This is a genomic window from Streptomyces sp. P9-2B-2 (assembly GCF_030406865.1).
GTDB classification, from domain to species: Bacteria; Actinomycetota; Actinomycetes; order Streptomycetales; family Streptomycetaceae; genus Streptomyces; species Streptomyces platensis.
In genome coordinates this window covers 2524926-2753517 of the sequence record NZ_CP129126.1, presented here as the reverse complement: position 1 = coordinate 2753517, position 228592 = coordinate 2524926, and the positions used below count along the sequence as shown (strand labels likewise).

Annotated in this window: 204 protein-coding genes, 4 pseudogenes and 2 riboswitches (2 of these 210 only partly in view); of the genes and pseudogenes, 105 read left to right on the top strand and 103 right to left on the bottom strand. The window is 71.6% G+C overall.

Going from position 1 to position 228592, the window contains the following annotated elements; all coding sequences use genetic code 11:
* Together QT196_RS11975 and QT196_RS11970 are read right to left on the bottom strand one after the other, a co-directional pair.
* Positions 1-573, bottom strand: the 5' portion of a protein-coding gene (locus tag QT196_RS11975) for an SDR family oxidoreductase (RefSeq protein ID WP_266731450.1). 318 nt of this gene lie to the left of the window's left edge; only the first 573 of its 891 coding nucleotides appear in the window; it begins with the start codon at positions 571-573; its stop codon lies beyond the left edge, outside the window.
* Positions 574-670: 97 nt separating this feature from the next.
* Positions 671-1624: a DUF4429 domain-containing protein gene (locus QT196_RS11970; protein ID WP_290354876.1), complete on the bottom strand. Its 954-nt coding sequence runs from the start codon at positions 1622-1624 to the stop codon at positions 671-673.
* Positions 1625-1802: 178 nt separating this feature from the next.
* Here QT196_RS11970 and QT196_RS11965 point away from each other — a divergent pair, with 178 nt between their 5' ends.
* From QT196_RS11965 to QT196_RS11950, 4 genes are all read left to right on the top strand, one after another.
* Positions 1803-3470: an alkaline phosphatase D family protein gene (locus tag QT196_RS11965; protein ID WP_290354875.1), complete on the top strand. Its 1668-nt coding sequence runs from the start codon at positions 1803-1805 to the stop codon at positions 3468-3470.
* Positions 3471-3617: 147 nt separating this feature from the next.
* Entirely contained in the window at positions 3618-4934 is a 1317-nt protein-coding gene (locus QT196_RS11960) for a multidrug effflux MFS transporter (protein ID WP_290354874.1), read from the top strand.
* 77 nt (positions 4935-5011) lie between these two features.
* Positions 5012-6067: a serine hydrolase domain-containing protein gene (locus QT196_RS11955; RefSeq protein ID WP_356948465.1), complete on the top strand. Its 1056-nt coding sequence runs from the start codon at positions 5012-5014 to the stop codon at positions 6065-6067.
* Positions 6068-6107: 40 nt separating this feature from the next.
* Complete coding sequence (locus tag QT196_RS11950; RefSeq protein WP_168478836.1) at positions 6108-7058, top strand: small ribosomal subunit Rsm22 family protein; 951 nt, start codon at positions 6108-6110, stop codon at positions 7056-7058.
* A 19-nt stretch (positions 7059-7077) separates the two neighbouring features.
* Here QT196_RS11950 and ddaH read toward each other — a convergent pair whose 3' ends face one another.
* Both ddaH and QT196_RS11940 read right to left on the bottom strand, forming a co-directional pair.
* The gene (ddaH, locus tag QT196_RS11945) at positions 7078-7923 is read right to left on the bottom strand and encodes a dimethylargininase (protein WP_168478835.1); all 846 of its coding nucleotides are present in this window, start codon (positions 7921-7923) and stop codon (positions 7078-7080) included.
* Positions 7924-8095: 172 nt separating this feature from the next.
* Positions 8096-8299 (bottom strand): DUF6243 family protein, encoded by a 204-nt coding sequence (locus QT196_RS11940; RefSeq protein WP_266730570.1) that lies wholly within the window; start codon positions 8297-8299, stop codon positions 8096-8098.
* 120 nt (positions 8300-8419) lie between these two features.
* Here QT196_RS11940 and QT196_RS11935 point away from each other — a divergent pair, with 120 nt between their 5' ends.
* Positions 8420-9019, top strand: coding sequence for a TetR/AcrR family transcriptional regulator (locus tag QT196_RS11935; protein ID WP_266730568.1), 600 nt, complete (start codon positions 8420-8422; stop codon positions 9017-9019).
* Between the two features lie 162 nt (positions 9020-9181).
* Positions 9182-9925: a bifunctional DNA primase/polymerase gene (locus tag QT196_RS11930; protein WP_168478833.1), complete on the top strand. Its 744-nt coding sequence runs from the start codon at positions 9182-9184 to the stop codon at positions 9923-9925.
* Between the two features lie 111 nt (positions 9926-10036).
* Here QT196_RS11930 and QT196_RS11925 read toward each other — a convergent pair whose 3' ends face one another.
* From QT196_RS11925 to efeO, 4 genes are all read right to left on the bottom strand, one after another.
* Positions 10037-10909 (bottom strand): hypothetical protein, encoded by an 873-nt coding sequence (locus tag QT196_RS11925; RefSeq protein WP_290354873.1) that lies wholly within the window; start codon positions 10907-10909, stop codon positions 10037-10039.
* The gene (efeU, locus tag QT196_RS11920) at positions 10896-11888 is read right to left on the bottom strand and encodes an iron uptake transporter permease EfeU (RefSeq protein ID WP_168478831.1); all 993 of its coding nucleotides are present in this window, start codon (positions 11886-11888) and stop codon (positions 10896-10898) included. Before efeU ends, QT196_RS11925 begins: the two co-directional genes overlap by 14 nt.
* 66 nt (positions 11889-11954) lie before the next feature.
* Positions 11955-13283: an iron uptake transporter deferrochelatase/peroxidase subunit gene (efeB, locus tag QT196_RS11915; RefSeq protein ID WP_290354872.1), complete on the bottom strand. Its 1329-nt coding sequence runs from the start codon at positions 13281-13283 to the stop codon at positions 11955-11957.
* A gap of 24 nt (positions 13284-13307) precedes the next feature.
* Positions 13308-14462 carry an iron uptake system protein EfeO gene (gene efeO / locus QT196_RS11910; RefSeq protein ID WP_290354871.1) on the bottom strand — a complete coding sequence of 385 codons (1155 nt, stop codon included), beginning with the start codon at positions 14460-14462 and terminating at the stop codon, positions 13308-13310.
* 314 nt (positions 14463-14776) lie between these two features.
* On the opposite strand from efeO, the pseudogene QT196_RS11905 reads away from it, so the two are divergent.
* A pseudogene (locus QT196_RS11905) lies at positions 14777-14941 on the top strand (PhzF family phenazine biosynthesis protein); the annotation flags it as partial.
* A gap of 93 nt (positions 14942-15034) precedes the next feature.
* On the opposite strand, the gene QT196_RS11900 reads toward QT196_RS11905, so the two are convergent.
* Positions 15035-15715, bottom strand: a complete 681-nt coding sequence (locus QT196_RS11900; RefSeq protein ID WP_266730564.1) for a biliverdin-producing heme oxygenase — start codon at positions 15713-15715, stop codon at positions 15035-15037.
* Positions 15716-15921: 206 nt separating this feature from the next.
* Positions 15922-16779, bottom strand: a complete 858-nt coding sequence (map, locus tag QT196_RS11895) for a type I methionyl aminopeptidase (RefSeq protein WP_266730562.1) — start codon at positions 16777-16779, stop codon at positions 15922-15924.
* A gap of 65 nt (positions 16780-16844) precedes the next feature.
* Here map and QT196_RS11890 point away from each other — a divergent pair, with 65 nt between their 5' ends.
* Positions 16845-17087 carry a hypothetical protein gene (locus QT196_RS11890; protein ID WP_168478826.1) on the top strand — a complete coding sequence of 81 codons (243 nt, stop codon included), beginning with the start codon at positions 16845-16847 and terminating at the stop codon, positions 17085-17087.
* Positions 17088-17143: 56 nt separating this feature from the next.
* Here the strand turns inward: QT196_RS11890 and QT196_RS11885 are convergent, their stop codons facing one another.
* From QT196_RS11885 to QT196_RS11875, 3 genes are all read right to left on the bottom strand, one after another.
* A complete protein-coding gene (locus tag QT196_RS11885; RefSeq protein WP_168483689.1) occupies positions 17144-18496 on the bottom strand; it encodes an MFS transporter in 1353 nt (450 codons plus the stop codon).
* 124 nt (positions 18497-18620) lie between these two features.
* Complete coding sequence (locus tag QT196_RS11880; protein ID WP_168478825.1) at positions 18621-19253, bottom strand: hypothetical protein; 633 nt, start codon at positions 19251-19253, stop codon at positions 18621-18623.
* A gap of 126 nt (positions 19254-19379) precedes the next feature.
* Positions 19380-20342 (bottom strand): dihydrodipicolinate synthase family protein, encoded by a 963-nt coding sequence (locus QT196_RS11875; RefSeq protein ID WP_168478824.1) that lies wholly within the window; start codon positions 20340-20342, stop codon positions 19380-19382.
* 170 nt (positions 20343-20512) lie between these two features.
* On the opposite strand from QT196_RS11875, the gene QT196_RS11870 reads away from it, so the two are divergent.
* The 7 genes and pseudogenes from QT196_RS11870 (at position 20513) to QT196_RS11840 (ending at position 26178) form a co-directional block, all read left to right on the top strand.
* Positions 20513-21184 (top strand): FadR/GntR family transcriptional regulator, encoded by a 672-nt coding sequence (locus QT196_RS11870; RefSeq protein WP_190145466.1) that lies wholly within the window; start codon positions 20513-20515, stop codon positions 21182-21184.
* A 201-nt stretch (positions 21185-21385) separates the two neighbouring features.
* Positions 21386-21628 (top strand): annotated as a pseudogene (locus QT196_RS11865) (sialidase family protein); the annotation flags it as partial.
* Between the two features lie 138 nt (positions 21629-21766).
* Complete coding sequence (locus QT196_RS11860) at positions 21767-23092, top strand: extracellular solute-binding protein (protein ID WP_266731441.1); 1326 nt, start codon at positions 21767-21769, stop codon at positions 23090-23092.
* Positions 23089-24090 carry a sugar ABC transporter permease gene (locus tag QT196_RS11855; RefSeq protein ID WP_290354870.1) on the top strand — a complete coding sequence of 334 codons (1002 nt, stop codon included), beginning with the start codon at positions 23089-23091 and terminating at the stop codon, positions 24088-24090. The genes QT196_RS11860 and QT196_RS11855 overlap by 4 nt, the downstream gene beginning before the upstream one ends.
* Positions 24087-24935 (top strand): carbohydrate ABC transporter permease, encoded by an 849-nt coding sequence (locus QT196_RS11850; RefSeq protein WP_168478822.1) that lies wholly within the window; start codon positions 24087-24089, stop codon positions 24933-24935. Before QT196_RS11855 ends, QT196_RS11850 begins: the two co-directional genes overlap by 4 nt.
* A gap of 124 nt (positions 24936-25059) precedes the next feature.
* Positions 25060-25791 carry an NADPH-dependent F420 reductase gene (npdG, locus tag QT196_RS11845; protein WP_168478821.1) on the top strand — a complete coding sequence of 244 codons (732 nt, stop codon included), beginning with the start codon at positions 25060-25062 and terminating at the stop codon, positions 25789-25791.
* 177 nt (positions 25792-25968) lie between these two features.
* Positions 25969-26178 carry a hypothetical protein gene (locus QT196_RS11840; RefSeq protein WP_168478820.1) on the top strand — a complete coding sequence of 70 codons (210 nt, stop codon included), beginning with the start codon at positions 25969-25971 and terminating at the stop codon, positions 26176-26178.
* A 142-nt stretch (positions 26179-26320) separates the two neighbouring features.
* Here the strand turns inward: QT196_RS11840 and QT196_RS11835 are convergent, their stop codons facing one another.
* Positions 26321-27127 (bottom strand): site-2 protease family protein, encoded by an 807-nt coding sequence (locus tag QT196_RS11835; RefSeq protein ID WP_168478819.1) that lies wholly within the window; start codon positions 27125-27127, stop codon positions 26321-26323.
* Positions 27128-27299: 172 nt separating this feature from the next.
* On the opposite strand from QT196_RS11835, the gene QT196_RS11830 reads away from it, so the two are divergent.
* The gene (locus tag QT196_RS11830) at positions 27300-30854 is read left to right on the top strand and encodes a BTAD domain-containing putative transcriptional regulator (protein WP_290354869.1); all 3555 of its coding nucleotides are present in this window, start codon (positions 27300-27302) and stop codon (positions 30852-30854) included.
* A gap of 51 nt (positions 30855-30905) precedes the next feature.
* Here the strand turns inward: QT196_RS11830 and QT196_RS11825 are convergent, their stop codons facing one another.
* From QT196_RS11825 to panB, 3 genes are all read right to left on the bottom strand, one after another.
* Positions 30906-31736: an ABC transporter permease gene (locus tag QT196_RS11825; RefSeq protein WP_168478818.1), complete on the bottom strand. Its 831-nt coding sequence runs from the start codon at positions 31734-31736 to the stop codon at positions 30906-30908.
* Positions 31733-32761: an ATP-binding cassette domain-containing protein gene (locus QT196_RS11820; RefSeq protein ID WP_168478817.1), complete on the bottom strand. Its 1029-nt coding sequence runs from the start codon at positions 32759-32761 to the stop codon at positions 31733-31735. Before QT196_RS11820 ends, QT196_RS11825 begins: the two co-directional genes overlap by 4 nt.
* A gap of 575 nt (positions 32762-33336) precedes the next feature.
* Positions 33337-34197 carry a 3-methyl-2-oxobutanoate hydroxymethyltransferase gene (gene panB / locus QT196_RS11815; protein ID WP_168478816.1) on the bottom strand — a complete coding sequence of 287 codons (861 nt, stop codon included), beginning with the start codon at positions 34195-34197 and terminating at the stop codon, positions 33337-33339.
* 192 nt (positions 34198-34389) lie between these two features.
* Here panB and QT196_RS11810 point away from each other — a divergent pair, with 192 nt between their 5' ends.
* The 4 genes from QT196_RS11810 to QT196_RS11795 all read left to right on the top strand — a co-directional run bounded on the left by QT196_RS11810 (position 34390) and on the right by QT196_RS11795 (position 39367).
* Complete coding sequence (locus QT196_RS11810; protein ID WP_168478815.1) at positions 34390-36009, top strand: MFS transporter; 1620 nt, start codon at positions 34390-34392, stop codon at positions 36007-36009.
* The gene (locus tag QT196_RS11805) at positions 36006-36665 is read left to right on the top strand and encodes a TetR/AcrR family transcriptional regulator (RefSeq protein WP_266730545.1); all 660 of its coding nucleotides are present in this window, start codon (positions 36006-36008) and stop codon (positions 36663-36665) included. Before QT196_RS11810 ends, QT196_RS11805 begins: the two co-directional genes overlap by 4 nt.
* Before the next feature lie 284 nt (positions 36666-36949).
* Complete coding sequence (locus QT196_RS11800; protein ID WP_168478814.1) at positions 36950-37969, top strand: endonuclease/exonuclease/phosphatase family protein; 1020 nt, start codon at positions 36950-36952, stop codon at positions 37967-37969.
* 162 nt (positions 37970-38131) lie between these two features.
* Positions 38132-39367, top strand: coding sequence for an MFS transporter (locus QT196_RS11795; protein WP_266730543.1), 1236 nt, complete (start codon positions 38132-38134; stop codon positions 39365-39367).
* An 84-nt stretch (positions 39368-39451) separates the two neighbouring features.
* Here the strand turns inward: QT196_RS11795 and QT196_RS11790 are convergent, their stop codons facing one another.
* Together QT196_RS11790 and QT196_RS11785 are read right to left on the bottom strand one after the other, a co-directional pair.
* Positions 39452-41206 (bottom strand): NAD+ synthase, encoded by a 1755-nt coding sequence (locus QT196_RS11790; RefSeq protein ID WP_168478812.1) that lies wholly within the window; start codon positions 41204-41206, stop codon positions 39452-39454.
* Between the two features lie 101 nt (positions 41207-41307).
* Entirely contained in the window at positions 41308-42912 is a 1605-nt protein-coding gene (locus tag QT196_RS11785; RefSeq protein WP_266730540.1) for a multicopper oxidase family protein, read from the bottom strand.
* A gap of 802 nt (positions 42913-43714) precedes the next feature.
* On the opposite strand from QT196_RS11785, the gene QT196_RS11780 reads away from it, so the two are divergent.
* On the top strand, positions 43715-45076 hold the full coding sequence (locus tag QT196_RS11780; protein WP_168478810.1) for a glutamine synthetase family protein: 1362 nt from the start codon (positions 43715-43717) through the stop codon (positions 45074-45076).
* A 75-nt stretch (positions 45077-45151) separates the two neighbouring features.
* On the opposite strand, the gene QT196_RS11775 is transcribed toward QT196_RS11780, so the two are convergent.
* The 15 genes from QT196_RS11775 to QT196_RS11705 form a co-directional block, all read right to left on the bottom strand.
* Positions 45152-46420: a site-specific integrase gene (locus tag QT196_RS11775; protein ID WP_290354868.1), complete on the bottom strand. Its 1269-nt coding sequence runs from the start codon at positions 46418-46420 to the stop codon at positions 45152-45154.
* 88 nt (positions 46421-46508) lie between these two features.
* The gene (locus tag QT196_RS11770; RefSeq protein ID WP_085928399.1) at positions 46509-46757 is read right to left on the bottom strand and encodes a helix-turn-helix domain-containing protein; all 249 of its coding nucleotides are present in this window, start codon (positions 46755-46757) and stop codon (positions 46509-46511) included.
* A 474-nt stretch (positions 46758-47231) separates the two neighbouring features.
* Complete coding sequence (locus tag QT196_RS11765; RefSeq protein ID WP_290354867.1) at positions 47232-48707, bottom strand: ATP-binding protein; 1476 nt, start codon at positions 48705-48707, stop codon at positions 47232-47234.
* Between the two features lie 2 nt (positions 48708-48709).
* Complete coding sequence (locus QT196_RS11760; RefSeq protein ID WP_290354866.1) at positions 48710-49549, bottom strand: bifunctional DNA primase/polymerase; 840 nt, start codon at positions 49547-49549, stop codon at positions 48710-48712.
* A complete protein-coding gene (locus QT196_RS11755; protein ID WP_290354865.1) occupies positions 49546-50088 on the bottom strand; it encodes a DNA methylase in 543 nt (180 codons plus the stop codon). The genes QT196_RS11760 and QT196_RS11755 overlap by 4 nt, the downstream gene beginning before the upstream one ends.
* A gap of 85 nt (positions 50089-50173) precedes the next feature.
* The gene (locus QT196_RS11750) at positions 50174-50725 is read right to left on the bottom strand and encodes a hypothetical protein (protein WP_290354864.1); all 552 of its coding nucleotides are present in this window, start codon (positions 50723-50725) and stop codon (positions 50174-50176) included.
* A 10-nt stretch (positions 50726-50735) separates the two neighbouring features.
* Entirely contained in the window at positions 50736-51323 is a 588-nt protein-coding gene (locus QT196_RS11745) for a hypothetical protein (RefSeq protein WP_290354863.1), read from the bottom strand.
* A gap of 11 nt (positions 51324-51334) precedes the next feature.
* Positions 51335-51538, bottom strand: a complete 204-nt coding sequence (locus tag QT196_RS11740) for a hypothetical protein (RefSeq protein ID WP_085928393.1) — start codon at positions 51536-51538, stop codon at positions 51335-51337.
* A gap of 236 nt (positions 51539-51774) precedes the next feature.
* Positions 51775-53922, bottom strand: a complete 2148-nt coding sequence (locus QT196_RS11735) for a hypothetical protein (protein WP_290354862.1) — start codon at positions 53920-53922, stop codon at positions 51775-51777.
* Positions 53923-54020: 98 nt separating this feature from the next.
* Positions 54021-56108 (bottom strand): hypothetical protein, encoded by a 2088-nt coding sequence (locus QT196_RS11730; RefSeq protein ID WP_290354861.1) that lies wholly within the window; start codon positions 56106-56108, stop codon positions 54021-54023.
* An 88-nt stretch (positions 56109-56196) separates the two neighbouring features.
* The gene (locus QT196_RS11725; RefSeq protein ID WP_290354860.1) at positions 56197-56502 is read right to left on the bottom strand and encodes a hypothetical protein; all 306 of its coding nucleotides are present in this window, start codon (positions 56500-56502) and stop codon (positions 56197-56199) included.
* A gap of 18 nt (positions 56503-56520) precedes the next feature.
* Complete coding sequence (locus QT196_RS11720; RefSeq protein WP_290354859.1) at positions 56521-56898, bottom strand: RRQRL motif-containing zinc-binding protein; 378 nt, start codon at positions 56896-56898, stop codon at positions 56521-56523.
* Positions 56895-57782: a hypothetical protein gene (locus tag QT196_RS11715; RefSeq protein WP_290354858.1), complete on the bottom strand. Its 888-nt coding sequence runs from the start codon at positions 57780-57782 to the stop codon at positions 56895-56897. Before QT196_RS11715 ends, QT196_RS11720 begins: the two co-directional genes overlap by 4 nt.
* The gene (locus QT196_RS11710; protein ID WP_290354857.1) at positions 57779-58087 is read right to left on the bottom strand and encodes a hypothetical protein; all 309 of its coding nucleotides are present in this window, start codon (positions 58085-58087) and stop codon (positions 57779-57781) included. Before QT196_RS11710 ends, QT196_RS11715 begins: the two co-directional genes overlap by 4 nt.
* Positions 58084-58629, bottom strand: coding sequence for a protein kilB (locus QT196_RS11705; protein WP_290354856.1), 546 nt, complete (start codon positions 58627-58629; stop codon positions 58084-58086). Before QT196_RS11705 ends, QT196_RS11710 begins: the two co-directional genes overlap by 4 nt.
* A gap of 909 nt (positions 58630-59538) precedes the next feature.
* Here QT196_RS11705 and QT196_RS11700 point away from each other — a divergent pair.
* Complete coding sequence (locus tag QT196_RS11700) at positions 59539-60672, top strand: helix-turn-helix transcriptional regulator (protein WP_290354855.1); 1134 nt, start codon at positions 59539-59541, stop codon at positions 60670-60672.
* Here the strand turns inward: QT196_RS11700 and QT196_RS11695 are convergent.
* Entirely contained in the window at positions 60656-61444 is a 789-nt protein-coding gene (locus tag QT196_RS11695; protein ID WP_290354854.1) for an NUDIX domain-containing protein, read from the bottom strand. The two genes, QT196_RS11700 and QT196_RS11695, sit on opposite strands and share 17 nt — an antisense overlap.
* Positions 61445-61681: 237 nt before the next feature.
* On the opposite strand from QT196_RS11695, the gene QT196_RS11690 reads away from it, so the two are divergent.
* From QT196_RS11690 to QT196_RS11675, 4 genes are all read left to right on the top strand, one after another.
* A complete protein-coding gene (locus tag QT196_RS11690; protein WP_290354853.1) occupies positions 61682-61789 on the top strand; it encodes a glutamine synthetase in 108 nt (35 codons plus the stop codon).
* Between the two features lie 29 nt (positions 61790-61818).
* Entirely contained in the window at positions 61819-64842 is a 3024-nt protein-coding gene (locus QT196_RS11685; RefSeq protein WP_168478809.1) for a bifunctional [glutamine synthetase] adenylyltransferase/[glutamine synthetase]-adenylyl-L-tyrosine phosphorylase, read from the top strand.
* A 300-nt stretch (positions 64843-65142) separates the two neighbouring features.
* Positions 65143-65592 (top strand): hypothetical protein, encoded by a 450-nt coding sequence (locus QT196_RS11680; RefSeq protein ID WP_266730536.1) that lies wholly within the window; start codon positions 65143-65145, stop codon positions 65590-65592.
* A 20-nt stretch (positions 65593-65612) separates the two neighbouring features.
* Complete coding sequence (locus QT196_RS11675) at positions 65613-65960, top strand: hypothetical protein (protein WP_168478807.1); 348 nt, start codon at positions 65613-65615, stop codon at positions 65958-65960.
* A gap of 127 nt (positions 65961-66087) precedes the next feature.
* On the opposite strand, the gene QT196_RS11670 is transcribed toward QT196_RS11675, so the two are convergent.
* The 3 genes from QT196_RS11670 to QT196_RS11660 form a co-directional block, all read right to left on the bottom strand.
* Positions 66088-66927 (bottom strand): phosphatase PAP2 family protein, encoded by an 840-nt coding sequence (locus tag QT196_RS11670; protein WP_168478806.1) that lies wholly within the window; start codon positions 66925-66927, stop codon positions 66088-66090.
* A gap of 118 nt (positions 66928-67045) precedes the next feature.
* Complete coding sequence (locus QT196_RS11665) at positions 67046-68098, bottom strand: LacI family DNA-binding transcriptional regulator (RefSeq protein ID WP_190145871.1); 1053 nt, start codon at positions 68096-68098, stop codon at positions 67046-67048.
* Between the two features lie 24 nt (positions 68099-68122).
* Positions 68123-69754 carry a glycoside hydrolase family 13 protein gene (locus QT196_RS11660; protein ID WP_266730533.1) on the bottom strand — a complete coding sequence of 544 codons (1632 nt, stop codon included), beginning with the start codon at positions 69752-69754 and terminating at the stop codon, positions 68123-68125.
* Between the two features lie 224 nt (positions 69755-69978).
* Between QT196_RS11660 and QT196_RS11655 the strand changes: the two genes are divergently transcribed.
* The 6 genes from QT196_RS11655 (at position 69979) to QT196_RS11630 (ending at position 76137) form a co-directional block, all read left to right on the top strand.
* Complete coding sequence (locus tag QT196_RS11655; protein ID WP_290354852.1) at positions 69979-71256, top strand: extracellular solute-binding protein; 1278 nt, start codon at positions 69979-69981, stop codon at positions 71254-71256.
* Positions 71253-72188, top strand: a complete 936-nt coding sequence (locus QT196_RS11650; protein WP_168478802.1) for a sugar ABC transporter permease — start codon at positions 71253-71255, stop codon at positions 72186-72188. The genes QT196_RS11655 and QT196_RS11650 overlap by 4 nt, the downstream gene beginning before the upstream one ends.
* Before the next feature lie 2 nt (positions 72189-72190).
* Positions 72191-73051, top strand: a complete 861-nt coding sequence (locus tag QT196_RS11645; protein ID WP_168478801.1) for a carbohydrate ABC transporter permease — start codon at positions 72191-72193, stop codon at positions 73049-73051.
* 1 nt (position 73052) lies between these two features.
* On the top strand, positions 73053-74654 hold the full coding sequence (locus tag QT196_RS11640) for a glycoside hydrolase family 13 protein (RefSeq protein ID WP_290354851.1): 1602 nt from the start codon (positions 73053-73055) through the stop codon (positions 74652-74654).
* On the top strand, positions 74642-75706 hold the full coding sequence (locus tag QT196_RS11635) for a LacI family DNA-binding transcriptional regulator (protein WP_290354850.1): 1065 nt from the start codon (positions 74642-74644) through the stop codon (positions 75704-75706). The genes QT196_RS11640 and QT196_RS11635 overlap by 13 nt, the downstream gene beginning before the upstream one ends.
* 77 nt (positions 75707-75783) lie before the next feature.
* A complete protein-coding gene (locus tag QT196_RS11630) occupies positions 75784-76137 on the top strand; it encodes a hypothetical protein (protein ID WP_168478799.1) in 354 nt (117 codons plus the stop codon).
* A gap of 61 nt (positions 76138-76198) precedes the next feature.
* Here QT196_RS11630 and QT196_RS11625 read toward each other — a convergent pair whose 3' ends face one another.
* Both QT196_RS11625 and QT196_RS11620 read right to left on the bottom strand, forming a co-directional pair.
* Positions 76199-76447, bottom strand: coding sequence for a DUF397 domain-containing protein (locus tag QT196_RS11625; protein ID WP_290354849.1), 249 nt, complete (start codon positions 76445-76447; stop codon positions 76199-76201).
* A pseudogene (locus QT196_RS11620) lies at positions 76444-77112 on the bottom strand (DUF5753 domain-containing protein); the annotation flags it as partial. The pseudogene QT196_RS11620 and the gene QT196_RS11625, both read right to left, overlap by 4 nt.
* Here QT196_RS11620 and QT196_RS11615 point away from each other — a divergent pair.
* The 3 genes from QT196_RS11615 to pulA all read left to right on the top strand — a co-directional run bounded on the left by QT196_RS11615 (position 77112) and on the right by pulA (position 81157).
* Positions 77112-77393 (top strand): ATP-binding protein, encoded by a 282-nt coding sequence (locus QT196_RS11615; RefSeq protein ID WP_356948509.1) that lies wholly within the window; start codon positions 77112-77114, stop codon positions 77391-77393. The pseudogene QT196_RS11620 and the gene QT196_RS11615 sit on opposite strands and share 1 nt — an antisense overlap.
* 403 nt (positions 77394-77796) lie before the next feature.
* Positions 77797-78168, top strand: coding sequence for a nuclear transport factor 2 family protein (locus QT196_RS11610; protein ID WP_168478794.1), 372 nt, complete (start codon positions 77797-77799; stop codon positions 78166-78168).
* Between the two features lie 331 nt (positions 78169-78499).
* Positions 78500-81157, top strand: coding sequence for a pullulanase-type alpha-1,6-glucosidase (pulA, locus tag QT196_RS11605; protein ID WP_356948464.1), 2658 nt, complete (start codon positions 78500-78502; stop codon positions 81155-81157).
* Here pulA and QT196_RS11600 read toward each other — a convergent pair.
* On the bottom strand, positions 81111-83288 hold the full coding sequence (locus QT196_RS11600; RefSeq protein ID WP_290354848.1) for an NACHT domain-containing protein: 2178 nt from the start codon (positions 83286-83288) through the stop codon (positions 81111-81113). The two genes, pulA and QT196_RS11600, sit on opposite strands and share 47 nt — an antisense overlap.
* A 65-nt stretch (positions 83289-83353) precedes the next feature.
* Positions 83354-84253 (bottom strand): DUF6801 domain-containing protein, encoded by a 900-nt coding sequence (locus QT196_RS11595; protein ID WP_290354847.1) that lies wholly within the window; start codon positions 84251-84253, stop codon positions 83354-83356.
* Between the two features lie 478 nt (positions 84254-84731).
* Here QT196_RS11595 and QT196_RS11590 point away from each other — a divergent pair, with 478 nt between their 5' ends.
* Both QT196_RS11590 and QT196_RS11585 read left to right on the top strand, forming a co-directional pair.
* Complete coding sequence (locus QT196_RS11590; protein ID WP_348772220.1) at positions 84732-85610, top strand: helix-turn-helix domain-containing protein; 879 nt, start codon at positions 84732-84734, stop codon at positions 85608-85610.
* 146 nt (positions 85611-85756) lie between these two features.
* Positions 85757-86665: a PE-PPE domain-containing protein gene (locus QT196_RS11585; RefSeq protein WP_168478789.1), complete on the top strand. Its 909-nt coding sequence runs from the start codon at positions 85757-85759 to the stop codon at positions 86663-86665.
* A 4-nt stretch (positions 86666-86669) separates the two neighbouring features.
* Here QT196_RS11585 and QT196_RS11580 read toward each other — a convergent pair whose 3' ends face one another.
* The 6 genes from QT196_RS11580 to QT196_RS11555 form a co-directional block, all read right to left on the bottom strand.
* Positions 86670-87332 carry a TetR/AcrR family transcriptional regulator gene (locus tag QT196_RS11580; protein ID WP_290354846.1) on the bottom strand — a complete coding sequence of 221 codons (663 nt, stop codon included), beginning with the start codon at positions 87330-87332 and terminating at the stop codon, positions 86670-86672.
* A 45-nt stretch (positions 87333-87377) separates the two neighbouring features.
* Entirely contained in the window at positions 87378-87911 is a 534-nt protein-coding gene (locus QT196_RS11575; protein ID WP_290354845.1) for a GNAT family N-acetyltransferase, read from the bottom strand.
* Between the two features lie 445 nt (positions 87912-88356).
* The gene (locus tag QT196_RS11570) at positions 88357-89043 is read right to left on the bottom strand and encodes a TetR/AcrR family transcriptional regulator (RefSeq protein ID WP_266730511.1); all 687 of its coding nucleotides are present in this window, start codon (positions 89041-89043) and stop codon (positions 88357-88359) included.
* A gap of 47 nt (positions 89044-89090) precedes the next feature.
* Positions 89091-90176 carry a PDR/VanB family oxidoreductase gene (locus QT196_RS11565; RefSeq protein ID WP_290354844.1) on the bottom strand — a complete coding sequence of 362 codons (1086 nt, stop codon included), beginning with the start codon at positions 90174-90176 and terminating at the stop codon, positions 89091-89093.
* Between the two features lies 1 nt (position 90177).
* The gene (locus tag QT196_RS11560; protein ID WP_168478785.1) at positions 90178-91092 is read right to left on the bottom strand and encodes a metal-dependent hydrolase; all 915 of its coding nucleotides are present in this window, start codon (positions 91090-91092) and stop codon (positions 90178-90180) included.
* Between the two features lie 54 nt (positions 91093-91146).
* Positions 91147-91782, bottom strand: a complete 636-nt coding sequence (locus QT196_RS11555; protein ID WP_290354843.1) for a TetR/AcrR family transcriptional regulator — start codon at positions 91780-91782, stop codon at positions 91147-91149.
* Between the two features lie 108 nt (positions 91783-91890).
* Here QT196_RS11555 and QT196_RS11550 point away from each other — a divergent pair, with 108 nt between their 5' ends.
* On the top strand, positions 91891-92313 hold the full coding sequence (locus QT196_RS11550; RefSeq protein WP_168478783.1) for a DUF4345 domain-containing protein: 423 nt from the start codon (positions 91891-91893) through the stop codon (positions 92311-92313).
* Between the two features lie 33 nt (positions 92314-92346).
* Here QT196_RS11550 and QT196_RS11545 read toward each other — a convergent pair whose 3' ends face one another.
* The 5 genes from QT196_RS11545 to QT196_RS11525 form a co-directional block, all read right to left on the bottom strand.
* Positions 92347-94326: a hypothetical protein gene (locus QT196_RS11545; RefSeq protein ID WP_266730502.1), complete on the bottom strand. Its 1980-nt coding sequence runs from the start codon at positions 94324-94326 to the stop codon at positions 92347-92349.
* A 98-nt stretch (positions 94327-94424) separates the two neighbouring features.
* A complete protein-coding gene (locus QT196_RS11540; RefSeq protein WP_085925337.1) occupies positions 94425-94655 on the bottom strand; it encodes a DUF397 domain-containing protein in 231 nt (76 codons plus the stop codon).
* A 50-nt stretch (positions 94656-94705) separates the two neighbouring features.
* Positions 94706-97858, bottom strand: a complete 3153-nt coding sequence (locus QT196_RS11535; protein ID WP_290354842.1) for an alpha-N-acetylglucosaminidase TIM-barrel domain-containing protein — start codon at positions 97856-97858, stop codon at positions 94706-94708.
* A 60-nt stretch (positions 97859-97918) separates the two neighbouring features.
* Complete coding sequence (locus tag QT196_RS11530) at positions 97919-98566, bottom strand: response regulator transcription factor (protein ID WP_168478781.1); 648 nt, start codon at positions 98564-98566, stop codon at positions 97919-97921.
* On the bottom strand, positions 98557-99816 hold the full coding sequence (locus QT196_RS11525) for a histidine kinase (protein ID WP_290354841.1): 1260 nt from the start codon (positions 99814-99816) through the stop codon (positions 98557-98559). Before QT196_RS11525 ends, QT196_RS11530 begins: the two co-directional genes overlap by 10 nt.
* 214 nt (positions 99817-100030) lie before the next feature.
* On the opposite strand from QT196_RS11525, the gene QT196_RS11520 reads away from it, so the two are divergent.
* Genes QT196_RS11520 through QT196_RS11510 form a run of 3 tightly spaced genes read left to right on the top strand, consistent with a single transcriptional unit; the run spans position 100031 to position 102394 of the window.
* Positions 100031-100822 carry a GNAT family N-acyltransferase gene (locus QT196_RS11520; protein ID WP_290354840.1) on the top strand — a complete coding sequence of 264 codons (792 nt, stop codon included), beginning with the start codon at positions 100031-100033 and terminating at the stop codon, positions 100820-100822.
* A complete protein-coding gene (locus tag QT196_RS11515; RefSeq protein ID WP_290354839.1) occupies positions 100819-101688 on the top strand; it encodes a lysophospholipid acyltransferase family protein in 870 nt (289 codons plus the stop codon). The genes QT196_RS11520 and QT196_RS11515 overlap by 4 nt, the downstream gene beginning before the upstream one ends.
* Complete coding sequence (locus QT196_RS11510) at positions 101681-102394, top strand: VTT domain-containing protein (protein ID WP_266730494.1); 714 nt, start codon at positions 101681-101683, stop codon at positions 102392-102394. Before QT196_RS11515 ends, QT196_RS11510 begins: the two co-directional genes overlap by 8 nt.
* 7 nt (positions 102395-102401) lie before the next feature.
* On the opposite strand, the gene QT196_RS11505 is transcribed toward QT196_RS11510, so the two are convergent.
* From QT196_RS11505 to glnII, 3 genes are all read right to left on the bottom strand, one after another.
* The gene (locus QT196_RS11505) at positions 102402-103040 is read right to left on the bottom strand and encodes a winged helix-turn-helix domain-containing protein (RefSeq protein ID WP_266730492.1); all 639 of its coding nucleotides are present in this window, start codon (positions 103038-103040) and stop codon (positions 102402-102404) included.
* A 405-nt stretch (positions 103041-103445) separates the two neighbouring features.
* Positions 103446-104147, bottom strand: coding sequence for a rhomboid-like protein (locus QT196_RS11500; RefSeq protein WP_248001098.1), 702 nt, complete (start codon positions 104145-104147; stop codon positions 103446-103448).
* A gap of 137 nt (positions 104148-104284) precedes the next feature.
* Positions 104285-105307: a glutamine synthetase GlnII gene (gene glnII, locus QT196_RS11495; protein WP_168478776.1), complete on the bottom strand. Its 1023-nt coding sequence runs from the start codon at positions 105305-105307 to the stop codon at positions 104285-104287.
* A 276-nt stretch (positions 105308-105583) separates the two neighbouring features.
* Between glnII and QT196_RS11490 the strand changes: the two genes are divergently transcribed.
* The 3 genes from QT196_RS11490 to QT196_RS11480 all read left to right on the top strand — a co-directional run bounded on the left by QT196_RS11490 (position 105584) and on the right by QT196_RS11480 (position 108546).
* On the top strand, positions 105584-106492 hold the full coding sequence (locus QT196_RS11490; RefSeq protein WP_168478775.1) for a Gfo/Idh/MocA family oxidoreductase: 909 nt from the start codon (positions 105584-105586) through the stop codon (positions 106490-106492).
* A 92-nt stretch (positions 106493-106584) separates the two neighbouring features.
* Positions 106585-108147, top strand: coding sequence for an AMP-binding protein (locus QT196_RS11485; protein WP_266730489.1), 1563 nt, complete (start codon positions 106585-106587; stop codon positions 108145-108147).
* A 126-nt stretch (positions 108148-108273) separates the two neighbouring features.
* A complete protein-coding gene (locus QT196_RS11480) occupies positions 108274-108546 on the top strand; it encodes a hypothetical protein (protein WP_168478773.1) in 273 nt (90 codons plus the stop codon).
* 245 nt (positions 108547-108791) lie between these two features.
* On the opposite strand, the gene QT196_RS11475 is transcribed toward QT196_RS11480, so the two are convergent.
* Both QT196_RS11475 and QT196_RS11470 read right to left on the bottom strand, forming a co-directional pair.
* A complete protein-coding gene (locus QT196_RS11475) occupies positions 108792-109358 on the bottom strand; it encodes a PadR family transcriptional regulator (protein ID WP_266730487.1) in 567 nt (188 codons plus the stop codon).
* A 153-nt stretch (positions 109359-109511) separates the two neighbouring features.
* A pseudogene (locus QT196_RS11470) lies at positions 109512-111586 on the bottom strand (NADPH-dependent 2,4-dienoyl-CoA reductase).
* Positions 111587-111797: 211 nt separating this feature from the next.
* On the opposite strand from QT196_RS11470, the gene QT196_RS11465 reads away from it, so the two are divergent.
* Both QT196_RS11465 and QT196_RS11460 read left to right on the top strand, forming a co-directional pair.
* Positions 111798-112667: an arpA protein gene (locus tag QT196_RS11465; RefSeq protein ID WP_168478770.1), complete on the top strand. Its 870-nt coding sequence runs from the start codon at positions 111798-111800 to the stop codon at positions 112665-112667.
* 163 nt (positions 112668-112830) lie between these two features.
* Positions 112831-114636 (top strand): choline/carnitine O-acyltransferase, encoded by a 1806-nt coding sequence (locus QT196_RS11460; RefSeq protein ID WP_266730484.1) that lies wholly within the window; start codon positions 112831-112833, stop codon positions 114634-114636.
* Positions 114637-114666: 30 nt separating this feature from the next.
* Here the strand turns inward: QT196_RS11460 and QT196_RS11455 are convergent, their stop codons facing one another.
* Positions 114667-115536, bottom strand: coding sequence for an Fpg/Nei family DNA glycosylase (locus tag QT196_RS11455; RefSeq protein WP_168478768.1), 870 nt, complete (start codon positions 115534-115536; stop codon positions 114667-114669).
* Positions 115537-115909: 373 nt separating this feature from the next.
* Between QT196_RS11455 and QT196_RS11450 the strand changes: the two genes are divergently transcribed.
* From QT196_RS11450 to QT196_RS39370, 5 genes are all read left to right on the top strand, one after another.
* On the top strand, positions 115910-116704 hold the full coding sequence (locus QT196_RS11450) for an alpha/beta fold hydrolase (protein WP_266730481.1): 795 nt from the start codon (positions 115910-115912) through the stop codon (positions 116702-116704).
* A 202-nt stretch (positions 116705-116906) separates the two neighbouring features.
* Positions 116907-119207 carry a LuxR C-terminal-related transcriptional regulator gene (locus QT196_RS11445; RefSeq protein WP_266730479.1) on the top strand — a complete coding sequence of 767 codons (2301 nt, stop codon included), beginning with the start codon at positions 116907-116909 and terminating at the stop codon, positions 119205-119207.
* 20 nt (positions 119208-119227) lie between these two features.
* On the top strand, positions 119228-119419 hold the full coding sequence (locus QT196_RS11440) for a hypothetical protein (RefSeq protein ID WP_168478765.1): 192 nt from the start codon (positions 119228-119230) through the stop codon (positions 119417-119419).
* A gap of 99 nt (positions 119420-119518) precedes the next feature.
* Entirely contained in the window at positions 119519-120082 is a 564-nt protein-coding gene (locus QT196_RS11435; RefSeq protein WP_266730477.1) for an alpha/beta hydrolase, read from the top strand.
* Positions 119980-120222: a helix-turn-helix transcriptional regulator gene (locus QT196_RS39370; RefSeq protein WP_353962380.1), complete on the top strand. Its 243-nt coding sequence runs from the start codon at positions 119980-119982 to the stop codon at positions 120220-120222. The genes QT196_RS11435 and QT196_RS39370 overlap by 103 nt, the downstream gene beginning before the upstream one ends.
* Positions 120223-120258: 36 nt before the next feature.
* On the opposite strand, the gene QT196_RS11430 is transcribed toward QT196_RS39370, so the two are convergent.
* On the bottom strand, positions 120259-120891 hold the full coding sequence (locus QT196_RS11430) for a TetR/AcrR family transcriptional regulator (RefSeq protein ID WP_266730475.1): 633 nt from the start codon (positions 120889-120891) through the stop codon (positions 120259-120261).
* A gap of 281 nt (positions 120892-121172) precedes the next feature.
* Here QT196_RS11430 and QT196_RS11425 point away from each other — a divergent pair, with 281 nt between their 5' ends.
* Both QT196_RS11425 and QT196_RS11420 read left to right on the top strand, forming a co-directional pair.
* Positions 121173-122570, top strand: coding sequence for an MFS transporter (locus QT196_RS11425; protein ID WP_266730473.1), 1398 nt, complete (start codon positions 121173-121175; stop codon positions 122568-122570).
* Positions 122567-123787 (top strand): FAD-dependent monooxygenase, encoded by a 1221-nt coding sequence (locus QT196_RS11420; protein WP_168478760.1) that lies wholly within the window; start codon positions 122567-122569, stop codon positions 123785-123787. Before QT196_RS11425 ends, QT196_RS11420 begins: the two co-directional genes overlap by 4 nt.
* 111 nt (positions 123788-123898) lie before the next feature.
* Here QT196_RS11420 and QT196_RS11415 read toward each other — a convergent pair whose 3' ends face one another.
* On the bottom strand, positions 123899-124912 hold the full coding sequence (locus QT196_RS11415; RefSeq protein WP_266730470.1) for a MerR family transcriptional regulator: 1014 nt from the start codon (positions 124910-124912) through the stop codon (positions 123899-123901).
* A gap of 98 nt (positions 124913-125010) precedes the next feature.
* Between QT196_RS11415 and QT196_RS11410 the strand changes: the two genes are divergently transcribed.
* Positions 125011-125802 (top strand): alpha/beta fold hydrolase, encoded by a 792-nt coding sequence (locus QT196_RS11410; RefSeq protein WP_168478759.1) that lies wholly within the window; start codon positions 125011-125013, stop codon positions 125800-125802.
* A gap of 144 nt (positions 125803-125946) precedes the next feature.
* Here the strand turns inward: QT196_RS11410 and glnA are convergent, their stop codons facing one another.
* Complete coding sequence (glnA, locus tag QT196_RS11405; protein WP_085925357.1) at positions 125947-127356, bottom strand: type I glutamate--ammonia ligase; 1410 nt, start codon at positions 127354-127356, stop codon at positions 125947-125949.
* A 338-nt stretch (positions 127357-127694) separates the two neighbouring features.
* Between glnA and QT196_RS11400 the strand changes: the two genes are divergently transcribed.
* Positions 127695-128162, top strand: coding sequence for an RDD family protein (locus tag QT196_RS11400; RefSeq protein WP_290354838.1), 468 nt, complete (start codon positions 127695-127697; stop codon positions 128160-128162).
* 221 nt (positions 128163-128383) lie between these two features.
* Here the strand turns inward: QT196_RS11400 and QT196_RS11395 are convergent, their stop codons facing one another.
* The 4 genes from QT196_RS11395 to lipB form a co-directional block, all read right to left on the bottom strand.
* The gene (locus tag QT196_RS11395) at positions 128384-129094 is read right to left on the bottom strand and encodes a DUF4191 domain-containing protein (RefSeq protein WP_085925359.1); all 711 of its coding nucleotides are present in this window, start codon (positions 129092-129094) and stop codon (positions 128384-128386) included.
* A gap of 10 nt (positions 129095-129104) precedes the next feature.
* Complete coding sequence (locus QT196_RS11390) at positions 129105-129335, bottom strand: hypothetical protein (protein WP_085925360.1); 231 nt, start codon at positions 129333-129335, stop codon at positions 129105-129107.
* A gap of 211 nt (positions 129336-129546) precedes the next feature.
* Complete coding sequence (gene lipA, locus QT196_RS11385) at positions 129547-130497, bottom strand: lipoyl synthase (protein WP_168478757.1); 951 nt, start codon at positions 130495-130497, stop codon at positions 129547-129549.
* 141 nt (positions 130498-130638) lie between these two features.
* Complete coding sequence (lipB, locus tag QT196_RS11380) at positions 130639-131454, bottom strand: lipoyl(octanoyl) transferase LipB (protein WP_168478756.1); 816 nt, start codon at positions 131452-131454, stop codon at positions 130639-130641.
* 278 nt (positions 131455-131732) lie between these two features.
* Here lipB and QT196_RS11375 point away from each other — a divergent pair, with 278 nt between their 5' ends.
* Positions 131733-133193: a regulator gene (locus QT196_RS11375; protein ID WP_168478755.1), complete on the top strand. Its 1461-nt coding sequence runs from the start codon at positions 131733-131735 to the stop codon at positions 133191-133193.
* Positions 133194-133214: 21 nt separating this feature from the next.
* Here the strand turns inward: QT196_RS11375 and QT196_RS11370 are convergent, their stop codons facing one another.
* The 3 genes from QT196_RS11370 to QT196_RS11360 all read right to left on the bottom strand — a co-directional run bounded on the left by QT196_RS11370 (position 133215) and on the right by QT196_RS11360 (position 136319).
* Positions 133215-134642: an FAD-dependent oxidoreductase gene (locus QT196_RS11370; RefSeq protein ID WP_290354837.1), complete on the bottom strand. Its 1428-nt coding sequence runs from the start codon at positions 134640-134642 to the stop codon at positions 133215-133217.
* 190 nt (positions 134643-134832) lie between these two features.
* Positions 134833-135726: a TIGR01777 family oxidoreductase gene (locus QT196_RS11365; protein WP_168478752.1), complete on the bottom strand. Its 894-nt coding sequence runs from the start codon at positions 135724-135726 to the stop codon at positions 134833-134835.
* A 74-nt stretch (positions 135727-135800) separates the two neighbouring features.
* Positions 135801-136319: a DUF4240 domain-containing protein gene (locus tag QT196_RS11360; RefSeq protein ID WP_168478751.1), complete on the bottom strand. Its 519-nt coding sequence runs from the start codon at positions 136317-136319 to the stop codon at positions 135801-135803.
* 242 nt (positions 136320-136561) lie between these two features.
* On the opposite strand from QT196_RS11360, the gene QT196_RS11355 reads away from it, so the two are divergent.
* Both QT196_RS11355 and QT196_RS11350 read left to right on the top strand, forming a co-directional pair.
* Positions 136562-138466, top strand: coding sequence for a hypothetical protein (locus QT196_RS11355; protein WP_290354836.1), 1905 nt, complete (start codon positions 136562-136564; stop codon positions 138464-138466).
* 115 nt (positions 138467-138581) lie between these two features.
* Positions 138582-139502 (top strand): SDR family oxidoreductase, encoded by a 921-nt coding sequence (locus QT196_RS11350; protein ID WP_168478750.1) that lies wholly within the window; start codon positions 138582-138584, stop codon positions 139500-139502.
* A gap of 81 nt (positions 139503-139583) precedes the next feature.
* Here the strand turns inward: QT196_RS11350 and QT196_RS11345 are convergent, their stop codons facing one another.
* From QT196_RS11345 to QT196_RS11315, 7 genes are all read right to left on the bottom strand, one after another.
* Positions 139584-140591 carry a WYL domain-containing protein gene (locus QT196_RS11345; RefSeq protein WP_290354835.1) on the bottom strand — a complete coding sequence of 336 codons (1008 nt, stop codon included), beginning with the start codon at positions 140589-140591 and terminating at the stop codon, positions 139584-139586.
* An 833-nt stretch (positions 140592-141424) separates the two neighbouring features.
* A complete protein-coding gene (aceE, locus tag QT196_RS11340) occupies positions 141425-144097 on the bottom strand; it encodes a pyruvate dehydrogenase (acetyl-transferring), homodimeric type (protein ID WP_290354834.1) in 2673 nt (890 codons plus the stop codon).
* A gap of 264 nt (positions 144098-144361) precedes the next feature.
* Positions 144362-144985 (bottom strand): GntR family transcriptional regulator, encoded by a 624-nt coding sequence (locus QT196_RS11335; RefSeq protein ID WP_168478747.1) that lies wholly within the window; start codon positions 144983-144985, stop codon positions 144362-144364.
* A gap of 186 nt (positions 144986-145171) precedes the next feature.
* A complete protein-coding gene (gene sucB, locus QT196_RS11330) occupies positions 145172-146881 on the bottom strand; it encodes a 2-oxoglutarate dehydrogenase, E2 component, dihydrolipoamide succinyltransferase (protein WP_290354833.1) in 1710 nt (569 codons plus the stop codon).
* Between the two features lie 56 nt (positions 146882-146937).
* Complete coding sequence (lpdA, locus tag QT196_RS11325) at positions 146938-148326, bottom strand: dihydrolipoyl dehydrogenase (protein ID WP_085925372.1); 1389 nt, start codon at positions 148324-148326, stop codon at positions 146938-146940.
* A 320-nt stretch (positions 148327-148646) separates the two neighbouring features.
* Positions 148647-150188, bottom strand: a complete 1542-nt coding sequence (locus QT196_RS11320) for a leucyl aminopeptidase (protein ID WP_168478745.1) — start codon at positions 150186-150188, stop codon at positions 148647-148649.
* A gap of 200 nt (positions 150189-150388) precedes the next feature.
* Positions 150389-151183 (bottom strand): adenosylcobinamide-GDP ribazoletransferase, encoded by a 795-nt coding sequence (locus QT196_RS11315; protein ID WP_290354832.1) that lies wholly within the window; start codon positions 151181-151183, stop codon positions 150389-150391.
* A 108-nt stretch (positions 151184-151291) separates the two neighbouring features.
* Here QT196_RS11315 and QT196_RS11310 point away from each other — a divergent pair, with 108 nt between their 5' ends.
* On the top strand, positions 151292-152029 hold the full coding sequence (locus QT196_RS11310; RefSeq protein WP_085925375.1) for a hypothetical protein: 738 nt from the start codon (positions 151292-151294) through the stop codon (positions 152027-152029).
* Here the strand turns inward: QT196_RS11310 and QT196_RS11305 are convergent.
* The 5 genes from QT196_RS11305 to QT196_RS11285 form a co-directional block, all read right to left on the bottom strand.
* On the bottom strand, positions 152004-152702 hold the full coding sequence (locus tag QT196_RS11305; RefSeq protein ID WP_266730446.1) for a hypothetical protein: 699 nt from the start codon (positions 152700-152702) through the stop codon (positions 152004-152006). The two genes, QT196_RS11310 and QT196_RS11305, sit on opposite strands and share 26 nt — an antisense overlap.
* Before the next feature lie 50 nt (positions 152703-152752).
* Positions 152753-154513, bottom strand: a complete 1761-nt coding sequence (locus QT196_RS11300; protein ID WP_266730444.1) for a phosphatidylglycerol lysyltransferase domain-containing protein — start codon at positions 154511-154513, stop codon at positions 152753-152755.
* A 141-nt stretch (positions 154514-154654) separates the two neighbouring features.
* Positions 154655-155701, bottom strand: coding sequence for a nicotinate-nucleotide--dimethylbenzimidazole phosphoribosyltransferase (cobT, locus tag QT196_RS11295; protein WP_168478742.1), 1047 nt, complete (start codon positions 155699-155701; stop codon positions 154655-154657).
* Positions 155702-155717: 16 nt separating this feature from the next.
* The gene (locus QT196_RS11290; protein WP_168478741.1) at positions 155718-156425 is read right to left on the bottom strand and encodes a class I SAM-dependent methyltransferase; all 708 of its coding nucleotides are present in this window, start codon (positions 156423-156425) and stop codon (positions 155718-155720) included.
* 269 nt (positions 156426-156694) lie between these two features.
* A complete protein-coding gene (locus QT196_RS11285) occupies positions 156695-157966 on the bottom strand; it encodes a bifunctional adenosylcobinamide kinase/adenosylcobinamide-phosphate guanylyltransferase (RefSeq protein WP_266730439.1) in 1272 nt (423 codons plus the stop codon).
* A 161-nt stretch (positions 157967-158127) separates the two neighbouring features.
* On the opposite strand from QT196_RS11285, the gene QT196_RS11280 reads away from it, so the two are divergent.
* Positions 158128-158343, top strand: coding sequence for a hypothetical protein (locus tag QT196_RS11280; protein WP_168478739.1), 216 nt, complete (start codon positions 158128-158130; stop codon positions 158341-158343).
* Between the two features lie 69 nt (positions 158344-158412).
* On the opposite strand, the gene QT196_RS11275 is transcribed toward QT196_RS11280, so the two are convergent.
* Complete coding sequence (locus QT196_RS11275) at positions 158413-159009, bottom strand: DUF3043 domain-containing protein (protein ID WP_168478738.1); 597 nt, start codon at positions 159007-159009, stop codon at positions 158413-158415.
* 316 nt (positions 159010-159325) lie between these two features.
* Here QT196_RS11275 and QT196_RS11270 point away from each other — a divergent pair, with 316 nt between their 5' ends.
* The 6 genes from QT196_RS11270 (at position 159326) to QT196_RS11245 (ending at position 167223) form a co-directional block, all read left to right on the top strand.
* The gene (locus tag QT196_RS11270; protein ID WP_168478737.1) at positions 159326-160126 is read left to right on the top strand and encodes a PspA/IM30 family protein; all 801 of its coding nucleotides are present in this window, start codon (positions 159326-159328) and stop codon (positions 160124-160126) included.
* A 57-nt stretch (positions 160127-160183) separates the two neighbouring features.
* On the top strand, positions 160184-160462 hold the full coding sequence (locus QT196_RS11265) for a hypothetical protein (RefSeq protein WP_168478736.1): 279 nt from the start codon (positions 160184-160186) through the stop codon (positions 160460-160462).
* A gap of 86 nt (positions 160463-160548) precedes the next feature.
* Entirely contained in the window at positions 160549-161850 is a 1302-nt protein-coding gene (locus QT196_RS11260) for a sensor histidine kinase (RefSeq protein ID WP_168478735.1), read from the top strand.
* A complete protein-coding gene (locus QT196_RS11255; protein ID WP_085925383.1) occupies positions 161847-162533 on the top strand; it encodes a response regulator transcription factor in 687 nt (228 codons plus the stop codon). The genes QT196_RS11260 and QT196_RS11255 overlap by 4 nt, the downstream gene beginning before the upstream one ends.
* Before the next feature lie 150 nt (positions 162534-162683).
* Positions 162684-165866 (top strand): efflux RND transporter permease subunit, encoded by a 3183-nt coding sequence (locus QT196_RS11250; protein ID WP_290354831.1) that lies wholly within the window; start codon positions 162684-162686, stop codon positions 165864-165866.
* A 271-nt stretch (positions 165867-166137) separates the two neighbouring features.
* On the top strand, positions 166138-167223 hold the full coding sequence (locus QT196_RS11245; RefSeq protein WP_290354830.1) for a methyltransferase domain-containing protein: 1086 nt from the start codon (positions 166138-166140) through the stop codon (positions 167221-167223).
* Between the two features lie 43 nt (positions 167224-167266).
* On the opposite strand, the gene QT196_RS11240 is transcribed toward QT196_RS11245, so the two are convergent.
* Together QT196_RS11240 and QT196_RS11235 are read right to left on the bottom strand one after the other, a co-directional pair.
* Entirely contained in the window at positions 167267-167470 is a 204-nt protein-coding gene (locus QT196_RS11240) for a DUF397 domain-containing protein (protein WP_168478732.1), read from the bottom strand.
* Positions 167449-168294, bottom strand: a complete 846-nt coding sequence (locus QT196_RS11235; protein WP_168478731.1) for a helix-turn-helix transcriptional regulator — start codon at positions 168292-168294, stop codon at positions 167449-167451. Before QT196_RS11235 ends, QT196_RS11240 begins: the two co-directional genes overlap by 22 nt.
* A 128-nt stretch (positions 168295-168422) precedes the next feature.
* Here QT196_RS11235 and QT196_RS11230 point away from each other — a divergent pair, with 128 nt between their 5' ends.
* Positions 168423-168752, top strand: a complete 330-nt coding sequence (locus QT196_RS11230) for a hypothetical protein (RefSeq protein ID WP_248001594.1) — start codon at positions 168423-168425, stop codon at positions 168750-168752.
* A gap of 107 nt (positions 168753-168859) precedes the next feature.
* Positions 168860-169309 (top strand): DUF4430 domain-containing protein, encoded by a 450-nt coding sequence (locus QT196_RS11225; protein ID WP_168478730.1) that lies wholly within the window; start codon positions 168860-168862, stop codon positions 169307-169309.
* Positions 169310-169568: 259 nt separating this feature from the next.
* Here QT196_RS11225 and nadA read toward each other — a convergent pair whose 3' ends face one another.
* A complete protein-coding gene (nadA, locus tag QT196_RS11220; RefSeq protein WP_168478729.1) occupies positions 169569-170768 on the bottom strand; it encodes a quinolinate synthase NadA in 1200 nt (399 codons plus the stop codon).
* 301 nt (positions 170769-171069) lie between these two features.
* Between nadA and QT196_RS11215 the strand changes: the two genes are divergently transcribed.
* Positions 171070-171423, top strand: a complete 354-nt coding sequence (locus QT196_RS11215) for an iron-sulfur cluster assembly accessory protein (RefSeq protein ID WP_168478728.1) — start codon at positions 171070-171072, stop codon at positions 171421-171423.
* 99 nt (positions 171424-171522) lie between these two features.
* On the opposite strand, the gene QT196_RS11210 is transcribed toward QT196_RS11215, so the two are convergent.
* On the bottom strand, positions 171523-173058 hold the full coding sequence (locus QT196_RS11210; RefSeq protein ID WP_266730423.1) for a hypothetical protein: 1536 nt from the start codon (positions 173056-173058) through the stop codon (positions 171523-171525).
* 126 nt (positions 173059-173184) lie between these two features.
* A complete protein-coding gene (locus tag QT196_RS11205) occupies positions 173185-173412 on the bottom strand; it encodes a hypothetical protein (RefSeq protein WP_168478726.1) in 228 nt (75 codons plus the stop codon).
* Positions 173413-173571: 159 nt separating this feature from the next.
* Between QT196_RS11205 and QT196_RS11200 the strand changes: the two genes are divergently transcribed.
* A complete protein-coding gene (locus tag QT196_RS11200) occupies positions 173572-174546 on the top strand; it encodes a carbohydrate kinase family protein (RefSeq protein WP_168478725.1) in 975 nt (324 codons plus the stop codon).
* A gap of 9 nt (positions 174547-174555) precedes the next feature.
* On the opposite strand, the gene QT196_RS11195 is transcribed toward QT196_RS11200, so the two are convergent.
* Complete coding sequence (locus tag QT196_RS11195) at positions 174556-176028, bottom strand: cysteine desulfurase/sulfurtransferase TusA family protein (RefSeq protein WP_290354829.1); 1473 nt, start codon at positions 176026-176028, stop codon at positions 174556-174558.
* Positions 176029-176403: 375 nt separating this feature from the next.
* Here QT196_RS11195 and coxB point away from each other — a divergent pair, with 375 nt between their 5' ends.
* From coxB to QT196_RS11175, 4 genes are all read left to right on the top strand, one after another.
* A complete protein-coding gene (coxB, locus tag QT196_RS11190; RefSeq protein WP_168478724.1) occupies positions 176404-177366 on the top strand; it encodes a cytochrome c oxidase subunit II in 963 nt (320 codons plus the stop codon).
* A complete protein-coding gene (gene ctaD / locus QT196_RS11185; protein ID WP_168478723.1) occupies positions 177363-179099 on the top strand; it encodes a cytochrome c oxidase subunit I in 1737 nt (578 codons plus the stop codon). Before coxB ends, ctaD begins: the two co-directional genes overlap by 4 nt.
* Entirely contained in the window at positions 179096-179494 is a 399-nt protein-coding gene (locus tag QT196_RS11180) for a cytochrome c oxidase subunit 4 (RefSeq protein ID WP_030083935.1), read from the top strand. The genes ctaD and QT196_RS11180 overlap by 4 nt, the downstream gene beginning before the upstream one ends.
* A gap of 134 nt (positions 179495-179628) precedes the next feature.
* Positions 179629-180900, top strand: coding sequence for an Ig-like domain-containing protein (locus QT196_RS11175; RefSeq protein ID WP_290354828.1), 1272 nt, complete (start codon positions 179629-179631; stop codon positions 180898-180900).
* 19 nt (positions 180901-180919) lie between these two features.
* Here the strand turns inward: QT196_RS11175 and QT196_RS11170 are convergent, their stop codons facing one another.
* A complete protein-coding gene (locus QT196_RS11170) occupies positions 180920-181321 on the bottom strand; it encodes a hypothetical protein (protein WP_168478722.1) in 402 nt (133 codons plus the stop codon).
* Between the two features lie 263 nt (positions 181322-181584).
* Between QT196_RS11170 and QT196_RS11165 the strand changes: the two genes are divergently transcribed.
* From QT196_RS11165 to QT196_RS11140, 6 genes are all read left to right on the top strand, one after another.
* Positions 181585-182205: a heme-copper oxidase subunit III gene (locus QT196_RS11165; protein WP_018093709.1), complete on the top strand. Its 621-nt coding sequence runs from the start codon at positions 181585-181587 to the stop codon at positions 182203-182205.
* A gap of 77 nt (positions 182206-182282) precedes the next feature.
* A complete protein-coding gene (locus QT196_RS11160) occupies positions 182283-183092 on the top strand; it encodes a c-type cytochrome (protein ID WP_168478721.1) in 810 nt (269 codons plus the stop codon).
* Positions 183089-184153 (top strand): Rieske 2Fe-2S domain-containing protein, encoded by a 1065-nt coding sequence (locus tag QT196_RS11155; RefSeq protein WP_168478720.1) that lies wholly within the window; start codon positions 183089-183091, stop codon positions 184151-184153. The genes QT196_RS11160 and QT196_RS11155 overlap by 4 nt, the downstream gene beginning before the upstream one ends.
* Complete coding sequence (locus QT196_RS11150; protein ID WP_168478719.1) at positions 184150-185787, top strand: cytochrome bc complex cytochrome b subunit; 1638 nt, start codon at positions 184150-184152, stop codon at positions 185785-185787. Before QT196_RS11155 ends, QT196_RS11150 begins: the two co-directional genes overlap by 4 nt.
* A 141-nt stretch (positions 185788-185928) precedes the next feature.
* Positions 185929-186993, top strand: coding sequence for an anthranilate phosphoribosyltransferase (gene trpD, locus QT196_RS11145; protein ID WP_168478718.1), 1065 nt, complete (start codon positions 185929-185931; stop codon positions 186991-186993).
* Positions 186994-187084: 91 nt separating this feature from the next.
* A riboswitch (SAM riboswitch) is annotated at positions 187085-187202 on the top strand.
* A 169-nt stretch (positions 187203-187371) separates the two neighbouring features.
* Positions 187372-188739, top strand: a complete 1368-nt coding sequence (locus QT196_RS11140; RefSeq protein ID WP_168478717.1) for an aminotransferase class V-fold PLP-dependent enzyme — start codon at positions 187372-187374, stop codon at positions 188737-188739.
* A 487-nt stretch (positions 188740-189226) separates the two neighbouring features.
* Here the strand turns inward: QT196_RS11140 and QT196_RS11135 are convergent, their stop codons facing one another.
* Together QT196_RS11135 and QT196_RS11130 are read right to left on the bottom strand one after the other, a co-directional pair.
* The gene (locus tag QT196_RS11135) at positions 189227-189508 is read right to left on the bottom strand and encodes an Lrp/AsnC ligand binding domain-containing protein (protein WP_085927294.1); all 282 of its coding nucleotides are present in this window, start codon (positions 189506-189508) and stop codon (positions 189227-189229) included.
* Positions 189505-190185, bottom strand: coding sequence for a rhomboid family intramembrane serine protease (locus tag QT196_RS11130; protein ID WP_042162181.1), 681 nt, complete (start codon positions 190183-190185; stop codon positions 189505-189507). The genes QT196_RS11135 and QT196_RS11130 overlap by 4 nt, the downstream gene beginning before the upstream one ends.
* A 293-nt stretch (positions 190186-190478) precedes the next feature.
* On the opposite strand from QT196_RS11130, the gene QT196_RS11125 reads away from it, so the two are divergent.
* The 5 genes from QT196_RS11125 to QT196_RS11105 all read left to right on the top strand — a co-directional run bounded on the left by QT196_RS11125 (position 190479) and on the right by QT196_RS11105 (position 196172).
* The gene (locus QT196_RS11125; protein ID WP_168478716.1) at positions 190479-190718 is read left to right on the top strand and encodes a hypothetical protein; all 240 of its coding nucleotides are present in this window, start codon (positions 190479-190481) and stop codon (positions 190716-190718) included.
* Between the two features lie 18 nt (positions 190719-190736).
* Complete coding sequence (locus QT196_RS11120) at positions 190737-192110, top strand: NYN domain-containing protein (protein ID WP_168478715.1); 1374 nt, start codon at positions 190737-190739, stop codon at positions 192108-192110.
* Between the two features lie 305 nt (positions 192111-192415).
* Positions 192416-193441 (top strand): C40 family peptidase, encoded by a 1026-nt coding sequence (locus QT196_RS11115; protein ID WP_168478714.1) that lies wholly within the window; start codon positions 192416-192418, stop codon positions 193439-193441.
* 232 nt (positions 193442-193673) lie between these two features.
* Positions 193674-194720 carry a C40 family peptidase gene (locus QT196_RS11110; protein ID WP_168478713.1) on the top strand — a complete coding sequence of 349 codons (1047 nt, stop codon included), beginning with the start codon at positions 193674-193676 and terminating at the stop codon, positions 194718-194720.
* A 51-nt stretch (positions 194721-194771) separates the two neighbouring features.
* Positions 194772-196172: a hypothetical protein gene (locus QT196_RS11105; RefSeq protein WP_168478712.1), complete on the top strand. Its 1401-nt coding sequence runs from the start codon at positions 194772-194774 to the stop codon at positions 196170-196172.
* Between the two features lie 15 nt (positions 196173-196187).
* On the opposite strand, the gene QT196_RS11100 is transcribed toward QT196_RS11105, so the two are convergent.
* Positions 196188-197522, bottom strand: a complete 1335-nt coding sequence (locus QT196_RS11100) for a glycosyltransferase 87 family protein (RefSeq protein ID WP_168483682.1) — start codon at positions 197520-197522, stop codon at positions 196188-196190.
* A gap of 236 nt (positions 197523-197758) precedes the next feature.
* Between QT196_RS11100 and QT196_RS11095 the strand changes: the two genes are divergently transcribed.
* On the top strand, positions 197759-198901 hold the full coding sequence (locus QT196_RS11095; protein ID WP_168478711.1) for a glycosyltransferase family 4 protein: 1143 nt from the start codon (positions 197759-197761) through the stop codon (positions 198899-198901).
* A 102-nt stretch (positions 198902-199003) separates the two neighbouring features.
* Here the strand turns inward: QT196_RS11095 and QT196_RS11090 are convergent, their stop codons facing one another.
* Positions 199004-200800, bottom strand: coding sequence for an AMP-dependent synthetase/ligase (locus tag QT196_RS11090; RefSeq protein WP_290354827.1), 1797 nt, complete (start codon positions 200798-200800; stop codon positions 199004-199006).
* A gap of 277 nt (positions 200801-201077) precedes the next feature.
* On the opposite strand from QT196_RS11090, the gene QT196_RS11085 reads away from it, so the two are divergent.
* From QT196_RS11085 to QT196_RS11060, 6 genes are all read left to right on the top strand, one after another.
* Positions 201078-201854, top strand: coding sequence for a metallophosphoesterase (locus QT196_RS11085; protein WP_168478709.1), 777 nt, complete (start codon positions 201078-201080; stop codon positions 201852-201854).
* Positions 201855-202030: 176 nt separating this feature from the next.
* Positions 202031-202513 (top strand): SRPBCC family protein, encoded by a 483-nt coding sequence (locus QT196_RS11080; protein WP_168478708.1) that lies wholly within the window; start codon positions 202031-202033, stop codon positions 202511-202513.
* 2 nt (positions 202514-202515) lie between these two features.
* Complete coding sequence (locus tag QT196_RS11075) at positions 202516-203718, top strand: ArsA family ATPase (protein WP_168478707.1); 1203 nt, start codon at positions 202516-202518, stop codon at positions 203716-203718.
* A gap of 105 nt (positions 203719-203823) precedes the next feature.
* Complete coding sequence (locus QT196_RS11070; RefSeq protein WP_290354826.1) at positions 203824-204300, top strand: DUF5304 domain-containing protein; 477 nt, start codon at positions 203824-203826, stop codon at positions 204298-204300.
* 122 nt (positions 204301-204422) lie between these two features.
* Positions 204423-205364, top strand: coding sequence for an ROK family glucokinase (locus tag QT196_RS11065; protein WP_168478705.1), 942 nt, complete (start codon positions 204423-204425; stop codon positions 205362-205364).
* Between the two features lie 121 nt (positions 205365-205485).
* Positions 205486-206259, top strand: coding sequence for an endonuclease/exonuclease/phosphatase family protein (locus QT196_RS11060; protein ID WP_168483681.1), 774 nt, complete (start codon positions 205486-205488; stop codon positions 206257-206259).
* Position 206260: 1 nt separating this feature from the next.
* Here the strand turns inward: QT196_RS11060 and QT196_RS11055 are convergent, their stop codons facing one another.
* A complete protein-coding gene (locus tag QT196_RS11055) occupies positions 206261-206857 on the bottom strand; it encodes a hypothetical protein (RefSeq protein ID WP_266730392.1) in 597 nt (198 codons plus the stop codon).
* Positions 206844-207638 (bottom strand): alpha/beta fold hydrolase, encoded by a 795-nt coding sequence (locus tag QT196_RS11050; RefSeq protein ID WP_266730391.1) that lies wholly within the window; start codon positions 207636-207638, stop codon positions 206844-206846. Before QT196_RS11050 ends, QT196_RS11055 begins: the two co-directional genes overlap by 14 nt.
* Positions 207639-207798: 160 nt before the next feature.
* On the opposite strand from QT196_RS11050, the gene QT196_RS11045 reads away from it, so the two are divergent.
* The 5 genes from QT196_RS11045 to QT196_RS11025 all read left to right on the top strand — a co-directional run bounded on the left by QT196_RS11045 (position 207799) and on the right by QT196_RS11025 (position 213046).
* Entirely contained in the window at positions 207799-208530 is a 732-nt protein-coding gene (locus tag QT196_RS11045) for a lysophospholipid acyltransferase family protein (RefSeq protein ID WP_290354825.1), read from the top strand.
* Positions 208531-208663: 133 nt separating this feature from the next.
* Positions 208664-209920, top strand: a complete 1257-nt coding sequence (locus tag QT196_RS11040; RefSeq protein WP_266731435.1) for a DUF5931 domain-containing protein — start codon at positions 208664-208666, stop codon at positions 209918-209920.
* 47 nt (positions 209921-209967) lie between these two features.
* Positions 209968-210639, top strand: coding sequence for a response regulator transcription factor (locus tag QT196_RS11035; RefSeq protein ID WP_168483680.1), 672 nt, complete (start codon positions 209968-209970; stop codon positions 210637-210639).
* A gap of 203 nt (positions 210640-210842) precedes the next feature.
* The gene (locus QT196_RS11030) at positions 210843-211871 is read left to right on the top strand and encodes a 6-phosphofructokinase (protein ID WP_168478702.1); all 1029 of its coding nucleotides are present in this window, start codon (positions 210843-210845) and stop codon (positions 211869-211871) included.
* A gap of 158 nt (positions 211872-212029) precedes the next feature.
* Positions 212030-213046 (top strand): 2-hydroxyacid dehydrogenase, encoded by a 1017-nt coding sequence (locus tag QT196_RS11025; RefSeq protein WP_168478701.1) that lies wholly within the window; start codon positions 212030-212032, stop codon positions 213044-213046.
* On the opposite strand, the gene QT196_RS11020 is transcribed toward QT196_RS11025, so the two are convergent.
* Positions 213012-214961 carry an anthranilate synthase family protein gene (locus QT196_RS11020; protein ID WP_168478700.1) on the bottom strand — a complete coding sequence of 650 codons (1950 nt, stop codon included), beginning with the start codon at positions 214959-214961 and terminating at the stop codon, positions 213012-213014. The genes QT196_RS11025 and QT196_RS11020 overlap by 35 nt on opposite strands.
* Positions 214962-215220: 259 nt before the next feature.
* On the opposite strand from QT196_RS11020, the gene QT196_RS11015 reads away from it, so the two are divergent.
* The gene (locus QT196_RS11015; RefSeq protein WP_190146092.1) at positions 215221-216564 is read left to right on the top strand and encodes a class II 3-deoxy-7-phosphoheptulonate synthase; all 1344 of its coding nucleotides are present in this window, start codon (positions 215221-215223) and stop codon (positions 216562-216564) included.
* Positions 216565-216736: 172 nt separating this feature from the next.
* Positions 216737-216991, top strand: coding sequence for a (2Fe-2S)-binding protein (locus tag QT196_RS11010; protein ID WP_168478699.1), 255 nt, complete (start codon positions 216737-216739; stop codon positions 216989-216991).
* Positions 216992-217061: 70 nt separating this feature from the next.
* On the opposite strand, the gene bfr is transcribed toward QT196_RS11010, so the two are convergent.
* On the bottom strand, positions 217062-217538 hold the full coding sequence (gene bfr / locus QT196_RS11005) for a bacterioferritin (protein WP_085927275.1): 477 nt from the start codon (positions 217536-217538) through the stop codon (positions 217062-217064).
* Between the two features lie 156 nt (positions 217539-217694).
* On the opposite strand from bfr, the gene QT196_RS11000 reads away from it, so the two are divergent.
* Positions 217695-218318 (top strand): sulfite oxidase-like oxidoreductase, encoded by a 624-nt coding sequence (locus tag QT196_RS11000; RefSeq protein WP_085927274.1) that lies wholly within the window; start codon positions 217695-217697, stop codon positions 218316-218318.
* A gap of 42 nt (positions 218319-218360) precedes the next feature.
* Here the strand turns inward: QT196_RS11000 and QT196_RS10995 are convergent, their stop codons facing one another.
* The 6 genes from QT196_RS10995 to thiO form a co-directional block, all read right to left on the bottom strand.
* Positions 218361-218876 (bottom strand): DUF4396 domain-containing protein, encoded by a 516-nt coding sequence (locus QT196_RS10995; protein WP_168478698.1) that lies wholly within the window; start codon positions 218874-218876, stop codon positions 218361-218363.
* 40 nt (positions 218877-218916) lie between these two features.
* Complete coding sequence (locus QT196_RS10990) at positions 218917-219816, bottom strand: deoxyribonuclease IV (protein WP_168478697.1); 900 nt, start codon at positions 219814-219816, stop codon at positions 218917-218919.
* A gap of 66 nt (positions 219817-219882) precedes the next feature.
* Positions 219883-221859 (bottom strand): Stk1 family PASTA domain-containing Ser/Thr kinase, encoded by a 1977-nt coding sequence (gene pknB, locus QT196_RS10985; protein WP_168478696.1) that lies wholly within the window; start codon positions 221857-221859, stop codon positions 219883-219885.
* Between the two features lie 461 nt (positions 221860-222320).
* Positions 222321-223115 (bottom strand): thiazole synthase, encoded by a 795-nt coding sequence (locus QT196_RS10980; protein WP_168478695.1) that lies wholly within the window; start codon positions 223113-223115, stop codon positions 222321-222323.
* 9 nt (positions 223116-223124) lie between these two features.
* Positions 223125-223340, bottom strand: a complete 216-nt coding sequence (thiS, locus tag QT196_RS10975) for a sulfur carrier protein ThiS (protein WP_042161997.1) — start codon at positions 223338-223340, stop codon at positions 223125-223127.
* A 76-nt stretch (positions 223341-223416) separates the two neighbouring features.
* Positions 223417-224640 carry a glycine oxidase ThiO gene (gene thiO / locus QT196_RS10970; protein ID WP_290354824.1) on the bottom strand — a complete coding sequence of 408 codons (1224 nt, stop codon included), beginning with the start codon at positions 224638-224640 and terminating at the stop codon, positions 223417-223419.
* A riboswitch (TPP riboswitch) is annotated at positions 224638-224750 on the bottom strand. It overlaps the preceding gene by 3 nt.
* A gap of 152 nt (positions 224751-224902) precedes the next feature.
* On the opposite strand from thiO, the gene QT196_RS10965 reads away from it, so the two are divergent.
* From QT196_RS10965 to QT196_RS10945, 5 genes are all read left to right on the top strand, one after another.
* A complete protein-coding gene (locus QT196_RS10965; RefSeq protein ID WP_168478694.1) occupies positions 224903-226144 on the top strand; it encodes an FAD-dependent oxidoreductase in 1242 nt (413 codons plus the stop codon).
* 112 nt (positions 226145-226256) lie between these two features.
* Entirely contained in the window at positions 226257-226622 is a 366-nt protein-coding gene (locus QT196_RS10960) for an Rv2175c family DNA-binding protein (protein WP_168478693.1), read from the top strand.
* A gap of 112 nt (positions 226623-226734) precedes the next feature.
* Positions 226735-227385 carry a thiamine phosphate synthase gene (gene thiE / locus QT196_RS10955; RefSeq protein WP_290354823.1) on the top strand — a complete coding sequence of 217 codons (651 nt, stop codon included), beginning with the start codon at positions 226735-226737 and terminating at the stop codon, positions 227383-227385.
* A gap of 172 nt (positions 227386-227557) precedes the next feature.
* Positions 227558-228475 (top strand): methylenetetrahydrofolate reductase [NAD(P)H], encoded by a 918-nt coding sequence (metF, locus tag QT196_RS10950; protein ID WP_168478691.1) that lies wholly within the window; start codon positions 227558-227560, stop codon positions 228473-228475.
* A gap of 36 nt (positions 228476-228511) precedes the next feature.
* Positions 228512-228592: the 5' portion of a hypothetical protein gene (locus QT196_RS10945; RefSeq protein WP_290354822.1), read on the top strand. Its footprint extends 1110 nt past the window's final position; the window shows 81 of its 1191 coding nt (coding positions 1-81); the start codon lies at positions 228512-228514; its stop codon lies beyond the right edge, outside the window.

Genomic DNA, 228592 nt, shown 5'->3' with positions numbered 1-228592 from the left:
GGCGGAGACCGAGCCGTTGTTGATGATCCGTCCGCCCTGCGGTTCCTGGGCCTTCATGGTGCGGAAGGCGGCCTGGGCGCAGAGGAACGAACCGGTGAGGTTGACGTCGACGACCGCGCGCCAGTCGTCGTACTCCAGTTCCTCCAGCGGCACCGCGCGGCCGAAGGTGCCCGCGTTGTTGAAGAGCAGATCCAGCTGCCCGAACCGCTCGTGGACGGCGGCGAACAGGGCGTCGACCTGCTCGGGGCGGGTGACATCGGTCGGCGTCGTCATGATCGCGGGGCCGTCGGGGCCCGCCGGGCCCGCCAGCCGGGAGGTCTCCGCCAGCGCCTCCGCGCGCCGCCCGGCCAGCACCACCGTCCAGCCGGCGGCGATCAGCGCGAGGGCGACCGCCCGCCCGATGCCGGACCCGGCGCCGGTGACCACGGCGACCTGCCGGTGCGCCGCCCCGTCCTGCCGTGCCTCCTGTGCGGCCGGGGCCGTCTGGGTGCTCTGCCCGCCCCGCGAGGTCGGGGCCGGCAGGGTGGGCCGGGGCGCGGTCGCCGTACCGCCCACCTGCCCGGCCCGTGCCATCGGCGTCGTCCGTGCTGCGGGTGCCGACTCTGTGTTCTCTGCCATGGCGGCAGCGTAAACGGCGTACGGGCGGCGGACGGGGCGCCGCCGCCGCGACTCAGCCGCCGGTGTGGAAGCGCCGCAGGACCGCCGCCTTGGTGGCGGTGAACTCCTCCTCGGTGAGGATGCCGTCGCGGTGCAGCTCGCCCAGTTCGCGCAGCCGGCGCAGCAGGGCGTCATGGTCCTCGGCGGGGGCGGCGGCGGGCGCCCGGGGAGCGGCCGGGGTGAGCGGCGCGGCCGAGGTGAGCGGCGCGGACGAGGTGAGCGGCGCGGCCGGGGCCGCCGCCGGCAGGGACTTGCCCGTACCGGCCGACGGGTGCGGCAGCCGCGCCGCGACCGCGGCCGCCAGCAGCGCCGTGGTGCCGCTCTCCTTCTTGAAGCCCCACAGCTCGATGGAGTTGGGGTCGTGCTCCGGCTTGAGCCGCTCCGTCGCGCCCCGCGGCCGGAACCGGAGATAGCCGGACTCCAGACCGGCGGCGGCCCGCCACTCCACCGCCTCCAGCGCGCCGAGCGTGAAGTTCCGCGGGCCCCGGTCCCGTTTGGTCTCGCTGGTGTTCCAGCGCCATTCGAGGTGCACCCGTTCGCCGTCGAAGGTGGCGACACCGTCCACCCCGGCGGCCGACAGCGGTACGGACGGACCGGGCAGCAGATAGCGGTCGGCGGGCCCGTCCGGTATCTGCTCCAGCATCAGGGCCTGGCGTACGGTGTCGACGAAGTACTCGGCGACCTCGACCCGTCCGGCGTCCACAGTCAGCCGGTACGGGTTCGCCTCGTCCGGCAGACCGCCCCCGGTGACCTGAAGCAGCGGGTCCGCGCCTTCCCGCAGCCGCAGTCGCAGCCGGCCGCCCTTACGGCCCGGTTCGAGGGCGATCCCGGCCAGCGCGGCCAGCGGAACCGTGAACTCCCCGAGATCCTGGCGCAGTTTGTGCACCCCGCGTTCGCGGCCCGGCACGATGCGCACGGCGTCGCCGTCGAAGGTCCAGGTGCCGTCGCGCACCATCAGTTCAGCCATGCCCCGAATCCTACGGAGGCACGGCCGGTGCCGAGATTGTCCGACCGCGTCCGGTGCGGGCCCAGTCCTCATCCAGCTGTCATGTATGTGTCGTGCGTGGGTCAGCGCCGCGCCGTTCCGTTTCCCTGGAATGGCTCCCCTACGGGCTCTGTGACAACCGCCTTCAGGGGAGGGCCAGATGACTCACCACGCACCGCACGAGCAGGAGATCCGGGCCGCGGCCGCACACTTCGGCCGCCGCCGCTTCCTCACCACCACCGGAGCCGCCGCCGCGCTCGCCTTCGCGACCAACCTGCCGGGTGCGGGCGCCGCCTACGCCGCCGAGGCCGATGCGCGGAAGATCACCGAGAACCCCTTCACGCTGGGCGTCGCCTCCGGTGACCCGCAGCCGGGCTCCGTCGTGCTGTGGACCCGTCTCGCTCCGCGGCCTTACGAGCCTGGATGGGGGTCCCCCCGCTCGAACGAAGTTGAGAGTGGGGGAGGTATGCCGAACGCGCGAGTCACGGTCCGCTGGGAGGTCGCCTACGACGAGCACTTCAAGCGGCTGGCCGGCCAGGGCCGCGCCGACGCCCACGCGGAGTTCAACCACTCCGTGCACATCGAGCCCACCGGTCTCGCGCCCGACCGCGTCTACTACTACCGCTTCCGTGCCGGCAGCTGGATCAGCCCGGTCGGCCGCACCCGCACCGCGCCCACCCGGAGCGCCCGAATCTCCGATCTGAAGCTCGCCGCGGTCTCCTGCCAGGCCTACCACGACGGCTACTTCACGGCCTACCGCCACCTGGCCGAGGAGGACCTCGACGTGGTCTTCCACCTCGGTGACTACCTCTACGAGTACCCGGTAGGCGCGAACGGCGGCGCCCGCAACTACACCGACCGCACGCTGCCCGCGGTCTTCAACCGCGAGACGGTCACGCTGGAGGACTACCGGCTGCGGTACGCCCTCTACAAGTCCGACCCGGACCTCCAGGCCGCGCACGCCGCGCACCCCTTCATCGTCACCTGGGACGACCACGAGGTGGAGAACAACTACGCCGCCGACATCAGCGAGGACCACCTCCCGCCCGCCGAGTTCCTCGTCCGCCGGGCCGCCGCCTACCGCGCGTACTGGGAGAACCAGCCGCTGCGCCGCCCGCAGCGGCCCCAGGGCGCCGACTGCCGGCTCTACCGCCGCCTCCAGTACGGGCAGCTCGCCCAGTTCGACATCCTCGACACCCGCCAGTACCGCTCCGACCAGGCCTACGGCGACGGCTGGCACGCCCCGGGCCCGGAGTCCCTGGACCCCGCGCGCACCCTGACCGGCGCCGCCCAGGAGCGCTGGCTGACCGACGGCTGGCGGCAGTCCTCCGCCCGCTGGAACGTGCTGCCGCAGCAGGTCACGTTCTCCGAGCGGCGCAACGCCACCGGCCCCGGCTACCAGCTGAGCATGGACGCCTGGGACGGCTACGCGGCCTCCCGCGACCGGGTGCTGGCCGGGGCCGAGTCGGCGGGTGTGGACAACCTCGTCGTCCTCACCGGTGATGTGCATGTCCACTACGCCTTCGACATCAAGAAGGACTTCAAGGACCCCGGCTCGCGCACCGCGGGGGTGGAGTTCGTCACCACCTCGATCGCCAGCGGCAAGAACGGCGCGGACAAACCGGCCAACTGGGACACCTACCTGGCCGCCAACCCGCATCTGAAGTTCTACAACGGCCGCCGCGGCTACCTCACCGTCACCCTCGACCAGGACACCGCCCGCGCCGACTACCGCACGGTCTCCGCCGTCACCACCCCCGGGGCGCCGGTGCGCACCGCCGCCTCGTTCGTCTCGGAAGCGGGCGATCCGGGCCTGAAGCCGGCCTGATCGGGGCCTGAAGCCGGCTTGATCCGGGACGTTTGCCCTAGGTCCGGGGCAGGTCCGCCCTAGGCCGAAGGGACCGGTCCGAACCCGGTCAGAAGCCGTCCCGTGCATGACACCATGGTGCAGCCATCTATCACCATGGAGACCCGCATGACGGAGCCCGGCACGGCCGAGACCCAGGACCTTCCCGCCATAGCCGAGCGGGGCGCGGCAGCAGCACCGGCCGCGTCCCGCCGCACCAGCCTCCTCGTCACCCTCGTCCTCGGCGGCCTCACGGCGGTCCCGCCGCTCTCCATGGACATGTACCTCCCGGCCCTGCCGCAGGTCACCGCCGCCCTGCACAGCCCGGCCGCCACCGTCCAGTTCACCCTCACCACGTGCCTGGCGGGCATGGCGCTGGGGCAGATGGTCGTCGGCCCGATGAGCGACAAGTGGGGCCGCCGCCGCCCGCTGCTGGCCGGCATGGTGGTCTACGTCCTGGCGACCGCCCTGTGCGCCCTCGCCACCAGCGCCGAACTCCTCATCGCCTTCCGCCTGTTGCAGGGCCTGGCGGGCGCGGCCGGCATCGTCATCGCACGGGCGGTGGTCCGCGATCTGTACGACGGTGTGGCGATGGCCCGGTTCTTCTCCACCCTGATGCTGATCTCCGGGGTGGCGCCGGTCGTCGCCCCGCTCATCGGCGGCCAGATCCTCCGGCTCACCGACTGGCGCGGCGTCTTCGTCGTCCTCACCGCCGTCGGGGTGGCGCTCACCCTCCTGGTGTGGCGCAAGCTCGACGAGACCCTGCCGCCCGCGCGCCGGCACTCCGGCGGCCTCGGCCAGACCCTGCGCACCATGCGCGATCTGCTCGCCGACCGGGTCTTCTCCGGCTACGTCCTCGTCGGCGCCTTCGCCTTCGCCGCCCTCTTCGCCTATATCTCCGCCTCGCCGTTCGTGATCCAGGAGATCTACGGCGCCTCCCCGCAGACCTTCAGCCTGCTCTTCGGCATCAACTCCGTCGGCCTGGTGACCGTCGGCCAGATCAACGGCAAGCTGCTGGTCGGCCGGGTCGGCCTGGACAAGGTGCTGGGCACCGGCCTGGCGCTGACCGCCCTCGCCGCGACCTCGCTGCTCCTGATGTCCGCCGGGGTCTTCGGCCCGGTCGGCCTGGTCCCGATGGCCGCCGGCCTCTTCGTCCTGATGGCCTCGATGGGCCTGGTCATGCCGAGCACCAACACCCTGGCACTGCTGCGCACCCCGCACGCGGCCGGCTCCGCCTCCGCGCTGCTGGGCACCTCCACCTTCCTCCTCGGCTCGGTGGCCTCCCCGCTGGTGGGGATCGCGGGCGAGCGGACCGCCGTGCCGATGGCCCTCGTTCAGCTCTGCTGCGCCGTGTTGGCGCTCGTGAGCTTCCTGGGAATGTGCCGCCCGTGGCAGCGTAGGGGGGAGAGCAACGGGAGCACGGCAGGCGAGAGGACCAGGCTCTGAACGCGACGGTACTCACCTACGGAACACCGGCCCGCGCGGGGCTGGACCCCGGCTGGACGGAACGGCTGGTCCGCGGGGTGCGGGCGCTGCCCGAGGGCCGGCCGCCCTGGGCCCCGGGCGTCGTCGTGCTGGCCGGCCGGGGCCCGGTCGTCGCCGCCGAGGCCGCCGCCGGCTGGGCGCTGCGCTACCGGTCCTACGACCCCGAGCGGGACCGCGGCGTCGATCTGCCGCGCGACCTGTGGGAGCCGATGCGGGTCGGCACCGTCTTCGACCTGGCCTCGCTCAGCAAGCTGTTCACCGCCGTCGCCGCGGTCCAGCAGGTCGAACAGGGCCGGCTGGCCCTCGACGAGGAGGTCCGGGACCGGCTGCCGGCCTTCGCCCCGGGAATCACCGTCCGGCAGCTGCTCACCCACACCTCGGGCCTGGCCCCCGAGCTCCCCTTCTACGACCATCGTGACCGCGCCGCCCAACTGGCGCTGCTGTGGCGGGAGGCGGCGGCCCCCAGCGGCGGCCGCAACCCCGGCCACCGCTACTCCGACCTCAATCTCATCGCCCTCCAGCTCCTCCTGGAGCAGTGCACCGGCCGGCGGCTCGACGCCCTGATCCGCGACGGCATCACCGGCCCGCTGGGCATGTCCAGCACCTCGTACGGGCCGCTGGCACCGCACGGTGTGGCGGCCACCGAGGACCAGCGGCGGCCCTGGGCCAAGGCGGACCGCGGCCTGGTCCGCGGTGAGGTGCACGACGAGAACGCCTGGGCGCTGGGCGGCGTCGCCGGCCACGCCGGGCTCTTCTCCACCGCCCAGGACCTGGCCGTCCTCTGCCGCACCCTGCTCAACGGCGGCACTTACGGCACCGCCCGGATCCTCGGCCCCGGCGCCGTCGCCGCCCTCCTCGACCCGCCCGGTCTCGGCTTCGGCGTCGACCAGCCGTATTTCATGGGCGAGTTGGCGGGCCGCGGCGCGGCCGGGCACACCGGTTTCACCGGCACCAGCCTGGTCCTGGACCGCGCCACCGACACCTTCCTCGTCCTGCTCGCCAATACGGTGCACCCCCGCCGCCGCGACAGCGGCAGCGCTCCCCGCGCCGCGGCCGCCACCCGGCTGGCCCGCGCGGTGGCCCGTGCCACCTGACCAGGCAGGGCACACCACCGGGCGCCGTAGAATTTCCCCCATGTACGAGGAACTGCGCGCCGCGCTGGCGGGCCTGCTCGACGGCCTGCCGCCCAAGCAGGCCGCGCAGGCCGTCGACCGGCTGATCGCCAACTACCGGGGCCGCACCCCCACCGACGCCCCGGTCCTGCGCGACCGCGCGGATGTGGCCGCGTACGCCGCCTACCGCATGCCGGCCACCTTCGAGGCCGTACGGGCCGCGCTGGCCGCGTTCGCCGTCCGGGTCCCCGACTGGTCCCCGGCCACCCATGTGGACATCGGCGGCGGTACCGGCGCCGCCACCTGGGCCACCGCCGCCACCTGGGAAGGCCACCACAGCACCGTCCTGGACTGGGCCCAGCCCGCCCTGGACCTCGGCAGGGAACTGGCCGCCGAGATCCTCCCCGACACCACCTGGCAGCGGCAGATCATCGGCGAGGGCCTGACCGTCCCCGCCGATACGGACCTGGTCACCGTCTCCTATGTCCTCGGCGAACTCCGCCCCGAGGACCGCCGCGCCGTCGTCGCCGCGGCCACCGCGGCCCGCACCGTCGTCCTGATCGAACCCGGCACCCCCGACGGCTACCTCCGCATCCGCGAGGCCCGCACCCAGCTCATCGAGGCCGGTCTGCGCATCGTCGCCCCCTGCCCGCACAGCGACACCTGCCCGATCGTCCCCGGGGAGGACTGGTGCCACTTCTCCGCCCGGGTCAACCGCTCCTCCCTGCACCGTCAGGTCAAGGGCGGCTCCCTCCCGTACGAGGACGAGAAGTTCAGCTACGTCGCCGCCACCACGCTCGACGCGACCCCGGCCGCCGCCCGCATCATCCGCAAACCCCAACTCCGCAAGGGCCAGGTCCTCCTGGACCTGTGCACCACCGACGACAAGCTGCAACGCACCACCGTGACCAAACGCCACGGCACCCACTACCGAGCGGCCCGCGACGCCGCCTGGGGCGACGACTGGTCCTGACCCCGCCCCACGCGGGACGTCACCCCGAGCGGAGCTCCGCCGTCACGCACTTCACGCTCCCGCCGCCCTTCAGCAGCTCCGTCAGATCCATCCCGACCGGCTCGTACCCCCGCTCCCGCAGCGGTGCGAAGAGGCCCACCGCCGCCTGGGGCAGCAGGACATGCCGCCCGTCGGACACCGCGTTCAGCCCGAACGCCGCCGCGTCGGCCGGGCCGGCCAGCAGTGCGTCGGGGAACAGCCGCGCCAGCACCGCCCGGCTCCCGGCGGAGAACGCGCCGGGGTAGTACATGACCTCGGCCCGGCCGCCGGGCTCCCCGCTGCCGGGGTCGAGCGCGCACAGCGCCGTATCGAGGTGGTAGTAGCGCGGATCAACGAGATCGAGGCCGATCACCGGGCGGGCGAAGTACTCCTGGGCCTCCGCGTGGGACAGCGGGCTGCTGCGGAACCCGCGGCCGGCCAGCAGCCAGGACGCGGTGACCACGAAGTCGCCCTCGCCCTCGTTGACGTTCTGCGGCTCCCGCACCGCGCGGAACCCGTGCGCGCGGTACCACTCGGCGTGCACCGCGGCCTCGCCGTGCCGCTCGGCGAAGGCGAACCGGGCGCCGAGCACCCGGCCGTCCACCACGGTGGCACCGTTGGCGGCGAAGACCATGTCGGGGAAGGCGGGGTGCGGCGGCAGTTCCTCGACGGTGTGGCCGAGCGCGCGGTAGCGGTCGCGCAGGTCCTCCCACTGGGTGTGGGCCAGCGCGAGATCCACGGGTTTGCCGGGGTCCATCCAGGGGTTGATGGAGTAGCTGACCCGGAAGTACGTCGGCGGGCACATCAGATAGCGGCGGGGGGTGGCGCTGCGCCGGGAGGTACGCAAGGAAGGCTCCTCACGGTGGGCACTCGGGGCGGGTACGGAATCCCGTACGCGCTCCCAAATCGTCCACCGCGCGAAGCCCCCGTGCCGCGGGCCGTGCGCCGTTCGAGTGGCCCGCCGCGCCCCCCGCCGCGGCGGACCACCCACCGGCCCGGGGGACCCCGCACCGGGCCGGTCACCCCTTCCGGGCCCGCTCCTGGAACTTGCGCAGCAGCTCCCCGCGCCGGTCCTGCCCGGCCTGCCCCTGGCCACCGCGGCCGGTGCCTCCGCCGCCGCGCAGGGCGCCCCGCGAGAGCTTGTTCCGGGTCCTCCCCCACCCCTGAACGGCGCGGGGGGACCCCCACCCGCCGAGCATCCCGCCCGCATTTCCCTTGCTCATGGGATTCCCCTTCCTCCTGGACTATCGAGACGGATCGTCTCGTTCGACCTTCACTATCCACGAGACGCACCGTCTCGTCAAGACGATACGTCTCGCCTCTTCCCCGTTAGACTCCGCGGCATGGCCAACACCTCGACCCCCGACTCCTCCCGCCGCAGCGAACGCTCCCGCCGCGCGATCTTCGATGCCGCCCTCGCACTCGTCGGTGAGGTCGGCTACGACAAGCTCACGATCGAAGGCATCGCCTCCCGGGCCGGGGTCGGCAAGCAGACGATCTACCGCTGGTGGCCCTCCAAGGCCGCCGTACTGCTCGACGCGTTCACCGCCGGGGTCGACGAGTACGACGCGCAGGGCCTCCCCGACACCGGCGATCTGGCCGCGGACCTCAAGTTCGTACTGCGGGCCACCGCCGACGAATTCAATGACCCGGCGTTCCAGGCCCCCTACCGCGCCCTCGCGGCGGCCGGCGCGAACGACGAGGAGCTCTCCCGCACCTTCGTCGCCCGGCTGATGGAGCCCGGCACCCGCCTCTACGTCGACCGGCTGCAGGCGGCCCAGGGAACCGGAGAGGTCGATGCCGGTATCGATGTGCGGATCGCCGTCGAGATGCTGCTGAGTCCCTTCTCGCAGCGCTGGCTGATGCGCACCGGTGAACTGACCCACGAGTACGTCGACACCTTGGTCGACCAGGTGCTGCGGGGACTGCGTCCGCGCGGCTGAACGGACGGCTGGCCGGGCTCCGGCGGCGCCGGTGTGCCGCCGATGCCCCGAATTGCCGGCATTTCTGCGTCCTTCGTTCACCCCGGATCCGCACACCGGTCACCCGAGGAGCAGGATGGTGGCAGCATTGATCCCAGACCACCGCTCGAAGTGAGGGGATAGATGGAACGCAAGAGCAGGTTCTCCCAGTGGCTGCGCCGGCCGAAGAGCGGATCGGACGGCGGCGATACGGACACGGGATCAGCGGCTGCGCGCAGCCGCGAGGACCTGCTGCTGGCGGCGGCCGACGCGGGATTCCCGGTGGCCCCGGCGGCGCATCCTTCCGGCTACGGCTGTTCCTGTGAACGCATCGGCTGTCCCACCCCCGGCCGCCACCCCGTCTCCTTCGGCTGGCAGACCGTCGCCACCACCGACCGCGACAAGGTCGCCGCCTGGGTCCGCACCCTCCCGCAGGCCAACTTCATCACCGCCACCGGCATCACCCATGACGTGCTGGACGTCCCCGTCGAGGCGGGCCGCAGCGCCCTGGGACGGCTGGACGCAGCGGGCATCGACGTCGGACCGATCACCCTCAGCACCGGTTTCGGCGACGGCCGGATGCTCTTCTTCACCGCCACCCGCGGCACCCCGGACGACGAGGACGAGTGGTGGCCCTGCGAGCTGGACTGCCACCCCGAGACCATGGACGAGCATCCGGGGCTGCGCTGGCACTGCCGCGGCAGCTATGTGCTGCTGCCGCCCTCGACCCTCCCCGGTGACCAGCCCGCGGTGACCTGGCTGCGCGGCCCCGAGCTGCCGCTGCCCGACCCGCTGACGCTGCTGGAGTCGCTCACCGACGCCTGCGCGGAGTTCAACGACCGCGAGCCGCACCACCACGAGGCGCACGCCTGGCCGATCGGCCGCTGACCGGGCCCGCGCCCCGTCCGCGCACCGCCGTCCGCACGCCGAAGGGCCGCCGGGAGCACCCCGGCGGCCCTTCGGCGTCCGCGCGGTCCGGCCGCGTATGCCGTCCCGCCGCTACTGCGGCTCCACCGACGTCTTGCCCTCCCGCCGGTTCAGGAAGACGACCTTGCCGCCGGAGCCCTTGGCGGGCACCGTCACCGCCTGGGAGGAGACGGTGGTGAAGGCCATCCGGTTGGTCTTCTTCTCCGGCCCCACGACCAGGCCCCGCAGATTCGCCGGCACCCGGATCGTCGCCCCGGCGAACATCGTCTGCTGCTGGTGGTAGACGGTCGAGAAGAACACCAGGGCCCCGCCGTCCGTGGTCCGCAGCGCCACCGGCGGATGGTCCGAGGGGGAGTCCTGCCACTGGATGCGCGAACCGACCTGGCGGGCGTCCTTGGCGCGCCGGGCCCGCCAGCCGTCGGTCTGCGGACCGGGCGCGAACACGCTGCCCTTACCGGTGTTGAGGAAGTCCGCGTAGGACCGGCTCAGCTTGCCGGGGGCCACCGTCAGACCGGAGCCGGAGCCCAGCGGCACCGCCTCGGCGTAGCCGTCCTTCGTCTTCAGCTCCGGCGCCTTGTTGCCCGGGAACTGCGCGAAGTAGACCGCGCGCCACTTCTCGTTGAGGTCGTCGCGGCTGAACACCAGGAACCACCGGGTGGGGTGGCCCTTGGCGTCCTTGCGGTTGCTGAGTGCGTCCGCGAGGAAGTACTTGGGCCAGCCCGCCTGCTTGGGGACGGTGAAGCGCGGCTCGGTCAGCTCCAGCGCGGGGAAGTCCGGATTGCCCTGCGGTCGCAGGGCCTGTGACGCCTTTATCCCGGCCTGGTCGATCGCCAGCAGCGCGCCCGCCTCGAAGGAGGGGTTCCGCTTCGGGTCCAGCTCCCGGTACGTCGTGTTGAAGCTGTCGGTGAAGCGGGTGAGGGCCTTGGTGCCCTCAGCCTTCGACACCGCCGGCAGCATCTCCCTCTCGCCGTGCACCGTCATGCACCCGCTCAGTATCACCAGCGCCGCCGCTGCCGACGTCAGTGTTGCGGGCACCCGGAACGGCGACCTGCGTGTCATGGGGCTCGGGCTCCTTCGGGGCGACCGGGGCGGACGGGGCGGCCGCCGGGGTGGCACGATTCGGCGCAACCCTACCGGGGGCGAGGAAGAAGGCGAGGGTGGGGATCAGATACAGAGCCCACACCGTGACCTGAAGGACCGTCGGATCCGGCTGGAAGTTGAAGACGCCCTTCAGCAGCGTCCCGTACCAGCTGTCGGCCGGGATCTGCGCGCTGATGTCGAACGCCCGGGTGCCCAGCCCCGGCACGATGTCCGCCTCCTGGAGATCGTGGACGCCGTACGCCAGCACGCCCGCCGCGACCACCACCAGCATGCCGCCGGTCCAGGTGAAGAACTTCGCCAGGTTGATCCGCACCGCACCGCGGTAGAACAGCCAGCCCAGCAGCACCGACGTCAGCAGCCCCAGCAGCGCCCCGACCAGCGGCCGTACACCGTCGTTCGCGGACTGCGCGGCCGTCCAGATGAACAGCGCGGTCTCCAGGCCCTCGCGGCCCACCGACAGGAACGCGGTGACCACCAGCGCCACGGTGCCCATCTGGAGCGCCGCGTCCAGCTTGCCGTGCAGCTCCCGCTTCAGATGCCGCGCGGTGCGCCGCATCCAGAAGACCATCCACGTCACCAGGCCCACCGCGATGATCGACAGTGAACCGCCGAGCGCTTCCTGGGCCTCGAAGGTCAGCGTCTGCGAACCGAACTGGAGCGCCGCACCGAACGCGAACGACAGCACCACGGCGAGTGCGATACCGAGCCAGACCGGGCGCAGCGCCTCCCGCCTCCCGGTCTTGACCAGGTAGGCGATGAGAATGCAGACCACGAGGCTGGCTTCCAGGCCCTCGCGCAGACCGATCAGGTAGTTGCCGAACACGTCGGTTCCTTCCCTTCCTTCATGGAGTCGGCGGCGGTCTCCGCCGCCGACGGTGGCACGGTGGTGTCAGGCGAACAGCGCCCGGCCCCACCAGTCGTCCGCGTTCCGGACGCCCGGCGGCACCGCGAAGAGCGCGGAACCCACGTGCTGGATGTATTCGTTGAGTGCGTCGTTGGCCGCCAGCTGCTTCTGGAGCGGGACGAAGCCCTGGCGTACGTCCCGCTGGTAGGCGAGGAAGAACAGCCCCGCGTCCAGCCGGCCCAGCCCGTCCGTCCCGTCGGTGAAGGAGTAGCCGCGGCGCAGGATCCGCACCCCGCCGTTGGAGTCCGGGTGCGCCAGGCGGACATGCGCGGTCGGCAGCATCGACTTCAGATGCGGGTTGTCCCGCTCGTGCTTCTTGCCGACCGGCGCACCCTCGCCCTTGTTCCGGCCGAAGATCTCCTCCTGCTCCTGGAGCGAGGTGCGGTCCCAGATCTCGATGTGCATCCGGATCCGGCGGGCGACCAGGTAGGAGCCGCCGGCCAGCCAGCTCTCCTTGCCCTTCGCGTCGCCTTCCCCGACCCACACATGCTTGTCCAGCGCGGCGGAGTCGGTGCCCGCGAGGTTGTGGGTGCCGTCCTTGAAGCCGAACATGTTGCGCGGGGTCTGCGCGTCCGGCGTCGTCGAGGACGTCTTGCCGAAGCCCAGCTGCGACCAGCGGATCGCGACCTTGCCGAAGCCGATACGGGCCAGGTTGCGGATCGCGTGCACCGCGACCTGCGGGTCGTCCGCACAGGCCTGGACGCACAGATCGCCGCCGCTGCGCGCCTTGTCGAGGTTGTCGCCCGGGAACTGCGGCAGCTCGATCAGCGCCTCGGGGCGCCGCTCCTTGATGCCGAACCGGTCCTTGCCGTCCTTCTCGAACAGCGTGGGGCCGATACCGAAGGTCAGGGTCAGCCGCGAGGGCGGCAGGCCGAGCGCCTCGCCGGTGTCGTCCGGCGGCGCCTCCGCCGGCCCGCCGACCGCGCCGTCGCCGACCGCGTCGCCGGCCGTCATCCGCGCCGCCGCCTTCGTCCACTCCTTGAGCAGCGCGATCAGCTCGTCACGGTCGTCGGTGGTGACATCGAACGCGGCGAAGTGCAGCCGGTCCTGGACGGCGGAGGCGATACCGGCCTGGTGCCCGCCGTGGAAGGCGATCGCGGAGCCCGCGGTCGCGTCCGCGCCGGCCGGCTGGGCGTCGCCGCCGGTGCGCAGCGCCGCCGCGGTACCGCCGGCCGCGACCGCGCCGAGGGCCAGGCCCGCACCGCCCCAGCCGATCAGCGAACGCCGGGAGGGCGCGCGCCCGTCGGTGCTCTGCGCGGCCTCGCCGCCCTCGGCGGCGGTGTTCGCGGTGGACGTGTCGTCGTCGTGCGTCATCGTCTCCCCTTGCCTGGCAGCGGACTACTTGGCGCCGGCCACGGCGGCGGCCAGCTTGGACAGCGGCTCGCCCAGCGAGTTGACCCCGTCGGAGAGCTTCTTGCGCTCGCCCTTGTCGACCGTTTCGTACGAGGCGAAGCCGTCGGCGGACTTGCTGTCGCGGTGCTCGTCGAGCAGCCCGCCGATCGCCTTGAACTGCTTGTCCAGCTCCTTGGCGAGCGCCGGGTCGTTCTTGGCGACGACCGGCTTCAGCAGCTCGTAGGCCTTCTCGGCGCCCTCGACATTGGCGTGGAAGTCGAGCAGGTCGGTGTGGCTGTAGCGCTCTTCCTCACCGGTGACCTTGCCGGTGGCCACCTCGTCGAGCAGCTCCTTGGCACCGTTGGCCATGCTGGTCGGGGTGATCTCGGCCTTGCCGACCCGCTTCTGCCAGTCCTTGAGGTCGGTGATCAGCTGCGCCGCGAGCTTCTTGTCGTCCCCGGAGATCTTCTTCTCCTCCCACAGGGACTTCTCCAGCTTGTGCCAGCCGGTCCACTTCTGGCCCTTCTCCAGGCCGTCGGCCCGCACATCGACCTTGGGGTCGATGTCACCGAACGACTCGGCGACCGGCTCGGTGCGCTCCCAGCCGACCCGCGAGAGCGCGTAGGTCTTCTTGGCGGTCTCGACATCGCCGTCCTTGACCGCGTCGGCGAACTTCTGCGCCGCCGGGAGGGTCTGGTCGGCCTGCTCCTGGACGTACTTGCGGTACGCGGCGACCGCGGTGTCCAGCTCGGGATCGCGCTTGGCGGCCTTGCTCTTGCCGCTGGCGGTCACCTTCTGGCGGATGCCGTCGCCCTTCATGCCCGGCTTACAGGCGATCTCGTACGAACCGGCCTTGATCTCGGCGGTGATCTCCGTCCGGGTGCCGGGGCCGATGTTCTCCCGCTCGGTCACGATCCGGTCGCCGGGCGCGTAGAGGTAGACCTCGGTGACCTTGGAGCCCTTGTTCTGCACCGCGAACCGGACATGTCCGGCGGGGAATTCCTTGGCGGACAGCTCACAGCTGGTGTCGTTCGCGGTCACCTCGATGGTGCCCTTGTCGCTGCCCCCTTTGCCGTCGTTCTTCGCGGCGCAGCCGGAGACGGCGGTGAGGGCCGTGGCCGCGGCGATGGCGGCAACGGTGGCGGGACGAAGGGCACGCATACAGGGCTCCAAGCGGGCTCGGATGTACGGAAACGGCGTACGGAACGATAGACAGTGGCCGGGGTCGCCACTAAGGCGGCCCTAACTTAACCGAGGCTTACCTATTCCTGCCCGGCCTGTGGCGTGATCCCGCTCTCATGGACAACGGCCTGATTACGGATTGACCCGTGCCCGGTCACGGAACCGCCATGCGCCGGTCAAGGTAAGGGTCCTCGTTCGCGAGGGTCCATGACCGTCGAATTCCAGCCACCGCCACCCGACTCCGGTCGCCCCCTCCCGGCCCGGCTGTTCACTGTCCGGATGAATGATCTTGGGGGATCGCCGAGGGCGAGGCGACCGGTGCCGCGGCCATACTGCTGACCCATGAGCTGGGCCGCCCGCTCGACATCCGCCAGGGCGCCGGCTCCCGGATCCTCACCCGCACCCATTCCGACGGCACCATCGCCGTAGGGGGACGGGTGCGCCGCGCCACCCCTTGAGCCGGCGCGGGCGATCCGGCCACCCCGGAGGCCCTCAACGAGCAGACACCCGGCGGTAGTTGACGCAGAACGGGCGAACGGGTGGCCGGGGCGCTACGCGCTCAGCGGGAACTGCTCGCCCAGTTCCCGGAAGACCGCGCTGTTCAGCCGGAAGGCGCGCTGGCACTCGTCGACCACCCGCTGCTTCTCCAGGTCGTCGACGGGCAGCGCGTCCAGCAATGCCCGGTACTCCCGCTTGAAGGCGGCGGGGTTGGGGATGTCCTCGAAGACGTAGAAGCGCACCCCGTCGCCCTTGCGGGCGAAGCCCCAGGTCTTCTCGGCGGTGCCGCGGATGATCTGGCCGCCGGAGAGATCGCCGAGGTAGCGGGTGTAGTGGTGGGCGACGAAGCCGGCCGGCCAGTCGCGGGCGCAGGCCGCCACCCGGTCCGCGTAGGCGGCGGTGGCCGGCAGCGGCGCCAGGCCGGTGCGCCAGGACGGGCCGCCGAGATGGGCGAGGTCGCGTTCCAGCGCGGCGGTGCGGGCCAGCTCGGGGCGGAGGAAGGGGCCCGCGACCGGATCCTCGGCGAGCGGCGCGGAGGCGTCCTCCAGTGCGCGGTAGACGAACCACAGTTGCTCGGTGTAGCGCCGGTAGGCCGGGACGCCGAGCCGGCCGCCGAGCAGATCGCTCATGAAGGAGGAGTTCTCGGCCTCCGTGTGCTGCTCGTGGGACGCGGTGCGGATCACCGTCGAAAACGGAGCGGACGGAGCGGACGGGGTCGGGCTGGACGCTTCCAAGACGGACCTCCGGGGACCGAGGGTGGGGGTCCCCCCTGCTCGGATTCGAGAGCTTGGGGGAGGACGGGAACAGGCCGGCTCCGCCGAGCCGTCGAAGTTAGGGTTGCCTAACCTACGGCCCGCGTCAACCCGTTCCCGACGTCCTGTCGGTAACGAGCCTACCCCTGTTCCCGACGCGCTGTCGGTAAAGAGTTCCCCCGCTCCCGTCAGGGCAGCGTGAGGATCTCCGCCCCGGTGTCCGTGACCACCAGCGTGTGCTCGAACTGCGCGGTCCGCTTCCGGTCCTTGGTCACGACCGTCCAGCCGTCTTCCCACATGTCGTAGTCGTGGGACCCCAGTGTCAGCATCGGCTCGATGGTGAAGGTCATGCCGGGCTTGATGTCGGTGGTGTGGTGCGGGCTGTCGTAGTGCGGAACGATCAGGCCGGAGTGGAAGGAGGAATTGATGCCGTGACCGGTGAAGTCACGGACCACGCCGTAGCCGAAGCGCTTGGCGTACGACTCGATGACCCGGCCGATGATGTTGATCTGCCGGCCCGGCTTGACGGCCTTGATCGCGCGGTTGAGCGCCTCCCGGGTGCGCTCGACCAGCAGCTTGGACTCCTCGTCCACGTCGCCGCACAGGTAGGTGGCGTTGTTGTCGCCGTGCACGCCGTTGATGTACGCGGTGACGTCGAGGTTCACGATGTCGCCGTCCTTGACGACGGTCGAGTCCGGGATGCCGTGGCAGATGACCTCGTTGAGCGAGGAGCACAGCGACTTGGGGAAGCCGCGGTAGCCGAGCGTGGACGGGTAGGCGCCGTGATCACACATGAACTCATGGGCGACCCGGTCCAGTTCGTCGGTGGTCACGCCCGGCGCGATCAGCTTGGCGGCCTCCGCCATCGCCTGCGCGGCGATCCGGCCGGCGATCCGCATCTTCTCGATCGTTTCGGCATCCTGCACCTCGGGCCCCGTGTAGGGGGTGGGTGCGTCCTTCCCGACGTACTCGGGGCGCCGGATCGAGGCGGGGACGGGGCGGGTGGGGGAGATCTTCCCCGGGACAAGAAGCGACTGGCCAGACATGTCAGCGAGTGTATCCGCGGGCCGTCGGGCAGGATGGTGGCACGGAACATCCACAGGAGGCGGCAATGGCGCTGTTCAAGAGGCATACGGTCGGCAAGCCGGGCGAGTGGTACTACTGCCTCAAGCACGGGACGGTCGAAGAGGGACCCGAGTGCCGCGCCGCAGACCGCTTCGGCCCGTATGCCACCCGCGAGGAGGCGGCGCACGCCATGGAGACCGCCCGCGACCGGAATCTGGAGTGGGAGACCGACCCGAAGTGGCATGACATGGACGCGGGCAAGGGGAAGACCGGCACGGAGGGCGACTAGCCGGCCGGGCCGGGCCGCGAGGTCTCCTGCTCTCGGCCCTGCGCCCCGGCCCGTTCTCAGACCGCCGCCGGATCCGTGTCCTGAGTGCCGGCCCCGGGGGCGGCATCGTCGCCGGCCCGGTCGTCCGCCCGGTCGCCTGCCGGGGGACCCTCCGCGGCGGCCCGGCGCTCCCGCATCCGCCGGGCGTGCTCATCCGTCCGGGAGTCGTACGCCCGCAGCTTCGGCAGCCCCAGCGCCAGCAGCCCGACTCCCGCGAAGCACAGCAGACCGCCCGCCGACACCGACGCCCGCACGCCCATCAGGGCCGCCATCCCGCCGACCCGGACCTGGCCCAGCTGCGGGCCCGTCGCATACGACAGCAGCTCGATGCCGGCCAGCCGGCCGCGGAGTTCGTCGGGGATGGTCCGGTTCCACAGCGCCGAGCGGAAGATGCCGCTGATCATGTCGCAGGCACCGGCCAGGGCCAGCAGCAGAAGTACCAGCCAGACCTGGCGCAGCTGCCCGGCGGCGGCGATCGCCAGCCCCCAGCCGACGGCCGCCAGGACGATCGCCCGGCCCTGCCGGTGCACCCGCGCGGTCCAGCCGCTGGTCAGGCTCACCACCAGCGCCCCGGCGGGCAGCGCCGCGTACATCATGCCCAGCGACCAGGGTGCGTCGAGCTCATCGGCGAGGAACGGGAAGATCGCCAGCGGGAAGGCGAAGAGCATCGCGATCACATCGACGGCGTAGGTGCCGAGCAGTTCCTTGCGGCTCCAGGCGTAGCGCGCGCCCTCGGCGATCCCGCGCAACGACGGCTTCTCGGCGTCGTGCGCGGCGGGTGACGGCGCCAGCTTCCGGGACAGCAGCGCCGAGAGCAGGTAGGTGACCGCGTCGATGGCGTACGCCCAGCGCAGCCCGGCGAGGGCCAGCAGTCCGCCGGCCAGCGCCGGTCCGGCGATGGCGCCGATCTGCCAGCGCAGGGAGTTGAGTGCGGCGGCCGCGGCGAGCTGGTCGTGCCGCACGATCCGCGGCACGATCGCGTCCAGGGCCGGCCGCTGAATTCCGGTCAGCGCGCTGGATATCGCGGCCGCCACATACAGCGGCCACACCAGCGGATCCGGCAGCAGGCTGTTGAGCAGCAGCAACGCGGAGATCAGGCCGAGCGCCAGCTCGCTGCCGATGATCAGCAGGCGGCGGTCCACGAAGTCCGCGAGCGCACCGCCGTAGAGCCCGAAGACCACCAGCGGGACCAGCTCCACCGCGCCCAGCGCACCGACCGCGAGGGTGGAGCCGGTCAGCTGCTTCAGCTGGAGCGGCAGCGCCACGACGGTCAGGAAGGTGCCGAAGACCGTGATCGCGCCCGCGCACCACAGCAGCCGGAAGTCGCGCGAGGAGCGCCAGGGCGCGAGGTCGGGCAGTAGGGCCGCCAGTCGCCGCCGGGCGGCCGGTGAGGGGGAGGGAGATGGGGGGCCGGCCGAAGTCACCCGTGCACCTTCACCCTTGGGCGCGGAGCGGAGCAAAGGGTTATTTCCGGTGCGCGGGTGGGGCGGAGGGCTACCAGCGGGGCGGTGGCGGTGCGGTCAGCTGGTCGGCGAGACGGGCCAGCCGGTCGCGGAAGCGGCGGCGGCCGCGGGGTGCGGGCAGGCTGTTCTCACCGGCGGCCGCGCTCACCAGATGCTGGACGGTGTCCAGGTCGAGGTCCGGCGAGGCCCCGGCCGCCGCGTCGTCGGGCGGGGCCGGGGGCGCGGCGAGCGCGTCATGGGCCAGGGCGTGCAGATCGCGGTCGCCGCCGTCGAGGGCGAGCACCGTGGCGCCGTTCCGGCGGGCGTCGTGCACCCGCTCCAGCAGCTCGGCGCCGGGCTGCTCCGGCGCCACGACCAGCAGCGTCTCGCCCCGCCCGGCCGCCTCCAACCGGCCCAGCCCGACCGCCAGATGGGCCGGCGCCCCGCCGGGAACGCGGTGCCGCACCAGGGTCGGGGACAACTCCGGCAGGCCCGACCAGGCGGCCTCGTCGTCCAGATGCGCGGCCAGATGCCAGGGCTCGTACGCGGCACTGCCGACCAGCAGCAGCCCGCCCCCGTGCGGGACGACGGCGCCGCGCAGCGCCCCGGCGAAGCGGCGGGTGGCCTGAACCCACTCGGTGCCCGCGAGGACCTCACGCAGCAATGCGACCCGTACGGCATCCATGCTCCGGAATGCTGCCGCAGCACGGCCCGCTCCGGTTGCCGTTTCAACCGGGGTCACCCGTACGGGATTTGGGGTGCGTGGGGCGCAGGTGAGGGGAGGGGCGGGCGGAGGTGTGGGGCAGCGGGGTTAGCTGCCCGGCTTCAGTAGTCCCGCCTCCGTGAGCCGACGTCCTACCTCCGCCACGGCGTCGTCGCTCAGCGGGCGTTGGGGGAAGGCGGTGGCGCCCCGGTCGATCACACCGAGGAGGTGCAGCGCCGCCTTGAACGCGCCCAGTGCGGAGGAGCTGCGGCCCATCTCACCCTCCGGGCCGACATCGACCAGGGAGAAGAGGGTGACCAGGCGTTCCTGTTCGGCGGCGGCCCGTTCCCAGTCGCCGGACCGGGCAGCGTCGTAGAGGCGTACGTAGGCCGCCGGGTCGACATTGCCGATACCGGGGACGACGCCGTCGGCGCCCGCCAACAGGGCGGCGTCCACGGTCAGTTCGGAACCGGTGAGAACCGAGAAGCCGGGGGCCGGGCCGGAGCGCCGGGCGGTGCGGCCGCCGAGTGCGGTGAGCAGCCGGCGCAGCGAGCCCTCGTCGCCGCTGCTGTCCTTGAGCCCGGCGAGGGTGCCGTCCTCGGCCAGCTCCCGCACCAGCGACGGGGACAGCTTGCTGTGCACGGCGACGGGGATGTCGTAGGCGAAGAGCGGGAGGTCCACGGCCGTGCGCAGATGACGGAAGTGGGCGGCGATCTCCCGGGGGTGGGTGCGGGTGTAGAAGGGCGCGGTGGCCACCAGGGCGTCGGCGCCCAGCGCGGCGGCGGTCCGGGCGTGATCGAGCACCCGGGGGGTGGTGGTGTCGATGACCCCGGCGAGCACCGGGACCCGGCCGTCCGCGGCCTTGATGACGGCCTCCAGGGCGGTGCCGCGCTGGGCATCGGTGAGGTAGGCGACCTCGCTGGTGGAGCCGAGGGCGAACAGGCCGTGCACGCCGCCGTCGACGAGGTGGTTCACCAGGCGCGTCAGGGAGGCGGTGTCGATCTCGCCGCGCGGGTCCAGCGGGGTGCAGACCGGCGGGATGACGCCGTGCAGGGGGGCGGGCAGTGCCATGAGGGCTCCGGGCTCCGGTCGGACAGGACATGGGATGTCCTATGTCGAGCACAATAGACCTGTTCACAGGCGGTCGGTCAAGGATGAGCGGTCACGGCGGGGCCGGTGGCGGAGGGCCGGCGGCACTGCAGACGCGGGAGCGGAGAGGGAGATTCATGGCGCGAGGGACGATGTCCGAGGATGTGCAGGCCCAGATCAAGCAGCTGATCCTGAACGGCCGGCTGACGCCGGGGGATCCGCTGCCCACCGAGGCCGAGCTGGTCGCCCTGCTCGACGTCAGCCGCAACTCGGTGCGCGAGGCGCTCAAGGCCCTCCAGGCCATGCGCATCGTGGAGATCCGGCACGGCTTCGGCACCTATGTCGGCCCGCTCACCCTGGAGCCGTTCGTCGAGGGCGTCGCCTTCCGTGCCGCGGTCCGCCACCACCAGGGCGAGTCGAGCCTGTACGAGCTGATGGAGGTCCGCGAGGCGCTGGAGGCGGGCCTGATCGGCGCCGTCGCCCGGAATCTGCCCGCCGAGGATCTCGCCGTCCTCAAGGGGCTGGTGCAGCGGATGGCGGAGGAGGCGCGCGGCGGGCAGGTGCAGAGCGCCACCGACCGGGCCTTCCATCTCGCCCTGTACCGCTCGCTGGGCAACCATCTGCTGAGCGAGGTGCTGGACGCGTTCTGGGCGGCGCTGCGCCGGGTGCGGGAGGATCTCTCCGACGACCGGCCCGACCCGCTGGTGACCCATCGTCAGCACCAGGAGATCGTGGACGCGCTGGAGGCGGGCGACGGCGACCGCGCCGTCAAGGCCATACACCGGCACTTCGACGGCATCCGGCGGCGGCTGTCCGAACAGTGACGTAGCGGCGTGCGGCGGTGCGCGGTCAGGGCACCGGTGCGGCGTCGGCCGATCCCGTTCACCGGGATGTCACCCGGTGGCGGTGCGCCCGTTGCGAACCAAAACGGCGTCATGTGGGCCGTCTTGACGGCCAGTTGGGCACTCCCTATGGTCACCGCAGGACGAGGGACATCCTACGTCCTTGCCCATTGGGGGTGACCCATGGCGTACGAGAGATCGGTGCCGTACCGGGCCGGGACCGAGGGGTACACCAGCTTCCGGATCCCCGCCGTGGTCCGGGCGCGCTCCGGGGACCTCCTTGCCTTCGCCGAGGGCCGGGTCTCCTCGGCCGCCGACTCCGGCACCATCCACTTCGTCCTCAAACGGTACGCGGACGGCGGCCGTACCTGGGGCCCCCTCCAGGTCGTCGCCCGCAACGGCACCGGCACCGCGGGCAACCCCGCACACCGTCACCGGGCTCCCGGCCGCCTGCTCCGACCTCGTCCGCCTCGACCGCGACAGCGTCGGACTGCTCTACGAGACGGGCGACGTCAGCGCCTACTCGACGATCACCTTCCGCCGCATCCCCGTGGAGGAGCCGACATGACCAGCAACCCCCTGCACCGCAGAACGGTCCTGGGCGGGGCGGCCGCCCTCGCCGCCGGCTTCGCGCTCGCCGGCTGCGGCGACGACGCCGACGGCCGGGCGCCCGAGGAGCGCAAGAAGGGCCAGCGGATCAGCCTGACCTTCTGGTCCTGGGTGCCGGGCATCGACAAGCCCGTCGACCTGTGGAACCGCAAGAACCCGGAGGTCCAGGTCGAGGTCGAGAAGGTGTCGGCCGTCAACGGCCAGCAGTACGCGAAGATGCACGCCGCCATCAAGGCCGGCAACCCGCCCGACCTCGGCCAGATCGAATTCCCGGTCGTCCCCAGCTTCCTCCTCGACAACGGGCTGCTGGACCTCGCCCCGCTCGGCGCCGCCCGCCACAAGGGCAAGTTCTCCGGCTGGCAGTGGCAGCAGTCCGTCTTCGGCAAGAGCCTCTACGCCATCCCGCAGGCGTCCGGGCCGATGGGCCTGTTCCTGCGCCAGGACCTCTTCGACAAGTGGGACGTGCCGACCCCGCGGACCTGGGACGAGTACGAGACCGCCGCCAAGGCCGTCCGCCGGAAGGGCGCCTGGATCGAGACCTTCGCGCCCACCAACGGCAACCGCTTCGCCGGCCTCGCCTGGCAGGCCGGCGCCAAGTGGTACGGGACGCACGGCGACACCTGGATCGTGCACCTCGACGACGAACCCACCCGCCGGGTCGCCGACTACTGGGAGTCCCTGGTCCGGCAGAAGCTCGTCAAGACCATCCCGGACCGGCAGAACGCCTGGTACAAGGATCTGCAAACCGGCGCCATCCCGGCCTGGGTGGGCGCCAGTTGGGGCGACGCCCTGCTGGTCGGCAACGCGCCCGGCACCAAGGGCAAGTGGCGGGCCGCACCGCTGCCCCAGTGGAAGGCGGGCGAGCAGGCCTTCGCCAACTGGGGCGGCTCCACCACCGCCGTCTTCGCCAAGGCCCGCTATCCCAAGGACGCCCTGGACTTCGCCGTCTGGCTCAACACCGACCCGGAGTCGATCAAGCTGCTGATCGACGGCGGCTACGGCTTCCCCAGCGCCAAGAACGGCTACGCCACCACCGACCTCGACGTCGACAAGGACTTCTTCGGCGGCCAGGCGTACAGCAAGGTCTTCGCGGACGCCGGTGCGCATGTCGACACCAGCTGGCGGTGGGGACCCGGCGTGGACACCCTCTACCAGCGGCTCGGCGACGCCTTCACCGACGCGCTCGCCGACGGCAGCTCCTTCCGCGCGGTCCTGACCAAGGTGCAGCGCCAGACCCTCGCCGACCTCAAGGGCAAGGGTCTGAAGGTGGCGAGCGGATGAGCCGGGAGGTGCTGAGCCGGGACACCCCGAGCCGGCCGGCGGCGGCGACCTCGCGGCGGGCCCGCCGGAACCGCCGCGGCCCCCGGCGCCGCGCCTCCCGCAGCGAGGCCCGCAACGCCCGCGCCGCGGCCGCGTTCACGCTGCCCTTCTTCGCCCTCTTCGGCCTCTGCTTCCTCGCCCCGATCGGCTACGCCCTCCACCAGAGCCTGTTCACGACCGAACGGACCGGTCCGCTCGGCCTCGGCGGCCAGGAGCGCGAGGTGTTCGCGGGCCTCGCCAACTACGCGCACGCGCTCGACGACGACCGGTTCCTGACCGGCTTCGGCCGGGTGCTGCTCTTCGGCGCCGTGCAGATCCCGCTGATGATCGCGCTCGCCACCGCCCTGGCCCTGCTGCTGGAGAGCGCGAGCGCCCGCGTCGTCCCCTTCTTCCGCAGCGCCTTCTTCCTGCCGTACGGCGTGCCCGGTGTGATCGCCTCGATCCTGTGGGGCTTCCTGTACGTCCCGGGCATCAGCCCGCTGGTGAAGATCGCCGGCGCCGTGGGCTGGGACCTCGACTTCCTCTCCCGCGGCACCGTCCTGTGGTCCATCGCCAACATCGTCACCTGGCAGTTCACCGGCTACAACATGCTGGTGCTGATCGCCCAGCTCAAGGCGGTACCGGGGGAGTTGTACGAGGCCGCCCGGATCGACGGGGCGAATGCCTGGCAGGTCGCCCGGCACATCAAACTCCCGCTGATCCGGCCGGCACTGGTCCTCACCGGTGTCTTCAGCATCATCGGCACCCTCCAGCTCTTCGCCGAACCCATGGTGCTGCGCCCGCTGGCCTCCGCCATCGACTCCGGCTTCACCCCCAACCTGCACGCCTACAGCGAGGCGTTCGTCGGCAACAACCAGCACGCCGCGGCGGCCGAGGCGGTCCTGCTCGCGCTGGTGGCGTGCGTACTGTCCTTCGGCTTTCTGCGGCTGGTCGGCGGACGCGCGAAGGAGCACGGATGACCCGGCCCCCGGTCCGCTACCGGATCATCACCGCCTCCCTGCTGACCGTCGCCGCGCTCTACTTCCTCGTCCCCGTCTACTGGCTGGCCGTCTCCGCCACCAAGAACAGCGCCGACCTCTTCGGCACCTTCGGCTTCTGGTTCTCCAACCATCCGCGCCCCGTCGAGTACCTCGTCGACGTCCTCACCTACGACCACGGCACCTACGCCCGCTGGTTCGCCAACTCCCTCTTCTACGCCGGGGCCGGCGCGGTCTGCGCCACCCTGCTGTCCGCCGCGGCCGGCTATGCGCTGGCGAAGTTCCCGTTCCGCGGCCGGGAGGCGTTGTTCAACGTGGTGCTCGCCGGGGTGCTGATCCCCGGCACGGCACTGGCCCTGCCGCTCTACTTCCTCTTCAGCGCGATCGGACTGGCCAACACCTACTGGGCGGTGCTGATCCCCAGCATGGTCAGCCCGTTCGGCGTCTATCTGTGCCGGATCTACGCGGCCGCCGCGGTCCCCGACTCGCTGCTGGAGGCGGCCCGGCTCGACGGCGCGGGCGAGGCCCGGATCTTCGGCGGGCTCGGGCTGCGGCTGATGACCCCCGCGCTGGTCACCGTCTTCCTCTTCCAGTTCGTGCACATCTGGAACAACTACTTCCTGCCGCTGGTGATGCTCTCGGACTCCGGCCTCTACCCGATCCAGCTGGGCCTGACCTCCTGGACCGGCTACGCCGACCGCCAACCGGTGCTCTACCAGTACACGGTGGGCGGCGCGTTCCTGTCCGTGGTGCCGCTGATGGTGCTGATGACGGTGCTCCAGCGGTACTGGCGCACAGGGCTGACGGAGGGGAGCGTGAAGGCGTGAGGGGGTGGGGTGAGGGGAGATAGCTGTGCGGGCATGCAGGAGCACAGCGACGGATGACGGTATGGGCCGGATTGCTGTCGAGGGCATGACCGGCCGGCCGCCGGCGCGTGACAGTATCGCTGTCATGACTACTCCTGACGCTTCCTGGTCCCCGAACGCCGCGACCCGTGCGAAGGCCGCCCTGAAGCGCGACCCCTGGGACCTCCCGGACGTCTCCGGTCTGGTGGTCGGCGTCCTCGGCGGCACCGGCGACCAGGGCCGCGGCCTCGCCTACCGGCTGGCCAGGGCCGGCCAGAAGGTGATCATCGGCTCCCGGGCCGCCGAGCGCGCGGAGACCGCCGCCGCGGAGCTCGGCCTGGGCATCGAGGGCGCGGAGAACGCCGACTGCGCCCGGCGCAGCGATGTCGTGATCGTCGCGGTGCCCTGGGAGGGCCATGCCAAGACCCTTCAGGCGCTCCGCGACGAGCTGGACGGCAAGCTCGTCATCGACTGCGTCAACCCGCTCGGCTTCGACAAGAAGGGCGCCTACGCGCTCAAGCCGGAGGAGGGCAGCGCCGCCGAGCAGGCCGCGGCCCTGCTGCCCGGCGCCCGGGTCACCGCCGCGTTCCACCATCTGTCCGCGGTGCTGCTCCAGGACCCCGAGGTCGAGCAGATCGACACCGATGTGATGGTGCTCGGCGAATCCCGCGCCGACACCGATGTGGTGCAGGCGCTGGCCGCCCGTATCCCCGGTATGCGCGGCGTCTTCGCCGGCCGGCTGCGCAACGCCCACCAGGTCGAGTCGCTGGTCGCCAACCTGATCTCGGTCAACCGCCGCTACAAGGCCCACGCGGGGCTGCGGGTCACGGACGTCTGAGGGGGCCCGGTCTCGCTGAGCCGCAGGCTCGCGAAAGCCGTGGGCTCTTCCCCCCCCCACCCCCGAACCCACCCTCCGCCCCCTCCCCCGAAGGGGGAGGAGGGGGAGGGGGCGGGGGGAGCGCCGGCATGGGGGACACTGGGGAGGTCCGACCACTCCCGACAGGAGCCGCCCCCCATGTCCCTCTTGCCCCCGCCCGGCCCGGCCCGGCGACTCGCCCTGATGGCCCTCGCCGTGTGCGTCCTCTCCGTCGCCGCGGCGGTCGTCGCCTTCGTGGAGGGCAGCTTCTTCGGCGTCGTCTGGATCCTGCTGGCGGGCATCTCCAGCAACATGGCGTGGTTCTACCTCCGCAAGGCGAAGATCCAGCGGTCCGGGGCGGCCGGCTGACGTCCGGCGGCCCGTGCCGTCGCCGGGCCGCCGCCAGCAGTCGCAAGCGTCACTCCTGACGCCGAGCTGTCGGCGCCCCGCTGAGCGGCCGGACCAGTCGCCCTGACGCCTGGCCGTCAGTGCTGCCGCCGCCGCCCCGCCGTCAGAACAGGCCGCCGGTCTGCGGGAGCTGCGGTGCGTCCTGCCAGAAGCGGAAGTACTCCTGGCCGATGTAGGTCTCCAGCTGGGAGACGCCGAGCCCGCTCAGGATCGCGTCGACCAGGTCGAAGAACACCCGGTTGACCTCCGGCACCCACAGGAAGACGAAGACCGCCAGCAGCCCGAACGGCGCGAACGGCTCCACCTGCCGCCGTACCTTCCGTGACAGCCAGGGTTCGAGCACGCCGTAGCCGTCCAGCCCCGGCACCGGCAGGAAGTTCAAGATCGCCGCGGTCACCTGGAGCAGGGCCAGGAAGGCCAGCGCGTAGCGGAACACGGCCGGTACGCCCGACAGTGCGTGCAGCCAGAACGGTGCCGTGCACACCGCCGCGAACAGGATGTTCGTCAGCGGCCCGGCCGCCGAGATCAGGCTGTGCCGCCAGCGCCCCTTGATCCGGCCGCGCTCGATGAACACCGCACCGCCCGGCAGGCCGATCCCGCCCATGATCACGAAGATCACCGGCAGCACGATGCTCAGGAGTGCATGGGTGTATTTCAGCGGGTTCAGGGTGAGGTAGCCCTTCGCCTCCACCGAGATGTCGCCGCTGTGCAGCGCGGTGCGCGCGTGGGCGTACTCGTGCAGACACAGCGAGACCACCCAGCCGGACACCACGAAGGAGAACACCGCGACACCGGTGTAGTCCCCGAGCGCCCCGCTCCACACGGCCCACCCCGACACCGCCATGACGGCGGCAAGCGCGAGGAAGACCGGGCTGACGCGACGGTCCGCGCGCCGGATTGCTGTGGTCATGGTGCGGGCTCCCGGGTTCTGGTGAGGGGCAGCCACGACCGTAACCGCGGCGGGGCGCGCGGCGCACGGTCCCCGCGGAACTGCTGCGTCCGCGGGCCCCTCCTCCCGGTCCCCGTGCCCCGAAATCGAAAGGCGATACCTGCCGGCTTCCGCCTTGCACGACAATGGGCCGGTGCATTACGGAATTCTCGGCACCACCCAGGCAGGACGGGCCGACGGCACCCCCGTCGCCCTCGGTGGCGCACGCCTGCGTGCGCTGCTCGCCGCCCTCGCGCTGCGACCCGGCCGGGCGCTGTCCCCGGAGCTGCTGATCGGCGACATCTGGGGTGCGGACCCGCCCGCCGACGCGGCCGGTGCGCTCCAGGCACTGGTCGGCCGGCTGCGCCGCGCCCTGGGCCATGCCGAGATCGCTTCGGTCGACGGCGGCTACCGGCTGTGCGCCGAGCCCGACGCCATCGATCTGCACCGCTTCGAACGGCTCGCGGCGGAGGGCGGCCGGGCGCTGGCCGACGCGGATCCGGCCCGGGCCGCCGCCCTGCTCGATGACGCCCTGGCGCTCTGGCGCGGCCCGGTCCTCGCCGATCTCCCGGACGCGGGCGTCGAGGTGGCCCGTGCCGAGCGCCGCCGGCTGGACGCCCAGTGCACCCGCCTCGCCGCCGACCTCGCCCTCGGCCGGGCCGCCCAGGCGCTGCCCACCCTCCTCGCGCTGTGCGCGGACCACCCCCTCGACGAGCCCCTCCAGGCCCTGCGGCTGCACGCCCTGCGCGCCGCCGGCCGCACCGCGGAGGCACTGGCGGCCTACGAGGAGATACGCATCGGCCTCGCCGACCGCCTCGGCGCGGACCCGGGCCCGGAACTGCGCACCCTGCACGCGGAGCTGCTCCGGCCCCCGCCATCGCATCCGCCGACGAACCCTCCGCCGCCGCTGATACCCGGCGGTCCGGCCACCGCACCCACCGGCCATGCCCTGAACGGCGCGGGCCTCGGCACGGCGTACGGCACGACTACGTCGTACGGCACGAGCACGTCGTACGCCACCGGCACCGGCACCGCGTACGGCATCGGAACCCCCCAACCCGGGCCCAACGGCACCGGGAACCACAGCACCGGGCCCCACAACACTGGAAACCACCTCACCGGGAACCACGAGCCCCAACCCCACTCCCACCCCCGCCCCGGCAACCTCCGGCCCCGGCTCACCTCCTTCGTCGGGCGGGACGCCGATCTGGCGGCGATCCGTGAGGGTCTGGCCGCGCACCGGCTGGTGACGCTGCTGGGCCCCGGTGGGGCTGGGAAGACCCGGCTGTCGCAGGAGGGGGCCGAGACCGCCGCGGCCGCCTCGCCGGAGGCCTGGCCGCACGGCGTTTGGCTGGCCGAGCTGGCGCCGGTGGACGATCCGCAGACCGTGCCCGAGGCGGTGCTGACCGCGCTCGGCGCCCGCGAGACCGTGGTCCGCGGCACCACCGCGGAGGGTCTGCGCGCCGCCGCCGACCCGACGGCGCTGGACCCGCTCGCCCGGCTCGCCGAGCACTGCGCGGGACGCCGGATGCTGCTGGTCCTCGACAACTGTGAGCATGTGATCGACGCCGCGGCCGGGCTCGCCGAGCGGCTGCTGGCCGACTGCCCCGGGGTGACGGTGCTGGCCACCAGCCGGGAGCCGCTGGCCGTACCGGGCGAGGTGCTGCGGCCGGTCGAGCCGCTGCCCGACCCGGTCGCGCTGCGGCTGCTCGCCGACCGCGGGGCCGCCGCCCGCCCAGGCTTCCGGATCGAGGACGACCCGGCGGCCTGCGCCGAGATCTGCCGCCGGCTGGACGGGCTGCCGCTCGCCATTGAACTCGCCGCCGCCCGGCTGCGGTTGCTCTCGCCGCGGCAGCTGGCCGACCGCCTCGACGACCGATTCCGGCTGCTGACCAGCGGCAGCCGGACGTTGCTGCCCCGCCAGCAGACGCTGCGTGCCGTCGTGGACTGGTCCTGGGAACTGACCGATGAGCCCGAACGGGCCGTGCTGCGGCGGCTGTCCGTCTTTGCCGGCGGGTGTGATCTGGCCGCCGCGGAGGAGGTGTGCGCGGGTGACGGGGTCGACGGACGCGAGGTGGCCGGGCTGCTCGGCTCGCTGATCGACAAGTCGCTGGTGGTGGCGGCGCCGGCCGGTGAGAAGGACAGTGTCGGCGGGGAGATGCGCTACCGGCTGCTGGAGACGGTGGGGGAGTACGCCGGGGAGCGGCTGGACGAGGCGGGGGAGCGCGCCGGTGCCGAGCGCCGCCACCTCGTCGCCTACCGCGAACTGGCCCGTACCACCGACCCGTTGCTGCGCGGGCCCGGCCAGCGCGCCGGTATGGAGCGGCTGGAGCTGGAGCACGACAATCTGCGCACCGCGCTGCGCCGCGCCCTGGCCGCCGGGGACGAGCACGAGGCGCTGTGCCTGGTGCTGTCCCTCCAGTGGTTCTGGTCGCTGCGGGATCACCGCAGCGATGCCCGGCACTGGGCGACCGCGGCCGCAGCCCTCGGCCCCAACCCCTTTGCCACGCCTGCCGAACCCGCACCCGACCTGCACGAGAGCCCCATCGACGGACCGCCCCCGATGGCTCCCGAGCAGCTGCTGGAGGCCCGCCGTGAGGTCCGGCTGGTCGCGCTCGCCAGCCGGGACAGCGACATCGAGGCGCTGCGCGATCCCGAGGCGCAGGAGGACCTGGCCGGGATGCTCACCGCCTACCGCCCCGGCATGCCGCAGACCTGCAAGGTGCCCGGCGCGATGTGGTTCTACGCGGTGGTGATCACCGGGCGGGTCGACGAACTGGCGGCGCTGGTCGACGGCGCGGTGCGGGCCTGCCGCGACTTCGGCTACGAGTGGGAGCTGGCCTACATCCTCCAGCTGCGCTCCAAGGTCTTCAACGACCATCCCGGTGGGCTGGCTCAGGCGGCCCGTGACGCCGACGAGGCGCTGCGGCTGTTCCTGCGGATCGGCGACGCCTGGGGCGCGGCCGAGGCGCTGTCGGGGCGCGCCGAGAGCCATGAGAGGCGAGGTGCGTACGGGGCGGCGGCGGACGACTACCGGGCGGCGATGGTGCATGCCGAGGACCTGGGCGCACACGGCCAGATCCTGCTGCTGCGCTGCCGGCTGGGCGGTGTGCTGATCGAGGACGGCCAGGCGGAGGCCGGTGAGCGGATGCTGCGCGAGGTGCTGGCCGACGCCGCGAAGGGCAACAGCGGCCGGGACACCGAGCCGTTCGCGCGGCTGACCCTCGCGACGTGGCTGACGGCGACGGGGCGCTTTCAGGAGGCGCGGGCCGAACTCCGGCGCGTCCATGAGCTGTTCAGCCCGCGCGCCCCCGACCTGTTCGCCGGGATGCTTCAGGCTCTGGTGATCTCGCTGGATGTGGACGAGGGGCACCGGGAGGGACTGCTGCCGAGGTTCCGGCAGTCCATGGAGCTGATGCAGGACTCCATGGCGCAGATGGTCGCGCCGGACCTTCCGGTGGTGCAACTCCTCACCGGCGCACGGGTGTTGATGGCCGAGCGCGGCGATGCGGGAGGTGGGGACGCGGCGCGTCTGGTGGGTGCGTACGACGCGCTGCGGGCGGACGGCCAGGTGCCGCCGCAGATCATCCGCCGGGACCGGGCCCGGACCGAGGCGGCGGCGCGGGCACTGCTGGGCGATACGGCGTATGCCCGGGCGTACGCCGAAGGCGGTGGCCTCTCCCTCAGGGAGGCCACCGCTCTCATCTGACGCGAGCCGGGCGAAGGCCGTCCCGCGGGGAGGTCCCCCGCGGGACGCGCGTCAGGTCTTCGTGCGGAACTTCCGTACCGCGAGCGGCATGGTGACCGCCGTGATGGCGACCGCCCAGCCGAGCGTGACCAGCGTCGGGTGCGCCACCGCGCCCTCGCCGTTGACCAGCGCACGGGCCGCGTCCGCCAGGTTGGAGACCGGATTGACCTGGGTGAAGCCCTCCAGCCAGCCGGGCATCGACGTCGGCGGCGCGAAGATCGACGAGCCGAACTGGAGCGGCATCAGCACCACCATCGCCATGCCCTGGACCGCTTGCGGGGTCTTCACGGCGAGCCCCAGCAGAATGAAGATCCACATCAGGGCCGCACCGAAGACCGTGGACAGCGCGATCGCCCCGGCGAACTCCACCATGCTGCCCCGGATTTCCAGGCCCAGCAGAAAGCCCATGCCGAGCAGGATCGCGGTGGCGACCAGCATCCGGCCGATCTCGACGACGATCTTGGCTATCAGGACCGAGGACCGGGCGATGGGCATCGTCCGGAAACGGTCCATCACCCCCTTGCGGAAGTCCTCGTTGACGCCCGTGCCCACCGCCATGGCGATGTTCATGCCCATCATCGCCATCATGCCGGGCACCAGGCGCTGGATGTATTCGTGCTGGTTGTCCTTGCCGGCGATGGCGCCACCGAAGACGTAGGTGAACAGCAGGATGAAAATGATCGGCATCAGCAGGACGTCGAACATCGACTCCGGGTCCTGCTTGATCTGGAGGGCGTTGCGGCGCACCAGGGCGCCGATGTGCCGCAGATTGGCGCGGAGCCCGATCCGCCCCTCATCGGCGCCGGGCTTGGCGAGCGGCGCCGTCATCGTCGCGGCACTCATGCCGACACCCCCGCGTACTGCTGGTCCATGTCGTCCTCGGATATGTCGGCCCGGGAGGTCTTCTGGCCGGTGATGGCCAGGAACACCTCGTCCAGGCTGGGCAGATGGGTGCTGATCCCGGCGAGCGTGAAGCCCTGCCGGCTGAGCAGACCGACCACCTCGGTCAGCTGCTCATCGCTGATGATCGGCACGTTGACCACGCCCCCGTGGTGGTCAGCGGTGGCACCCGCGATGCCGTCCAGTCCGGCCTGCTCGATGGCGGTGACCATCCGGCCCAGCTCGTTCTCGTCCGACGGCTGGATCTGCAGCGTCCGCCCGCCGACCTTCGCCTTCAGCTCGTCGACCCGGCCCTCGGCGATCACCTGGCCGCGGTCGATCACCGTCAGCTCGTTCGCCAGCTGCTCGGCCTCTTCCATGTACTGGGTGGTCAGCAGCACCGTCGCGCCCTCGCGCACCATCCGCTGGACCTCCTCCCACACCTCGTTACGGGTACGGGGGTCCAGACCGGTGGTCGGCTCGTCCAGGAAGAGCACCGCCGGCTGGCCGATCATCGAAGCCGCCAGGTCGAGCCGGCGGCGCATACCGCCGGAGTACTTCGCGGCGGGCCGCTTGGCGGCATCGGTCAGCGAGAACCGCTCCAGCATCTCGTCCGCGCGCCGGCGGGCGTCCTTGCGGGACAGATCGAGCAGCCGCCCGATCATGTAGAGGTTCTCCCAGCCGGAGAGCTTCTCGTCGACCGAGGCGTACTGCCCGGTCAGGCCGATCGTGCGGCGCAGCGCGCGCGGCTGGCGCACCACATCGAACCCGGCCACCACCGCGCGGCCGGCGTCCGGCACCACGAGGGTGGACAGGCAGCGCACCAGCGTCGTCTTCCCGGCACCGTTGGGGCCGAGCACCCCGAGCACGGTGCCTTCCTTCACGTTCAGGTCCACCCCGTCAACGGCCTTCACCGCGCCGAAGTGCTTGACCAGCCCGCGCACCTCCACGGCGTTGCCGCCCTTGGTGGATATCGTCTGTCGCGTCATGCGCTTAAAGGTGCCAGCCGCTACCGACAACGCACCTACATGTCTCCGACAGGGGGCTTCCCACGTTTTCGGCTTTCCCGCCGTGTGGGACCTCGCCGTTTGTGGCCCGCTTCGCGGTGCCCCCGCCGGTCCGCTGCGCTTTGCCTCTCGCCGTTGCGCCTGGCGGCGGGCGGGTCCGCTGCGCGGGGCTGTCGGGGTGCGGTGACGGGTCTGCGCGGGTGGGGGTTTCCGGACTGCTTCGCTTTACGTCCGGAAACCCCCACCCGCTCCGACCCGCCCCTCCCGTTGAGGGGTGGGAAGAAGGCCGGTGGGGGCGCATGTTGGTGGTTGGGCTTGCCTCGCGGTCGTACCGAAACAGCTAACGGCGGCCCGCCCCCACTCACCGTCACTCACTCCTCCCACGGGAGGGGACGGGCCGGAGGGGCCGGTGTGTGGGACGTAAAGCGAAGCAGTCCCACACACCGGTCCCGGAGGTCCGTCACCGCACCCAACAGCCCCGCGCAGCGGACCCGGCCCGCCGCAGGCGCAACGGCGAGAAACCACCACGGCGGGAAAGCCGAAAACGTGGGGCCGCCTTAGTGGAACGTATGCGCTTCCGCAGGGAAGGAGCCGCCCACGACGTCCTCGGCGAACGCCTTGGCCGCCCCGCCGAGCAGCGCCCGCAGGTCCAGGTACTGCTTGACGAACTTCGGGACGTGGCCGGCGGTCATGCCGGCCATGTCGGTCCACACCAGGACCTGCGCGTCGCAGTCCAGGCCGGCGCCGATGCCGACGGTCGGGATGTAGAGCGAACGGGTGACCTCGGCGGCCAGCTCGGCCGGTACCGCCTCCAGGACGACCGCGAAGGCACCGGCGTCCTGTACCGCCTTGGCGTCGCGCAGCAACTGCTGGGCGGCCTCTTCGCCGCGGCCCTGGACGGGGTAGCCGCCGAAGGCGTTGACGGACTGCGGGGTCAGGCCGACGTGTGCCATGACCGGGATGCCGGAGGAGACGAGCAGTTCCACCTGCTCGGCGGAGCGCTCACCGCCCTCCAGCTTGACGGCGCCCACACCGGCTTCCTTCACCAGCCGGGTGGCGCTGCGCAGCGCCTGCACCGGCCCTTCCTGGTACGCGCCGAACGGCAGGTCGCCGATGACCAGCGCGCGCTTGGTGCCCCGGACGACCGCCGCGGAGAGCAGGGTGATCTCGTCCATGGTGACCGGCACGGTGGATTCGTAGCCGAGGTGGCAGTTGCCCATCGAGTCGCCGACGAGCAGGACGGGGATCCCGGCCTCGTCGAAGACGGAGGCGGTCATCGCGTCGTAGGCGGTGAGCATCGGCCACTTCTCGCCGCGCTCCTTGGCTGCGGCGATATCGCGGACGGTGACCCGGCGCGATCCGGTGCCTCCGTAGAGCGACTTGTCGACCGGCTTCTGGGCAGGCGAAAGCTGCGTCATGGTGACGGCTCCTGTTCATCATCTCGAGGCACCCTGACGGTGTCCCCGGACTCCCCTCCATGCTGGCACGGCCCGCGCGCAAAGGAAAAGGGAGCGGGCGCAAGCCGGTCCGTTCACCCGGAGGAGGGGACGCGCCCGCAGTCGGCTTCAATACGGAACGGGTCCGTATCGGAAGCCCGTATCGTGCCCGGCATGGCCACCTCACCCCCCGCCCCGGACGCACCGCCGGCCCGCCAGGTCCCGGACCGCATCCACCGCCGCCGCTGGGCGATCCTGTCCACCCTCATGCTCAGCCTGCTGATCGTGGTGCTGGACAACTCGATCCTCAACGTCGCCATGAAGACGATCGCCACCCCGGCCCCCGCCGGCCTCGGCGCCACGCAGAGCGAGCTGGAGTGGGCGATCAACTCCTACACCCTGGTCTTCGCCGGTCTGCTGTTCACCGCGGGTCTGCTGGGCGACCGTGTCGGCCGCAAGAAAATCCTGCTCTTCGGGCTGGCCGTCTTCGGCGCCGGGTCGGTGCTGGCCGGGGTCTCCGGCTCGCCCGCCGAGCTGATCACCTTCCGGGCCGTGATGGGCCTGGGCGGCGCCTTCGTCATGCCGGCCACCCTCGCCATCCTGATGAACGTCTTCGAACGGGACGAGCAGCCCCGGGCGATCGGTATCTGGGCGGGCGGGGTGGGTATCGCCATCGCGGTCGGCCCGATTGCCGGCGGGCTGCTGCTGGACCACTTCTGGTGGGGCTCGGTCTTCATGATCAATGCGCCGATCGTGCTGCTCTCGCTGATCGCGATGGTGGTCCTGGTGCCCGATTCCAGGGACCCGCACCCCGGCCGGATGGACCCTTTCGGGGTGCTGCTGTCCGTCGTCGGGCTGGTCCTGCTGGTCTACGGAATCATCAAGGGCGGTCAGCTCGCCGACTTCTCCGACCCGCAGGTGATCGGCACGGTCGTCGGCGGACTGGTGGTGCTGACCGTCTTCGTGCTGCACCAGAAGCACAGCAGCCATCCGTCCATCGACATCAGCTACTTCCGCACGCCCGCCTTCTCGGCCGCCATCGCCGCCATCGCGCTGGTCTTCTTCGCGCTGATGGGGGTCTCGTTCTTCGCCGTCTTCTACATCCAGAGCGTGCGCGGCTTCAGCCCGCTCCAGGCCGGGCTGCTGTTCCTGCCGCTGGCCGCCGCCCAGCTGCTGTTCGCGCCGCGGGCCCGGCTCGCCGTGGACCGCTACGGCGCCCGTGCGGTGTGCACCTTCAGCATGCTCGTGGTGGCCGACACCATGCTGGGCCTGCTGCTGCTGAACGAGCACACCCCGATCTGGATCATGGAGGCGCTGCTCTTCCTCCAGGGCGCCGGGATGGCGCACATCATGCCGCCGGCCACCGTCTCGGTCATGCAGTCGCTGCCACGGGAGAAGGCCGGTTCCGCCTCGGCGCTCAACAATGTCTTCCGGCAGGTCGGCGGCACCCTGGGCGTCGCGGTCCTCGGCTCGCTGCTGTCGACGAGCTACCGCGACGGCATCGAGGACACCCTCGACGCGGTGCCGGGGTTGCCGGCCGCCGCCCGGCACGCGGCCGGCGAATCCATCGAGGCGACCCTTGGTCTCGCGGACCGGATGGGCCCGGCCGGCCGGCCGCTGGCCGCCGCGGCCGATGACGCCTTCATCCACGCCATGCATGTCACCGCGCTCGGTTCGGCCGCCGTCGCGCTGGTCGGGGCGCTGGTGAGCGTGTTGTTCCTGCCGGGCAAAATGGGGCCGGCGCCGCAGGCGGCGGAGCCCCTGGAAGAGCGGAAGGCGGGCGCGGAGAGATGAGCCGGGCGGCGGAGGACTCCGAGGGCGCGGCAGCCGGGGGGCGGCCGGGCCCGGCGGTCCCCGCGGGCCGCGGCCGGCCACGCAGCGCCGCCGCCGACTCCGCCATCATCGAGGCCGTACTGCGTCTGATCGAGGACGGGGCCTCCATAGGTGAGTTGTCCATGGAGGGCATCGCCCGCGCGGCGGGCGTCGGCAAGGCCACGGTCTACCGCCGCTGGTCCGGCAAGAGCGCTCTGCTGCTCGATGTGATGCGGTCCCTGGACGTCCCCGGCCCGCCGCCGGGCGGGGACTCGGTGCGCGACGATCTGGTCGCCCTGCTGGAGTTCCTGCGCCGCCGCGGACTCGCCAAGCGCGGCTCGGCGCTGCTGCGCACGCTCGTCAGCCATGTGCAGACGCAGCCGGAGCTGTGGGCGGAATATCACGACACGGTGGTACGGGCCCGCCGTGAGGCGCTGCTCGGGGTGCTGCGGCGCGGGGTCGCGAGCGGTGAGATCCGGGCCGACCGCGATCTGGAGATGCTCGCGGATCTCTTCGTCGGCCCGATGCTGTCCCGTGCGCTCCTCCATGAGTGGAAGGAACTGCCCGAGGGCCTCTCGGCGGATATCGTCGACACGGTGCTGGAAGGCGTACGGCCGACGGCGCATCCGGCGGGCTGAACGCCCCGGCACCCGTGCCGGGTTGAATGCCCCGTCAGCTCCTGTTTGAACGGCCGGGGAACCATTGGTGAACAGGCGCGGGCTTGCTGGGGGAAGACACCCCGAAGCCCCGCCGTATGACCGGATCATGCCCGTTCTGTCACAGCCGAGGTCACAACCCCCGGGGCCGGAACCCGGACCCGTCACGGGGCCGTCCTCACTTCTAAGAAAGCCCATTACGGACCATCGCCTAGGGTCGGAGATCCAGGCGAGGCGCAGCGACGCAAAGTAGCGAGGACAGCGACATGGCGCAGGCATATATGACGGAGCCGGGACAGGGGCACACCCCCGGGCAGGCCGGTTCCCGGGCCGAACGCCTGCGGAACTGGTGGCGCCCCGAGGGCACCTGGCGGCGCGGCCTGGTGCTCGCGGTGCTCGCCCTCCTGCTCGGGCTGCTGATGATTCTGCACGCGGAGGTCCCCAACACCCCCGGAAACTGGGGCAGTCTGCTGGAGACCTTCCTGCCGTGGGTGGGGCTGGGCATCCCGCTGCTGCTCATCGCCGCGGTGCTGCGCCGCTCGGCGAGCGCGCTGGTCGCCCTGGTGCTGCCGGTCTTCGTGTGGGTCAACCTCTTCGGCGGCCAGGTCACCGACAAGGCCGGTGAGGGCGGCAATCTCACCGTCCTCACCCACAACGTCAATGTGGCCAACCCCGATCCGGCGGGCACCGCCAAGGACCTCGTGGCGTCCGGCGCCGATGTGGTGGCCCTGGAGGAGCTGTCCGGCAACGCCCTGTCGACGTACCGTCAGGGGCTGGCGAAGGCGTATCCGTACCACACGATCGAGGGCACGGTCGGTCTGTGGAGCAAGCGTCCGCTGACCGACACCCGGCCGGTGGACACCAAGATGGGGTGGAACCGCGCGCTGCGCGCCACCGTCACCGCCGCCGACGGCCAGCAGGTCGCGGTGTACGTCGCCCACCTGCCGTCGGTGCGGGTCAACGCCGCGAAGGGCTTCACCGCCAACCGGCGCGACGCCAGTGTCGCGGCGCTGGGCGAGGCGATCGCCGCCGACCCGGTGAAGAAGGCCGTACTGCTCGGCGATCTCAACGGCACCATGAACGACCGCTCGCTGGCCCCGGTCACCTCCCAGATGCGCTCCGCCCAGGGCGCCGCGGGTGACGGCTTCGGCTTCAGCTGGCCGGCGGCGTTCCCGATGGCCCGGATCGACCAGATCATGATGAAGGGGATGGACCCGGTCAAGGCCTGGGTGCTGCCCTCGACCGGCAGTGACCACCTTCCGGTCGCGGCGTCGGTGAAGATCTGACGGACAACGGGGCGCGCGGCCGACGGAGAGCGGAAACGGGGTCGTCACGCCCCGTTCTCCGGGGGGAATACTGAGCCTGAGAGACTTTGTTCCGTAAGGGAACTTATCGCTTACGGTCCGCTGTCCGCGTGCCCCCGCACGCAACACCCCGAAAGGTCTTCCATGCCCTTGGCTCTGCTCGCGCTCGCGATCTCGGCCTTCGGTATCGGCACCACGGAGTTCGTGATGATGGGCCTGCTGCCCAACGTCGCGGACGATCTGGGCACCTCGGTGCCCACTGCCGGCTACCTCGTCTCCGCCTACGCCCTCGGCGTCGTCATCGGCGCCCCGCTCCTGACCGCCCTCGGCTCCCGTATCCCGCGCAAGCGGATGCTGGTCTGGCTGATGGCGGTCTTCACGGTCGGCAACCTCGCCTCCGCCCTGGCCCCCACCTTCGGGCTGCTGATCGCCGGCCGGCTGCTGGCCGGTCTGCCGCACGGCGCGTTCTTCGGCGTGGGCGCGGTGGTCGCCGCCCGGCTGGTGCGCGAGGGCCGCCAGGCCCGCGCGGTCGCCACGATGTTCCTCGGGCTGACCATCGCCAACATCATCGGGGTGCCCGCCGCGACCCTCCTGGGCCAGCAGTTCGGCTGGCGCGCCACCTTCCTCATCGTGGCCGCCATCGGCCTGGTCGCGATGGCCGCGCTGGCCCGGCTGATCCCCCCGCTGCCGGCCGACGAGCACACCGGCCTGGGCCGCGAGCTGCGGGCGCTGGGCAACCGCCAGGTGCTGCTCGGCCTGCTCACCACCGTCTTCGGCTTTGCCGGGATCTTCGCCGTCTACAGCTACCTCGCGTCGATGATGACCGAGGTCACCGGCTTCGCGGAGGGCTCGGTCCCGCTGGTCCTGGCCCTCTTCGGCATCGGGATGACCCTCGGCGCGCTGGCCGCGGGCCCGCTCACCGACCGGGCCCTGCGCCCGACCCTGTACGGCTCGCTGGCCGCTCTGGCCCTCGTGCTGACCGCGTTCCACTTCACCGCGCAGGTGAAATGGGCCGCGCTGGCCACGGTCGTCGTCATCGGCGCCGTCGGCTTCATGACCACCACGCCGCTCCAGATGCTGGTCATGAACAAGGCCCAGCAGGCCCCGACCCTGGCCGCCGCCTCCAACCAGTCCGCCTTCAATCTGGCCAACGCCGGCGGCGCCTGGGTCGGCGGCCTGGCCCTGGCGGCCGGCTGGGGCTGGACCTCCCCGACGCTGGTCGGCGCGGTGCTGGCGGCTCTCGGCCTGGCCGTCGCCCTGGTGGCCGGTCTCCTGGACCGCGGCGCCCAGGACCCGTCCCGGATCGTGGCCCGCAGCGGTGAGACGGAGACGGAGCCTGCCAGCGGCGCGGCGGTGAAGGCCGGGGGCCGCGTCGGCTGACCGCGCACGGGCGCCCGGCCGGGGCGGGTCAGCCACTCACCGCGACGCCCCCTCGCCCTGATGCCCCTCGCCCCTGACGCCCCCTCAGGCCCCTTCCCGCCAGTGGTTGGTGATCGGCAGCCGGCGGTCCTTGCCGAAGCCCTTCGCGGAGATCTTGGGGCCCGGCGGGTACTGGCGGCGCTTGTACTCGGCGTGGTCGACCATCCGCAGCACCCGCGTCACCAGCTCGGCGTCGAAGCCCTGGCCGACGATCTCCTCCCGGCCGTGGTCGCGGTCGACATACAGCTCCAGGACGCGGTCCAGGACGGCGTAGTCGGGGAGCGAGTCGGTGTCGACCTGGCCGGGGCGGAGTTCGGCGCTCGGGGGCTTGCTGAGGGTGTGCTCCGGGATCGGCGGGGTCTGGCCGCGGTCGGCGGCGGCCTGGTTGCGCCAGCGGGCCAGCTGGTAGACGACGGATTTGTAGACGTCCTTGATGGGGCCGTAGCCGCCCACCGAGTCGCCGTAGAGCGTCGAATAGCCGCAGGCCAGCTCGGACTTGTTGCCGGGGGCGAGGACCAGATGGCCCTCCTGGTTGGAGATGGCCATCAGGGTGGTGCCCCGCAGGCGTGACTGGAGATTCTCCTCGGCCAGACCGGTCAGCGGCAGCGCGGCCATGTAGGCGTCGAACATCGGGCCGATCGGCACCGTACGGAAGTGCAGGCCCGTACGGCGGGCGAGTTCGGCGGCGTCGGTGAGGGAGTGCTCCGACGAATAGCGGGACGGCATCGCCACCGCGTGCACCTGGCCCGCCCCCAGCGCGTCACAGGCCAGGGCGGCGACCAGTGCGGAGTCGATCCCGCCGGAGAGCCCGAGCACCACACTGCGGAAGCCGTTCTTGGCGACATAGGCGCGCAGGCCGACGACCAGCGCGGTGTAGATCTCCTCCAGGTCGGTGAGGCGCTCGGCCCGGCCGCCGGGGGTCTCGGGAAGGTAGGGCGGCAGCGGGTCGGGGGAGAGGGTGACATGGGTGACGCGCAGCCCGTCGTTCAGGACCCCCGAGGGGGGCTCGGGGGCCGCGGCCGGCAGGTCCAGATCGACCAGCACACAGCCCTCCGCGAACTGCGGCGCCCGCGCGATCACCCCGCCGTCCTTGTCGACCACGATCGAGTCGCCGTCGAAGACCAGCTCGTCCTGCCCGCCGATCATCGCCAGATAGGCGGTGGTGCAGCCGGCCTCCCGGGCCCGCCGGCGGACCAGCTCCAGCCGGGTGTCGTCCTTGTCCCGCTCGTACGGCGAGGCGTTCACCGACACCAGCAGCCCGGCGCCCGCGCTGCGCGCCGCCGGCACCCGCCCGCCGTCCTGCCACAGGTCCTCGCAGATGGCCAGCGCGACATCGACCCCGTGCACCCGTACGACGGGCAGCGTGTCGCCGGGGACGAAGTAGCGGAACTCGTCGAAGACGCCGTAGTTGGGCAGGTGGTGCTTGGCGAAGGTCAGCGCGACCTCGCCGCGGTGCAGCACGGCGGCGGCGTTCTGCGGGGCGCCCGCGGGACGGCCGTAGCGCGGGGTGGCCTGCGTACCGCGGTCGAGATAGCCGACGATCACCGGCAGCTCACCCAGACCCTGCTCGGCCAGCCGGGCGGCCAGTGCCCGCAGCGCGGCGCGGCTCGCCTCGACGAAGGAGTGGCGCAGCGCGAGGTCCTCGACGGGGTAGCCGGTCAGCGCCATCTCGGGGAACGCGACGAGGTGGGCGCCCTGGCCGGCGGCGTGCCGGGTCCAGCGCAGGATCGTCTCGGCGTTCCGGTCGAGGTCGCCGACACACGAGTCGATCTGATTGAGGGCGAGACGAAGTTGAGGCACCCCGCCAGTCTAATCGTCTTTCTGACGCAATGGGGGGTGGAGCGGGCCCGGAGGCGGAGCGGACGGGTGACGGGCGGCACCGGCCGGGGGCCCGCCCGCCCCTAGTCCTTCAGGTACCCCAGCACCGTCATCATCCCCGACTCCGAGTGATAGACGTTGTGGCAATGGACCATCCACAGCCCGGGGTTGTCGGCGTCGAAGTCGACGTCGAGGCTGCGTCCCGGCAGCACGATCGCGCTGTCCTTGCGGGGCCCGCCGTTCGGCAGCGCGAAGTGGTGCCCGTGGATGTGCACGGGGTGCCACATCCGGGTGTGGTTGCGGATGGCGAGCCGCACCCGCTCACCGGCCCGGATGGGGTTCCGCTGCGACGGTGCGTACTGCTTCCCGTTGATCGCCCAGTCGAACTTCTTCATGGAGCCGGTGAGCTTCAGCTCGATGGTGCGGTCGGGGCGGCGGGACACCGCCCGTGCGCTCTCGGCCGCCCGGAGCCGGTAGGCGGACAGCAGCCGGCCGTCCAGCTCCCCGGGCCGGGCGGACTCCCCGGGGGCCTCGCCGCTGCCGGTGCGCAGCACGGCCCGGGCGGAGCGCTTCTTGCCCTCGGCGAGCGCGGTCAGGGGGAAGACGCCGTCCTTGGCGGTGACCAGGACGTCATAGCGCTCACCCATGCCGAGCAGCAGCGCGTCGGTCTCGGCGTGCTCGACGGGGAAGCCGTCGGCGTGCGTCACGGTCATGGCGTGGCCGCCGAGCGCGACACGGTAGGCGGTGTCGCCGCCCGCGTTGAGGAAGCGGATCCGGATGCGGTCGCCGGGCTTGGCGCGGAAGGTCTCCGCATCCTTGGCGAGCCGGCCGTTGACGAGGTGGTACGGGTAGTCCACATCGCCCGCGTCGCCGCCCAGCAGCTTGCTGTAGGAGCCGGTCAGCATCCGCGACGGGCCGCCGCCGGGCTCGGCGCCCGCGGCGGGCGCGCCGTGCTCTCCCTCGTCCCCGTGCATGCCCCCGTGGCCGGACATGCCGCCCGAGCCCCGGTTCAGCTCGGCGAGCACGTTGTCCGGGGTGCTGCCGTCCACCCCGTCGACCCAGTCGTCCATCACGACGACCCATTCCTTGTCGTAGGAGAGCGGCTCCTTGGGGTCCTCGACGATCAGCGGTGCGTACAGCCCGCGGTCCTGCTGGACGCGGGAGTGCGGGTGCAGCCAGTAGGTGCCGGGGTGGGTGACCGCGAACCGGTAGGGGAAGGAGGCACCGGGCATGACGGGCCGCTGGGTGAGGGTGGGGACCCCGTCCATGTCGTTGCGCAGCGCCAGTCCGTGCCAGTGCACGGAGGTGGACTGCGGCAGATGGTTGGCGAGGGTCATGGCGAGCGTGTCGCCCGCCGTGACCCGGATTTCCTTGCCGGGCAGTGCCTCGCCGTACGCCCAGGTGTCGACGGTGTGGCCGCCCAGGTCGATGCGGGCCGGGGTGGCCGTCATGGTGAACTCGCGCACCGGGCCCGGGCTCCGTTTGCGCTCGGCGTCGGCGACCTCCGGGCCGTCCGGCGCGACGTAGTCGGACGGGGTGGGGCGGTGGGGCCCGTGGGCGTGGTCCCTGCCGTCCGTGCCGGAGTGCGGGCCGGAGCTGAATTCGCCGGTGGCGCGGGCGGTCAGCAGACCGCTGCCGACGACGGCGATACCCGCGCCGAGCAGGGCGCGGCGGGAGTGCGTACGCATAGAGAAGCACCTCGTGACGGTGTCGCTGGGTGATGTGGGTACGGGCGGCGGGGGCACTGCCGCGGACTCCGGCGGGCGTCGGCGGCAGGGGCGCGCACCTACACGCGCGGCACCGACGGGCGGTCGGGGAGTTCCTGGGGCGGCGCCACGGATATGGGCCACAGCCCGGCGACGGCCTTGCCCTGTTCGCACATCGCGGACCTCTCGACGGAACGACAAACCGGCGGACGCCGGGGCGGCCGGCCTGCTCGCAGGCTACCCCCTAGGGGTATCGGCCTCCAGTAGTGGTCCGCCAATGGAGTGCACCGGCGGCCGCCGACGCCCCGGGCCCTCCCGGCCCGGCCGTCCGCGGTCCTCCGCAGGGGTGCCACCGCTGAACTTGCCACCACCCGCCCATTCTTGGCTCTTCCGCGCCGCGGGCGTGCCCGGCGTTCCGTGCCGCGGCCCGGGTCCACCCGATCACCTGGCTCTCCGTGACCACGGCCCGCTCGTCCGCCGGGGGCGGGGCCGTGCCGGACGGGCCGCGACGCCCCTTCTCCGACCTGGGAACGGACCCTTCAAATCCGGGTCAATGGGCCCTCAGCGCGGGCCCAAGAGTGGACCAAGCCCCCCGATTGCCACCGCCGGCCGCGCTGAGCCGGTGCGCTGCGGGAAGGATGCGAGGTGAGGGTTACGGGACGGTGGTTCTGGTTCAGGCCAAGGGTGCGTAATGTGACGGTAACCCCCTCACGTGATACTGGTGCCACAGCACGTTGTTCCACGTGGCTGGACGGGCCGATTGACCTGCAAGGATTGGTGACCCATGGACAAGCAGCAGGAGTTTGTGCTCCGTACGCTCGAGGAGCGCGACATCCGCTTCGTACGGCTGTGGTTCACCGACGTGCTCGGGTTCCTCAAGTCCGTGGCGGTGGCCCCCGCGGAGCTGGAGCAGGCCTTCGACGAGGGCATCGGCTTCGACGGCTCGGCCATCGAGGGATTCGCACGGGTGTACGAATCCGACATGATCGCCAAGCCCGACCCCGGCACCTTCCAGATCCTGCCCTGGCGCGCCGAGGCCCCTGGCACCGCCCGGATGTTCTGCGACATCCTGATGCCGGACGGCTCCCCCTCCTACGCCGACCCGCGCTATGTCCTCAAGCGCATCCTGGCCAAGACCTCCGACCTCGGGTTCACCTTCTACACCCACCCCGAGATCGAGTTCTTCCTGCTGAAGGACAAGCCCGTGGACGGCCAGCGGCCGACCCCCGGTGACTCCTCCGGCTACTTCGACCACACCCCGCAGAACGTCGGCATGGACTTCCGCCGGCAGGCGATCACGATGCTGGAGTCGATGGGCATCTCGGTGGAGTTCAGCCACCACGAGGGCGCCCCCGGCCAGCAGGAGATCGACCTGCGGTACGCCGACGCCCTCTCGACGGCCGACAACATCATGACGTTCCGGCTGGTCATGAAGCAGGTCGCGCTGGAGCAGGGCGTGCAGGCCACCTTCATGCCCAAGCCGTTCTCGGAGTACCCGGGCTCCGGCATGCACACCCACCTCTCGCTCTTCGAGGGCGACCGCAACGCCTTCCACGAGTCCGGCTCCGAGTACCAACTCTCCAAGGTCGGCCGCTCGTTCATCGCCGGTCTGCTGCGGCACGCCGGGGAGATCTCCGCCGTCACCAACCAGTGGGTCAACTCCTACAAGCGCATCTGGGGCGGCGCCAACCGCACCGCGGGCGCCGGCGGCGAGGCCCCCTCCTACATCTGCTGGGGCCACAACAACCGCTCCGCGCTGATCCGCGTGCCCATGTACAAGCCCGGCAAGATGGGCTCGACCCGGGTCGAGGTCCGCTCCATCGACTCCGGCGCCAACCCGTACCTGTGCTACGCCGTACTGCTCGCCGCCGGCCTCAAGGGCATCGAGGAGGGCTACGAGCTGCCGGCCGGCGCCGATGACGACGTCTGGGCGCTGTCCGACTCCGAGCGCCGCGCGATGGGCATCGCACCGCTGCCGCAGAACCTCGGCGAGGCCATCGACCTCATGGAGCGCAGCGAACTGGTCGCCGAGACCCTCGGCGAGCACGTCTTCGACTTCTTCCTGCGCAACAAGAAGCAGGAGTGGGAGGAGTACCGCTCCGAGGTCACCGCCTTCGAGCTGCGCAAGATGCTGCCCGTGCTGTAAGTGCAGGTCAGGGCACTTCTGATGCTTAGCGACGTGGGGCCCCGCGCCTGTTGGCTGCGGGGTCCCACCCGCGTCTCACTCGTGCTGGGCCGTCTGTGGGCCGTCGGGCGCCGGGCCGGTGCCCTCATACAGGGTGTCCACGGCCCGGCGGGCCCGCCCCTCACTGCTGGGCAGGAGGTGGGTATAGACCCGCAGCGTGAACCCGGGATCGGTGTGCCCGAGGTACGTGCTCAACGCCTTGATGTGTTCCCCGGCGTCCAGCAGGACGGAGGCATAGAAGTGTCGCAGCGCATGCATGCCGTCCTCACGCGCTGACGCGTGGCGCTTGCCGGGTTCTGGTTCTGCGAGGACGCCGGCCTTCACAAGGGCGGGCTTCCAGAACCGTGTGTTGAAGTCCGTCCGCCGGACCGCCCCATCGCCGTTCGTCCGTGTGAAGAGCAGCCGTTTGGTCAGTAGCGGCCCGTCCGGACGCAGCCAGGGCAACGTCACGGAGACCGGTGGATGCGCTTCCATATGGTGCTTCAGAGTGTGGGCGACTCGGTCTGACAGAGGGACATCACGTTCCTTGTCACGCTTCGGCCGCGCGAACACGAGCTTTCCGTTCGAGACCTTCACCTGGAGAGCGACGTGCAGCCATCCCGCGTCGAATCCGATCGCGTCCGCGGAGAGACCGAAGATCTCACCTTGCCGAAGGCCACACCCTGCCCCCAGGTCCACCATCGCTTGGTACTGCTGGGGCAGCGCAGCGCGCACAGCGAACGTACGCTGCCTGGTCCAGGGCACTACTCGCGCGCCGTTTGGTGCTGGCGCTCTTACGCTGCTGGCCTGACACGGGTTCCGATGCAAGTACTCGTCGTCCACGGCCGCAGTGAACACAGCAGACACGCTAGCGAAGATGACACGGCGGTAGGAGGAAGCGGATACCGCTCGCTCCAACTCGCTGAGCCATTCACGGATGTGCTCAGGCCTGAAGGAGCCGAGAGGGCGCGATCCCAGGTACGGGATCGCATGGCGGCGAATCTGGACGGCTACCGGCTCGCGGGTCGTCGGATCCGTGGTCTGGGACTGGAGCCACTTTTCGGCGTATTGCCGGAAAGTGGTCCGGCTGGCCTGCGGATCGACATAACGGCCGCTGTCCATGTCGGCCTCGATCTTCGTAAGCCATTTCTCGGCGAGACGCTTCTTGCCGTCGGGAAAGCTCTTGGACTTCTCGGTGCCGTCGGGGCCGATGTAGCGGGCGCGGTAGCGCATACCGGTGCCGTAGCGGTCGGACTTGACCCGGGTGGTCTTGCCGTTGGAATGGGCTTCGGTCTTGTACCAGCGGTCTTGGATGTGGCCGGCCATGGAGGCGAGTTGGCCCCTTCTGGGATGCCGCAGGGCGGGGCCGGTGGCCCCGCCCTGCGGGTGGGTGGTGGTCGGTTGGCGCGCGTTGTCAGGCGGCTTCGGCTTCGGCGGCGGTCTGCTGGGCGACCCAGGCGCGGACATCGGCGGGGTCGTAGCGGATGTGCTTGCCGACGCGGAATCCGGGCGGGCCGGTGCGCTTCTTGCGCCAGGTGTAGACGGTTTCAACGCTCTCCAGGCCGAAGAGCGTCACCAGGTCTTCGGGGGTGAGGTAGCGGTCCGGGAGGCCGTCTCGGAGGGTGTCGCGGGGGTCGGATTGAGCGAAACGGGTTCGGCTCATGGGGTCCTCGGAGTTGAGTCACGTTGGCTCGGGGGGCTTTCTCGGACTCCGCGTGTGTCCGAGGTTCGGATTTCTGCGTCATTGCGTCATTAGCGTCATTTGGGCTTCTGACCTGCGGTTTTGTGTGACGCAGTGGTTTGGGGGTGCGTCATCGGCGCGTCATGGACTGCGTCATCGGGTGACGCAGATGACGCAGGATGACGCAGGGACCGCCGTCTGCGTCATGGCTGTAGCCGCAGGTCAGGGGCCGTTTTTTCGCCTGTATGACGCAGATGACGCAGCGTCTTCCCTCTTAGGACAAAGAGGGGTGGTGTCTGTTGTGGTGCGGTGCGCCTCACAGCGTGAAGAAGGAGCCGCTGCGCGGCGCGACCATCGCAGGGCGGCGCTGCCGCCGAACAGCAAGAAGAGCACGCCTCGCCGGTGGTGGGGGGTGGTGCTCTTCTTGCTTGTTCGGGCGATCGTGCGAATCGCGGGTCAGAACATCCGCTTCGGATCGTGCGGCGACGGGGCCTGCACGCGGGTCATTTCGAGGTAGCGGCCCTCGCTGGTGCGGCCGGTGTCGATGAGGACACCGCGAGCAGCCAGGGTCGGTTGGAGGCGCTTGAGGCGGTCGGAGAGGACTTTGCCTGTGGTCGGCCAGCCCTTGGGCAGGGGACGCAGTTCGTCGCCGTTGTAGAGGCGACTGAGGCAGTGCAGCCACTCGGTGGAGGTCATCCGCTGCTCTCCGCCCGGCTCAAGGGTGTCGGCGTGTTTGAGGACGGTCTGCGCGAGGAGATCGCCCTCGATCACGTCGTCGTTCAGGTCGTCCAGGCTGGCCCGGTAGGCGGTGAGTGCTCCGAGGCCGGTCGCTGCGTCGAGCTGCGCGCACAGGTGAGCGAAGTCCGCCATCCGCAGGTCGGTAGGGGTCTCCGCCTGGGCAGCGCGGACCTTGACCGTGAGATCGAGCAAGGACCCGAGGACCACGGGCAGAACCTCTTCGTACTCCGCCCACAGCTCCGCCTCGGTGCGCCGGACCTTGGGCCTCTCCAGCCGCAGTGGCAGGAGGCGTTCGGCGAGGTCGGGGCGGATGACGCCCACGTCGATGCCGGTCAGGAGCAGGGGGCGGCGGTAGCGGGCGCGGAAGACGTCCCCGTCGGTGAAGAGGGCGCGTTTGACGTTTTCGATGCCGGTGACGATGCAGCACATGGCGTCGGACAGGTCCGGGGTCATGTGGGAGAGGTTGTCCAGGGCGGTGATCCACCCGGCGGCCACGGCCGCGGTCAGGTTGTCCTCGTCCTTCGGGGGGCGGCGCAGGTCGCTGCTCATGCCCTCGATGATCCGCAGGAGCATCCGCCCCGCGGTCGACTTGCCCGCGCCCTGGGGGCCGGTGAGGAAGGGGGCGGGGACGGGCACGGACGGGCCGAGGCAGCCGATCAGCCAGGCGAGGGCCAGGCACTCGGTCTCCGCGTTGGCGAAGTTGGTCAGCCTCAGCAGCAGATCGATGCCCTTGCCGTCGGTGTCTTTGGCCGGCAGGGGGAGTTCGCCGGTGAGCTGGGTGCGTCGCCAGCACACTTCGCGCGGGTCGGGGATGGCGATGTCCCAGCCGGTGGGGTGGATGCGGACGGACTGACCGTCGTTGCGGCCCAGGTCCAGCCACGTCGCTCCGTCGAAGCCGGGGGCGACGCGGATGTGGACGGGCTGCACGTCCTCGGTCAGCGCAAGCGCCTCGATCAAGTCCAGCGCCTCCTTGAGAGCAGTCCCGTTGAACACGCCGCGCCCGTCGCGGAACAGGCCGACCATGAGTTCCTGACGGTGACTGCCCGTCGTGCCCTGCGAACGGATCGGACGGGCCACAGGGTGGCCGTTCTTCTGCGCGTACACGGTCCCGTCGGCGGTGCGGAAGTACCGGAAGTGCGCCTGCGCGTAGTCGGTGATGACCTCGCGGGCCGGGTTCTTCTCGTCGTCAGCCATGATCACAGCCCCAACCGAGTACGAGCGTTGGTCCACGCGTCAGTGCAGTGCCGCGTGGATTCGCCCTTGGCCTGCGCAGCGGCGAACAGCCGCGTGACGTGGGCATCAGTCAGGCAGCCACAGCCGCCATGGGCGGACAGCACGGCGAGGAAGGTGCGGTACACGGTGGTGTGAACCGCGCTGCGCGCATCGGCGATGCGCTGCTCGGCCATGCAGATGCCACGCTCCAGGTAGACCGGCGTGCGGTGGCGACACTCCCCGCCCCCGACCGGTGCGGGCACGGTGATGGCGTGCGGCGCGGGCAAGACCGTGGAAGGCTCCTTCGCCGCCAGGGCACGGACGGCGTCGGGCAGGGGAGCCGTGGTGCCGGTGCCGGTACCGAGCCACCGGGCGTAGGCCATCGTGGACTTGATGTCGACACTGTCACGGACGCCGTTCACAGAGCGCACGGTGCCCTGGTAGATCCAGTGCTCACCCCTCGTGCTGGCCACAGTCCGGGTGGCCGGCAGGGTGCGACGGGCCCAGGTGACCGCGTCGGCGGTGTCCAAGTCCACGACGGTCAGTCCCGCGCCGCCGGGGTGGTAGGCGACTGCCATGGCTTCCCGCCAGGCCGGGGCCCAATCCGGGGAGGTGAGCACGGCGGGGTCAGTGGTGGCAGCAGCCCAGCCGTGGCACGGCCGCGGGCACTGGCAGGGCCCGGCTGCCTTCATGTGCGGGCGGTCACCGCAGGCACTTCCCGCACACGTCGGGCAGTTGCCGAAGGGGCGCTTGCCCGCCCGCAGCGGCAGGACCGGGATACCGCGGGCGGCCAGGTCCAGGGCGGTGTGCACGGGGCTGGTCATGCGGCCACCTCCATGGTGTTGGCGAGGAACTGAGTGCCGAGCCAGTGGCCGTAGGAGGGCGGGATGGCCTCGGCGATCTCCTTGCGGACAGTGGTCCATTCGAAGTTGCGGTGACGGATGACGGCCAGGCCGAACATCTCGCCGCACAGCGTCACGTCCACCCGCATACGCTTCGACGCCCGGCCGGGCGGCTGCTCGATGACGTACGGCCGGCCGGTGGACTCCAGCGCCGCCCGGGTCGGCTCCAACAGATCGGGGTACCCGGAGCGCTTGGCGGCGTTGGTGCCGGCGGTCAGGGTGCAGTCGAACTGGCACGGCGGACCGGCGTGGATGAAGTCGTACTCCGCCCCGTGGGCGCGGATGAACTCGATCGCGTCGCCCTGGTGGAAGGCGTCGCCGACGTAGCGGGGCTGAGGCTTCAGATCGACACCGGTGACGTGGACGCCTGCCTGCTGGTAGCCGGCGGTGTCGCCGCCGACTCCGCAGAATGCGGCCAACAATCGCGGGCGGGATCGCCGGATCGAGACAGGTTGAGTCATTCTGGATGTCTCCTGTTCTGTGAGGAGCGGAGAGACCAGGGCGGCCGCGGATCTTTGGCGAGACGTGCGGCCGCCCTGGGCGTAGCTAGTCGCTGCTGGTGCCGCACGGGTCGGAGGGCTGCTCGGCTGCCCACAGGGCGTACTGCTGGCGGACGTAGGCGCGCGGGTCGTAGCCGCGGGACGCCTGGTCGAGGTCCAGCAGGACGGTGGCGGCGGCGTCGGCGTCCAGCACCGCGGCGGTGCGCCTGAGGTCCAGCAGGACGGTGGCGGTGGCGTCGGCGTCCTCCGCGGCGGCGGTGCGCTGGTCGGCATCGTCGCGCAGGGCGATGCGGTCCAGCACCGCGGCGTGGCGCAGGTACCACTCCCGGTCCAGGCCCTCGTCCGCCCACTCGTCGGCGGTGCGGATGGCCCAGTCGTTCTCGCTGCTGATGCTGGGGGCGGCGGCGTACGCCTCGTCCGCGGACGGCCACTTCTGTGCGTGGTCCGGGGTGGCCTGCTCGTCGGTGTCGGCCGCCATGTCGTCGAGCTTGAGGAGGATTTCGCCGAGCTGCATGCGGGTGATGTCGACGATGTACGGGTGGTGCCACCCTGCGCAGTCCAGCTTGAGGGTCACGACATCGTGGGAGTTGAAGCCCATGTCCGGTCTCCTAGCGGTGGTTGATGGTGCCGTTGGCGCGGCCGAGGAAGCCGGTGGCGGTGATGTGCTGGGTGATGTGGGGGCGCTCCAGGCGGGCGCGGATGGCGCTGATGACCTTGCCGAGCAGGGAGGCGGCGGCCATGGCGCAGGCGGCGCCGCCGACGGCGATGACGGCGAGGGTGTAGAGGGCGGGTTCGAGGTAGGGGCCCCAGGCGGCGGTCTGGCCGATGCCCCACCCGGCGAGTCCGACCGCTCCTCCGGTGCTCAGGGCGAGGGCGCTGTAGCGCCACACCCATGCCGGTACGGCCGGAGCGGCGGGCGGCGCGGACCGTGTCCAAGCCGGAGGCTGCGGCGAAGTCGGGGCGGTGTGGTCGGGGCGGTGCTCTTCTTCGCGGATGTGCTGCCAGATGGCCGCAAGGTCGACGGGCTCTGCGGCAGGCCGCGGCGATTCGGTCTCTGGGGTGGGCCGGGGCCGGGGTACGGCGGGGGTGTTGGAGGCGGTCAGGAGGCGGGTGGTGTCGTCGTCGAGGAGGCGGCAGATATCGGTGTGGTCGAGGGCTTCGGAGATCTCGGTGTAGCTCAGGGGTGTGAGCGGCATGGCGGGCCGTCCTATCCGAGGGAGTGGCCGAGGGCGGCGATGGCCTTGGCGAGGGAGGTGAAGAAGCCGTTGATGGCGGGGGCGGCGCCGCTGGTGGCGAGGAAGTAGCCCAGGCAGGCGGCGACGAGGGCGCCGCCGAGGCGCAGGTAGCGGGTGTGGAGCATCACCGCGGTGATGACGAGGGTCAGGACGATGCCGCTGATCGAAAGCACCATGACGGGGTCACTTTCTGTCGTGTGAGCGGGTTTCTGCGTGGGAGTCCCACGCGTGCCGGAGAAGAGCCCCAGAGGCCGTCAGGCGGGCGTTCAGGGGCTCTTGGGGGCATGTTTTTTGTGGGACTCCCACGTCCACACATGCAGGTCACCGGCCCCCACAGGTGTGTGGGAGTCCCACAGCGTGTGGGGGTGTGTGGTGGGGCGGAGTGTGGGGGTCCCACCACGCGCGGTTGTGGTTACTGTCCGTTGCGGACGGTGTAGGCGCGGATGGCGGCGGCGAGGGTCTCGGCGGTGTAGCCGGACTTGGATTCGCCGTCCGTTCCGGCGCGGACGGTGCCCTTGCCGGGGCGCTCGATGCCCACCTCGCGCAGGAGCTTGCCGAGTTCGGTGCCGAGCACGAGCGAGTCCATGCCCAGGGGCTCGGCGAGGTCGGCGGTGTGCATCCGGCCGCCCGCGGCCACGACGGCGTTGTGGGCGTCGGCCAGGAGCTGCGGGACGGGGTTGGGTCGGTCGGCCGGGACGCCGGCCTGCTGGACGACGCGCCCGAACTCGGCCCGGATCACCTGCGACTCGTCAGCGCCCGTCCGCTGGCCGGTGTCCCCTGCGGGGGCGGCGAGCAGGGCAGCCAGTGCATCCGATCCGAACCGCGGCCGGGCCGGGGCGCTCTCGCTTCCTGCGGCCGGAGTGATGGGGTCGGTGGTCTTGCGGGGCTTGCCGCTGGTGGTGACGGGAAGGCCGGTGGCCGCGTCCAGCGGCGGCCACAGGATGTCCATGTCGGTGTAGGGGTGGGTGGTGGGGCTGAGCTTCTTGGTCTTGTAGAGGCGGGGCAGGATGCGGCCCCAGCGGCTGGCGTAGTAGCGGCCCGGTTCGGTGTCGAGGCTGACCGCGTCCACGACCGGGCGCCGCTCGGCCAGCTGCGGGGAGATGGTGTTGATGACGCGGGGCTTGATCCGAAAGCACTTGAACGACCCCGGTTGGGTGTCGACGTCGTCTTCGTCCGGCGCGGACAGGAACCCCGACCCCTTGTGGGCCGCGGCCCTGGGGTCGAGCCTGCCGCTGCCGGTGGGGAAGAGGTGGTGCAGCTCCTCGGGGTCCGAGACGCGCATGCCCATCCGGACGCGGGACTGCTTCTTCATCGCGGCGGTGATGACGTCCTGGGTGGCGCGCAGGCCGGAGATGACGGTGCGGACGCGGGCGGCGCGGCCGGTGTCGACGACGCTGTCGAGCTTGGCGAGGATCTCGTAGGGCAGTTCGGCGATCTCGTCGACGACGAGGATGATGGCCGGCACCTCGGGGCTGACGGGGATCTTGTCGTCGTTCGCCTCATGCATGAGGTCCTGGTAGGCGGCCTTGCGGGTGTTGATGGCGGCGATGGCCACGTCCAGCATGATGTGCGCTTCTTCGACGGTGTCGGCGGTCCAGTCGATGAGCGGGACCTCGCTGGTGCCGTCGATGGCCCAACTGCGCAGCCACGGCAGGCTGATACCCGCCCCGGTGACGTCCAGGTGCCACACCACCGCATCGACGGTGCGCAGCAGCTGGGCGTTGGTGACGTTGATGAGATTGGACTTGCCGGAGCCGGTCTGGCCGATCTCCAGAGCGCAGACATCCGCCAGCGGGAAGTCCGCGGGCTCCCCGTCGGTCAGCAGCCCGATCTGCATGCGCTGGTAGATGCTGGTGGCGGTCAGGTCGTCGGGGAAGTCGATGGTCTCGGCAAGGACGTCCTTGGCCGTGACGCGGATGTGGAGTTCGCCGTAGACCTCGCCGTCAACGATCTGGATGCCGCCGCCCTTGGGCAGGCGCAGGTCCACCGCCAGCTTCCGGATCGCGTCCGCGGGCAGCTCCGGGGTGTCGGACGGCATCCGCACGCGCACGGTGTATCCGACGTCGCCGGTCCAGGGCTTGACGCCTTCCACCTCGTGTTCCTCCAGGCGGAAGAGGCGGTGCAGACGCTCGTGCCACTCCTTGGCCTGGTCGTTGGCCCACTTCTGCAGGCGCCTGCTGGCCCGCTCGGTGCGGGCGCTCTGCTCGGCGCGGACCAGGCCGCGCGCCAGCGTCATCCCAGCCGCGGTGCCAGCGGCCCACCATCCGGTGGCGCCCCAGGTCAGGGCGGTGTGCCCGGCCAGGGTGACGGCAGTCCAGCCACCGGTGGCCAGCCAGGCCGCGCACCGGGCGGCGGTGTGGCCGGCGGGGCGGCGCTGGTAGAGGTCGGCACCGGCCTGCGCGGCAGCGCCGACCCCGCTGACCAGCAGGGCGTAAGAGGCCGGCAGGCCGGTGGCCGCACCGACAGTCGCGACGCTGTACGCGCCGCCCGCCACCAGGGCGGCGGTGGTGGCGGGGGTGGTGCTCCAGGCCCAGTCCAGGGCCGGGGCGTTGCTTGCCATCGGAAGAAGCTCCTTCGGTGTCGCGTGGCGGGAGGGAGCGCCGTGGGCCGGACACCAGTCGGTGCCCGGCCCACGGAAAGCGGTGTGACGGGGTGCGGTTAGACGTCCCACATGCCTTCGGACTCCTCGCCGTTGCGGGGCGCCTCGTGGCGGGAGATGTCAGGGGCGTGCAGGCGGCGGAAGTTCGGCATCAGGTCCTGCGCCGCGCTCGCGGCCTTCAGCAGCAGCATGTGGACGTCGGCGAGGGCGTCCACGACGGCCTTGTCGACCGGGTACCGCTCGTTGCTGCGCACCTGGAGCAGCTGCACGGCGGCAGCCACGTTCTCGATGCCGCCGGGGATGCCCTCGAACTCGGCCGCGACCTGCTTCATGTGACCGGGCTCGTAGCGGGCGTAGACGTGCGCGACGTCCTGCGTCACCGCGACGAAGTGCGAGGGCTGACGCTGCGAGAAGGAGCCGTCTTGGCGGCGCTCCAGGATGTTCCACATGTGCTCGCCGGGCCGGGGCTCCTCATAGCGGCGCAGGTCGTGTTCGTGGACCTTCGCGAACAGCGGGCCGACCTCGGCGGCCTTCTGGGCGGCCTGGTGCAGCAGGGAGTAGACCTGGGCCACCAGGTCCGCCATGCGGGCGTCGGCCGGGTACTTGTCGGCGACGTTGACCGCCAGCTGCCGGATCGCCTCACCGGTCGAGGTCAGCCCCTCGGGCAGGCCCCAGTACTCGGCGGCGACCGCCAGCATCATCGGCGGCTCATAGCGGGCGTAGGCGTCGCGGACGCCTTCGGTCTCACGCTGGAAGACGGACACCAGATTCCCTCCGAAATGATCGCTCGGCCAGGCGAACGCCCCGCCCGGCCCGGCCGTGGCGCGGCGGCCGGGCTCGGCGAAGTCGGTCAGCACGTCCGGCCGGACCGCTGCGGCGTACTTGTCCTTCGCCGAGCGCATCAGCTTGGTGAAGGCCCACTTGGCGGCCTTGGGGCCCCAGCGGGTGAAGCGGGCACCCCAGGGCTTGCCGCTCCGCGGCGCCAGGTGCAACCACCGCAGCACCCCGCCGCACGTGGCGGCCACGCCCCGCAGGATCAGACCCGGCACCGACACGATGGCTCCGAGGGCTCCGGCCAGCAGGCCAGCACGGGCCGCCCGCAGAAGGAACGGCACCGCGGCCCTGCCCCTCTTTGCCAGCGCCCGCCGGGCACTGCGAATCCGGTCCCCCAGCCGCGCCAGCAGCGGCGGGGCGGCTGACTGCACCTGGTTGGCCAGGCGGAGATAGCCGCTGCGGACGGCGTCCCGAACGGACTGCATCCGCGGGGACCCCCACGCCCCGGCCGCCTTGCGCCCGGCCGCCGCGACACCACGCGCCGCGGCACGGGCAGCGCGGCCGGTGGCGGCGGCCACCGTCGACCGCGCACCCTGCGAACGACCGGCAGACGGCTTCGACAAAGACCCGCCACCACCGCTAAGGCCACTGCTGGCAGAGTCGGTGGTACGGCCCTGACGGCCAGCGAGACGGGACAGCAGCCCGCCCGCACCGCCCGGACGGTGCCGCCCGCTACCGGACTTCCCCGACCCGGAGTCACCCGTGCCGGCAGTGGCGCCGTTGCCCGCGGAGGGACGGCGCCGGTCGGTCATCGCCGTGGAGGAATGGCCTGCGCCGCCGCGGCGGGTGTGGCCCTGGGCGGCCGGGGTGCGGGGGGTCGAGGCTCCTGCGCTGCTCGCTCCGAGAGCGCTGCCCCGGCGCTGACGGCCGATGCCGCCCGCTCCAGCCGAACGCGAACCAGCACCTGAGGAGGCCCGGTGCGACCGGCCGGCACCGCCCAGGCCGCCGCTGTGGAAACCGTGGGAACGGCCCGGACTGCGCTTGCTCCGGGACTTGGCCGTCGCCACGCCTGCCGCGGTAAGGGCAGCGCCGCCGACGACCACGCCGGCCGCCGTCAGCGCCCCGGTCAGCCCGGTTGCCGAGTACAGGGCCGCGGAGCCGGTGGAGAGGGCTTCTACGCCGAACACGGCTGCGGGCAGCGCCCGCAGGCGGTGGGCCGCGCGCGTCTGGGTGGGCGTCTCGACCTCGGCCGGGGCCTGGGTGAGGGTGAACTCGATCGGTACGGATGCGCCGTCAACTTCGGCGGTGGTGGTGGCGGATTCGGGTGCCTTGGAGGGGGTTGTGGTGGTGGCTTCGGTGGTGGTGTCAGACACTGGTGAAGCTCCTTCGCGGGAGTGGGCGCCCCGGCCAGGCCCTAGGAAGCGGGCCGGGGCGCTGAAACGGGCAAAGAGCAGCTGCTCCTCAGCGGCGGTAGGTGTGGGCGGGGTGCTCGGCAGCGGTCTCCTGCCAGCGCCGGTTCTCCGCCGCGTTCACCCCGCGCACCCGCGCCCGGAAGTCACACCCGGGCACCCGGCAGCGGTGCGTGGTGAAGTCGAAGACGTCCGCGACGCGCGAGGCGACCACCAGGGCCGTGGCACCCGTGGCCAACGCACAAGAGACGATCAGCGAGACGGGAACGCCGTAGGCGCTGAGCTGCACGGCGTGGGAGACGCCGACCGCCGCACCCACGACGAGCGTGGCGGACAGGATCAGATGACGACGCTTCACAACAGGCTCCGTTCGAGGTCAGGCAGCGAGAGCAGGAGCGTCCGCGCAGGTCACGCAGACACCGAGGGAGGTGGGGATGGTGTAGCCGCGGTCCAGGCCGCAGCCGGGGCAGGTGCGGCGAGCGGCGAGCGCGGCGGCGACGGCCTGCCATTTGGCCGGCGTCATTGGACGGACCGGCTTGGCCAGGTCGGTGCGATAGAGATAGGCCGCGCGGATGCCAGTGCGGCAGCGGCGCGAGCGCCACAGGATCTGCGCGGCGATGCTTTGACCGCCAGGCCGCAGCTGCTGCGCGCGGAGCTGGCGGCGCGTAGCGAGACCGTCAGGGGCGAGCCGGTAGGGGTAGGTCGGGATGCCGTACCGCTTGCCGTCGGGGTCCCAGAATCGCGGGCGGCTCACCGTGCCGCGCCCGACCCGACGGGCACCAGAGCCTTGGACGGCTCCTGGGTGGACGTGTCGGCGCTGTCCTTGAGGCGTTGGTAGACCTTGTGGACGTAGGAGGTGGAACGGGTGGACTTCCGTGCCGCCTCCGCGATCGTCTCCCCCATCGCCCAGCAGGCGCGGATGACGTTCAGCGCCTCATCGGCGGGCAGCTTCTCCGCCTCCGGCTCCTCCTCGTCGCCCGAGGCGGACGCGGGGGGAACGGTGAGGGCATACACCGCCTGGTCACCGCAGATGACCAGCGACGGCTGACGCACCGGCAGCGCCGGACGCTCGGCCTGCGATGGCTCGGGGGCGGTGGTGGACGGTGCGGTGGATGCCGGGTGGACGGGTGCGGCGTCCACCTCGCTGGCCTCCGTGTCCACCAGGGCGCGGAGTTCGGCGATTTTGCCGAGGATCGCGCGCCGGTAGAACGTGATCGCCTCGGCGAGAACGATCAGGAGGACTGGGGGGATCGAGTGGAGGACAAGCCCTGCGGGGTCCACGTCGCGGGGGATGCCGAACGGGGCTCCGTTCGGCCACAGGGAGCTCCAGCAGTTCATGATCCAGGTGCCGAGGCCGGCGAACCAGCGCAGACCCGACGCCCACCCCGAGGGGTGCACGCCGTACTCGGACAGGCGGCCGTCCACGATCAGCACCGTGCCGAGCGCCACCGCCACCATCGGATCCAGCAGCCAGGCGATCCACGGGTTGATGTGGTGATCGATGGCGAACAGAGTCACGTTCGTGGCGGTGAACGTCATCGCGACCACCGCGACCGTAACGAGCGTCTTCGTCAGGCCCGACTGGAGCGCGTGCAGCGCTGCAATCTGCTGGGCGTGCGGCCGCGTTTGCTGGCTCACGCGGCCACCGCCGCGGGGTGCGGGTACCGCGTGGCCGTCCGGCGCGCCGACCGACGCTTGCTGAGGCTGGTCGGCTTCCTGGGGGCCGTCTTCTTGTTGCGCAGCAGTTCCGCAGCGAAGGCGGCGGCCGCCGGATCGTCCTGTCGGAGGTCGGCGAGGACCTCGCGGGCCACGTCCAGCCGAGCCTTCCGCTCCTCCAGAGTCTCCGTGACCGGGCCGGCGAACAGCTCCAGGTCGATGCCGAACGCCAGCGCCGCGAAATCAGCCGCGGTAACAGCTTCATGACCAGCAACGATGTTCTTCATGGGTCGTGTACTCCTTCAACGATGGACGGCCCGAAGGCACCCCTCGGAGCGGCTACTCCGGGGGGTGCAGGCCGTTGTGGGGTGGGGGGGCAGGGACGGGACAGGGTGCGTGCCGCTGTGCCGGTCAGGGCGTCGGCCGCATCGACGGCCGACTCGCGCAGGGACGCCAGGGCGACAGCGTTCGAGGCGCCGCGCATGTCGTACGTGGCGCGTACAGCGGTGTCCACATCTGCGCGGACCTGCGGCAGCAGCGTCGTCAGGGCGATCTGCGGGGCGGTGACGGCGGACCGGGTGACGTGGCTGGCCTCGCGGGCGGCAGCCACATCAGCCGGCGCCGCACCGGACAGCCGCAGGTCTTCGCGCATCCACATCGCGCGGCGGTGATCGGCCAGCGCGGTGCTCAGCTCGGTCAGGGCCTTCAGGGCCTGGTCCCGCAGAGCCTCACGGCGCTGCGACCGAGCCGCGTAGTACTGCTGGACACCGACAACACCAGCACCCAGCACGGTGCCGATGACCGCGACAACCGCGGCAGCGATCTCCATCAAACTCCCCCTCTCGGGGCCGGACCTTCCGGCTCCCCTCAACCCCGCCCGTACAGACGCACGCTGAGCGCGGTCCAGACGGGCGGAGGAGGCAACCGGCAGCGCCAAAGCGCTGCGGGCCAGGTAGACGGACCGGATGTTGTACGGGCGCCGCCGGCCGGTCCGTCCGGACGGCGCCTCGGTATGTCGTCGGTTCACACCGACCTCCCACAGAAAGCAGGGATACGGCTTCACCGGTGCGCCGTTGCCACGGCGCACCGGTCCCGAGCCGGGAAATCGGGCGCGTCATCGTCACTGCTCTGACGCCAGCAGGGCGGCTGCACGGGGTGGCACCCAGAGGGTGTTCTCCAGAGCCGGTGCAGGTGGCATGTGGTGCCGCCGACGACATCACCCGGTCGTCTCGGGGGCGATCTGTCTCATCTCGCCACGTGCATTGGGGCCCCGCTGTACTGCTCCTACCGCTTGCCGAGCGCTAGAAGGAGAACGTCGTCCATCACGGCGGTTTGCCCCCGGACCCTCGCCCTAGGCACCTACCGCGACCGCCGCTCTCGCGTCAGCCCCGCACGATCACTGTTCAGTTCTCAAGCAACGACCGCTTCCTTTCGACCCGTGTCACCGGGGCGTCCGGGCGGCGCAGATCACGCATTTGCCCTACACACGCACCGATGTTGGGACCCGCCCGCCATCTGGTGCGCACCAGAAGGTTGGCATCTGGTGCGCACCAGAGTCAAGCGGTTCGTCGAGTCGAGCGGATGTCGCCCCTCTCGGTGCACTTCTAGGAGACCGTCCGAGGTGGGGGTGTCGGTAGCCAACAGGGGTTAACTCCGTTGCTGTTAACCCCTGTTGACCTGCGATGATGTGAGGCATCCTGGAGTGAACGGCAAGCGAGCTACGGCTAGGCGGTGACCGATGGGCGCAAGGCTTCGCGATGTCCGCGCGGCGCGTGGGTGGTCTCAAGAGCGACTGGTTCGCGAGATTGAACAGTTCGCCCGACGGCACGTCATTGACGTTGCCTCTACCGCGAGCCTGCGCGTCTACGTGTCTGAGTGGGAGAACGGCCGACGTGCGATTTCGGACCGCTACGCCGCGATTCTCCGGCGACTCTTCGGTGTCACGGATGCCGAACTGAGGGGCACTCAACCTGAGGCTCCGTCTGTCGCCGTGGCCGACGGGTACGACGAACTCTTGGCCAGGATCGACTCGGCACGAAGTGTCAGCGAGTCCTTGGTCAAGGCGTTCAATGATCAGACCGAGGTGCTGCGCACGATGGACCGCGAGCGAGGTGCATCGGCGTTGGTCGATCAAATGTCGGGGCACCTGGCTCGACTCGAAGAGACGCTGACCTTTGCCGTACTTCCCAGCGCCCGCCGGCCAGTGGCTCTTGCGCTGGTTGGAGCGTCAACCCTTGCTGCATGGCAAGCGATTGACGCTGGTGCGGTAGACCGGGCCTGGCGGCACTATGAACTCGCAAAGCGGGCTGCCCGTGATGCGGAAGCACCGAGTTATCTCGCGCATGCCACGGCTGAGCAGGCCTACGTCCTCATGGAGGCTGGCCGTCCTGCGCTCGGTGTTGACCTCGTTCGTGAAGCGCAGCGTTCGCTCGGCCAAGCGGGATCTCCGCGCCTTTGGGCGTGGCTGTACGCGGCGGAGGCGGAGCTGTGTGCCCATGCCGGCATGCCCGACGACGCTTGCCGGGCGCTCGATGCCGCAGCCGCGTCCATTCCGCCTGGCCCGGACGACCGCGACCCTGATCTACCGAGCATCTTCCTCAATGGAGGCCACCTTGCTCGTTGGCGCGGTCACGTCCTGGCGATGCTTGGTGATGCCGGCGCGGTCAGCGGACTCTACGACGCGCTGGAAGTGGTGGACCCGACGTTCGTGCGCGCCCAGGCGGGGCTGCACATCGACCTTGCGCATGCCCACCTGGCGCGCGGCGAGTACGACGACGCGCACACCCAGGTGAGGCAGGCGCGGCTGCTGGCGAACCGTACCGGGTCGGTCCGCCAGCGTCGCCGCGTTGATCTCCTCAGTGCGAAGTTGTAGCGCGCCCCTTGTCGCGGGTTGCCAGGATGTGCAGCAGTGCGACGAGAGTGCCGGACCCCATGAGCTGGCCGCGAGCCATGAGACCTGGAATGTCCGCGAGGGGGACCCACTCGATATGGCCGGCTTCCTCCAGATCGGTAGGGTCGCCGACACGCTCAGCGCCATGCCCCACGTAGATCTCGTGAGGCGAGTCGACCATGCCGACCATGGGCTGATAGGTGACGACGTGCTCCACTGATTTCGGGCGCCAGCCGGTCTCTTCCTCCACTTCGCGCTGCGCCGTCTCGGACGGGTCTTCCCCGGCGTCCACGATCCCGCCGGGCAGTTCCCAACCCCACTGCTGAGGGACGAAGCGGTACCGCCACATCATGAGCACGCGGTCTTGATCGTCCAGGACGGCGGTGATGGCAACGTGGTGCAGCCGGACCACATGGTGCTCAAACCGCTCCACCCCGGGAGGCTCGACATCCCAGAGCTGGAGCTTGACCCACCGGTTGTCGTAGATGTTCCGCTCGCCGTGGATTTGCCACGGCTCCAGCCCCTCGGGTGCCCTTACGGACACACCTCCCGGGACGCGGTAGCTGCTCCGGCCGCGTACCTCCAGCGCGCCTTCCGCGACCAGCCGGGCCAACACCTGCCGTAGTGCGGTGCGGCCGATACCGAGCTGTTCCACCAGGGTCCGCTCCGAGGGCAGCTTGTCACCGGGCGCGTACTCTCCGGAGGCGAGCATTGTCCGCAGCGTCTCGTAGACCTTGGCTGTCTTCGGTCCCATGCTGGGGGCGCCTCCGTCTCTCTGGTGGTGAACCCCAGCGTAGCGGGCCGGTGACAGGGCATCTTCGAGTGCATGCAAATCGTTCATCCGTTCAGTGATGGGACGGGCAAGGTGAACTTGGAGCGGGCCCTCCCGGGCCGTCTGTGGGCCGTCCGAGGGCGCCCAAAGAGGACCAATGACGACCGGCAACACCCGCTCCATCGCAGGTCAGCAAGAGCGCAGGTAGAGTCAGGCCACATGGAGAGACCTGCGCATCAATCCCTGCGCAACAAGAAGCAGGAGTGGGAGGAGTACCGCTCCGAGGTCACCGCCTTCGAGCTGCGCAAGATGCTGCCCGTGCTCTGAGCCACCGCGCCACCGAGAGGCTTGCACCCATGGCACTTCCCGCTCCGCAGGGACGGCGGAGCAGCACCTTCACCCGGCTGCTGAGGCACGGTTTCACCGACCCCTCGGCGGCCGGGGCGCTGCTCGATTCCGCTCCGTTCGCGTCCGTACGCGATGACTCGGTGCTGCTGGAGGCGCTGGGCGCCACCGCGGACCCGGACCTCGCCCTGCACAGCCTGGCCCGGCTGGTCGAGGCCCAGGAGCCGGACGAGCAGCAGGCGCTGCTGAGCACCGTCGTCGCGGCGAAACCGCTGCGCGACCGGCTGCTGGGAGTGCTGGGCGCCTCCGAGGCGCTCGCCGACCACCTCGTCCGGCATCCGCACGACTGGCAGTCGCTGGTCACCTACGAGTCGGTGGACCTGCACCCCACCACCCCCGAGTTCGAGCTGGCGCTCGCCGAGGGGATCTGGGGCGGGGAGAACGCCGAACGGCCGCGCGCCGACGCGCTGCGCACCGCCTACCGCCGCTCCCTGCTGGGCATCGCCGCCCGCGATGTGTGCGGCACGACCGATGTCGCCGAGGCCGCCGCGGAGCTGGCGGACCTGGCCACCGCGACCGTCCGGGCCGCCCTGGAGATCTCCTACGAAGAGGCGCCCGGCGACGCCGCGGTGAGCCGGCTGGCCGTCATCGGCATGGGCAAATGCGGCGGCCGCGAGCTGAACTACGTCTCCGACGTCGATGTCATCTTCGTCGCCGAGGCCAAGGAGGGCGTGGACGAGGCCAAGGCCCTCCAGGCCGCGACCCGGCTCGCCGCCCGCATGATGCGGCTCTGCTCGGACAACACCGCCGAGGGCACGATCTGGCCGGTGGACGCCAATCTGCGCCCCGAGGGCCGCAATGGCCCGCTCGTCCGCACCCTCAGCAGCCACCTCGCCTACTACCAGCGCTGGGCCAAGACCTGGGAGTTCCAGGCGCTGCTCAAGGCCCGCCCGATGGCCGGCGACCTCCAGCTGGGGCAGGAGTACGTGGACGCGCTGGCGCCCATGGTCTGGGAGGTCGCCGAGCGGGAGAACTTCGTCGCCGATGTGCGCCAGATGCGCCGCCGGGTCGTCGAGAACATCCCCGCCGCGCAGGTCGAACGGGAACTCAAGCTCGGCCCCGGCGGGCTGCGCGACGTCGAATTCGCCGTCCAGCTGCTGCAACTCGTCCACGGCCGCAGCGATGCCACCCTGCGCAGCGCCACCACCCTCGACGCCCTCGCCGCGCTGGCGGCCGGTGGCTACGTCGGACGCCAGGACGCCGCGGCCCTGGACGCCGCCTACCGCTTCCTGCGCACGCTGGAACACCGGATCCAGCTCTTCCGGATGCGCCGTACGCATCTGATGCCCGAGGACGAGGGTGAACTCCGGCGGCTGGCCCGCTCGTTGGGCCTGCGCACCGAGCCGGTCGACACCCTCCGCAGGGAATGGCGGTGGCACGCCCGCGAGGTGCGCCGGCTGCACGAGAAGCTCTTCTACCGGCCGCTGCTCGACGCCGTCGCCCACCTGGAGCCCGGCGAGACCCGGCTCTCCGCCAGGGCCGCCGGCCACCGCCTCGAAGCCCTCGGCTACGCCGACCCGGTCGCCGCCCTGCGCCACCTGGAAGCCCTCGCCTCCGGCGTCACCCGCAAGGCCGCCATCCAGCGGACCCTGCTGCCGGTGCTGCTCGCCTGGTTCGCTGACTCCGCCGACCCGGACGCCGGACTGCTCAACTTCCGCAAGGTCTCCGACGCGCTCGGCAAGACCCCCTGGTACCTGCGGCTGCTGCGCGACGAGGGCGCCGCCGCCGAGAACCTCGCCCGGGTGCTCTCGGCCGGCCGGCTCGCCCCCGACCTGCTGCTGCGCGCCCCCGAGGCGGTCGCCCTGCTGGGCGCCCCCGACGGGCTCCAGCCACGCGGCCGGGCCGCCCTGGAGCAGGAGGTGCTGGCCGCGGTCGGCCGCGCGGACGGTGCCGAGGCCGCGGTCGCGGCGGCCCGCGGGGTGCGCCGCAGAGAGCTGTTCCGTACGGCCGCAGCGGATGTGATCGGCGCGTACGGCACGGAGTTCAGCCCGGCGGCGAACGACCACGGCCACTCCGTCGACGCCGTCGGCTCCGCCGTCTCCGACCTCAACGCCGCCACCCTCGCCGGTGCGCTGCGCGCCGCCGTCCGCGACCAGTGGGGCGACACCCTGCCCACCCGCTTCGCGGTGATCGGCATGGGCCGCTTCGGCGGCCATGAGCTCAACTACGGCTCGGACGCCGACATCCTCTTCGTCCACGAGCCGCGCGAGGGCGCCGACGAGCAGGAGGCCGCCAAGGCCGCCCACGCGGTCGCCAACGAGATGCGCCGGCTGCTCGAACTCCCCTCCTCCGACCCGCCGTTGCTCATCGACGCGGACCTGCGCCCGGAGGGCCGGACGGGCCCGCTGGTGCGGACGCTCGCCTCGTACGCCGCCTACTACCGGCGCTGGTCACTGGTCTGGGAGTCGCAGGCCCTGCTGCGCGCCGAACCGGTCGCCGGCGACATCGAACTGGGCGAGCGGTTCATCGAACTCATCGACCCGCTCCGCTACCCCGCCGAGGGCCTCGGCGAGGACGCGGTCCGTGAGATCCGCAAGCTCAAGGCCCGGATGGAGGCCGAGCGGCTGCCCCGCGGCGCGGACCCCACCACCCACGCCAAGCTGGGGCGCGGCGGCCTGAGCGATGTCGAGTGGACCGTACAGCTGCTCCAGATGCAGCACGGCTGGGAAGTCCCCGGCCTGCGCACCACCCGCACCCGCGAGGCGCTGGCCGCCGCCCACGCCGCCGGACTGATCGGCACCGAGGACGCCCAGACCCTGGACGAGGCCTGGGTCCTGGCCGCCCGCGTCCGCAACGCCGTGATGGTCGTCCGCGGCCGCCCCGGCGACACATTCCCCGTCGACGGCCGCGAGTTGTCGGCCGTGGGCCGCTACCTCGGCTACGAGGAGGGCCAGACGGGCGAGATGATCGACGACTACCGCCGGGTCACGCGGCGGGCGCGGGGCGTCGTCGAGGAGCTCTTTTACGGGGCGTAGGGGGCCGGGGGTACCCGCCCCGGGCGTTGCCCGCGCGGCCCGTGCGCCCGCTGCCGTGAGCGACGCGATTCAGCCAGCCGGTTCCCGGTCCGGACGACGGGGACCCGGCTGCTGCGGCATGGCTCATGGCGGGAGAGCGGTGGTGTGCGCCGGTGATTCCGGCGGTGGCCGGAAAAGGTGAACGGCGGACATTTTTCGATTTATCGGCGGGGGCGGCGGGGCTTATTCCGCCCCTCGTCCCCTTGATCGTTTTCTGATTTCCTTTTATGCGTTGATCAATTCCAACGCAAAGGAATGATGATGTGGGGTAAACAGAGGATCCTGGCGGGGATTCTGTCGGCATCCGTCGCCTCGGCTGGATTTCTGGGCGTCTTCGCGGCGCCCGCGCAGGCCGCCACGGTTTCGCATGTGCGCATGGCCTCGCCGGCGGCTCAGAAATCGGTGGTCGGAAAGTGGCACATACGCAACTCGTTCTTCGGGAAGAACGGCGAGGACGTGCCGCTGCGGCAGGGGGATCCGAAGTTCGGCTACACGCACATTCAGGACAAGCACCCGGAAGATGACACTTCCTTGCTCGGCTGGATCGACGATACCCTCGAAGACGGGAAATACGAGAAAGATGGCGGGTCGATGGTGGTGAGGAACCGTACGGCCACCGGGAAGATGTTCCGTGTGGTGTTCACGGAGCGCGAAGACGACGCCTCCAAGGACGGTCGGCCGGTCGGCATCATCACGGCATTCCTGGAATGACGGTATCGAGAGGAGAGACCGTGGACCATACGCCGCGTGGCGGCATGGAGGTGGAACAGTGGCTCGCGCAGTTTCAGCGGTCCCTGGAAAGCTCCCTCCCGAAGAGTCTGGCCTCGGAAGAGGATCAGGGTTCCTTGCGGGAAATGCTTGTCGACCGGAGAGAGCAGGGTGTCTGGATCACTGCCACCTTCGCCATGGCGAGTCATCCCGGGGTGGCCTTTGAATGGCGGCAGAATGTGGTGCCCGAATTCAGTGCGGACTGGGATCCCGAATTCGCTGCCATGCTCTTCCGCACGCACCTCATCGAGTGGTATCACACCGAGGCCAAAAGGCGGCCTCCCACTGCTGACGGCGTCATCCGGGACTGACCCGGTGGCCACGCGGCGCGCACCCTGTGCGTTTCCGCGCGCACGGTAGCGCCAGGGCCTCATGCGGCCTCCCCCGCGCTCGCCCCTTCCCGGGGAGGGTGCGGGGGAGGCCGCATGAGGCCCCGCCTCACGCCGCAGCCGGCAGCACCCGCGCCAGTCGATGCGGCAGCGACCCGTACCAGACAGAGGCGCACGCGAAGCCCAGGGACAGGCACAGCACGCCGCCCACCGCGTCCAGCCAGAAGTGGTTGGCGGTGGAGATGATCACCAGCAGGGTGACGGTGGGGTAGAGGAGCCCGAGGGCCTTGCACCAGAGCGGCTTGGCCAGTAAGGCGATCGTGATGCCGCACCACAGCGACCAGCCGATGTGCATCGACGGCATCGCGGCGTACTGGTTGGACATCGCGGCGAGGTTGCCGGACGCCATCGAGCCCCAGGTGCCGTGGTGTACGAGGGTGTCGACGAAGCCGCCGTCCGGCATCAGCCGGGGCGGCGCCAACGGGTAGAGGTAGTAGCCGATCAGCGCGAGACCGGTGGTGGTGAACAGGGCCAGCCGGGCGGCGGCGTAGCGGCCGGGGTGCCAGCGGTAGAGCCAGATCAGGACGCCGATCGTGACGACGAAGTGCAGTGTCGCGTAGTAGTAGTTCATCGTGACGATCAGCCACGTCACGGAGTTCACCGCGTGGTTGACGGTGCGTTCGACGGCGATGCCCAGGAAGTGCTCCGTCTGCCAGACCCAGTCGGCGTTCTTCAGCGCCTGGATCTTCTGCTCCGGCACGGCGTTGCGGACCACCGAGTAGGTCCAGTAGCTGACCGCGATCAGCAGAATCTCGAACCAGAGCCGGGGGGAGCGGGGGGCCCGCAGACGGGCCAATCGACGGTCGGTCACCGGGCGGTCCGCGTGTTCCCCCTTGGGTGGCGGGGTGGTCGGCGGGCCGTCCAAAATCCTCGTATTCGCATCACCCATAGGCAGACAGTTTGCCAGAAACGGACGTCTTGCCGATCATCCTTCGGGCGGGTATTCGAGGCCTCGTATCGGACCTGTGGGGTATGCCAGGACCCCGTACTCACGGGGGATGTGGCGCTCAGTGAGCCCGCGACGGCTTCGGAATCCGCGCCGTGGTGCGGGGGGCCGAGGCGGTCGAGCCGCGCACCACCAGTTCGGGGTGGAAGACGAACTCGCTGTGGGGGGCGGGGGTGCCGCCGACCTCTTCCAGGAGGGCCCGTACCGCGGCCTGTCCCATGGCCGTCACCGGCTGCCGGATCGTGGTCAGCGGCGGGTCGGTGAAGGCGATCAGCGGGGAGTCGTCGAAGCCGACCACGGAGATGTCACCGGGGACGTCGAGGCCGCGCTGCCGGGCGGCGCGGATCGCGCCGAGGGCCATCATGTCGCTGGCGCAGACGATGGCTGTGGCGCCCCGTTCGATCAGCGCGCCCGCCGCGGCCTGGCCGCCCTCCAGGGTGTAGAGGGAGTGCTGGATGAACTGCTCCGCCTCGGCCGGACCGAGCTGTAGCCGGTCCTGCATGCTGCGGACGAAGCCCTCGATCTTGCGCTGCACGGGAACGAAGCGCTTGGGGCCGAGCGCCAGCCCGATCCGCCGGTGGCCGAGCGCGCTGAGGTGGGTGACCGCCAGGTCCACCGCGGCCCGGTCGTCGGGGGAGACGAACGGCGCCTGCACCTTGTCGGAGAAGCCGTTGATGAGGACGAAGGGGACGCCCTGGCCGCGCAGCTGCTCATAGCGCTGCATATCGGCGGAGGTGTCGGCGTGCAGCCCGGAGACGAAGATGATGCCGGCCACCCCGCGGTCCACCAGCATCTCGGTCAGCTCGTCCTCGGTGGAGCCGCCCGGCGTCTGGGTCGCGAGGACCGGCGTATAGCCCTGGCGGGTCAGGGCCTGCCCGATGACCTGGGCGAACGCCGGGAAGATCGGGTTCTCCAGCTCCGGAGTGATCAGTCCGACCAGCCCGGCGCTGCGCTGCCGCAGCCGCACCGGGCGCTCGTAGCCCAGCACATCGAGGGCGGCAAGCACGGACTGGCGGGTGGTGGCGGAGACTCCGGGCTTTCCATTGAGCACCCGGCTGACGGTGGCCTCGCTGACACCCGCCTGCGCTGCGATATCGGCCAGCCGGGCGGTCATGTGGGGGACTGTACCGTTCGGCTCTCAGATTGCCCACCAGGTGCAGCTGTCACCGGGGAGCACCGCGGCGGCCCCGTTGCCGGTCACCGGGGCACTGGCCAGCAGCAGCGCGCCGGGCGGTGGCAGCTCCACGTCGTGACCCAGTGTGTTGACGGCGCACAGCACGCCGGGCCGGGTGAAGGCGAGCACGCCGTCGGGCGCGGGGGCCCAGTTCATCTCCCCGTCGCCCAGTCCCGGCAGCCGGTGCCGCAGGGCGAGGGCGGTGCGGTAGAGCTCCAGCGTGGAGGCGGGGTCGCCGGTCTGGGCCTCGACGGTGAGGGCGGCCCAGTCGCCGGGCTGCGGCAGCCAGCTGCCGCCGTCGCCGAAGCCGTACGGCGGCAGCTCGCCGGACCAGGGGAGCGGCACCCGGCAGCCGTCGCGGAAGCCGTCCTGGCCGCTGGTGGCGGCGGCGCCCGCGGTCCGGCCGCCGCGGAAGAAGGCCGGGTCCTGGCGGACCTCGTCGGGGAGGTCGGTGACCTCGGGCAGGCCCAGTTCCTCGCCCTGGTAGAGGTAGGCGGAGCCGGGCAGCGCCAGCATCAGGAGGGTGGCGGCGCGGGCGCGGTCCAGGCCGCCGCCGAGCCGGGTGGTGTGCCGTACGACGTCGTGGTTGGACAGCACCCAGGTGGTCGGGGCGCCGACCGAGGTGGTGGCGGCGAGCGAGGCGTCGATGACCTCGCGCAGCGCGCCGGCCTCCCAAGGGGCGTTCAGGAACTGGAAGTTGAAGGCCTGGTGGAGTTCATCGGGGCGGACGTAGAGGGCGAGGCGCTCGGCGGTGGGGGCCCAGGCCTCGGCGACGCCGACCACGTGCTTGCCGTGGGTCTCGCCGTAGCCGTCCAGCAGCCGGCGCCAGGCCCGGTGGATGGTGTGTACCCCGTCCTGGTCGAAGAACGGCAGCACCTGATTGCCGATCAGCTTGGCCTGCTGGCCGTGGCCGATGTCCGGCAGGCCGGGCGCCTTGACCATGCCGTGCGCGACATCGACCCGGAAGCCGTCCACCCCGAGGTCGAGCCAGAAGCGCAGGATGGCCTCGAACTCGGCGTGCACCTCGGGGTTTTCCCAGTTGAGGTCGGGCTGCTCGGGGGCGAAGAGGTGCAGATACCAGTCGCCGCGGTCGGTGCGGGTCCAGGCCGGGCCGCCGAAGACCGACTCCCAATCGTTGGGCGGGAGTTCGCCGTTCTCCCCCTTGCCGGGGCGGAAGAGGTAGCGCTCCCGGGCGAGTTCGGGGTCCTGGAACCACGGGTGCCGGTCGGAGGTGTGGTTGGGGACGATGTCGACGATCACCCGCAGGCCCAGGTCGTGGGCGGTGCGGATCAGGTCGTCGGCGTCCTGGAGGCTGCCGAAGAGCGGGTCGACGGCGCGGTAGTCGGCGACGTCGTAGCCGCCGTCGGCCTGTGGTGAGGCATAGAACGGGGTGAGCCAGACGGCGTCCACTCCCAGATCCTTCAGGTGCGGCAGCCGGGCGCGGGCGCCGCGCAGATCGCCGATGCCGTCACCGTCGCTGTCGGCGAACGAGCGCACATACACCTGGTAGATGACGGCGTCGCGCCACCACCCCGGACCTCGGCCCGTTCCGGGGGCCTGGGGGGCGGGGCTGGGGGAAGTGAGCTCCTGGGTCATCTGCCGTCCCTGTCGCGATCAAGAGGCGTCGGTGCCTTCATGCAATCAACGCTCGGGCGGGCGCGGGGTGACGGTGCCGGGGGTGCCCGGAGGGTCCCGTTCCAGCCATCTCGTTGCAATTCATTCCCATGGTCTTGCAGAAATTTGCCGCAAGGTCTTTCGGTTTGTTTTCCACGCTGTTACGTTCCTGACCGCCATCTGAGGCATTTCCCTAAGGAGTTCACATGCGGCGTGGCATACGGGGCATCACGGCCACCGCGCTGGTAGCGGGCCTGGCGCTGGCAGCTACAGCGTGCGGCGGAGGCGACAGCGGCAGCGGCGGCGACAGCGGGGGTGAACTGTCCGGAACCGTTACCTTCTGGGACACCTCCAACGACGCCGAGAAGGCGACGTACCGCAAACTTGCCGAAGGTTTCCAGCAAGAGCACCCCAAGGTCCACGTCAAATATGTGAACGTCCCCTTCGGCGACGCCAACGCCAAGTTCAAGAACGCGGCCGGCGGCAACTCCGGCGCCCCCGACGTGATGCGTACCGAGGTCGCCTGGGTCGCCGACTTCGCCAACCTCGGCTACCTCGCGCCGCTCGACGGCACCCCCGCCCTCGACAAGGCCGACGACTACCTCCCGCAGGCCGTCGGCTCGACGAAGTTCAAGGGCAAGACCTACGCCGCACCCCAGGTCATCGACACCCTCGGCCTCTTCTACAACAAGAAGCTCCTCAAGGACGCCGGCGTCGAGGTGCCCAAGACCTTCGACGAACTGGCCGAGGCCGCCAAGAAGATCAAGGCCAAGACCGGCGCCACCGCCCTGTATCTGCGCGGTGACGACCCCTACTGGTTCCTGCCCTACCTCTACGGCGAGGGCGGCGACATGGTCAACGCCCGCGACAAGGTCGTGGAGATCGACGACGGCGCCGGTGTCCGGGCGTTCAAGACGATCAAGGGCCTGGTGGACTCCAAGGCCGCGGTCACCGATGCCACCGACGGCCAGGAGAACCAGCTCAAGGCCCTGAAGGACGGCACCGTCGCGATGGCCGTCGACGGCCCCTGGGACATCGAGGGCGCCCGCGCCGGCAAGGCCTTCAAGGACAAGAAGAACCTCGGCGTCGCCCCCGTCCCCGGCGGCAGCACCGCCCAGGGCTCCCCGCAGGGCGGCTGGAACCTCTCCGTCTACGCCGGCAGCAAGAACCTCCGGGCCTCCTACGCCTTCGTGAAGTACATGAGCTCGGCCAAGGTCCAGCAGCAGACCAACGAGAAGCTCAGCCTGCTGCCCACCCGTAAGTCCGTGTACGAGGTGCCGGCCGTCAAGAGCAACGAGATGGTCCAGTTCTTCAAGCCCGCCGTCGACGGCGCCGTGCAGCGCCCCTGGATCGCCGAGGGCAACTCGCTCTTCGAGCCGGTCAAGGTCCAGATGAACAAGGTGCTCACCGGCGCCGCCTCGCCCGAGCAGGCCGCCAAGGCGACCGGCGACGCCTACCGGAAGCTGCTCAAGGACTACAAGTGACCCTTGCTGTACGGGTGCGCCGGGCGCTGGGCACCCACTGGTACGCGTGGACGATGGTCGCCCCGGTGGTACTCGTCATCGGGGTGATCATCGGCTACCCGCTGGTGCGCGGCGTCTTCCTCTCGCTCACGGACGCCAATGAGGCCAACGTCGAGCGGAACATCGGGGTCAACCACCTCCCCGCCACCTACAAGTTCACCGGCCTGGACAACTACCGGGCGGTGCTGTCCGACGGCGTCTTCTGGGACCGCCTCGGCTGGACCGTCCTGTGGACCGTCGCCTGTGTCTCGCTCACCTTCCTCGTCGGCCTCACGCTCGCCAACATGCTCAACCGCACCCTGCGCGGCCGCACCTTCTACCGCCTCGCGCTGATCCTGCCGTGGGCCATCCCCGCCTTCATCTCGGTCTTCACCTGGCGGATGCTCTACAACGAGAAGAACGGCATCCTCAACAAGCTGCTGGCCGGCGGCGGTATCGACGCGGTCCCGTGGCTCAACGACCCCACCTGGGCCAAGCTCTCGGTCATCGCCGTCAACGTCTGGCTGGGCGTGCCCTTCATGCTGGTCGCGCTGCTCGGTGGGCTCCAGTCCATACCGGGCGAGCTGTACGAGGCCGCCGAGATGGACGGTGCGAGCGCCTGGCAGCGGTTCCGCCACATCACCGTGCCGGGGCTGCGGGCCGTCAGCAGCACCGTCATCCTGCTCTCCACCATCTGGACCTTCAACATGTTCCCGGTGATCTTCCTGCTGACCCGGGGCGGCCCCGGCGACGCCACCGAGATCCTGGTGACCTACGCCTACCGGCTCTCCTTCATCGACAGCCCCCGCAACTTCTCCGAGTCCGCGGCCTGGGGCGTCCTGATCCTGGTCCTGCTCTCGGTCGTCGCGGTCGTCTACCGGCGCGCGCTGCGCAAGCAGGGAGAGGTGTGGTGACCATGACCCGTACACCGCCGGCCCGCCCGGCCCGCAAGCGCAACCAGCGCTCCCGGCTCGCCTCGACCGCGCTGCACGCCGGTCTGGCCGTCGCGGCCGTGCTGGCGGTCTTCCCGCCCCTGTGGCTGCTGGTGACGTCCTTCAAACCGAGGAACGACGCCTTCTCCACCAGCCTGGTCACCCACTTCACGTTCGCCAACTACACCCACGTACTGGCCGACACCGAGTTCCTGACCTGGTTCAAGAACTCCGTGATCATCGTCGGGCTGACCACCGTCCTCGGCGTCTTCCTCGCCGCCACCACCGGCTACGCCGTCAGCCGCTTCCGCTTCCCCGGCATGCGCCCGCTGATGTGGCTGCTGCTGATCACCCAGATGTTCCCGGTCGCCGTGCTGATCGTGCCGCTGTACAACCTGCTGGCGGGCCTCGGCCTGCTCAACCAGCCCGCGGGCCTGGTCGTCACCTATCTGACCATCGCCGTCCCGTTCTGCGCCTGGATGATGAAGGGCTTCTTCGACACCATCCCGGTGGAGATCGACGAAGCGGGCCGGGTCGACGGCCTCAACCCGTTCGGCACCTTCTGGCGGCTCGTCCTGCCACTGGCCCGCCCCGGCCTCGCCGTCACCGGCTTCTACACCTTCGTCACCGCCTGGGCCGAGGTCGCCTACGCCTCCGCGTTCATGACCGGCGAGGAGAACCTGACGCTCGCCGGGGGCCTCCAGACCTTCGTCAACCAGTACACCAACGACTGGGGTTCGATGACCGCCGCCGCCGTGATCATCGCCGTACCGGCCGCGCTCGTCTTCGCCTTCGCCCAGCGCCACCTCGTAGCCGGACTGACCGCCGGCACCACCAAGGGTTGAGATGACTTCACCGCACCACGTCACTCCTGACAATGCCGCCCCCGCCACCGACTGGTGGCGCGACGCGGTGATCTACCAGGTCTATCCGCGCAGCTTCGCCGACGCCAACGGGGACGGCATGGGGGACCTGGCCGGCGTCCGCAGCCGGCTGCCGTACCTGCGCGACCTGGGCGTGGACGCCGTCTGGCTCAGCCCGTTCTACGCCTCTCCGCAGGCCGACGCCGGTTACGACGTCGCCGACTACCGCGCCATCGACCCGATGTTCGGCACCCTGCCCGACGCCGAGGCCGTCATCCGGGACGCCCACGCCCTGGACCTGCGCATCATCGTCGACCTCGTCCCCAACCACTGCTCCGACCAGCACGAATGGTTCCGGCGCGGGCTGGCGGAGGGCCCGGGGTCGGTCCTGCGCGAGCGCTTCCACTTCCGTAAGGGGCGGGGCCAGAACGGCGAGGAGCCGCCCAACGACTGGGAGTCCCTCTTCGGCGGCCCCGCCTGGACCCGGGTCCCCGACGGAGAGTGGTACCTCCACCTCTTCGCGCCCGAACAGCCCGACTTCAACTGGGACCACCCCGCCGTCCAGGACGAGTTCCGCTCCATCCTGCGCTTCTGGCTGGACCTGGGCGTCGACGGCTTCCGGGTCGATGTGGCCCATGGCCTGGTCAAGGCCCCCGGCCTGCCCGACATGGGCCACGGCGAACAGCTGAAACTGCTCGGCAACCAGGTGCTGCCGTTCTTCGACCAGGACGGCGTCCACGACATCTACCGCTCCTGGCGCACCGTCCTCGACGAGTATCCCGGCGAGCGGATCGCGGTCGCCGAGGCATGGGCCCCCACCGCGGAACGCACCTCCCTCTACGTCCGCCCCGACGAACTCCACCAGGCCTTCAACTTCCATTACCTGAACACGGGCTGGGACGCGGCCGCCCTCCGCGAGGCGATCGACTCCTCCCTAGACGCCATGCGCCCCGTGGCGGCGCCCACCACCTGGGTGCTGTCCAACCACGACGTCGTACGCCACCGCACCCGGCTCGGCGGCGGCCTGGACCGCGCCCGCGCCGCCACCCTCCTGATGCTGGCGCTGCCCGGCTCCGCCTACCTCTACCAGGGCGAGGAACTGGGCCTGCCCGAGGTCACCGACCTCCCCGACGAGGTCCGCCAGGACCCCTCGTTCTTCCGGGACAGCGGCCAGGAGGGCCTGCGCGACGGCTGCCGGGTGCCGCTCCCGTGGAGCGGCGACACCGCCCCGTACGGCTTCGGCGACGGCGGCAGCTGGCTGCCGCAGCCGGGCGACTGGGCGGGGCTCACCGTCGAGGCCCAGACCGGCGACCCGGACTCGACCCTGGAGCTGTACCGCACCGCCCTCGCGCTGCGGCGCGGCCATCCGGGCCTCGGCGCGGGGGAGTCGGTCGAGTGGCTGGACGCCCCCGACGGTGTCCTGGCCTTCCGCCGCCCCGGCGGCCTGATCTGCACCGTCAACACGACGGAGAGCCCCGCCCCGCTGCCCGCCCCCGGCCGGATCCTGCTCGCCTCCCGCCAACTCAACGCCGCCGAGGGGGACTTCGAGCTGCCCGCCGACACCGCCGTCTGGTGGGAGGAGTGACCCTGCCCGATCTCCACACCGCCCCCCGGCTCTCCGACATCGCCGCCCAGGCGGAGGTCAGCGAGGCGACCGTCAGCCGGGTCCTGAACGGCAAGGCGGGCGTGGCGGCGAGCACCCGGCAGCGGGTGCTCGCCGCGCTCGACGTACTCGGCTACGAACGTCCCGTACGGCTGCGGCGCCGCAGTGCCGGGCTGGTCGGCCTGGTCATCCCCGAGCTGACCAATCCGATCTTCCCCGCCTTCGCCCAGATCATCGAGCAGTCGCTGGCCGGCCACGGCTACACCCCGGTGCTGTGCACCCAGATGCCGGGCGGGGCCACCGAGGACGAACTCGTCGAGCAGCTGGAGGAACGCGGTGTCACCGGCATCGTCTTCCTCTCCGGCCTGCACGCCGACACCCGCGCCGACCCCACCCGCTACACCCGGCTGGCCTCCCGCGGCGTCCCGTTCGTCCTCATCAACGGCTACAACGACCGCATCGACGCCCCGTTCGTCTCACCCGACGACGGCGCGGCGGCCCGGATGGCCGTGCGCCACCTGGCCGAACTGGGGCACGAGCGGATCGGGCTGGCCGTCGGCCCGGCCCGCTATGTGCCCTCCCGCCGCAAGGCCGACGGCTTCGTGGCGGCACTGGCGGAGTCGTTCGGCCTGTCGAGGGGGCAGGCCGACCGGCGCGTCCAGCACACCCTGTTCAGCGTCGAGGGTGGCCATGCGGCAGCCGCGGCACTGCTCGACGAAGGCTGTACCGGCGTTGTCTGCGGCAGCGACCTGATGGCGTTGGGCGTGGTGCGGGCGGCGCGCCAGCGCGGCCTGGCCGTCCCGGGCGACGTCTCGGTCGTCGGCTTCGACGACTCCCAGCTGATCGCCTTCACCGACCCCCCGCTGACCACGGTGCGCCAGCCGGTGCAGGCGATGGCGACGGCGGCGGTGGGGGCGTTGATCGAGGAAATCCACGAACGCGCCCAGGGGCGTCAGGCCCCGCCGCAGCGCACGGAGTTCGTCTTCCGGCCGGAGCTGGTGGTGCGGGGGTCGACGGGGCCGGTCCGAGAATGAACCGATAGGTGAAACATAACGCCGGTGCCTAGCGTCCCTCCCCGGACGAGTTGTCATTCCGGAAGGAAGAGAACGACGTGAAGATGCGCAGGAACGCGGGACGCACACTGGCCATGGGCGCCATGGCCGCTTCCCTTCTGGTCCTGGGAACGGGTGCGGCGAACGCCGCGACCGGCACCCTGGAGTTCTCCGGGAACGGTGAGCGGACGCTGACCAACCCCACGGACGGGACCTGCTACAAGCTCGCCAAGAGCTCGCCGACGGGCTCGCGGGGCTACAAGACGATCACCAATCACACCAACAAGAAGGTGACCTGGTACACCGTGGACAACTGCCAGGGAGACGGCTCGGCCGTCGCCCCCGGGGAGACCTCGGAGGCCAGCGGCACCTGGTGGCCGTACGTCTCCATCCGGTACGTCAAGATCGGCTGATCGCGGGGCCCGGGGCCGCGGTCGGCCTTCCGCCGTGGCCCCGGGGCCGACTCCTGCGGCGTCAGGCCAGTTCGAGGGTGTACCCGACGAACGCCGCCCAGGCCTCGGCGGGCACCGCGAGCGAAGGGCCCGCCTTGTCCTTGGAGTCGCGGATGTGGACGGTGGCGGGGCAGGTGGCGATCTCGACGCAGTCGTCGCCGGAGTCGCCGCTGTAGCTGGACTTGTACCAGGAGAGGGCGACTTCCACGCAGTCGTCGCCGGAGCTGCCGCTGTAGCTGCTCTTGAACCAGGCCAGTTCGGTGGTCTTCATAGCGCTCCTCGCATCTGCGTCAGCAGGCTCCGGGAGTCCTCGGGGGTGAGGGCCTGCGAACGCAGTTTCGCATAGCGCATGTGCAGTGTGCTGATGGTCTTCGCGTCAGAAATGAGGAGGCCGGATTCCTGCCCCTCGGAGTAGGCGTACCACCGGTTGCTCGGGGTCTCCAGCAGCCGCATCGGCCCGTCCATCCCCGCATGAACTCCCCTCGCCAGCGGCACGAGTTGCAGCTCGACGTTCCGGAGCCTCGTGCTCTCCAGTACATAGTCGAGGAGTTCCCGGAAGACGTCCACGCCGCCCGTCCGCCGCAGAAAGACATGCTCGTCGACGATGAAGCTGAAGGCTGTGTTCGGCCGGTCCCGCAGCAGCTTCTGCCGGTCCAGTCGGGCGGTCACCTGCGTCTCGGTCTCCTTGTCGGTCAGCAGTGGAATGCGGTGCTCGAACAGCTCCCGCGCGTACGCCTCGGTCTGCAACAGCCCTGGTACCAACCGGCATTCGTATGTGTACAGGCTGATCGCCTGCTCCTCCAGCTTGGCCCACTGCCGGAACCACGCGGCTAATCCCGGCTGCCGCGCCAGCTGCGTCGCCATCGCCCGCAGCACCCCGAAGGCGTCCAGGACTCGCTCGGCCCGTTCGATGAACTCCGGCGGCGGGAGCCTGCGTGACGCACGGCCGGGTGCCCGGCCGGGACTTCGAATTGCGCCTCGCGACGCTGTCCTACGCGCACGCCGGTATCGACGCCGTCCGCCCCACGACCCTCCGCATCGAGGTCGCCGACACTCGTACCGAGAAGCGCCCGCCGCAACCCGGCACGCTCGCGCCCCCTCCGCCCGACTCCGAAACCGGCCGCGGCCTGTTCCTCGTGGCCGCGCTCGCCACCTCCTGGACGGTCCTCGACCGGCCCCGGGTCGGCAAGATCGTGCGAGCTGAACTGGACCTGTAGCGGTGCCCGAACTTGGACCTGAGACGTCTCTGTGGCTCGGCTCCCGCTGGAGGGTTCGACGCCGCTGGCACCGCCTGCTGCGGAAAGGCGGCAGGCGACGTCCGTTCTTCGCCGTTGCCCGCCGGTGCGACGGTAACGGGGTGGTGCGGCAGATGTCCGTTCCACCCCGCCCCGGAAGCGCCGCGCGGTCCGCCGGCACCGTGGTCGAAATCGGCCAGTGGCGAGTGGTTGTCGGGGCTGCGCGATTGACCACAGGGCAGGTGCCCGGCGACCGATTACCTCCCAGGTAATCGACGGCCCCCAGGCCGGGCCGTGAGGATCGGGAGTCTTCCGGGCGACACCATCCGACGTTTCGGGTGTGTGCCGGATGCCAGACACCAGTTCCTCGGGGAAAGGAAGTGCCGTGAGCAATATCGCCGACATCGTGGACCGCTACACCGCCGTGTGGAACGAGGTGGATGCCGACCGCCGTAGGAAGGCCGTGGGCGAGCTCTGGGCGAGCGATGGCTATTACGCCAACGTGACCGATGAGTACCGCGGCCGCGACCAGATCCAGCAGGCCATTCACCAGGCGTATAAGGACTTCGTCGAGAAGGGATTCGCCTTCACGGTGCGCGACTACCAGGTGAACCACGGTTCACTGCGCATGACCTGGCACATGGTGCCCGCCGGCGGTGGGGATGTTGCGGCCGTCGGCACGGAGTTCATCGTTCTCGGCCCGGACGGCCTCATCCAGAGCGACTACCAGTTCGTGGACGTGCACCCGACCCGGTAAGTCCGCGCAGTACGACGCCTGCTTTGCCGAACTCATGTAGTGGACACTCGGTCAGCGGCCGTCCGTGCGGGACATCATGGGCCGCCCGCTGCGCACCTACGACGACTGGGTGCGCGGAAGTAGTTGCCTCTTTCGCTGATCCTGGCGAGCTGAGCGATCTCCGCCCGCCCCACATGGGCTGGGTGCCGGTCCGGACGGCCGGGCGCGTAGGGCCCGTTGAGACGGGCCTCCGGCCGTCCGGACCGGCTGTTACGGGAAGGAACGTAACACCCTTGCAATGTCTTGCGTAAGGTCTTGCAACACTGAATCGTCGCGGCTACAACCATGACTCATGTCCTCCACCCCACGCCGGTCCGCCCGACGTCTGGCCGCCGCCCTCGCCCTGACCCTCGGCGCGGCGACCCTGCTCGTCTCCTCCCCGCAGCAGCCGGCCCAGGCGGCGCCGTCCGGCCCGGGCCAGGCCCTGGCCCAGTGGATCGACCGCGACACCGTGGTCTGGAAGGGCGCCGAACGCGCCGCGGCCCAGCTGGAGTTCGGGCCGGACGGGCCCGGCGCGGCCGGGCGGCGCATCCGGCTCGCGCCCGGCACCCTGACCCCGGCCGAGCGCAACGCCTTCCCCCATCTGACGGGCTACCCGGCCTTCACCGTCCACCCCCGCGACCGCGGCCTGGCCCGCACGGTGCTGCGCGGACGGATCGTCGCCACCCAGCACGCGGCGGACGGTCGGAGCCTGACCACCGGCGTCCAGATACCCGGCGTTCTGGATGACCTCTACGGCAGCCGGGCCCAACAGGCCGCGCTGGGGCCGGTGTTCCGCCACGGCCGGCCCACGCTCTCCGTCTGGGCGCCCACCGCCCGCACGGTCGCCCTGGAACTCGACGGCCGTACGGTCCCGATGCGACGCGATGACCGCAGCGGCGTCTGGCGCGTCCAGGGGCAGCGGGACTGGGCCGGGAAGCCGTACCGCTACCTGGTCACGGTCTTCGCGCCCACCGTCGGCAAGACCGTCACCAACAAGGTCACCGACCCCTACTCCACCGCCCTGACCGCCGATTCGGCCCGCAGTCTCGTCACCGACCTCGACGATCCGCGGCTCGCCCCGGACGGCTGGGCACGGCTGGCGAAGCCCGCCGCGGTGCCGCTGCGCCGGGCCCGCATCCAGGAGCTGCACGTCCGGGACTTCTCCGTCGAGGACCGGACCTCCCGCCACCCGGGGCAGTACCTCGCCTTCACCGACCGGCGCTCGGACGGGATGCGGCACCTGCGTTCCCTCGCCCGGTCCGGCACCTCCTACGTCCATCTGCTGCCCGCCTTCGACTTCGCCACCGCACCCGAGCGGCGCGCCGACCAGGCCCGTCCCGGCTGCGACCTCACCTCGTACGCCCCCGACTCCGACCGCCAGCAGGACTGCGTGACCAAGACCGGCGGCCGCGACGCCTACAACTGGGGTTACGACCCGCTGCACTACACCGTCCCGGAGGGGTCCTACGCGTCCGACCCGGGCGGGACGGCCCGGACCGTGGAGTTCCGGCGGATGGTCCAGGGGCTGAACGGCGCCGGGCTGCGTACCGTCATGGACGTCGTCTACAACCACACCGCCGCGAGCGGCCAGGATTCGCGCTCCGTACTGGACCGCATCGTTCCCGGCTACTACCAGCGGCTGCTCGACGACGGCGGGGTGGCCACCTCCACCTGCTGCTCCGGGACCGCGCCCGAGCACACCATGATGGGCAAGCTCGTCGTCGACTCGGTCGTCACCTGGGCCAGGGAGTACAAGGTCGACGGCTTCCGGTTCGACCTCATGGGCCACCACCCGAAGGCCAACATCCTCGCCGTCAGGAAGGCCCTCGACGCGCTGACCCCGCAGAAGGACGGCGTCGACGGCAAGAAGATCGTCCTCTACGGCGAGGGCTGGAACTTCGGCGAGGCCGCGAACGACGCCCGCTTCGTCCAGGCCACCCAGCGGAACATGGCCGGCACCGGCATCGCCACCTTCAACGACCGCGCCCGGGACGCGGTGCGCGGCGGCGGCCCCTTCGACGCCGACCCCCGCATCCAGGGCTTCGCCTCGGGCCTGTACACCGACCCCAACTCATCGAAGGAGAACGGCACTCCGGCCGAGCAGCGCGCCCGGCTCCTCCACTACCAGGACCTCCTCAAGGTCGGCCTCACCGGCAACCTCGCCGACTACACCTTCACCGACACCACCGGCCACCGTGTCAAGGGCTCCCAGGTCGACTACAACGGCGCCCCCGCCGGGTACGCCGCCGCCCCCGGTGACGCGCTCGCCTACGCCGACGCCCACGACAACGAAACCCTCTACGACGCCCTCGCCTACAAACTCCCGCCGCACACCGGCCCCGCCGACCGCGCCCGGACGCAGGTCCTGGCCCTCGCCACCGCGGCCCTCTCCCAAGGACCCGCACTCTCCCAGGCCGGCTCCGACCTCCTGCGCTCCAAGTCCCTGGACCGCAACTCCTTCGACAGCGGCGACTGGTTCAACGCCCTGCACTGGAACTGCGCCGACGGCAACGGCTTCGGCCGCGGTCTGCCCCCGGCCGCCGACAACAAGGACAAGTGGCCCTACGCCCGGCCCCTACTGGCCGACCCCGCGCTCCGGCCCGACTGTGCCACCATCCGCGGCGCCTCCGCCGCCTACCGCGACCTGCTCCGTATCCACGCCACGGAACCGGCCTTCGGCCTGTCCACCACCGCCCGCGTCCAGTCCGCGCTGTCCTTCCCGCTCTCCGGCAAGGACGAGACCCCCGGCGTCCTCACCATGCGCCTCGGCGACCTCGTCGTCGTCCTCAACGCCACCCCGGACCGGCAGCACCAGACCGTCCACGACCTCGCGGGCGAGCGCTACGCCCTGCACCCCGTCCAGGCCCACGGCGCCGACCGCACCACCGCCACCGCGTCCTACGCACCCGCCTCGGGCACCTTCACGGTCCCGGGACGCACGGTGGCGGTCTTCCGCCGGGGTCAGTAGAAGCCGACTGGTGCGGCGGGGCGTGGTGGATGGGGCCGCGGGTGAGGAAGTCCTGGAGCTCGCGGTGGCGGAACTGGTAGGCGTTCCCGGCGGTGCGCGTCAGACCCGCGTCGCAGCACCAGTCGAGGAAACGGCCGAGGCGCCAGGGCAGTGGTTGGCTGGACCACCAGCGGCGGGTGCAGAGCAGGAAAGCCGTGTAGCGGACACCTGCGGCGCCGAGGGCCGGTCCGGCGCCGGTCCTGAACAGGGGGCCGAACGCACGCCAGGGCCTGAACAGCGCGTCGAGTGCGCCCCGGTAGCCGCATCTGAACAGGCGGTTGTAGAGGAGCGCGAGCGCACGCCCGCCGCCGAGACCGAACAGCAGCATGTAGATGAGTACGGCCCCGAGCGCAAATACGGGGCCCAGGGCGAACCAATAGAAAGGGACGAACCCGAGCCCGACCACGAGGCCGGTCGCGAACCCGGTCACGAGGTCGTCCCGCACCATGCCGCGCGGCGACGCGTTTCCGTGCGACCTGCGCTCTTCGGGTGCGTCCGAGAGCACGCCCGCCAGTCCGGCTCCCACCATCGCTCCACCGGCGAGCCCTACCAGCAATCCGTAGCCGAGCCCGATCACCGGCCCGACGACATTCCCCATGTCGACCACGACGACGAGCCCGCCCCAGAAGAGCCCACCCACCAGCCCGTTCACGAGCTGTTGCCTTCCCGCAGGGGTTTTGGCAGTGACTCGTTCCAGCCGGGACGGCATGGGCCACGGCGGGATTCCGGTGAGCAGACTGCCCACCACCATGAGTGTCACGTTCCCTGCGTACACCTTCCAGTCATCGAGCAGGGCGGCAGGCAGGTCAGCGGTGGCCCACAGCACGAGGGTCAGCAGGACGTGGACGGTGCGGGCGCGGTGGTGGCCGGTGAGCGGCCACAGTTCATGGAGTACGAGGTCGGTGCCCGAGAGACGCCGTCCGGCCACATCGCGGGCGCTGGTGGTGTTGGCGTGCAGGTAGCCGGCGAGGACCGTCAGCCAGGTGCGTACCTGGAGCCGGGTGTAGGGCGCTGTCGTGGCGCCTGTGGAGGAAGCGGCAAGGATGAACAGATTCAGCAGGTGGTCCCGGATCTGCTCGGGGCTCCGGAGGGTGGGCTCGAGGAGATCCACGGGGTCACGGGCCCAGCTACCGTCGCGGTGACGAGCGTCGTAAACGGCGAGGGCCAGGGTCAGCCGCCAGGGTGTGGACAGGCCCCGGGCCAGTGGACCGGCCGGGGCGGCGTGGAGTGCGTTCAGGACGGGTTCCCAGCGGGCCGGCTTGCGGGCGCGAGCGGTGACGAACGCCTCGGTCGCGGCCAGGCTGACGGGGGCGATGTCGATACGGGAGGCGTCCTCTGCCCACATATCGGCACCTTCGAGAGCGGCGTAGGGGGTGCTGCGGCAGGTGAGGACGAGCTGGCCCTTGGTGGTGCCATGGACGTAGCGGTTCATGGCCTCCAAAGCGGCTGCGGCGCGGGAGGCGCGCCCGGGAGTCTCACCGGCGTCCATTTCGTCGAGCCCGTCGAGCACGGGGAGGATCAGCCGGGCGGCGACCAGGGCGGCCGCTGCGGTGGGGCGCAGCCGGTAGGTACGGGTGAGATGGTCGGCGAGCCAGTCGTCGAGCGTGTTCCGGTCGGGGTCGAAGGTGGACAACGACAGGCGTACGGGAACGGGGCCGCCCAGCGCGCGGTCGGCGAGAAGAAGCAGTATGAGGTGGAGGGCGAGCACGGTTTTGCCGGCTCCGGGTACGCCGGTGATGACGAGACGGCCGGGCCGGAGGGCCTGGTAGTAGGTGGCGACTTCTTGCAACGTGCCGTGGGGTGCTGCGCCGGTGCCGTGGTGGGCGGGGGAGGGCAGGAAGGTGAACTCGACGTTGATGGTGCGGTCGCTGCCGCCGAGGAGTCTCTGGCGGACTTCCTCCTCGCGCTTCCTGACGTCGACGGCGAGTCGGTCGGCGAGTCCGGCGGTGTCGGTGTCCTGCCAGGCCTGGGAGAGCGTCGCCTGGTGCAGGCCCGCTACCGCCAGCATCAGGCTGACCAGCCCGACCGCCAACCCGCCCGGGTCCACCTCCCCGGTTCCCGCGCGGGCGGCCATGGTGACCGCCACCCCCACGGTCACCACCGTCAGCGCCAGCCATCCCCACCGCGTGTGACGTGCCGTGGCAGGGTTCGCCCTGGTCACCTGCTGCGTGAGCGGAAGCGGAAGGCGGCGGCCACGGCCATGGTGCCCAGGACAACAGTTCCCGCAGCCAGCGCGATCAGACGCGTGGTGCCCTGGCTGCCGGTCGTCGCCAGGTTGGCGGAGGGGCCAGCCGGGCCTTCCGTGGTCGCGCCCGCCCTCCCACCTCCGCCCGGGCTCTGCGACCCGGTGGTGCCGGAGGTGGCCGTCTCAGCCGTCCCGGACGGGTCCGGGCCGGCCGTCGTTCCCTTCCCGGTGATGCCGAGCGATGCCACGACGTGGTGTTGCCGGGGATCCAGTTTGCACGGCACATCGAGCTTGACCGTCATGACGCCGCTCGCGGTGACGTGCACGGTGAGGTCACCGATGGTGATTTTCGCCCTGCCCGGTTGGCTGAAGGTGCGGCTCGGCGCGGCGCCGGTCGCCTTGACCAAGAACGGTCCGGACTCCGGGACGTGGGTCCTGGCCACGTGGAACGGCACTCTGAGGTTGGTGTCGCCCTCGGGCGCTGTCACCCGGACCTTCGCTTCCACGGTGCCCTGGATGGTCTTGATGCCGGCCCTGCGCAGCCCTTTCGTGTCAGCCGCCTTCACCGGCACCGCCGCACGGATGACGAATTTCGGGGTGGGCCTGGCGACCGCAGCCGACGTCGGGACATCCGAGTCGATCTTCACCGTGGCCGGCCGGTCGTGGGCCGCCAGAACCGAGCAGGTGTACCGCAGTTCGAGCGATAACGGGTCCGCGGCTGCGGGTCCGGCTCCGAACACTCCCACGCTTGCGCCCGCAACCCCTACCGCCATCGTCAGTCCCCAGGCTCTACGGGCCACTGGACCGCTCGGGACGGCACGGGATGTCCTGTGCTGCTCACGCAGGTTCTGGATCAGCTTGTCACTTGCCATCTTGGTCCTCGGTCAAGTACTTGGGTCTCTGGACAAGGCCCACGGGTTCGTCCACCAGGTGGGGCGGTTGCGGGACCCGTCGCACCTCAGCCGGCGGGGACCCGCCTTGCCCTGGCGCACAGCGGATCCGGTGACCGATCGTAGGACTGGATCGCCCGCCGGAATTGCCCGCGCGCGTAAGGAAATTGTCACAGTGCGCAACAGTGAGGTCAGCGCACACCTGCACGCATCGATCCGCCCATGGCGCGCGCTGCCCGGACCGCACCGCCCTTCACTAGAATTCGCGGCACCACCCGGGGGGCTCAGTCCGTGAGCGCGAGAACCGACTCCGGCGGTGCACGCTGTGAGAAGGCCGCGGTGAAGGGTGTCTTCGATGGCCTTGGGAACCTACGTTGTGGATTCGTGGACAACCCGGGACGTGGCGTCGCATGAGCGCACCGATCTCTGGGCCGAGCGCGTGACGTCGTATCAAAGCCGGATGAGCTATAGGTACCCGCACACCGACGACTTTCATGCGGGCACGATCCGGCAGTGCACCGACACCTATCAGCTCGTCCAGTGGTGGTCGGACACGATCAAGTACACCCGGACCGCGGGCCAGGTGCGGCACGAGCCGGACGAGGACTACCGCTTGCTGCTACCGGTCGCCGGAGAGCTGGTGCTGCGGCAGGACGACCAGGAGCTACGGCTGGTGCCGGAGGCCGGGTGTCTGCTCACGTTCGCCGCACCGTTCGAGATCCTCCAAGACGACTCCATGCGGGCGTTCATCATGTCGATCCCCGCTCAGGAGGTGAACGGGCGGTTGAACCGGTCGTCGCCGCTCGCTACGGGCCTCGACCTGACCTCCGGCCTGGGGCGGGTGGTGGGCGGCATGCTGACCGGCCTGCATGAGGAGCGTGACACCCTCACCAGCGGCCAGTTCGACGCGGTGTCGGACCGGTTGGTCGAGTTGCTGTGCATGCTCGTCGCGGGCGACGACCGCCCCACCGCACCGGGCCATCTGGCCGAGGTGGAGACGGTGGTCCGCCGGTACATCCGCGAGCACGCGGCCGACCCCGACATGACCGGTGCCTCCATGGCAGAGGCGCTGGGCTGGTCGCTGCGCCAGGTGCAGTTGGCCCTTCAGCATGCCGGGACGACCCCCCGCGAGCTGATCCGCGAGGAGCGGCTGCGGTTGGTACGGGACCGGCTGCGGGCACCCGCGTACCGGCATATGACGATCACCGAGCTGGCGTACGCGTCGGGCTTCTCCTCCTCCAGCGCGCTCAGCACCGCATTCCGGCAGCGCTTCGGGGTGTGCCCCCGCGAGATGCGGCACGCGGGCCCCCGGTCCGTTAGTGATACGCGCCGGAGCTGATTGACGGCCCCAGCCCTCCGGCCGAACCGGCCGCGGCCAGACTTTCACGAACACCTCTGTTCGCGGAACCTCTCTCGACGCTACCTTTGGCGTCGCACGGGGGCGGAACTCCCGTTCCCCCCAAGCCGATTCGAGACGAGGTGCACATGCGAAGGACCCGATCGTTACTCGCGATACTTGTCGCGCTGCCCGTCCTGGGGCTGAGCGCACCGCAAGCCGTCGCGGCCGCCCCACAGGCGCGGACCCGGGCCGACTGCCCGAACACGATGATCTTCGAGGTCGGGGGTCACCTCGATGGCGATGCCACGGTCTACGACCGCAGCAACGCCGCGCTCCCCGAAGGGGTTTCGTTCACCAAAATCCACTACTCGGCGTCCATCGCTCCCTACCCCGGCGACCCCAAGACACTGGACGACTCCGTGGCCGAGGGCATCGCCACGCTCGACGCGGCGGTGAAGACCTTCCACGGCGCATGCTCCGCCAGTCACGTGACCATCGCAGGCTACTCGCAGGGCGCGATCGTCGCCGGTGATGAGCTGGCCGCCCTCTCCAGCAGCGACGCCGTCCCGCACGACCAGATCAACGGCGTGCTCTACGGCGATCCCCGGCGGCCCGGTGTGGACGGCGGCCCGGGCGGCATCGAAACGAACCTGCCGACGATCCTGCCGGGCATGACCATGAAGGGGCCGCGCGGCTTCGGCGACCTGACGGTCAAGGAGATCTGCAACACCAACGACGGCATCTGCCACTCCGAGAACCTGATCACGAACCTGGCGTGCTTCGCCAACGGCGTGGTCGGCTACTTCACCGGCGACCACGGTTACGACATCGATCCGCACGCCGTCTCGGGCGGCGGCGACCAGCTCCACCGTCAGGCGCCGAAGGTCACGCTCTGCGGCCCCGGGCTACAGATCCCGGGCAAGACGCCCAACGAACTGTTCCACAGCGACCGCACCGCGGCCCGGCACCAGGTGGCCGGATACCGCACGATGCTCAGGCCGCTGCTGCCCGCCGGCCTACAGGGCCAACTGGCGCGCTTCCGCTGGCTCCCCTAGCCGTTCAGCCAAGGAGGCGTACCGCAAGCCGGACGAGCGGATCCTCCAGTCTGCGCAGGTCCGTCAGGTCGTCCGCGACCAGGTGCGCCGTCACCAGCTGCGCGGCGGCCGCGACCAGGGCTTCGCAGGCGAAGATCCGCTCGTCCGCACCGCCCTCGTCTCCCACGTGGAAGATCTCAGCGATGGCGTTGGCAAACCATCGTTGCCACTCCATGCGGATGGCCATCGCCTCGGGCCCGGCGGCGTACACCTCGACGAGGAACAGCCGGGCAAAGGCGGACTGTTCGGTGAGGGTCCGCAGATAGAGGTGCAGCAGTCGGCGGAAGGTTTCCTCCGGGGGCGCCGGCCGGGTTGCCTCCGGAGAGCCCGCCGCCGACTGCCGAGCGGCCTCCAGCAGGCCCGCCAGCTGCTTCGTGGCCGCGTCCAGGGCCTGGACGAAGCAGTCCTCCTTGGAGCGGAACTGCTGGTAGAACGTCTCCCGCGACACCCCGGCGCGCCGGATGATCTCGGCAACCGAGGTCCCCACGTACCCCTTGTCCTTCATTGCCTCGGCGGTGGCGATCAGCATGCGCAGCCGCTGCGACGTCACCACCTGCTCACGGCTGAGGTGGTGCCGGCCGCTGGGCAGCGGCCCGGGCCGGGCAGCATTGCCCCGGGACTCAGCCACTCTTCCCTCCACATATCGGATCGGGCTCAAGGATCTAGGGGCGCCTCAGGCGCCCAGCCGCTTTTCCAGCAGGGTGACGGCGTACCGGCTGCCGCCGTCGCCCTCCTTGGAGTGCTCCCCGACGACGGTGTAACCGGCACCCTCGTAATAGGTGCGCAGCCGCGGGTTGCGGGAGACGCAGTCCAGCCGGGCCCACGGCCGCCCCGCCCCCGCTATCCGCCGCTCGGCGTGCGCCAGCAGCGCACGCCCCGTCCCGGGCGGGGCGTGCCGGCGGTCCACCATCAGCCGGTGCACATAGCCCGCCTCCGGCGGCTGCGGCCCCCACGCGGGCTCGTCCTGCCACCACAGCTCGAACGCACCCACCCGCCGCCCGGCGACCGCCGCGAGCCAGACCTCGCCGTCCTTCTGCCGCAGCCGGAAGTGTTCCTCGTCCTTGTCCCCGGGCTTCCACTGGTCGATCCCGGCCTCCTGCATCCAGCGGGCGGCCCTGTCGTACAGCTCGACCAGGGCCGTGAGGTCGTCGTCGCCACGGGAGCCGGTGCCGGTGCCGGCGGCGAGCCTGAAGGTGATCTCGTTCATGGGGGTGATCCTTCCTTCCCCATTGCGCCTGCGGCGGGCGGGGTCCGCTGCGCGGGGCTGTCGGGGTGCGGTGACGGGCCTCCGGGGTAGGGGTGTGGGACTGCTTCGCTTTATGTCCCACACCCCTACCCCTCCGGCCCGTCCCCTCCCGTTGGGGGGTGGGGAAAAGAAGGCCGGTGGGGGTGCCCGTAGGTGGTCCGGTGCGCCTTGTCGGTCGCAGTGAACTGGTGATGAGTGGCGCGCCCCCACCCACCGTTACTCCCTCCCTCAACGGGAGGGGACGGGCCGGAGGGGTCTGGTGTGTGGACGTAAAGCGAAGCAGTCCACACACCAGGCCCCGGAGGTCCGTCACCGCACCCGACAACCACCCGCCCGCCGCAGGCGCAACGGCGAGGTCCCACACGGCGGGAAAGCCAAAAACGTGGGCCGAAGGCAAAGCGCAGCGCTACGCAATGCGTCCAAGCCGAGCCACAAGATCCGCAAACATCCCGTCCTCCGGCTCATCAGCCAATACGCGGCGGACCACAACGGCCATCTGGCCGTCGTACGCCGCGCTCACCGCCGCCAGCGCAGCGAAATCGTGGACGAGCTGGCGTTCCAGTTCGGCGCGCGGTACGCGGCGGCCGTCCAGCCACAGGAGTGCGGTGGTCTCGGCGAGGGAGACCCAGGAGCGGACCACCAACTCCAGGCGCGGGGCGGGGTCGGGGATGCCGAGGTGGGCCAGGATCTGTTCGTAGGCGGCCTGGCGGACGCCGTCGATCATCGCGCCGGTGCGGGTGGAGCCGATCGCCGGGCCGCCGCGCATCAGGGCCGAGAAGCCGGGGCCGTGCTCGGCCACGAAGTCGAAGAAGCGCTCCATGACCCGCAACAGCCGGGCGCCGAGCGGGCCTTCGTGCGGCTCCACGAAACGGGCGGTGAGTTCCTCGGCGGCCCGGCGCAGCGCGGCCTCGTACAGCTGCTGTTTGCCGGGGAAGTAGTGGTAGACGAGCGGCCGGGAGATACCGGCCGCCTCGGCGACCTCGTCGATCGACACCTCTTCCGGGGAACGGTGGCTGAAGAGGTCCAGCGCGACAGCGATCAGCTGCTCACGCCGCTCCTCGACGCCCATTCTTCGCCGTGTCCCGGTCGTCATGCGGCCACCCTAACGACCTGGGGCGCGGCGCGGAATCGCCGGTCTCATCACAGATCGAGCACAAGACGTCCACCGCGCGCCCGGGAGACGCAGACCAGCAGGGAGTCCGTGCGTTCGGCGTCCGTCAGCAGGTCATCGCGGTGGTCCACCTCTCCGGAGAGCACCCGTTGTTGGCAGGTACCGCAGAATCCCCGCTCGCAGGAGTACGGCAGATCGGGCAGTGCCTGGTCGCGGATGGCCCGCAGCGCGCTGCTGTCCGCGGGCACCGTGACCGTACGGCCGGTGCGCCGCAGCTCGACCTCGAACGGCGCGTTCCCGGCGGCCGGGACGGGGGTGGCCGCCGTGAACCGCTCGGTGTGCAGGGTCAGTCCCTCGGTCACGGCGGGCAGCAGGGCGGCGACCGCGTCCATGAGCGGCTCGGGGCCGCAGCAGTAGACGGCCGCGCCCGGTGGCGCACCGGCGAGTGCCGCCGCCAGGTCGGGGCGTCCGTCCTCGTCCTCGGCGACCACCGTCAGCCGGCCGTCGCCGGGGCCCGCAAGCTGCCGGAGCTCCACCAGGAACGGCATCGAGGCGCGCGACCGCCCGCAGTACAGCAGCCGCCACGGCACCCCGGCCCGCTCGGCCTGCCGCACCATCGGCAGGAGGGGGGTGATGCCGATGCCGCCCGCGAGGAAGAGGTAGGCGGGGCCGTCCCGGAGGGGGAAGCGGTTGCGGGGGCCACGGACGCCGACGAGCGTCCCCTCGTGCAGCCGCTCGTGCACCTCGCGCGAGCCGCCGCGGCCGTCCTCGATCAGCCGGGCGGCGATGGTGTACGAGCCGGGCGTCGCGGGGTCGCCGCACAGGGAGTACTGGCGTACGGCCCCCGAGGGCAGCACCAGATCGAGGTGCGCCCCGGGCTCCCAGCTCGGCAGCCCCTCGCCCGCCAGGCGCAGCCGGACCACGCCCTCGGCCTCCGCCGTACGCTCCACCACCCGCAACTGCCGTGTCCCGGACGCGGTGTGGCCCTGTCCGGAGACCGGGTGCTCCAGCGCGGGCAGCGGCCACAGGGGGGAGGCCTGGATCCGGCGGCGCAGCGCCCGCCGGGCGGCCAGTGCACCCGCGGCGACCAGCACGGCAGTGCGGAGCCGGGGCATCTCAGGCACCTCCGGCGGTACGGGCCTCGGCCGCGGTCGCGGCAGGGGAGGCGGCCAGATAGGCCATGGCCTGCTCGGTGCTGCCGTAGTGGGAGGGGTGGTAGGTGCGGCTCAGGTACTGCGGGATGGAGCGGGCCATGGCCCCGGTCGTCGGCAGCACGCCCCGCCGCCCGGCGCGGACGAACTCCCGGAAGCTCGCCTGCCCGCCGTCCGGCGACGGGTCGTTCGCCAGGAAGAAGCGGGTGCCGCGCTGCCACAGGAAGACCAGTGCGGTGAAGGCGGTGGCCCAGGTGCGGACCCGCCGCCGGTAGCCGCCGTCCAGATGGACGAAGAGATCGAAGGCCACCGAGCGGTGCTCGACCTCCTCCGCGCCGTGCCAGCGCAGCAGATCCAGCATCGTCGGATCGGCGCCCCGCGCGTCCAGGGTGCGGGCGTTGAGCACCCAGTCGCCCAGGAACGCGGTGTAGTGCTCGATGGCGGCGATCAGCGCGACCCGCTCCAGCAGCCACCACCGCCGGGAGCGGCCCGGCGGCAGGGTGCGGTCGCCGAGCAGCTTCTCGAAGAGCCAGTCGACCTGCGCGGTGTACGGGGCCGGGTCCAGGCCCTGCGCCTTGAGGTGCGGCAGCACCTCGTCGTGTGCCTGCGAGTGCATCGCCTCCTGGCCGATGAACCCGATCACGTCCGCCCGCAGCCGGGGATCGCGGATATGCGGCAGCACCTGCTTGTAGACGTGCACGAACCAGCGCTCGCCGGCCGGCAGCAGCAGATGCAGCACATTGATGGTGTGGGTGCTGAACGGATCGCCCGGTATCCAGTGCAACGGGGTGTCCGCCCAGTCGAAGGCGACGTTGCGGGCCTTCAGCGGGGGATGCTCGGACGCGGCCGGCTGGGGCCGCAACGGGGCCGTATTAGACATGGCGTCAATGTACTGGGGGGTAAGGAATGCCGGTACCCCTCGGGCGGGGAAAGGTCAGGGGGTCGCCTGCGGGTCCGCCGGGGGCTCCTCGTCGCCGGTGCACAGCCGGTCGACATCCATCACCGGGCGCAGCGCTCCCAGGAGTGCGCCGACGCACATCTCGCGCAACTCGGTGCGGCTGAAGGTCTGATGCGTCAGCCACTCCACGCAGAGCGTGCGGACGAACACCAGCCAGCTCATCAGGGCCGCCGGCACCAGCTCGCCGGGTCCGGCGCCGAGGCCGGTGGAGTCGAGCAGCCGCCGGCGCAGCTCGGTCAGCTCGTCGGTGATGACGGTCTGGATCACCGGGTCGCCGGCGAGCACCCGGTTCGCCGCGAGCACGGTGTGGCGGTTCGCGGCGAAGTAGTCGATATGGGCGTCGAGTCCGGCGCGCAGCTGCTCGTGCGCGGGGCGGGCCGGATCGAGTTCCGTACGGGTCAGCAGCCGGTCCGCGGCCTGTTGGTAGACCGCGGCGAACAGGTCGCGCTTGTTGGGGAAGTAGCGGTACAGCAGGGCGCGGGAGACGCCCGCCCGTTCGGCGACCTCTTCCATGAACACCTCGTCGTACGGCTTCGCCGCGAAGAGCTGTGCTCCGGTGTCGAGCAGCTGGCTACGGCGCTCGGCGGGGTCGAGTCGGCGGCGTGGGGTCATGGCCCCGAGGTTACTTGACACCTGTCTACTACCGGCCGTACGTTCCCCTCGTTAGTAGACAGGCGTCTACCAGCGGGCATCTGAGGACGGCGAAAGGGTGGCCGGGGCATGGCCGGACTTCTCAAGTGGCTGGCGCTGGCGATGGGGGCCGCCTGTGTGGCGATCGGCGCGTTCCACTTCGCCCTCGGCGTCGACTCCGTACCGGGGGAGGGCACGGCAGGCGCCACCGTCGACAGCCGGGAGCGCTTCTACGGTGCGGTCTTCCTCGGCTACGGCCTCGCCTGGATCCGGACGGCCCGGCGCTCGCCGATCCCGGCCACGGCAGTGCGGTGGCTGGCCGGCCTCTTCCTGCTCGGCGGCCTCGGCCGACTGCTGTCACTGGCCGTCCACGGACCGCCCCAGTCGTTTCAACTCGCGCTGACGGCCCTCGAACTCGCTCTGCCGCCGCTCTACTTCTGGCTGGCGGCCGCCGACGAACGAGCGGTGGCCGCCCGGCCCTCGCCCCGGCGGGCGGAACGCGGGCTTCCCTAGGGGGTGTCGGACCCGGGCCCGTCGGGCCGGACGCTAGCCGATCGCCCCCACCCGCCCCCCGTTCGCCAGCCGCCCCGTTAGTTCTGCCCTGTCGCCCGCCTTTGCCGGGAGGGCCAGCAGGCGGCCCGTTGACTGGCCGGAGATGCCGCCGGTTGCTCTGACCGAGGTGATCTGGGGGCTGCCCGCGGCGAGTAGCCACCAGCGTTTGTCGGCGGCCTTCCAGAGGACGCCGGCCAGGGCGCGGGGGGCGCGGGGGCCGCAGGCGGTGCCGCCCTCGGCGCGGGCCGCGATGGTGCCCGGGGTGTACGGCTTTCCGTGCGGGGTGGGGGTCTGGATCTGGGCCATCGTGCGGCTGCCCGGGCCGCGCCAGGTTTCGGCGCGGGTGCACAGCCAGGCCGCGGTTCCGGCGCCGCCGGGCAGTGGCTGCCGGGCGAACTCCCAGGAGTTGACGGTGCGGACGCCCTGGCCGCGGGCCACGGCCAGCTGGCAGGCCGTGCGGGCCCATGCCGTCCGGGCCTTCGGGGAGGTCACGTCGCCCGGCTTGCGCGGGCTGCCGTACGTCAGGCGGGCGGGGACCAGTTCACCGAGATCGGTCAGCAGCCGGCCGCCCATCCGCAGCGCCGGCCAGGTCGTGCACTGTGCGGTGGGCTGCGCCGTGGGCACCGGATCGGTCACCCCGCCCGCGCCGACCGTCACCTGCTGGTCCACCGCCTCCGGCTTGACCAGATCGACCAGCCGCGCCGACTTCACCCAAGGGGCGGTCAGAAAGCGCACATTGCCCTGGGTGCGGCTCACCACCAGGGCGGTCGCCGAAGCCACCGCCGCGCCGTCCGTACGCGCGAAGTCCAGGGCCGCGCCGGTGCCGTCGCTCTGCCCCTCGCCGTCCGCCGCCTCCGCGTAGCGCACCACCCGCAGCCCGTCGTGCAGGAGCACCACCACGGCATGGTTCACCACCCCCGCGAACAGCAACTGGGCCGGGCCGGCCGCCGGACCGGCCGGGGTGCCGGGGGTCGCCGAGACCTGGACGCCGGCGCCGGGCCTGGCCCATACGGCCAGCGCCCGCCGCAGCAGTGCCCGGTCGTGGATCCGGTCGCCGCGGGCGGGCCAGGTCGCGAAGTCCTGCCGGGCCGCGTGCTTCCAGGCGGTCGCGGAGGACACCGCCAGCTTGCCCGGGTCCAGGGCCGCCTCGGCCGCGGCGTTCCGCGCGTACGGCGGGGCCGCGGCGCCGTCCGGGCCCCAGCCCTCGCCCGGCAGCCCCAGCAGTGCCCCGCAGACCAGCACGGCCGCGCCCGCCGCCAGCACAGCCCGGCCGTGCTGCCGCCGCCGGATCAGATCCGTCGGCCTGGCCTGAAGCGCACAGGGGTCAAACTCCGCCGACTCCAGCAGCGACCGGTCCCGGCTGCCGGCCGGTGTCGTGGCCCGCTCCGCCTCCTCCAGCGCCTCCCGGGGGTGCGCCACCCCGGCCGCCTCCAGCACCCGGCGGGTCTCCGGTGCGCTCAGCCGCTCCAGGTCGCGCAGCACGAACGCCGCCCGGCCCGGCCCGGACAGTGCCGACAGCGCCTGGTCCAGCGCCAGTTCGTCGGCGCCACCGGAGCGCGGGAAGAGCCGCAGGCCCCACACCTGGGGGAGCAGCGGCGGCAGCGGCAGCCACCGGCGGGTCCGGCCGCCGGCCAGGGCGGACCGCAGGACCCGCAGCCGGACGAAGGCGTAGCCGGGGTCGATCGCCGCGTCCGCGCCGGTGCGCGGGGCGGGCAGTCCGGCCCCGCGGGTGGAGCTGCGCTGGCGCGGCAGGGTCCGCTGCACCACGCCGTGGGCGGCCAGCACCCGCCGGCTGCGGCCCGGGCCGGGCGGCAGGACGAGGTAGGCCAGCCGGACCAGCCGGGGGTAGTGCTCCACCAGCGCCGCCTCGGCCTGCTCGACGTCGATGACGTCACCGACGTCCTCCAGGCTGCCGGGGGAGCTGCGGTCCGGGCGCCGGGGTGTCGCCTGCTGCGCTTTCTGCTGCTGCTTCACGTTCCGTGAAACGAGTGAATCCTGTGATGGTCACCGGCCCTCCCCGCACCCCGGGGGGCGCCGGGAGGGCCGGTGACGGGCTGCCGGGAGCGCCGGCCTCAGGGCTGGAGGTCGAACTCGCCGTCCCGTGCGCCGAGGACGAAGGCGCGCCACTCCGCCTCGGTGTAGCGCAGGACCACCTCGGGGTCCGTGGAGTTGCGCATGGCCACCGCGCCCCGCTCCAGGAAGGCGATCTCCACGGCCTCCTCGGAGGCGCCGGGGGCGCGCTGCCAGGTCGCGTCGGAGATGTCGAGGGCGTAGAGCCACTCCTTCTCAGCTGCGGCACTCATACCGTGATCCCCTCGCTCGTGGTGCGTTCCCGGCTCAGCGTACGCGGCGCTCAGGCGAGCTGCCAGCGGCGGAATACGGCCGTCCCGCCGTCCCCGGAGCCCGAGTTGGCGGCCGACTGGTGCAGCCCGGTGTCCTGCCGGGCGGCGGCGCCGGGGACGGTGACGGTGGCGATATCGCGCCAGGTCGTGCCGCCGTCGGTGGAGCAGGCGCCGGTGTAGGTGCCGGAGTTGCCGCTGTCCTTGCCGCGGGTCAGCCGGAGCAGTACGGGGGCGGTGAGGCCGGTGAGCCGCCGGTAGGTGTCCAGGGTGCCGTCGCCGGTGGCGTCGTAGGACAGCACCACGCCGTTGGCGGGCGTCACGGACAGGTTGACGAAGCCGAGGGCGTCCGGGGCGTCGAGGGCGGAGGTCGCGAGGCGGTTGCGGACGACGAGGCCGGCGCGGGCCCAGGGGCCGGTCGGGTCCTGTGCGGTCACCTCGACGGTGACCGAGCCGCCGGCGGCGAGGGCGTCCGGCCGGTAGAGCGCGCCGAACTCGGCGGTGGCCTTCCACAGGTCCGCGCCCGCGCCATGGATGGCGAAACGGTCGTCCAACTGGCCGAAAACCGCCGCATTGGTGGTGACCGTCCGCAGCTCCGGGTCCAGCGGCCCGGCCACGAACAGCGTGCCGTGCCGCGGTGTACGGACCCGCGGTGCGCCCTGTGGGCCGTAGTCGACGGTGAGGTCGTAGGGGAGCGGGTGCAGCGGGGCCTCCAGGGGGCCGGCCGGTGCGGTGACCCGCCACCGGGCGCGGCCGGTGCCGCCGGGCGGGACCGAGGGCAGCGACACCGGGCCCGAGGCGGTGGCGTCGACACCGGTCAGCGCGAAGTCCACCCGGCCGGTCGCGCGCAGCCCGTTGACGTTGCGCAGCGCCGCGGTGACCGTGGCCCGGCCGCCGGGCGGCAGTGCGGCCGGGTCGGCGGTGACCGTGACGGTGCCCTGGTAGGGGGCCGTGGCGAGGGTGTCGTGGACCCGCCGTGCGGTGCGGTAGGCGTCGGTGGTCGGCCGCAGCGGATGGCTGGTGCGGGCGCGGGTCCAGGGCTCTTCCATGGCGTACCAGTCGAACGTCTTCGGCGGGCGGTCCGCCGCCAGGGCGTCCGCGAGCTCGTCCAGATACGCCTGCCACTGCGGGAGATGGACCTCACGTATCAGGCCGTGCCAGTCGCGGTTGGCGTAGTTGGCGAGCGAGCCGCCGTCCGCGGTGGGCCGGTCCGCCCAGGTGGTGATCAGGGCCCGGGCGCTGTGTTCCAGCCGGGCCTCCTCCTCGGCGCCGGCCGCCCTCGCGCGGGCGTCCGCCAGCCACGGCCCCAGAAGGAATTGCCGGTGGGCGCCGGTGACCTCGTCGCTGAGCCGCATCAGCCGCAGCCACAGCCCGGACAGCGCCCGGAAGGTGTCCCGGTCCTTGCGCCGGTAGGCGTCCTGGAGCTGCCCGATCAGCTGCCAGGACCGGTTGGCCAGCGCCTGCCGGGCGGCGTCCGTCAGGTCATGGCGGTAGGCGTCGCTGGCGCGCAGCGCGGGGCGGACCGCGAGCAGCGCGGCGAACGCGGTGTCGAAGGCCGCCGGGTCGAAGGCGGGGGTGTGGGTGGCGTAGACGGTGCCGGAGCGGGCGGCGAGGTTCGGGCGGGCGGCGAAGACGGAGTCGTGCGGGCGGCCGTCCTTGCTGGAGATCTCGTACGTGCTGGTGCGCAGCGCGGCGAACGCGGCACGGGCGTGCGCGTCGCGGGCGCCGTAGCGGAGGTCGGCATAGCCGTCGAACCAGGCGGTGCGGTCCACCGGCCGCTCCCGCCAGGCCAGTTCGCCGAACAGCTCGAACGCGGCCGGGTCCCGCTCGGCGGCCTCCGGCATGTACGCGGTGCCGACCAGCCGGCTGCCCGGCTTGTCGCGCCAGGCCGTGAAGCGCTCGGCCCAGAGGTGGGTCTTGGCGCCGAGGGTGGTGCGGCCGCCGAAGTTGGGGATGGAGCCGAAGGCGTACGGCACCCCGCCCCAGTCCCGCTCCCGGTCGGTGACGGTGTCCAGGTCGCTGAGGCCGTCCACGATCAGCATCCGGTCGTGGTCGACGGCGTCCAGCAGATCGCGCCGCGGATTGTCCTGCCAGCCCAGGATCACCCAGGTCGCCCCCGGGCGGGCGGTGCGCAGCGCCTTCTCGACCGCGCGGGCGGCCTCCGGCACCGGTACGTCACCGGGGTCGCCGCCCTCGTGCAGCAGATCCATCTTGAAGTGGTCGGCGGGGCCCAGGAGTTGCTGCTGATGGCGGTAGAAGGCGGCGGCGACGGCGGCGAAGACCTCGGTGCGTGGATCGAGCCAGTCGGGGCGTTTGAGGCCGGACCAGGTGCCCTGGGGGACGGCCCTGGCCCCGGGGTTGCGGGCGGCGAAACCGTCCGGGACGGTGCCGAAGTAGCCGGGGAGGACGGGACGCATGCCCAGCTCGCGCAGCCGGGTGGTGATCCGGCGGCCCAACTCGGCTCGCTGGGCGATCAGTTCGGGGCTGGTGGGGCCGCCGTAGCCGCTCATGTTCTGGAGCAGCCACCACGGCTGGTGCGAGGGCGCCGGGAGCCAGCCGCGGGCCTCGGCGTCGGAGTAGCCGAAGCCGGTCAGCAGCCGGTGGTAGACGGCCTCGGTGCCGGGGGTGACCAGTACCTCGTTCACTCCGCGCAGCGCCAGTGCGTCGATCAGCCGCTCCCAGCGCGGCCAGTCCGCGTACGGGGCGGTGTAGCCGTCGTGGGTGTCGTTGAGGGCGAACCGGTGCGGCAGCGAGGTGGCCCGCTCGACGGTGCCATCCGGTGCGGGCAGCCGGCCGGGCAGCGATACCTGGTCACCGGCCCACGACAGATGCGCCCGGCAGGTGTACTTGAGGTACCAGTTGACGCCGGTCAGCGCCGCCGCGGGGGTGGTCCCGGCGACCGTGATGCGGCCCGTCCGGCCCTCGATCCGGAAGCGGTCGCCGTCCCCGTCCCGGGCGAGCGGCACCAGCGTGAACTGGTCGGCGTGGCCGGGCAGCAGCCGCCTCAGCGCGGCCCGTGCCGGTGCGGTGTCGTCCACGGGTGCGGCCTCCTGGTGCCGGGCGGGTGGCGCCCCGGCGGCAGCGGGGGCGGTGGCCCCGCCGAACGCCGCCCCGGCGCCGATCGCTCCGGCGGTTCCCAGCAGTGCGCGTCGTGACGGTCGGCTCACGTGTGCCCCCAGTGCTCGGTGCTCACAACAGTCCCGTGCGGAGGGCACGCTAACGGTCGGTCAGCCGCGGTCCAAGTAGGCCAGCACCGCCAGCACCCGCCGGTTGTCGTCGTCCGACGGCGGCAGCTGGAGCTTGCCGAAGATGTTGGAGGTGTGCTTGGCGACCGCCCGCTCCGTGATGACCAGCCGGCTGGCGATCGCCGCATTGGAGCGGCCCTGCGCCACCAGCTCCATCACCTCGACCTCGCGCGGGGTCAGCCGTGCCATCGGCCGGTCCCGGGCCCGCCGCGCCAGCAGCTGCGCGATGACCTGCGGGTCCATCGCCGTACCGCCCGCCGCCACCCGGCGCACCGCGTCGGTGAACTGCTCGGCGTCGAAGACCCGGTCCTTGAGCAGATACCCCACCCCGCCGCTGCCGTCCGCCAGCAACTCCCGGGCGTAGAGCTGCTCCACGTGCTGGGAGAGCACCAGCACCGGCAGCCCCGGCCGGTCCCTGCGGGCGGCCAGCGCGCACTGCAACCCCTCGTCGGTGAACGACGGCGGCAGCCGTACGTCGACCACCGCGACATCCGGCCGCTGTTCGGCGAGCGCCCGGGTCAGCTCGGGGCCGCTCTCCACCGCCGCGACGACCTCGAAGTCGTAGGCCTCCAGCATCCGGACCAGCCCGTCCCGCAGCAGGAAGAGGTCTTCGGCGAGCACTACGCGCACGGAATCTCCAGGGTGACCAGGGTCGGGCCGCCCGCGGGAGAGCTGACGGCGAGGGTGCCGTCGAAGGTACCGAGCCGGCGTTCGATACCGCCCAGCCCGGTGCCTCCGCCGGGCGGCGGGCCCGTCGCGGCGAAGCCCCGGCCGTTGTCCGAGACCGTGATCAGGAGACGGCCGTCGGCATGGCGGAGGCCGACGGCTATCCGGTCGGCGCCCGAATGTTTCGCGGCGTTCGTCAGGACCTCACTGACCGCGAAGTACGCCGCCGACTCCACCGGCGCCGCCAGCCGCCCCGGCAGCGCCACCGCCACCTCGACGGGGATCGCCATCCGCAGCGCCAGCGCCCGTACGGCATCGCCCAGTCCGCGTTCGGCCAGCACCGGCGGATGGATCCCGCGCACCAGGTCACGCAGCTCGGTCAGCGCCTCGGCGGAGGACTGGCGGGCCCGCGCCAGCAGCTCCTTGGCCTGCGCCGGGTCCCTCTCCACCAGGGCCTCGATGGTGCCGAGGCTCATGCCCATGGCCACCAGCCGCGCCTGGGCGCCGTCGTGCAGATCCCGCTCGATCCGGCGCAGTTCGGCGGCCGAGGCGTCCACCGCGTCGTGCCGGGTCTCGGTCAGTCGCGCCACCCGCTCGGCCAGCTCGGCCCGGGGCGGCGTCAGAAACACCGCGGCGAGCAGGAAATGCGCCCGGATCAGGGCAGGGTTGGCGTACCGGGCGAGCAGCAGGAAACCGGCGCCGAGCACCGGCAGCGTGAACAGCAGCCACGGACGCTCCGCGGGCAGCGAGCCCAGGCCGAGGACCTCACCCCCGATACCCGTCAGCCCCTCCAGAACCGGCAGCAGCACGAACCCCACGCCATAGCCGATCAGCGACGGCGGCAGCAGCACCAGCGCCAGGCCCGCCGACGCGTCCACCGGCAGCCACAGCAGCTCCCGCCAGGTCGCCGGATCCCGCAGCAGGACCGCACACCGCCGCGCCTGGCTCACCGGCCCGTGGCCCAGACCGGCCGGGAACGGGCGGTAGGCCGCGGGAATCCGTACCCCGGCCAGGTCGTACCCCCACACCCGGCGCAGCTGGGCGTACCGCCGGGCCCAGAACAGCACCACCGGCGTGGTGAGGACCCCCACCCCGACGACGATCAGCGCCAGCGACACCACGGCCAGCACGAACAGCGTGACCGACCCCAGCTCCACGGCCGGCGCGAGCCCCAGGCCCCGGACCGCGGCGACCAGTGTTCTGCGGACCCTCATCCGTTCGCTCCCTGGGCTTCACGCGCCCGGCCGTCGGACACGGGAACAGTCTGCCGCGTAGAGAAGGGCCAGGTCATGGGGTTACGTCCCCGGCCGGGGTGTACCCGGCACCACCGTGGAGCGGCGCACCGTCCGCCCCGCACGGCCCCACCGGCCCCGCTGTCTCCACCGCCCGCCGACTCACCAGCCTCCCCCCTCCCCAAGGAGAGCTCTCATGAGCATGGCACCGACCGCGTCCGCCGCCGTCCCCCGCACCGCGCACACCCCCACACCGGCGGCCGCCCCCGCCGAACCCGGCTACACCGCGGAGATCGCCGACACCCGCGCACAGATCCGTGCCGCCCAGCGCCTGCGCCACCAGGTCTTCGCCGAGGAGATGGGCGCGACCCTGCACTCCCCGCTGGCCGGCCATGACATCGACGCCGTCGACGACCTCACCGACCACCTCATCGTCACCCACGACGCCACCGGCGACGTGGTCGGCACCTACCGGCTGCTGCCGCCCGGCCGCAGCCCGCGGCTGTACTCCGACGGCGAGTTCGACCTCGGCGCCCTGGCGGAGCTGCGCTCCTCCCTCATCGAGGCCGGCCGCTCCTGTGTGCACCCCGCCCACCGCAACGGCGCGGTCATGACCCAGATGTGGGCCGCCCTCGCCCGCTACACCCTGCTCTCCGGCCACCGTTACCTCGCCGGCTGCGCCTCCGTCCCGCTCGCCGACGGCGGCACCGCCGCCGCCCACGCCTGGGAACTGGGCCGGACCCGCTACGCCGCCCCGCCCGAGCTCCAGGTCACCCCGCACCACCCCTGGCACACCACCCTCCCCGTCCCCGAGCGCCCCGCCCTCGCCCAGCTGCCGCCGCTGCTCCGCGGCTACCTGCGCATCGGCGCCGTCATCTGTGGTGCGCCCGCCCACGACCCCGAGTTCGACGTCGCCGACTTCTTCGTCGTCCTGGACATGGAGCGGCTGGGCGACCGCTACCGGCGCTACTTCCTGGGGGAACGGTGAACGGTCCCTGGGACGTCCACTCCGACTGCACCCCGGACTGCGCCGCGCACGCCCTGCCGCGGGTACCGGCGGCCCGGATCGCCCGGCGCGGCGCCGCGTTCGCCCGCACCGTGCGGCGGGCGCTGACGGACGGCGAGCGGATGGCCGAGCCGGGCCGGCTGCGGACCCATGCCCGCGCGCTGCTCGACGCGCTGGACATCCCCGTCGAGGGCGCGGCCGCGCTCACCGGCGGGGGCGAAACCGGCACCCTCGTCGTCGTCAACCACATCTCCTGGCTCGACATCCTCGCCCTGCTCGCCGTCGAACCGGTCACCCTGCTCGCCAAGCGCGAGGTCGGCGGCTGGCCGGTCGTCGGCGGCCTGGCCCGCCGGGCCGGTACGCACTTCATCGACCGCACCCACCCCCGGCGGCTGCCGCACACCGTGCAGGAGGTGTCCGAACTGCTCGCCGCCGGACGGTCGGTGGCGGTCTTCCCGCAGGCCACCACCTGGTGCACCGCCGAGGCGGGCACCTTCCGCCGGGCCACCTTCCAGGCCGCCATCGACGCGGGCGCGCCGGTCCGCCCGGTGACCCTGGACTACCGCCAGCAGGGCCTGCCCAGCACGGTCGCCGCGTTCTGCGGGGAGGACACCTTCGCGGGCTCGCTGCGCCGGGTGCTCGCCGCCCGCGCCCTGACCGTACGCGTCACCGCGCATCCGGTGCTGTGGCCGCTCGACGGGGGCCTGGACCGGCGGGAGCTGGCGGCGCTGGCGGCCCGGGCCGCGCTTGGCGGGCGCCCGGTGACGGCGGTGACGGGCGGCGGGGCGGTCCGGCCCGCCGCTCCGGTGCCGCACGCCCCGCCGCGGGACACCCCGGCCCATGTTTGAGCAGCTGGACCAGCTCACCGCGTCCCTTCAGGGCATGCTCGGCTCGCCCTGGCTGTGGCTGGTCATCCTGCTGGTGTCCGGGCTCGACGCACTGCTGCCGTTCATGCCGAGCGAGACCACCGTCGTCCTGGTCGCCGTGCTCATCGGCCCCGACCCGGCGCTGCTCGCCCTGCTGGCGGGCGTCGCGGCGGCCGGGGCGCTGGCGGGGGACTGTCTCGGCTACGCCGTGGGACGGTACGCGGGCCCGCGCGCGAGCGCCCGGCTGCTGCGCGGTGAGCGCGGCCGGGCCCGGCACCTGCGGGCCCGCGCCCGGGTCGAACGGCACGCCGCGCTGCTCCTCATCGCCGGCCGCTTCCTGCCCGGTGGCCGGGTGGTCGCCGCCCTGTCCACCGGGAGCCTCCGCTTTCCGCTGCGCCGCTTCGTGGCGCTGGACGCGGTGGGCGCGGGTCTGTGGGCGGTGTCCAGCGCGGCGCTCGGCGGGCTGGGCGGTGCGGCGCTCACCGACTCCCCGGCCAAGGGCGTGCTGCTGGTCTCCGGGATCGGGCTGGTGGCGGCGGTCTGCGTGGCCTGTTGGCACCGGTGGGGCGGCCCGTCGGACCGGGAAACGCCCCAGCGGTCAGGCCCCCGTGGGGGAGCGGCACCCGGCCGGGAGGGGGAGCGGATCCCCGCCCGGCCGGGCCTGCGGCAGCGACAGGAGGGCGTCTGACCCGGCCTCAGACGCTCGGCACGTACTTGTAGCCGACCCGCCGCACCGTCACGATCGACGACCGGTGCGCGGCGCCCAACTTGCGGCGCAGCCGGGCGACATGGACATCGACGGTGCGCCCGTCGCCGACATGCCCATAGCCCCACACCGTGGTCACCAGCTGGTCGCGGGTGTGCACCCGGTGCGGATGCGCGACCAGATGGGCCAGCAGCTCGAATTCGAGGTAGGTCAGGTCCAGCGGCCGGCCCTGGACCTGTGCGGTGCGCTGTTCGGGGTCGATCCGCACGATCGCGTCGCCGGTCGGCGCGGGCGCCTCGGGCGGGGCGGCCGGTGGCGCGGTGGTGGCGGCGGTGGCGGCGGCCTGTTCGGCCGGTACCAGGACGAGATAGCCGACCATCGGCGGCCGGCCGGGCAGCGCGGGCAGGCTGTGCTGGGGCGCCGGCAGCCAGGTCGCCCCGGAGTTCAGCAGCTCGGCGACCGACACGGCGCCGGGGTACGGAGCGCCGTCGGCCGGGGCGGTGACGGGTGAGGGGAGGGCCTCATCGGGTGTCACGGCGCGCAGCCGGTGACGGTGGGCGTGCGCCGCGGAGGCGGCGGGAAGCGGGGCGGTCGCGGAACCGGCGGTCAGGGTACGGAGGTTCGTCATCAGGAGTCAGCTCTTTCGCGCGGCGGGGCGTCGGGGACGTCATGCGCGCGGGCAGGGCGGCGGACGCCGGTCAGCGGCGTCGGAGAGGTGTGTGCGGGCCCGCGCTCAGTGCGCGCGGCAACACAGACGGTCGAAGGCGTGCGCCTGCCGGGACGGCCAGAACGGCTCCAGGTCGCTGCGACCTGTCGCGGTGTCGGTGAGGCTGGCCATGGCCCTATTGAACCAGACGGTCGGTGATCTGTCCCCGGTGCGCGGCGCCGGTGGCGGGATCCCGCCGGGCCGGACCCGCCAGGACACCGGGTCCGGCGAGGCCCCGGCCCCGACTCGGCTAGTCCGCAACGGAGTTGGCGACCGCGCGGCAGGACGGGCCGTGGCCGGAACCCGCCGCGCGACGCCCTGCCCGTCCTATGCCTGCTTCGACCCCGCTCCGCCGCCGCCCGTCGCTCGTCGCATCCCCGCGCCCATCGCCACCCCGAGTGCCAGCGCCGCCAGATGCCCGGCGTCGGTGAACGTGCGTCCCCGGCGCAGCACGGGAGCGGTCGCCAGCGCCAGCAGTCCGCCGGTGGCCGCAGCCCGGATGCCGCGGTGCGGGACGGTGGCGGCGAGGGCGCCCACCGTGGCGTTGAAGCCGTAACTGGCGCCGACGTCGAGGGCCTGGGTGGTGGCGTCCGGCGGCGCGTCCCCCGCGGGCCCGTGGGCGGGGCGGCCGTGCTCCCGGGCCCGCAGGCCCCCGTAGACCAGCAGGCTGGCCCCGATGTGACCGGCCAGGAACACCCCCGCCGCGCGCCCGGTGCCCCAGCGCGCCTCGGCCGTACCGAGGGCGGCGAGCAGCGCGGCGCCGTACGGCAGCGGCAGCGGATGTTCGACGAATGCCGCGCTGGTGACCAGCGTCCGCCACCGCCCGGCCCGCAGGTTGGCGACATTGGTGGAGTGCGCGCGCAGCAGCTCGGTGCGCCGGCGGCCGGGCAGCCGCGCGGTGGCGTACGCGCCGAGCTGTATGCCGCCGACATACAGCGGCGTGGCCCAGGGCACGGCGGTGCGCCGGAGGCGGGTCAGGATCTCTGGACGGCTGTGGCCCGGCCCGGTCCCGGCGTTGATCGTAGGCATGCCCTCAGCGTGCCAGCAGCCACGGACGAACGGCCCGAACCTGCCGCGTCCGGCGGCAACGGGACCCCACCGCCCCGGACATGCGGAGGGGCCGGACCCGTCCGGTCCGGCCCCGCTCACCCGCTCACCCGGAGGCGTCAGACCTGCATGCGCCGCGCCAGCTCGGTGCAGCAGGTGTCCACCATCAGGCGGGTGACCACATACGGGTCGACGTTGGCGTTCGGCCGCCGGTCCTCGATGTAGCCCTTCTTCTCGACCTCGACCTGCCAGGGGATACGCACCGAGGCACCACGGTCCGAGGCGCCGTAGGAGTACGCGTCCCACGGGGCGGTCTCGTGCGCGCCCGTCAGCCGCTCCTCGATGCCGGTGCCGTACTGGCGGACGTGCTCCAGCGGCTTGCCGTCCTGGCCCAGCGCCTCGCAGGCGGTGATGATCGCGTCGTAGCCCTCACGCATCGCCCGGGTGGAGAAGTTGGTGTGCGCGCCCGCGCCGTTCCAGTCGCCCTTGGCCGGCTTGGCCTCCAGCGAGGCGGTCACGCCGTAGTCCTCCGCCACGCGGTGCAGCAGCCAGCGCGCCACCCACATGTGGTCCGAGACCTCCAGCGCGGGCAGCGCGCCGACCTGGAACTCCCACTGGCCGGGCATGACCTCGGCGTTGATGCCGGACAGGCCCAGCCCCGCCGCCAGGCACAGGTCGAGGTGCTTCTCGACGATCTCCCGGCCGAAGATCGCGTCCGCGCCCACACCGCAGTAGTAGTCGGCCTGCGCGGCCGGGTAGCCGCCGCCCTCGGGGAAGCCGAGCGGACGGTCGCCCTTGAGGAAGGTGTATTCCTGCTCGATGCCGAAGATGGCTTCCTGGTCCGCGAACTTCTCCGCGACCGGGCGCAGCAGCGCACGGGTGTTGGAGGGGTGCGGAGTGAGGTCGGTGTGCAGCACCTCGCACAGCACCAGCAGGTGGTCGCCGCCGCGGATCGGGTCCGGGCAGCTGAAGACCGGCTCCAGTACGAGGTCCGACGCGTGGCCCTCGGCCTGGTTGGTGCTGGACCCGTCGAAGCCCCACCGCGGCAGCTTGCTGCCGTCGGTCAGAATCCTGGTCTTCGAGCGAAGCTTGGCGGTCGGCTGGGTGCCGTCGATCCAGATGTACTCGGCCTTGATGGTCACGGGGTCCTCTTCACGGTCGGTGCGGGTACGGTGCGGGCGTACCTGAGCACTCTCGCAACGCGCCATTTCTCGTCCGTTGCTCGTTTGTGAACCGCAGGTTACCTAGCCGGACATCCAGGCTTTTCCAAGGTTTTCTTCGCCGGGAACCTGTGATTGCCGTCTTGGTGTGCCTGGCTTCTCGCTGATTCGATGTGACGGAGACCTCAGGCGGGTGCGGCCCACGGCGCGGCCCGTGAAATCGGCGTCCCGCCCCGCACCCACGAGACACTGGCCCCTATGACGACCCTGCGCATCGGACTCCTCGGCACCGGCCCCTGGGCGCGGCGGGTCCACGCCCCCGCCCTCGCCGCGCACCCCGGTGTCGAGCTCACCGGTATCTGGGGGCGCCGTCCGGAGGCCGCCGCGGCGCTGGCCCAGGTCCACCACACCCGCCCGTACGACGGGCCCGATGAGCTGTTCGCGGCGTGCGACGCCGTCGCGATCGCGCTGCCGCCTGCCGTCCAGGCCCCGCTGGCGGTCCGCGCCGCCGAGGCCGGCCGCCACCTCCTCCTGGACAAGCCGGTTGCCACCTCCGTGCCCGAGGCCCGCGCGCTGGCCGCGGCCGCCGACCGCGCGGGGGTCGCCTCGGTGGTCTTCTTCACCGCGCGCTTCGGGGAGCAGGAGGGGGAGTGGATCGCCGCCCAGGCCGCGGCCGGCGGCTGGTTCACCGCGCACGCCGACTGGCTCGGCTCGGTCTTCGCCGAGGACAGCTCCAGCCCGTACGCCGCCTCGCCCTGGCGCCGTACGAAGGGCGGGCTGTGGGACGTCGGCCCGCATGCGCTGTCGGTGCTGCTGCCGGTCCTCGGGGACGCGGAGGCGGTCACCGCCACCCGGGGCCCGGCCGACACGGTGCTGCTGACGATGCGTCACAGCAGCGGGGCGGCCAGTACGGCGACGGTCGGCCTGGCCGCCCCCGCCGCGGCCGCCGGTGTCGAGATCACCCTCCGCGGCACCGCCGGAATCACCACCCTGCCCCGCCGCCTGGACGGCCCCGAACCGGCCTACCATCGCGCCGTCGACGCCCTGCTCGCCGCCGCCGCGACCGGTCTGCCGAACGCCTGCGATGTGCACTTCGGCCTCCGGGTCACCGAAATCCTGGCGGCGGCCGAGGAGAGGCTGAACCCGCTGATGCCTCTGGAGGCATGACCACATGGCGAAATTGGTCGTGGAGGGCATCAGCGGCGGTCCGTAGCGTCAGGGCCGTCAGCTGTCCGCACCGGCCCAGGGAGCCCCACGCCATGACGCCCGCCTCCGGCTTCACCAGCTATACCGATGTGCTGCTCACCGCCCTCGCCCTCGACCGGTCCCGGCCCGTCCTGACCACGGACGACGGCGACGAGGTCACCGCCGGCGCCCTCTACGACACCGTGCACCGGATGGCGGCCGTGCTCGCCGCCCGCGGCATCGGCCACGGACGGACCGTCAGCCTCCTCAGCGGCAACCGCCCCGAGGTGCTCGCCGCCCGTTACGCCGCCAACCACCTCGGCGCCCGCGTGGTCTTCCTCTACGACGGGATGGCCGCCGAGACCCTGGCCCGGATCGCCGAGAGCGCGGAGACCGCCCTGCTCCTCGTCGACCCGGCCCTGTACGGCACCGCGCGGTCGCTGCTTCGGCACACCCGCGGTCCCGCGCCCGAGGTGCTGACCCTGGGCCCGGCGCCCGCGGCCGACGGCCCGGTCCCCGACCTGCTGGCCGCCTGCGCCGCCCTGCCCGCCACGCCCGAGGTGCCGGGCGGCGCCGTCGGGCCCGAGGACGACTGGTGCATCCGGCACACCGGTGGCACGACCGGTGTCCCCAAGGGCGTGCGGATGCCGCACGCCCCGTACGCCGGGATGCTCCGCCACCACCGCATGGAAGGCGCCGGCGACCCGCCCCGCTTCCTCGCCTGCACCCCGCTCGCCCATCTCGCGGGCGTCCTCACCGATGCCACCCTCGCGGCCGGCGGCACCGTCGTGCTGCACCGCGCCTTCGACCCGGCGGCCGTCCTCGCCGCCGTCGCCCGCGACCGCATCACCCACCTCTGGCTGCTGCCCCCGCTCCTCTACCGCCTCCTCGACGACCCCGCGCTCCCCGCCACCGACCTCAGCTCCCTCACCCGCATCACCTATGGCGGCTGCGCGGCCTCGGCCTCCCGGCTGGCGCGGGCCGCCGAGGTCTTCGGGCCGGTGCTGTACGGGGTGTACGGCATGTCCGAGGCGATGACGATCAGCGAGGCCCGTCCGGAGGACCACCGCACCACCGGGCCCGGCGGCCGGATCACCGCCGGCCGCGCCCTGCCCGGCGTCACGCTCGCCATCCGGGACGCGGACGGGCGGGAGCTGCCGGCGGGGGAGCGGGGCGAGGTCCACGTACGCTCCGCCGGTGTGATGACCGGCTACTGGAAGCAGCCGGAGCTGACCGCGCAGGTGCTGCCCGGTGACGGCTGGCTGCGCACCGGCGACGTCGGCATCCTGGACGACGACGGCCGGCTCTACCTCGTCGACCGGGTCAAGGACGTGATCATCGTCGTCGGCGGCCATGTCCACCCGGCGGAGGTCGAGGATCTGCTGCACACCCACCCGGCGGTCGCCCACTGCGCCGTCTACGGGGTGCACGGGCCGGACGAGACCGAGGAGGTGCATGCCGCGGTCGTCCCGGCCCCGGGCCACCGGGTGGACCCCGCCGCTCTGCGGGCCTTCGTCATCGAACACCAGGGGGCCCTGTACGCCCCGGCCGCGGTCCATCCCGTCGACGCCATCCCGCTCACGCCCGTCGGCAAGCCGGACAAAACGCGGCTGCGTGCCATGGCCGCCGCGGTCTGACCCGGGGCGCGCTCGAGGGGCGTTCTCCGGCCGTCAAATCCCCTCTGGCCAGGGGCTTTTGTCAGTGGTGGCCAGTAGAATGGGAACCAGTCAGTGAGGGTTCATCCACGCTCCAGGAGGTCGCCGATGGCCGCTGCCACACTCATGACGAAGCCTCTCCCGGCCCACCCGCTGCCCAGGAAGCCGCTGCCCGCCGGATGGCCGCGCGAGCGGTATGAATCGCACAACCGCCGCCTGAAGGCCATGCGGCTGGCCATCGCCCTGCTCGACACCGGCGTCTACCGCCCCGAGCAGGCCCACAACCGCAAGATCCGCAGCACCGCGGCCGAAATAGGGGTGCACGCCCCGTCCGACACGACCTGCCGTCTGGTGCGCGCCCTGATCTACGACAACTGCTGACGGCACCCGGCGCATCAACAGGGCGGCCGGCCCCGGGACTTCCCCGGGGCCGGCCGCCCCCTGCCGTGCCCGCGGTGCGGCGTAGGGCGTGTCTTTCGGATCACCCCGGGGCCGCGACGTCTGGCACGGCACCTCGCGGCGTTGTCGCCTCACCCGAGTACGCCCAGTACGCGGCAGAGGCTCCGCCTTGCGATGCACCGCACCAGACGCCGCGGCCTGATCAGGGCTGATCCAAAAGACACGCCCTAGCCGCCCGCGCCGTCCCCCGGGGCCGTCGCGCCGTCCATGTCCGTCACCTCGGCCAGCGCCTCCGCCAGCCACTCCACCCAGAAGGTCTCCAGCCCGATCCCGGCCCGCAGCACCAGCCGCCGCAACCGGTCCTCCGGGTCCGCCGCCGCCCCGAAGTCGCGGTTCTCGATCTCCTGGTACTCCGCCAACTGTCGCTGGTGCAGAGCCAGATGGCGCCGCAGCTCCTCATCGAGCCCGGCCCGCCCCACCACCGCCGACGCCCGCAGCCGCAGCAGCAGCGCGTCCCGGATGGGCTTGGACTCCTGCTCGCCGGAGGCCCAGCGGGTCAGCTCGGCCCGGCCCGCGGGCAGCACCTCGAACTCCTTCTTCTGCCCCCGCGACGGCTGCTCTCTCGGCAGCGCCCGGATGAACCCGGCCTGCTCCAGCTTGCCCAGCTCGCGATAGATCTGCTGATGGGTGGCCGACCAGAAGTAGCCGATCGACCGGTCGAACCTGCGGGTCAGCGCCAGCCCCGACGACGGCTTCTCCAGCAGGGCGGTGAGGATCGCGTGCGGGAGTGACATGGGGGAATCCTAGGGTCTGTCCGATGGGTCAGGGTCGGATAGGCCGTGCCAGACGCCGCGGACCCGGCCATGATCCATCGGACAGACCCTAGGTCGCGGCGGCGAGGGGCGGCGGGCCCGCGCGGCCCGCCACACCCCGGTCGCCGCCGCAGCTCACAGGGCCGCCGCCAGCTCCGTGCCCTGCTTGATGGCGCGCTTGGCGTCCAGCTCCGCGGCGACGTCCGCACCGCCGATGAGATGCACGCTGCGCCCCTCGGCCCGCAGCTCCTCGTACAGGTCCCGGCGCGGCTCCTGCCCGGTGCACAGCACGATGGTGTCCACGGGGAGCGTGGTGGCGGTGCCGTCGACCGTGAGGTGCAGGCCCTCGTCGTCGATCCGCTCGTACGCCGCCCCGGCGACGCTGGTCACGCCCCGGTGCCGCAGCTCCGCACGGTGGATCCAGCCGGTGGTCTTGCCGAGTCCGGCGCCGACCTTCGACGTCTTGCGCTGGAGCAGATGCACCTGCCGCGGGGCCTTGGGGCGCTCGGGCGCGCGCAGCCCGCCGCGGTCGCCGTAGCCGGTGTCTACGCCCCAGGCGCGGAAGTAGGCCTCCGGGTCCTGGCTCGCCGCGTCGCCCGCGTCGGTGAGGAACTCCGCGACATCGAAGCCGATGCCGCCCGCCCCGATGATCGCGACGCGTGCGCCGACCGGCGCCCCGTCCCGCAGCACATCGAGGTAGCTGACGACGCTCGGGTGGTCGATGCCCTCGATCTCCGGGGTGCGCGGGGTGACACCGGTGGCGACCACGATCTCGTCGTACGCCCCGAGGTCCGCGGCCGTGACCGGGGAGTTCAGCCGGACGTCCACGCCCAGGCTGTCGAGCTGGTGGCGGAAGTAGCGCAGGGTCTCCTCGAACTCCTCCTTGCCCGGGATCCGCTTGGCGATGTTCAGCTGCCCGCCGATCTCGGCGGCGGCGTCGAAGAGGGTGACCGCATGGCCGCGCTCGGCCGCGGACACGGCGCAGGCGAGTCCGGCGGGCCCGGCGCCGACCACGGCGAGCCGCTTGCGCCGCCGGGTGGGGGAGAGCACCAGCTCGGTCTCGTGGCAGGCCTGCGGGTTGACCAGACAGGAGGTGATCTTCCCGCTGAAGGTGTGGTCGAGGCAGGCCTGGTTGCAGCCGATGCAGGTGTTGATCGCCTCGGCCCGGCCGTCCCGTGCCTTGGCGACGAAGTCCGGGTCGGCGAGGAAGGGCCGGGCCAGCGACACCATGTCGGCGCGTCCGTCGGCGAGCAACTCCTCGGCGACCTCGGGGGTGTTGATGCGGTTGCTGGTCACCAGCGGGATGGTCACCGAGCCCATCAGCCGCTTCGTCACCCAGGTGTAGGCGCCGCGCGGCACCGAGGTCACGATGGTGGGGATACGGGCCTCGTGCCAGCCGATACCGGTGTTGATGATCGTGGCCCCCGCCGCCTCGATCTCCTTGGCGAGGGTGACCACCTCCTCCAGCGTGGAACCGCCCGGGACCAGGTCCAGCATGGAGAGCCGGTAGATCAGGATGAAGTCGGTGCCGACCCGCTCCCGGGTGCGGCGGACGATCTCCAGCGGGAAGCGCATCCGGTTCTCGTACGAGCCGCCCCACCGGTCCGTGCGCTGGTTCGTCGCGCCGACGATGAACTCATTGATCAGATAGCCCTCGGAGCCCATGATCTCGACACCGTCGTACCCGGCGGACTTCGCCAGCTCCGCCGCCCGCACATAGTCCTCGATGGTCTGCTCGACCTCGTCGTCGGTGAGCGCGTGCGGCGGGAAGGGGCTGATGGGCGCCTGGAGTGCGCTCGGTGCGACCAGATCGGCGTGGTACGCGTACCGCCCGAAGTGCAGGATCTGCATCGCGATCCGCCCGCCCGCGGCGTGCACCGCCTCGGTCACGGTCCGGTGCTGCGCGGCCTCCGCCTCGGTGGTGAGCTTGGCCCCGCCCTCGTACGGCCGGCCCGCGTCGTTCGGCGCGATACCGCCGGTCACCATCAGGCCGACGCCGCCCCGTGCGCGGGCGGCGTAGAAGGCGGCCATCCGCGCGAAGCCGTTCTCGGCCTCCTCCAGCCCGATGTGCATCGACCCCATCAGCACCCGGTTGGGCAGGGTGGTGAACCCGAGGTCGAGGGGGCTCATCAGGTGGGGGTACTGGCTCATGGGGGGCCTCCAGGCGCGGTGGTCGTGGCAGTAGTTGTAGACCAGCCCTCGCGAGTTATGCAACAAGTTGCAAAAAACGTGACGCAGACGACTCCGCCGCACGCCAGGGTGCCCGGCTCCGCACCGCACGGCGCGCAGTTACGGGGTCGCGCAGTGCCACGTGTCACAGACAACCCGGCGACGCTGTGGGAACTTCAACTCTGCTGCTCCTCGCCGGAGTTGCGGCAAGAGGAGTGGCACGACGGTCTGCCCGTATGTGGAGAGGATCGAATGAGCACTGCGCAAGCCCTCACGCTCGACCAGGTGGTCGACACCGCCCGGTACCCCCTGCCGGAGCCCGGCAGTGCCGGGGCACAGGCCGTGATCTCCCGGGCCCGGCACGAACTGCGGACGCTCGGCTGCACCGTGCTGCCGGACTTCGTCCGCCCGGCGCTCCGCGCGGCGCTGGAGCAGGAGTGCGCCGTCATCGCCCCCCAGGCGCACTTCGACGTCGAGACGGTCAACGTCTACAACATCGCGGTGGACGAGGAGCTGCCGGCCGGCCACCCCGGCCGGCGGACCTTCCAGCGGGGCAATGCCTTCGTCCCGCGGGACCGGGTGCCGGCGGACTCTCTGATCAGCCGGCTCTACTCCGACCCGTTGTTCCAGGACTTCCTGGCCCGCTGCTTCGGACTGCCGCGGCTGCACGAGCTGGCGGACCCGCTCTCCGGGCTGGTGCTCAATGTCGTCGCCCCGGGCATGGAGCACCCCTGGCATTTCGACACCAACGAGTTCACCGTCAGCATGCTCACCCGGCAGGCGCAGGACGGCGGCGTCTTCGAGTACTGCCCGAACATCCGCTCCGCGCACGACGAGCGCTTCGGCGATGTCCGGGACGTCCTGGACGGCCGGGGCGAGCGGCTGATCCGCCGCCTGCCGCTGCACCCCGGCGACCTCCAGCTGTTCAAGGGCCGCTACTCGCTCCACCGGGTGAGTCCGGTGCGCGGGAAGACCGCGCGCCACTCCGCGATCTTCGCCTACAGCGAGCGGCCCGGCGTCATCGGAAGCGTGGCCCGCACCCGGCAGCTCTTCGGCCGGGTCCTGCCCGCCCACACCGCGGCCGAGGGCCGGGCCGTCCGGGGCGACCGGCTGCTGGACTAGCGGACGGCCCGGACGCCGCGCCGTACGCGCACCGCCCCCGCTCCCCACGCCATGGGGTGACGGATACGGCGGGTGACGGCGCGACCATGGATGAGTGACAGCACAGGTCCCCACGATCCGAATCGAGAGAGCAGAATTGAATAACCGTCAGGAAAGGGCCGCCATGACGACCTTCGCCCAGGAGGACAGCCTCCCGCGGGTGCCGCTGCCCACGCTGGAAGCGAGCTGCGAGAGGTTCCTCGCCTGGTGCGCGCCGCTGCTGACCGACGACCGGCGGGCGGCGACCGAGGCGGAGGTGGCCGCCTTCCTCCGCCCCGGCGGCCCCGGCCGGGTGCTTCAGGCGGCGCTGGAGGAGTACGACGCCACGGAGGGCGTCCACAGCTGGCTCGACACCTTCTGGCCGTACCGCTATCTGGGCCGCCGGGACCGGATCGCGCTCAACGCCAACTTCTTCTTCCTGTTCCGCGACCCCGCCCCCGGGCAGCCGCAGTCCCAGGTGGAGCGGGCGGCCGGGCTCATCGCCGGCGCCGTCGACTACAAGCGCCGGCTCGACCAGGAGGTCATCCCGCCGGTGGTGCAGCGGGGCGTGCCCCAGTCGATGGTGCAGAACCGGTTCCTGTTCTCCGCCACCCGGATTCCCGGCACCGAACAGGACACCGTCCGCAGCCCCTACACCGACGCCTGGCCCGGCCCGTCCGGGGCCCGGCACATCGTGGTGTTCCACCGCGGCAACCTGTTCCGGATGGAGGTGCTCGGCGCGGACGGGGTCCCGCACAGCCTCGACGACCTCGAAGCGGGCCTGCGCGCCGTACAGAAGGCCGGCGCCGAACCGGCCGCGGCCGGCACCTCGGTCGGCCACCTCACCACCATGGCGCGCGCCGAGTGGGCCGCCACCCGGGAGACCCTGCGCGCCCACCACCCCCGCAACGCCGACGCCCTGGACGACATCGAGACCGCGCTGTTCTGCGTCTGCCTGGAGGACACCGCCCCCGCGGACGTCCAGGAGGCCTGCGACCAGCTGCTGTACGGCGACGGCGGCAACCGCTGGTTCGACAAGGCCGTCTCCCTGATCGTCTTCGCCGACGGCCGGGCGGGCATCAACGTGGAGCACTGCGAGCTGGACGGGACCACCATCCTCAGCTTCACCGACGCCCTGCTCAGCGCCCCGGCCGAGGAACACTCCGCCCGCTCAGGAGCCCGCTCCCAGGGGCTCCCGTCCCTGGAGCCGGTCCTCTTCGAGCTGGACGACGCCCTCCGGGCGCAGGTGCGCGACGCCGCCGGAGCCTTCGCGGAGTACGGGGCGGACACCGCCACCCGCACCGTCTCCTTCGACGACTTCGGCAGCACCACCGCCAAGGCGCTGGGCGCCTCACCGGACGCCTTCGTCCAGCTCGCCTACCAGCTCGCCCATCAGCGCGCCAAGGGACACCTCGGCGCCACCTACGAGTCGATCGCCACCCGCCAGTGGCGGCACGGCCGGACCGAGGCGATGCGCGTCGTCACCCCGGAGATCCAGGCGTTCGTCGCCGCGATGGAGGACCCGACGGCCTCGCCGGACGACCGCCGGGCCGCGTTCCGGACCGCTGCCGGGAAGCATGTGGCGCGCGCCAAGGAGTGCCAGGCCGGCCAGGCCCCCGAGCAGCATCTGTGGGAGCTGGAGCTGATCCAGCGGCGGCGCGGCGCGGAACTCGGCGTCAACGAGCAGCCCGCCCTCTACCGGAGTCCGGGCTGGCTGACGATGCGGGACGACTACCTGAGCACCAGCTCCGCCCCGTCCGAGAACATCCAGTACTTCGGCTTCGGCTCCACCAGCAGCCGCTGTATCGGCGTCGCCTACGTCCTGCTGCCCGACCGCTTCCACCTCTACCTGAGCACCCCCCTGGCGGTGGCCGGCCCGATGGAGGTCTTCGCCGACCGGCTCCGCGAGGCGGTGGCCGAACTCCGGGAGCTGCTGACGTCCGCGGACTGACCGTCCCGGGCGGGCCGGCGGCCGTCCCTGCTACTTCAGCAGCCGGGACAGCCGCCGGTCCGCCAGGGGCTTGCCGCCCGTCTGGCAGGTGGGGCAGTACTGGAGCGCCGAATCGCTGAACGACACCTCGCGCACCGCGTCCCCGCAGACCGGGCACGGCTCCCCCTTCCGCCCGTGCACCCGCAGCCCGCTCTTCTTCTCCGCCTTCAGGTCCTTCAGAGCCAGCCCGCGGGACCGCTCGACCGCCTCCGTGAGGGTGCTCCCGACCGCCGCGTAGAGCCGCTCCACCTCCTCCCCGGAGAGCGTCGCGGCCACCTTGAACGGCGACATCCGGGCCATGTGCAGAATCTCGTCCGAGTAGGCGTTGCCGATCCCCGCCAGCACGCGCTGATCGCGGAGCACGCCCTTGATCTGCCGGCGCTCGCCCTCCAGCAGCGCACGGAAGGCGGCCTGAGTGAAGTCCTCGCCGAGCGGATCGGGCCCGAGCCGCGCCACCCCCGGCACCTCCTGCGGATCCCGTACGACATACACGGCGAGGTGCTTCTGACTCCCCGCCTCGGTCACATCGAACCCCGCCCCGTCGTCCGGACCGGCGAGCCGCACCCGGAGCGCCAGCGGCCCCTTCCCGGGCCGCGGCGGGACCGCCGGCAGGGCGTCGTTCCACCGCACCCACCCCGCCCTGGCCAGGTGCAGCACCAGATGCAGCGCCCCCACCCGGAGATCCAGGAACTTCCCGTGCCGCGTCACCCCCTCGCACGCACCCCCTTCGAGCGCGGTGACCGGCGGGTCATAGGTCTTCAGCGCATGCACGGCCACGGGGTACACCCGGCCGACGGCCCGCCCGGCCAGACGGTCGGCGAGGAACTGGGCGAGCGACTCGACTTCCGGCAATTCAGGCATAACGCCAGTCTGCCCGGAGGGTGTGACCGGCGCGTGCCGACGGGGCGGCCGGGCGGTCCGGAGCCGAGCCCGGAGCCGAGCCCGGGGCGGCCCGTCAATCCCGGTCAGTGGGGCGAGGCACCGCCGCTCCGACGAGCCGCCGGCCCCAACAGCCGTAATGCCAGGTGGCATGCGGCGTTCAGGTAGGCGCGGAGCAGGTAGTGATGCGGGTATTTCTCACCTGCTCAGGACTGCGGTGCGCCGGGAGAGTGGTGGGCGGCGGAGTTCAGGGGCGGGGCCCTGCTGGTGCTTCAGCGGGTGCCGGCGGCCGCGCACCGCGGCAGCCCGCTGCCCCATCCCGCTGATCACCACCACCCGTAAGGAATGAGCACTGATGTCCGCACGCACCCTTCCCGAGGCGACCTACGCCCGTACCGTCGTGGGCTCCGGCCCCGGCCTGGCCCTGGCCCACGGTGCCGGCAGCAGCATCGCCGGCACCTACGGCCCGATCCTGGACGGCCTGGCCGCCCACCACACCGTGGTCGGTGTCGACTACCCCGGCAGCGGCAGCACTCCCCGCTCCACCACGCCGCTGTCCCTGGACGACCTGGCCGACCAGCTCGTCGCCGCCGCCGTCGCCGAGGGCCTGGAGACCTTCGCCCTGCACGGCTACTCCCTCGGCGGCCCCGTCGCGATCCGCGCCGCCGCGCTCCACCCCGAGCGCGTCACCGCCCTCGTCCTGTCCGCCACCATGGCCCACCCCAACAACCAGCAGGCCCTCACCGTCAGGCTCTGGGGCAAGCTCGCCGCCACCGGCGACAACCGCCTGGTGAGCGAGTTCCTCTTCCCGCACGCCCTCAGCCCCCAGGCCATGGAGGCCATGCCCGCCGAACAGCTCGAAGAGGCCCTCACCTACGCCGCCGCGGACATCGCCGACGGCACCGTCGAGCACGCCGACCTGGTCCGCCGGATAGACGTCCGCGACGACCTCGCCGGCATCCGCGTCCCCACCCTGGTCATCTCCACCACCGTCGACCACCTGGCTCCCCCCGCCCTGCACCGCCGGCTCGCCGAGTCGATCCCCGGCGCCGAGTTCGCGGAGATCCCCACCGGCCACCTGCCGATGGTCGAACGGCCCGAGGAGTGGCAGCAGCTCATCACCAACTTCCTGAGCCGGCACGGCGCCTGAGACCCACCGCTGGTGGGGGCCACGCCGGGGACGGCGCGGCCCCCACCCACCCGTGCGTGCGGCTGTGGGGCGGGCACCGTCCGTGGCCGGTGGAAGACCCCAGGCGATATGGGACGTTTCATGAAGACTGCTCGGTATGGCGCCATATGCCAGCCCGTACACGTGTTTGCCCGCTGTGTCGGGGGCGGCTAGGGTGCGCAGCATGGGAGGCCATGTGCGGGAGCCCGGCACGCTGCCTGCCGAGACGACCCGGTTCATCGGGCGGCGGCGTGAGCTGACCGAAGCCAGGGCGCTGCTGTCGCGCGGCCGGCTGGTGACCCTCACAGGGTCCGGCGGGATCGGGAAGACCCGGATGGCACTGCGCCTGGCCGCCGACGTACGGCGGTCCTTTCCGGGCGGGGTGTGGCTGGTGGAGCTGGCTGCGCTGGAGGACGGGGGCCAGGTCGCCCGGACCGTTGCGGCGCGGCTGAGGGTCGGCCGCGAGGCGCTGAGTGATCCGTTGCCCCGCCTCGTGGAACACATAGCCGATCAGCGGATGCTGCTGGTGCTGGACAACTGCGAGCACGTGCTGGATGCCTGCGCGGAACTGGTGGCGGCCCTGCTGGCCGCGAACCCCGAGCTGCTGGTGCTCTCGACCAGCCGTCAGGCACTGGCGGTGGGCGGGGAGCAGGTCTTCCCGGTGCCGCCGATGGTGCTGTCCGGTCCCGTGCTGTCCGCGGAGCACAGCGAAGCCGTGGCCCTGTTCGCCGATCGTGCCGCCGCCGTGCGGCCGGACTACACGCTCACCTCGCAGAACGCCGCGGTGGCCGGGGAGATTTGCCGCCGGCTGGACGGGGTGCCACTGGCGATCGAACTGGCGGCAGCCCGGATGCGGGTCCTGTCGGCGCCTCAGATACTCAGCCGTCTCGACGACCGCTTCCGGCTGCTCGGCGCCGGCCCGCGGACCGCCCCGCCGCGTCAGCGGGCCCTGCGGGCGGCGATCGACTGGAGCCACGACCTGTGCACGCAGCAGGAGCAACTGCTGTGGGCGCGGCTTTCCGTACTGTCCGGCGGTTTCGATCTGGAGGCGGCCGAAGAGATCTGCTCCGGTGCGGGCATCGACCGGCAGGATGTTCTCGACCTGATCACCGGCCTGGTCGACAAGTCCGTACTGACCTGCGAGGAGCAGGGCACGCGCATGCGGTACGGGCTGCTGGACACCCTCCGCCAATACGGGCGGGAGCAGTTGGCCGCCTCGGGCGAGGAGCCCGCGCTGCGCCAACGGCACCAGGACCACTACCGCCGGATGGCCGGGCAAGCCGAAGCCGAGTGGTTCGGGCCGGACCAGATGGCCTGGTTCACCCGGCTGCGCATCGAGCACGCCAACCTTCAGGCAGCGCTCACGTTCACGCTGGGCGAGCCGGGTCAGGCACAGGCGGCGATGGGCCTGGCGGCCTCGCTGTGGAGCCACCCGCTCGGCTACGGGTCCTTCCACGAGGGCCGCCAGTGGCTCGGCAGGGCCCTAGCACTCGATGACGAGCCCAGCCCCCTCCGGACCAAGGCACTCTTCGTCGACGGGCTGGTGGCCGTCCTCCAGGGAGACATCCGCGCCGCGCGCACGCGGATCGAGGAGTGCCGGGCCATGGCGTCCGTTTTGGGAGAGCAGCGGGAGTTGGCCCGGAGCGTGGTGCATCTCGAGGGCCTAGTCGCCCTCTTCCAAGCGGATTTCCCCCGCGCGATCGCGCTGCTGGAAGAGGCCTTCACCCGGCATCAGGCCGCCGGGGACACCGGCAGTGCCGCCGTCACCGCCTGCATGCTCACGAGCGCCTGTGTCAGTGTCGACGACCCGGCTGCCACCCTGCACGCCGAGCGGTTCCTGGCCCTGTGCGAGGAGCACGGTGCCGCGTGGTCGCGCACCCACGCACTGTGGGCCCTGGGCCTGGACCAGCACCGGCGCGGGCGGTATCAACGGGCGGGCACTCTGGTGCGGCAGGCCCTGCGGGACAAGCCCCTGTCCTACGACCAGTGCGGAGTGGCTCAGTGCCTGGAGGTACTGGGCTGGTGCGCGGCCGCCACGGGGCTCCAGGAACGCGCCGCGACGCTGATGGGCGCGGCCGACGCGGCATGGCAGGTCGCCGGATCCACGCTCACCGGACTGGGCCACCTCCAGACGGGCCACCAGAAGTTCGAGGCACAGCTGCGCAAGGAACTGGATGCCGCCGCGTTCGACGCATCCACGCAAGGGGGGCGGGCGCTGACCCTGGAGCAGGCCGTCGCCTACGCGCTGCACGACTCCGCTTCGCCCGGTCCACCGCCGCCCGCACAGGAGGCGTCCGCGCCCCTGACCCGCCGCGAGCGGGAAGTCGCCGACCTGGTCGCCGAGGGCATGACCAACAAGCAGATCGCGGCACAGCTGGTCATCTCCCGGCGCACCGTGGAAGGGCATGTGGACCGCATCCTGACCAAAATGGGCTTCACCTCACGTGCTCAAGTCGCCGCCTGGGTTGTGACGAACCAGCCCTGAGCGGGCGCCCGGCGGAGGCCGTGGCGTGGGCCCATCGCCGCACCCTGGCCGGCGGTGACCGCGGCGAAATCATGCTCACCGCAGCGGCGAAACAGCCCGAACGGGGCTTGGCGAAGCGGGAGTTCAGCGCGGAGCCGGTGGTCGGCGAACTGGTCACCCACGGCCGGGCGGCGGACGGGCGTCCGCACGGAAATCTCACGGGTATTCCGTGATCCCTGGCTGTCTCCGGTCCGACAGCCTTGATCCCTGAAAGCTTCGCCGACCGGCACCAAGCGGGTCGGACTCCGATCCGAGCACAAGGGTTGATGGTTGTGACTGACATCGTGGTGGTACACGGACTGTGGGCCGACGGGTCCAGCTGGAGCGAGGTGATCCCGCTCCTGCACGCCGCCGGACACCGGGTGCATGCCGTGCAACTGCCGCTGACCTCCATGGAGGAGGACGTGGCGTACACCCGGCAGATGGTGGACCGGCTGCCGGGCCCGGTCGTGCTGGCCGGATGGTCGTACGGCGGCGCGGTCATCACCAACGCGGCCCACGGCGCGCCGCACGTATCCGCCCTGGTGTACATAGCGGCTTTCGCGCCCCAGAAGGGCGAGCGCGGCAATGACCTCCTGGCCCACTTCCCGTCGCCTGTCGGCGAAGCGGTCCAACTGGACGACCAGGGCCGGATGTGGCTCGACCCCGACCGGTACCGGCAGGTGTTCGCCGCGGATCTCCATCCCTCCCGCGCCGCCACGCTGGCCGCCGTGCAGAAGCCGGCCGCCCCGGCATGCTTCTCCACCCCGTCCGCCGAACCGGCCTGGCTCACGATCCCGTCCTGGTACCTGGTCGCCGAGGACGACGAGGCGCCGCCCTGGCGGCAAACGGTCTGACAAACCGCGAGATCGCGGAGGAACTGTTCATCACGCAGCGCACCGTGGAAAACCACCTCACCGCCGGATTCCGCAAACTGGACATCGCCGGCCGCCGCCAACTCCCGGCAGCCCTCCAGGCACTGGACACCCACAGCTGATCCCGGCCGCCTTGACGAACCCGGGTCGGCACCGCCCTACACCATCCGGTACGCCCGGAGAAAGGTCCGCACTCCCTCGACGACCAGGGGCCGGACGCGGGTGTCCTCCGCCGCATTCGCGGAACCGAGCCGGTCCAGCGCGACGCCGAAGGTCAGCGCGATGAACTGGTCGGCCCCGAGCCGGGGATCGGGTACATCGAGCAGCCCGGCCGCGCCGAGGGCGGCGAACCGCTCGGCAAGTGCCTCGTCGGGGGTGTCGGCCATGGAGTTGTAGCCCCGGTGCGGAAGGTTGCCGGATTCCGCCCGGACCAGACGTTGCAGCGTGGCGTACTCCGCCGAGCCGAGCATGTCGGTCGCGATCCGCATCGAGAACGTGACCAGGGCGTCCTCAAGTTCGGCGGCCTCGGTGAGGCCGGTGAGGGTGTCGTCGAGGGTGCCCCGGATCGTGGTGATCAGTGACTCGCCGACGGCGTCGACGACCGCGCGCAGCAGCGTCTGCTTGTCGCCGAAGTAGTCATAGACCGTCCGCTTGGACACCTCGGCCCGGGCGGCGACCGCGTCGACGCTGGACCGGTCGAAGCCGTCGGCGAGGAACAGTTCCCGGGCCGCCGTAAGGATGGCGGCCCGCTTCCGCGTGGACCCCTCGCGCAGTGTCTTCGTGGTCGGCATGGGCACATCTTAACCGAACTACACTGCACGGTGTAGTGTAACGTCAGCTCGGTGGGTGCCGCACCCATCCACCCGCACCGCCCGGCGGAGCCGTGCTTACGCCAACTCACTTACCGCCCACCCGAGTTCACTCCGCCCGACGACCTCGGACCTGCCCGCAAAGCCCCCCAGCGCAACGCGCCCCGCGTGAAGCCGCAGTGTCCGCGCCGGGCCCGGCAAGGCAGCAGCGCTACGCGTACGGCCGGCCCAGCCCTCGCCCGGCCATGACGGAAAGGACGTCCATGACCGCAACTCTGGCTCCCCCGGTTCGCCTCGCGAAGGCCGCTGTCGCGGCCCTCGGCATGCTGGCGGTCGCCACCGGTGCCTTGGAGTCGGTGGTGACACCGACGCTCCCGCTCCTGCAACGCGAACTGGAGCTGAGCCCCGCCGAAGGGGCGTTACTCAGCATCGTGCTCCTCATCACCGGCGCGCTCGTCACCCCGGTCGCAGGCAAGTTGGGCGACCGCTACGGCGGGAAACGGGTCCTGATCCGGCTGATGGCGGTGGTCTGTGCCGGTGGTCTGGTGTCCGCCCTGGCGCCGAACCTGCCGGTGCTGCTGCTCGGTCAGATACTTCAGGGGGCGATGGTGGGCGCGCTGCCCCTGTCGTTCATCCTGGTGCGCGCGCACCTCCCCGCGGAAGAGTCGAAGGTGGCCATCGGGGTGGTCAGCGGGTTGTTCGTCGGGGGGGGGATGGCGGGAACCCTGTCGGCCGGGCCCGTGGCGGAAGGACTGTCCCGGCACTGGATGTTCGCCCTGCCGACCATCGCGGTCATCGGGGCCACCACGCTGGTGAACAGGCTGATGCCGGATGATCCGCCGCGCCGCTCGGACGGCGCCGGGATCGACTGGCCCGGTCTGCTTCTCCTGAGCGGGACACTGATCACGCTCATGCTCGCGCTCGCGCTGGCGCCCGACATCGGCTCGCAGCCACTCGCGCTCGGCGCCCTCATCGTGGTTCTGGCCGCCTTCGTGACCGGATGGATCGCCGTCGAGCGTCGCGCGGCCTCGCCGATGGTCGATCTGCGCATGCTGGCCCGGCCCACGCTGTGGAAGTCGTGTGTGCTGACGTTCGTGATCTGCGTCGGCACCTCGGTGGCGGTCTATCTCGTCCCACAGCTGTTCGCGATGCCCTCCCACGCGTACGGATTCGGGGCCGGCGCCACCGAGATCGGCTTCTTCCTGCTGCCCGGCGCCGTGGCCGCGTCGCTGGCCGGGCCGATGAGCGGTATCGGCGCGCGCCGCTTCGGCTCGCGTGCCGTGGTCATCACCGGGCTCGTCCTCATGGCCGTCGCCCTGCTCGCCCTGGCGGCCGTACACACCGAGGTCTGGCACCTCGTCCTCGCCAAGGTGATGATCTCGCTCGCCAACGGCCTCTGCGTCACGGCGATGGTGACCGGCACCGCCACTTCCGTCGATCGAAGTGACACCGGTATCGCCACCAGCCTGGTCCTGGTGACGCGCGTGATCGGCTTCGCCGTGGGCGCACAACTCGGCGGTGCGATCCTCACCGCCGCGACGCCCTCCGGCTCGGATGTCCCGGCCGAATCGGCCTTCGTCACCGGTTTCGTCATAGCCGGCGCCGTCACGGCGCTGTCCCTGCTCGTCGCCCGCACCCTGAGCAAAGGAGTCAAGGAATGACCCGCGCCGAGCAGTTAAGGAATATCCGTACCACCCGGACGCGCAAGGTCCTGATATCCGGGGCCGGCGTCGCGGGACCCGCCCTCGCGTACTGGCTGAACCGCTACGGATTCGCGGTCACGGTGGTCGAGAAGGCGAGCGCGCTTCGCGGCGGTGGCTACCCCATCGACGTGCGCGGCACCGCGCTTGAGGTCGTCCGGAAGATGGGAATCCTGCCGCGGCTGCTGGACGCGCACATCGACCTGCGCCGGCTGACCTTCCTCGAAGGGGACGGCAGCGAGGTCGCCTCGGTCAACCCGTACACCCTCACCGGCGGTGTCGCGGGACAGGACCTGGAGGTGCGGCGCGGGGACCTGACCGCCGCTCTCCACACGGCGGTCCGTGACGACGTGGAGTTCCTGTTCAACGACTCCATCGACACCCTCGACCAGTCCGGCCACGGGGTCGACGTCACCTTCCGCGGGGGCAGCAGGCGCACCTTCGACATGGTGTTCGGCGCGGACGGACTGCATTCACGGACCCGCGAGCTCCTGTTCGGCCCCGAAGGGCAGTTCCACCGGTACCTCGGCTACTGCTTCGCCGGATTCACCCTGCGCAACACCTTCGGGCTCTCCCACGAGACCGTGATGTGGAACACCCCGGGCAGGGCCGCGGCACTCTACGCCGTGGGAGACAACGACGACGTACACGCCCTCCTGAACTTCGCCCACCCGAAACCGCCCTTCGACGCGTTCCGGAACCCCGAAGCCCAACGGGACCTGGTCGCCACGGTCTTCGCCGACGCAGGATGGCAGGTCCCGGGCATGCTCGCCGCCCTGCGCGACGCGAACGACCTGTTCTTCGACCGTGTCAGCCAGATCCGCATGCCCCACTGGTCCCACGGCCGGGTCGCCCTGCTGGGCGACGCCGCGTACGCCCCCTCGTTCCTCACCGGCCAGGGCTCCAGCCTCGCCCTCGTCGGCGCGTACATGCTCGCCGGCTCCCTGTCCGACCGGGACCACACCACAGGCTTCGCCGCCTACGAACATCACACCCGCGCATTCGTGACCGCGAACCAGGACCAGGTCGGCAAGGGCGACGCCACCCTCTTCCCCACCACCGCCCGGGCCCTGGAGCAGCGCAACCAGATGCTCCGCAACCTCAGCACCATGCCCCCCACGGAGGGCCGACCGTCCCATTCGGCCCTCACCCTGCCCGAATTCATGCCCAGGACGTGAGCCGCGGGCATGGCCGTCGGCCGTGTCTTCCAGGAGTGGAAGAAAACGGCCGACGGCCAACAGCTGGACGAAGGCGACGGGGACCGTAGCCGGTGTGGCCGGCCAGGTGGGTCACGCACGAGCCAGCGGACGCTCTTCCCCATGGTCGCGGCCGGCACACCCATCGGACTCCTTCATCTGGGCGACCTCCGCGTCCAGCGCGGCGCGGAGCCAGTCGTCCATGGCGCCGATGGTCGGCTGCGAGGAAGCGGAGGGGAGTTCGCCGGCGAGTTGCCAGTAGCGGTCTATGAGGGGATGCGCGAGCTGGGCCAGCTGGGCGCTGAGTTGGCGGCGGAAGGCAGGGGTGTCCTGCGTGTTGTGCAAGCCGGCGTGGGCGCTGACGAAACAGTCGAGGGCTTCGCCCGCGTGCGGAGGCCGTTGGTCCCGTACGTCCGCCGAGGCGAGCGCGCACGCCTCGGCAAGCCCTTCGTACAGGACGGCCGGGCGGCAGGCCGCGTCGGGGGTCCGGGCTGCGAGGCGGCGGATGTCGATGTCGCGGACGTGGGGGTCGGTGGCGACGGCGTGCAGTCGGACGAAGGTCAGGACCTGGGACGGGGTCGGGTCGGCGGGCGGCTGCGGCACCGCCGCTTCGAGCAGCGTGGAGAGCAGGCGGGCCGGGAGTCGCCCGGGGAGTACGTGACGCCAGAAGCGGGCCAGGGCGTCCGTGTTGGGCGGGATGGTCACGGCACCTATCAGGCGCAGGCGGTCGGCGCGTTCCTCGGGGGTGCAGTCGCGGAGAAGGTGCAGGGCGGCCTCCCGCCAGCGCAGGGAGGACAGTTGCGTGCCGAGTTCCCGGAGCTGCCCGGCGACGGCGTCCTCCAGGGCGTCCGTCGCGCCCGGCGCGTCCTCCTGGGCGAGGACCCGATCGACCTGCGGCATCGGCAGGTCGAGGGTGCGCAGCGAACGGATCAGGCGGAGCCGGTCCAGGGCCTCGGGGCCGTACCGACGGTGGCCCCCGGCGCTGCGGGTGGCCTCGGGCAGCAGGCCGCGGTCCGAGTAGAAGCGGACGGTCTTGACGGTGACGCCTGCCTGCTCGGCGAGTTCGCCGATGCTCCACATGCCATCAGGGGACGCGGAGACGTTCATGCCTTGAACCTCCCTCAGGGGGAGTTCCTACCGTAACGGCATGCGCGGCCGGCTCAACGGGGGTCGGCCGCGCAGCCAAGCTGTGCGAGGAGGCATGGATGACGACGTATGTGCTGGTGGCGGGCGGTCATATGGGCGGCTGGCTGTGGCAGGACGTGGTGGATCGGCTACGGGAGCGGGGAGCCGAGGCCTACCCGGCGACGCTCACGGGCATGGGCGACCGCCGTCATCTGGCGGGCCCAGGAACGGACTTGGAGACCCATATCGAGGATCTGGTGCAGCTCATCGATCACTTGGACGCGCCGGAGGTGGTGCTCGTCGCCCACTGCCACGGCAGCTTTCCGGCGCTGGGCGCCGCCGACCGGCGCCCGGAACGGGTCTCCCGGATCGTGTACGTGTCGGCGCCCCTGCCGATGGACGGCTTCTCGGTGCACGGCCTGGTGGACGAATTCGAGCCCGACCCGGCGGTCCGCGACGGATGGCGGCAACGGGCCGAACAGGCCGAGGACGGCTGGCGCATCCCCCCGCCGTCACCCGACGACGTGCAGGCCCGGAACAGCGTTGCGGGCGTCCCCGCGGACGCGCTGGCCCGGCTCGTCCGCCTGGCCGCGCCACAGCCGCTGGGTCCGCTCACCCAGCCGCTCCGGCTGTCGGGGGCCGCCGCCGAGCTGCCGACGAGCGGCGTCTTCTGTACCGGCACGCAGATGAGCATCGCCATGGTCGAGTCCCTGGTGCGCTCGGGGGACCCGCGCTTCCGTGTACTCACCGAGCCGCACGTGACCTTCTTCGAACTCGACACCGGGCACTGGCCGATGCTCTCCGCCCCCGACGAACTCGCCGGGCTACTACTCCGGGCCGCCGCGGGTGAAGGGCAGCGGGTGACCGCGTAGTCCTGCCCAGCGGGGGCAGCGGGCCGCGTGCCCTCGCGGCACTACGAAAAAGCCGTCGGCCGCGTCTTCCGGGAGTGGAAGAACACGGCCGACGGCCCAGAGACGGCCCAGGGGAGCGGAAATCCGCTCTGACCTGCGGCGTTCTTAGATGTCGTAGTAAAGCTCGAACTCGTGCGGGTGCGGGCGCAGCTGGATCGGGGCGATTTCGTTGGTGCGCTTGTAGTCGATCCAGGTTTCGATCAGGTCGGAGGTGAAGACGCCGCCCTGCTGGAGGTACTCGTTGTCGGCCTCGAGGGCGTCGAGGACGGCCGGGAGGGAGGTCGGGACCTGGGGGACGCCCGCGTGCTCCTCGGGGGCGAGCTCGTAGAGGTCCTTGTCGATCGGCTCGGCCGGCTCGATCTTGTTCTTGACGCCGTCCAGGCCCGCGAGGAGGAGGGCGGAGAAGGCGAGGTACGGGTTCGAGGACGGGTCCGGGGCGCGGAACTCGACGCGCTTGGCCTTGGGGTTCGAGCCCGTGATCGGGATACGCATGGCCGCGGAGCGGTTGCGCTGCGAGTAGACCAGGTTGACCGGGGCCTCGAAGCCGGGGACCAGGCGGTGGTAGGAGTTCACCGTCGGGTTGGTGAAGGCCAGCAGCGACGGGGCGTGCTTGAGGATGCCGCCGATGTAGTAGCGGGCGGTGTCCGAGAGGCCCGCGTAGCCCTGCTCGTCGTAGAAGAGGGGGCTGCCGCCCTGCCACAGCGACTGGTGGACGTGCATGCCGGAGCCGTTGTCACCGAAGATCGGCTTGGGCATGAAGGTCGCGGACTTGCCGTTGCGCCAGGCGACGTTCTTCACGATGTACTTGAAGAGCATCAGGTCGTCGGCCGCGGCGAGCAGCGTGTTGAACTTGTAGTTGATCTCCGCCTGGCCGGCCGTGCCGACCTCGTGGTGCTGGCGCTCGACCTCCAGGCCGGCCGCCTCCAGCTCCAGGGAGATCTCGGCGCGCAGGTCGGCGAAGTGGTCGACCGGCGGGGCCGGGAAGTAGCCGCCCTTGTACCGGACCTTGTAGCCGCGGTTGTTCTCCTCCGAGCCGGTGTTCCAGGCACCCGCCTCGGAGTCGATGTGGTAGAAGGACTCGTTCGCCTTCGTCTCGAACCGGACGTTGTCGAAGACGTAGAACTCGGCCTCGGGACCGAAGAACGCGGTGTCCGCGATGCCGGTGGAGGCGAGGTAGGCCTCGGCCTTCTTGGCGATGTTGCGCGGGTCACGGCTGTACTGCTCGCCCGTGATCGGGTCGTGGATGAAGAAGTTGATGTTGACGGTCTTGTCGCGGCGGAACGGGTCCACACGGGCCGTCGACAGGTCCGCGCGGAGCGCCATGTCGGACTCGTGGATGGCCTGGAAGCCGCGGATCGAGGAGCCGTCGAAGGCGAGTTCCTCGGCCGGGTCGAACGCCTTCGCCGGGATCGTGAAGTGCTGCATCACACCGGGCAGGTCGCAGAACCTGACGTCGACGAACTTCACGTCTTCGTCCGCGATGAACTTCTTGGCCTCGTCGCCGTTCTGGAACATCCAACTCCTCCTAGCCCGGTCACCGGTCGGCGGACGCGGGATTGCTACTCGGAACGCGACCCTGTGCGGTGGCGCGATGCCCGACCATAGGCAGGCGGGATTTCCCAAGCATGACCCATTTGTTTCGCCGAGGTTAACCGGCGGCGGCCGCCCTTACCTCCCAGTGTGCGCCAAAGAGGGATGTTCCGGGCGCCCGCTGCCGCCGCCCCGTCCGGGGGCCCGCCGAGCCGTCCCGCCCCCTGCCGGGGCGCCCGTCGCGGCCGGTCCCCGTGGCCCGTCCCCGCGTCCTCACCGGCCCTCCGGGAAGGGAACGTATGCGGTCGCAGTACCGTGGTCGGGTGGACAACAGGCGAGCAATCGGATCGTGGATCTCCGGGCCCCGCGCGGCAGCCGAGGACATGGGTGTCGAGTTCGGATACCGCGGGCAGCAGCTCGGGCTGCCGGAGGAGGGGCCGGGCTCGATCGCCCGCCCCGGGCGGCGCTTCGCCGCGCTCTTCATCGACTGGGCGCTGTGCCTGCTCATCGCGTACGGCCTGCTCAGCGGCGGTAAGGCGCAGGCGGCGAGCAACTGGGCGCTGGTGGTCTTCGCGGTGCTCAGCGTGCTGACGGTCGGCACGGTCGGCTTCACGCCCGGCAAGCGGCTGCTGGGCCTGCGGGTGATCTCCGAGGACGGTGGCCGGCTCTCGCTGCCGCGGGTCGTGCTGCGCACGGTGCTGCTGGTGGTGGTCATCCCGGCGGTGGTGTGGGACCAGGACGGGCGGGGGCTGCACGATCGCGTCACACGCGCCGTACAGGTCCGTCTGTGACCCGTTGCGGGTGAGGGGGCAAGCGGGGCGCCGGGGACGTTTGTGACGCGTTGGACGGCCCGGACGGGTCGCTCGTGCCGACGCGGGCACTCGTGACGACTTGCCTGTGACGGGCCGGACGGCCCTCGCATACGCCGCCCCGGCGAGCCCCCCATACGAAACGCCCCGGACCCAGAGGTCCGGGGCGTCGCTGTGCGGTCTGGTGTCGGTCCGGCGGGCGGTCAGCGGGTCTTGCCGCCGCCCTTGGGCATCCGCATGCCCTTCGGCATGGGGCCCTTCGGGACCGGCATGTTGCTCATCAGGTCGCCGAGCGCGCGGAGCCGGTCGTTCACGGCCGTCACCTGGGCGCCGGGGAGTACGCGCGGCAGCTTCAGCAGGGTCGTACGGAGCTTCTTCAGCGGCACCTGGTCCTCGCCGTCGCCCACCACGATGTCGTGGACGGGGGCGTCGGCGACGGTGCGCGCCATCCGCTTCTTCTCGGCGGCCAGCAGGCCACGGAGACGGTTCGGGTTGCCCTCGCCGACCAGCACGATGCCGGCCTTGCCGACGGCGCGGTGGACCACGTCCTGGCTGCGGTTCATGGCCACCGCGGGGGTGACCGTCCAGCCGCGGCCGACGTTCTCCAGCACGGCGGCCGCCGCACCGGGCTGGCCCTCCATCTGCCCGAAGGCAGCTCGCTCGGCGCGCCGTCCGAAGACGATCGCCATCGCGAGGAAGGCCAGGACGAAGCCCAGGATCCCCGCGTAGATGGGGTGGCCGATCGCGAAGCCGATGGCAAGGAGAACGCCGAATACGACGATGCCTACACCAGCGACGACAAGACCGACCTTGGAGTCGACCCGACGGGTCATCTTGTAGGTCAGGGCGATCTGCTTCAGCCGCCCGGTGTTCTCAGCGCCGGCAGCGCCGTCTGAGTTTGCCTTCCTCGCCATACAGCGAAGTTTACGTGGCGTGCGGACGACGGGTCGCCGCGGCCTCCAGTACGTACTCGGCCTCGTGGCGGTCCTTGGCGCGGGCGCGGTCCTCCAGGACCGACGTCCAGGCGTTACGACGGGCGGTGCGCTGGCCGCCACGCATCAGCACGGCCTCGACGGCACGCAGGGCGCCGGTGACCGAGGGGAGCGGGAGGGCGGGGCTGGTGGCGGTGGTGGCGCGGAGCGGCGCGGCCTGCATGGTGGGTGACTCCCTCTGATCTGTTCGGAGAAGCAGGGGTAGGTGCGGGAGCGGTGCGTGCATCCATCGTCACCGACAGGTGTTACCAACGGATGACCTGCCGGTCAAACACCAATGAAACGTTGACGCGGCCCCACGCCCTCCGTCCTGGGGGAGTGCGGGCCGCGTCCTCAGCATGTGCCACGTTTCACAAGAAGGCGCGCCGGGAGTGTCAAACCGCCTGACTGGGCGTCTCTGCCGCGCGCCGGTCCATGGCCTGCTGGTACAGGCGGCCGGCGCGGTAGGAGGAGCGGACCAGCGGGCCGGACATGACACCCGCATAGCCGATCTCCTCGGCCTCTTCCTGGAGCTCCACGAACTCGGCGGGCTTGACCCAGCGGTCGATGGGGTGGTGCCGCACGGTCGGGCGCAGGTACTGGGTGATCGTGATCAGCTCGCAGCCCGCGTCGTGGAGGTCCTGCAGCGCCTGGCTGATCTCCTCGCGGGTCTCGCCCATGCCCAGGATGAGGTTGGACTTGGTGACCAGACCGGCCTCGCGGGACTTGGAGATGACCTCCAGCGAGCGCTCGTAGCGGAAGCCGGGGCGGATCCGCTTGAAGATCCGCGGGACCGTCTCGACGTTGTGGGCCAGCACCTCCGGGCGGGAGGAGAAGACCTCGGCGAGCTGCTCGGGGACCGCGTTGAAGTCGGGGATCAGCAGCTCGACGCCGGTGCCGGGCATCGCGGCGTGGATCTGCCGGACCGTCTCGGCGTAGAGCCAGGCGCCGCCGTCCTCCAGGTCGTCGCGCGCGACGCCGGTGATCGTGGCGTACTTCAGGCCCATGGTCTGCACGGACTCGGCGACCCGGCGGGGCTCGTCGCGGTCCAGCTCCTGCGGCTTGCCGGTGTCGATCTGGCAGAAGTCACAGCGGCGGGTGCACTGGTCACCACCGATGAGGAAGGTCGCCTCGCGGTCCTCCCAGCATTCGAAGATGTTGGGACAGCCCGCCTCCTGGCAGACCGTGTGCAGACCCTCGCTCTTGACCAGGCCCTGGAGGTGGTTGTACTCGGGACCCATCTTCGCCCGGGTCTTGATCCACTCGGGCTTGCGCTCGATGGGGGTCTGGCTGTTCCGGACCTCCAGGCGCAACATCTTGCGTCCGTCGGGTGCGACTGCGGACACGACCGGCTCCCTACGACTTCGTTTCTTCGGCGTACACCAGGGTACGCCCGTTGATTCGCACGTCTTTACGTGCGGTGCAACCTCGTATGGCGGGGTTGCATTCCCTGCGGTCTCCGGGGCGCATGACCGGCGCCCTGGCCTTCAGACCGCGCGGGGGAGCAGTTCGGCGCCCTCGAGGACGTCCCGCAGATGCTTCTCGGCCACGGGCAGCACCTCGGCGATGGTGATCTCGCGGCCCAGCTCGTTGGCCAGCGAGGCGACACCGGCGTCCCGGATTCCGCACGGGACGATCTTGTCGAACGAGGTGTTGTCCGGGTTCACGTTCAGCGCGAAGCCGTGCATCGTGACGCCCTTGGCGACGCGGATGCCGATCGCGGCGAGCTTGCGGTCCTCGCGGCGCTGGCCGGCGTTGGACGGCGCGTACTCCGGGCCGTTCAGCCGCGGGTCGAACAGCTCGTCCGTGACCCGCGGGTCGAAGTCGAGGTTGAGCCCGCCAAGGGCCGCCCGCTCCTCGACCGGGTCGCCCAGCACCCACACCCCGCTGCGGCCCTCGACCCGGGTGCCCTCGACGCCGAACTCGGCGCAGACCCGGATCAGCGCGTCTTCGAGGCGGCGGACATGGGCCACGACGTCAACCGGACGCGGAAGTTTCTGGATGGGGTAGCCCACCAGCTGGCCGGGCCCGTGCCAGGTGATCTTTCCGCCGCGGTCCACGTCGACGACCGGGGTCCCGTCCAGCGGCCGCTCGTCGTCGGACGTCCGCCGCCCCGCCGTGTAGACGGCCTGGTGTTCCAGCAGCAGACAGGTGTCGGGCAGCTCGTCGGCGAACCGGGCGGCGTGCACCCGGCGCTGCTCCTGCCAGGCGGATTCATAGTCCACGGCCTCGGCGCCGAAGCCCAGATGCACAAAGCGCAGCCCCTCGGGTACGGGGGTCTCCCCCCGAGAGATCGCAGTCACGGCAGCTCCTCTTCGAACCTTCGTTGCACTTTGCTGCAACGTTGATGCCACTTCGCGCCCATGCCACTGTACGGCCGCCGGCTCCGGTCCCCGCAGGCGGCCGGGCGTCCCGGACGGTACGTCCCTGCTCACACGATCGGATGAACGCGGGTCACAGGCCAGGATCGGGCCGCCGAAGGCCGTTACATTCACGCCGTTCCACAAGGGCGCTGAGCATGCCGGACAGGGTCCGCCGAACCCGGCAGTGCGGCCCGGAAGGCAGGAGACCGGTAAAGCTGATGACGGAACGACCCCCGCACCACACGCCCAACCGCCAGCTGGCCGCGCTCATCGCCGAGGCCGGATTCTCCAATGCCGGGCTGGCCAGACGCGTCGATCAGCTGGGCATCGAGCACGGCCTCGACCTCCGTTACGACAAGACGTCGGTGACCCGCTGGCTGCGCGGCCAGCAGCCCAGAGGCACCACCCCCGCCCTGATCGCGGAGGTGTTCACCCGCCGGCTGGGGCGCCGGCTGTCCGCCCAGGACCTCGGCCTGGACGCCTGTGCGCCGGTCTACGCCGGGCTGGAGTTCGCCGCGACCCCCAGCGAGGCGGTGGACATCGTCAGCGGCCTGTGGCGCAAGGACTCCGGCAGCCACGCCGAGCTCCGCAAGATCGCCTTCACCCCCGCCGGGCTGGTGGTGCCCAGCCGGGACTGGCTGATCGGCCGGGCCGACGAGCGCGTCGCCCGCGGCGAGCCCGCCCCCGAGGGCGCGGGCCGGGTGCCCCCACAGGGCGGCCGCCCCGCCACGGTGCCGCGCCAGCGCCGCACCGACCGGGTCGACCGCACCCAGGGCTCCCGGGTCACCTCCGGCGACATCGCGGCGCTGCGCTCGGTCGGCGAACTGTTCCGGGCGCTGGACCACGCCTACGGCGGCGGCCACGCCCGGCAGGCCCTGGTGCGCTATCTGGAGCACGAGGCCGAGCCGATGCTGCGCGGCACCTACGGCGAGGCCACCGGCCGCCGGCTGTTCGCGGCCGCCGCCGATCTGACCCGGCTGGCGGGCTGGACCTCGTACGACATCGCGGCCCACGGGCTGGCGCAGCGGTACTTCGTCCAGGCCCTGCGGCTGGCCCAGGCCGCCGGAGACCGGGCCTACGGGTCCTATGTCCTGGTGACGATGAGCCGTCAGGCCGTCTATCTGGGGCACGGCAGGGAGGCCGTCCAGCTGGCGCGCGTCGCCCAGCAGGGCATCGGCAGCAGCGCACCGCCCACGGTGCAGGCGCTGCTGCACTCCGCGGAGGCCCGCGGCCACGGGGTGCTGGGCGAGGTCCGGGCCTGCACCGCGGCGCTGGCCCGTGCCGAGCGGGCGCTGGAGACCGTCCGCCCCGGCGACGACACCCCGTACTGGGCGCGCTTCTTCGACGAGGCGCAGCTCGCCGACGAACTGGCGCACTGCCACCGCGATCTCCAGCAGTACCGCGCGGCCTCCCAGCACGCCGAGCGCTCGCTCCAGCTGCGGGCGGCCGGGTTCGCGCGCAGCCGGCTCTTCTGCCGGGTGGTGCTGGCGACCGCGCGGCTGGGCCTGGGCGAGCTGGAGCAGGCCTGCACGCTGGGTGCCGAGGCGGCGCTCCAGGCTTCCGAGATGCGGTCCGTACGGGCCCATGAGTACGTCAGGGAGTTCGAGCGCCGCCTGGAGCCGTACCGGGACGCGGCGGCGGTCCGGGGGTACCAGGAGCGGGTGGCGGCGCTGGGGTGACCCGGGCCCGGCCCGCGGGGGTCAGGCCGCCGTGGGCAGGGTGTCCGGTTCCGTCGTGAGGCCGGGCAGGCCGAAGTCCTGGAGGACGGCGCGGGCCGCGCGCCGTCCCGAGTTCAGGGCGCCCTGGAGCGTGCTGGTGTCGCGGTGGTCGCCGCAGACATAGAGCCCGGCGAGCACCCGCACCGTGCGCTCCGGGTCGTACGGGGCGGGCATCGCCGGGACCGCGTACGGGGTGTGATGGGCGGTCAGCAGCTGCCGGTCCTCGGTGTGCGCGCCGTAGATCCGGTCGAGGTGGGGCCGGACCGTCCGTTCGAGGACGGACAGCGGCAGCGCGGCCGCGGCGCCGAGCACGGCCGTGGTGAGCAGGGACCGGCCCGGCGGCGTACGGGACGGGTCGATCGCGCCGGCGGCGTAGGTGTACGCGACCGGGCCGTCCGTCGGCAGGATCAGCGTCGTGTCGCGGGCCGCCGCGCCGCGGCTCCCGGGGGCCACCGCCACGGAGTGGTGCAGGACGGTCACCGGGTGGAAGGCGGGCACCCGCAGCCCCGGCAGCAGCTCGGCCGCCTCCCGCGCGCCGGTCGCCACCAGCACCGCCCGGCACGGGATATGGCCGTGCTCCGCGGTGCTGACGCCGGTCGTGGACACGGCGGTGACCTGCACGGACGTACGGACCGTGCCGGGTGGCAGGGCGGCGGCGAGCAGTTCGGGGACGGCGGCGGCGCCGCCGGCCGGCAGCCACAACCGGCCCTCCGCGTAGGCGCGCAGCGCCGCCGCGGCACCCCGGCTGGAGCCGCCCAGCTGCGGATCACACAGCAGCGCGCCCAGCAGGGGCCGCAGCAGCGCGTCATGGGTGCGCGGCGGGAAGGCGGGGCGGCCCGTCAGCACATCGCGGATCGGCCGGTCGGCGGCCGGGGCGTGGGTGGCGGAGGCGGGGGGAGTGACGGCGGTGACGGCGGTGTGGTCGCCGCTCCGGTCCGTACGGCGGTCCGTGTCCTGGACGGTCCGCCGGTCGGTGAGGCGGCTCACCTGACGGCCCACCTGACGCCCGACCTGGCGGCTCACCTGACGGTCCGTCCGGCGTTCCGTACGGCGGTCGGCGCGGGAGAGGGCGCGGGCCGCGGCAAGGGCGGCTCGCGTGCTCCGGGGGGCGCTGATGCGCTGCGCCCGCTGGCCGTTGTGGAGGCTCAGACCGGGGGCGAACGGACGCAGGGCCAGCTCGCCGAGCCCCGGCGTACGGCGCAGCTCGGCGGCGGAGACGGCCAGCGGCCGGGCGCAGCGGTCCAGCCGGAAGCCGTCGAGAGGGTCGGTGACGGACCGGCCGCCGATGCGTGCGGCGGCCTCCAGAACGGTGACCGACACTCCTACGCCGGTCAGATGGCGGGCGGCGGCGAGACCGGCCGGGCCGGCTCCCACGATGACGACGTCCACGGCCGATGCGGTGCGCAGCACTTGCCCCTCCCGGGGTCGGTCCCAATGGCGGCACCGAGTGTCATGCCCGGTACAGCTGCGAGAGATGCCGATTCGTGGGCGTGAGGTGGCACCAGGGAGGCTGTCGCCCGGGTGCGAGGGGCGTCCGCGGGCGCGCCGGAGCCGTCTGGCCAGGCCCGCCGGGAGGCCTCACCGGGCCGAAAGACGGGCCCTACGGGGCGGCCGCCCGGACCGCTTCCATGATGCGGGGGTGGCGGAAGGTGAACCCGGAGTCCAGCAGCCGCCGCGGGACGACCCGCTGGCTGCCCAGCACATCACCGGCGAACTCACCGAGGGCGATCCGCAGCACCGGCGCGGGGACGGGGAACAGCGTGGGCCGGTTCAGCACCTTGCCCATCACGGCGGTGACCTCGCGGTTGGTGACCGGTTCCGGGGCCGTGAGGTTCACCGGCCCGGCAAGGTCCCCGGTGTCGAGGAGATGGCGGAGCGCCGCGATGTGGTCGTCCAGGGAGATGAAGCTCCAGTACTGGCTGCCGTCGCCGAGCCGCCCGCCCAGCCCGAGCCGGAAGAGCGGGAAGAGCCGGCCCCAGGCGCCGCCCGCGCGCGCCACGACCAGACCGGTGCGCGCGAAGACGGTGCGGATCCCCGCGTCCTGGGCCGGTTTCGCGGCGTCCTCCCAGGCCACACAGACCTCCGGCAGGAAACCGTGGCCGGCCGGCGCGTTCTCGTCCGTGCGCCGGTCGCCGGTGTCGCCGTAGTAGCCGATCGCGCTGCCGCACACGAGGACCCGGGGTGGGGTGTCCATGGCGGCGAGGGCCGTGGCGAGGGCGCGGGTGCCCAGCACCCGGCTGTCGCGGATCTCCTGCTTGTAGGCGGCCGTCCAGCGGTGGTCGCCGACCCCGGCGCCGGCCAGATGGACCACCGCCTCGCAGCCGGCCAGCCCGGCCGTGTCGACCTCCTGGCGCCCGGGATCCCAGCGCACCTCGTCGGCGGCCGTGGGCGCCCGCCGTACGAGCCGGACGACCTCATGGCCGCCCCCGCTGCGCAGAGACCGTACGAGCGCCGTGCCGATGAGTCCGGTCGAGCCGGTGATCGCGATCCGCATGGAGCCATACTGCCCGCAGCGGCGGGCCGGTGGCGGCACCCGGGGCCGGATCGTGCCCTCCGGCCCGGTAGGTGCTACGGCCGGAAGCGGTCCCAGAGGGTGGGGAAACGCTCCGCCATGGTCCGCTCGTCGTCGAAGTCGAGGTAGGTGCCGAGCGGTTCGCGGGGCGGCGGGGGCAGCTCCAGGTCCGGCATCACCCCGCCGGTCATCTGCTCGTACGCCTCGTCGGCCGCGTAGCCCAGCTCCTCGGCGTCGCCGTCCACCGCCTCGTCGAAGTCGTCCACCAGCTCGGCGAGCTGGTCCGGGTCGTGCAGCCCGCCCTCGAAGACCTCCCGGCCCTGGCCGATCAGCCAGCAGCGGAAGTAGTCGAAGGCGTCATCGCTGGCGCCGCCCAGCATCACCGAGGCGGCGGCCCACAGATCCCAGGAGTAGGCCCGGTTGTAGCGGGCCTCGAAGTGGCGGGCGAAGTCCACGACGGCGTCCGGGTCGAGCCCGAGCAGCCGCTCGACCAGTGCGTCGGCCTGCTCCTCGGGGTCGCCCTCAGTGCTCTCGCGGGAGGCGTCGATCAGCTCCCAGAACTCCGTCTCGTCCATCACCGCTCCAGCATCTGCCCTGCCGGCGCCCGTCGCATGCGGAGTCCCCCGGATGCGACGGGGTCGTTATCCGGATTGATGACGGGCTGCCCGGAAGGGTGACGGGGTGTTCGGACGGCGGCTCGCTCACCCCGGTCGGTGATCCGTCTTGTGACCGTCCCAAGAATCACTCGTTGGAAGGCGTGCAACGGACAACGACCGCATATCCCTCATTTCGCGAAGGGCTGTTCCAGGCCATGCCCATGGACGAACGCACCCGGGCCGATGTCGAACGGGCCGAGGCGGCCATCGTCGAGCACTATCCACGGCTCGTCCGCCTCACCTACCTCGTACTGCCCCCGTCGATGGGCCGCCACCGCCGGGTCCTGACCGCCCACGGTCTGGTCCAGCGTGCCCTGCCCCGGACCCGGCTGCGCCGTCCGGACGGCGGGCTGCCGGCGCAGCGCGGCCCGGCCCCCGAGTCCGGCTACGACCTGGTCCGCCAACGGGCCCTGCGGCTGGCGCTGGCGTACGAGGGACAGTCGGGCCGGGTACTGCCGGCGCTGCCCCTGGTCTGGGGGCTGCGGCTGTTCCCGCGGGCCGGCGGGGCCGACGAACTCGCCCTGGACCAGGCGCTGTCCGCCGTCCCGGCAGCGGTGCGGGCCGCCCTCGGGCTGTGGCATCTGGAAGGGCTGGACGAGGACGCCGCGCGCGCGGTGCTGGCGCGGGCCGGAGCCGAGGAACCGGACGCGGCGCAGCGCGCGGCCGCGCAGCTGGACCTGGAGACCGGGGCCGGTGCCGGTGCGCTGCTGAGTTCCGGGGAGTTCGACCCGTGCATGGTGCAGACCCGGCCGACGGATCTGCTGCGCCGCCGGCAGCGGGTGCGGGTGGTGGCCGCGGTGGCGGCCGTACTCGCCATCGGTGCGGCGGTCGCCGGGGCCTGGCCCGACACGGCGGACCGGCGGGCCCCGACCGCCGCGCAGCAGGCGCTGGACCCGGGCCGGCTGCTGCGCACCCCCAACGAGCAGTGGGCGGACACCTCCCGGGTCGACTTCACCGCCTGGCCCGTCCGCGGCCGGCAGGCCGGCGACCGCAAACTGCTGGCACGGGCGCTGCGGGTCTGGGCGGTGCCGCCCGCCGACACCCGGATCAGGGCCGCCGCGGGCACCTCCACCCGGCCGCCCGGCCATCCGCCGCGGCTGCTGTACGCGGGCCTGATCGACAACGTCATGGTGGTGGTCCTGTACGACGGGGAGCGCCTGGTCCGCTACGCCGAGCCCGAAGACGCCACGCCCACCCTGCACTTCGCCCGGGTCGACGCCGCGGATCTGACGACCGCTGCCGCGCTGGTGATCGGGCGCGGCAACGGCTGGATGCGCTATCTGCTCGCGCCGTGGATCTCCGAGATCACCACCCGGGATCTGCTGACCCCGGCCGCCCCGCCGCACGGGCTGCATGTCGCCCCCGACGGCGTCACCGACCGCATCCCGCTCCCGCCCGCGACGGGCGCCGGCTGCGGGCGCTGGCCGGTGGCCCGGCTGCGGCCCTCGACGCGGATCGTGGCGGCCGGCCCCGACACCGCCTTCCTGGTCGCCGACCTCGACGATCTCGTCCCTGCCCACCTCTCCTCCGGGCCCCCGCCGGCCGCCGGAGCCCCGGCCGGGATGCCGACCGGGGCGACCGCTGCGCCCGCGCTGCGGAACTGGGCCCGTACCGCCTGCTCGCTCGGGTCGCTGCGGGGCACCGGCGTACGGGCCGTCAACACCTGGGAGTTCGCCCGGCAGCAGCTTCCGGAGGACGGCGGCAGCGCGGCCTGGGTGTGCACCCGCGCCGACACCTGGCGCGGGCCCGGCAGCGTGACCCTGCGGTTCCTGCCGCCCGCCGCGCGCGCGGCCGACCCCGGGCGGATCGCCGGACGGGCCGGGAACACCGCCGCCTGCAGCCGCTTCGGGCCGGAGGTGGTCGGCGACATCCACTGGCAGGCGAAGTCCGGGAAGGGGTACCTGCTCGCGGCCGGCAGCCCCGGGGTCGGCGGACTCGACGCCACGGGCGGCGTCCGCGCCACCGCCGAGGAGAACACCCTCGCCACGCCCGCCGGGCCGGACGCCCCGGCGGAGGTCACCGGGCGGCTGCGGGCCGGCGGGAGCGTACGGGCGCCGCATCCGTAACCCGGCGGACGGATGGCCGGGCAGTGCCCGCTGAATCCGGACAGAAGGTGTCGGGTATCGCTGTCAGGGTCGCCATGCAGCACGACAAGGCACCTGACAGCGAGGAGTGGCGTACGTGACCGGACAGAAGGAACTGGCGGGACGGGTGGCGCTGGTCGCCGGGGCGACCCGGGGCGCGGGCCGGGCCATGGCGGTGGAGCTGGGCCGGGCCGGCGCCCTGGTCTATGTGACCGGCCGGACCACCCGGGAGCGGGCGAGCGAGGTCGGCCGGCCGACGGAGACGATCGAGCAGACCGCGGAGCTGGTGACCGCGGCGGGCGGCACCGGGATCGCCGTACCGACCGACCATCTGGATCCCGCGCAGGTCAAGGCGCTGACCGAGCGCATCGATCGCGAGCAGGGAAGGCTGGACGTGCTGGTCAACAGCCTCTGGGGCGGTGACCGGCTGATCGAGTTCGACACCAGGCTGTGGGACATCGACCTGGAGAACGGGCTGCGGATGTTCCGGCTCGGCATCGACAGCCACATCATCACCAGCCATTACGCCCTGCCGCTGCTGATCCGGCGGCCCGGCGGCCTGGTCGTCGAAATCACCGACGGCACCGCCACCTTCAACCGCCGGTACCGCGAAAACCTCTGCTTCGACCTCACCAAGAACGCCCCGCACCGCATCGCCTTCGGCCTCGCCGCCGAACTCAGGGAACACGGCGGCACGGCCGTCTCGCTCACCCCCGGCTTTCTGCGGTCCGAGGAGATGCTGGACCACTTCGGGGTGACGGAGGAGACCTGGCGCGACGCGGTGGCCCAGGAACCGCACTTCGCCATCGCCGAGTCCCCGGCCCTGATCGCCCGCGGGCTGCGGGCGCTGGCCGCCGACCCCGACAAGGCGCGCTGGAGCGGGCAGTCGCTCTCCAGCGGCCAGCTGGCGAAGGAGTACGACTTCACCGACATGGATGGGTCCCGGCCCGACGGGTTCGGGTACTTCGAGGACGTGGTCTTCGGGGGCAAGGACGGGAGTGCGGCGGACTACCGCTAGGGGCCCTTCGGGCCCGGGCTCGAGCGGGTTCGTCTGCGGCTGCCGTCGTGGCTGGTCGCGCCCCCTTTGGGGCGTGAGCGGTCAGGTGTACAGCGCCGCCGTGCGGTGGGCGGCCGTGGCGAAGCGGGCCCGTAGCTCGGGCGGCGCGAGTATCTCGCCCTCCGGGCCCAGTGCCAGCAGCTGGGCGTAGGCGACGTCGGCGGACTCCACAGCGAGGGTGACCGTCAGCCGGTCCTGCTCGTCGGGGCCGCCCCCGGACTGCGCCCGGGCGATCGCCTCGCGGGCCGCCGTGCGTTCGGTGACGTACGGCAGCCGGCGGACGCCGCTCGCGGAGAGCCGCAGCGTGACCTCCTCGCGGAGGATCGACCGGGCGAACTGGGCGGCCCGCTCCGCCCAGAACGCCGGGAGGTCGAAGGTCGTGTCACGGGTGAACCGTTCGGCGGTGGCCTCGGTCCCGGGGGCGTCGTCGGGTTCCGTGACTGCCACGGAAGTGAACCGGTCGACCCGGTAGACGCGGTAGTCGCCCCGCGTACGCGCCGCCAGATACCAGACGCCCGCCTTCAGCACGAGGCCGTACGGCTCCAACTCCCGCTCCACCTCGGTGTCCTTGCGGAGGTAGCGTGCGGTGATCCTGCGGTCGTCCCAGACCGCGTCGGCGATCTCGGGCAGCAGGGCGGGGGTCTCGGGCTCCTGATACCAGGCGGGGGCGTCGAGATGGAAGCGCTGGGCTACGCCCGTCGCGGCGTCCCGCAGCTCGGGCAGCAGGGCGGCGGAGACCTTCAGCCGGGCCGCGGACGCGGCGTCCGCGAGCCCCATCTCGCGCAGGGCCGACGGCACTCCGGACAGGAAGAGCGCCTCCGCCTCGCTGCGGCCGAGGCCGGTGAGGCGGGTGCGGTAGCCGCCGATGAGGCGGTAGCCGCCCGCCCGGCCGCGGTCCGCGTAGACGGGCACGCCCGCCTCGGACAGCGAGAGGACGTCGCGGGCGACCGTGCGCTCCGAGACCTCCAGCTCTCGTGCCAGCTCGGCCGCTGTCATCGACGGTCGTGCCTGGAGCAGCAACACCATCTTGATCAGCCGGGCTGCGCGCATGGCATCCATGATGCCGGGGGGTACTGACAGTCCGCCCGTGCGGTGCTTTTGGCTGCGGGTTTCGTTGTGGCTGGGCGCGCAGTTCCCCGCGCCCCTGTGGGGGTGGCTGCGGCGTTTTTGCTGCGGCGGCGTTTGGGCTGGCGCCTTTGCGGGTTGCGTGGTTGCCGCGGGGGCCGGAGGGGACGCACCGGGACCCTCCCCCAGCCTCCGGCCGGGAGGTGCCCCCACGGCGCGGGCGACGCGGCTACGTGCGATCGATGGCCCCGGTGTTTGCTCCGGTCCTGCGGGCGGGCCCCGGTACATTTCCTCCGACCGTCCGGCGTTGCCGACCGCCAGCCGGTGGCACCGTCCGTCACAGATCCCACCTCGGCCCGCGCCCGGCCTGCGGGGACCAGATGCCTGCCAAGGGATGCCGCTGCCTTGCCGTAACGGTGATCCGTACGGCGGGACAGCCGCGTACGGACGGAGGGCGGAGGGGATGCCCGGTGAGCCGCCCGCAGGACCCGGAGCGAACAACGGGGCGAAGAACCTCTGAGACCAGGGCCGCCCGCGCCGAGGACGGCTTACCGGGTGTCCCCTCCGACCCCACCACCCACAAGCCGTAGGCGCACCGGCGGCCAGCCACCGGCAACCCGCACCGGCGCAAGCCACCGGCAAACACCAAACCCGGCCCGGCCGTAGTCAGGGCGTGGCTCGGCCGGGCCGGTGGTGGGATCCCGTGCGGAGGCCCCGGGCGCGGGAAGGTGGCCTCCGCACGGGAGATCGGGGTGCCCCCGAGGGGGCGGGGGCGGCGGTCGGCCGCCGCCCCGGTGAGCCGCTGCGCGGCCCGTGGCTCAGAGGCCGTACCGCTCCTTGGCCTCCTTGACGGCCTCCAGCTTGACCTCGCCGCGGCGGGCGAGGGCGGCCAGGGCCTGGACGACGACCGACTGGGGGTCGACACCGAAGTGGCGGCGGGTCGCCTCGCGGGTGTCGGAGAGGCCGAAGCCGTCGGTGCCGATGGAGGTCCAGTCCTGCTCGACCCAGGGGGCGATCTGGTCGGGGACGGCGCGCATCCAGTCGCTGACCGCGATGACCGGGCCGGGGGCGCCGGCCAGGGCACGGGTGACGTACGGGATGCGGTCGTCGCCGTCCAGACGGGCGGCATCGCACTCCAGGGCGTCCCGGCGCAGCTCCGTCCAGGACGGGGCCGACCAGACGTCCGCGGCCACACCCCAGTCGGCGGCCAGCAGCTGCTGTGCCTCCAGGGCCCAGTGGATGGCGGTGCCGGACGCCAGCAGCTGGAGCTGCGGGCTGTCGGCCTCGGGGCGGGTGCCCTCGTTGAAGCGGTACAGGCCCTTGAGGATGCCCTCTTCGACGCCCTCCGGCATGGCCGGCTGGACCTTGGTCTCGTTGTAGACCGTGAGGTAGTAGAAGACGTCCTCGGCCTCGGGGCCGTACATGCGGCGCAGGCCCTCCTTGACGATGACCGCGACCTCGTAGGCGAAGGCGGGGTCGTAGGAGAGCGCCGCCGGGTTGGTGGAGGCGATCAGGTGCGAGTGGCCGTCGGCGTGCTGGAGGCCCTCGCCGGTCATCGTGGTACGGCCGGCGGTGGCGCCGATGACGAAGCCGCGGCCCAACTGGTCGGCCAGCGCCCAGAACTGGTCGGCGGTGCGCTGCCAGCCGAACATCGAGTAGAAGATGTAGAAGGGGATCATCGGCTCGCCGTGCGTCGCGTAGGACGTCGCGGCGGCGGTGAAGTCGGCGAGCGAACCGGCCTCGGTGATGCCCTCGTTGAGGATCTGGCCGTCCTTGGCTTCCTTGTACCAGAGGAGCTGATCGCGGTCGACCGGGTCGTACGTCGCGCCCTTGGGGGAGTAGAGGCCGGCCGTCGGGAAGAGGGACTCCATACCGAAGGTGCGGGCCTCGTCGGGGACGATGGGGACCCAGCGCTTGCCGGTCTCCTTGTCCCGCATCAGGTCCTTGATCAGCCGGACGAACGCCATGGTGGTGGCGATCTCCTGGCTGCCGGAGCCCTTCTTCAGGGCGTCGAAGGCCTTGTCGGCGGGCATCGGCAGCGGCTTGGCGACGACCTTGCGGGCGGGGGCCGGGCCGTCGAGGGCGGCGCGCCGCTCGCGCAGGTAGACCATCTCGGGGGAGTCGTCGGCGGGGCGCCAGTACGGCACCTGGTCGCCTTCCAGCGCGCTGTCCGGGATGGGGAGTTCGAGCACGTCACGCATGGTGCGGAACTCCGCCATGGTGAGCTTCTTCATCTGGTGGTTGGCGTTACGGGACTCGAAGCCCGCGCCGAGGGTGTAGCCCTTGACGGTCTGCGCCAGGATGACGGTGGGCGCGCCCTGGTGCTCGACGGCGGCCTTGTACGCGGCGTACACCTTGCGCGGCTCGTGGCCGGCCCGGGAGGTCTGGAACAGCTCCAGCAGCTTGGCGTCGGAGAGGCCGGCGGCGAGCGCCCGGAGGGACTCGTTGGCGCCGAAGAAGTGTTCGCGCAGGTAGGCGGCGTCGCGGGTGGCGTACGTCTGGAACTGCGCGTCGGGGGTTTCGCCGAGGCGGCGGATCAGGGCGCCGTCGGTGTCGAGGGCGAAGATCTCGTCCCAGGCGCGGCCCCACAGCGACTTGACGACGTTCCAGCCGGCCGCGCGGAACTGGGCCTCCAGCTCCTGCACGATCTTGAAGTTGGGGCGGACCGGGCCGTCGAGGCGCTGGAGGTTGCAGTTGATGACGAAGGTCAGGTTGTCCAGGCCCTCGCGGCCGGCCAGCGCCAGGGCGGCGGTCGACTCGGGCTCGTCCATCTCGCCGTCGCCGAGGAAGGCCCAGACGTGGGAGTTGGCGGTGTCCTTGATGCCGCGGTGCTCCAGGTAGCGGTTGAAGCGCGCCTGGTAGATCGCGGAGAGCGGGCCGAGTCCCATGGAGACGGTGGGGAACTCCCAGAGCCAGGGCAGCCGCCGCGGGTGCGGGTAGGAGGGCAGGCCCTCGCCGCCGGTCTCCTGGCGGAAGCGGTCGAGGTGGTCCTCGGTGAGGCGGCCTTCGAGGAAGGCGCGGGCGTAGACGCCGGGGGAGGCGTGGCCCTGGATGTAGAGCTGGTCGCCGCTGCCGTCGCCTTCCTTGCCGCGGAAGAAGTGCTGGAAGCCGGTCTCGTATAGCCAGGCGGCGGAGGCGAAGGTGGCGATGTGGCCGCCCAGGCCCAGCGCGGAGCCGCGGGTGACCATCGCGGCCGCGTTCCAGCGGTTCCAGGCGGTGATCCGGGCCTCCATCGCCTCGTCGCCCGGGAAGGCGGGCTCGGCGGAGGTCGGGATGGTGTTGACGTAGTCCGTCTCCAGGAGGGACGGCAGGGCGGTGCCCTCGGTGCGCGCGGTGTGCTCAAGGGCACGGCGCATGAGGTACGCGGCGCGATGCGGGCCCGCTGCCTTGGTGACGGCGTCGAGCGAATCGCGCCACTCGCTCGTCTCCTCGGGGTCGCGATCCGGGAGCTGGTCGAGCTGGCTGTACGGCAGGCGCACGGGATCGGGCATGGGTGGCCCCTTTCCGGACGGGAGGGTAGCTCGGGGGGTGCCGTCGTGGCCGGGCCGCGTCCTCAGGGTGGACGGGCCCGCGACGACACCCCCTACAAGTTCGGCAGGCAGGGTTGTCGCGCCCCGAGGGAGGACGATACGCCTCTGATCGATGATCGATCAACGCTCAACGAAGGAAAAACCGCAGGTCGGCACGGGGTGCCGCATTTTCGGGCACCGCGTGCCAGTCCTGAAGGGGGGTTTCCGCGCCCTCCCGGCGCCGCCTCAGACCCGGGGTGCGCAGCTCAGCACATGCGACTTGAGCAGGGCGCCGATCTTCGGATCGCGCCGCCGGAACGCGTCCACGATCTCCTGGTGGTCCTGGGCGTGCGAGCGCGGCTCCGGGCTGAACCAGCGGATCGACAGCGTCGTCCAGACCTCGATGCCCAGCGACTCCCAGGTGTGCAGCAGTACGGCGTTCCCGGCCGCCCGGACGATCTCCCGGTGGAAGGCCACCGTGTGCCGCACCTGCGCCTCCCCGTCACCGGCCAGATCCGCCTCGCGCAGCGCCGCCACCTCCCGCTCCAGCGCCCCGGTGTTCTCCGCCAGCCGCCCCGCGGCCAGCTCGGCGGCCACCTGCTCCAGCCCGGCCCGCACCGGGTAGCTCTCCTTGAGGTCGGCGGCGGTCAGGTTCCGTACCCGTACGCCCTTGTTCGGCGCCGACTCGATCAGCTGGAGCGACTCCAGCTCACGCAGCGCCTCCCGTACGGGCGTCTGGCTGACCTCCAGCTCCACCGCGATCCGCCGCTCCACGATCCGCTCGCCCGGCTGCCAGCGGCCGCTGACGATCCCCTCGAGGATGTGCTCGCGGATCTGCTCGCGCAGCGAATGGACGACGGGCGGGGTCATGAGGTGCTCCTTCAGAGCGGGCGGTGACAGAGGGCCATTATCCGGGAGGCGCGCGGGGGGCCTGTCAAAGGCCGCGAGGTGGACGTGTACCCCGGCACGGGTGCCGGGGTACGCAAAAGGGCCGGCCCCGGCTCGTACGAACCGGGGCCGGCCCCTAGGACACGCCTGCTGCGCGACTGCCGGGACTCAGAGACCGATCTCGGTCTCGAACTCGGCGGCCTCCAGGATCTGCTTGACCGTGGTCAGGTAGCGGGCGGCGTCGGCGCCGTCCACCAGACGGTGGTCGTAGGAGAGCGCGAGGTAGGTCATGTCGCGCACCGCGATGGTCTCGCCGAGGTCCGGGTGGTTGATGACCACCGGGCGCTTGACGGTGGCACCGATGCCCAGGATGCCGACCTGGTTCGGGGGCACGATGACGGTGTCGAACAGGGCGCCGCGCGAACCGGTGTTGCTGATGGTGAAGGTCGCACCGGACAGCTCGTCCGGCGTGATCTTGTTCGCGCGGACCTTGCCCGCCAGGTCCGCCGTCTTGCGGGCGATACCGGCGATGTTGAGGTCACCGGCGTCCTTGATGACCGGGGTCATCAGGCCCTTCTCCGCGTCCACCGCGATACCGACGTTCTCGGTGTCGAAGTAGGAGATGGTGCCCTCGTCCTCGTTGATCCGGGCGTTGATGACCGGGTGGGCCTTCAGCGCCTGGACCGCGGCCTTGACGAAGAACGGCATCGGGGAGAGCTTGACGCCCTCACGCTGCGCGAACCCGTCCTTGGCCTGGTTGCGCATCCGCATGATCTTGGTGATGTCCACCTCGACCACGGAGGTCAGCTGCGCCTGGCTGTGCAGGGCCTTCATCATGTTGTCGCCGATGACCTTGCGCATCCGCGGCATCTTGACGGTCTGACCGCGCAGCGGCGACGCCTCGATGGCCGGAGCCTTCGACACGGCGGGAGCGGCGGCGGCCGGCGCGGCGGCCTTGGCGGCCTCGGCGGCGGCGATGACGTCCTGCTTGCGGATACGGCCACCGACGCCGGTGCCCTTGACGGTGGCGAGGTCGACACCGTTCTCGGCGGCGAGCTTGCGCACCAGCGGGGTGACGTACGCACCCTCACCGGCGGCCGGAGCCGGGGCGGCGGGGGCGGCAGCCGGGGCCGGGGCGGCCGGAGCCGGCGCGGGGGCCGGGGCCGGCGCGGGGGCCGGGGCCGGCGCGGGGGCCGGGGCCGGCGCGGCCGGGGCGGCGGGCGCGGGAGCGGCAGCAGCCGGAGCCGGAGCCGGCGCGGCGGCCGGGGCGGCACCCGCGGCACCGATGACGGCGAGCTTGGCGCCGACCTCGGCGGTCTCGTCCTCACCGACGACGATCTCCAGCAGGGTGCCGGAGGCCGGGGCGGGGATCTCGGTGTCGACCTTGTCGGTGGAGACCTCCAGCAGCGGCTCGTCGGCCTGGACCTCCTCGCCGACCTCCTTCAGCCAGCGGGTGACGGTGCCCTCGGTGACGCTCTCGCCGAGCGCGGGGAGGACGACGTCGGTGCCCTCGGCGCCACCCGCGGGGGCGGCGGCAGGGGCGGGGGCCTCGGCCGCGGGGGCCGGGGCAGGCTCGGGCTGTGCCTCGGCGGCAGGCGCCTCGGCAGCGGCCGGGGCCGGGGCCTCGGCCGGCGCACCGGTGCCGTCGTCGATGACGGCCAGCTCGGCGCCGACCTCCACGGTCTCGTCCTCGGCCACCTTGATGGCGGTCAGGACGCCGGAGGCCGGGGCGGGGATCTCGGTGTCGACCTTGTCGGTCGACACCTCGAGCAGCGGCTCGTCGGCCTCGACGCGCTCACCCTCGGCCTTGAGCCAGCGAGTGACGGTGCCCTCGGTGACGCTCTCGCCGAGCGCCGGCAGGGTTACGGAAACCGCCATGGTTTCAGTTGCTCCTTACAAGTGTGGTGCGGATGTGGTCGCGCCCGGGACTGGGGTCAGTCGTGGGAGTGGAGAGGCTTGCCGGCCAGGGCCAGGTGGGCCTCGCCGAGCGCCTCGTTCTGGGTCGGGTGCGCGTGCACGAGCTGCGCAACCTCGGCCGGCAGGGCCTCCCAGTTGTAGACCAGCTGGGCCTCACCGACCTGCTCGCCCATACGGTCACCGACCATGTGGACGCCGACCACGGCACCGTCCTTGACCTGGACGAGCTTGATCTCGCCCGTGGTCTTGAGGATCTTGCTCTTGCCGTTGCCCGCGAGGTTGTACTTGAGAGCGACGACCTTGTCGGCGCCGTACAGCTCCTTGGCCTTGGCCTCGGTGATACCCACCGAAGCGACCTCGGGGTGGCAGTACGTCACGCGCGGCACGCCGTCGTAGTCGATCGGCACGGTCTTCTGACCGGCCAGCCGCTCCGCCACCAGCATGCCCTCGGCGAAGCCGACGTGCGCGAGCTGGAGGGTGGGAACGAGGTCACCGACGGCCGAGATGGTCGGCACGTTGGTCTGCATGTACTCGTCGACGAGGACGTAGCCGCGGTCCATCGCGACGCCCTGCTCCTCGTAGCCGAGGCCCGCCGAGACCGGCCCGCGGCCGATCGCGACCAGCAGCACCTCGGCCTCGAAGGTCTTGCCGTCGGCGAGGGTGACCTGCACGCCGTCGGCGGTGTACTCGGCCTTGTCGAAGAAGGTGCCGAGGTTGAACTTGATGCCGCGCTTGCGGAAGGCCCGCTCCAGCAGCTTGGAGCTGTTCTCGTCCTCGACCGGGACGAGGTGCTTGAGGCCCTCGATGATCGTCACGTCGGTGCCGAAGGACTTCCACGCGGAGGCGAACTCGACGCCGATGACGCCGCCGCCCAGCACGATCGCGGACTTCGGCACGCGGTCCAGCGTGAGCGCGTGGTCCGAGGAGATGATGCGGTTGCCGTCGATGTCCAGGCCCGGCAGCGACTTCGGCACGGAGCCGGTCGCCAGCAGGACGTGGCGGCCCTGGACACGCTGGCCGTTCACATCGACGGAGGTCGGGGAGGACAGCCGGCCCTCGCCCTCGATGTACGTCACCTTGCGGGAGGCGATCAGGCCCTGCAGGCCCTTGTACAGGCCCGAGATGACCTCGTCCTTGTACTTGTGGACCGCCTCGATGTCAATGCCCTCGAAAGTGGCCTTGACACCGAACTGCTCGCTCTCACGAGCCTGGTCGGCGATCTCACCGGCGTGCAGCAGAGCCTTGGTGGGGATGCAGCCGTTGTGCAGACAGGTGCCGCCGACCTTGCCCTTCTCGATCAGGGCGACGTCCAGGCCCAGCTGCGCCCCGCGCAGGGCAGCGGCGTAACCACCGCTACCGCCTCCGAGGATCACTAGGTCGAAAACGGTGCTGGCGTCGTTCGCCACGTCACGTCCTCCATGCATGGGTACGCCGGAGCCGGTCTCCAATGACCGGACGGCGGCTGTGGTTCGGCCGCTTTTACTTCGGCCCTGGGTAAGGGGGGCCCTGTCCTGCCGAGAACCCATCTTCGCACTTGTTCCACGAAGCCGGGACGGCGGGCCGGGCACTGAGACGGTGATCAGCCGCCTCGTAAGGGTTACTGGTGCGTATGCCCGTACGGATTTCGTTGAGGGCGAACGCGGGACGCATACGCGCCAACGGCCCCGGGCGAGCAGCCCGGGGCCGTGCGGGGAAGGGGCCCGGGGGAAGATCCCCGGGCCGGGAATCAGCCCAGGTCGCCCGCGGCGGTGCGCTCGGCGAGCCGGACCAGGGTGCGCACCGCGGAGCCGGTGCCGCCCTTGGGGGTGTAGCCCCAGGGCGCGCCCTCGTGGAAGGCCGGGCCCGCGATGTCCAGGTGGGCCCAGGTGATGCCCTCGCCGACGAACTCCTTCAGGAACAGTCCGGCGACCAGGCCGCCGCCCATCCGCTCGCCCATGTTGGCGAGGTCCGCGACCGGGGAGTCCATGCCCTTGAGCAGCTCGGCCGGCATCGGCATCGGCCAGGACTGCTCGCCGGCCTCCTCGGCGATCTCGTGGACCGAGGTACGGAAAGCGTCGTCGTTGGCCATGATCCCGAAGGTGCGGGTGCCCAGGGCGAGCACCATGGCACCGGTCAGGGTGGCGACGTCCACGATCGCGTCCGGCGACTCCTCCGAGGCGCGGGTCAGCGCGTCGGCCAGCACCAGCCGGCCCTCGGCGTCGGTGTTGAGCACCTCGACGGTCTTGCCGCTGTACATGGTCAGGACGTCACCGGGACGGGTGGCGGAGCCGGAGGGCATGTTCTCGGCGAGCGCCAGCCAGCCGGTGAGGTTCACCGCCAGGCCCAGCCGGGCGGCGGCCACGACCGTGGCGAACACCGCGGCCGCACCGCTCATGTCGCACTTCATGGTCTCGTTGTGGCCGGCCGGCTTGAGCGAGATGCCGCCCGAGTCGTAGGTGATGCCCTTGCCGACCAGCGCCAGGGTCTTCTCGGCCTTGGGGTGGGTGTAGGCGATCCGCACCAGCCGCGGCGGGGCCTGCGAGCCCTGGCCGACGCCCAGCAGACCGCCGTAGCCGCCCTTCTTGAGCGCCTTCTCGTCGAGCACCTCGACCTTGAGGCCGAACTCCTTGGCCGCCGCCTGCGCCTCGGCCGCGAAGGTCTTCGGGTCGAGGTCGTTGGGCGGCATGTTGATCAGGTCACGGGCGCGGTTGACCTCCGCGGCCAGCGCCTCGGAGCGTGCGGCGGCGGCCTTGAACTCCTTGTCGCGCGGCTTGCCGCCGAGGAGTGCGACCTCCCCGAGCGGCGCCGACTTGGCGTCGTTCTTCTTGCCGCCCTTGCCGTTCGCGGCGCCGTTGTCGCGGTTCGCGGTGTAGGAGTACGCGCCGAGCAGCGCGCCCTCGCTCACCGCGGCGGCCGCGTCGGCGTCCTCGACGGGCAGCGCGAAACCGGCCTTCTTGGTGCCGGTCAGCGCGCGGGCGGCGCTGCCCGCGGCACGCCGCAGTGCCTCGTGGCCGAAGCCGTCGCCCTTGGCCGGCGCGTCACCCAGGCCGACCGCCAGCACGACCGGCGCCTTGAGGCCGTCCGCGGCGGGCAGCTTGGTCACCTCGCCCTCGGCACCACTCGCACCGAGGGTCTCCAGCACGGCGGCGAGCTTGCCGCCGAAGGCCTTGTCCACGGTCTCCGCGCCGGGGGCGACAACGACGCCCTTGGCGCCCTTGGCCACGCCGACGACGACGGCATCCGCGCGCAGCGTCGCGGCGGAAGAAGTACTGAGGGTCAGTGCAGTCACGGTGATGAGGGTCCTGTTCCGTCCGGGGAATCCGTCTGCGCGCAGCGCGCTGCTCCGGCTGAGCCTACGCTCGGCGGCGCCACAAGGCCCGTCCGATAGCACACCGGCACATAACGGTGCCCCGGAGGTTGCCGACGTGCCGGGTGAACTGCCCTTCCGTACACGCCAGTTGAGTACGCGGACGGGGCCGCCGGGGCAGGCTAACCGAGCGTCAGCACGACCAGTGCCGCGAGCCCCGCGCTCTCCGCGAGCGCCCCGAACACATCACCGGTCACCCCGCCGAACCGCCGCCGGCAGTGCCGCAGCAGCAACTCGCCCAGCCCCAGGCCGCACAGCGCCGCGAGCCCGGCGTGCAGCGCGCCGTACGGGCCGAAGCCGGCGCCGGCGGCCGCGCATCCGGCGGCCACCAGCACCGCACACAGCAGCGCGGCCCGCACCGGGACGGCGCCCGCGACCGCCGCGCCGAGTCCCTCCGGACGGGCGGCCGGTACCCCCGCGCGGGAGGCGAGGGTCAGCGCGCAGCGGGCGGTGACCGCCGCGACGGCCGCCGCCACCGCGCCGTGCGCCCAGCCCTCCGCGTACCGCTCGGACAGCGCGGCCACCTGCGCCAGCAGCGTGAACAGCAGCGTGATCACCCCGAACGGGCCGATGTCGGACTGCTTCATGATGCGCAGCGTGTCCTCGGCGGGCTTGCCGCTGCCCAGGCCGTCGGCGGTGTCGGCGAGCCCGTCCAGATGCAGCCCGCGGGTGAGCACGGCGGGCACCGCGGCGCTGCCGACCGCGGCGAGCAGCGGCCCGCCGCCGAGCACCAGCAGCGCCCCGCCGACCGCGGCCGCGCACAGCCCGACGACCAGCCCGGCCAGCGGTGCGCAGAGCATCCCGCCGCGCGCCGCGGCCCGGTCCCAGCGGGTGACGCGTACCGGCAGCACGGTCAGCGTGCCGAACGCGAAGCGCAGGGCGTCGGACGGGGCCAGGGGAGCGGGGGTCTCGGTCACCGCGGCAGGCTATCCGGGCGTCCGCCGCGTTTGACTGCCGGTTCCGGCCGCCCGGACAGGGCCTAATGGTGGCTATGTGTCCTTACGCGACAAAGGGGAGCGTGTGGGATGGGCCACTGGTGGTACCGCAACATCGTCGAGCCGGGGAAGCTGCCGCTGCTGCTCGCGCTCGCCTCGTTCGTGCTGACCTTCCTGGTGACCCGGGCCGTCACCCGTCTCATCCGCGCGGGCAAGGGCCCGTTCCGCAACATCACCCCGGGCGGGGTCCATATCCACCATGTCGTCCCCGGCGTGCTGCTGATGGTCCTCGGCGGCTTCATCGCGCTGGCCGGCGGGCGGCGCGGCTTCGGCACCGGGGTCGCGGCGGTGGTCTTCGGGATCGGGGTGGGCCTCGTCCTGGACGAGTTCGCGCTCATCCTGCACCTGGACGACGTGTACTGGACCGAGGAGGGCACCAAGAGCGTCGAGATCGTCATCCTCACCGTCGCCCTGGTCGCCCTGATCCTCGGCGGGTTCCTGCCGTTCGGCGTCAATGAACTCAGCCCCGACGAGGAGACCGACCGTTTGACGGTGGTGCGGACGGTGGCCGTCAACTTCCTCTTCGCGGTGATCGCCCTCGTCAAGGGCAAGGGCCGGATGGCGGTCATCGGGGTGTTCGTGCCGTTCGTCGCGCTCTTCGGCGCGATCCGGCTGGCCCGGCCGCACTCGCCCTGGGCCCGGCGCTTCTACCGCACCCGGCCGAAGACGCGGGCCCGTGCCCAGGTCCGCGCCTACCGTCACGACCGCCGCTGGTCAGCGCTGCGCCGCAGGGTCGAGAACTTCATCGGGGGTGCGCCGAGCCGCTGACCCGCCGGTCGTCCCCCGGCTTCCGCGGCGACCACAGCTCCATGACCCCGCAGAGCACCAGCACCGCCAGCACCGCCGCGACATGCTCCTTGCCCGCCAGGTTGTTCTTGATGGACACCACCTCGACGACCATCGCCACCGCCACCGCGGCACAGGTGAACCAGGCGCGATAGCGCCAGCACACGAACACCGCCAGCCCCACCACCGCCGCCGACGGCCCGGTGTCGGTGACGTACTTGTCCGAGTCGGGCAGCCCGAGCGGGCTCACCGGGCCGATCCAGATGCCGATCCGGGCGTACATCGTCCCGGCGAGCGTGGCGAGGTAGGCGACGGCCAGCAGCTGCCGCCGGCCCACACAGATCTCGGCGATCCCGAAGACCACCAGGATCTGCGCCAGGGCACCCCACACCGGCAGGTCCAGCGCGGGCACGAACAGCGACAGCGGGGTGCGCAGCAGCGCCAGCCACAGATGCTCATCGGCCTGTACGGAGCCGATGTTCTGGACCGCCCGGTAGCCCCAGGCCTGGTTCTGCACGAACTGGAAGACCAGCGTCAGGCCCACCGCGGTGAGCGTCACCGGGATCGCCCGCAGCCGCGAGGCCGCCAGCGCGGCCCGTACGGTCCGCAGCAGCGGGCCCCACTCGGCGCGTGCGGCGCGACGCAGGACGGGCATTCCTCCCCGGCCCGGCGCGGGTCCCTGCCGCCGCCCCGCCCCAGCGGAGGTCATCTCACATTCTCCAGGTGCTTGCGGTTCAGCCACTTGGGCAGACCGGGTGCTTCCAGAAAACCTTCCGCGCGGCCGGCGGCGATTCCGATGCGCAGCAAATCGGTGCTCTTTTCGAAGAGCATGTACCGCGGCTCCCAGATCGGCCGGTATTTCGCGTTGGCGCGATAGAGCGATTCGATCTGCCACCACCGGGAGAAGAAGCTGAGCAGCGAGCGCCACAGGCGCAGCACCGGGCCCGCGCCGAGTCGCGATCCACGTTCGAAGACGGAACGGAACATCGCGAAGTTGAGCGAGAGTTGGGTGACCTCCACCTCTTTCGCCCGTTGGATCAGCTCCAGCACCATGAACTCCATCAGACCGTTCTCGGAGTTCCGGTCCCGCCGCATCAGATCCAGCGAAAGGCCCTTCTCACCCCACGGCACAAAGCTGAGCAGTGCCCGCAGTTCCCCGTCTTCCTCCCCGCCGCCGCTCCGGCATTCGAGCATCACGCAGCGCCCGTCCCCCGGGTCGCCGAGCCGGCCCAGCGCCATCGAGAAACCGCGCTCCGTCTCCCCGTCGCGCCAGTCGTCGGCCAGCCGCAGCAGCCGGTCCATCTCGTCGGCCGGGATGTCCTCGTGGCGCCGGATGGTGACCGTGTAGCCGGCCCGCTTGATGCGGTTGTAGGCCTGCCGCACGGTGCGCATCGCCCGGCCGTCGAGGGTGAACTCCCCGGTCTCCACGATCGCTTCGTCGCCCAGCTCCAGCGCGTCCAGACCGTGCCGGGCGTAGATCGTGCCGCCCTCCTCGCTCGCCCCCATCACCGCAGGCGCCCAGCCGTGCTCCCGGGCCTCGGCCAGCCATACCTCGATCGCTCCCGGCCAGGCCTCGGGGTCGCCCAGCGGATCGCCGGAGGCCAGCGACACCCCGCCCACCACGCGGTAGGTGACCGCGGCCTTGCCGCTGGGGGAGAACAGCACACTCTTGTCGCGCCGCAGCGCGAAGTAGCCCAGCGAATCCCGGTCGCCGTGCCGCGCCAGGAGGGCCCGCAGCCGCTCCTCGTCGTCCGGGGTGAGTGCCTCGGTGCTCCGTACGGACCGGAACGCCGCCCACAGGACCGCGACCAGCAGCAGCGTGCTCAGCACATTGATCGCGACATTGACCCAGTTCGGGGTGGCGATCTCCGGGAACGCACGGTCGTCGGCGGCCAGCGACACCAGCCGCATCAGGCCGTAGCGCCAGCGCTGTACGAAGGTCGAGGGACCGGCCGCGGTGTTGGTGACGGTCACCAGGAGCGCGGCGAGCAGCGAGGCGGCCAGCAGACCGCCGGCCGCGACCGCCGCCGCCAGTTTCGGGTTCGCGCGGTCGCCCTTCGCGGCGAACTCCAGGCGCCCGGCCACCAGGGCGACGGCGAACAGCGCGGTCAATACCAGCGACACCCAGTTCTGCACATGGCCGCGGAACTCCGGGGCCGCCACCATCCCGAAGGCGAACAGCAGCGTCAGCAGCCCGGACAGCGTCAGATTCAGAATCCACGCCGCCCGCTTGCCCCGTCGCAGGGTGACCGACAGGAACAGCGAGAAGGCGGCGGAGGCGAAGCCCGCCGTCAGCAGATACGGAGTGAAGAATTCCGCGCTGTTGTGCCGGCGGATGTCATTGCCGAACGACACCCACACCGCACTCAGGAAATTGAGGAAGGTGACCGTACGCAGATACCAGATGCCGAACGCGGCACCACGCTGCGACCATGAGCCGCGCACGCGGCCTTCGTCCGGACTCAAGCGATGTCTCCCATAAAACGTGTAAAGCGCGATCTTATGGGGCGCCGCCGGTGGTCCGGTACGGGCGTGCAGCCGGCGCCCGGGTCCGGGCCCCCGCCCGGGCGCTTCCGGTGGAGCCGGCCGCGGTGGGCCGGCCCCGGGTCAGTCGCGTACGGGCAGTTCTGCCGCCAGGGCCGCGGCCGCCTGCACCAATGGCAGGGCCAGCAGCGCCCCCGTCCCCTCACCCGCAGTGACGCCGTGGTCGAGCAGAGGGTTGAGCGCGATCCGGTCAAGCGCCTTCGCCTGCGCCGGCTCCCCGCTCGCCTGCCCGGCCAGCCACCAGTCCGGCGCCCGGAACGCCACCCGCTGCGCCACCAGCGCACAGGCCGCCGAGACCACCCCGTCGAGGATCACCGGAGTACGGCGCACCGCGCTCTGGAGCAGAAAACCGGTGATCGCGGTCAGATCCGCGCCGCCGACCGTGGCCAGCAGCTCCAGCTGGTCGCCGAGCACCGGACGGGCCCGCCGCAGGGCGTCACGGATCGCCGCGCACTTGCGCATCCACGCCAGGTCGTCGATCCCCGCGCCGCCCCGGCCGGTGACCACCGAGGCGTCCGTCCCGCACAGCGCGGCGATCAGCGTGCTCGCCACCGTCGTCCCGCCGACGCTCAGATCGCCCAGCACCACCAGGTCGGTGCCGGCGTCCGCCTCCTCGTCCGCGATCGCCATCCCGGCCCGGAACGCGGCCTCGGCCTCCTCGGCCGTCAGCGCGTCCTCGACATCGATCCGTCCCGAACCCCGCCGCACCCGGTGCCGGGTGACCTCCTCGGGCAGCTCCTCCGGGTCGCAGTCCACCGCCACGTCCACCACGCGCAGCTGCACCCCGGTGTTCCGCGCCAGCACCGCGGCCGGGCTCGCCCCGTCCAGCACGGCCCGTACGAGCTCCCGGGTGCCGCCGGCCGGCCGGGCCGACACCCCCAGCTCCGCCACCCCGTGATCGCCCGCGAACAGCAGCACCCGCGGCCGCTCGACCGGCCGCACCGGCACCTGCTGCTGTGCGGCGGCCAGCCATTCGCCCAGTTCGTCGAGGCGGCCGAGCGCTCCCGGCGCTACGGCCAGCCGCGCCCGCCGCTCCTCGGCGTCACGGCGCACACCGCCGTCGGGGCGCTCGATCAGGTGGGCGAAGTCATCGAGGTTCAGGGCGCTCATTGGGCGCAGATTACCGTCAACTCACCGCTGACGAGGCCCGCCGGGGGGAACGGGCGGCCGCGAAGCGCACCTCGCACACCAGGGGTGTCAGCGCACCCAGCACCGGCATCCGGCGCAGCCACCCGACCGGGCCGACCTCGCGCACCGCGACGATGCCCGGGTGCATACCGGCCACCCGCGGCAGCTCGGCCCGGTCCAGCCCCCAGCGCACCGGACCCGGCCACCGGCCGCCGCCCGGCCCGGCGGCCCGCCGGGCCAGCGCCGTCGCCGTCCGTGGCAGGGCGTCAAAGACCAGCGCACCACCGGGAAACCGCTCCGCGCACGCCGCCAGCAGCGCCCGCACCGCGGACGGCGACAGCCGCATCAGCACCCCCGGCGCGGTGACGACGACCCCGCGCTCCGGCTCCCGTACCGCGTCCAGCCAGCGGTGATCGGTCACCGCGCGGGCGACGGTACGCCGCCGCGGACCGTCCGGCAGCAGCATCCGGCGCACCGCGGCGGTCTCCGGCGCCAGCACCGTCAGCCAGTTCAGCAGCCCGTTGTCCAGCCGCCAGAAGCCGGTACCGAGCCCCTCCCCGAGCGCGACCACCGTCGCCGCCGGATACCGCGCCAGGTAGCCGCGTACGGCCGCGTCGAAACGCCGCCCCCGTGCCCCCGGCTCCCGGAGGGCCCCCGGCCCCCGCTCGTCCGGCGCTGCCGTCTCGGTCCGCTCGGATTCGGTCACGGGTCAAGAGCACCCGGCCCCGCGCCCCCGGGCAAGCGGACACGGTGCCCACCGGGCCTCCGTCATCCACGCAGCGCAAACGGATACGGGCCGCAGGGCCCCGGCCATCCCGCGGCGCAAGCGGCCAACGGCGCCCGGCCCTCCGTCATCCCGCGGCGCAAGCGGCCAACGGCGCCCGGCCCTCCGTCATCCCGCAGGGCAAGCGCCCACCGGCGCCCGGCCCTCCGTCATCCCGCAGCACAAGCGCCCCCCGGCCCCCGGCCCCCCCGTCACCCCCGCAGTGCCACCGCCTGGCCCGCGACGACCATCAGCACCTGCTCGCACTCCGCGCCGAACGCCGCGTTCAGCCGCCCCAGTTCGTCCCGGAACCGCCGGCCCGCCGGGGTCGCCGGGACGACGCCGGAGCCGACCTCGTTGCTGACCGCCACCACCCGCCGGCGCGTCGCGCGCACCGCCGCCACCAGCGCGTCGGTCCGCTCTTGCAGCGCCCGCCGGCCTCCGGCCTCCCAGGTCGCGTCGTCCCACGCCCCGACCTCGTCCATGACATGCGTCAGCCACAGCGCCAGACAGTCGATGAGCAGCGGTGACGCCTCGGCCGGCCACCGGGTGCCGGGGTCAGCGCCGGGCTCGGCCAGCAGCGGCACCAGATCGCAGGTCTCGACGGTGCGCCAGCTGTTCGGCCGCCGCTCGCGGTGCAGCGAGACCCGCTGTGCCCAGTCCTCGTCGCCGTCCCGGGTGCCGCCGGTGGCCACGTAGACCACGTCCGGGAAGGCCACCAGCCGCCGCTCCGCCTCCACCGACTTCCCGCTGCGCGCCCCGCCCAGCACCAGCGTGCGCCGCGGCAGATCCGGCACCGCGTGGAACTCACCGACCCGCAGTGTGCTGCCGTCCGCCACCGCACGGCCCCCCACCGCCGCCAGCCGCCGGTGCAGCTCGGGCCCCGGCGGCGCCTGATGGTCCAGGTGCACCGCGAGCACATCCGTCGCCGCGTCGACCGCCCCGCTCGCCCGCAGTCTGGCCAGCGCATCGGGCCGCCCCAGCACATCGAGCAGCACCAGGTCGTACGGGCCGTCGCCGTCGGTGTCCTGGTCACCGCCGCCCGCCGGCCGGCCGTTCCCGTCCAGCCCGGACGGGGCCGCGCCCGGCGGCAGATACAGCAGCCGCTCGCCCCCGGCGCCGGAGACCTCGTAGCCGGTCCCGGGGATGTCCACCGCGAGGGCCCGCACCCGGTGCCCGTCGAGCAGCGCCAGCTCCCGCCCGTCCGCGACCCGGCCCGGCTGCGGCAGCCCGGCCGGGACCTCCAGCGCCGGACCGTCGTGCGGATGCGAGAGCAGCACCTGCCGCACGCCCGTCAGCGACTGCCCGGCGCGGGCGGCCGCGAAGGCCGGGCCCGGGGTCAGATCGATCAGCAGCGCACCGTCGACGAGCAGCGCGGTGGCCGCCCGCGCCTCGTCGCCGACGGCGGTCGCACAGGCGGCACACGGGCAGCCGGGCCGCGGCAGCCCCTGCGGGGCCCCGGTGCCGAGGAGAGTCACATCCACACCGCCGAGTTTCTCGCGTCCCCGCCCGGCGGGCGCGGCGGGGGCGGACTCGACACGGCCGTTAGGCTGCCGATCAGCACGGAAGAACGGCCCGGCGGAGGGCACTTCGAGGCGCTCCGCGGGGGCACAGACTCGTACTCGGTGGGATCCAGGAGGCGCAGATGGCGTGGACGTGGCGGTTCGAGAAGGCCGACGGTTCGGAGACGGCGCCGGCCGTGCAACCCGAGGAGTTCACCACGCAGGGCGACGCGGAGTCCTGGATCGGCGAGGAGTGGAAGGCCCTCCTGGAGGGCGGCGTCGACCAGGTCAGGCTCTTCGAGGACACGACCGAGATCTACGCGGGCCCCATGAGCCTGCACGCGGACGCGGAGGGCTGAGAACCGAAGACGCCGGGCCGGGCCCCTGAGGGGTCCGGCCCGGCGTCACCAGCGATTCCGCCGCAGCGACTACGGCTTTTCGCCGCGCTTCACCTGCGGCTTCGGCAGCCGGAGCCGCCGCATCTGGAGCGTGCGCATCACCGCGTACGCCTTCACGCCCTTGAGGTTCTCGTTCGGGAAGCGCTCCTGGAGCAGCTTGCCGAGCCGGAACCAGATCAGGACCGAGTCGAGCACGATCAGCACGATGATCACGAGCCACAGCATCAGCGCGATGCTCTGGATCGACGGCACCCGGATCATGGTGAGCACCAGGATCACCACGGCCATCGGCAGGAAGAACTCGGCGACCGCCCAGCGGGAGTCGACGTAGTCCCGCGCGAACCGGCGCACCGGTCCCTTGTCGCGCACCGGCAGATACCGCTCGTCGCCGCTGGCCATCGCCTCACGCTGGCGGGCCATGTCGGCACGGCGCGCCTCACGCTGGGCCTTGGCCGCGTCCTTGCGGTTGGCCGGCGTATGCGCACGCGAGCGGCGCTGCGACTGGGAGTCACTGCGCTTCGGTGTCGGGCGGCCCTTGGGGGCCTGCGGGTCGCGGGGCTGCTGGGGCTGGTCCGCGGTCACCTTGGCGGTCGCGGCCTGCTCATCCTTCGAACGGCTTCGGAACACAAAACCCAAGGGTACGTGCTCGCCGGGGGTGAGCCACGGTCCGACGGGGAACGATCCGGCAACGGCGCGTCCCGCGACCGGGTCCTTACCGGGACAGAAGCCCCTTCCTGCCGGGACAGATCAGACATCGCGCCGGTTGTCCGGACTCTCCCTACTCCTTGCGCGGGAGAAGCCGGGCCCTGCGATCGTCCTGGAGGAGGAGCGCATCCGGGCGCGAACAGTGCGGTAATGGAACCAGGGCCCGTACTGTGGGGTCTGTAGATGTGCTGGAGCCGAAGCCCGAGGTGACTCGGTCAGAAGGGGGCGCGCGAGGCCCATGAGCGATGGTGTCATGAAGCGGATGGGGATGATCTTCCGCGCGAAGGCCAACAAGGCCCTGGACCGGGCCGAAGACCCGCGCGAAACCCTCGACTACTCGTACCAGAAGCAGCTGGAGCTGCTTCAGAAGGTACGCCGCGGCGTCGCCGACGTGGCGACCTCCCGCAAGCGCCTGGAGCTGCAGCTCAACCAGCTCCAGGGCCAGTCCGCCAAGCTGGAGGACCAGGGCCGCAAGGCGCTGGCGCTCGGCCGCGAGGACCTGGCCCGTGAGGCGCTGACCCGGCGCAGCGCGCTGCAACAGCAGGTCACCGACCTGGAGACGCAGCACCAGACGCTTCAGGGTGAGGAGGAGAAGCTCACGCTCGCGTCGCAGCGGCTCCAGGCCAAGGTCGACGCCTTCCGTACGAAGAAGGAGACGATCAAGGCCACCTACACGGCCGCCCAGGCGCAGACCCGGATCGGCGAGGCGTTCTCCGGCATCTCCGAGGAGATGGGCGACGTCGGCATGGCCATCCAGCGCGCGGAGGACAAGACCGCGCAGCTCCAGGCCCGGGCCGGTGCCATCGACGAGCTGATGGCCTCCGGTGCGCTGGACGACCCGTCCGGTATGGCCAAGGACGACATCACCGCCGAGCTGGACCGGCTGTCCGGCGGCAGCGACGTCGAGCTGGAGCTCCAGCGGATGAAGGCGGAGCTCTCGGGCGGTTCGTCGGCGGGCCAGCAGGCCATCGAGGGCGGACAGAACGGTGCGGGGCAGTCCTCGCCGCAGCAGAACGGGCCGCGTTTCGACAAGCAGTGAGGGACGGCGGCGGTTAGCCTCGCCAGAGATCGTCGGACCGGACCAAGGGAGACCGTCGTGATCGTACGGATCATGGGGGAGGGCCAGGTGAAGCTGGACGACGCCCACTTCACCGAGCTCAACAAACTGGACGATGAGCTGCTCGACGAGATGGAGAGCGGCGACGAGGAGGGCTTCCGGCGCACCCTCGGGGCCCTGCTGGAAGCGGTGCGCCGGATGGGCACGCCGCTTCCCGACGACGCCCTGGAACCGTCCGAACTCATCCTCCCCGCCCCGGACGCGACCCTCGGTGAGGTCCGGGAGATGCTCGGCGACGACGGCCTCATCCCGGGCTGAAACCTGGCCGCTCCCGGCCTGCACACTCCACTCCAGCGCACCGCGCCCCGGCCCCGCGAGGGACCGGGGCGCTACCGTTTGCTCTTGTGAGCCTCCTCGACCCCCGCCCGGACGCGCCCCGCACCGGCCGCTTCCGGTGGTACCGGAAGCATCCGCTCGCCTTCGACGCCGTCCTGGCCGGGGCCGCCTTCGCCTGCATACTCTTCGGCGCGGTGGCCGACCCGCACGGCCCGCACGGCCCGCGCTTCGCCGCCCATGAGCCGTCCGCCATCACCGTGGTGCTGGCCGCGCTGGCCTGTGCCGCCCTGGTGCTGCGCCGCCGGCTGCCCCGTACGGTCCTGGCGGCCACCGGCTCGCTCACGATCATCGAACTGGTCGCCCGCTCCAGCGACCCGCGGGCCCCGGTGGCCGCCTCCGCCGTGATCGCCCTCTACAGCCTGGCCTCCCGCACCGACCGGCCCACCACCTGGCGGGTCGGCGCGCTGACCGTCGTGGGGCTGACCGCCGCCGCGATGCTCTACGGGCCCCGCCCCTGGTACGCCCAGGAGAACATCGGGATCTTCGCCTGGACGGGCATGGCCGCGGCGGCCGGTGACGCGGTCCGCAGCCGCCGGGCGTTCGTGTCCGCGATCCGCGAGCGCGCCGAACGGGCCGAGCGCACCCGCGAGGAGGAGGCCCGGCGCCGGGTCGCCGAGGAGCGCATGCGGATCGCCCGTGAGCTGCACGATGTCGTCGCCCACCACATCGCGCTGGTCAACGTCCAGGCCGGGGTCGCCTCGCACGTCATGGACAACCGGCCCGACCAGGCCAAGGAGGCGCTGGCGCACGTCCGGGAGGCCTCCCGTTCGGCGCTGGAGGAACTCCGCGCCACCGTCGGCCTGTTGCGGCAGTCCGACGACCCCAAGGCCCCGACCGAGCCCGCCCCGGGCCTCGGCGTACTCGATCAGCTCGTCGACGGCTTCGTCCGGGCCGGCATCCCCGTCGACCTGGACATCCCGCGGGAGCCGCGGCCGCTGCCCGCCTCCATCGACCTCACCGCCTACCGTGTGGTCCAGGAAGCGCTGACCAACGTCCACAAGCACGCCGGTGAGGGCGCCCGTGCCACGGTACGGATCAGCCACTCCGACACCACGCTGACCGTGACCGTCCTGGACGACGGCGCGGGCCGGGCCGGCATTCCGCGGCAGAAGGGCGGCGACCGGCCGCCCGTGGAGCCGGGCGGGCCCGGCGAGCCGGAGGACAGCGGCGGCGGCCACGGCCTGATCGGGATGCGGGAGCGGGTCTTCGCGCTGCGCGGCACGGTCGTGACCGGCCCGCGCGCGGCCGGCGGCTTCCAGGTTCGGGTGACCCTTCCGCTTCAGACCGTCCGTACGGGGGAGACATTGTGACGATCAAGGTGCTGCTCGTCGATGACCAGGCGCTGCTGCGCAGTGCGTTCCGGGTGCTGGTCGACTCCGAGCCGGACATGCGGGTGGTGGGGGAGGCCTCCGACGGGGCGCAGGCCTACGAGCTGACCCGGGCCGAGCGGCCCGATGTCGTGCTGATGGACATCCGGATGCCCGGTGTGGACGGCCTCGCGGGCACCCGCCTGATCAGTGAGGACCCGGAGCTGACCGACGTCCGGGTGGTCATCCTGACCACCTTCGAGGTCGACGACTACGTGGTGCAGTCGCTGCGGAACGGCGCCAGCGGCTTCCTCGGCAAGGGCGCGGAGCCGGACGAGATGCTGAACGCGATCCGGATCGCGGCGGCCGGTGAGGCGCTGCTCTCGCCCGTCGCCACCAAGGGGCTGATCGCCAAGTTCCTCGCGCAGGGCGGCAGTTCCGCCGACGGCGGGCCCGGCGACCGGGGCAGCGAGCGGCTGGCGACGCTGACCGGCCGGGAGCGGGAGGTGCTGATCCTGGTGGCCGGCGGGCTGTCCAACGACGGCATCGCCGAGCAGCTGGAGGTCAGCCCGCTCACCGTCAAGACCCATGTGAACCGCGCGATGGCCAAGCTGGGCGCCCGGGACCGTTCCCAGCTCGTCGTCATCGCCTACGAGTCCGGACTCGTACGCCCACGGGTGCAGTGAGGGCGGAGCACCCCCTACTCCGAACGCGGTACGGCTTACGGCCGGAAACCGACTTGCGAGCGAGGAAAACCGGTCACGGCATGGCGGAGGGTGTAGGTGGGCCCGAGAACGGTCCCGCCGACTTCGTAGAACAGAAGAGAGACCCCACCCATGACCTGGCTGTCCCGACTCAGCCTCGTGCAGCGGGGCCTGATAGCGCTGGTGTCGATCGTGGCGATCGCCTTCGGCGCCATCGCGATCCCCCAGCTGAAGCAGCAGCTCCTGCCGTCCATCGAACTCCCGATGGTGTCCGTCATCACGCCGTACCAGGGCGCTTCGCCCGATGTCGTCGAGAAGCAGGTGATCGAGCCGCTGGAGGACGGCATCCAGGCGGTCGACGGCATCAAGACCGTCACCTCGACGTCCAGCGAGGGCTCGGGCGTCATCATGGCGCAGTTCGACTACGGCAATGACTCCAAGCGTCTGGTCGCCGACGTCCAGCAGGCCGTGAACCGCGCCCGCGCGAAGCTGCCCAAGGACGTCGACCCGCAGGTGGTGGCCGGCTCGACGGACGACATCCCCACCGTCGTCCTCGCCGTCTCCTCTTCCGGCCGGGACCAGCAGAGCCTCGCCGACCAGCTCGACCGCAGCGTCGTGCCGGACCTGAAGAACATCGAGGGCGTCAGCCAGGTCACCGTGGACGGCGTGCAGGACCGGATCGTCGCGGTCACCCCCGACGACAAGAAGCTTGCCGCCGCCGGGCTGACCTCGCAGGCGCTCGGCCAGGCGCTGGAGGCCGGCGGCACCTCGGTCCCCGCCGGTTCGTTCGCGGAGGACGGCCGGAGCAAGACCGTCCAGGTCGGCGCGGGCTTCAGCTCCGTACGGCAGATCAAGGACCTGCGGATCGCGCCGGCCGCGGGCGCCGAGGGTGCCGGTCCGGGCGCGGGCGCCGGCCGGCCGGCCGAAGCGGTCCGGCTCGGTGATGTCGCCACCGTCAAGGAGGAGTCGGCCACCCCGACCTCCCTCACCCGCACCAACGGCAAGCCCAGCCTCGCCGTCAGCGTGACGATGGACCAGGACGGCAGCGCGGTCGACATATCCGACGCGGTCAAGGACCAGCTCCCCGAGATCCGTCAGGATCTGGGCAAGGGCACCGATGTCACGGTCGTCTCCGACCAGGGCCCGGCGGTCTCCAAGTCGATCGAATCGCTGACCACCGAGGGCCTGCTGGGCCTGGCCATGGCGGTCATCGTCATCCTGGTCTTCCTGCTCAGCCTGCGCTCCACGCTGGTCACCGCGGTCTCCATCCCGCTCTCGGTCGTGATCACCCTGATCGTGCTGTGGACCGGGGATCTCTCGCTCAACATGCTCACCCTCGGCGCGCTGACCATCGCGATCGGCCGCGTCGTCGACGACTCCATCGTCGTCCTGGAGAACATCAAGCGGCACCTGGGCTACGGCGAGGAGCGCCGCGAGGCCATCCTCTCCGCCGTCAAGGAGGTCTCCGGCGCGATCACCTCCTCCACCCTCACCACGGTCGCGGTCTTCCTCCCGATCGGTGTGGTCGGCGGCATGGTCGGCGCCCTCTTCGGCTCCTTCTCGCTGACGGTGACCGTCGCCCTGCTGGCCTCCCTGATCGTCTCCCTGACGGTCGTCCCGGTCCTGTCGTACTGGTTCCTGCGCGCCCCGCGGATCCCCGAGGGCAGTGATCCCGAGGAACTCCGGCGCCAGGCCGAGGAGAAGGAGGCCCGGAGCCCGCTCCAGCGCCTCTACGTCCCGGTCCTGCGCTTCGCGACCCGCCGCCGGGTCACCAGCATCGTCATCGCCGTTGTCATCCTCCTCGGCACCTTCGGCATGGGCCCGCTCCTGAAGACCAACTTCTTGGACCAGGGCGACCAGGACACCCTCACCCTCAAGCAGGAGCTCAAGCCCGGCACCAGCCTCGACGCGTCCGACAAGCAGGCCAAGAAGGTCGAGAAGCTGCTCGCGGACACCGACGGCATCGCCGACTACCAGGTCACCATCGGCTCCTCCGGCTTCATGGCGGCCTTCGGCGGCGGCACCGGCGCCAACCAGGCCTCCTACCAGCTCAAGCTGGCCGACGACGCGGACGCCGACAAGGTCACCGGCGATCTGCACGACGGCCTCGACAAGCTCGGCACGTCCATCGGGGAGACCACGGTCACCGCGGGCGGCGGCTTCGGCAACCAGGACCTGAGCGTGGTCGTCAAGGCCGCCGACGGCGACGTGCTGAAGAAGGCCGGCGAGCAGGTCCGCAAGGCCGTCGCCGGGCTCGACGACGTCACCGACGTCCAGAGCGACCTCTCCCAGAGCGTCCCGCGGATCTCCGTGAAGCCCAACGCCAAGGCGGCCGCGGCCGGTTACAACCAGACCACCCTCGGCGGCGCGGTCACCCAGGCGGTCCGCGGCACCACCAGCGGTACGGCTGTCCTGGACGACACCGAGCGCGACATCGTGATCAAGTCGGCTCACCCGGCCACCACCGAGGCCGAGTTGAAGAACCTCACCATCCCGATCCCGGCGGGCCCGGCCAAGCTGAGCACCCTCGCCACCGTGCAGACCGTGCCCGGCCCGGTCCAGATGACCCGGATCGACGGGGCCCGCTCGGCGACCATCACCGCCAAGCCGACCGGTGACAACACCGGAGCGGTCAGCGCCACCCTCCAGAGCAAGATCAATGGTCTGAAGCTGCCGGACGGTGCCACCGCGGAGATCGGCGGCGTCTCCCAGGACCAGTCCGACGCGTTCTCCTCGCTCGGCCTGGCGATGCTGGCGGCCATCGCCATCGTCTTCATGCTCCTGGTGGCCACCTTCCGCTCGCTGATCCAGCCGCTGATCCTGCTCGTCTCGATCCCCTTCGCGGCGACCGGCGCGATCGGCCTGCTGGTCGCCACCGGCACCCCGCTGGGTGTCCCGGCGATGATCGGCATGCTGATGCTGATCGGCATCGTGGTCACCAACGCCATCGTGCTGATCGACCTGATCAACCAGTACCGGTCGCAGGGTTACGGCGTCGTGGAGGCGGTCATCGAGGGTGGCCGCCACCGCCTCCGCCCGATCCTCATGACCGCACTGGCCACGATCATGGCGCTGCTCCCGATGGCCCTGTCCATCACCGGCGACGGCGGCTTCATCTCCCAGCCGCTCGCCGTGGTCGTGATCGGCGGTCTGATCACCTCCACCCTCCTCACCCTGCTCCTCGTCCCGACGCTCTACGCGATGATCGAGCTCCGCAAGGAGCGCCGGGCGGCGAAGAAGGCCGCGAAGCGGTCCGGCCCGGCCGGTCCGCAGGCCGAGGAGACCGACCGCGCACCGGAGCCGGCGGGCATCTGACGACGGCCTGAACAACGGAGCCCGGCGCGGCTCCCGGTGAAGAAACGATGCCCCCGCAAGCCGACGCTTGCGGGGGCATCGTGCCGGGCATCCCGTCACGGGGCGACCCGACCGCTCCGGCACGGACATCACCGACGAAGGGGGACCGCAATGGGAAAGCACGGTGACGGCAAGGGCGGCGCGGAGGGCGACCGGCAGCAGAGCCCGAAGGAATCCGACGGCCAGTGGACCAAGCCGGTGACCGATCCGCCGAAGAAGTAAGGGGCGTGTGATGTCCTCGCCGGGCCGCCTGCTGGAAATCCTCCGCAACAAGGGCGCGCTGACGCCGGACTGGGCGCCGGCCGTCGCCGCGGTCGACCGCGCGCATTTCGTACCGGACACCTTCGAGGTGGGGGAGCGCACGGTCTCCCGCTCCGCCGACGAGGCGGAGTGGCGGCGGATGGTCTATGCCGACTTACCGCTGATCACCCAGCACAACGACGGCCGGTCCGTGGCGGGCCAGGTCGCCTTTCCCACGTGCTCGACGTCCATGCCCTCCCTCATGCTGGACATGGCCGCGATCGTCCGGGACGGCGACGCCGTATTGGAGATCGGCACCGGCACCGGCTACCACGCCGCCTGGCTCGCCCACCGGCTCGGCGAGGACCGCACGACCAGCATCGAGACCGACAAGGCCCTCCACGACATCGCCCGGGACAATCTCGCGCGGGCCGGCCTGCACCCGCATCTGGTGTGCGGCGACGGCCTGGCCGGGGTGCCGGAACGGGCGCGCTTCGACCGGACCATCGCCACCTGCACGGTCCGCGACATCCCCTATGCCTGGGTGACCCAGACCGCGCCCGGCGGCACGATCCTCACCCCATGGGGCTCGTCCTTCCACTCCTACTCATTCGTCACCCTGACCGTCCGCGACGGTCAGGCCACCGGCCGCTTCTCCGGCCGCCCCGCCTTCATGTGGGCCCGCCAGCAGCGCCGCTCCTACGGCCGCATCCGGGACTGGTACCACGGCGAGGAGGGCGACCGCGCGACGACCACCGTCGACCCCCGCGTCCTGGAGGAGAACCCCGACGCCCGCTTCGCCGTAGGCCTGCGCGTCCGGGACGCCTGGCCCCTGCTCTGCCCCGCCGACGACGGCAGCGACGAGGCCACCTACTGGCTCTTCGACGACGCCCGCACCTCCTGGGCCACCGTCGAATACGTCCCCGGCCACGACACCTACGAGACCGAACAGCACGGCCCGCGCCGCCTCTGGGACGAGGCGGAATCCGCCTACCGCGACTGGACCACCGAGGGCAGCCCGACCCGGGACCGCTACCGCATCACGGTCACCGCCGAGGGGCAGACCGTGTCGCTGTGACCGAGCCGTCCCGGCCGCACGCCGGGACGGCCGAACGGCACGCCTAGCTTTGGTCCTTGAGAGAAGTAACGAACGCCGTCCACGCCTCCGCGGGGATGAGGAGCGCGGGGCCGTGGGGGTCCTTGCTGTCGCGTACGGGGACGAGGCCGGGGAAGTCGTCGGCGACCTCGACGCAGCTCCCGCCGTTGGGGTTGCTGTAGCTGCTCTTGCGCCAGCGGGCTGCGCTCAGCTCGGGGGTGTGTCGCATGGCTGGTAGTCCTCCATAGCCTTCCGGATCAGCTCTGCCGACTCCGCCAGTGAGAGCGAGTTCGCGCGCAGCACTTCGTACTTGCGCCGCCACTTTTTCACGGCTTCCGGGTCCTCGTAGAGGTGCGCTGTCTCATTGCCCTCCTCGTAGGCCACGGAGGACCCGTCGAGAAGCGTCAGCAGATTCAGAGCGCCGCCCATCAGCGGGTGAAGACCCGAACTGAACGGCATCACCTGGACCTTACTGTCCGGAGTATCCACCTGTTCGAGCAGCCAGGCCAGTTGTTTATACGTGCATTCCCTGCTGCCCATCTGCCGCCGCAGCACGGCCTCGTCGACGATCGCCCACCGGTACGGCGGAGAGTCCGAACGCAGTCGATCCTGACGGGACATCCGGGCGTTGACACGCTGTTCAACCTGATCCTCGGAGAGGCCGTCAAGGCAGCTCACGAAAGCCTCCGCGTACCCCCTGGTCTGCAACAACCCAGGCACCGCCTGCGGCTCATAGACCTCGATCACCTCCGCACGGGCCTCGAAGTCCATGAACCGCCGGTACTGATCCGGATGCGCCTCCCGCTTCGCCAATTCGTACAGGCCGTGGAAGTACTTCTCGGTGCCGAACGCCGCGTCGAGCGCGACGGGGAGCTCCGGTGGCGGCATCAGTTCCGCGGTCTCGACGCGAGCCAACGCGCTCTTGCTGAAGTTGACGATGTCCGCCAGCTGCACCAGCGACAGCTTGGCGCGTTCGCGGTGGCGGCGCTGCTCGGAGCCGAAGTAGTGGCGGGCGGACAGGTAGGGGGTCAGTTCCTTCGAGGTGAACTTCATGTGCGTCAGCTCTCGGTCGTCCCGGCTCAACAGGGGGACGGGACACCCGTGTTGAGGCCATGTCCCACAACGTGGCGATGGCGATACACACGGTAATGAGGACGGTCGACGCGAAGGAAGCGGGTCAGATGTTCGAGAGTTCGCCACCCCGGCTGCTGCCGTGGACCAGGCCGGACGGCGCTCCGTGCTACCTGAGTACGGACGACCCCGACAGCCGCCTTTCCGTACTGGCCGACTCGGTCGAGGGAGAGCTGCTCGCAGCCGCCGAGGCCTTGCTGGACGACACCAAGGTGCTGCCCGCCGGGCCGGGTGCGGACCTCCACAAGGCGCTGGAGGCCGTGTTACGGATCGCCGTCAGCCGGGGCGACCGGCTGCCGGAGCCGTGCGACCACGGGGAGACCCGGCTGTGCGAGGGCCGTACCTGCTGCCGCGCCTGCCGTCAGCGGATCTACCTGTGAGGCGCGCGGACCGCGCGGCGCACGCATTCGGCGGTGCACCTCTCGCCGATCACCCAAAGCGATGGTTTTGTGGCGGATGCTGCTGAACCGACGAAAGGTGAGCGAGCGTGCCCTCCGTTCTGGCCCGCGGGGCCGCCCCCGCAACCGCCGCCGGTCTCGCCCTGGCCCTGGCCCTCGCGACCGCACCGCCCGCCACCGCGGCCCCCGGCGACATCCGGGTCCGCGTAGGCGTCACCGGCGGCCCGTACACCGCCAGCGTGGGCCTCGTCGTCACGGGCCCGCGCACCGTCTTCGGCGGCTTCTACTGCGCCGCCGACGGCCTCGCCGCCACCCCGCTCACCGCTCTGGTGGACGCCAATGAGCAGTACGGCCTCGGAGGAGTGCAGGCGCGCTGGGACGCCGCCACACAAGACTTCGTCGTCACGTCGATCCATGGTGATGCGGCGGACGACAAGAAGAAGTGGAACGCGTACGTGAACGAGAAGAAGATCACGACCGCCCCCTGCCACACCGCGATCAAGGGCGGCGACAAGATCCGCTGGACCCTGGAGGCCTGACCAGAGGCGAAGGTGGGCGGCCTAACGCGCGCGCCCACTCACCGTCACTCATTCCCCCAACGGGAGGGGACGGGCCGGAGGGGCCGGTGTGTGGGACGTAAAGCGAAGCAGTCCCACACCGGCCCCGGAGGTCTGTCACCGCACCCACAGCCCCGCGCAGCGGACCCGGCCCGCCGCAGGCGCAACGGCGGGGGCACCGCGCAAGCGGGCCACAAACGGCGAGCAACAACCACGGCGGGGGACAGCCGAAAACGTCCGGCTACGGCAACGCCAGCATCCGCTCAAGGGCCAGCTTCGCGAAGCTCTCCGTCTCCTTCTCGACCTCGATGCGGTTGACGACCTTGCCCGCGGCCAGCGACTCCAGCGCCCACACCAGGTGGGGAAGGTCGATCCGGTTCATCGTCGAGCAGAAGCAGACCGTCTTGTCGAGGAAGACGATCTCCTTGTCCTCCGCGGCGAAACGGTTCGCCAGCCGGCGGACCAGGTTCAGCTCGGTGCCGATGGCCCACTTCGAGCCGCGCGGGGCGGCCTCCAGCGCCTTGATGATGTACTCCGTCGAGCCGACGTAGTCCGCCGCCGCCACGACCTCGTTCTTGCACTCGGGGTGGACCAGGACGTTGACGCCCGGGATCCGCTCGCGTACGTCGTTCACCGAGTCCAGGGAGAAGCGGCCGTGCACCGAGCAGTGGCCGCGCCACAGGATCATCTTGGCGGCCCGCAGCTCCTCGGCGGTCAGCCCGCCGTTCGGCTTGTGCGGGTTGTAGACCACGCAGTCGTCCAGGGACATGCCCATGTCGCGGACGGCGGTGTTGCGGCCCAGGTGCTGGTCGGGCAGGAAGAGGACCTTCGTTGAACCGGGCTCCCCCTGCTCGAAGGCCCAGTCCAGCGCGCGCTTGGCGTTGGAGGAGGTGCAGATCGTGCCGCCGTGCTTGCCCGTGAAGGCCTTGATGTCGGCGGAGGAGTTCATGTACGAGACCGGCACGACCTGTTCGGCGATACCGGCCTCGGTGAGCACGTCCCAGCACTCGGCGACCTGCTCGGCGTTGGCCATGTCGGCCATCGAGCAGCCGGCGGCCAGGTCGGGGAGGATGACCTGCTGGTCGTCGCCGGTGAGGATGTCGGCCGACTCCGCCATGAAGTGCACACCGCAGAAGACGATGTACTCGGCGTCCGGCCGGGCGGCGGCGTCCCGCGCGAGCTTGAAGGAGTCGCCGGTCACATCGGCGAACTCGATGACCTCGTCGCGCTGGTAGTGGTGCCCGAGGACGAAGACCTTGTCCCCGAGCTTCGCCTTGGCCGCGCGGGCGCGCTCGACGAGGTCGGGGTCCGACGGGGCCGGCAGATCGCCGGGGCACTCCACGCCGCGCTCGCTCTTCGGGTCGGCCTCGCGGCCGAGGAGGAGCAGGGCCAGCGGGGTCGGCTGGACGTCCAGGGGCTGGGCGGTGGTCACAACACGCACCCTCTCTTCTCTACGTGCCTTTTCGTCTATTTGACGTTATCTATGATAGCTGCTTCACGTCACTTTGACGATGGCCATAGTGTCGATGTGACGCATCAGAACCCCCCGGTGTGCGGTAGGCCACCTGTTCCCGGCGGCCGGTGTGCGAGCATGAGGAGAGAACGACAGGAGAGGCTGCCCCCGGCGGTGTCCGGAAGGCTTCTCGACGAATTGCGCCCAGCCGGAATTAATCCGGGAAGTCCCCGGTTGCAGCTGGTTGCAACCGATGACAAGCGGTCCGTACAACCCGGGAGAGATCTAGATGAGCGTTCAGGACGAGACCACCGTCAGCGACGGCATCATCCTGTCCGACGCGGCCGCGTCGAAGGTCAAGAGCCTTCTGGAGCAGGAAGGCCGGGAGGACCTCGCGCTGCGAGTCGCCGTTCAGCCCGGCGGCTGCTCCGGCCTGCGCTACCAGCTCTTCTTCGACGAGCGCTCGCTCGACGGCGATGTCGTCAAGGACTTCGACGGTGTCAAGGTCGTCACCGACCGGATGAGCGCCCCCTACCTGGGCGGTGCCTCCATCGACTTCGTCGACACCATCGAGAAGCAGGGCTTCACGATCGACAACCCGAACGCCAGCGGCTCCTGCGCCTGCGGCGACTCCTTCAGCTAAGGAGCGCGGGCACGAAAGCGGCGCCCCCCGAGAGGGGGAGCGCCGCTTTCGCTGTTTCCGTCTCCGCCGGGTCCGGCCCGGCGGCTTTTGCGGGGCCCGTTACCGCTTCGGCACGGAGTCGCCGCTCGACTCATCGATCACCTTCCGGCCGTCCAGCGGCTTCTCCAGCGTCACGCTCTTGGTGAACTCCTTGGCGATCTTCACGCAGACCTGGCCGGGCTTCTTGTCCTTGCCGACGACCTTGGTCTTCACCGTCTTCGCCGATTCCTCCGCGCTCACCGAGTAGACGCTGCACACCCCGCCCCAGAAGTGCACGGTCAGCTTCTTGCCGCCGTCGCCCACGTCGTACGACTCCAGAGCCATCGCCCCCGGCTTCCCGGACGGCTTGTGCGGCGACTGCCCCGGGCTCTGCGATGTCCCGCCGCCCCGGTGGGCCAGGTACTTCGGGTTCACCGCCGGGTGCGTGACCGTCGAGGTGTTGTCCGGGCCGCTGCCGGCGCCCGGCTGGCGCACCTTGTACAGCCACGACGGCACCAGCGCCTGGCCGCCGTCCACGTACTGCACCGCGAGCCCGAAGACCGCACCGGTCACCTCGGCCGGCGGCTGCGCCTTCGTCGGCGACGGCTCGCACGGCGCGATCCCGTCGCCCTTGCCGTCCTTGTCACCCTTGTCGGCCTTGCCGCCGGGCGTCGAGGGGCAGCCGGCCGGTGTGCGGCCGCCGCCCGAATTCAGCCGGTCCAGCGTCTTGTCGGCGCTCAGCACCGGATACTCCGCGCCCTTGACCGGGTTCGCCAACTGGCCGCTGCCGCCGACCACTTGACCGTCCGAGCCGACCTGGAGATCGCTCTGCCAGCCGTAGGTCGGCAGCCCGCCGAGCACAGGGTTCGCGGTCACGACCCGTACGGCGCCGGACAGCCCGCCCGCGTCGAGCCGGGCGTTCTTCTGGCCGAGCGCCGCCAGCACCGGCTGTGCCGCCTTCTTGGCCTTCTCCGGCGACACGGCGCCCTTGCCGCTGCTGTCGTCCTCGGTCGTGACGTCCCCGCCGCCGCGGTACGACGGACAGCCCGGCCGGTTCGACGGCGTACCGCCACCGGACCCGTCCTGGCCGCCCTTGGGGGAGGACGGCAGCGCGCAGTTCGTCCCGCCCGGGGTGCCGTACTGCGAGTACGTCCACGCGCCCGAGCCGGTCTTGCTCACCTGGAGGACGGGGCCACGGGAATCCGGTGCCCCGCCCACCTTCCAGCTGGTGCCCTCCGAACGGACCTTTCCGGCCACATCCAGGGCCTTCGCCAGCCGCTCCACCGACTGCCGGCTGATCTCGCCCTTGGGGCGGTACACCGGCGCGGACGCCGGACCGCCGGGCAGCTTCTTCACCGCCCGGTACTTCGCACCCTGCGGATTGGGCTCACCGGCCGCGATCGAGCCGCCGCCGGTGTAGCCGTCGAGTGCGAGCGGTGGTGGGTCGCCCTTGGCCGCGGAGCCCGCGCCGGAGCTCTCGCTGCTGGACGCGGACGAGGCCCAGTACGCCGCGCCGCCCCCGGCCAGCAGCACCGCGGCGGCCATCGAGGCGGCCACCAGCGGGGTGCGCCGCTTGCGCTCCTTGGGGTTCGTGTCGGTGCTGTCCTCGGTGTTCACCGCATCGCTCCTTCAGCTCCGCTGAACATCTGACGTGCCATCCTCCATGAGGTGGACGCCGATGGGACGGGGCGGGGGCGTGCGCGGTTCCCCCCGGCACGCGCTGCGGCGGCCGCGGGGCGGACTTCAGTCGCCGTACTCGGACATTCCGTCCACGAGGGCGGCGGAGGAGGAGGGGACCTTGATGCCGTGCAGATCGGTGGCGCGTCCCGGGGTGGGCGCTGAGCGCCGGCCGGCCTTCCAGTGGCCCGCCATCCGCGCGCAGTCGCCGCGCAGCTCGTCGAGCGACTCCGGTTCCTGCGGGTCGGGGGAGGCGCCGTGGCGCGGTGTGACGGCTTTCACAGGCTTGGTCATAGGGGCACCGTACGCAGCTGAGTATCGAGGAGAAAGACCTACTATTGGGTAGTTTCAGTGGCTCCAAGTGTCCGGGATGACCGGGTGGCGCGCGACCTCGCGGGGTAGCGTTGCTTCACGTCCGCCCGTCCCTCCGCCTTCCGCAGGAGCAGACCCGTCGTGCGTATCGCAGTCACCGGCTCCATCGCCACCGACCACCTGATGACCTTCCCCGGCCGTTTCGCCGATCAGCTGGTCGCCGACCAGCTGCATACGGTCTCCCTCTCGTTCCTGGTCGACCAGCTGGACGTCCGCCGCGGCGGCGTCGCCGCCAACATCTGCTTCGGCATGGGCCAGCTCGGCACCGAGCCGATCCTGGTCGGTGCCGCCGGCAACGACTTCGAGGAGTACCGCGCCTGGCTCGACCGCCATGGCGTCGACACCCGCTCCGTCCGCATCTCCGAGGTGCTGCACACCGCCCGCTTCGTGTGCACCACCGACGCCGACCACAACCAGATCGGGTCGTTCTACACCGGCGCGATGAGCGAGGCCCGGCTGATCGAGCTCCAGCACGTGGCCGAGCGGGTCGGCGGCCTCGACCTCGTCCTGATCGGTGCGGACGACCCCGAGGCGATGATCCGCCACACCGAGGAGTGCCGCAGCCGCGGTATCGCCTTCGGGGCCGACTTCTCCCAGCAGATCGCCCGGATGGACGGCGACGCCATCCGCACCCTCATGGAGGGCGCCGCCTACCTCTTCTCCAACGAGTACGAGAAGGGCCTGATCGAGTCCAAGACCGGCTGGACCGACGAGGAGATCCTCGGCAAGGTCGGCACCCGCGTCACCACCCTCGGCGCCAACGGCGTCCGCATCGAGCGGGTCGGCGAGCCGGCCCTCGAGGTCGGTGTCCCGGAGGAGAACGCCAAGGCCGACCCGACCGGCGTCGGCGACGCCTTCCGCGCCGGCTTCCTGTCCGGTCTGGCCTGGGGCGTCGGCCTGGAGCGTGCCGCGCAGATCGGCTGCATGCTGGCGACGCTGGTCATCGAGACCGTCGGCACCCAGGAGTACGAGCTGCACCGCAGCCACTTCATGGACCGCTTCACCAAGGCCTACGGCCACGAGGCCGCCGCCGAGGTCCAGCAGCACCTGGCCTGAACCGCCCGGTCAGGCGCGGCGCCGCACGAGATACGCGGCGCCGCGCTCGGCCGCCCGCTCGCCCACGTACTCCTGCTCGCGCATGGCGCACCAGGCCGGGATGTCCAGCCGGGCGGCCTCGTCGTCGGCGAGCACCGTCACCGTCCCGCCCACGGGCACCTCCAGGATCGCCTTGGCCAGCTCGATCACCGGGAGTGGGCAGCGCTTGCCGAGCGAGTCGACGACCAGACCGGCCGGTTCGGCGGAGGCCTCGGATTCACCAGGTCCGCCGGGCTCCTCGGCCGCCGCTGCCGGGGCCGCTTCCGTCCCCCGGACGGCCGTAGCCGCCACCGTCTCCTGCCCCGCCGCTGGGACGCCCAGCCGCTCGCGTACCGAGTGCACCACCGTCGGCAGCACCTCCAGGAAGCGCTCCACCTCCGCCTCGTCCGTCCCGTACGGCAGCGAGACCCGCACGTTGCCCTCGGACAGCACGCCCATGGCGCGCAGCACATGGCTCGGCGTCAGCGTGCTGGACGTACAGGACGAGCCGGACGACACGGAAAAGCCCGCCCGGTCGAGCTCGTGCAGCAGCGCCTCCCCGTCGACGTAGAGGCAGGAGAAGGTCACGAGGTGGGGGAGGCGGTGCACCGGATGGCCGACCACCTCCACATCGGGGACCAGTTCCGGCACCCGGGTCCGGATCCGGTCCACCAGCTTCCGCAGCCGCGCCGCCTCGGTGGCGGTCTCCTGGCCCGCCCGCAGCGCGCGCAGCGACGCCGCGGCGGCCACGATCGCCGGGATGTTCTCGAACCCCGGGCTGCGGCCCGCCTCGCGCTCGTCCCGCGGCCCCTGCGGGGCGAACCGGGTCCCCTTGCGGACCGCGAGCAGCCCCACCCCGGGCGGGCCGCCCCACTTGTGGGCGCTCGCCGCGAGCAGCGACCAGCCGCCGGGCACCGGCCCCCAGGGGAGCGACTGCGCGGCGTCCACCAGGAGGGGGACGCCCGCCTCCTGGCAGAGCGCGGCCACCTCCTCGACCGGCTGTTCGGTCCCGACCTCGTGGTTGGCGGACTGGAGGCAGACCAGCGCGGTGTCCGGGCTCAGCGCGGCGGCGACGTCCCCGGCCGCCACCCGGCCCGTACGGTCCACCGCCAGCTCCGTGCGGCTGCCGCCGGCCGCCGTATGGACCTCGGCGGCATGCAGGACGGTGGAGTGCTCGACGGCGGAGTGCAGCAGCCGGCGACCGGCACGGCGACGGGCCGCCAGCGCCCCCGAGACTCCCGAGTGCACCGCCTGTGTCCCCGAAGGGGTGAAAACCACTTCGTCCGGGCGGCAGCCCACCGCCTCGGCCGCGGCCTCCCGCGCCGCGTTCAGCAGCAGCCGGGCGCGCCGCCCTTCGCGGTAGAGGCGGGCCGGGTCGGCCCAGCCTTCGTCCAGCGAGGCGAGCAGGGCCTCACGGGCGACGGGATGCAGCGGGGCGGCGGACGCCGCGTCGAAGTAGGGCACATACGAGACGTTAGTCCTCTCCTTCCGGGGAGCGGGCCGCCCACCCGGCCGGGCGGGAGCACGGGGCCCCGGTCCCGCGGGGGCGGGATGGGCCGGCGCCCGCCGGGGGAGCGGTCGGCGCCGGTGCCGGGCGCGGCGTCAGATGCCTGGTGAAAGCGGGTAATCGGGGCTTCGGAGGCCCTCTCCCACCGGCCTCGGCCACCCCTTAGGGGTGCGACGCGGCGCGTTGGGCACCCTCCCCGCGCGACCCCAAATAGCGTCCAGTAGGGTTTGGTCCGCATAAACATCCAAACCCCTGCCCGCGCCAGGGCCGGCGACCGACCAGCGAGACGGCCGCAGCCGGTCTCGCGGGCGAGACTCTCGGGAAGGCGCTACGTGAGTCCCAACGGCTCCGACCGCTCGTCGCGGCGCCCGATGCGGCGGAAGCTGCCGCAGGTGCTTGCTGCGGGCCTGGTCCTGGCGACCGCGACTGGTTGCACATATAAGGACTTCCCCCGCCTCGGTATGCCAACGCCCGTCACCGACGAGGCGCCGCGGATCCTCTCTCTTTGGCAGGGCTCCTGGGCCGCCGCCCTCGCAACGGGCGTGCTGGTGTGGGGCCTGATCATCTGGAGTGTGATCTTCCACCGCCGAAGCAGGACCAAGGTGGAGGTCCCCGCGCAGACCCGGTACAACATGCCGATCGAGGCGTTGTACACGATCGTGCCGTTCATCATCATTGCGGTGCTTTTCTACTTCACCGCACGTGATGAGAGCGCACTCCTCAAAACTTCCAAGAAGCCGGACCACGTCGTGAACGTGGTCGGCTTCCAGTGGAGCTGGGCGTTCAACTACCTGGAGAACACGGACGGCAACAAGTCGACCTCGGCCATCGACTCCAGCGCGCTCGACGCGATCCCGGACAAGTGGAAGAAGTCCGCGCCGGCCGGTGCGGACGGCGTCTACGACGTGGGCACCCCGGGTACGCGGAACCCGCAGACCGGCAACCCCGGTCCGACCCTGTGGCTGCCGAAGGGCGAGACGGTTCAGTTCGTGCTGACCTCTCGTGACGTCATCCACTCCTTCTGGGTGGTGCCGTTCCTGATGAAGCAGGACGTCATCCCGGGCCACACCAATGTCTTCGAGGTGACTCCGAACAAGGAGGGCACCTTCATGGGCAAGTGCGCCGAGCTCTGCGGTGTCGACCACTCCCGGATGCTCTTCAACGTCAAGGTTGTCTCCCCTGAGCGATACCAGGAGCACCTGAAGGACCTGGCGAAGAAGGGCCAGACCGGATACCTGCCGTCGGGCATTGAGCAGACGGATCACGCCAGGAATGCGGAGACCAAGAACCAGTGAGCATCCTCAACGAACCTCAGGGTGCCGCCGCCGATACGGCTCCGGCAGCACCGCCCGTACGCAAGAAGCAACCCGGCATCGCTGTCGTGAAGTGGCTGACGACCACTGACCACAAGACCATCGGCACGATGTACCTGGTCACGTCGTTCGCGTTCTTCTGCGTCGGCGGCCTGATGGCGCTGCTCATGCGCGCCGAGCTGGCCCGTCCCGGCACGCAGATCATGTCGAACGAGCAGTTCAACCAGGCGTTCACGATGCACGGCACGATCATGCTGCTGATGTTCGCGACGCCGCTGTTCGCCGGATTCGCGAACTGGATCATGCCGCTCCAGATCGGTGCGCCCGACGTGGCGTTCCCGCGGCTGAACATGTTCGCCTACTGGCTCTACCTCTTCGGCTCGCTGATCGCGGTGGCCGGCTTCCTCACCCCGCAGGGTGCGGCCGACTTCGGCTGGTTCGCCTACTCCCCGCTGTCGGACGCGGTCCGCTCGCCGGGCGTCGGCGCCGACATGTGGATCATGGGTCTGGCCTTCTCCGGCTTCGGCACGATCCTCGGTTCGGTCAACTTCATCACCACGATCATCTGCATGCGCGCACCCGGCATGACGATGTTCCGGATGCCGATCTTCACCTGGAACGTGCTGCTGACCGGTGTGCTGGTCCTGCTCGCCTTCCCGGTGCTGGCCGCCGCGCTGTTCGCCCTGGAGGCGGACCGTAAATTCGGTGCCCATGTATTCGATGCGGCAAATGGCGGAGCACTGCTCTGGCAGCACCTCTTCTGGTTCTTCGGCCATCCAGAGGTGTACATCATCGCGCTGCCGTTCTTCGGCATCATTTCCGAGGTCATTCCGGTCTTCTCCCGGAAGCCGATGTTCGGTTACATCGGTCTGATCGCGGCGACGATTTCCATCGCCGGTCTTTCGGTCACGGTCTGGGCGCACCACATGTATGTGACGGGCGGCGTGCTGTTGCCGTTCTTCTCCTTCATGACGTTCCTGATCGCGGTGCCGACGGGTGTGAAGTTCTTCAACTGGATCGGCACGATGTGGAAGGGCTCACTGTCCTTCGAGACGCCGATGCTGTGGACGATCGGCTTCCTGATCACCTTCACCTTCGGTGGTCTGACCGGTGTCATCCTGGCCTCGCCGCCGATGGACTTCCACGTCTCCGACTCGTACTTCGTCGTGGCGCACTTCCACTACGTGGTCTTCGGCACGGTCGTCTTCGCGATGTTCGCCGGCTTCCACTTCTGGTGGCCGAAGTTCACCGGCAAGATGCTGGACGAGCGGCTCGGCAAGATCACGTTCTGGACGCTGTTCGTGGGCTTCCACGGCACCTTCCTCGTCCAGCACTGGCTGGGTGCCGAGGGCATGCCGCGGCGTTACGCGGACTACCTCGCGGCCGACGGCTTCACGGCGCTGAACACCATCTCGACGATCAGCTCGTTCCTGCTGGGCCTGTCGATCCTGCCCTTCATGTACAACGTCTGGAAGACGGCGAAGTACGGCGAGAAGATCGAGGTCGACGACCCCTGGGGCTACGGCCGCTCGCTGGAGTGGGCGACGTCCTGCCCGCCGCCGCGGCACAACTTCCTCACCCTGCCGCGTATTCGCTCCGAATCCCCGGCGTTCGATCTGCACCACCCGGAGATCGCAGCTCTTGACGCGCTGCACAACGGCCGTGCCACCGAGGACGACAAGTCCCTCGCCGGCGGCAAGGAGGCGGGCAAGTGAAGATCCAGGGCAAGATGTTCATCTGGCTCTCCGTCTTCGTCCTCGCCATGGCGATCGTCTATGGCGTCTGGTCGAAGGAGCCCGCGGGTACCACCGCACTGTTCCTCGCCTTCGGCCTGTGCATCATGGTCGGCTACTACCTGGCCTTCACGGCTCGGCGGGTCGACGCGGGTGCGCAGGACAACGAGAACGCCGAGGTCTCGGACGACGCCGGTGAGCTGGGCTTCTTCAGCCCGCACAGCTGGCAGCCGCTGTCCCTGGCCGTCGGTGGCGCGCTCGCCTTCCTGGGCGTCGTCTTCGGCTGGTGGCTGCTGTACTTCTCCCTGCCGGTGATCCTCGTGGGTCTCTTCGGCTGGGTCTTCGAGTACTACCGCGGCGAGAACCGCACGCAGTAACGGCACACAGCTGCCGTCGGGCGGGCCCGGACACCTCAACAGGTGTCCGGGCCCGCCGCTTTTGGTGGCGCGGGCCAGACCCGTTTGCAGTCCTCCAGCGCGCTGAGACAGGTGATTCTTCATATTTTTGGGGCATGAGTCACAGACCTCGAACCCGGACGGTGCTGAGCTGCGGCCTCCTGCTCGTGCCCCTTGCGGTGAGCGCCACCGCGTGCGGGGGCTCGGATTCGGAAGCGCTCTCCGCCAATCCCTACGACGCGGCCGACCAGATCTCGGCCAACACCCCGGACGGCAACAAGAAAGCGGACCCCGACAAGCCGCTTGAGGTGTCCGTCAACGGCGACGACGCGCGCATCACCGACGTCACGGCCACCGATTCCACCGGCCGCTTCGTCCACGGCGAGCTGAGCGCCGACGGCAGGCACTGGCGCACCACCGCGCCGCTGGCCGCCGGCTCCCGCTACACGGTGCGGGTGAGCACCGAGGAGGACGGTGAGCCCGGCCGCAAGACACTCGTGGTCAACACCAAGGAGGCGGACGGCCAGTTGACCGCCGCTTTCGGGCCGGAGGCCGGCGAGTACGGTGTCGGCCAGCCGGTCACCGCGGAGCTGAGCCAGCCCGTCAAGGACCAGACGGCCCGCTCCATCGTGGAGAGCGCCCTGAAGGTCGATTCCATGCCGCGGGTGCAGGGCGCCTGGCACTGGGTGGACGACAAGAAGCTGCACTTCCGCCCGAAGGAGTACTGGCCCGCCCACGCCACGATCTCGGTGCACAGCAACCTGGCGGGCCTGAAGATCGCCAAGGGGCTCTACGGAGGCCCGTCCAAGCCCGTGAAGCTCACCACCGGCGACCGGGTGGAGGCGATCACCGACGCGGGCACACACCAGCTCACGGTGTGGCGCAACGGCGAGTCGATCAAGACCATCCCGGTGACCACCGGCAAGCCCGGCTTCTCCACCCGCAACGGCATCAAGGTCGTCCTCGGCAAGGAGAGCTTCGTACGGATGCGCAGCTCGACGGTCGGCATCGCCGCCGGGAGCGGGGATTCCTACGATCTGCCGGTCTACTGGGCCACCCGGGTGACCTGGAGCGGCGAGTACGTCCACGCCGCACCCTGGTCCGTCGGATCGCAGGGCGCGGCGAACGTCAGCCACGGCTGTACGGGCATGTCCACGGGCAACGCCCAGTGGTTCTTCAACACCGTGCGGGTCGGCGACATCGTCAAGGTCCTCAACAGCGGCGGCGACACCATGACGCCGTTCGACAACGGCTTCGGTGACTGGAACATGCCCTGGAAGGAATGGCGGGACGGCAGCGCGCTGAAGAACAGGGCGTCCAGCACCACAGGAGCGGCCGAGCGGGTACAGAACCCGGTCGGTGAGGCCCGGCTGCGCCCGCGGATCTGAGCGGCGCCCAGCAGGCCGCTCAGGCCTGTACGAGGCTCCTGCGGCGCAGCAGCCCGGCCAGGGCGTCGGCGAAGGCCACCGGGTCCAGCGGATGGGTCACCGCGGCGTCCGCCCGGCTCCAGGTGGCCAGCCAGGCGTCCTGGGGCCGGCCGATCAGCAGCAGCACCGGCGGACACCGGAAGATCTCGTCCTTGATCTGCCGGCAGACGCCCATACCGCCCGCGGGCGCGGTCTCGCCGTCCAGCACGCAGACGTCGATACCGCCCTGCTCCAGGGCCGTCAGGACGGCCGGTGCGGTGGCGCACTCCAGGATCTCGATCTGCGGGGCATCGGCGGCTGGGCGCCGTCCGGCCGCCAGCCGGACCTGCTCGCGGGTGTTGGCGTTGTCGCTGTAGACCAGCACCGTGGCAGTCGCCTGCATCGTTCCTCCACGCTTCGTAGCGGCACAGCATCGGGTGGGGCGGATGCTACTCCCGCAAGGGGCGCCGGCAGGAGGGGTTGAGCGGATCCAAGATCTGCCCGACGGCCCGTCAGGACCGGCGCCGGCGGGCCCGCGGCACGGTGGCCGGCCGGGTGCGTCCCCCCTTTGAGCGACCGCCGGAACGGTCCGTACGAGCAGGGCATACGTCCTTGACACACCGAACGGCACCCCCCGGAGTGAGGGCGGGATAAGCGACCGACATAATGTCGGTCGTGGCGACAGCAACGACAGTAGAAACCGGGCACGCGCACCCGTCGGTCAATCGGCCGAACCTCACCAGCGTCGGAACCATCATCTGGCTGAGTTCCGAGCTGATGTTCTTCGCGGCCCTCTTCGCGATGTACTTCACCCTTCGATCGGTGACCGGATCCGAGTATTGGAAGGAATCCGCCGATGCGCTGAATCTTCCGTTCTCCGCGACCAACACCACGATCCTGGTGCTCAGCTCTCTGACCTGCCAGCTCGGCGTTTTCGCGGCCGAGCGTGGCGATGTCAAGAAGCTCCGGGCCTGGTTCGTGGTCACCTTCGTCATGGGTGCGATCTTCATCGGCGGTCAGGTCTTCGAGTACACGGAGCTGGTCAAGCACGAGGGCCTGTCGCTCTCGTCCGGCCCGTACGGCTCGGTGTTCTACCTGACCACCGGTTTCCACGGACTGCATGTGACGGGCGGTCTGATCGCCTTCCTGCTGGTCCTGGGCAGGACGTACGCGGCCAAGAGGTTCACCCACACACAGGCCACCGCGGCCATCGTCGTGTCCTACTACTGGCACTTCGTCGATGTCGTCTGGATCGGCCTCTTCGCCACGATCTACCTGATCAAGTAGTCCGGACCCAGACCGGCTCGTATCAGACAGACCTATCCAAAGCATCGACGCAGAAGATCCTGACACCGGGGTAATCCGTGAAAAAGCTCTCCGCACGACGGCGCCATCCGCTGGCGGTGCTCGTCGTCCTACTCCTTGCGCTGATGTCTACCGGAGGGGCGTACGCCGCGTTCGCGCCGGCGGACAAGGCTCAGGCCGATGACACCGCCCAGTCCCTTGCCATCAAGGAGGGCAAGAAGCTCTTCGCCGTGGGCTGCGCCAGCTGCCACGGCACCGGCGGTCAGGGCACCTCCGACGGCCCCAGCCTGGTAGGCGTCGGCGCCGCAGCCGTGGACTTCCAGGTGGGCACCGGCCGTATGCCGGCCCAGCAGCCCGGCGCCCAGGTGCCGCGGAAGAAGAACATCTACACCAACGCGCAGATCGACCAGCTCGCGGCCTACGTGGCCTCGCTGGGCGCCGGCCCGACCGTGCCGGACAAGCAGCAGTACAGCCCCGACGGCGCCAACATCGGCAAGGGCGGCGAGCTGTTCCGCACCAACTGCGCGCAGTGCCACAACTTCACCGGTAAGGGCGGCGCCCTGACCGATGGCAAGTACGCACCGACGCTCGAGGGCGTGGACCCGAAGCACATCTACGAGGCCATGGAAACCGGCCCGCAGAACATGCCCTCCTTCGGTGACGGCTCGCTGTCGAAGCAGAACAAGAAGGACATCATCGCGTACCTCGGCGCCGTCAACGGCGATGAATCCGAGAGCCCCGGCGGCCTCGACCTCGGCGGTCTCGGTCCGGTCAGTGAGGGTCTCTTCGGTTACATCTTCGGCCTGGGCGCGCTTATCGCGGTCGCCATCTGGGTCGCAGCCCGGACTACGAAGGCCAAGAAGTCATGAGTGAGACTGGACGACACGAAGACGTGCCAGAAGAAACCCTTCCCGGTGAGCGGGAGACGGCTCACGAAGGTGCGGTAGCCACGGCGGAGAACCCCTTCGCCGACCCGGGTCTGCCGCCCCACGAGCACCGTGCCCAGGACATCGACGACCAGGCCGCCAGGCGCTCCGAGCGCACCGTGGCGCTGCTCTTCGTCGTATCCATGATCGCCACGGTCGCCTTCATCGCCGCGTACGTGGCGATCCCGATCGAGCGGAACGTCTACATCTGGCCGCTCGGTCACATCAGCGCGCTGAACTTCGCGCTCGGTCTGACGCTGGGCGCGGCGCTCTTCTGCATCGGCGCCGGTGCGGTCCACTGGGCCCGCACGCTGATGTCGGACGAGGAGGTCGCCGACGAGCGCCACCCGATCGAGGCGCCGCCGGAGGTCAAGGCCAAGGTCATGGCGGACTTCGCCCAGGGGGCGAAGGAGTCGCAGGTCGGCCGCCGCAAGCTGATCCGCAACACGATGTTCGGCGCGCTGGCCCTGGTGCCGCTCTCTGGTGTGGTGCTGCTGCGCGACCTCGGGCCGCTGCCCGGGAACAAGCTGCGCACCACGGGTTGGAAGAAGGGCATCCGCCTGGTCAACCAGGCCACCAACCTCCCGCTGCGTCCCGAGGACATCGCGGTCGGCTCCCTGACGTTCGCCATGCCGGAGGGCCTGGAGGAGCACGACGAGGAGTTCGCGCAGAAGATCGCCAAGGACGCCCTGATGCTCGTGCGGATCCAGCCGCAGAACATCAAGGACAAGCACGAACTGTCCTGGTCGCACGAGGGCATCGTGGCGTACTCGAAGATCTGCACCCACGTGGGTTGCCCGATCAGCCTGTACGAGCAGCAGACGCACCACGTGCTCTGCCCCTGCCACCAGTCGACGTTCGACCTCTCTGACGGCGGTCGGGTGATCTTCGGTCCGGCCGGACACGCCCTGCCGCAGCTGCACATCACAGAGAAGGACGGCTTCCTTGAGGCCGCAAGCGGCTTCGAGGAGCCCGTCGGCCCGAGCTTCTGGGAGCGCGGATGAGTAACGAGACGAGCGCGACCAATCCGCGCCGTGGCCAGGCGCCGCGGGGCGAGCGGATCGCCGACTGGGCGGACGGCCGGCTGGGCATCTACAGCCTGGCCAAGTCCAACATGCGCAAGATCTTCCCGGACCACTGGTCCTTCATGCTGGGTGAGGTCGCGCTTTACAGCTTCATCATCATCATCCTGACCGGTGTCTATCTGACGCTGTTCTTCCACCCGAGCATGGCCGAGGTGACCTATCACGGTTCCTATGTGCCCATGCAGGGGGTCCGGATGACCCAGGCCTTCGAGTCGACGCTGGACATCAGCTTCGACGTCCGGGGCGGGCTGCTTATAAGGCAGATCCACCACTGGGCCGCGCTGGTGTTCCTGGCCGCGATGATGGTCCACATGATGCGGGTGTTCTTCACGGGCGCCTTCCGCAAGCCGCGCGAGGTCAACTGGCTGTTCGGCTTCCTGCTGCTGGTGCTGGGCATGTTCACCGGCTTCACCGGCTACTCGCTCCCCGACGACCTGCTCTCCGGTACCGGTGTGCGGTTCATCGAGGGCGTCATCCTGGCGATGCCGCTGGTCGGTTCGTACCTGCAGTTCTTCATCTTCGGCGGGGAGTTCCCGGGGCACGACATCATCCCGCGGTTCTTCACGGTGCACGTGCTGCTGCTGCCGGGCATCATGCTCGGCCTGCTGGTGGCGCACCTGATCCTGGTCTTCTACCACAAGCACACCCAGTTCCCGGGTGCCGGCAAGACCAACAACAACGTCGTGGGCATGCCGCTGCTGCCGGTCTACATGGCCAAGGCCGGAGGCTTCTTCTTCCTGGTCTTCGGTGTGATCTCGGTGATCGCCGCGATCGCCAGCATCAACCCGGTGTGGGCCATCGGCCCCTACCGGCCCGACCAGGTATCCACCGGCGCCCAGCCCGACTGGTACATGGGCTTCGCCGAGGGTCTGGTGCGTGTCATGCCGGGCTGGGAGTGGAACTTCTGGGGTCACACCCTCAACTTCGGTGTGCTGATCCCGATCCTGATCTTCCCGCTGGTCCTGGTCGCGATCGCGGTCTACCCGTTCATCGAGTCCTGGGTCAAGGGCGACAAGCGCGAGCACCACATCCTGGACCGCCCGCGCAACGTCCCGACCCGTACCGGCTTCGGTGTCGCCTGGCTCGTCGCGTACTTCGTGATGCTGATCGGTGGCGGTAACGACCTGTGGGCGACGCACTTCCACCTGTCGCTCAACTCGCTCACCTGGTTCGTCCGGATCGGATTCTTCGTCCTTCCGGTGCTGGCCTTCATCGCCACCAAGCGGATCTGCATGGGTCTGCAGCGGCGCGACAAGGACAAGGTGCTGCACGGACGCGAGTCCGGCATCATCAAGCGCCTGCCGCACGGTGAGTTCATCGAGGTCCACGAGCCGCTCGACCAGGAGCAGCTGCACCTGCTCACCCAGCACGAGCAGCCCGCGCCGCTCGAACTGGGCCCCGAGGTCGACGAGAACGGTGTGGAGCGCAAGCTGTCGCGTTCGCAGAAGCTGCGCGCCAAGCTCTCCAAGGCCTACTACGGCGAGGACAACGTCATCCCGAAGGCCACGACCGAGGAGTACAAGGAGATCACCAGCGGCCACGGCCACCACTGATCACCGCAGCGCTTTCCTAGCGCACCGTAGGTAGTACGCCACCCAGAGGGCCCCGTCCGGTGATCGGACGGGGCCCTCCGGCGTGCCCGGGGGCTCGATAGGGTGACGGCATAAGCAGGAGACAATCCAGGAGAGTGGACCATGAACGTTGTGACCCCGGTTGGCGGCGACAGCGTGGCGGCCCAGACCTGGCCGGAGCTCCTCAACGCCCTGCTCGCCGGCCGTGACCTCAGCGCGGACGACACCGCCTGGGCGATGGACAAGATCATGCGGGGCGAGGCCGGCGACGCCCAGATCGCCGGGTTCGCGGTGGCCCTGCGCGCCAAGGGCGAGACCGTCGCCGAGATCTCCGGTCTGGTGCGCACCATGTACGCGCACGCCCGGCTGATCGAGGTGCCCGGACCGAGCGTGGACATCGTCGGCACCGGCGGCGACGGCGCCAAGACCGTCAACATCTCCACGATGTCCTCGATCGTGGTCGCCGGCACCGGCGCCAAGGTCGTCAAGCACGGCAACCGCGCCGCCTCCTCCGCCAGCGGCGCCTCCGACGTCCTGGAGAAGCTCGGGGTCAATCTCGACCTCACCCCGCAGCGGGTCACCGAGGTCGCCAAGGAAGCGGGCATCACCTTCTGCTTCGCGGTGAAGTTCCACCCCTCGCTGCGGCACGTCGCCAACGCGCGGGCCCAGCTCGGCATCCGTACCACCTTCAATGTGCTCGGCCCGCTGACCAACCCCGCGAAGGTCCGCGCCCAGGCGACCGGTGTCGCGGACGCCCGGATGGCGCCGATCCTGGCCGGGGTGCTCGCCGAGCGCGGCTCGTCGGCGCTGGTGTTCCGCGGCGACGACGGCCTGGACGAGCTGACCACGACCGCGACCTCCCGGGTGTGGATCGTCCGGGACGGCACGGTGCGCGAGGAGTCCTTCGACCCCCGGGACGTGGGCATCCCCCTGGTGCCGGTGGAGGCGCTGCGCGGGGCGGACGCCTCGTACAACGCGGAGGTGGCCCGCCGGCTGCTGGACGGGGAGACCGGCCCGGTGCGCGACGCGGTGCTGCTGAACTCCGCGGCGGCGCTGGTCGCGCTGGAGCCGGCGGACGCCCCGCTGGCCGAGCAGATCCGGGCCGGTATCGAGCGGGCCGCGGCCTCGGTGGACTCCGGCGCGGCCAAGCGGGCGCTGGAGCGCTGGGTGGCCGCCAGCAACACATGAGCGCGCGGTGACACACGGTGTGACGCAAGGCCCTGTCCGTCATACGGACCGGGCCTTGCGCCTCTTTGCCCGTGTGGCATGATGCTGCGCAGGTCACGAGTGACAGCGATGCAGGCCCCGGCCCGCTGTCCGGCAACCCTCCTTCCGTGGCGGGGTGCCCCGGGTGATGACCAGGCCGTAGGCAGCGAGGTCTGCGGCAAGCGCGGATCCCTCGCCAGGGATCCTGGTCCCCGAGGGAGAACTTCCGTGAATCAGCGAATGCGATAGGGCCCGACGGCCCCTTTTCCGCATCCCTTTTTCCTTTTTCGCCGCGGTGCCCCGGCGCGCTTTCGCGCCCCCGCCCGCCGCGAATTCGCTTACCTCTTACGGGAGTTCGCCATGTCCGTTTCCGCCGTTGCCGCCGACCGCTCCGTCTGTGCCCCGCTGCCGGTTCTCGGCCGGGACGTCCTCGTCCCGCTCGTGACCGGCGGCGAAGTCGACTACGCCGCGCTGGACTACGCCGCCAGCGCCCCCGCGCTCCAGCGGGTCTGGGACGACGTGGCGGCCTACGCCCCGTACTACGGCAGCGTGCACCGCGGCGCCGGATACCTCTCGCAGCTCTCCACCGACCTCTTCGAGAACAGCCGCCGCACGATCGAGGAGTTCCTCGGCTGCCGCACCGACGACCAGGTCGTCTTCACCCGCTCCACCACCGACTCGCTGAACCTGCTCGCCGCCGTACTCCCCGAGAACACCCGGGTGTTCGTCTTCGAGACCGAGCACCACGCCTCACTGCTGCCGTGGGAGCAGCGCCCCGACGTCACGGTGACCTACCTCAACGCCCCGCGCACCCCGCAGCAGGCCGTGGACACCCTCGAAAAGGCGCTGGCCGCACGCGAGCCCTACGGCCCGGCGCTGGTCTGTGTGACCGGTGCGTCGAATGTGACCGGTGAACTGTGGCCCGTGCGGGAGCTGGCGGCAGCCGCGCACGCCCACGGCGCCCGGATCGTGCTCGACGCCGCGCAGCTCGTCCCGCACCACCCGGTGGACCTCGGCGACCTGGACGTCGACTGGGTCGCCTTCTCCGGCCACAAGCTCTACGCGCCGTTCGGCGCCGGGGTGCTGGCCGGCCGCGCCGACTGGCTGCGGGACGCCGCCCCGTACCTGGCCGGCGGCGGCGCCAGCCGCAAGGTCTCCCGCCGCACCGACGGCGGGGTCGACGTCGAGTGGCACACCACCGCGGCCCGCCACGAGGCCGGTTCGCCCAACGTCATCGGCGCCTACGCCATCGCCTCGGCCTGCCGGGCCCTCACCGAGGCCGGCTTCGAGGGCCTGGTCGCCCGCGAACAGGAGCTGATCGCCCGCCTCCGCACCGGCCTGGCCGAGGTACCCGAGGTCACCGTGCTCTCCCTCTTCGGCGACGACGCCGCCCGCGTGGGCGTCCTCTCCTTCGTCGTCGAAGGCTGGAACAGCTCCCACTTCGCCGCCGCCCTCTCCGCCGAGTACGGCATCGGCGTCCGCGACGGCCTCTTCTGCGCCCACCCCCTCGTCCGCACCCTCCTGGGCAGCGCCCCCCAGGACCCCGGCGAGTGCGGCGCCCCCGACGCGGCCCCCGGCGAAAAGTCCCTCAACGCCATCCGCGTGAGCTTCGGCGCCGGCACGCCGGACGAGCACGTAGACCGCTTCCTGGAAGCGGTCAAGGAACTGGTGACGAACGGCGCCCGCTGGAACTACCGCACCGAAGGCGGGCGTTGTGTCCCCGCTTGATTCCCACGTTTTCGGCTTTCCCGCCGTTCCGCTGCGCTTTGCCTTGGCCGACGTTTGTGGCTTTCTCGCCGTTGCGCCTGCGGCGGGCGGGGTCCGCTGCGCGGGGCTGTCGGGGTGCGGTGACGGGCCTCCGGGGTAGGGGTGTGGGACTGCTTCGCTTTACGTCCCACACCCCTACCCCTCCGGCCCGTCCCCTCCCGTTGGGGGGTGGGGAAAAGAAGGCCGGTGGGGGTGCCCGTAGGTGGTCTGGTGCGCCTTGTCGGTCGCAGTGAACTGGTGATGAGTGGCGCGCTCCCACCCACCGTTACTCCCTCCCTCAACGGGAGGGGACGGGCCGGAGGGGCCTGGTGTGTGGACGTAATGCGAAGCAGTCCACACACCAGGCCCCGGAGGTCCGTCACCGCACCCGACAACCACCCGCCCGCCGCAGGCGCAACGACGAGAAACCACCACGGCGGGACAGCCGAAAACGTGGGAAGAAGACGGGCTACGCTTCGAGCCCGATCGCAAAGGCGGCCTCAAGGTCGTGCTGGCTGTATGTGCGGAAGGCGATGTGGGTCTCCGTGGAGGCGACGCCGGGGACCTTGCTGATGCGGCCGGGGATGACGTCCGCGAGGTCGTCGTGGGCGGCGACGCGGACCATCGCGATGAGGTCGTGGGCGCCGGTGACCGAGTAGACCTCGCTGACGCCGTCCAGTGCGGCGATCTTCTCGGCGATCTCCGGGATCTGGTCCACGTTGGTCTTGATGAGCACGATCGACGTGATCACGGCTGGCTCTCTTCCTCGGTCGCCCGGTCGTTCGCCCTGGTGGCCCCCACACTATCCCTCCCGTAGCGGGCCCATGCGTAGAGGAAGCCGAGGGCGAAGCCGATGACATGGGCGAGGTAGGCGACGCCCGGACCGCGGGGGTCGTCCTGGGCGGCCTGCCACTGGATGACGAACCAGAACAGCAGCACGATCCAGGCGGGGAAGCGCAGCGGCAGGAAGAACAGGAACGGGAAGAGACTGGTGACCCGGGCCGTCGGGAACAGGTAGAGGAACGCGCCCAGGACGCCGGAGATCGAGCCGGAGGCGCCGACCAGGGTCTGGCCGGAGTCGGCGTGTGCGGCCGCGTAGCCGAGCAGCGCCAGGTAGCCGATGATGAGGTAGAAGGCGGTGAACGGCAGCCGGCCCATGCGCGCCTCGGCCATCGCGCCGAAGACGTAGAGGAAGAGCATGTTGCCGAGCAGGTGCAGCCAGCTGCCGTGCACGAACAACGCGGTGAGCGGCGTGACCAGCGCCCGTACCGAGCCGCTCCACAGATCCAGCGGGATCACGCCCCACCGCTCGAAATAGGCGGTCTGGGCCTTCAGCAGCGCGTCCCCGGTGCCGTATATCCGGTTCAGGCCGGAGGCGGGGCCGAGCACGAAGACCGCACAGCACAGGCCGATCAGCACATTCGTCATCCGCGAGAACACCGCGGTCAGGGACCGGGTGGGGTGCGGACGGCGGGGGAGGAGACCGGACGAGCGGGGAGAACGGGGAGTGGGGGCCGGCGCCGTCATGAAGTGATCATGGCTTAATGCGGGGCAATCGGGACAGAGTGCCTCGCCGTGTCCCGGCACCCGGGCGGGCCCGCACCGGCCCCCCGTCAGGCCGTAGGGTTACAGGCAGTACTTTGCGTACTTCCGCAGTCCGACGGCGCACCGCGTGAACCGCGCAACCGCACATGACGATGAGTACGAAAGAGGACGACACGATGGGTGTTCCCCTGCCGACGGCCGGAACCCGGTGGCGCTGCACGCTGTGCGGCAACCTCACGCGTTTCGACGTGACCCGCCAGTCCAAGGTGGTGGAGTACGTCCACCTGGACCTGGCCGGGGAGCCGAAGGTGGAGGAGCGCGACGTCCTCAGTGAGAGCATCGAGTCCGTGCGCTGCCGCTGGTGCAACGCGGTCGACCAGATCGAGCTGGTGGACCGTCCGGGCGCGAACGCCTGAGATCGGAGCGATGCAGCCGTGGTGGACCGTCCAGAAGGGGAGCCGGGGGCCCAGCGTGACGACGTACCCGAGGGTGCGGCGGACGAGGTGCTCGACCGACCGCTGCCCGAGGGCGTACGGCGCCGTGTCGTGGCGCTCACCGCGGAGTCGTTCGGCGCGCTGACGGTCGCCGAACTCCCGCCCCCGCTGCGGCAGTACGCCCGGTTCACCCCGACTCGTCGGGCCAAGTTCGCCGGTAACGCGATGGCCGCGGCGCTGGAGAGCGACGCGGTCTTCCGGCAGCGGATCGCCGGCAAGCTGCACGAGGCGCAGCCGGAGCTGGCCGCGGCGCTGGAGCACGGCACCCCGCCCGCGGCCGCCGATCCGCTCGATGTCGCGGCGGCGGCCTATGTGCTGCGGCCCGAGGGCTGGGTCAAGCTCGTCGCGGCGGCCGGTGAGGAGGCCCAGCGGGCGCGCGCGGAGCGGGCCGGCGAGGAGGCCGAGCGGGAGCTGGCCCGGCTGCGCGAGGAGCTGGCGCAGGCGCGCGGCGAGGCCCGCACGGAGGCCGACCGGATCCGGGTGGACCTGGACGCGGTGCGCAAGGAGAACGAGTCGCTGCGGCGCAAGCTGCGCAGTGCGCTGAGCGACGTCAAGCGCGGTGAGGCGGCGGTCCGCAAGGCCGAGGCCGCGCTGACGGAGGAGCGGGACCGGGCGGCCACCGAGAAGACCGCCGCGGACAGCGAGGTGCGCCGCCTCAAGAGCCGGATCACCGAGGCCGAGACGGCGCTGGAGACCAGCCGGCGCTCCGCCCGTGAGGGCCGCAGCGTCGAGGACATGCGGCTGCGGCTGCTGCTGGACACGGTGCTGGACGCGGCCCAGGGGCTGCGCCGCGAACTGGCCCTGCCGCCCGCGAACGTCCACCCTGCGGACACCGTCGAGGCGGTCGCGCCGGGGCGGATGACGCCCAAGGACATCGCGACCCGGGCGCTGTCGGAGATGGACCCGGCGCTGCTCGACCAGCTTCTCGCCCTGCCGCAGGCGCATTTGGTGGTGGATGGCTACAACGTCACCAAAACCGGCTATCCGACCATGCCGCTCGAAAAGCAGCGGCTGCGGCTGCTGGGCGGTCTCGCGGTGCTGGCGGCGCAGACCGGTGCCGAGATGACCTGTGTCTTCGACGGTGCGGAGCTGGCGGCGCCGGTGCTGCTCGCACCGCCGCGCGGGGTCCGGGTCCTGTTCAGTAAACCGGGCGTAACGGCCGATGAGTTGATTCGTCAGCTGGTAAGGGCCGAACCGCCGGGCCGTCCGGTCGTCGTGGTCTCCACGGACCGGGAAGTGGCCGACGGTGTGGCGAAGGCCGGGGCGCGCCCGGTCGCATCGGCCCTGCTCCTCAAGCGACTTGCCCGCACCTGACGCGCTGCCCTCCGGCGGGCTGCCGGAGGCCGGAATCCGCTCGCACTCCGTATCTGAGCGTCAATTGGCGCTTACTGCCTGTGCGATGTTGGTAAAGGATGGGGTTGGTGGCGCAGAATTTTCCCGTGAGGATTTGAAGCGATCACAACTCCGTTACTAAGGTCAGCCCCGAACCTTCATGCAGATGATCATCCAACCGGGATGAACAGTGAAGGAACCGCCGAGTCCGCGGCGTTCACGCGGAGCCGGGGTCTCACCCCCCCCACTTCCCGGTAGGCGGCTGGAGGAAGAAGGAGCTCGCCCCCGTGGCGTCCCACCGTCGACCCAAGCAGCCGAGCCGTACCCGCGTGACCGTGCTCACCGCCACCGCCGCGGCCGCCGTGGCTCTCTCGTCCCAGGCCGCCCAGGCCGACCCCCATCAGTCGAAGAAGGACGTCAAGTCCGAGGTCGACAAGCTCTACGGGGAGGCCGAGCAGGCCACCGAGAAGTACAACGGCGTCAAGGAGCAGCAGGAGAAGCTCCAGAAGGAGGTCGACGACCTCCAGGACAAGGTCGCCCGTGGTCAGGGTGAGCTCAACCAGCTCCGCAAGGGCCTCGGCGCGGTCGCCTCCGGCCAGTACCGCAGCGGCAGCATCGACCCCTCGGTCCAGCTGTTCCTCTCCGGTGACCCGGACACCTACCTCGAAAAGGCCGCCACGCTCGACCAGTTGAGCGGCAAGCAGGCCGACCAGCTGAAGACCATCGCGGACAAGCAGCGCCGGCTCGCCCAGGAGCGCGCGGAGGCCGCGGGCAAGATCAAGGACCTCTCCGAGACCCGTAAGGCGCTCGGGGACAAGAAGGACGAGATCAAGGGCAAGCTCGGCAAGGCGCAGGAGCTGCTGAACACCCTGACCGCCAAGGAGCGGGCGGCCATGCAGGCCGCGGAGAACCGCGCCGACCGCAGCAACGAGCGGACCGACCTCGGCGACGACGTCCCGGCCTCGCAGCGCGGTGCGGCCGCCCTCCAGGCCGCCCAGTCCAAGATAGGTTCGCCCTACGTCTGGGGCGCCACCGGCCCGTCGTCCTTCGACTGCTCGGGTCTGACCTCCTGGGCCTACCAGCAGGCCGGCCAGTCGCTGCCGCGCACCTCGCAGGCGCAGGCCAACGCCGGTACCCGTATCGGCTCGCAGAGCGCCCTCAAGCCCGGCGACCTGGTGCTCTTCTACGGCGACCTGCACCACATCGGCCTCTACGCGGGCAACGGCCAGGTGCTGCACGCGCCGAAGCCGGGTGCCTCGGTGCGCTACGAGCCGATCGGCAATATGCCGTTCGCGTTCGGCGTGCGGGTCTGAAAAGCCTCACAACCCCCTTAACCTGCCGCCCGAACGGGCGAATTGCGGCCCCGGCCGCTGACCTGCCGCCCCGCCGGTGACCTGCACAGTCACCGGCGGGGCGGCTTTTTGCGGTCGAAATGGGCGCTTTGGCCGGTGTGCACCGCCGCCGTTACTGTCTGCCCTCGCAGCATCCGGTTCACCGCGCGCCCTCCCGGGGCGGCAGGGGCTGCACGGAAGGAGTGCGGCTCTCGTGGTGTCCCACCGCCGTACCTCGCAGCACGCCCAGACCACCCTCGCCGGAGTCACCGTGGTGTCGGCCGCCCTGGCGACCGCGGCCGCCGCGCTGTCGGCGCCCCCGGCCGCCGCCGACCCCGCGGGCCGCCCGTCCACCGACCGGGCGGCGGCGACCGCACGGGTCGACAGCCTCTACGTCCAGGCGGAGCGTGCCACCGAGAAGTACAACGCCGCACAGGCCCGGACCAAGGAGCTGCGCCACGAGGTGGCAGCCCTCCAGGACCGCACCGCCCGCGCCCAGGAGCGGGTCAACCGGATGCGCGGCCACCTGGGCGCGCTGGCCGCCGCCCAGTACCGGTCGGGCGGCATCGACCCCACGGTCCGGCTGATGCTCTCCGAACGCCCCGACACCTTCCTGGAGAAGGCCTCCGCGCTCGACCGGCTCGGCCACCGGCAGGCCGATGAGCTGCACGGCCTCCGGACGGCCCAGCGCCGCCTGGAGCAGCAGCGCGCGGAGACCGTCAGGAAGCTCACCGAGCTGGAGGCCGGCCGCAAGGCCGTCGCCCGCCACAAGAAGGACGTACAGCGCAAGCTGGCCACCGCACGGCGGCTGCTGAACGCGCTCCCCAAGCGGGACCGGGCGGCCTACGAGCGGGCCTCCCGGAGCGACGGGCACCGCGAGGCGGCCCCGGACCTGGGCGGCGCCGTACCGTCCTCCGGGCGGGCCGCCGCCGCCGTCGCCGCGGTGCGCGCCGCGGTCGGCTCCCCGTACGCCTGGGGGAGCAGCGGCCCCACGTCCTTCGACTGCTCCGGACTCACCCAATGGGCCTACGGCCGGGCCGGAGTCTCCCTCCCGCGTACCTCCCAGGCCCAGCGGGGCGCCGGCCGGCAGGTGCCGCTGAGCCAGGCACGCCCCGGTGACCTGGTCATCTACCGTTCGGACGCCAGCCATGTCGGGATGTACGTCGGCAACGGCCAAGTGGTGCACGCGCCCTACCCCGGCGCACGGGTCCGCTACGACCCCGTCGGGATGATGCCGATCTCGTCCGTCACCAGGCCCTGAGGCGGATCTCCGCGTTTTTGCCCGGGCCGGGCCGGATCTACGATCGTCCGCATGTCACACCAGTGGGCGGGACGGCGGCCGTCGCGGGCCCGGGCGGCGGGCTGCGCCGCCCTGCTCCTCGCGCTGCTCGCCCCGCTGGCCGGCTGCGGGCCCGCGGGCTCCCCGCCGGCAACGGCCCGCTTCCCCGACGTCCAGCGGATGCTGGACACCCGTGCGCGGGCCGTCGAGCGCCAGGACGCGGCGGGCTTCCTCGCCTCCGTGGACCCGCGGTCCACCGGCTACCGCGACCGCCAGCGCGCGATGTTCGCCCACCTGAAGGGCGTGCCGCTGGCCGACTGGCACTACGACCTCGACTCCACCGAGGCCTTCCCGCTCCCGGCCGGCGGCGACCGGACGCGGCTGGCCGCGAAGGTGCGGCTGCGCTACCGCCTCAAGGGCTTCGACACCGCGCCGGTGCACGCTGTCCAGTACCTCACCCTGACCGAGCGCGAGGGCCGCTGGCTGATCTCGTCGGACACCGACGGCGCGGCCACGGGCCGCAGCGGCACCCGCCAGCTGTGGGACCAGGGGCCGGTGACGCTGGTCCGCGGCCGCTACAGCCTGGTGCTCGGCGGCAGTGCGCAGCGGGCGCGGCTGAAGGATCTGGCGCACCGGGTGGACCGGGCGGTGCCCGCGGTCTCCGCGGCCTGGAAGGGGAAGTGGTCGCAGAAGGTCGTGGTGGAGGCGCCGGACTCGGTGGAGGGGATGGCGCAGCTGATGGGCAGCGACGATCCGTCCGGCTATGCGGGGATCGCGGCGGTCACCACCGGGGAGGCCGGGGTCTCGACGACCGCGCCCGCCGACCGCGTGATCATCAACCCGGATGCGTACGAGGAGCTCAACGACCTGGGCCGCCGGGTGGTCCTCACCCATGAGACCGCCCATGTCGCCACCCGTACGGCCACCACGCCGGCCACCCCGCTGTGGCTCTCCGAGGGCTTCGCCGACTGGGCCGCCTACCGCGGGATCCGCCGCAAGGCCGCCCTCACCGCCCCCGAACTCACCCGTGCGGTCGCCGCCGGGAAGCTCCCCGCCCGTCTGCCGACCGATGAGGACTTCGGCTTCAAGGCGGGCGCCGACCGGCTGGCGAAGGCCTACGAGGGCAGCTGGCTGGCCTGCCGGATGATCGCCGAGAAGTGGGGCGAGGCCAAGCTGCTCGCCTTCTACCGGGCGGCGGGCCGGAGCGCGGCCCAGGTCTCGGCGGGGAGCGCGGGGGCCCCGATCGAGGCGGCCGCGTCGGCCACGGCGGTCTCCTCCCGCTCCCGTCCGGCCACCCCGGCCGCCCGCCCCGAAGAGCGGCCGAAGGCCCGCGCCGAGCGGACCGACCGCGCCATGCGCACCCAACTGGGCGTCAGCATGGCGGAGTTCACCCGGCAGTGGCGTGCCTTCGTGCGGAAGCAGCTGGCGCGCTGAGCCGGGCGGACGGGGTCACGGCGACGGCGGCGCGCCCTCCGTCCGGGGGTGCGGGGCGGTGCCGGTGAGCTCCGGGGGAGCGGCGGGGGCCCCGTCGGCCGCACGGCGGGCGCGCACCACGCCGACGGTCCCGGCCCGCCCGCGTCCGGCCCGCGCGCGCCCGTCGCCCCGTGTGGAGACCCACAGCCGGCGGCAGGCGATCAGCGACGCGGCGACCAGCAGCCCGTTGCGTACGGCCAGCAGCGCGACGCCCCACGGATCGCTCCCGACGACCTGTGCGAACCCGATGGGGAACTCCAGCAGGGTGACCCCGGTGGCGACCAGGACCAGCACCACCGGCAGCGTCTGCCGGGCGGCACGTACGGTCACACAGACCGCGCCGAGCCCCACCAGCCACAGCATGTACTGCGGGCTGATCACCCGGCTGGTGGTCGTGAACAGCAGCGTGGCGGTGAAGGCGGCCTCGCACAGCGTCCCGGGGCGCAGCTCCCGGACCCGCACCCGCCACAGGAACAGCCAGCCCACGGCGGCCAGGCTCAGGGTGAGCGCCACGGTGCCGGCGAACGGGACACCCGGGCCGAGGAACTCCAGCGAGCCGTAGTTCAGCAGCACCTGCCCGTCCCACCCGTAGTGGCGGGCCACATGGAAGACCAGCGCGCCGAGCGACTCGACCTCCGTACCGCGGTCGCGCTGGAAGGTGAGGAAGGCCAGCGCGCCCGGTGCGGCGGCCACCAGGAGCAGGGTCAGCCCGGCCGCGGTGCCGGCCGCGGTCCGCCACAGCGCGCGGGCCCGGCGGCCGCGCAGCGCCGCCCCGGTCAGCAGCAGCGCGGGCCAGACCTTCAGCAGCGCCCCGAAGGCGATCAGCGCGCCCGCCACCCGCGGCCGCCGGACGGCCGCGAACAGCGCGGCGACGGCGACCGCGGTGACCATCAGGTCGTAGCGTGCGTAGGCCGTCGGGCCCAGCAGCGCCACCCCCGCGATCCACACCCAGGCGCCGGCCGGCCGGTGCTCCGCACGGCGGCCGGCCCGCAGCAGGAGCGCCAGCGTCGCCGCGTCCGTGACCAGGATCAGGGTGAAGAACGCCGTGGCGTAGTCCAGGAACGGCAGCAGACCGGGGGAGAGGATGGCCAGCGCCGCGGCCGGCGGGTACTGCCAGGTCACGTCGTTCAGCGGGAAGGTGCCGGTCTTCAGGACGCCGAACCAGCCCTGATAGATCACCGAGACATCGGTGGTGACGTCCGGCCCCGGCAGCACCAGCACCCTCAGGACGCACAGCAGGACCACCGCCCGGGTCGCGGTCCAGACCGCGACCGGGAGCCAGACCCCGCGCGCTCTGCTGATCCTGTCCATCGTCACCTCGTCGTTTTCCCTGCCGCCGGTGGTCGGCGCCGTGCGCGGCCGTGGAGCGGGCGCCCCGCTCACTGTCCCGTACGTACCGCGCTGCCCGCTCGTGCCTGCTGCACGATGCCGGTGGCGGCTGTCATGACCGTAGAGGAGGCATGGGCATGGCGGGGTGGGCGGCCGCCCGCCGGGCACCGGCGGGTACTGTCGGGCCACACGCCGAGACCCACCGTCGAGAGACCATCGTGCACAAGACCTTGATCGTCACGAACGACTTCCCGCCGCGGCCCGGCGGCATCCAGGCCTTTCTGCACAGCATGGCGCTGCGCCTGGACCCCACCCAGGTCGTCGTCTACGCCTCGACCTGGAAGCGCAGCGCGGAGGGCCGCGCGGCCACCGCCGCCTTCGACGCAGAGCAGCCGTTCCCGGTGATCCGGGACCGCACGACGATGCTGCTGCCCACCCCGAGGGTGACCCGGCGGGCCACCGGGCTGCTGCGGGAACACGGCTGCTCCTCCGTCTGGTTCGGGGCGGCGGCGCCGCTCGGGCTGATGGCGCCCGCGCTCCGGGCGGCCGGTGCCCGGCGCCTCGTGGGGACCACGCACGGCCACGAGGCGGGCTGGGCGCAGCTGCCGGCCGCCCGGCAGCTGCTGCGCCGGATCGGTACGGGCACGGACACGCTCACCTACCTCGGCGAGTACACCCGCTCGCGGATCGCCGGTGCGCTCACCCCGGAGGCCGCCGCGCGGATGGTCCAACTCCCGCCCGGCGTCGACGAGAAGACCTTTCACCCCGGTTCGGGCGGCGACGCCGTACGGGACCGGCTCGGGCTCACCGGCCGGCCGGTGGTGGTGTGTGTCTCGCGGCTGGTCCCGCGCAAGGGCCAGGACACCCTGATCGAGGCGATGCCGGCCATCCTGGCCGCGGTGCCCGACGCGGTGCTGCTGATCGTCGGCGGCGGCCCGTACGAGAAGGCACTGCACGCGCTGGCCCAGGAGAAGGGCGTCGCGGAATCGGTCCGCTTCACCGGCGCGGTCCCGTGGGAGGAACTGCCGGCCCACTACGGCGCCGGCGACGTCTTCGCGATGCCGTGCCGCACCCGCCGCGGCGGGCTCGATGTCGAGGGCCTCGGCATCGTCTACCTGGAGGCCTCCGCCACCGGCCTGCCCGTGGTGGCGGGCGACTCGGGCGGCGCCCCCGACGCGGTCCTGGAGGGCGAGACGGGCTGGGTCGTCCCCGGCGGGTCCCCGGCCCCCACCGCCGACCGCATCGTCACCCTGCTCCGGGATCCCGCGCTGCGCCGCTCGATGGGCGAACGGGGCCGCGCCTGGGTGGAGGAGAAGTGGCGCTGGGACCTGCTGGCGGAGCGCCTGAAGGAACTTCTCTGAGCGGGCCGTTCGTCGTCCGGACGCACGAAAAACCGCCGCCGTGGCGGGTGGCCACGACGGCGGATTCCGGAGCCGAACGGCCCGGCGGGGAGCGGCCCCGCCCTACGCGCGGTAGAGCGCCTCGATGTCCTCCGCGAAGTCCTTGGCGACCACGTTCCGCTTGAGCTTCAGCGAGGGCGTGACATGGCCCGACTCCTCGGTGAACTGGGTCGGCAGAATGCGGAACTTGCGCACCGACTCGGCCTTGGAGACGGCCGCGTTGCCGTCGTCGACCGCGCGCTGGACGGCGGCCAGCAGCTCCGGGTCGTCGGCGAGCTGAGCCGGTGTCACCCCGGCCGGGTGGCCGTGCTCCTCGGCCCAGCGGGGCAGGAACTCCTCGTCGAGGGTGACCAGTGCGCCGATGAACGGCCGGCCGTCGCCGACGACCATGCACTCGGCGATCAGGGCGTGCGCCCGGATCCGGTCCTCGATCACGGCCGGGGCGACGTTCTTGCCGCCCGCGGTGACCAGGATCTCCTTCTTGCGGCCGGTGATGGCGAGGTAGCCGTCCTCGTCGAGGGTGCCGAGGTCGCCGGTGTGGAACCAGCCGTCGGACAGCGCCTCCTTGGTGGCCGACGGGTTGTTCCAGTACTCGGTGAACAGGTGCTCGCCGTGCAGCAGCACCTCGCCGTCGTCGGCGATCCGCACGACCGAACCGGGCAGCGGCTGGCCGACGCTGCCGATCTTCTGCCGGTCCCACGGGTTGAACGCGGTGGCCGCACAGGACTCCGTCAGGCCGTAGCCCTCCAGCACGGTGAAGCCGATACCGCGGTAGAAGTGGCCCAGCCGTTCACCGAGCGGGGCACCGCCGGAGATGGCGTGGGTGGCGCGGCCGCCGAGGACGGCGCGCAGCTTGCCGTAGACGAGCCGGTCGAAGACCTTGTACTTCAGCTTCAGACCGAACGCCGGGCCCGACGGGGTGTCCAGCGCGCGGCTGTAGGCGATCGCGACGTCCGCCGCCTTGTCGAAGATCTTGCCCTTGCCGTCGGCCTGCGCCTTGGCCCGCGCCGAGTTGTAGACCTTCTCGAAGACCCGCGGCACACCCAGGACCAGCTTCGGCCGGAAGGAGGCGAGGTCGTCGGTGAGGTTCTTGATGTCGGGGGCGTGGCCCAGCTTGATGGGCGCCATCACCGCGGCGACCTGCACCAGCCGGCCGAAGACATGCGCGATGGGGAGGAAGAGGAGCACCGAGGACTCACCGGTGCGGAACAGCGGCCGCAGCCGCTCGACGATGTTGCCGCACTCGGCGAAGAAGCTGCGGTGGCTGAGCACACAGCCCTTGGGGCGGCCGGTGGTGCCGGAGGTGTAGACGATGGTCGCGGGCGAGTCCGCGTCGGCGAGCGCGCTGCGCGCCTCCACCTCGTCGTCGGAGATGTCGGCGCCCGCGGCCTGCAGCCGGGCGATGGCGTCCCGCTCGATCTGCCAGATGTTCTCCAGCTCGGGCAGCCGGTCGCGGACCGACTCGACGGTCGCCTCGTGGGTGGGGCTCTCCACCAGACAGGCCACCGCGCCGGAGTCACCGAGGATCCACTGGATCTGCTCGGCGGAACTGGTCTCGTACACGGGGACGGTGATCGCGCCGGCGCTCCAGATGGCGAAGTCCAGCAGAGTCCACTCATAACGGGTGCGCGACATCAGACCGACCCGGTCACCGGGCCCGACCCCGGAGGCGATCAGGCCTTTGGCGGCGGCGCGGACCTCGGCGAGGAAGGTGGCGGCGGTGACGTCCTGCCACACTCCGTTCACCTTGCGTCCCATGACGGCAACATCCGGGTGCTGCGCGGCATTTCGGCGGATGAGATCCGTCAGGTTGCCGTCCGCGGGGACCTCGTACAGGGCCGGAAGGCTGAACTCGCGCAAGACTGCTGCTCCTCAAAAGCGCCGGCGCCACGACGCTGTGTGTTGCACCGGCGGCGGTCCACGATCATGCAGGGGGGACTGGACTGCCCGGACGTTACCCATCGGTATCGCAGTTGGGATAGGGGGGAACGGCCAGATGTTCGATGCGTCACACGCTGCGGGACACGCCATGGGGACTGACCCGCGCAGACTAGACCAATGGGTAGGTGACCCGAAAGTAACTCCGGCTCCGGGGCCCCGTCTCCCGCCGGCCGCGCGGGCAATCTAGGGTGACGCCATGCGTGTGCATGTGGTCAGTGACGTACACGGCAACAGCCGCGACCTCGCGGCGGCCGGAGCCGGCGCCGATGCCCTGGTCTGCCTCGGTGACCTGGTCCTCTTCCTCGACTATGCCGACCACTCGCGCGGCATCTTCCCCGACCTCTTCGGCGTCGCGAACGCGGACGCGCTGGTCGAACTGCGCACCGCCCGCCGCTTCGAGGAGGCCCGCGCCCTGGGCCGCCGGCTGTGGGGCGAGCTGGACCGTACGGGCGCGAGCCGGGAGTCGGTCATCGAGGGCGCGGTCCGCCGGCAGTACGCCGAACTCTTCGCCGCCTTCCCGACTCCCACGTACGCCACCTACGGCAACGTCGACATACCGCGCCTGTGGCCCGAGTACGCCGGACCGGGCACCACCGTCCTGGACGGCCAGCGGGTGGAGATCGGCGGCCGGGTCTTCGGGTTCGTCGGCGGCGGCCTGACCACCCCCATGCGCACCCCCTACGAGATCAGCGACGAGGAGTACGCCGCCAAGATCGAGGCGGTCGGCGAGGTGGACGTGCTGTGCACCCATATCCCGCCCGACGTCCCCGAGCTCTGCTACGACACCGTCGCCCGCCGCTTCGAGCGCGGCAGCGCGGCCCTGCTGCACGCCATCCGCACCACCCGGCCGCGCTACTCCCTCTTCGGCCATGTGCACCAGCCACTGGTCCGCCGGGCCCGGATCGAGGGCACGGAATGCGTCAATGTCGGCCACTTCAACGCCACCGGGGCGCCCTATGTCCTGGAGTGGTGAACCCGGAAGCCTCTGGTCGTGGGCCCGGGGAGCGGGCCGGCCGGCCGCCCCGCCCCGTCGTTACGGGCCTGCTGGTGTCCGCCCGCGTTCCCCCGCGCGGTAGCCTTCAGCAGCAGAGACACTGCGTTTCCGCAAGTCGGCGGACCGACATGAATCGGCATGGAGGAGTCACGGCGATGGCCGAACACACCAGCTCGAGCATCACGATCGAGGCGGCACCCGCCGAAGTGATGGGAGTGATCGCCGACTTTGACCGCTATCCGGAATGGACCGGAGAGGTCAAAGAGGCAGAGGTGCTCGCCAAGGACGACCGCGGCCGCGCCGAGCAGGTGCGCCTGCTGCTGGACGCCGGAGCGATCAAGGACGACCACACCCTCGCCTACACCTGGACCGGCGAGAACGAGGTCAGCTGGTCCCTGGTCAAGTCCCAGATGCTGCGCGCCCTCGACGGTTCCTACCGCCTCTCCGCGCTCGGCAACGGCGTACAGACCGAGGTGACCTACCAGCTCACCGTCGACGTCAAGATCCCGATGCTCGGGATGATCAAGCGCAAGGCCGAGAAGGTCATCATCGACCGGGCGCTGGCCGGACTGAAGAAGCGCGTCGAGAGCGGCCACGACGGCCCGCAGACGCCCGCCGACGAGGCCAAGAAGCTCTGAGCGTGCGCATCGTCCTCGTCACGGGCACCGGCGGTGCGGGCCGCACCACGCTCGCCGCCGCGACCGCCCTGGCCGGCGCCCGCCGGGGCGAGCGGGCCCTGCTGCTCACCACGGGGAGCAGCGCACCGGAAACGGTGCTGGGCACGCCCCTCGGCGCCGACGCGCCCACCCCGATAGCCGCCGGTCTGCACGCCCGCCGTATCGACCCCGGCGACCGGTTCCGCCAGGAGTTCCTCGCCTTCCAGGAGCGGGCCGGCGCCGCCCTCGACCTGCTCGGCGCCGCCCCCCTCGACGAGGACGAACTCACCGAACTCCCCGGCTCCGAGGACTTCGCGCTGCTGCACGCGCTGCGCGCCGCACACGCCTCGGACGACTGGGACCTGGTCGTCGTCGACATGCCCCCGGCCGCCGAGACCATCCGGCTGCTCGCCCTGCCCGCCCAGGTGCGCCGCTATCTGCGTCGGCTGCTGCCGCCCGAGCGGCAGGCGGCCCGGGCGCTGCGCCCGGTGCTCGCCCAGCTGGCCGGCGTCCCGATGCCCACCCAGAAGCTGTACGACGCCGCCGGGCGCTGGGAGACCGAACTCGCCGCCGTCCAGCGCACGATCGACGACCCCGGCACCTCCGTACGCCTGATCACCGAGGCCGGCCCGGTCGCCGCCGCCACACTGCGCAGCATCCGCGCCGGACTCGCGCTGCACGGCCGGCGCACCGACGGCCTGGTCGTCAACCGGCTGCTGCCCACCGGCTCCGCCGACCCGTTCCTCGCCGCGCTCTCCGGCAGCCAGCAGACCGCCCTCAAGGCGCTGCGCGAGGAGTTCCCCGACCTCCCCGTCCATGAGGTGCCCCACCTGGGCCGGGACCCCCAGGGCATCGACGAGCTCGACGAGTTGCTCGACGGCCCCGCGGGAGAAATCGGCGCGGACGGGCCCGCCGGCGGACCCCGCCCCGACCCCTGGACCGTCGAGGACCGGCTGGCCACCGACGGCATCCTCGTCTGGCGGGTACCGCTGCCCGGCGCCGAACGCCGGGGCCTCGGCCTGGTACGCCGCGGCGACGAGATCGTGGTCACCGTCGGCCGCTTCCGGCGGATCCGTACGCTGCCCTCCGCGCTGCGCCGCTGCACCGTCTCCGGTGCCGGACTGCACGACGGCGCCCTGGAGATCCGCTTCACCCCGGATCCGGATCTGTGGCCCAAGAGCGACTGAACGCGCTTCCACCGTTCGGGTAACGTCGAGGGTGGGCCCGCCCCGACGTGCCCGTCCCGTACTGCTTCGCCGTACCGCCTCGCAGCAGGAGTCACGGAGTTCCCCATGAGTGATGCCACCGAGCGCCCCGCCGACCGCCGGGCCGAGCCCGATGCCGACGCCTGGTCGACCGCCTGCGCCGAGGACCTCGCGGCCGAGAAGGCCCGGCACCGCGCCGCCCACGGCCCGCAGCCGGGCAGCGCCGCCGAGGAACTGCGCAAGCTCGCGGAGGCGGTGACCGACAAGCTCGCCGGTATCCAGCTGCCCGGCGCGCTCGGCGGGATCGCCGCGCAGGGCGCCGTCAATCAGCTGTTCAAGCAGGCCAAGGCGGCCGTCGAGCCGGTCATCGAGCGGAACCCCGACATCTTCGACCACCTCGCCGCGGCCGGCTCCGAGCTGCTCGCCGCCTACCGCTCCGCCGTCGAGGGCAGCGAGCGCCGCTGGACCCGTGCCGACCTCGACGACCGGCCCGCCGCCGGCCGCGAGGACGATCCGCGCGACGACGACGGCCCCACCGGCACCGAGCGGATCGACCTCGACTGAGGCCCCCGGGCCGCCGGTGTACAGGGGGTGTCCCCACCCCTACAGCCCGAAGAACGCGGGCGGCACCCCGGCCTCCGGTACGGTGGGTCCCGGCGGGGTTCGAGCGAAAAACTGAGGGACACATGGGACTCACCATCGGCGTCGACATCGGCGGCACGAAGATCGCGGCCGGCGTGGTCGACGAAGAGGGCTCGATCCTTGAGACGTGCCAGGTGCCGACTCCGCATGCCACCGATGCGCTGACCGAGGCCATCGCGGAGGCGGTACGCACCGTCGGCGCGGGCCATCATGTCGAGGCCGTCGGCATCGGTGCCGCCGGCTATGTCGACGAGAAGCGCGCCACGGTCCTGTTCGCACCGAACATCGACTGGCGCCACGAACCGCTCAAGGACAAGGTCGAACAGCGCGTCGGCCTCCCCGTGGTGGTCGAGAACGACGCCAACGCGGCGGCCTGGGGCGAGTACAAGTTCGGCGCCGGCCAGGGCCACAGCGACGTCATCTGCATCACCCTCGGCACCGGCCTCGGCGGCGGCATCATCATCGGCAACAAGCTGCGCCGTGGCCGCTTCGGCGTCGCCGCCGAATTCGGTCACATCCGGATGGTCCCCGACGGTCTGCTGTGCGGCTGCGGCAACCAGGGCTGCTGGGAGCAGTACGCCTCCGGCCGGGCCCTGCTGCGCTACGCCCGCCAGCGCGCCTTCGCCACCCCCGAGAACGCCCAGATCCTGCTGTCCCTCGGCGACGGCACCTCCGAGGGCATCCAGGGCCGGCACGTGAGCGAGGCCGCCCGCCAGGGCGACCCGGTCGCCATCGACTCGTTCCGCGAACTGGCCCGCTGGGCCGGCGCCGGACTCGCGGACCTCGCCTCGCTCTTCGACCCGTCCGCGTTCATCGTCGGCGGCGGCGTCTCGGACGAGGGCGAACTGGTCCTGGAGCCGATCCGCAAGTCCTTCCGCCGCTGGCTGGTCGGCAACCAGTGGCGGCCGCACGCCCAGGTGCTCGCCGCCCAGCTCGGCGGCAAGGCCGGTCTGGTCGGCGCGGCCGACCTGGCGCGCCAGGGCTGACCCGCCCGGGCGCGCGCCCGCTCATCCGTACGGCACCGTCCGTCGCGCCCCGTGGGGGAGCGGCGGACGGTGCTCTATCTTGGCCCGCGTGACCCTCCCGGTGAGAGGACCTGCCGCCGTGATCTCGCTCCCCGCCTCCGCCACCGAACCCGGCCCGGCCGCCGGGGCATCAGGACGCGGCGGTGCGGCCGTGATCCGGGTGCTCAGCTACAACATCCGCTCGCTGCGCGACGACCGGGCGGCACTGGCCCGGGTGATCCGGGCCTGCGAGCCCGATCTCGTGCTGATCCAGGAGGCGCCGCGGTTCTTCCGCTGGCGCAAGGCCGCCGAGAAGCTGGCCCGCGCGGCCGGTCTGGTGTACGTCAGCGGCGGCGGGACGACCGCGGGCCCGATGATCCTTTCCACCCTGCGCGCCCATGTGGAGCGTACGGAGGAGGTGCTGCTGCCCCGGACGCCCGGGCTGCACCAGCGCGGTCTCGCGCTCGCCGTGGTCCGGATCGGCGGGGCCCGGCTCGGCGTGCTCAGCTGCCATCTCAGCCTCGCCGACCGGGAGCGCTACGAGCAGGCCGGGCTGCTGCTGGAGCGGCTGGCCGCCCTGGACGTGCCCTACGCCGTCGCCGGGGGTGACCTCAACGACCGCCCGGAGGGCCGCAGCTTCCGGCGGCTGGCCGGGGCGCTCACGGACGCCTGGGCGGCGAAACCGTGGGGCGGGGAGTTCACCTCCACACCGCACGACCCGCATCAGCGGATCGACGCGATCTTCACCACGGCGGGCGTGGAGGTGCTGGGCTGCGGTGTGCCGCACGGGCTGGCGGGGGTACGGGAGGCCGACCTCCTGGCCGCCACGGATCATCTGCCGGTGCTGGCCGCCCTGCGGGTGCCGGCCGGCGGCTGACTCAGACCACCGCGCCACTGCCCGGCAGGTCGTCGTCCTCGTCGTCGTCCTTCATCCGGGCCACCAGGGTGGCGAAGCCGCCGAGGAAGCCACCGACGCCCAGGACCGTGATCCACCATGTCACCGGCTGCTGGAGCAGCACCATGGCGACCAGCAGCATCGGGCCGCCGATGACCGCGAGCCAGGCGAACTTGGCGGTGACATCGGCCTTCGGCAGCGGGGGCGGCTCGGGCGGGGTGAAGTGGCCTTCGTCGGTCTCGTCGAAGTCGTCGTCGGACGCCTCGGCGGTCTTCCAGTCGCGGGGGCCGACACCCGGCGCGAAGACCACGAAGCTGCCCGGCCGCGCGGCGTCGCCGGTGCCGTCCCCGGGTCCGGTGCCGTCCTTCCCGGCCGTTTCGGACGGGGCGGCGGCCTCGGGCTTCTCGGCCGCGCCGTCCTCATCAGCCGCCTCGGCCCCGTTCCCCTCGGCTGTCCCGGCCCCGCCGTCACCGCCGCCCGCGGGGAACGACGGCTGCTCGCCGTAGCCCGCCACGATCTCGGCCCAGGCGGCCTCTTCGTCCAGCGGGTCCCGGGGGTCGCGGGGGCTACGCTCCGCCACTGGCCGCCGTCCCCTCCTGCGCCGAGTCCGCCGCCTCCGGCGCGAGCCGGGTGATGAAGGCGAAGGTGTCCCGGAAGATCTGCTCGGCGTCGTGGTCCAGCGTCGCGACGTGGTAGCTGCGCTCCAGCAGCGTCTGGCGCACATCCGTGGAGGAGACCCGGGCGAGGATCCGCTCGGAGTCCGCAGCCGGTACGACATGGTCCTGCGGGCTGGTCATCACCAGCAACGGCTGGGTGACGCCCGGGAGTTCGGAGTCGACCTGCCCGAAGAACCGGCGCAGCGAGTCCGCGGCGTGCAGCGGCACCCGCTCGTAGCCGACCTCCTGGGCGCCGGGCTTGGCGATGTCGCTGACCACGCCCTTGGTGGTCCGGACGAGATACCGCAGCACCGGGAGCAGCGGGGCGGCCGCGTCATGGAGCTTGTTGGCCGGGTTGACCACCGCCACCCCGCTGATCGCGTCGCCGTGCTTGGCGGCCAGCCGCAGTGCCAGCGCACCGCCCATCGACAGGCCGCAGACGAAGACCTTGGAGCAGCGCTCGGTCAGCGCGCGCAGCTCGCGGTCGACCTCTGCGTACCAGTCCTGCCAGGTGGTGATCTGCATGTCCTGCCAGCGGGTGCCGTGACCGGGCAGCAGCGGGAGGGCGACCGTCAGGCCCCGGTCGGCCAGGTATTCGGCCCAGGGGCGGACGGACTGGGGGGAGCCGGTGAAGCCGTGGCACACGAGGACGCCGACCTCTCCGCCGTCACGGCGGAACGGCTCGGCTCCGGAAAGGAGCGGCACCGGGGGTCTCCGATCGATGAGGGGCTGGCGAGTTACCTCAGGGTACGCAAAGTGACGGCAAGCGGGTAGGTCCGGCGGCGGCCGCGGCGCGAGTGCGCCACCGGGGCAGGTTAAGGTCTTTGCGTCACACACAGGAGGCAGTCGGTTGATCTACGGCGCAATGAAGTTTTCCATCGGCGGGTCGCTGAAGCTTGCCTTCAGGCCCTGGGTGGAAGGCATCGAGAACATCCCCGCCGAGGGTCCGGCGATCCTCGCGAGCAACCATCTGTCCTTCTCGGACTCCTTCTTCCTGCCCGCGGTGCTCGACCGCAAGGTCACCTTCATCGCCAAGTCCGAGTACTTCACCTCCCCGGGCGTCAAGGGCAAGCTGACCGCCGCGTTCTTCAAGGGCGTGGGCCAGCTGCCGGTCGACCGCTCCGGCGGCCGCGGTGCGGGCGAGGCGGCGATCAAGAGCGGTATCGAGGTCCTGGAACGCGGTGAGCTGTTCGGCATCTACCCGGAGGGCACCCGCTCCCCGGACGGCCGGCTCTACCGCGGCAAGCCGGGCGGCCTGGCCCGGGTGGCGCTGGCCACCGGCGCGCCGGTCATCCCCGTGGCGATGATCGACACCGAGAAGGTGCAGCCGCCGGGCAAGATCGTGCCGAAGATGATCCGGCCGGGCATCCGTATCGGCAGGCCGCTGGACTTCACCCGCTATCAGGGCATGGAGGGCGACCGCTTCATCCTGCGGTCGGTCACCGACGAGGTCATGTACGAGATCATGAAGCTGTCCGGCCAGGAGTACGTCGACATCTACGCGACCGCGGCCAAGCGGCAGATCGCCGACGCCGCGAAGGCCGAGGCGAAGCAGCAGGCCGAGGCGGAGCAGGCCAAGAAGGCAGCCGCCGAATAGACGGGCAGAGCCGAGGCCGGGCGCGGGGGCGCCCGGCGAGGGGTGGGGGCCGGCAATGACGGATACGGAGAGACGGACCGTGCGCGGCGGCCTGGCCGCCAGGGGCAGGAACAAGCCGCCGCCGGTGGTGCGGATGTCCGTCGAGCTGCCGCTGTGGCGCGCGCTCACCGGCTACCGCATCCTGACCCTCGTCTACACCCTGGGCCTGGTCGGGCTCTCGTACCGCAAGTACGACCACCCGCTGGGCGCCGCCGCCTACATGGGCGCGCTCACGATCTGGATGGCGCTGACCTGGCGCCGGACGACCTCGGCGGAGCGCTGCACCCGGCACTTCCTCCTCGCCGACCTCGGCTTCGCAGTCGGCGGCATCCTGCTCACCCCGCTGGTCGACAGCCACGTCCGCATCATGGACGGCGCGCCGACGCTGCCCTCCATCTGGACGGCGGGTGCCGTGCTGGGCTTCGCGATCAAGGGCGGCTGGCGCTGGGCCGCGGTGGCTTCCAGCTTCGTGGCGGTGGCCAACCTGGTCGAGCGCCAGGAGCTGGCCCGTGACACTGTCCACAACGTGGTGCTGGTGTGGGTGGCCAGCGTCGGTATCGGCTATGTCGTCGAGGTGGCCCGCTCCAGTGAGCGCACCCTCGCGCGCGCCCTCCAGATCGAGGCGGCCACCCGGGAGCGGGAGCGGCTGGCCCGCGACATCCACGACAGCGTGCTCCAGGTGCTGGCGATGGTGCAGCGGCGCGGTACCGAGATCGGTGGCGAGGCGGCCGAACTGGGCCGGATGGCCGGGGAGCAGGAGGTCGCGCTGCGGACCCTGGTCGCCGGCGGGCTGGTGACGCCGCCGCGCGGGGGCGGCCCGGACGGTGCGGCGGGGACCGTGCCGCACCCGGCCGACGGGAGTGAGCCGGACGACGGGGACGCCGTCGCCCCGACCGCACCGGCGCCGGATCCGGCCGGTGACGGGCCGTGTGACGTCCGGGCGTTGCTCGCGCCCTTTGCCGGGGCGGGGGTGACGTTCTCCGAGCCCGGTGCCCCGGTCGTGCTGCCGGCCGCCGCGGCGGCCGAGCTCGCGGCCGCTGTCAGTGCGGCGTTGGACAATGTACGGGTGCATGCGGGGGCCGAGGCCCGCGCGTGGATCCTGGTGGAGGACGAGCCGCAGGCGGTGCTCGTGACGGTCCGCGACGACGGCCCCGGCATCCCCGAGGGCCGGCTCGCGGACGCCGAGCGCGAGGGCCGGATGGGGGTGGCCCTGTCGATCCGCGGCCGGCTGCGCGATCTGGGCGGCACCGCGGAGTGGGTCTCGGTCCCGGGCCAGGGCACGGAAGTGGAGTTGACGGTCCCCAAGGGCACGGCGCCCGAGGGCGGAAGGCGGGGGAAGGCGAGAGCGTGAGCGAGTGCAGCACGGAGCGGGACGGGGCCGCGCGGGGCGGTAGCGGCATGAGCGAGCAGACGGCCCTGCGGGTCATGGTGGTCGACGACCACCCGATGTGGCGGGACGCGGTCGCGCGGGATCTGGCGGAGGCCGGGTTCGACGTGGTCGCGACGGCCGGTGACGGCCTCCAGGCGGTGCGCCGGGCGCAGGCCGCCTCACCCGATGTGCTGGTCCTGGACCTCAATCTGCCGGAGCTGCCCGGCGTCCGGGTCTGCAAGGAACTGGTCGGCGCCCATCCGAAGCTGCGGGTGCTGGTGCTGTCCGCGAGCGGGGAGCACGCCGATGTCCTGGAGGCGGTCAAGTCCGGGGCGACCGGCTATCTGCTGAAGTCGGCGAGCACGGCGGAGCTGCTGGACGCGGTGCGCCGCACGGCCGCCGGCGATGCGGTGTTCACCCCGGGCCTGGCCGGTCTGGTGCTCGGTGAGTACCGCAGGCTGGCGACCGAGCCGGCCCCGGCGACGCCGGACGAGCCGGGCGCACCGCAGCTGACGGACCGGGAGACCGAGGTGCTGCGGCTGGTCGCCAAGGGACTCTCGTACAAGCAGATCGCCGAACGCCTGGTCATCTCGCACCGCACGGTGCAGAACCACGTCCAGAACACCCTCGGCAAGCTCCAGTTGCACAACCGTGTGGAGCTGGTGCGGTACGCGATCGAGCGCGGTCTCGACGAGGCGTGACCGGCGCGTTCCCCGGCCGGACCGGCCGCGGCCGGATGCGGTCCGCTCGTACGGGTGAACGCCTCGCCCCAACTCCCGCATAAATCACCGACATCCCCGTTTGCCCCATCCCTGAGTGACCCAGATCACCATTAGCGTGACCGGGGTCGGATCGAACCCGGCCGTGTGCGTGCGGCCACTGACGGGATGTAGGTGAAGCAGCGATGCGGGTCGGAGTACTGACCGGCGGCGGCGACTGCCCGGGTCTGAACGCGGTGATCAGGGGCATCGTCCGCAAGGGCACCCAGGAGTACGGATACGAGTTCGTCGGCTTCCGCGACGGCTGGCGCGGGCCGATGGAAGGCGACACCCTGCCGCTGGACATCCCGGCGGTGCGTGGCATCCTGCCGCGCGGCGGCACCGTCCTCGGCTCCTCGCGGACCAACCCCTTCAAGGAGAACGACGGCGTCCGCCGGATCAAGGAGACGCTCACCAAGCACGAGATCGGGGCGCTGATCGCGATCGGCGGCGAGGACACCCTCGGCGTCGCCGCCCGGCTCTCCGACGAGTACGCCGTCCCCTGCGTCGGCGTCCCCAAGACCATCGACAACGACCTGTCGGCCACGGACTACACCTTCGGCTTCGACACCGCCGTCGGCGTCGCCACCGAGGCCATCGACCGGCTGCACACCACCGCCGAATCCCATATGCGGGTCCTGGTCGTCGAGGTGATGGGCCGGCACGCCGGGTGGATCGCGCTGCACTCCGGGCTCGCCGGCGGGGCGAACGTCATCCTCATCCCGGAGCAGCGCTTCGACATCGAGCAGGTCTGCCGCTGGATCGAGTCCCGCTTCAAGGTCCGCTACGCCCCGATCGTGGTCGTCGCCGAGGGCGCGATGCCCAAGGACGGACAGATGGTCCTGAAGGACGACTCCACGGACTCCTTCGGGCACGTCCGGCTGTCCGGTGTGGGGGAGTGGCTGGCCAAGGAGATCGAGGCGCGGACCGGCAAGGAGGCGCGGACGACGGTCCTCGGGCACACCCAGCGCGGCGGCACCCCGAGCGCCTTCGACCGCTGGCTGGCCACCCGCTTCGGGCTGCACGCCATCGACGCGGTGCGCGACGGCGACTTCGGCAAGATGGTCGCGCTGCGCGGCACGGACATCGTCCGGGTGCCGATCGCGGAGGCCACCGCCAAGCTGAAGACCGTGGACCCGGCGCTGTATGCCGAGGTCGGGGTGTTCTTCGGCTGAGCCAGGCCGCTGAGCCCGGCCGGTCACCGCTCCCGCCGCCGTCCGGCACTCCGGGCGGCACCTCCGGGCGATGGGCCGTATATTCGCCATACGCGACCTATACGGCCTCTCGCTCATGGCGGGAGATTCTGAACCGGCGGAAGAACCCGGGAGAGCTCGTGGAGATCGTCGCCTTCGGTGTGCAGACGGATGAGCAGCCGTATCTGGAGCGGGCCTTCGCCGGCCGCCACCAGGTCCGCAGTCTCGATGTCTTCCTCAACCGTGACACCGCCCCCATCGCCCGCGGCTACGAGATCGTCAGCTCCAGCGTCAACGCCGACCTGGGCGCGGACGTCCTCCAGACCCTCGCGGCCGGCGGGACGAAGATGATCGCCCAGCGCTCCACCGGCTTCAACAACATCGATCTGGAGGCCGCGGCCGACCTCGGGATGAGCGTCGGCCGGGTCGCCCACTACTCCCCGCACGCGGTCGCCGAATTCGCCTGGGCGCTCGCGCTGGCCGTCGACCGGCGGCTGGTCCGGGCCACGAACCGCACCCGTAACTTCGACTTCCGGCTGGACGGCCTGATGGGCCGCGACCTGCGCGGGCGGACGGCGGGGGTGCTCGGCACCGGCAAGATCGGCACGGCCTTCACCCGGATCGCCCATGGCTTCGGCATGAACCTGCTGGGCTGGGACCTCACCGAGAACCCGCACTGCGTCGAGCTCGGTATGAAGTACGTCGCCCGGGAGCGGCTGTTCGCCGAGGCGGATCTGGTCACCCTGCACCTCCCGCTGGTGGACGAGACCCGGCATCTCGTCGACGCCGCCGCGCTGGCCGCGATGAAGGACGACGCGATCCTGATCAACACCAGCCGCGGCGGGCTGGTCGACACCGCGGCCCTCGTCGACACGCTCAAGGCCGGCCGGCTCACCGGTGTCGGCCTGGACGTCTACGAGGAGGAGGCCGCGTTCTTCTTCTTCGACAAGTCCCTGGACATCATCAGCGACGACACCCTCGCCCGCCTGATGACCTTCGGGAACGTGCTGGTCACCTCGCACCAGGCGTACTTCACCCAGGACGCGGTGGGCCAGATCGTCGAGGCCACCATGGCCAACGTCGAGGACTACCTGGCCCACCGCACCAACGAGAACATGCTGGTCACACGAGGACAGCTGCCAAAAGCTGCGCCGTGACCGAGGCGCCGTCCAGGGTCAGCACCGACTCCGGGTGGAACTGCACCCCCGCGAAACCCGGCCCGCGCAGCGCATGCACCTCGCCGGTGGCCGCGTCCCGGCTCAACTCCACGCGGTGCATCGCCAGTTCGGCCGCGGTGGTGTCATCGCAGCGGGCCGTGAAGGTGTTGTAGAAGCCCACCGTCTCCTCGCGCCCGAAGAACTCGATCCGCTCCTGCGCGCCCTGGAAGGGCACCTCCTTGCGGACGATCTCCAACCCCAGCTCCGCGGCGAGAAGTTCATGCCCGAGGCAGACCCCCAGGAGACCGTGCCGGTGCCCCGCGACCAGTTCGGCGGTCAGCGACCGCAGAAAGCGCATCTTGGGGTCGGCGGCGTCGGACGGATCGCCCGGCCCCGGGCCCAGCACCACCGGCCCCTGGTGCGTACGGGCGGCCGCGCGCAGCCCCGGCTCGTCGAAGCGGCGCACGGTGACGGTCAGCCCCGAGGTGCGCAGCAGGTGCGCCAGCATCGCGGTGAAGGTGTCCTCCGCGTCGATGACCAGGGCGTGTCCGCTCAGCTCGGCGGTGGGCGCGGTGGTCTGCATCCGCAGCCAGAACGGCGCCAGATCGGCCCGTCGGGCGTCCAGCGCGGCCCGCACCCGCGGGTCGTCGGCCAGCCGCGGCGGCCGCCCCCCGTCCGCAGGGCGCGCGGGCGCCGGCCGCACACCCAGCGCGCTCAGCACCCCCGCGGCCTTGGCGTGCGTCTCGGCGACCTCGCCGTGCGGATCGGAGCCGCGTACGAGGGTGGCACCGACCGGCACCCGCAGTCGTCCCCCGGCGGAGATGTCGGCCGTCCGGATCAGGATCGGCGAGTCCAGTGTCTGCGCGCCGCCGGTGTCCCGCCCGATCAGGGCCAGCGCCCCCGCGTAGTAGCCGCGCCCCCGGCCGTCGGCGTCCACCGGCTCGTGCCGCTCGATCACCCGGCAGGCGTTCTGCACCGGCGACCCGGTGACCGTCGCCGCGAACATCGTCTCCCGGAGCACCTCGCGCACATCGAGGGTGGACCGGCCGCGCAGCTCGTACTCGGTGTGCGCGAGATGCGCCATCTCCTTGAGTCGCGGCCCGACCACCACACCGCCCTTGTCGCCCACGGTGCACATCATCTTCAGCTCCTCGTCCACCACCATGGACAGTTCCTCGACCTCCTTGCGGTCGTCGAGGAACGCCAGCAGGCTCTCGGCGGTGGGGCCGCCCTCCGGGTAGCGGTAGGTGCCGCTGATCGGATTCATCACGACCGTCCCGCCGGAGGCCCGGACATGCACCTCGGGGCTGGCGCCGACCAGCGTGTGCACCCCCGGGCGGTGCACCACATACGTCCAGTACGCGCCGCGCTCACCGGCCAGCAGTCGCCGGAACAGCGCCAGCGCGTCGGCCGCCGAGAAGTCCGCGAGCTCGCCCTCGAACGTCCGGCGGATGACGAAGTTCGCGCCCTCGCCGGTGCCGATCTCGTCCCGGACCACCCGCCCGACGATCCTGGCGTAGGCCGCGTCGTCCACGTCGAACGCCCCGTCCGTCACCCGCACGTCATGGGCGGGCAGCGCCGCGAGTATGTCGTCCAGGGGCAGCTCGGCGGTCTCCCGCGGGCGCAGCACGGCCAGCGGGGTGCCGTCGTCATGGGCCCGGAAGCCGCGCTCGCGGATCTGCCGGAACGGGATCAGCGCGAGCGCGTCGGTGACCGGCGCGTCCGGCACGCCGTTGCCCAGCGGGATGTCGGCCAGCCGCTCGACCTCCGTCACCTCGCCGGTCAGCACCTCGACGACGGGGGAGGCGGCCTCCCGCCCCGGGGCACGGCGGTGCAGCAGGGCGAACGGCGGGCAGGCGGGGTCGAGCAGCCGCTGGACGAGCGCGGCGGCGGGGGCGGGGGGCTCGCGGTGCATGGCGGGGGTTCCTTCCAGGAGAGGAGGAACGGCCGCCGGAAAAGGCTGAAGGCCGCCCCTCGGGCGGCCTTCGCGAAGTGTGGGATGTGCGCGCGAATCAGTGGGCCGCCGGATGAGCGGTCCACCACCAGTTGCTGTTCATCGCAGGTCGCGTGCACATGGAGGGCACCCTACCGGACCCTCCGAGTGCCCTGCGTCTCAAAGTCCGGATGCCGGGACGGACAGTCCGCCGGGACCCCGTAATGTGGGGCTTGTGACCGTGAACGCTGAAACCCACGCCGGTGGCAACACCTGGCAAGACCTGCCCGCGGCGCAGCAGCCTGACTGGCCGGACCAAGAGGCTCTGCGCGATGTGATCGCGGAGCTCGAGTCCTATCCGCCGCTCGTCTTCGCGGGCGAGTGCGACCAGCTGCGCGAGCGCCTGGGAGCGGTCGCCCGTGGTGAGGCGTTCCTGCTTCAGGGCGGCGACTGCGCGGAGGCCTTCGACGCCGTATCCGCCGAGCACATCCGTAACAAGCTCAAGACGCTCCTCCAGATGGGCGCCGTCCTGACCTACGCCGGGTCCGTCCCGGTGGTCAAGGTCGGCCGGATCGCCGGCCAGTACAGCAAGCCGCGCTCCAAGCCCACCGAGACGCGCGACGGGGTGACGCTGCCGACCTACCGCGGCGACTCCGTCAACGGCTTCGAGTTCACCGAGGCGGCCCGGATCCCGGACCCGCAGCGGCTGAAGCGGATGTACCACGCCTCCGCGGCGACCCTGAACCTCGTGCGCGCCTTCACCACCGGCGGCTACGCCGACCTGCGGCAGGTGCACGCCTGGAACCAGGACTTCGTGAAGTCCTCGCCCTCCGGACAGCGCTACGAGGCGCTGGCCCGCGAGATCGACCGCGCGATGAACTTCATGAACGCCTGCGGGGTCAACCCCGAGGAGTTCCGCACCGTCGAGTTCTACGCCTCCCACGAGGCGCTGGTCCTCGACTACGAGTCCTCGCTGACCCGCGTCGACTCGCGCACCGGCAACCTCTACGACGTCTCCGGCCACATGGTCTGGATCGGCGAGCGCACCCGTCAGCTGGACGGTGCGCACATCGAGTTCGCCTCGCGCATCCGCAACCCCATCGGCGTCAAGCTCGGCCCGACGACCACCGCGCAGGACGCGCTGACGCTCATCGAGCGCCTCGACCCGGAGCGGGAGCCGGGCCGGCTGACCTTCATCACCCGCATGGGAGCGGACAAGGTCCGCGACAAGCTCCCCGAGCTGGTCGAGAAGGTCACCGCCTCCGGCGCGCAGGTCGCCTGGATCTGCGACCCGATGCACGGCAACACCTTCGAGGCCGCCTCCGGTCACAAGACCCGGCGCTTCGACGATGTGCTGGACGAGGTCAAGGGCTTCTTCGAGGTCCACAAGAGCCTCGGCACGCACCCGGGCGGTATCCACGTCGAGCTCACCGGTGACGATGTCACCGAGTGCGTGGGCGGCGGCGACGAGATCTTCGTCGACGACCTCCACCAGCGCTACGAGACCGCCTGCGACCCGCGGCTCAACCGCAGCCAGTCGCTCGACCTGGCGTTCCTGGTGGCGGAGATGTACCGCGATCAGTGAGGCGATCGGCCGCTGACCTGCATTGACGGTCAGGGACATAGCAGAGGTGGGGCGCGGATCCTGTGATCCGCGCCCCACTGCGTTGTGTAGCCCCTGCCGGGCCAGGTAAGGTAAGGGTTACCTCACTGAAGATCAGCCGGATCGGTGGGGCATCCCACCGGAGGTGAACCGCGTGTACGTCTGCTCTTGCTTCGGGATCACCGAGCAGCAGGTCCGCGACCATGCGGACACGGGCGCCTGCACGCCCCGCCAGATCGCCTCCGCCTGCAAGGCGGGCACCGACTGCGGCGGCTGTGTGCGCCGTATCCAGTCGCTGCTCGGCCGTGGGGACTGCCCCCGCCGGGAGCTCATCGACAGCGGTTCGCCCGAGCCGCTGGTCGCGGAGGCGGGCGCAGTGGCGCCCGCGGCGCTCTCGGAGGCCGCGTAGCCCTCAGGGGCACGGGTGATCTCCCCATGCCGGCCGGGCCGCCGCGGAGCGCGGGCATCCGGCCGCTCGCTCAGCTCGGCTGCTCGATGACCTGGGCGATGTAGAGCGCTTCCCCGAGCTTCTCGATCAGTTCCAGCTGGGTGTCGAGATAGTCGATGTGGTGCTCCTCGTCCGCGAGGATGTCCTCGAAGATATTCGCCGACGTGATGTCGCCCTTGTTGCGCATGAGCTCGATACCGCGCTTGAGCCGGTCGATGGCCTCGACCTCCACCTGCCGGTCGGCCTGGAACATCTCGGTGACGGTCTGGCCGACCCGGACATGGAACAGCCGCTGGTAATTCGGCAGGCCGTCGAGGAAGAGAATCCGGTCCGTGAGGATCTCCGCGTGCTTCATCTCGTCGAAGGACTCGGAGCGGGTGTACTTCGCGAGCTTCGTCCAGCCGAAGTTCTCCTGCATCTTGGCGTGCAGGAAGTACTGGTTGATCGCGGTCAGCTCGGCGGTCAGCTGCTCGTTGAGGAATTCGATGACCTCGGGGTCGCCCTGCATGGCAGCGGGCTCCTTCCACGCGAGAACTGGGCAGGTGCCGCGCATCCTCGCACCGCCCTGAGCGAGACGTCCAGTAAGTGCACGCTTAGTGCGAGTTGCCCGAATCCCTCCCATCCCTGGTCATCGGCACCCCTTCCGGTCTGACAACATGGAGGCATGGGTCAGCCGGAAAGCCGCGAAGAGGAGCCTGTCGAGCTGCCTCCGGGGCAGCGGCTCCAGCGGGGCTGGCCGGTGACGCATTACGGGCCGGTGCCGAAGTTCCGCGCCGAACGCTGGGAGTTCCGCGCATTCGGCGCCACCGCCGACGGGGCGAAACACTGCTGGTCGCACGAGGAATTCACGGCGCTGCCGTACAGCACGGTCGTCGCGGATATGCACTGCGTGACGAAATTCAGCATGCTGGGAGCCGAATGGGGTGGGGTACGCACCCGGACGATCCTGGAGCTGGCGCCGCCGGCACCCGACGCCACCCATGTCATGGTGTGGGCCGAGTACGGCTTCAGTTCGAATTTGCGGATCGAGGATTTCGCCGCGGAGAACTGCCTCTTCGCCACCCATCGCTCCGGTGAACTCCTCACCGCGGAGCACGGATTCCCGGTCCGTCTGATCGTGCCGCATCTGTACGCCTGGAAAGGGCCCAAGTGGGTCCGCGGTATCGAATACATGCGGGCCGACCGCCGCGGTTTCTGGGAGGAACGCGGCTATCACAACCTGGGCGACCCGTGGCGCGAGCAGCGCTACTCGTACCAGGAAGAGCCCGGCGACGGCCCCGAACTCTGAGCCGTGCCACCGGCCGGTTTTCCGTGCCCGGCGGCTCCGTGATCAGTGGTGGTACCGGTGCACCACCGCATGCCCCTTCCCCCGGCCGATCATCCACTTGTTGACCGGTGTGGTCACCACGAAGGCGAGCACCAGGGACGCGGCCAGCGTGCCCCAGAACAGCCCGTCCGAGAGCTGGGCGTCCATGGCGCTCGGCCAGAGCACGATCAAGCCGTTGTCGATCAGCTCCATGACCGCGATGGAGAGCGTGTCGGCGGCCAGCGCGACCCGGAGCGCCGCCCGGAGGCCGACGCCCGCCGCCAGGACGCCGCGCACGGTGAGCGCATAGCCGAAGACGAAGGCCAGCACGATCGCCAGAATCGTCGTCGGGACGTTGTGCCAGGCCAGCGCCGTGCCGATCACCATGCCGAGGATCTCGCCGATGGCACAGCCGGTCAGACAGTGCAGGGTCGCCCTGGCCGCCGGCGCCCAGCCCGCCGGGCCGGCGGCGGCGTGCGGGACGGCCGCGGCGCCGGTGTCCGGTGCCGCGGTGCCGTGCTCGTGCGGTGCCTGCTCCATGGAAACCCCCAACGCGAGGTAGCGGTCCCGGCCGGCGGGCTCAGGGCGCGCGCAGCTCCTTGAGCCGGGCCACGTCCGCCGCATGGCCCTCCTTGCCGCCCGGCGTCTCGACGACCAGCGGCACCCCGGCCGTCGCCGGATGGACGAACAGTTCGCCGAACGGCTCCGCGCCGATGTGACCGGCGCCGATGTTCTCGTGCCTGTCCTTGTGGGCGCCGGCCACATCCTTGGAGTCATTGGCGTGGATCAGCTTCAGCCGGCCCTCGCCGGTGACCTCCACCAGCTCGTCCAGCAGCGCCTTCATCCCGCCGGGCGCCGCCATGTCGTGCCCCGCGGCGAACGCATGGCAGGTGTCGAGGCAGATGCCCAGCTTGGGGTGCCGGTCCAGCGCGTCGAAATACGGACCGAGGTCCTCGGCCCGCGCACACAGCGACGCACCCTGCCCCGCCGTCGGCTCCAGCAGCAGCCAGGGGTCGTCCGGATGTGTCAGCTCGTCGAGCAACGGCCGCATCTGCTCCCTGACCTGCGCCAGCGCCACCGCACGGGCCCGTCCGCCGGTCGCCGAGCCGGTGTGCACGACCACCCCGAGCGCACCGATCTCCCGGCCGCGGCGCAGGGAGTGCCGCAGCGACGCCACGGACTTCTCGACGGTCGCCTCGGTGTGCGAACCGAAGTTGATCAGATACGGCGCATGGACGTACGCCGGAATCCCCTGCTGCGCACAGGCCGCCCGGAACGCCTCGTCCTGATCGGGGTTGCCGGGGACCGTCGCCCAGCCGCGCGGATTGGCCACGAAGACCTGCACGACCTCGTCGCCCATCTCCTGGGCGTACGGGATACCGGTCTTCGCCAGACCGCCGGCCACCGGCACATGACCGCCGACCGGATTACGGGCACGGGCGCGCTGCTCGGCGCTCTTCGGGGAGGGGGAGGTACTCACCCTCCCAGGGTGCCAGGTGCGCCGTGGCCGCCGTCCGCCGGACGGCCGCCACGGCGCGGCAGGACGCTACAGCGCACCCTTGAGCTTGATCGTGATCGTGCCGCCCTTCGGCGCCTTCTTGCCCGCCTCCACGGACTGCGACTCGACCTCGTCCTGCGGGAACAGGAACGGCTTGTCCACCTCGACCTGGAAGCCGAGATCCGACAGCTGTGTCTTGGCGTCCTCTTCGCTCTTGCCGGTGACATCCGGGACGGGGACCATCTCCGGGCCCCTGGACAGCGTCAGGGTGACCGTTTCGCCCTTGCCCACCGTGCGGCCCTCGGCCGGTGTCTGCCGGGCGACGGTGCCCTTGTCCTGCGTGGAGAAGACCGGCTCGGCGGCGAAGCGCACCCGCAGGCCCGCCGCCCGCAGCGTCTCGGCGGCGTCCGCCCGCTTGCTGCCGAGCACACCGGGCACCTCGATCTCGGCGCCCCGGCTGATGGTCAGCCCCACCGCCGTATCGGGATGCCGCTTGCTGCCCGCGACCGGGTCCGTACGGATCACCGAGCCCCTGGCCACCTCGTCGCTGAACTCGTTCCGCTCGGTGCCCGGCTTCAGCCCGAGGTCGCGCAGCTTGCGCTTGGCGTCCGCGACCGGGGTGCCGGACAGGTCCGGGACGGCGACGATGTTCGGGCCCCGGGAGACGGTGATCGTGACCGTGCCCGTCCCCCGGATCTGCTTGCCGTTGGCGGGGTCCAGCTTCATCACCCGGCCGCGGTCCACCGTCGAGCTGAAGCCGCGCACCACCTTCACGCCCAGCCCCTCGTCCCGCAGCGTCCGCTCGGCCTTGGCCTGCGGCATGTCCAGCACCGCAGGGACGGTGGTGAACTGGCCGAAGTTGATGTACCAGACGCCGGTGCCCGCTCCGAGGAGCAGCAGCACCGCCGCGATGATCGTGGCCAGCTTGTGCCGCTGGAGCAGCCCGCCACGGGGCGCCTCGGGCGCCTCGGGTGCCCGGACCGGACGCAGCCGGGTCGTCTGCTCCGACGGCGGCACCTCCAGCCGGCTGGTGCGGTTCAGCTCCGCCTCGTCCGTCCCCGGCAGCGGCGGCTGCACGCCCGCGGTGCGGGGTATCACATCCGTACGCTCCGAGCCGTCGCCGAGGCCGCCCGCGGGCACTTCTTTGGCCTGCGGCGGCACGACATCCAGCTGGGCGTCCGTCAGCTGCGCACGGGCCTCCTGCGCCCGGTACAGCAGCGCCACCGCGTCCTGCGGGCGCTGCTGCGGATCACGGGCACAGGCCATCGCGACCAGCTCGTCCAGCTGCGGCGCGAGACCGGGCACCAGCCCCGACGGCGGCAGCACGTCCTCGTGCAGATGCTGGTAGAGGACCTGCGCCACCGAGCCGCCGTTGTGCGGCTTGCCGCCGGTCAGCATCTCGTAGAGCACCACACCACAGGCGTACACATCGACCCGGGCGTCCGCGGTGCCGTGCTCCATCTGCTCCGGAGCGAGATACGAGACGGTCCCCAGGACCGAGCCCGTCGAAGCGGTGGTGTGCGTGTCCACCGCCCGCACCAGGCCGAAGTCGGCGACCTTCACCCGGCCGTCATCGCCGATCAGGACGTTCTCCGGCTTCATGTCGCGGTGCACCAGCCCGGCCCGGTGCGCGGCCCCCAGAGCGGCCAGAATCGGCTCCAGCACGTCCAGCGCGGCCCGCGGCTGGAGAGCGCCCCGCTCGCGCAGTACGTCGCGCAGTGTGCAGCCCGGGACGTACTCCATCGCCAGATAGACGTATGTCCCGTCCGTGCCCTGATCGAAGACGCCCACCACATTCGGATGCGACAGCCGCGCCACGGACTTCGCCTCACGGATGAAGCGCTCGACGAACGCTCCGTCCGTCGCAAGCGTCGGGTGCATCACCTTCAGCGCGAGCAGACGGTCCAGCCGGGTGTCCATGGCTTGGTAGACCGTAGCCATACCGCCTGCGGCGATGCGCGCCTGGACGCGGTAGCGGCCGTCGAGCAGCTGACCCACTAGGGGGTCCTGAAGGGTCGTATCCACGGCAAACGAGTGTATGGCCTATTCCTACGTTGTTGCTTTCCCACCGTGGTGGTTGCTCGCCGTTTGTGGCCCGCTTCGCGGTGCCCCCGCCGTTGCGCCGGTTCGCTGCGCTTTGCCGCTCGCCGTTGCGCCTGGCGGCGGGCGGGGTCCGCTGCGCGGGGCTGTCGGGGTGCGGTGACGGGCCTGCGCGGGTGGGGGTTTCCGGACTGCTTCGCTTTACGTCCGGAAACCCCCACCCGCTCCGGCCCGTCCCCTCCCGTTGAGGGGTGGAAAAAACCTTGTGGTGGTGATCCTCGGTGGTCCGGTGCGCCTTGTGCATCGGGGTAAATCAGCCACCCACGCCCGCCCCCACACACCGACCCCGGAGGTCCGTCACCGCACCCACAGCCCCGCGCAGCGGACCCCGCCCGCCGCAGGCGAAACGGCGAGAACCGCCACGGCGGGACAGCCGAAAACGTGGGCTAAAAAGCGGGACGCTCAGGGTCGAACGCGGCCACCCCATCCGTCGGGGAAGACGCCACCGCGAAATGGCGCCGGGGGATGCGGCCCGCTCGGTGGGCCAGGCGGCCCGCTGTCACCGCGTGGCGCATCGCTGTGGCCATCCATTCCGGTTCCTGGGCGCGGGTGACCGCGGAGGCGAGCATGACGGCCGCGCAGCCCAGTTCCATGGCCAGTGAGACGTCCGAGGCGGTGCCGGCGCCGGCGTCGAGGATGACGGGGACGGTGGCCCGCTCGGTGATCAGCTGGAAGTTGTGCGGGTTGCGGATGCCGAGGCCGGAGCCGATCGGTGAGCCGAGCGGCATGATCGCGGCGCAGCCCACGTCTTCCAGTTTGCGGGCCAGCACGGGGTCGTCGTTCGTATAGGGCAGCACAGTGAAGCCGTCGTCCACCAGGGTCTCGGCGGCGTCGAGGAGTTCGATCGGGTCGGGCAGCAGGGTCCGCTCGTCGGCGACGACCTCCAGCTTGACCCAGTCCGTGCCGAGTGCCTCGCGGGCGAGCCGGGCGGTGAGCACCGCCTCGCCGGCGGTGAAGCAGCCCGCGGTGTTCGGCAGGACCCGGATCTTGTGGCGCTCCAGTACGGACAGCACCGAGCCCTGCACGGTCGGATCCAGCCGCCGCATGGCGACCGTCGTCAGCTCCGTACCGGAGGCGAGCAGCGCCCGTTCCATGACGTCGAGACTGGGCGCACCGCCGGTCCCCATGATCAGGCGGGACGCGAAGGTGGTGCCGGCGAGGGTGAACGGATCGTCGGTCATGTCTGCGGATCAGCCTCCCTGGACCGCGGTGAGTACCTCGACGCGGTCGCCGTCGCCGAGCGGGGTGGTGGGCCACTGGGTGCGCGGCACCACGGTTTCGTTGACCGCCGCGGCCACCCCGGCGGGTGCCTGGGACAGCGTCGCGACGAGCCGGTCGAGGGTGAGTCCGCCGGGGATCTCACGGGCCTCGCCGTTGACGGACACGGACACGGTGGACGCGCTCATGCGCCGGCCTCGCTTCGTTCGGCGGGCCGGCCGTCGCCGCCCGCGCACCTGTCTACGGTTCGCTCGATGCGCTCGCTCATACGGGCTGCTCCTCGGGGGCGCGGGTGCGCGCCGGTCCCGGGGTGGCGGGGGAGAAGCGCGCGGGGGAGAAGGGGCGGGCCTCCTCGGGGAGGTTCCCGGTGGTCAGGAGTTCGGCCATGGCGTCACCGGTGACCGGCGTCAGCAGCACCCCGTTGCGGTAGTGGCCGGTGGCCAGGTGGAGGCCGGGCAGTGCGGTCGGCCCCAGGAGCGGCGCGTTGTCGGGGGAGGCGGGGCGCAGCCCGGCGCAGGTCTCGACCAGCGGCAGCTCGGTGATGCCGGGGACCAGCTCATGGGCGTCCCGCAGCAGCTCGTAGACCCCGCCCGCGGTCACGGTGGTGTCCCAGCCCAGCTCCTCGCTGGTGGCGCCGATGACCAGTTCGCCGTTCTCCCGCGGCACCAGGTAGAGGGGACCGCCGCGGACGACGGCCCGTACGGTGCGCGACAGGAAGGCGGGACTGCCCGCGGGCATCTCCGGCAGCCGCAGCCGCAGCACCTGGCCCTTGACCGGCCGTACCGGCGGCAGCACCTCGTCGGGGACACCGGCGAGACCGCCGCTGTGGCTGCCCGCCGCCAGCACGACCTGACCCGCCGACAGCCGGGTGCCGTCGGCGAGTTCGGCGCCCGTGGCGCGCCCGCCGCCGACCGTCAGCCGGACCGCCGCGCTCCGGTGGAACGCCACTCCGGCGCGCTCACACGCGGCCAGCAGGGCGCTCACCAGCCGCCGCGGATCGACCTGATGATCGCCGTCCACCCGCAGCCCGCCGCGCACCCCGGAGGCCAGCATCGGCTCCAGGCGGCGGCACTCGCGCCCCGTGAGCCACTGCGAGTCCAGTCCCGAGCGCGTCTGGAGCGTGTGCAGCTCGCGCAGATGGGCACGGTCGTCGGCGTCCAGCGCGACGGCCAGGGTGCCGCACCGCCGGTAGCCGATCCGCTGCCCGGCGGCCTCCTCCAGCTCCTCGGTGAACCGCGGATAGCGCTGCGCCGAGGCGAGATTGAGGCCCAGCAGGGTCTGCTCGCCGTAGTGGAGCTCGGTGACCGCGGCCAGCATCCCGGCCGCGACCCGGGCCGCGCCGCCGCCGGGCGCGGGATCGGCCAGCGCGACGGTCAGTCCGCGGCCGGCCGCCCGCCAGGCGGTGACCAGGCCGATGATGCCGCCGCCGAGAACGAGCACATCGGGACGCGGCGCGGCCGGTCCCGTCGGTGTGGCAGGTGGATGCATGATCTTTCAGCCCCTCCCTTCGCCGGCATGACCCGGATCAGGTTCGTACGGTCGGAGGCCGGCCAGCCTCCCTCTCAGCCCGGTGCGTCCGGGCTCCCGCGAGTGCGTGTATCCGTCAGCCTAATACGGGGCCGCGAGACCCCGTAAGGCACGGCCCCGGCCCCCAGGGCCCGTATTCCGGGGTGGCCGACGGTGACGGTGTGTCAGAGATCTCCTTGCGTGCTGCTGCGAGCGGCGTCACGGACCGTCCTAGAGTGATCGGGTGAGCGAGCAGAGCAAGTCCTCCCAGGCCCCTGACCGCACGCCGCGCGTCGTGATCATCGGCGCGGGAATCGCGGGTGTGCAGACCGCGGTCGCCCTGCGCGAACAGGGCTGGCGCGGTGCGATCACGCTCCTCGGCGACGAGCCCCACCAGCCCTACGACCGCCCGCCGCTGTCCAAGGCGGTCCTGCTGGGCAAGGCCGAGGGCTCCACCTTCGACATCGACTTCGCCGGACTCGACATCGAGCTCCGTCTGGGCCACCCGGTCACTGCCCTCCTACCGGACGCCCACCTCGTCGAGACCGCCGACGGCCCCATCCCCTACGACTACGCGGTCCTCGCCACCGGTGCCGAACCGATCGTGCTGCCCGGCAGTGAAGGCATGCCCGGCGTCCACCTGCTGCGCACCCTCGACGACGCCGAGCGGCTGCGCCCGGTGCTCGCCGCCCAGCACGAGATCGTGGTCGTCGGGGCCGGCTGGATCGGCGCCGAGTTCGCGACCGCGGCCCGGGAAGCGGGCTGCGCGGTCACCGTCGTCGAGGCCGCCGACCGCCCGCTGGCCGGTGCGCTGCCCGCCGAGGTGGCCACCCACATGACCGGCTGGTACACGGACGCCGGCGCCGAGCTGCGCACCGGCGCCCGGGTCGCGTCGGTCACCGCGGGCGCGGTCACCCTCGCGGACGGCGTGACCCTGCCCGCCGACGCGGTGGTCATCGGGATCGGCGCCCGGCCCGCGACCGGCTGGCTGGCCGGCTCGGGCGTCGAGGTCTCGCCGGAGGACGGCTCCGTCCTCGCCGACGACCGGCTGCGCACCTCCGTGCCCGATGTCTACGCGGTCGGCGACTGCGCCTCCTTCCCGTCGGCCCGTTACGGCACCCGCCTGCTGATCCACCACTGGGACAACGCCCTCCAGGGCCCCCGTACGGTCGCCGAGAACATCGCCCGCGGCGACGCCGAAGGGCTGGTCTACGACCCCGTCCCGTACTTCTGGTCGGAGCAGTTCGGTCGCTTCGTGCAGTACGCGGGCCACCACGGCAACGCCGACGAGCTGGTCTGGCGCGGTGACCCGGCCGGGGCCGCCTGGTCGGTGATCTGGCTGCGGGAGGGACGGCTCGTCGCGCTGCTGGCCGTGGGGCGGCCGCGGGACCTCGCCCAGGGGCGCAAGCTGATCGAGCGGGGCGTCGTACTGGACCGCGAGCGGGCCGCGAACGCGTCCCTACCGCTGAAGGCCGCCGCCGTGTGACGCACGGTGGCCGCCGGTTGCCGGGCGGCCGCCGTCACCCTCCGGTGTGCACGAAGCCCCTGATGGCGATGCCCGGCTACCGGCTGTCAGTGCGAGGTGGCAGGCTTGTCCTGTGACCGAGATTGACGCAAACATCGATGGACTCGTCCCCGCCTGGCTCACCCTCCCCGACATCGCCGAACAGTTCGGCGTCGAGGTGACGCGCGTGCGGCAGCTGGTCAAGGAGGGCCAGCTGATCGCGGTGCGCCGCGGCGAGAACCGGGCGCTGCATGTGCCCGCCGATTTCATCCAGGACGACAAGGTGGTCAAGGGCCTCGTCGGCACCCTCACCCTCCTCAAGGACGACGGCTTCACCGACGAGGAGATGCTGGAGTGGCTGTTCACCCCGGATGAGACCCTGCCCGGCACGCCTGCCCAGGCGCTGCGCGAGAATCGCGGCACGGAGGTGAAGCGCCGGGCCCAGGCGCTCGCCGTCTGACCCGCCCGGCGCGCTCCCGTCCAGCCGCCGCACCCGCATCCGTAACCGCACCCGAGGGGCGTACGTGCCGGAAGGCCCGGCCGTACGCCCCCGACCTGGGGGAAGCCGCCCGATGAGCACCGCACGACAGGCCATGGCCGACGCCCGGCTCTACCTCTGCACCGACGCGCGCAAGCGGCAGGGCGATCTGCCGCAGTTCCTGGACGCCGTGCTCGCCTCCGGCGTGGACATCATCCAGCTGCGCGACAAGGGCATGGAGGCCGGTGAGGAGCTCCGGCACCTGGAGGTCTTCGCGGACGCCTGCCGGCGGCACGGCAAGCTGCTGGCGGTCAACGACCGGGCGGATGTCGCCCATGTGGCCGGCAGCGAGGTGCTGCACCTCGGCCAGGGCGATCTGCCGGTCCCGGCCGCCCGCGCCGTCCTCGGCCCGGACGTCCTCATAGGCCGCTCCACCCATGCCGAGGCCGAGGTGGACGCCGCGCTCACCGAGCCCGGCGTGGACTACTTCTGCACGGGCCCGTGCTGGCCCACGCCCACCAAGCCGGGCCGCCACGCCCCCGGCCTCGACCTGGTCCGCTACACCGCCGCCCGCGCCCCCGAGCGCCCCTGGTTCGCGATCGGCGGGATCGACGCCGGGAATCTCGACGAGGTGCTGACCGCCGGTGCCCGCCGGGTCGTCGTGGTCCGCGCGATCACCGAGGCGGACGACCCGGGAGCGGCGGCCGCCGCCCTGGCCAAGCGCATCCGCACCTGGGACGCCTAGTACTGCCCGGGTGGCCGGGATCGCTTCGCGTCGGCGGCGGTCGACGATCCAGAGGCGGTTTTCTGTCGTCCCGGCGACCGGAAAATGTCCAACCAGTGGACATGAACCCGACCAACCAGGCATTACGCCGAAGACGGTTGGTGTGGGCCCCGCCGCTGGTTAACCTGCCGGTATGGCCCTAGGTACAGCTTCCACCAGGACTGATCGTGCGCACACGGTGCGCGAGCTGCTCGCTTCCGGCAAGCAGTCCTATTCGTTCGAGTTCGCCGCCCCGAAGACCGAGAAGGGTGAGCGGACCCTGTGGAACGCCATTCGTCGGATCGAGGCCGTCTCCCCGACCTTTGTCTCCGTGACGTACGGCGCCGGCGGCACCTCCCGTGACGGCACGGTGCGTGCCACCGAGCGCATCGCCACCGACACCACCCTGACCCCGGTCGCCCACCTGACCGCGGTCAACCACTCCACGGCGGATCTGCGCAACATCATCGGCCAGTACGCCGACGCCGGAATCCGCAACATGCTCGCGCTTCGCGGCGACCCGCCCGGCGACCCGATGGGCGATTGGGTCCGGCACCCCGACGGCGTCGACTACGCCGCCGACCTGGTCCGGCTGATCAAGGAGTCCGGCGACTTCTGCGTCGGCGTCGCCGCCTTCCCCGAGATGCATCCGCGCTCGACGGACTGGGACACCGATGTGGCACACTTCGTCGCCAAGTGCCGGGCCGGTGCGGACTTCGCCATCACCCAGATGTTCTTCTACCCGGAGGACTACTTCCGGCTCCGGGACCGGGTCACGGCCGCGGGTTGCTCCACGCCGATCATTCCGGAGATCATGCCGGTGACGAACGTGCGCCAGATCGAACGGTTCGCTCAGCTCAGCAATGCGGCGTTCCCGCCCGAGCTGGCCGAGCGCATCCTGGCCGTCAAGGACGACCCCGCGGCGGTACGCTCCATTGGGATCGAGTACGCAACGGAACTGTGCGCACGCTTGATGGCCGAGGATGTTCCCGGGTTGCACTTCATTACCCTGAACCACTCCACGGCGACCCTGGAGATCTACGAGAATCTGGGGCTGCACCAGCAGTCCTGATCACGGTGGCCGGCGAGCGGCGGAAGAGGGGCGTATATGGGCTGGACGATCCTCTACATCGCGTTCGGTCTGGTCGCCCTGTGGCTGCTCGGTGAGGTGCTGCTCCAGTACAAGGCG

Bases quoted from the DNA above. Each gene is read 5' to 3' on its own strand.
- QT196_RS11755 (WP_290354865.1), bottom strand. From the start codon at position 50,088: ATGACTCAACCTGTCTCGATCCGGCGATCCCGCCCGCGATTGTTGGCC.
- QT196_RS11575 (WP_290354845.1), bottom strand. From the start codon at position 87,911: ATGAACGAGATCACCTTCAGGCTCGCCGCCGGCACCGGCACCGGCTCC.
- QT196_RS11345 (WP_290354835.1), bottom strand. From the start codon at position 140,591: ATGCGCGCAGCCCGGCTGATCAAGATGGTGTTGCTGCTCCAGGCACGA.
- QT196_RS11640 (WP_290354851.1), top strand. From the start codon at position 73,053: ATGACTTCACCGCACCACGTCACTCCTGACAATGCCGCCCCCGCCACC.
- QT196_RS11475 (WP_266730487.1), bottom strand. From the start codon at position 109,358: ATGTCACTCCCGCACGCGATCCTCACCGCCCTGCTGGAGAAGCCGTCG.
- QT196_RS11665 (WP_190145871.1), bottom strand. From the start codon at position 68,098: ATGACCGCCCGGCTGGCCGATATCGCAGCGCAGGCGGGTGTCAGCGAG.
- QT196_RS11695 (WP_290354854.1), bottom strand. From the start codon at position 61,444: ATGGGACCGAAGACAGCCAAGGTCTACGAGACGCTGCGGACAATGCTC.
- QT196_RS11795 (WP_266730543.1), top strand. From the start codon at position 38,132: ATGCCCTTGGCTCTGCTCGCGCTCGCGATCTCGGCCTTCGGTATCGGC.
- QT196_RS11130 (WP_042162181.1), bottom strand. From the start codon at position 190,185: ATGACGAATGTGCTGATCGGCCTGTGCTGTGCGGTCTTCGTGCTCGGC.
- QT196_RS11805 (WP_266730545.1), top strand. From the start codon at position 36,006: ATGAGCCGGGCGGCGGAGGACTCCGAGGGCGCGGCAGCCGGGGGGCGG.
- QT196_RS11705 (WP_290354856.1), bottom strand. From the start codon at position 58,629: ATGGAGATCGCTGCCGCGGTTGTCGCGGTCATCGGCACCGTGCTGGGT.
- QT196_RS11800 (WP_168478814.1), top strand. From the start codon at position 36,950: ATGGCGCAGGCATATATGACGGAGCCGGGACAGGGGCACACCCCCGGG.
- efeB (WP_290354872.1), bottom strand. From the start codon at position 13,283: ATGACGCACGACGACGACACGTCCACCGCGAACACCGCCGCCGAGGGC.
- QT196_RS11150 (WP_168478719.1), top strand. From the start codon at position 184,150: ATGAGTAACGAGACGAGCGCGACCAATCCGCGCCGTGGCCAGGCGCCG.
- QT196_RS11175 (WP_290354828.1), top strand. From the start codon at position 179,629: ATGAGTCACAGACCTCGAACCCGGACGGTGCTGAGCTGCGGCCTCCTG.
- QT196_RS11430 (WP_266730475.1), bottom strand. From the start codon at position 120,891: ATGCCGACCACGAAGACACTGCGCGAGGGGTCCACGCGGAAGCGGGCC.
- QT196_RS11000 (WP_085927274.1), top strand. From the start codon at position 217,695: ATGGGTCAGCCGGAAAGCCGCGAAGAGGAGCCTGTCGAGCTGCCTCCG.
- QT196_RS11510 (WP_266730494.1), top strand. From the start codon at position 101,681: ATGTTTGAGCAGCTGGACCAGCTCACCGCGTCCCTTCAGGGCATGCTC.
- glnA (WP_085925357.1), bottom strand. From the start codon at position 127,356: ATGTTCCAGAACGGCGACGAGGCCAAGAAGTTCATCGCGGACGAAGAC.
- QT196_RS11505 (WP_266730492.1), bottom strand. From the start codon at position 103,040: ATGACGAACCTCCGTACCCTGACCGCCGGTTCCGCGACCGCCCCGCTT.
- QT196_RS11570 (WP_266730511.1), bottom strand. From the start codon at position 89,043: ATGACGACCGGGACACGGCGAAGAATGGGCGTCGAGGAGCGGCGTGAG.
- QT196_RS11240 (WP_168478732.1), bottom strand. From the start codon at position 167,470: ATGCGACACACCCCCGAGCTGAGCGCAGCCCGCTGGCGCAAGAGCAGC.
- QT196_RS11850 (WP_168478822.1), top strand. From the start codon at position 24,087: ATGACCCGGCCCCCGGTCCGCTACCGGATCATCACCGCCTCCCTGCTG.
- QT196_RS11835 (WP_168478819.1), bottom strand. From the start codon at position 27,127: ATGACCACAGCAATCCGGCGCGCGGACCGTCGCGTCAGCCCGGTCTTC.
- QT196_RS11170 (WP_168478722.1), bottom strand. From the start codon at position 181,321: ATGCAGGCGACTGCCACGGTGCTGGTCTACAGCGACAACGCCAACACC.
- QT196_RS11425 (WP_266730473.1), top strand. From the start codon at position 121,173: ATGACCGCAACTCTGGCTCCCCCGGTTCGCCTCGCGAAGGCCGCTGTC.
- QT196_RS10980 (WP_168478695.1), bottom strand. From the start codon at position 223,115: ATGACCGACGATCCGTTCACCCTCGCCGGCACCACCTTCGCGTCCCGC.
- QT196_RS11655 (WP_290354852.1), top strand. From the start codon at position 69,979: ATGCGGCGTGGCATACGGGGCATCACGGCCACCGCGCTGGTAGCGGGC.
- QT196_RS11890 (WP_168478826.1), top strand. From the start codon at position 16,845: ATGGCGCTGTTCAAGAGGCATACGGTCGGCAAGCCGGGCGAGTGGTAC.
- QT196_RS11765 (WP_290354867.1), bottom strand. From the start codon at position 48,707: ATGGCTGACGACGAGAAGAACCCGGCCCGCGAGGTCATCACCGACTAC.
- QT196_RS11280 (WP_168478739.1), top strand. From the start codon at position 158,128: ATGGCGTGGACGTGGCGGTTCGAGAAGGCCGACGGTTCGGAGACGGCG.
- QT196_RS11480 (WP_168478773.1), top strand. From the start codon at position 108,274: ATGGCCGCTGCCACACTCATGACGAAGCCTCTCCCGGCCCACCCGCTG.
- QT196_RS11410 (WP_168478759.1), top strand. From the start codon at position 125,011: ATGACGACGTATGTGCTGGTGGCGGGCGGTCATATGGGCGGCTGGCTG.
- QT196_RS11935 (WP_266730568.1), top strand. From the start codon at position 8,420: ATGGCCAACACCTCGACCCCCGACTCCTCCCGCCGCAGCGAACGCTCC.
- bfr (WP_085927275.1), bottom strand. From the start codon at position 217,538: ATGCAGGGCGACCCCGAGGTCATCGAATTCCTCAACGAGCAGCTGACC.
- QT196_RS11625 (WP_290354849.1), bottom strand. From the start codon at position 76,447: ATGAAGACCACCGAACTGGCCTGGTTCAAGAGCAGCTACAGCGGCAGC.
- QT196_RS11745 (WP_290354863.1), bottom strand. From the start codon at position 51,323: ATGCCGCTCACACCCCTGAGCTACACCGAGATCTCCGAAGCCCTCGAC.
- QT196_RS11540 (WP_085925337.1), bottom strand. From the start codon at position 94,655: ATGAGTGCCGCAGCTGAGAAGGAGTGGCTCTACGCCCTCGACATCTCC.
- QT196_RS11710 (WP_290354857.1), bottom strand. From the start codon at position 58,087: ATGAAGAACATCGTTGCTGGTCATGAAGCTGTTACCGCGGCTGATTTC.
- QT196_RS11245 (WP_290354830.1), top strand. From the start codon at position 166,138: ATGTCCTCGCCGGGCCGCCTGCTGGAAATCCTCCGCAACAAGGGCGCG.
- QT196_RS11490 (WP_168478775.1), top strand. From the start codon at position 105,584: ATGACGACCCTGCGCATCGGACTCCTCGGCACCGGCCCCTGGGCGCGG.
- QT196_RS11775 (WP_290354868.1), bottom strand. From the start codon at position 46,420: ATGGCCGGCCACATCCAAGACCGCTGGTACAAGACCGAAGCCCATTCC.
- QT196_RS11450 (WP_266730481.1), top strand. From the start codon at position 115,910: ATGTCCGCACGCACCCTTCCCGAGGCGACCTACGCCCGTACCGTCGTG.
- QT196_RS11685 (WP_168478809.1), top strand. From the start codon at position 61,819: ATGGCACTTCCCGCTCCGCAGGGACGGCGGAGCAGCACCTTCACCCGG.
- QT196_RS11860 (WP_266731441.1), top strand. From the start codon at position 21,767: ATGACCAGCAACCCCCTGCACCGCAGAACGGTCCTGGGCGGGGCGGCC.
- QT196_RS11585 (WP_168478789.1), top strand. From the start codon at position 85,757: ATGCGAAGGACCCGATCGTTACTCGCGATACTTGTCGCGCTGCCCGTC.
- metF (WP_168478691.1), top strand. From the start codon at position 227,558: ATGGCCCTAGGTACAGCTTCCACCAGGACTGATCGTGCGCACACGGTG.
- QT196_RS11930 (WP_168478833.1), top strand. From the start codon at position 9,182: ATGGAACGCAAGAGCAGGTTCTCCCAGTGGCTGCGCCGGCCGAAGAGC.
- QT196_RS11230 (WP_248001594.1), top strand. From the start codon at position 168,423: ATGTTCGAGAGTTCGCCACCCCGGCTGCTGCCGTGGACCAGGCCGGAC.
- QT196_RS11660 (WP_266730533.1), bottom strand. From the start codon at position 69,754: ATGACCCAGGAGCTCACTTCCCCCAGCCCCGCCCCCCAGGCCCCCGGA.
- QT196_RS11105 (WP_168478712.1), top strand. From the start codon at position 194,772: ATGTCACACCAGTGGGCGGGACGGCGGCCGTCGCGGGCCCGGGCGGCG.
- QT196_RS11520 (WP_290354840.1), top strand. From the start codon at position 100,031: ATGAGCATGGCACCGACCGCGTCCGCCGCCGTCCCCCGCACCGCGCAC.
- panB (WP_168478816.1), bottom strand. From the start codon at position 34,197: ATGACGCAGCTTTCGCCTGCCCAGAAGCCGGTCGACAAGTCGCTCTAC.
- QT196_RS11085 (WP_168478709.1), top strand. From the start codon at position 201,078: ATGCGTGTGCATGTGGTCAGTGACGTACACGGCAACAGCCGCGACCTC.
- trpD (WP_168478718.1), top strand. From the start codon at position 185,929: ATGAACGTTGTGACCCCGGTTGGCGGCGACAGCGTGGCGGCCCAGACC.
- thiO (WP_290354824.1), bottom strand. From the start codon at position 224,640: ATGCATCCACCTGCCACACCGACGGGACCGGCCGCGCCGCGTCCCGAT.
- sucB (WP_290354833.1), bottom strand. From the start codon at position 146,881: ATGGCGGTTTCCGTAACCCTGCCGGCGCTCGGCGAGAGCGTCACCGAG.
- QT196_RS11740 (WP_085928393.1), bottom strand. From the start codon at position 51,538: ATGGTGCTTTCGATCAGCGGCATCGTCCTGACCCTCGTCATCACCGCG.
- QT196_RS11375 (WP_168478755.1), top strand. From the start codon at position 131,733: ATGACGGAACGACCCCCGCACCACACGCCCAACCGCCAGCTGGCCGCG.
- QT196_RS11870 (WP_190145466.1), top strand. From the start codon at position 20,513: ATGTCCGAGGATGTGCAGGCCCAGATCAAGCAGCTGATCCTGAACGGC.
- QT196_RS11140 (WP_168478717.1), top strand. From the start codon at position 187,372: ATGTCCGTTTCCGCCGTTGCCGCCGACCGCTCCGTCTGTGCCCCGCTG.
- npdG (WP_168478821.1), top strand. From the start codon at position 25,060: ATGACTACTCCTGACGCTTCCTGGTCCCCGAACGCCGCGACCCGTGCG.
- QT196_RS11590 (WP_348772220.1), top strand. From the start codon at position 84,732: ATGAGCTATAGGTACCCGCACACCGACGACTTTCATGCGGGCACGATC.
- pulA (WP_356948464.1), top strand. From the start codon at position 78,500: ATGTCCTCCACCCCACGCCGGTCCGCCCGACGTCTGGCCGCCGCCCTC.
- QT196_RS11735 (WP_290354862.1), bottom strand. From the start codon at position 53,922: ATGGCAAGCAACGCCCCGGCCCTGGACTGGGCCTGGAGCACCACCCCC.
- QT196_RS11770 (WP_085928399.1), bottom strand. From the start codon at position 46,757: ATGAGCCGAACCCGTTTCGCTCAATCCGACCCCCGCGACACCCTCCGA.
- QT196_RS11460 (WP_266730484.1), top strand. From the start codon at position 112,831: ATGACGACCTTCGCCCAGGAGGACAGCCTCCCGCGGGTGCCGCTGCCC.
- QT196_RS11070 (WP_290354826.1), top strand. From the start codon at position 203,824: ATGAGTGATGCCACCGAGCGCCCCGCCGACCGCCGGGCCGAGCCCGAT.
- QT196_RS11965 (WP_290354875.1), top strand. From the start codon at position 1,803: ATGACTCACCACGCACCGCACGAGCAGGAGATCCGGGCCGCGGCCGCA.
- QT196_RS11420 (WP_168478760.1), top strand. From the start codon at position 122,567: ATGACCCGCGCCGAGCAGTTAAGGAATATCCGTACCACCCGGACGCGC.
- QT196_RS11155 (WP_168478720.1), top strand. From the start codon at position 183,089: ATGAGTGAGACTGGACGACACGAAGACGTGCCAGAAGAAACCCTTCCC.
- QT196_RS11125 (WP_168478716.1), top strand. From the start codon at position 190,479: ATGGGTGTTCCCCTGCCGACGGCCGGAACCCGGTGGCGCTGCACGCTG.
- QT196_RS11215 (WP_168478728.1), top strand. From the start codon at position 171,070: ATGAGCGTTCAGGACGAGACCACCGTCAGCGACGGCATCATCCTGTCC.
- QT196_RS11645 (WP_168478801.1), top strand. From the start codon at position 72,191: ATGACCCGTACACCGCCGGCCCGCCCGGCCCGCAAGCGCAACCAGCGC.
- QT196_RS11100 (WP_168483682.1), bottom strand. From the start codon at position 197,522: ATGGACAGGATCAGCAGAGCGCGCGGGGTCTGGCTCCCGGTCGCGGTC.
- QT196_RS11960 (WP_290354874.1), top strand. From the start codon at position 3,618: ATGACGGAGCCCGGCACGGCCGAGACCCAGGACCTTCCCGCCATAGCC.
- map (WP_266730562.1), bottom strand. From the start codon at position 16,779: ATGTCTGGCCAGTCGCTTCTTGTCCCGGGGAAGATCTCCCCCACCCGC.
- QT196_RS11310 (WP_085925375.1), top strand. From the start codon at position 151,292: ATGGGCCACTGGTGGTACCGCAACATCGTCGAGCCGGGGAAGCTGCCG.
- QT196_RS11445 (WP_266730479.1), top strand. From the start codon at position 116,907: ATGGGAGGCCATGTGCGGGAGCCCGGCACGCTGCCTGCCGAGACGACC.
- QT196_RS11365 (WP_168478752.1), bottom strand. From the start codon at position 135,726: ATGCGGATCGCGATCACCGGCTCGACCGGACTCATCGGCACGGCGCTC.
- QT196_RS11415 (WP_266730470.1), bottom strand. From the start codon at position 124,912: ATGAACGTCTCCGCGTCCCCTGATGGCATGTGGAGCATCGGCGAACTC.
- QT196_RS11670 (WP_168478806.1), bottom strand. From the start codon at position 66,927: ATGGGTGATGCGAATACGAGGATTTTGGACGGCCCGCCGACCACCCCG.
- QT196_RS11810 (WP_168478815.1), top strand. From the start codon at position 34,390: ATGGCCACCTCACCCCCCGCCCCGGACGCACCGCCGGCCCGCCAGGTC.
- QT196_RS11335 (WP_168478747.1), bottom strand. From the start codon at position 144,985: ATGACCCCGCCCGTCGTCCATTCGCTGCGCGAGCAGATCCGCGAGCAC.
- QT196_RS11045 (WP_290354825.1), top strand. From the start codon at position 207,799: ATGAAGTTTTCCATCGGCGGGTCGCTGAAGCTTGCCTTCAGGCCCTGG.
- QT196_RS11880 (WP_168478825.1), bottom strand. From the start codon at position 19,253: ATGGATGCCGTACGGGTCGCATTGCTGCGTGAGGTCCTCGCGGGCACC.
- QT196_RS11020 (WP_168478700.1), bottom strand. From the start codon at position 214,961: ATGCACCGCGAGCCCCCCGCCCCCGCCGCCGCGCTCGTCCAGCGGCTG.
- QT196_RS11760 (WP_290354866.1), bottom strand. From the start codon at position 49,549: ATGACCAGCCCCGTGCACACCGCCCTGGACCTGGCCGCCCGCGGTATC.
- QT196_RS11950 (WP_168478836.1), top strand. From the start codon at position 6,108: ATGTACGAGGAACTGCGCGCCGCGCTGGCGGGCCTGCTCGACGGCCTG.
- QT196_RS39370 (WP_353962380.1), top strand. From the start codon at position 119,980: ATGCTTCTCCACCCCGTCCGCCGAACCGGCCTGGCTCACGATCCCGTC.
- QT196_RS11250 (WP_290354831.1), top strand. From the start codon at position 162,684: ATGACCTGGCTGTCCCGACTCAGCCTCGTGCAGCGGGGCCTGATAGCG.
- efeO (WP_290354871.1), bottom strand. From the start codon at position 14,462: ATGCGTGCCCTTCGTCCCGCCACCGTTGCCGCCATCGCCGCGGCCACG.
- QT196_RS11560 (WP_168478785.1), bottom strand. From the start codon at position 91,092: ATGTCTAATACGGCCCCGTTGCGGCCCCAGCCGGCCGCGTCCGAGCAT.
- QT196_RS11040 (WP_266731435.1), top strand. From the start codon at position 208,664: ATGTCCGTCGAGCTGCCGCTGTGGCGCGCGCTCACCGGCTACCGCATC.
- QT196_RS11080 (WP_168478708.1), top strand. From the start codon at position 202,031: ATGGCCGAACACACCAGCTCGAGCATCACGATCGAGGCGGCACCCGCC.
- QT196_RS11555 (WP_290354843.1), bottom strand. From the start codon at position 91,782: ATGACCCCACGCCGCCGACTCGACCCCGCCGAGCGCCGTAGCCAGCTG.
- QT196_RS11455 (WP_168478768.1), bottom strand. From the start codon at position 115,536: ATGCCTGAATTGCCGGAAGTCGAGTCGCTCGCCCAGTTCCTCGCCGAC.
- QT196_RS11970 (WP_290354876.1), bottom strand. From the start codon at position 1,624: ATGGCTGAACTGATGGTGCGCGACGGCACCTGGACCTTCGACGGCGAC.
- thiE (WP_290354823.1), top strand. From the start codon at position 226,735: ATGAGCACCGCACGACAGGCCATGGCCGACGCCCGGCTCTACCTCTGC.
- QT196_RS11940 (WP_266730570.1), bottom strand. From the start codon at position 8,299: ATGAGCAAGGGAAATGCGGGCGGGATGCTCGGCGGGTGGGGGTCCCCC.
- QT196_RS11205 (WP_168478726.1), bottom strand. From the start codon at position 173,412: ATGACCAAGCCTGTGAAAGCCGTCACACCGCGCCACGGCGCCTCCCCC.
- QT196_RS11035 (WP_168483680.1), top strand. From the start codon at position 209,968: ATGAGCGAGCAGACGGCCCTGCGGGTCATGGTGGTCGACGACCACCCG.
- QT196_RS11700 (WP_290354855.1), top strand. From the start codon at position 59,539: ATGGGCGCAAGGCTTCGCGATGTCCGCGCGGCGCGTGGGTGGTCTCAA.
- thiS (WP_042161997.1), bottom strand. From the start codon at position 223,340: ATGAGCGCGTCCACCGTGTCCGTGTCCGTCAACGGCGAGGCCCGTGAG.
- QT196_RS11065 (WP_168478705.1), top strand. From the start codon at position 204,423: ATGGGACTCACCATCGGCGTCGACATCGGCGGCACGAAGATCGCGGCC.
- QT196_RS11270 (WP_168478737.1), top strand. From the start codon at position 159,326: ATGAGCGATGGTGTCATGAAGCGGATGGGGATGATCTTCCGCGCGAAG.
- QT196_RS11785 (WP_266730540.1), bottom strand. From the start codon at position 42,912: ATGCGTACGCACTCCCGCCGCGCCCTGCTCGGCGCGGGTATCGCCGTC.
- QT196_RS11595 (WP_290354847.1), bottom strand. From the start codon at position 84,253: ATGGCAAGTGACAAGCTGATCCAGAACCTGCGTGAGCAGCACAGGACA.
- QT196_RS11235 (WP_168478731.1), bottom strand. From the start codon at position 168,294: ATGAAGTTCACCTCGAAGGAACTGACCCCCTACCTGTCCGCCCGCCAC.
- QT196_RS11355 (WP_290354836.1), top strand. From the start codon at position 136,562: ATGGACGAACGCACCCGGGCCGATGTCGAACGGGCCGAGGCGGCCATC.
- QT196_RS11550 (WP_168478783.1), top strand. From the start codon at position 91,891: ATGGCCGGACTTCTCAAGTGGCTGGCGCTGGCGATGGGGGCCGCCTGT.
- aceE (WP_290354834.1), bottom strand. From the start codon at position 144,097: ATGCCCGATCCCGTGCGCCTGCCGTACAGCCAGCTCGACCAGCTCCCG.
- QT196_RS11360 (WP_168478751.1), bottom strand. From the start codon at position 136,319: ATGGACGAGACGGAGTTCTGGGAGCTGATCGACGCCTCCCGCGAGAGC.
- QT196_RS11690 (WP_290354853.1), top strand. From the start codon at position 61,682: ATGGAGAGACCTGCGCATCAATCCCTGCGCAACAAGAAGCAGGAGTGG.
- QT196_RS11780 (WP_168478810.1), top strand. From the start codon at position 43,715: ATGGACAAGCAGCAGGAGTTTGTGCTCCGTACGCTCGAGGAGCGCGAC.
- QT196_RS11680 (WP_266730536.1), top strand. From the start codon at position 65,143: ATGTGGGGTAAACAGAGGATCCTGGCGGGGATTCTGTCGGCATCCGTC.
- QT196_RS11485 (WP_266730489.1), top strand. From the start codon at position 106,585: ATGACGCCCGCCTCCGGCTTCACCAGCTATACCGATGTGCTGCTCACC.
- QT196_RS11840 (WP_168478820.1), top strand. From the start codon at position 25,969: ATGTCCCTCTTGCCCCCGCCCGGCCCGGCCCGGCGACTCGCCCTGATG.
- QT196_RS11855 (WP_290354870.1), top strand. From the start codon at position 23,089: ATGAGCCGGGAGGTGCTGAGCCGGGACACCCCGAGCCGGCCGGCGGCG.
- cobT (WP_168478742.1), bottom strand. From the start codon at position 155,701: ATGAGCGCCCTGAACCTCGATGACTTCGCCCACCTGATCGAGCGCCCC.
- QT196_RS11820 (WP_168478817.1), bottom strand. From the start codon at position 32,761: ATGACGCGACAGACGATATCCACCAAGGGCGGCAACGCCGTGGAGGTG.
- QT196_RS11825 (WP_168478818.1), bottom strand. From the start codon at position 31,736: ATGAGTGCCGCGACGATGACGGCGCCGCTCGCCAAGCCCGGCGCCGAT.
- QT196_RS11500 (WP_248001098.1), bottom strand. From the start codon at position 104,147: ATGCCTACGATCAACGCCGGGACCGGGCCGGGCCACAGCCGTCCAGAG.
- QT196_RS11305 (WP_266730446.1), bottom strand. From the start codon at position 152,702: ATGCCCGTCCTGCGTCGCGCCGCACGCGCCGAGTGGGGCCCGCTGCTG.
- QT196_RS11525 (WP_290354841.1), bottom strand. From the start codon at position 99,816: ATGAGGGTCCGCAGAACACTGGTCGCCGCGGTCCGGGGCCTGGGGCTC.
- QT196_RS11750 (WP_290354864.1), bottom strand. From the start codon at position 50,725: ATGGGCTTCAACTCCCACGATGTCGTGACCCTCAAGCTGGACTGCGCA.
- QT196_RS11875 (WP_168478824.1), bottom strand. From the start codon at position 20,342: ATGGCACTGCCCGCCCCCCTGCACGGCGTCATCCCGCCGGTCTGCACC.
- QT196_RS11165 (WP_018093709.1), top strand. From the start codon at position 181,585: ATGTCGGTCGTGGCGACAGCAACGACAGTAGAAACCGGGCACGCGCAC.
- QT196_RS11030 (WP_168478702.1), top strand. From the start codon at position 210,843: ATGCGGGTCGGAGTACTGACCGGCGGCGGCGACTGCCCGGGTCTGAAC.
- QT196_RS11395 (WP_085925359.1), bottom strand. From the start codon at position 129,094: ATGGCGAGGAAGGCAAACTCAGACGGCGCTGCCGGCGCTGAGAACACC.
- QT196_RS11565 (WP_290354844.1), bottom strand. From the start codon at position 90,176: ATGCCCCGGCTCCGCACTGCCGTGCTGGTCGCCGCGGGTGCACTGGCC.
- QT196_RS10995 (WP_168478698.1), bottom strand. From the start codon at position 218,876: ATGGAGCAGGCACCGCACGAGCACGGCACCGCGGCACCGGACACCGGC.
- QT196_RS11390 (WP_085925360.1), bottom strand. From the start codon at position 129,335: ATGCAGGCCGCGCCGCTCCGCGCCACCACCGCCACCAGCCCCGCCCTC.
- QT196_RS11465 (WP_168478770.1), top strand. From the start codon at position 111,798: ATGAGCACTGCGCAAGCCCTCACGCTCGACCAGGTGGTCGACACCGCC.